159 protein-coding genes, 1 rRNA gene and 1 pseudogene are annotated in these 189,183 nt (G+C 49.8%); 71 read left to right on the top strand and 90 right to left on the bottom strand.

All coding sequences use genetic code 11. The annotated features are described in order from the left end of the window. A 16S ribosomal RNA gene (locus H144_RS0130260) occupies nucleotides 1–165 on the bottom strand; the annotation flags it as partial. A 672-nt stretch (nucleotides 166–837) separates the two neighbouring features. Here H144_RS0130260 and H144_RS0130255 point away from each other — a divergent pair. From H144_RS0130255 to H144_RS0130235, 5 genes are all read left to right on the top strand, one after another. Further along, the gene (locus H144_RS0130255) at nucleotides 838–1,866 is read left to right on the top strand and encodes an acyltransferase family protein (protein WP_019945886.1); all 1,029 of its coding nucleotides are present in this window, start codon (nucleotides 838–840) and stop codon (nucleotides 1,864–1,866) included. 64 nt (nucleotides 1,867–1,930) lie between these two features. After that, nucleotides 1,931–3,007, top strand: a complete 1,077-nt coding sequence (locus tag H144_RS0130250) for a glycosyltransferase family 4 protein (RefSeq protein ID WP_019945885.1) — start codon at nucleotides 1,931–1,933, stop codon at nucleotides 3,005–3,007. Further along, a complete protein-coding gene (locus H144_RS0130245) occupies nucleotides 2,986–3,267 on the top strand; it encodes a hypothetical protein (RefSeq protein ID WP_019945884.1) in 282 nt (93 codons plus the stop codon). The genes H144_RS0130250 and H144_RS0130245 overlap by 22 nt, the downstream gene beginning before the upstream one ends. A 112-nt stretch (nucleotides 3,268–3,379) precedes the next feature. After that, complete coding sequence (locus H144_RS0130240) at nucleotides 3,380–3,946, top strand: TetR/AcrR family transcriptional regulator (protein WP_026351117.1); 567 nt, start codon at nucleotides 3,380–3,382, stop codon at nucleotides 3,944–3,946. A 150-nt stretch (nucleotides 3,947–4,096) separates the two neighbouring features. After that, nucleotides 4,097–5,017: a pyridoxamine 5'-phosphate oxidase family protein gene (locus H144_RS0130235; RefSeq protein ID WP_157505255.1), complete on the top strand. Its 921-nt coding sequence runs from the start codon at nucleotides 4,097–4,099 to the stop codon at nucleotides 5,015–5,017. 83 nt (nucleotides 5,018–5,100) lie between these two features. Here H144_RS0130235 and H144_RS0130230 read toward each other — a convergent pair whose 3' ends face one another. The 11 genes from H144_RS0130230 to H144_RS0130180 form a co-directional block, all read right to left on the bottom strand. After that, nucleotides 5,101–5,403 carry a T9SS type A sorting domain-containing protein gene (locus H144_RS0130230; RefSeq protein ID WP_019945881.1) on the bottom strand — a complete coding sequence of 101 codons (303 nt, stop codon included), beginning with the start codon at nucleotides 5,401–5,403 and terminating at the stop codon, nucleotides 5,101–5,103. Between the two features lie 180 nt (nucleotides 5,404–5,583). After that, nucleotides 5,584–6,198, bottom strand: coding sequence for a Crp/Fnr family transcriptional regulator (locus H144_RS0130225; protein ID WP_019945880.1), 615 nt, complete (start codon nucleotides 6,196–6,198; stop codon nucleotides 5,584–5,586). 13 nt (nucleotides 6,199–6,211) lie between these two features. Then, nucleotides 6,212–7,018 (bottom strand): alpha/beta fold hydrolase, encoded by an 807-nt coding sequence (locus H144_RS0130220; RefSeq protein WP_019945879.1) that lies wholly within the window; start codon nucleotides 7,016–7,018, stop codon nucleotides 6,212–6,214. A 43-nt stretch (nucleotides 7,019–7,061) separates the two neighbouring features. Then, entirely contained in the window at nucleotides 7,062–7,922 is an 861-nt protein-coding gene (locus tag H144_RS33660) for an AraC family transcriptional regulator (RefSeq protein WP_019945878.1), read from the bottom strand. A 231-nt stretch (nucleotides 7,923–8,153) separates the two neighbouring features. Continuing rightward, nucleotides 8,154–10,100 (bottom strand): sigma 54-interacting transcriptional regulator, encoded by a 1,947-nt coding sequence (locus tag H144_RS0130210; protein ID WP_019945877.1) that lies wholly within the window; start codon nucleotides 10,098–10,100, stop codon nucleotides 8,154–8,156. Between the two features lie 26 nt (nucleotides 10,101–10,126). Continuing rightward, entirely contained in the window at nucleotides 10,127–12,622 is a 2,496-nt protein-coding gene (locus tag H144_RS0130205; protein ID WP_019945876.1) for a sensor histidine kinase, read from the bottom strand. 8 nt (nucleotides 12,623–12,630) lie between these two features. Next, entirely contained in the window at nucleotides 12,631–14,703 is a 2,073-nt protein-coding gene (locus tag H144_RS32890; RefSeq protein WP_084600062.1) for a tetratricopeptide repeat-containing sensor histidine kinase, read from the bottom strand. 159 nt (nucleotides 14,704–14,862) lie between these two features. Beyond that, entirely contained in the window at nucleotides 14,863–15,726 is an 864-nt protein-coding gene (locus tag H144_RS0130195; RefSeq protein ID WP_019945874.1) for an alpha/beta fold hydrolase, read from the bottom strand. Nucleotides 15,727–15,837: 111 nt separating this feature from the next. Further along, a complete protein-coding gene (locus H144_RS0130190) occupies nucleotides 15,838–17,202 on the bottom strand; it encodes an alginate export family protein (protein ID WP_019945873.1) in 1,365 nt (454 codons plus the stop codon). A 10-nt stretch (nucleotides 17,203–17,212) separates the two neighbouring features. Next, the gene (locus H144_RS0130185) at nucleotides 17,213–18,973 is read right to left on the bottom strand and encodes an amidohydrolase (RefSeq protein WP_026351115.1); all 1,761 of its coding nucleotides are present in this window, start codon (nucleotides 18,971–18,973) and stop codon (nucleotides 17,213–17,215) included. Nucleotides 18,974–18,980: 7 nt separating this feature from the next. Beyond that, complete coding sequence (locus H144_RS0130180; RefSeq protein WP_026351114.1) at nucleotides 18,981–19,676, bottom strand: hydrolase; 696 nt, start codon at nucleotides 19,674–19,676, stop codon at nucleotides 18,981–18,983. Between the two features lie 349 nt (nucleotides 19,677–20,025). Between H144_RS0130180 and H144_RS0130175 the strand changes: the two genes are divergently transcribed. The 5 genes from H144_RS0130175 (at nucleotide 20,026) to H144_RS35235 (ending at nucleotide 25,497) form a co-directional block, all read left to right on the top strand. Next, complete coding sequence (locus tag H144_RS0130175; protein ID WP_019945870.1) at nucleotides 20,026–21,111, top strand: hypothetical protein; 1,086 nt, start codon at nucleotides 20,026–20,028, stop codon at nucleotides 21,109–21,111. 79 nt (nucleotides 21,112–21,190) lie between these two features. After that, nucleotides 21,191–24,748: a carboxypeptidase-like regulatory domain-containing protein gene (locus H144_RS0130170; protein ID WP_019945869.1), complete on the top strand. Its 3,558-nt coding sequence runs from the start codon at nucleotides 21,191–21,193 to the stop codon at nucleotides 24,746–24,748. A gap of 43 nt (nucleotides 24,749–24,791) precedes the next feature. Further along, nucleotides 24,792–25,097: an ArsR/SmtB family transcription factor gene (locus tag H144_RS0130165; RefSeq protein WP_019945868.1), complete on the top strand. Its 306-nt coding sequence runs from the start codon at nucleotides 24,792–24,794 to the stop codon at nucleotides 25,095–25,097. Between the two features lie 12 nt (nucleotides 25,098–25,109). Beyond that, nucleotides 25,110–25,226, top strand: a complete 117-nt coding sequence (locus H144_RS35240) for an alcohol dehydrogenase catalytic domain-containing protein (protein ID WP_019945867.1) — start codon at nucleotides 25,110–25,112, stop codon at nucleotides 25,224–25,226. A 28-nt stretch (nucleotides 25,227–25,254) separates the two neighbouring features. Further along, entirely contained in the window at nucleotides 25,255–25,497 is a 243-nt protein-coding gene (locus H144_RS35235) for a zinc-binding dehydrogenase (RefSeq protein ID WP_374754605.1), read from the top strand. On the opposite strand, the gene H144_RS0130150 is transcribed toward H144_RS35235, so the two are convergent. Further along, nucleotides 25,484–25,825 (bottom strand): winged helix-turn-helix transcriptional regulator, encoded by a 342-nt coding sequence (locus tag H144_RS0130150; protein WP_019945865.1) that lies wholly within the window; start codon nucleotides 25,823–25,825, stop codon nucleotides 25,484–25,486. The two genes, H144_RS35235 and H144_RS0130150, sit on opposite strands and share 14 nt — an antisense overlap. Before the next feature lie 101 nt (nucleotides 25,826–25,926). Here H144_RS0130150 and H144_RS0130145 point away from each other — a divergent pair, with 101 nt between their 5' ends. Then, on the top strand, nucleotides 25,927–26,670 hold the full coding sequence (locus tag H144_RS0130145; RefSeq protein WP_019945864.1) for an SDR family NAD(P)-dependent oxidoreductase: 744 nt from the start codon (nucleotides 25,927–25,929) through the stop codon (nucleotides 26,668–26,670). Between the two features lie 81 nt (nucleotides 26,671–26,751). On the opposite strand, the gene H144_RS33655 is transcribed toward H144_RS0130145, so the two are convergent. After that, the gene (locus H144_RS33655) at nucleotides 26,752–29,970 is read right to left on the bottom strand and encodes a T9SS type A sorting domain-containing protein (protein WP_020647656.1); all 3,219 of its coding nucleotides are present in this window, start codon (nucleotides 29,968–29,970) and stop codon (nucleotides 26,752–26,754) included. Between the two features lie 48 nt (nucleotides 29,971–30,018). Next, entirely contained in the window at nucleotides 30,019–30,255 is a 237-nt protein-coding gene (locus tag H144_RS0130135) for a hypothetical protein (protein ID WP_157505254.1), read from the bottom strand. Nucleotides 30,256–30,389: 134 nt separating this feature from the next. Here H144_RS0130135 and H144_RS0130130 point away from each other — a divergent pair, with 134 nt between their 5' ends. Next, nucleotides 30,390–31,619: an exo-beta-N-acetylmuramidase NamZ family protein gene (locus H144_RS0130130; RefSeq protein WP_019945862.1), complete on the top strand. Its 1,230-nt coding sequence runs from the start codon at nucleotides 30,390–30,392 to the stop codon at nucleotides 31,617–31,619. A 47-nt stretch (nucleotides 31,620–31,666) separates the two neighbouring features. Here the strand turns inward: H144_RS0130130 and H144_RS0130125 are convergent, their stop codons facing one another. Continuing rightward, the gene (locus H144_RS0130125) at nucleotides 31,667–31,891 is read right to left on the bottom strand and encodes a hypothetical protein (protein WP_157505253.1); all 225 of its coding nucleotides are present in this window, start codon (nucleotides 31,889–31,891) and stop codon (nucleotides 31,667–31,669) included. A gap of 476 nt (nucleotides 31,892–32,367) precedes the next feature. Here H144_RS0130125 and H144_RS0130120 point away from each other — a divergent pair, with 476 nt between their 5' ends. Further along, nucleotides 32,368–33,246 carry a DUF808 domain-containing protein gene (locus H144_RS0130120; RefSeq protein ID WP_033403504.1) on the top strand — a complete coding sequence of 293 codons (879 nt, stop codon included), beginning with the start codon at nucleotides 32,368–32,370 and terminating at the stop codon, nucleotides 33,244–33,246. On the opposite strand, the gene H144_RS0130115 is transcribed toward H144_RS0130120, so the two are convergent. Further along, nucleotides 33,243–34,016: a hypothetical protein gene (locus tag H144_RS0130115; protein ID WP_019945859.1), complete on the bottom strand. Its 774-nt coding sequence runs from the start codon at nucleotides 34,014–34,016 to the stop codon at nucleotides 33,243–33,245. The two genes, H144_RS0130120 and H144_RS0130115, sit on opposite strands and share 4 nt — an antisense overlap. Nucleotides 34,017–34,037: 21 nt before the next feature. Between H144_RS0130115 and H144_RS0130110 the strand changes: the two genes are divergently transcribed. Then, complete coding sequence (locus H144_RS0130110; protein ID WP_019945858.1) at nucleotides 34,038–34,367, top strand: hypothetical protein; 330 nt, start codon at nucleotides 34,038–34,040, stop codon at nucleotides 34,365–34,367. 160 nt (nucleotides 34,368–34,527) lie between these two features. Here the strand turns inward: H144_RS0130110 and H144_RS0130105 are convergent, their stop codons facing one another. Both H144_RS0130105 and H144_RS0130100 read right to left on the bottom strand, forming a co-directional pair. Beyond that, nucleotides 34,528–40,830 (bottom strand): T9SS type A sorting domain-containing protein, encoded by a 6,303-nt coding sequence (locus tag H144_RS0130105; RefSeq protein WP_019945857.1) that lies wholly within the window; start codon nucleotides 40,828–40,830, stop codon nucleotides 34,528–34,530. 555 nt (nucleotides 40,831–41,385) lie between these two features. Further along, on the bottom strand, nucleotides 41,386–42,138 hold the full coding sequence (locus H144_RS0130100; RefSeq protein WP_019945856.1) for a helix-turn-helix domain-containing protein: 753 nt from the start codon (nucleotides 42,136–42,138) through the stop codon (nucleotides 41,386–41,388). A 398-nt stretch (nucleotides 42,139–42,536) separates the two neighbouring features. Between H144_RS0130100 and H144_RS0130095 the strand changes: the two genes are divergently transcribed. Beyond that, nucleotides 42,537–43,115, top strand: coding sequence for a transcriptional regulator (locus tag H144_RS0130095; RefSeq protein WP_019945855.1), 579 nt, complete (start codon nucleotides 42,537–42,539; stop codon nucleotides 43,113–43,115). Between the two features lie 40 nt (nucleotides 43,116–43,155). Here the strand turns inward: H144_RS0130095 and H144_RS0130090 are convergent, their stop codons facing one another. From H144_RS0130090 to H144_RS0130060, 6 genes are all read right to left on the bottom strand, one after another. Next, on the bottom strand, nucleotides 43,156–43,971 hold the full coding sequence (locus tag H144_RS0130090; RefSeq protein WP_019945854.1) for a mechanosensitive ion channel family protein: 816 nt from the start codon (nucleotides 43,969–43,971) through the stop codon (nucleotides 43,156–43,158). Between the two features lie 281 nt (nucleotides 43,972–44,252). Next, nucleotides 44,253–44,843, bottom strand: a complete 591-nt coding sequence (locus H144_RS0130080) for a DUF6624 domain-containing protein (protein WP_157505252.1) — start codon at nucleotides 44,841–44,843, stop codon at nucleotides 44,253–44,255. A 73-nt stretch (nucleotides 44,844–44,916) separates the two neighbouring features. Beyond that, a complete protein-coding gene (gene lysM / locus H144_RS0130075) occupies nucleotides 44,917–45,375 on the bottom strand; it encodes a peptidoglycan-binding protein LysM (protein ID WP_019945851.1) in 459 nt (152 codons plus the stop codon). A 30-nt stretch (nucleotides 45,376–45,405) separates the two neighbouring features. Then, nucleotides 45,406–48,738 (bottom strand): SdrD B-like domain-containing protein, encoded by a 3,333-nt coding sequence (locus tag H144_RS33650; RefSeq protein ID WP_084600060.1) that lies wholly within the window; start codon nucleotides 48,736–48,738, stop codon nucleotides 45,406–45,408. Between the two features lie 161 nt (nucleotides 48,739–48,899). Then, complete coding sequence (locus H144_RS33645) at nucleotides 48,900–52,301, bottom strand: T9SS type A sorting domain-containing protein (protein WP_084600059.1); 3,402 nt, start codon at nucleotides 52,299–52,301, stop codon at nucleotides 48,900–48,902. A gap of 46 nt (nucleotides 52,302–52,347) precedes the next feature. Beyond that, nucleotides 52,348–53,013 (bottom strand): response regulator transcription factor, encoded by a 666-nt coding sequence (locus H144_RS0130060; protein WP_019945848.1) that lies wholly within the window; start codon nucleotides 53,011–53,013, stop codon nucleotides 52,348–52,350. A gap of 214 nt (nucleotides 53,014–53,227) precedes the next feature. Between H144_RS0130060 and H144_RS0130055 the strand changes: the two genes are divergently transcribed. The 6 genes from H144_RS0130055 to H144_RS0130030 all read left to right on the top strand — a co-directional run bounded on the left by H144_RS0130055 (nucleotide 53,228) and on the right by H144_RS0130030 (nucleotide 60,719). After that, entirely contained in the window at nucleotides 53,228–53,872 is a 645-nt protein-coding gene (locus H144_RS0130055) for a LuxR C-terminal-related transcriptional regulator (RefSeq protein ID WP_019945847.1), read from the top strand. Next, complete coding sequence (locus tag H144_RS0130050) at nucleotides 53,847–55,772, top strand: sensor histidine kinase (RefSeq protein ID WP_019945846.1); 1,926 nt, start codon at nucleotides 53,847–53,849, stop codon at nucleotides 55,770–55,772. The genes H144_RS0130055 and H144_RS0130050 overlap by 26 nt, the downstream gene beginning before the upstream one ends. Nucleotides 55,773–56,265: 493 nt before the next feature. Beyond that, the gene (locus H144_RS0130045; RefSeq protein ID WP_084600058.1) at nucleotides 56,266–57,945 is read left to right on the top strand and encodes a histidine kinase; all 1,680 of its coding nucleotides are present in this window, start codon (nucleotides 56,266–56,268) and stop codon (nucleotides 57,943–57,945) included. 3 nt (nucleotides 57,946–57,948) lie between these two features. Further along, entirely contained in the window at nucleotides 57,949–58,689 is a 741-nt protein-coding gene (locus tag H144_RS0130040) for a LytR/AlgR family response regulator transcription factor (RefSeq protein WP_019945844.1), read from the top strand. A 136-nt stretch (nucleotides 58,690–58,825) separates the two neighbouring features. Further along, nucleotides 58,826–59,215 (top strand): response regulator, encoded by a 390-nt coding sequence (locus H144_RS0130035; protein ID WP_019945843.1) that lies wholly within the window; start codon nucleotides 58,826–58,828, stop codon nucleotides 59,213–59,215. 85 nt (nucleotides 59,216–59,300) lie between these two features. Then, nucleotides 59,301–60,719: an SDR family oxidoreductase gene (locus H144_RS0130030; RefSeq protein ID WP_026351111.1), complete on the top strand. Its 1,419-nt coding sequence runs from the start codon at nucleotides 59,301–59,303 to the stop codon at nucleotides 60,717–60,719. Between the two features lie 77 nt (nucleotides 60,720–60,796). Here H144_RS0130030 and H144_RS0130025 read toward each other — a convergent pair whose 3' ends face one another. From H144_RS0130025 to H144_RS0129995, 7 genes are all read right to left on the bottom strand, one after another. Next, the gene (locus H144_RS0130025; RefSeq protein WP_019945841.1) at nucleotides 60,797–63,244 is read right to left on the bottom strand and encodes an ABC transporter permease; all 2,448 of its coding nucleotides are present in this window, start codon (nucleotides 63,242–63,244) and stop codon (nucleotides 60,797–60,799) included. Between the two features lie 232 nt (nucleotides 63,245–63,476). Further along, nucleotides 63,477–63,845, bottom strand: a complete 369-nt coding sequence (locus tag H144_RS0130020; protein WP_019945840.1) for a hypothetical protein — start codon at nucleotides 63,843–63,845, stop codon at nucleotides 63,477–63,479. A gap of 21 nt (nucleotides 63,846–63,866) precedes the next feature. Further along, nucleotides 63,867–65,870 carry a beta strand repeat-containing protein gene (locus H144_RS34515; protein WP_019945839.1) on the bottom strand — a complete coding sequence of 668 codons (2,004 nt, stop codon included), beginning with the start codon at nucleotides 65,868–65,870 and terminating at the stop codon, nucleotides 63,867–63,869. 353 nt (nucleotides 65,871–66,223) lie between these two features. Continuing rightward, on the bottom strand, nucleotides 66,224–67,465 hold the full coding sequence (locus H144_RS0130010; RefSeq protein WP_019945838.1) for a hypothetical protein: 1,242 nt from the start codon (nucleotides 67,463–67,465) through the stop codon (nucleotides 66,224–66,226). Next, nucleotides 67,452–68,036 (bottom strand): RNA polymerase sigma factor, encoded by a 585-nt coding sequence (locus H144_RS0130005; RefSeq protein WP_019945837.1) that lies wholly within the window; start codon nucleotides 68,034–68,036, stop codon nucleotides 67,452–67,454. Before H144_RS0130005 ends, H144_RS0130010 begins: the two co-directional genes overlap by 14 nt. Before the next feature lie 76 nt (nucleotides 68,037–68,112). After that, nucleotides 68,113–69,027 carry a hypothetical protein gene (locus tag H144_RS0130000; protein ID WP_019945836.1) on the bottom strand — a complete coding sequence of 305 codons (915 nt, stop codon included), beginning with the start codon at nucleotides 69,025–69,027 and terminating at the stop codon, nucleotides 68,113–68,115. A 237-nt stretch (nucleotides 69,028–69,264) separates the two neighbouring features. Beyond that, nucleotides 69,265–72,111 carry a T9SS type A sorting domain-containing protein gene (locus H144_RS0129995; protein ID WP_019945835.1) on the bottom strand — a complete coding sequence of 949 codons (2,847 nt, stop codon included), beginning with the start codon at nucleotides 72,109–72,111 and terminating at the stop codon, nucleotides 69,265–69,267. A gap of 501 nt (nucleotides 72,112–72,612) precedes the next feature. Here H144_RS0129995 and H144_RS0129985 point away from each other — a divergent pair. Together H144_RS0129985 and H144_RS0129980 are read left to right on the top strand one after the other, a co-directional pair. After that, complete coding sequence (locus H144_RS0129985) at nucleotides 72,613–74,091, top strand: hypothetical protein (RefSeq protein WP_169409447.1); 1,479 nt, start codon at nucleotides 72,613–72,615, stop codon at nucleotides 74,089–74,091. Further along, nucleotides 74,088–75,470 carry a bifunctional class I SAM-dependent methyltransferase/glycosyltransferase family 2 protein gene (locus H144_RS0129980; protein ID WP_019945832.1) on the top strand — a complete coding sequence of 461 codons (1,383 nt, stop codon included), beginning with the start codon at nucleotides 74,088–74,090 and terminating at the stop codon, nucleotides 75,468–75,470. Before H144_RS0129985 ends, H144_RS0129980 begins: the two co-directional genes overlap by 4 nt. 129 nt (nucleotides 75,471–75,599) lie before the next feature. Here H144_RS0129980 and H144_RS0129975 read toward each other — a convergent pair whose 3' ends face one another. From H144_RS0129975 to H144_RS0129960, 3 genes are all read right to left on the bottom strand, one after another. Beyond that, nucleotides 75,600–76,754 (bottom strand): PepSY-associated TM helix domain-containing protein, encoded by a 1,155-nt coding sequence (locus tag H144_RS0129975; protein ID WP_019945831.1) that lies wholly within the window; start codon nucleotides 76,752–76,754, stop codon nucleotides 75,600–75,602. Between the two features lie 15 nt (nucleotides 76,755–76,769). After that, complete coding sequence (locus H144_RS0129970) at nucleotides 76,770–79,139, bottom strand: TonB-dependent receptor (RefSeq protein WP_019945830.1); 2,370 nt, start codon at nucleotides 79,137–79,139, stop codon at nucleotides 76,770–76,772. A 641-nt stretch (nucleotides 79,140–79,780) separates the two neighbouring features. Then, a complete protein-coding gene (locus H144_RS0129960; RefSeq protein WP_019945828.1) occupies nucleotides 79,781–80,377 on the bottom strand; it encodes a short chain dehydrogenase in 597 nt (198 codons plus the stop codon). A 111-nt stretch (nucleotides 80,378–80,488) separates the two neighbouring features. On the opposite strand from H144_RS0129960, the gene H144_RS0129955 reads away from it, so the two are divergent. Next, a complete protein-coding gene (locus tag H144_RS0129955; protein ID WP_019945827.1) occupies nucleotides 80,489–80,848 on the top strand; it encodes a winged helix-turn-helix transcriptional regulator in 360 nt (119 codons plus the stop codon). 43 nt (nucleotides 80,849–80,891) lie between these two features. On the opposite strand, the gene H144_RS0129950 is transcribed toward H144_RS0129955, so the two are convergent. Then, the gene (locus tag H144_RS0129950; protein WP_019945826.1) at nucleotides 80,892–81,269 is read right to left on the bottom strand and encodes a winged helix-turn-helix transcriptional regulator; all 378 of its coding nucleotides are present in this window, start codon (nucleotides 81,267–81,269) and stop codon (nucleotides 80,892–80,894) included. Nucleotides 81,270–81,410: 141 nt separating this feature from the next. Between H144_RS0129950 and H144_RS0129945 the strand changes: the two genes are divergently transcribed. The 27 genes from H144_RS0129945 to H144_RS0129800 all read left to right on the top strand — a co-directional run bounded on the left by H144_RS0129945 (nucleotide 81,411) and on the right by H144_RS0129800 (nucleotide 115,034). Beyond that, the gene (locus tag H144_RS0129945; protein ID WP_019945825.1) at nucleotides 81,411–82,202 is read left to right on the top strand and encodes an SDR family oxidoreductase; all 792 of its coding nucleotides are present in this window, start codon (nucleotides 81,411–81,413) and stop codon (nucleotides 82,200–82,202) included. A 502-nt stretch (nucleotides 82,203–82,704) separates the two neighbouring features. After that, the gene (locus tag H144_RS0129940; protein ID WP_019945824.1) at nucleotides 82,705–83,295 is read left to right on the top strand and encodes a Crp/Fnr family transcriptional regulator; all 591 of its coding nucleotides are present in this window, start codon (nucleotides 82,705–82,707) and stop codon (nucleotides 83,293–83,295) included. A 78-nt stretch (nucleotides 83,296–83,373) separates the two neighbouring features. Further along, a complete protein-coding gene (locus tag H144_RS0129935; RefSeq protein ID WP_019945823.1) occupies nucleotides 83,374–83,961 on the top strand; it encodes an NAD(P)H-dependent oxidoreductase in 588 nt (195 codons plus the stop codon). Nucleotides 83,962–84,002: 41 nt separating this feature from the next. After that, nucleotides 84,003–84,143, top strand: a complete 141-nt coding sequence (locus tag H144_RS34510) for a hypothetical protein (RefSeq protein WP_157505251.1) — start codon at nucleotides 84,003–84,005, stop codon at nucleotides 84,141–84,143. 80 nt (nucleotides 84,144–84,223) lie between these two features. Next, the gene (locus H144_RS0129930; RefSeq protein ID WP_019945822.1) at nucleotides 84,224–85,036 is read left to right on the top strand and encodes an alpha/beta fold hydrolase; all 813 of its coding nucleotides are present in this window, start codon (nucleotides 84,224–84,226) and stop codon (nucleotides 85,034–85,036) included. 141 nt (nucleotides 85,037–85,177) lie between these two features. Beyond that, nucleotides 85,178–85,984, top strand: a complete 807-nt coding sequence (locus H144_RS32870; protein WP_019945820.1) for a DJ-1/PfpI/YhbO family deglycase/protease — start codon at nucleotides 85,178–85,180, stop codon at nucleotides 85,982–85,984. Nucleotides 85,985–86,070: 86 nt separating this feature from the next. Continuing rightward, a complete protein-coding gene (locus H144_RS34780) occupies nucleotides 86,071–86,235 on the top strand; it encodes a Rossmann-fold NAD(P)-binding domain-containing protein (protein WP_188982630.1) in 165 nt (54 codons plus the stop codon). Between the two features lie 92 nt (nucleotides 86,236–86,327). Beyond that, the gene (locus tag H144_RS32865; RefSeq protein WP_019945818.1) at nucleotides 86,328–86,939 is read left to right on the top strand and encodes an RNA polymerase sigma factor; all 612 of its coding nucleotides are present in this window, start codon (nucleotides 86,328–86,330) and stop codon (nucleotides 86,937–86,939) included. 232 nt (nucleotides 86,940–87,171) lie between these two features. Beyond that, nucleotides 87,172–88,362 carry a FecR domain-containing protein gene (locus H144_RS0129905; RefSeq protein WP_019945817.1) on the top strand — a complete coding sequence of 397 codons (1,191 nt, stop codon included), beginning with the start codon at nucleotides 87,172–87,174 and terminating at the stop codon, nucleotides 88,360–88,362. A 248-nt stretch (nucleotides 88,363–88,610) separates the two neighbouring features. Continuing rightward, complete coding sequence (locus H144_RS0129900; RefSeq protein WP_019945816.1) at nucleotides 88,611–91,874, top strand: TonB-dependent receptor; 3,264 nt, start codon at nucleotides 88,611–88,613, stop codon at nucleotides 91,872–91,874. Nucleotides 91,875–91,889: 15 nt separating this feature from the next. Further along, nucleotides 91,890–93,506: a RagB/SusD family nutrient uptake outer membrane protein gene (locus H144_RS0129895; RefSeq protein ID WP_019945815.1), complete on the top strand. Its 1,617-nt coding sequence runs from the start codon at nucleotides 91,890–91,892 to the stop codon at nucleotides 93,504–93,506. 194 nt (nucleotides 93,507–93,700) lie between these two features. Further along, on the top strand, nucleotides 93,701–95,815 hold the full coding sequence (locus tag H144_RS0129890) for an alpha-N-acetylglucosaminidase (RefSeq protein ID WP_211220720.1): 2,115 nt from the start codon (nucleotides 93,701–93,703) through the stop codon (nucleotides 95,813–95,815). Next, nucleotides 95,799–96,974 carry an acyltransferase family protein gene (locus tag H144_RS0129885; RefSeq protein ID WP_019945813.1) on the top strand — a complete coding sequence of 392 codons (1,176 nt, stop codon included), beginning with the start codon at nucleotides 95,799–95,801 and terminating at the stop codon, nucleotides 96,972–96,974. Before H144_RS0129890 ends, H144_RS0129885 begins: the two co-directional genes overlap by 17 nt. Before the next feature lie 37 nt (nucleotides 96,975–97,011). Continuing rightward, entirely contained in the window at nucleotides 97,012–99,516 is a 2,505-nt protein-coding gene (locus H144_RS0129880) for a glycoside hydrolase family 95 protein (RefSeq protein WP_019945812.1), read from the top strand. 606 nt (nucleotides 99,517–100,122) lie between these two features. Beyond that, on the top strand, nucleotides 100,123–100,791 hold the full coding sequence (locus H144_RS0129860) for a response regulator transcription factor (RefSeq protein WP_019945808.1): 669 nt from the start codon (nucleotides 100,123–100,125) through the stop codon (nucleotides 100,789–100,791). Between the two features lie 11 nt (nucleotides 100,792–100,802). Then, nucleotides 100,803–102,194, top strand: a complete 1,392-nt coding sequence (locus tag H144_RS0129855; RefSeq protein ID WP_026351109.1) for a sensor histidine kinase — start codon at nucleotides 100,803–100,805, stop codon at nucleotides 102,192–102,194. 84 nt (nucleotides 102,195–102,278) lie between these two features. Beyond that, nucleotides 102,279–102,719, top strand: a complete 441-nt coding sequence (locus H144_RS0129850) for a Rieske 2Fe-2S domain-containing protein (RefSeq protein ID WP_019945806.1) — start codon at nucleotides 102,279–102,281, stop codon at nucleotides 102,717–102,719. A gap of 3 nt (nucleotides 102,720–102,722) precedes the next feature. Continuing rightward, nucleotides 102,723–103,643 (top strand): DUF5777 family beta-barrel protein, encoded by a 921-nt coding sequence (locus H144_RS0129845; protein WP_019945805.1) that lies wholly within the window; start codon nucleotides 102,723–102,725, stop codon nucleotides 103,641–103,643. Beyond that, a complete protein-coding gene (locus H144_RS0129840; protein ID WP_033403503.1) occupies nucleotides 103,633–104,196 on the top strand; it encodes a YceI family protein in 564 nt (187 codons plus the stop codon). The genes H144_RS0129845 and H144_RS0129840 overlap by 11 nt, the downstream gene beginning before the upstream one ends. A 7-nt stretch (nucleotides 104,197–104,203) precedes the next feature. Next, entirely contained in the window at nucleotides 104,204–108,547 is a 4,344-nt protein-coding gene (locus H144_RS0129835) for a CusA/CzcA family heavy metal efflux RND transporter (RefSeq protein WP_019945803.1), read from the top strand. A 4-nt stretch (nucleotides 108,548–108,551) separates the two neighbouring features. Next, on the top strand, nucleotides 108,552–109,688 hold the full coding sequence (locus H144_RS0129830; RefSeq protein WP_019945802.1) for an efflux RND transporter periplasmic adaptor subunit: 1,137 nt from the start codon (nucleotides 108,552–108,554) through the stop codon (nucleotides 109,686–109,688). Nucleotides 109,689–110,095: 407 nt separating this feature from the next. Continuing rightward, complete coding sequence (locus H144_RS34995) at nucleotides 110,096–110,227, top strand: hypothetical protein (protein WP_262485424.1); 132 nt, start codon at nucleotides 110,096–110,098, stop codon at nucleotides 110,225–110,227. Next, a complete protein-coding gene (locus H144_RS35230) occupies nucleotides 110,227–110,316 on the top strand; it encodes a universal stress protein (RefSeq protein WP_374754604.1) in 90 nt (29 codons plus the stop codon). Before H144_RS34995 ends, H144_RS35230 begins: the two co-directional genes overlap by 1 nt. 209 nt (nucleotides 110,317–110,525) lie before the next feature. Continuing rightward, complete coding sequence (locus H144_RS0129815) at nucleotides 110,526–113,036, top strand: cation-translocating P-type ATPase (protein WP_019945799.1); 2,511 nt, start codon at nucleotides 110,526–110,528, stop codon at nucleotides 113,034–113,036. A 102-nt stretch (nucleotides 113,037–113,138) separates the two neighbouring features. Next, a complete protein-coding gene (locus H144_RS0129810; RefSeq protein WP_157505250.1) occupies nucleotides 113,139–113,660 on the top strand; it encodes a hypothetical protein in 522 nt (173 codons plus the stop codon). Then, on the top strand, nucleotides 113,638–114,183 hold the full coding sequence (locus H144_RS0129805) for a CoA-transferase (RefSeq protein ID WP_169409446.1): 546 nt from the start codon (nucleotides 113,638–113,640) through the stop codon (nucleotides 114,181–114,183). Before H144_RS0129810 ends, H144_RS0129805 begins: the two co-directional genes overlap by 23 nt. Before the next feature lie 11 nt (nucleotides 114,184–114,194). Beyond that, nucleotides 114,195–115,034, top strand: a complete 840-nt coding sequence (locus H144_RS0129800) for a universal stress protein (RefSeq protein ID WP_019945796.1) — start codon at nucleotides 114,195–114,197, stop codon at nucleotides 115,032–115,034. 81 nt (nucleotides 115,035–115,115) lie between these two features. On the opposite strand, the gene H144_RS0129795 is transcribed toward H144_RS0129800, so the two are convergent. From H144_RS0129795 to H144_RS0129745, 11 genes are all read right to left on the bottom strand, one after another. Further along, on the bottom strand, nucleotides 115,116–115,937 hold the full coding sequence (locus H144_RS0129795) for a universal stress protein (protein WP_033403501.1): 822 nt from the start codon (nucleotides 115,935–115,937) through the stop codon (nucleotides 115,116–115,118). A gap of 11 nt (nucleotides 115,938–115,948) precedes the next feature. Next, nucleotides 115,949–116,176 carry a BON domain-containing protein gene (locus tag H144_RS32860; protein WP_033403499.1) on the bottom strand — a complete coding sequence of 76 codons (228 nt, stop codon included), beginning with the start codon at nucleotides 116,174–116,176 and terminating at the stop codon, nucleotides 115,949–115,951. 29 nt (nucleotides 116,177–116,205) lie between these two features. Continuing rightward, nucleotides 116,206–117,051, bottom strand: a complete 846-nt coding sequence (locus H144_RS0129785; protein WP_026351108.1) for a universal stress protein — start codon at nucleotides 117,049–117,051, stop codon at nucleotides 116,206–116,208. Nucleotides 117,052–117,165: 114 nt separating this feature from the next. After that, on the bottom strand, nucleotides 117,166–117,432 hold the full coding sequence (locus H144_RS0129780) for a hypothetical protein (protein ID WP_019945792.1): 267 nt from the start codon (nucleotides 117,430–117,432) through the stop codon (nucleotides 117,166–117,168). Then, entirely contained in the window at nucleotides 117,432–118,193 is a 762-nt protein-coding gene (locus H144_RS0129775; RefSeq protein WP_019945791.1) for a LytR/AlgR family response regulator transcription factor, read from the bottom strand. The genes H144_RS0129780 and H144_RS0129775 overlap by 1 nt, the downstream gene beginning before the upstream one ends. Before the next feature lie 17 nt (nucleotides 118,194–118,210). Continuing rightward, nucleotides 118,211–119,203, bottom strand: a complete 993-nt coding sequence (locus H144_RS0129770) for a sensor histidine kinase (protein ID WP_229208035.1) — start codon at nucleotides 119,201–119,203, stop codon at nucleotides 118,211–118,213. 150 nt (nucleotides 119,204–119,353) lie between these two features. Next, the gene (locus H144_RS0129765) at nucleotides 119,354–120,289 is read right to left on the bottom strand and encodes a fasciclin domain-containing protein (RefSeq protein WP_019945789.1); all 936 of its coding nucleotides are present in this window, start codon (nucleotides 120,287–120,289) and stop codon (nucleotides 119,354–119,356) included. Between the two features lie 136 nt (nucleotides 120,290–120,425). Further along, nucleotides 120,426–121,151 carry a hypothetical protein gene (locus tag H144_RS0129760; RefSeq protein WP_063826433.1) on the bottom strand — a complete coding sequence of 242 codons (726 nt, stop codon included), beginning with the start codon at nucleotides 121,149–121,151 and terminating at the stop codon, nucleotides 120,426–120,428. A 148-nt stretch (nucleotides 121,152–121,299) separates the two neighbouring features. Continuing rightward, nucleotides 121,300–122,715, bottom strand: a complete 1,416-nt coding sequence (locus tag H144_RS0129755) for a TolC family protein (RefSeq protein WP_229208034.1) — start codon at nucleotides 122,713–122,715, stop codon at nucleotides 121,300–121,302. Between the two features lie 11 nt (nucleotides 122,716–122,726). Then, nucleotides 122,727–124,055, bottom strand: a complete 1,329-nt coding sequence (locus H144_RS0129750; protein WP_019945786.1) for an HlyD family secretion protein — start codon at nucleotides 124,053–124,055, stop codon at nucleotides 122,727–122,729. Further along, nucleotides 124,036–125,616, bottom strand: coding sequence for an ATP-binding cassette domain-containing protein (locus H144_RS0129745; protein WP_229208033.1), 1,581 nt, complete (start codon nucleotides 125,614–125,616; stop codon nucleotides 124,036–124,038). The genes H144_RS0129750 and H144_RS0129745 overlap by 20 nt, the downstream gene beginning before the upstream one ends. 250 nt (nucleotides 125,617–125,866) lie before the next feature. Between H144_RS0129745 and H144_RS0129740 the strand changes: the two genes are divergently transcribed. Then, a complete protein-coding gene (locus tag H144_RS0129740; RefSeq protein WP_019945784.1) occupies nucleotides 125,867–126,547 on the top strand; it encodes a TetR/AcrR family transcriptional regulator in 681 nt (226 codons plus the stop codon). Between the two features lie 77 nt (nucleotides 126,548–126,624). After that, the gene (locus tag H144_RS0129735; protein WP_019945783.1) at nucleotides 126,625–127,014 is read left to right on the top strand and encodes a VOC family protein; all 390 of its coding nucleotides are present in this window, start codon (nucleotides 126,625–126,627) and stop codon (nucleotides 127,012–127,014) included. Between the two features lie 43 nt (nucleotides 127,015–127,057). Here H144_RS0129735 and H144_RS0129730 read toward each other — a convergent pair whose 3' ends face one another. The 3 genes from H144_RS0129730 to H144_RS32855 form a co-directional block, all read right to left on the bottom strand. Next, nucleotides 127,058–127,714 (bottom strand): flavin reductase family protein, encoded by a 657-nt coding sequence (locus H144_RS0129730; protein WP_019945782.1) that lies wholly within the window; start codon nucleotides 127,712–127,714, stop codon nucleotides 127,058–127,060. A gap of 1 nt (nucleotide 127,715) precedes the next feature. After that, a complete protein-coding gene (locus H144_RS0129725) occupies nucleotides 127,716–128,435 on the bottom strand; it encodes an SDR family NAD(P)-dependent oxidoreductase (protein WP_019945781.1) in 720 nt (239 codons plus the stop codon). 1,218 nt (nucleotides 128,436–129,653) lie between these two features. Further along, a complete protein-coding gene (locus H144_RS32855; RefSeq protein ID WP_063826435.1) occupies nucleotides 129,654–130,784 on the bottom strand; it encodes a Gfo/Idh/MocA family protein in 1,131 nt (376 codons plus the stop codon). 245 nt (nucleotides 130,785–131,029) lie between these two features. Here H144_RS32855 and H144_RS0129710 point away from each other — a divergent pair, with 245 nt between their 5' ends. The 8 genes and pseudogenes from H144_RS0129710 (at nucleotide 131,030) to H144_RS34500 (ending at nucleotide 136,989) form a co-directional block, all read left to right on the top strand. Further along, complete coding sequence (locus H144_RS0129710; RefSeq protein ID WP_019945778.1) at nucleotides 131,030–131,395, top strand: winged helix-turn-helix transcriptional regulator; 366 nt, start codon at nucleotides 131,030–131,032, stop codon at nucleotides 131,393–131,395. A 512-nt stretch (nucleotides 131,396–131,907) separates the two neighbouring features. Continuing rightward, on the top strand, nucleotides 131,908–132,201 hold the full coding sequence (locus H144_RS0129705; protein WP_019945777.1) for a putative quinol monooxygenase: 294 nt from the start codon (nucleotides 131,908–131,910) through the stop codon (nucleotides 132,199–132,201). Nucleotides 132,202–132,301: 100 nt separating this feature from the next. Then, on the top strand, nucleotides 132,302–132,814 hold the full coding sequence (locus H144_RS0129700) for a VOC family protein (RefSeq protein ID WP_019945776.1): 513 nt from the start codon (nucleotides 132,302–132,304) through the stop codon (nucleotides 132,812–132,814). Between the two features lie 557 nt (nucleotides 132,815–133,371). Continuing rightward, the gene (locus tag H144_RS0129695; protein WP_019945775.1) at nucleotides 133,372–133,563 is read left to right on the top strand and encodes a hypothetical protein; all 192 of its coding nucleotides are present in this window, start codon (nucleotides 133,372–133,374) and stop codon (nucleotides 133,561–133,563) included. 8 nt (nucleotides 133,564–133,571) lie between these two features. Continuing rightward, nucleotides 133,572–134,124: pseudogene (locus H144_RS34135) on the top strand (recombinase family protein); the annotation flags it as partial. A gap of 442 nt (nucleotides 134,125–134,566) precedes the next feature. Continuing rightward, nucleotides 134,567–135,298 carry a hypothetical protein gene (locus H144_RS0129680; protein WP_019945772.1) on the top strand — a complete coding sequence of 244 codons (732 nt, stop codon included), beginning with the start codon at nucleotides 134,567–134,569 and terminating at the stop codon, nucleotides 135,296–135,298. Nucleotides 135,299–135,302: 4 nt separating this feature from the next. Beyond that, entirely contained in the window at nucleotides 135,303–135,677 is a 375-nt protein-coding gene (locus tag H144_RS32845) for a hypothetical protein (RefSeq protein WP_157505248.1), read from the top strand. 13 nt (nucleotides 135,678–135,690) lie between these two features. Then, complete coding sequence (locus tag H144_RS34500; RefSeq protein WP_157505247.1) at nucleotides 135,691–136,989, top strand: T9SS type A sorting domain-containing protein; 1,299 nt, start codon at nucleotides 135,691–135,693, stop codon at nucleotides 136,987–136,989. A gap of 432 nt (nucleotides 136,990–137,421) precedes the next feature. Here the strand turns inward: H144_RS34500 and H144_RS0129660 are convergent, their stop codons facing one another. From H144_RS0129660 to H144_RS0129635, 6 genes are all read right to left on the bottom strand, one after another. Next, nucleotides 137,422–137,790 carry a hypothetical protein gene (locus H144_RS0129660; protein WP_019945768.1) on the bottom strand — a complete coding sequence of 123 codons (369 nt, stop codon included), beginning with the start codon at nucleotides 137,788–137,790 and terminating at the stop codon, nucleotides 137,422–137,424. Then, the gene (locus H144_RS34130; RefSeq protein WP_084600056.1) at nucleotides 137,787–138,323 is read right to left on the bottom strand and encodes an integrase core domain-containing protein; all 537 of its coding nucleotides are present in this window, start codon (nucleotides 138,321–138,323) and stop codon (nucleotides 137,787–137,789) included. Before H144_RS34130 ends, H144_RS0129660 begins: the two co-directional genes overlap by 4 nt. A 381-nt stretch (nucleotides 138,324–138,704) precedes the next feature. Continuing rightward, nucleotides 138,705–138,893: a transposase gene (locus tag H144_RS33080; RefSeq protein ID WP_084600055.1), complete on the bottom strand. Its 189-nt coding sequence runs from the start codon at nucleotides 138,891–138,893 to the stop codon at nucleotides 138,705–138,707. Between the two features lie 174 nt (nucleotides 138,894–139,067). Further along, a complete protein-coding gene (locus tag H144_RS0129645; RefSeq protein ID WP_157505246.1) occupies nucleotides 139,068–139,484 on the bottom strand; it encodes a hypothetical protein in 417 nt (138 codons plus the stop codon). Nucleotides 139,485–139,495: 11 nt separating this feature from the next. Next, entirely contained in the window at nucleotides 139,496–139,849 is a 354-nt protein-coding gene (locus H144_RS0129640) for a YciI family protein (RefSeq protein ID WP_019945764.1), read from the bottom strand. Nucleotides 139,850–139,924: 75 nt separating this feature from the next. Then, nucleotides 139,925–140,494, bottom strand: coding sequence for a Crp/Fnr family transcriptional regulator (locus H144_RS0129635; RefSeq protein ID WP_019945763.1), 570 nt, complete (start codon nucleotides 140,492–140,494; stop codon nucleotides 139,925–139,927). A 434-nt stretch (nucleotides 140,495–140,928) separates the two neighbouring features. Here H144_RS0129635 and H144_RS33630 point away from each other — a divergent pair, with 434 nt between their 5' ends. From H144_RS33630 to H144_RS32825, 3 genes are all read left to right on the top strand, one after another. Next, on the top strand, nucleotides 140,929–142,086 hold the full coding sequence (locus H144_RS33630; RefSeq protein WP_019945762.1) for a T9SS type A sorting domain-containing protein: 1,158 nt from the start codon (nucleotides 140,929–140,931) through the stop codon (nucleotides 142,084–142,086). Nucleotides 142,087–142,466: 380 nt separating this feature from the next. After that, complete coding sequence (locus tag H144_RS0129625; RefSeq protein ID WP_229208032.1) at nucleotides 142,467–142,895, top strand: ABC transporter permease; 429 nt, start codon at nucleotides 142,467–142,469, stop codon at nucleotides 142,893–142,895. Between the two features lie 120 nt (nucleotides 142,896–143,015). After that, nucleotides 143,016–143,294, top strand: a complete 279-nt coding sequence (locus H144_RS32825) for an ATP-binding cassette domain-containing protein (protein ID WP_019945759.1) — start codon at nucleotides 143,016–143,018, stop codon at nucleotides 143,292–143,294. A 110-nt stretch (nucleotides 143,295–143,404) separates the two neighbouring features. On the opposite strand, the gene H144_RS0129610 is transcribed toward H144_RS32825, so the two are convergent. From H144_RS0129610 to H144_RS0129555, 11 genes are all read right to left on the bottom strand, one after another. After that, nucleotides 143,405–144,862, bottom strand: coding sequence for a BNR-4 repeat-containing protein (locus H144_RS0129610; RefSeq protein WP_019945758.1), 1,458 nt, complete (start codon nucleotides 144,860–144,862; stop codon nucleotides 143,405–143,407). Nucleotides 144,863–144,913: 51 nt separating this feature from the next. Further along, nucleotides 144,914–146,353, bottom strand: a complete 1,440-nt coding sequence (locus tag H144_RS0129605; RefSeq protein ID WP_157505244.1) for a RagB/SusD family nutrient uptake outer membrane protein — start codon at nucleotides 146,351–146,353, stop codon at nucleotides 144,914–144,916. Nucleotides 146,354–146,383: 30 nt separating this feature from the next. Continuing rightward, nucleotides 146,384–149,851: a TonB-dependent receptor gene (locus H144_RS0129600; protein ID WP_019945756.1), complete on the bottom strand. Its 3,468-nt coding sequence runs from the start codon at nucleotides 149,849–149,851 to the stop codon at nucleotides 146,384–146,386. 57 nt (nucleotides 149,852–149,908) lie between these two features. Then, nucleotides 149,909–151,087, bottom strand: coding sequence for a FecR family protein (locus H144_RS0129595; RefSeq protein ID WP_019945755.1), 1,179 nt, complete (start codon nucleotides 151,085–151,087; stop codon nucleotides 149,909–149,911). A gap of 51 nt (nucleotides 151,088–151,138) precedes the next feature. After that, nucleotides 151,139–151,663 carry a sigma-70 family RNA polymerase sigma factor gene (locus H144_RS0129590; RefSeq protein WP_169409445.1) on the bottom strand — a complete coding sequence of 175 codons (525 nt, stop codon included), beginning with the start codon at nucleotides 151,661–151,663 and terminating at the stop codon, nucleotides 151,139–151,141. 729 nt (nucleotides 151,664–152,392) lie between these two features. Next, nucleotides 152,393–152,896, bottom strand: coding sequence for a DUF6691 family protein (locus tag H144_RS0129580; protein ID WP_026351101.1), 504 nt, complete (start codon nucleotides 152,894–152,896; stop codon nucleotides 152,393–152,395). 3 nt (nucleotides 152,897–152,899) lie between these two features. Further along, nucleotides 152,900–153,463, bottom strand: coding sequence for a YeeE/YedE family protein (locus H144_RS0129575; protein ID WP_019945751.1), 564 nt, complete (start codon nucleotides 153,461–153,463; stop codon nucleotides 152,900–152,902). Between the two features lie 2 nt (nucleotides 153,464–153,465). Further along, entirely contained in the window at nucleotides 153,466–154,941 is a 1,476-nt protein-coding gene (locus tag H144_RS0129570; protein WP_019945750.1) for an MBL fold metallo-hydrolase, read from the bottom strand. A 104-nt stretch (nucleotides 154,942–155,045) separates the two neighbouring features. Beyond that, the gene (locus H144_RS0129565; protein ID WP_019945749.1) at nucleotides 155,046–155,840 is read right to left on the bottom strand and encodes a sulfite exporter TauE/SafE family protein; all 795 of its coding nucleotides are present in this window, start codon (nucleotides 155,838–155,840) and stop codon (nucleotides 155,046–155,048) included. 83 nt (nucleotides 155,841–155,923) lie between these two features. Further along, a complete protein-coding gene (locus H144_RS0129560; RefSeq protein ID WP_019945748.1) occupies nucleotides 155,924–156,577 on the bottom strand; it encodes a Crp/Fnr family transcriptional regulator in 654 nt (217 codons plus the stop codon). 91 nt (nucleotides 156,578–156,668) lie between these two features. Next, complete coding sequence (locus H144_RS0129555) at nucleotides 156,669–157,046, bottom strand: efflux RND transporter periplasmic adaptor subunit (RefSeq protein WP_084600053.1); 378 nt, start codon at nucleotides 157,044–157,046, stop codon at nucleotides 156,669–156,671. Between the two features lie 20 nt (nucleotides 157,047–157,066). On the opposite strand from H144_RS0129555, the gene H144_RS35220 reads away from it, so the two are divergent. Together H144_RS35220 and H144_RS0129545 are read left to right on the top strand one after the other, a co-directional pair. After that, nucleotides 157,067–157,330, top strand: coding sequence for an SDR family oxidoreductase (locus H144_RS35220; RefSeq protein WP_211220722.1), 264 nt, complete (start codon nucleotides 157,067–157,069; stop codon nucleotides 157,328–157,330). Between the two features lie 101 nt (nucleotides 157,331–157,431). Continuing rightward, nucleotides 157,432–157,824 (top strand): winged helix-turn-helix transcriptional regulator, encoded by a 393-nt coding sequence (locus H144_RS0129545; protein WP_019945745.1) that lies wholly within the window; start codon nucleotides 157,432–157,434, stop codon nucleotides 157,822–157,824. 100 nt (nucleotides 157,825–157,924) lie between these two features. Here H144_RS0129545 and H144_RS0129540 read toward each other — a convergent pair whose 3' ends face one another. The 5 genes from H144_RS0129540 to H144_RS32815 all read right to left on the bottom strand — a co-directional run bounded on the left by H144_RS0129540 (nucleotide 157,925) and on the right by H144_RS32815 (nucleotide 163,581). Then, nucleotides 157,925–158,464, bottom strand: a complete 540-nt coding sequence (locus H144_RS0129540) for a hypothetical protein (protein ID WP_019945744.1) — start codon at nucleotides 158,462–158,464, stop codon at nucleotides 157,925–157,927. A 54-nt stretch (nucleotides 158,465–158,518) separates the two neighbouring features. Next, nucleotides 158,519–159,139, bottom strand: coding sequence for a hypothetical protein (locus tag H144_RS0129535; RefSeq protein ID WP_019945743.1), 621 nt, complete (start codon nucleotides 159,137–159,139; stop codon nucleotides 158,519–158,521). Nucleotides 159,140–159,227: 88 nt separating this feature from the next. Continuing rightward, nucleotides 159,228–159,983: an SDR family oxidoreductase gene (locus H144_RS0129530; protein WP_019945742.1), complete on the bottom strand. Its 756-nt coding sequence runs from the start codon at nucleotides 159,981–159,983 to the stop codon at nucleotides 159,228–159,230. Nucleotides 159,984–160,023: 40 nt separating this feature from the next. Then, nucleotides 160,024–160,764, bottom strand: a complete 741-nt coding sequence (locus tag H144_RS0129525) for an SDR family oxidoreductase (RefSeq protein WP_019945741.1) — start codon at nucleotides 160,762–160,764, stop codon at nucleotides 160,024–160,026. A 195-nt stretch (nucleotides 160,765–160,959) separates the two neighbouring features. Continuing rightward, a complete protein-coding gene (locus tag H144_RS32815; protein WP_019945740.1) occupies nucleotides 160,960–163,581 on the bottom strand; it encodes a sigma-54-dependent Fis family transcriptional regulator in 2,622 nt (873 codons plus the stop codon). Between the two features lie 131 nt (nucleotides 163,582–163,712). Between H144_RS32815 and H144_RS0129515 the strand changes: the two genes are divergently transcribed. The 3 genes from H144_RS0129515 to H144_RS0129505 are packed head-to-tail and all read left to right on the top strand — an operon-like array spanning nucleotide 163,713 to nucleotide 166,126. Then, nucleotides 163,713–164,147 (top strand): YybH family protein, encoded by a 435-nt coding sequence (locus tag H144_RS0129515; protein ID WP_019945739.1) that lies wholly within the window; start codon nucleotides 163,713–163,715, stop codon nucleotides 164,145–164,147. 39 nt (nucleotides 164,148–164,186) lie between these two features. Then, entirely contained in the window at nucleotides 164,187–164,519 is a 333-nt protein-coding gene (locus H144_RS0129510; protein ID WP_019945738.1) for an AraC family ligand binding domain-containing protein, read from the top strand. Between the two features lie 8 nt (nucleotides 164,520–164,527). Beyond that, on the top strand, nucleotides 164,528–166,126 hold the full coding sequence (locus H144_RS0129505; RefSeq protein ID WP_019945737.1) for a recombinase family protein: 1,599 nt from the start codon (nucleotides 164,528–164,530) through the stop codon (nucleotides 166,124–166,126). A 145-nt stretch (nucleotides 166,127–166,271) separates the two neighbouring features. Here the strand turns inward: H144_RS0129505 and H144_RS0129500 are convergent, their stop codons facing one another. From H144_RS0129500 to H144_RS0129425, 15 genes are all read right to left on the bottom strand, one after another. Continuing rightward, nucleotides 166,272–167,378, bottom strand: a complete 1,107-nt coding sequence (locus H144_RS0129500; protein ID WP_019945736.1) for a serine hydrolase domain-containing protein — start codon at nucleotides 167,376–167,378, stop codon at nucleotides 166,272–166,274. A 36-nt stretch (nucleotides 167,379–167,414) separates the two neighbouring features. Further along, nucleotides 167,415–168,122 carry a 4'-phosphopantetheinyl transferase family protein gene (locus H144_RS33625; protein WP_019945735.1) on the bottom strand — a complete coding sequence of 236 codons (708 nt, stop codon included), beginning with the start codon at nucleotides 168,120–168,122 and terminating at the stop codon, nucleotides 167,415–167,417. 259 nt (nucleotides 168,123–168,381) lie between these two features. Beyond that, nucleotides 168,382–169,785: an isochorismate synthase gene (locus tag H144_RS0129485; RefSeq protein WP_019945733.1), complete on the bottom strand. Its 1,404-nt coding sequence runs from the start codon at nucleotides 169,783–169,785 to the stop codon at nucleotides 168,382–168,384. Nucleotides 169,786–169,905: 120 nt separating this feature from the next. Next, a complete protein-coding gene (locus tag H144_RS0129480; protein WP_084600052.1) occupies nucleotides 169,906–170,643 on the bottom strand; it encodes an iron-containing redox enzyme family protein in 738 nt (245 codons plus the stop codon). Then, nucleotides 170,624–171,247 carry a GNAT family N-acetyltransferase gene (locus tag H144_RS0129475; protein ID WP_019945731.1) on the bottom strand — a complete coding sequence of 208 codons (624 nt, stop codon included), beginning with the start codon at nucleotides 171,245–171,247 and terminating at the stop codon, nucleotides 170,624–170,626. The genes H144_RS0129480 and H144_RS0129475 overlap by 20 nt, the downstream gene beginning before the upstream one ends. 98 nt (nucleotides 171,248–171,345) lie before the next feature. Beyond that, nucleotides 171,346–172,956: an AMP-binding protein gene (locus tag H144_RS0129470; RefSeq protein WP_019945730.1), complete on the bottom strand. Its 1,611-nt coding sequence runs from the start codon at nucleotides 172,954–172,956 to the stop codon at nucleotides 171,346–171,348. A gap of 71 nt (nucleotides 172,957–173,027) precedes the next feature. Then, on the bottom strand, nucleotides 173,028–173,927 hold the full coding sequence (locus tag H144_RS0129465) for a hypothetical protein (RefSeq protein WP_019945729.1): 900 nt from the start codon (nucleotides 173,925–173,927) through the stop codon (nucleotides 173,028–173,030). Next, nucleotides 173,917–175,854 (bottom strand): chorismate-binding protein, encoded by a 1,938-nt coding sequence (locus H144_RS32800; RefSeq protein ID WP_019945728.1) that lies wholly within the window; start codon nucleotides 175,852–175,854, stop codon nucleotides 173,917–173,919. The genes H144_RS0129465 and H144_RS32800 overlap by 11 nt, the downstream gene beginning before the upstream one ends. A 24-nt stretch (nucleotides 175,855–175,878) precedes the next feature. Further along, complete coding sequence (locus tag H144_RS0129455) at nucleotides 175,879–177,027, bottom strand: porphobilinogen synthase (protein WP_169409444.1); 1,149 nt, start codon at nucleotides 177,025–177,027, stop codon at nucleotides 175,879–175,881. Nucleotides 177,028–177,172: 145 nt separating this feature from the next. After that, the gene (gene pabB, locus H144_RS32795) at nucleotides 177,173–179,308 is read right to left on the bottom strand and encodes an aminodeoxychorismate synthase component I (RefSeq protein WP_019945726.1); all 2,136 of its coding nucleotides are present in this window, start codon (nucleotides 179,306–179,308) and stop codon (nucleotides 177,173–177,175) included. Nucleotides 179,309–179,441: 133 nt separating this feature from the next. Then, on the bottom strand, nucleotides 179,442–180,770 hold the full coding sequence (locus tag H144_RS0129445) for an APC family permease (RefSeq protein WP_019945725.1): 1,329 nt from the start codon (nucleotides 180,768–180,770) through the stop codon (nucleotides 179,442–179,444). Next, nucleotides 180,770–181,120: a hypothetical protein gene (locus H144_RS0129440; RefSeq protein ID WP_019945724.1), complete on the bottom strand. Its 351-nt coding sequence runs from the start codon at nucleotides 181,118–181,120 to the stop codon at nucleotides 180,770–180,772. The genes H144_RS0129445 and H144_RS0129440 overlap by 1 nt, the downstream gene beginning before the upstream one ends. Nucleotides 181,121–181,186: 66 nt before the next feature. Next, complete coding sequence (locus tag H144_RS0129435) at nucleotides 181,187–183,211, bottom strand: glycoside hydrolase family 3 protein (RefSeq protein WP_157505256.1); 2,025 nt, start codon at nucleotides 183,209–183,211, stop codon at nucleotides 181,187–181,189. After that, nucleotides 183,198–183,947 carry a glycosyltransferase gene (locus tag H144_RS32790; RefSeq protein WP_019945722.1) on the bottom strand — a complete coding sequence of 250 codons (750 nt, stop codon included), beginning with the start codon at nucleotides 183,945–183,947 and terminating at the stop codon, nucleotides 183,198–183,200. The genes H144_RS0129435 and H144_RS32790 overlap by 14 nt, the downstream gene beginning before the upstream one ends. Before the next feature lie 52 nt (nucleotides 183,948–183,999). After that, nucleotides 184,000–186,447 (bottom strand): outer membrane beta-barrel family protein, encoded by a 2,448-nt coding sequence (locus H144_RS0129425; RefSeq protein ID WP_019945721.1) that lies wholly within the window; start codon nucleotides 186,445–186,447, stop codon nucleotides 184,000–184,002. A 248-nt stretch (nucleotides 186,448–186,695) separates the two neighbouring features. Here H144_RS0129425 and H144_RS34120 point away from each other — a divergent pair, with 248 nt between their 5' ends. Continuing rightward, entirely contained in the window at nucleotides 186,696–187,064 is a 369-nt protein-coding gene (locus H144_RS34120) for a helix-turn-helix domain-containing protein (RefSeq protein WP_084600050.1), read from the top strand. A 264-nt stretch (nucleotides 187,065–187,328) separates the two neighbouring features. Beyond that, entirely contained in the window at nucleotides 187,329–187,760 is a 432-nt protein-coding gene (locus H144_RS33620) for a GNAT family N-acetyltransferase (protein ID WP_019945719.1), read from the top strand. On the opposite strand, the gene H144_RS35270 is transcribed toward H144_RS33620, so the two are convergent. The 3 genes from H144_RS35270 to H144_RS0129405 all read right to left on the bottom strand — a co-directional run. Then, on the bottom strand, nucleotides 187,693–188,016 hold the full coding sequence (locus H144_RS35270) for an aminoglycoside 6-adenylyltransferase (protein WP_510185779.1): 324 nt from the start codon (nucleotides 188,014–188,016) through the stop codon (nucleotides 187,693–187,695). The genes H144_RS33620 and H144_RS35270 overlap by 68 nt on opposite strands. Continuing rightward, nucleotides 187,989–188,534, bottom strand: coding sequence for an aminoglycoside 6-adenylyltransferase (locus tag H144_RS35265; RefSeq protein ID WP_051100213.1), 546 nt, complete (start codon nucleotides 188,532–188,534; stop codon nucleotides 187,989–187,991). The genes H144_RS35270 and H144_RS35265 overlap by 28 nt, the downstream gene beginning before the upstream one ends. A gap of 227 nt (nucleotides 188,535–188,761) precedes the next feature. Continuing rightward, nucleotides 188,762–189,183, bottom strand: a 422-nt coding sequence (locus H144_RS0129405) for an integrase core domain-containing protein (RefSeq protein WP_019945718.1), incomplete at its 5' end; no start/stop codon positions are given.

Genomic DNA, 189,183 nt, shown 5'->3' with positions numbered 1-189,183 from the left:
TTTTATGCGGTATTAATCCGGGTTTCCCCGGGCTATCCCCCAGTGATAGGTAGGTTGCATACGCGTTACGCACCCGTACGACAGTGACATTGCTGCCCCTTCGCCTTGCATGTATTAAGCCTGCCGCTAGCGTTCATCCTGAGCCAGGATCAAACTCTCCATTGTAAATATGTGTTGATGTGATCTCCGAAAAGATCCATCGAATGTTTCTAACGAACCTATCTTTTTGCTCTCTTCATCATGTCAAAGAACGTTGCTCTGGCTTTCCAGAACTCGTGGCAGTAATCGTTTTCAGTGCCCGTTTCCCGTTTGGGAGTGCAAAAGTGGCAGCTTTAATTTTAAGATGCAAGCATTAGGCAAAAATATTTTCAAAAAAATTTAAACCGACATCAAATTGAATTGACTCATTCACCTCCTCCACCGGGGAAATCAATCTTGCAACGCGTACGCGCGAATGCGCGTTCTTTTTGTGGGAGCATATATGAATCCTGTAATCCTATAATCCGAGTTATATTCAGATTTGGGTACAACGTAAATATGCATTTGATCGCAGCGGTCAGATTAATAGCAATACAGAGAAGAAATAATTTCAACGGCCATTTCGTTTTATTTCATCCGTATCGCGAAACTTCCGATTATTATCAAAATATTAATCAAATATCACAGGACTATTCACCAGACCTTGAAACGTTATCTTGTATTAAAATCATCAATCTCAGTTACTTATTTTCAATATCTCATTGTCCGCCAGTGGCGTAACGAAAATAAATGTAACTTGCGGGTTAAATGCACACGACTATCTTAAATCAATCACCGTAAAGTTCACGATTTTCACACATGCTTCAAGGTATTCAAATACTACGCGCACTGGCTGCATTATTGGTAGTATTTGCTCATTTCGAATATATAAAACCTGCGATCGGAGGTTTTGGTGTAGATATATTCTTCGTAATCAGTGGCTTCATCATGGCCTATATCGTGAATAAATCCTCCGACAGTTTTCTGTATCGCCGGGTCATCCGCATTGTGCCTCTTTATTATGCAATGACATTTCTTACGACCGGATTGTATCTTGCCAAACCGTCCTGGTTTCGGAACGTTGTCCTGACACCCGAGGCGCTGACCAAGTCTCTCCTGTTTATCCCCTACCATATCAAAAACAGCGGCCCGATCCTGACATTGGGTTGGACATTGAACTACGAAATGTTCTTCTACGTGTCCATCGCCTTGTTTATCACCATTTTCGGAGATAAAAAGGGGATGATTGCCTGTCTGGCCGGACTGTCCCTTTTTGTACTGATTTCTAGCTTCGTCTCCTGGGAAAGCTACGTGCTTCGCATTTGGGGCAGCAGTATGATCATGGAATTTGTCGCGGGAGGAATTTTATACTATCTGTGGAATCACCGGCTACGCACGGCAGGACAATCCTTCAAAAACGCATTGGTCTGGGTTGGATTCGCAGCGTTGATTTTCCTGATGTATGCCGAATATGTCTATGGTCTGTCTTCGCACCGGTCCCTGCTATTCGGAATTCCTGCTTTTCTTGTCGCGTGCGGTTTTCTTATGTTGGAAAATCACATTAATATCAAAAATAAATTCCATTCAACCCTGGTATTGCTGGGCGATTCTAGTTATGCCATGTATCTCGTTCACCCTTTTGTCATTTACGCATTCCTGAGGCTGGTGTATGTGCGAATTGGTTTGCATGGGCCTGTATTTGATTTTCTCGGCCTGGTATTTTCGATGGTGCTGGTCTGCTTAGTGAGCATCATATTACATCGGTGGTTCGAAAAACCCTTGATCAGCTTGCTAAAATCCATGCTGGATAAACGATTTGATTCCCGTAAAGCATTAATTAAGAACTAATTGAAACCTTTAATTTGATTTAGATTACTACCCTCATAAAATTCGACACCAGGATCATAACCGCATGCCTAATATAGCCTTTTTTATTTACAACATTTCGTCAGTTGGCGGAACGGAACGTGTAGCTTCGGTCATTATAAATGAATTAGCAAAGAAAAACTATAACGTACACGTACTGAGCCTGAACGGCGATCCGAACAACATCTTTTTCCCCCTGGAACCGAGTGTGAAAGTGACCAGTCTGCAATCGGACCACCTTCGGGGTATCGGAAAGGTTATCAATTCTCAAAAGAAGATCAGGAGGTGGGTCAAGCATCACGATATCGAAACGTTTGTCACAATCGAGTCGAATATGGCCATGCATTCGGTACCTGCGCTGGCATTCACCGGTGTTCGCCATGTCGTGTGGGAGCACTTTAATTTCAAGGTAAACCTGGGTATGAAATCGAGGCCGCTGGCCCGGCAGCTATCGCTCTGTTTTGCCGACAGCATTGTCACGCTCACCGCCCGCGACGCGAACTACTGGAAACAGGGCGCCTGGTACCGCAATGCGCAGTTGGTGCACATTCCCAATCCGATGTTTCTCGAAGAACAGCAGGTGAACGAAAACCCGACCCAAACGGTCATTTCTGTCGGCAGGCTTACATTTCAGAAAGGTTTCGACCTCCTGGTAGATGCTTGGAGCCTGCTCCCGCCCCAGCTACGGAAAGAATGGAAGCTACTGATCATAGGTGACGGCGAAGTGAGGCCGCTCCTCGAAAATCGGATAACGGAACTCGGTATCAGTGATTCCGTAGAACTCGTTGGCGCTACCAGGGCGGTTTTCAAATATTTTGAAGAGGCATCTGTCTACTGCCTGAGCTCGCGGTTCGAAGGACTGCCGATGGTCCTGCTCGAAGCGCTGGCATTCCGCCTGCCGATCGTCGCGTTCGACTGCGACACTGGCCCGGAAGAACTGATCGAAAACGGCCGGAACGGTATGCTCGTGGAACCGGAAAACGTGAACGAAATGGCCGACTCGCTGGCTACCATCATGAAAGACGACGGCCTTCGCAAGCGCATGCGGGACCACAAGTCGGAAAAATTCCCACTGCTCGAATTGGGCAACATCATTGACCAATGGAACTACGTACTGAACTAAAATTCAATGGATTATCGGCGAGTGAACGTCCGGTTTTCATGATCAACCCAGGGGAAACGCCCCCACCTCCCAATGCTATGAATAATTTCGTTTTGAAAATTGTAAGGATCGTCCTGATCATTGTACTCGCCGTGGGTGCCGCGATTTCGGCCGTTGCCATGTCCCCTTTTCTCCTGCTGAGATGGTGGATATGGAAACAAAATGAAAGAAATGCTGCAAAGGCCGTCCATGCTGCGCTTGCTAAACGGATGCAGGAGTAGCTGGAAATTGCGTACCGGTAGGCATATCGTATAAAATCCCTTTCATAAACTTTGCATATAGCTGAACCAAATTTCTTTACCGATCGTTCGGTATTTGAAAGGATCCAAAAACATGGCTTACGCAAAAGTTGAACACGACGTCGTTATCGACAAACTGATGGAAGTATTCCGGTCGGCCGGGTATGATGGGGCGAGTATGGCTGCGCTAGCGGAAGCGACGCAGTTGAAAAAAGCCAGCCTGTACCACCGTTTTCCCCAGGGAAAAGAGGAAATGGCCCACGCGGTGCTCCGGTACGTGGCAAATTGGGCCAAAAACAGAATTACCGATGTGCTGGTTTCAGATAGCACGCGGGAGGAACGGCTGGACTCCGCATTGAATGCCATCGACGAACTCTACGACGGCGGCCGGCTCGACTGCATTCTCCGTGCACTGTCGCACGGCTCCGCGGCTAATCTTTTTCGAAAGGAAACAGGCGCTATTTTCGAGACGCTGATCCGCTCGTTCAAACATCTCGCGATGGATTTCGGCCACGATGAGCAGCATGCCGAACAGCTTGCCGGCGAACTGATCGTCAAGATCCAGGGAACGCTCATCGTGCAACGTTCGCTAGGCGGAACTTCGATGTTCAAAGCCATGCTGGATGACATGCGGACCAAATTCATGAAAACAAATCTGTAGACACTACCGGCGACGACCTGATTTCGGCCAACGCCGTTCCCGGCCTCCCCAGCTTTGTGAAGCTGCAAGAGGAAGGTTATCACATTGTCACATTCTAATCCGGCTTGCACGACCGTCATGACCCGGCGGCTGTGCTTGCTTACCCTGCATATGGAAAAGAACCCATTTCATTCCGGCGAGCTGAAAGTACAAGCCCTGGCCGGCGAAACGCAGATTGCCAGTCGGAATGGTCGGCTGATCGCCGACAGGATTCCCAACGGCGCATTGAAATTTGTCGATAAACAGCCTTTCGTGCTGGCGGCCAGCCTGGATGAAGAACGAAGCATCTGGGTGTCGCTGCTTGCCGGCCAGCCCGGTTTTGTACAGGCCGAAACGCCGGAGGTGGTGCAGCTGGATACGACGCATCTGGTATCGGCGGACAATGATATTTTCTGGACAAATGTCGGCAATCACCCGGGCGTCGGTCTGCTCTTCATCGAGCTCGCCACGCGCAGGCGGCTGAAAGTCAACGGCCCGGTAACTGTCGCGCCGGACGGCACGGGCTTGCAGGTAAACGTGCAGGAATGCTTTCCGCTATGCCCGCGCTACATTCAGCGGCGGGAAGTGGCGGTGACCACGGCAACGCGCCAAACCAATGCCGCCGCGGAAACCGGGCTGCATTTTACGCCGGCGTTGCAGGAATGGATCAGCGGGGCCGATACGCTGTTTGTCGGCAGCGGCCACGACGACTACCACCTCGACGTCGGCCACCGGGGCGGCAATCCGGGTTTTGTACAAATCCTGGATGAAAATACCCTGCTCATACCCGACTACAACGGCAACAGCATGTTCAATTCATTGGGCAATTTCAGCGTAAATCCGCGGGCCGGACTGTTATTCGTTAATTTTGAAACCGGCGAAGCGCTACAACTCACCGGGCATGCCGAATTGCATTTTACAGAGCCGGACGCGGATGACGCAACGGGCGGAACAGGCCGTTACTGGCAATTTCATTTACACAGCTCGCGCCGGCAGGCAAGCCTGACTGGCCTGAACTGGACCTTCCTCGACTATTCCCCGTTTAACGTTTAGCATTCATGGTCAAATCCGTCAAAACTCGACCGGAAAGAGGCATCGCATTGATTGGAGACCCGCAGCAATTACGCAGAGCCACGTCATTGCCGCTGTATAGCCACCTTCGATTGATGAACCTGGCCGTAGACGTCTTTCGTCCGCACAATATACTGCCCTACCGGAAGCCGGCTTACATCGACCACACTGGCGTTGGATCTCCCGGTTTTTTGGCTCAGAATAGTTACACCTTTCAAGTTGATCAACTGAATATCCGTCAAATCAGACTGGGAAACAACGGACAGTCCGCTGGAAACCGGATTAGGATAAACGGTCGTGACTTTCGCACCATCCAATGTTTCCCGGACGATTTTGCTGTAAGCATATGTTCCGTCAAGGTCGATCATTTTAAGGAGATAGTAGACTAATGTGCCCGGCGCAGTAACGCTGTTGTCCGGAAAGCTGTAAGCATTCGTCGCGCCTTTCCCCGCGACAAGTCCTATGCTGACAAAACCATTTTTCGGGCCACTTTCGTTGACGCAGCCTTTCTGCTAAGGCTGTACCGATTGCCTGAACGTCAGCTGATCTTACATCGTCGACCCCGCCAGCCCCTTCCTGATCCTGCTCAGCGACTGCGGCGTGATGTTCAGATAGGTTGCTATCAGATAATTGGAAAACATATCCAGCAAATAGGATTCGTTTTTCAGAAATTCCTGGTAACGCTCCGTGGCCGAAAATGTTAGCAGGCAGGCTATTCTGTCGTAGGCGATCACCAGGCTTCTTTCGTGCAGCTTCCTGAGCCAGGTGCCAAAAGCATGGGATTGATTTAAAAGATGATCCACGGCTTCGCCTGAAAATTTAATGGCGGTAATGTCGGACAGCGCCTGGATGGACATTCTCGACGGTGTTCCCGACAAAAAGCTGCGGTAATCTACCGCAAACAAATGCTTAACAGGCGCGCCGGAAACATTATAGTGAAAAAACCACGTCGTAGTTTTTCCACTATAATCCGTGAAGTATGAAATAGCCTTTCCGTCGACCATAAAATAAATATCCCTACAAACCTCACCCGCCGTCAGCAGCAATGCGCCTTTGGCGAATACGACGGGTTTAGCGTTGTCGGCCAGCAGCTGCAACATGTGCCCGTCCGGCTCGATATCGGCCGCTATCAAATCAATAAATGGCTTCAAAAAGGTATCCATCCTTCACCACAATTCATTTCGAACCGACTGCTTTCAGGATTACCTCGGCCACTTTGGCGGGCTGGGATAGCATTGACACATGACTGGCCGGAAGATGGAATACGGTAGCCTTGATCCTTGCCGCCATTTCGCTTTCCAGTTTCGGGGAAATGATCTGGTCGTGGTCGGACACGATGTAGAAACTGGGCTTATGCTTCCAGGCGGGATTGGAGATTTTTGCTCCCAGCGTACTCACATGAAAACGGCCCTGGCCTGCGGCGAGTACCAATGCATCCTGCCTCGGCAGGTCCTGGGCGAAATACTGCACGATGGTCTCATCTTTGAGGCGGATAAATCCGTCGGCGATCACCGGGTCGGAAAAACCGGGCACATTGGGTATTTTCTTCGTTTCGTAGGCGTCTTTGCTGATACTTTCCAGACTTTCGCCTTCATCGGGTGCATATGCGGCCACGTACACGAGCGACTGCACCTTGTCGCTGTTTCCCGCCTGGGTGATCACGGCACCGCCCCACGAATGTCCCACCAGGACCACATTTCCCTTCGCCTCGGCAATGGCCCGGTTAACGAATGCCACGTCTTCATCCAGCGAAGTGAGCGGGTTTTGGACGGCAATGGTCTGATATCCTCTTTTTTGCAAAATGGGGATCACCTTGTTCCAACTGGAACCGTCGGCGAATGCGCCATGAACGAGGATAATGGTCGGTTTTTCGTCCGCGGCGGATTGGGTTTTCCCCGGACCGGACAAAGCGCTTACGGACGGAGACGTGCATAAGAGAACTGCGCTGGCCCCGTAGGCGAGCATTCGGCTGATTAGCTTCATTAATTGAGATGGTTATGGATAAATTAATTATTGAATTACATCCTCAGGTATTGGGACAAGACTTCCTGTAATCGGTGAAGCTGCAACCGCATCCCACTTTAAAAAACTTGCTGAAATGCGCAGTATCCTCAAAACCAAGCTTGTAGGCTACCGCTTTCATGCTGGTGTTCTGAACAAGTGCCATTCTTTTGGCCTGGATGAGCAGGCGCTTGCGGATATTGGCGCTCGCCGTCATTCCCGTCTCCTGTTTGATGATCTGGTTCAGATAATTCGGCGTAACTGCCAGTTCGTCGGCATATTGGCTCACCTTTTTATTTACGTGATATTTTCGCTCGAGCAAGTCGAAAAACCGCTTTGTGAGCGCGGTTACCTGGGAACCGAACGAAGTACTGAACGCGACGGATTTCTGCCGGGCCAGGTAAAGTAATACGATCCTGAGGTAGCCCGAAAGTACGTCGGTCTTCTGGCTGTGGGCCGTCGCGAGTTCGAGCTGCATGCATTGGATCGCGCTCATGATCGTGGCGGCCGTCAATGCGTCGACCTGGAATAGCCTCGACGTGCAGTAGGACAAGCTCGGGTAAGTGGAATTGACGTCGGCAGGGATCACGCCGGTAGGGAACCGGACCACCAGTCCCTCCGGATCGGAGGAAGATCCGAAATAAAATGCCCGGCCCGGAGCCTGGAACAATATCATCCCTTCGGACACCTCGAATGCTTCCAGGTCTATCATCGCGCTGAACCGACCTTTGGTCAGCCAGATCATTTCGACGGAGTGGTCGTATTTGGCCGCGCGTGACGACAGAAAATCAGCGTTCAGTGCCGTGATTTCGAATGGTTCACCGGCATAGACCGGATTTTGAATAGGTTGAACCACAAGATGAAGGGGTGCCGGATAATTATTCATAGCAGTATTTGGTTAAGGGTAAGGAAACGCATTGAAAGCACCTTCCCTTTTGCCAAACGTATGCCACTACACGTCAATCCATTTCAAATGCATTCATTTATTTTACAACGCATTGTATATCAATTAATTAAACAGATTTTCTCAAAACTTAGGATTACGAGTATATGCTTAACACCTCCAAAAAAGTTGGGCTGACAATCCGAAACTCCAATAAAGTTGGAGGCGCAGGGATTACAATGGCTTGTTAAAATCTTCCCGTTTGATCCCCAGCTTGGCCATTCTGGCTTCCAAAGTGGTGGGTTTGAGATTGAGCATTTCCGCCGCGCCCCTTGCACCGCGTACAATGCCTTTTGCCTTCCTTAGGATAGAAATAATGTATTCCTTTTCCGTTTGCTTATGGATGCTTTTCAAATCTCCCAGGCTTTCAACATTCGCTTTTCCGGGCAGTCCGGGCGATGGGCTCATCAACCTGCGGCGGAGTTCCAGCTTGGAATTTCCGTCGTTGAGTATCACCGTTTGCTCGACGACATTGACCAGCTCCCGGATATTCCCCGGCCAGTCGTAAGCGTTCATTTCATCAAACATTGCATCCGCCACGCCGTGAAATTTCTTTCCGAATTCCTTGCAGAATTTGTCCGCGAAATAGCACGCTAAGGCTTCAATATCGCTTTTCCGCTCTCTCAATGCCGGTAATGTGATCGGGAAAGCATTCAGGCGGTAATACAGGTCGAGCCGGAAAGTACCGCTGGCGACTTCCTTTTCCAGGTGGCGGTTCGTGGCTGCGACGATCCGTACATTCACCTTTTTCGTTGTGCTGCTCCCGACATATTCGAATTCCTTTTCCTGCAACACACGCAGCAATTTCACCTGTGTTTCCAATGGCAGCTCCCCCACCTCGTCCAGGAAGATGGTACCGCCGTCGGCCTGTTCGAACTTGCCTTTCCGCTTTTCGCTCGCACCGGTAAATGCCCCCTTTTCATGCCCGAACAGTTCCGATTCCACCAATTGGGCCGGGATTGCGGCGCAATTCACCTTGACAAACGGCCGCCCCTTCCTCGGTGAAAGCGAATGAATGGATAAGGCAATGTTCTCTTTTCCCGTTCCGCTTTCGCCCAATATCAACACCGAAGTATTGTACGGCGCCACCTGCATCGCCTGGTCCAAGGCAGTCAGCAAAAGCGGATGGCTCCCGACAATGCCGGCAAAGCCCGGAACGAAAGACCCATCATGCGCGTGACGATCCGCACGGCCTATCGCATCAGACTGATTATCAGTAGCTACCGAGCCGGTCAGCTGCTTGCGGAGCCGGTCCAGCAAAGTAATATGGCGGTTGCCGTAAACATCCTCGCGACGATTGAGAAAGATATAATTGACAACCGGCTCCCGGTGCGATACGATCGGGAAAACGAGGCAGGAATGCAGCTTAAAAGTATCGAGGTACAACCCTGGCAACGGATGAACGGAACGCAGAGACGTGAGCGCCTTTTCGTCATATGCAACCGGGTCCAGGAGAGGCTTGCTGTTGTTGATGATCGCTGCAATGGCCTGCTCTTTCAAACCGGAAATCGTGGCGAGCTGCTGCTTTCCGATATACTGATATTCGTCGAATGCGACTCTCAGGTACGCCTGGGTGTCGGGCCATGCGGAATCCGCGGGCCAGCTCGCGCACACCAGGAGGTCGAAGGGAATGTGCGGCTGCAACAGCTTTGCCACTTGCAGTAACCTTTGGCCGTCGTCCGATGTGCTGCTGCCCAATGCAGCCAGCTGCTTTTGCAACAATTCTTCCTGCCGGACTTTCGACTCGATGCTGTGCCGGTGACGATACAGCGCAATGTCGATGGTCACCAGCAGGTCCTTTTTACGGAAAGGCTTCACGATAAACCCGTACGGATCTGTTCGCTTGGCTTCTTCGAGAATCTCCTGACTGGAATTCGCGGAAATGTAAACGAAAGCCAGGTTTTCTTCCTTGAGTTTCCTCGCAAGATCGATCCCCGACCGCTGGCCGTCGAGCCTGATATCCAGCAAAACCAGGTCGGGCTTTGCAGCTTGGATGAGCTCGTCCGCTTCTTCTGCCGAAGCCGCTACGCCGCTTACCTCATATCCGGCTTGCTGTAAGATCACCCTCAGATCATTGGCGACAATAAATTCGTCCTCAACAATAAGCACCCTATATTTCATGTTCCGATTCGATTAATTAAAGGCGGTTACGAGACAAGCCTGTTCTGGTAGGCAAATCTCACCGTAATATGTACTCCCTGATCACTTTCGATATCAAAAGTGCCTTTCAATTGCCTTGCCAGGCCCTGCATCAGGTCCATGCCGAGTGAATGATGCGATGCCGGATCAAGCTCCGCGGGCAGCCCGATACCGTTATCCGAAATCCGGAGCAAAAGCTTACCCGGCCGGTCGTGCTGCAATGCGATGCGCACCTTACCTGAATGATCGTTCAAAAATGCATACTTCATCGCATTGACGATGCTTTCATTGATAATCAGCCCGAGCGGAATGGCCTGCGATACTTCCAGATGGATTTCCTCGATCGTCTGCTCAAAGCTGACCCGGTTGGCCGTATCGAAACTTTCCGCCAGGTAACTGACCAGTTCCTGAATGTACTCCGGCATCGCAATGGTCGTCGTATTTTCGTCCAGGTACAGCTTCTGGTGGATAAGCGACATGGCCTGCATTCGCCTGAGGCTATCCTGAACCGCCACGACGGCAGCGCCGTCGGCCAGGTAGGCCGATTGCGTATTGAGCAAACTGGTCACCATCTGGAGATTATTCTTGACCCGGTGGTGGACTTCCCGGATCAGCCACTCCTTTTCCTTAATGAGCTTTTCCTGCTCGGTGTTCAGCGCTTCCAGGTAACTGTTTTTCCGGTCCAACTCGCCCTGGTTCGCTTCCAGCTGCCGTTGGTTTGCTTCCAGCTGGCGGTTCGTGCGCTGCTTGATCAAATAGCGGTTGAGTATCAGGCCGATGATAATCAGCAACAGGGCCACCACAACGAACGTGACGTTTTTGGCCCGGTCGGCCTGCTCAACCCTGATCGCCTGGAGTTGGTTCTGGCTATTGAGCAGTTTGATATCCTTATCCTTTTTTTCGGCCTCGTACTTCACCAGCAGTTCACTGGCCTGTCTCCGCTGATCGTTGGTAAACACCGAATCGGCAGCCTCGTAGCTCAGGCGGAGATTTCGGATCGCGTCCAGGTACCTGCCGTCGAGGGAGTCGATCTTGAAGAGGTTATAATGGTAATTCCCCTTTCCCATAATATCCAGCGCCGATACGAACTGCCTGCCTTTTTCCAGCAAATCCCTTGCCTTGCTTGTTTTGCCAATGACACGGTTGAATGCGGAGATCTGAAAAAATGCCGCCGGAAACTCATCGTGCACATATTCAAGGGGAAAGCGCTCCGCCATCGTCAGAAAGACGTTATAATTATCCTCCGCCAGATTGAAATTCTTCAAATTCTCGTAAGCATTGCCAAACAGCAGGGCGAAATGCATCTTCTCAAAATAACTTGTGGGCGGGTACTTCCTTTCAGCGTCTGTCAGCAGTGCCAATGCTTCCTTCGCCCTCCCGGTGTTGTTGAGCATCCATACCTTGCCAATCAGGGCGCGGTACCAATACAGCCTCGTTTCGCGCTTCCGGTCTACCAGTGCTTTGTCAAACCAGGTCATCGCACTTTCTAACTTGAACATCCGGTCAAAAATGAGTCCTCTCCGGGTGTAGAACAGGCCGATGAATGTCGAATCTTCCCTGGTTGCGACGCATGCCAGGCTTTTGTTTGAATAAGTCAATGCATTGGTAAGTTCCCCTTTCCGGTAGGCCAGCCAGGAGAGTGCGTCGTAAGGGTATTGCCGCTGCCGGAACCGGATCGCCGTCTGCAACCCGATTATTTTACTTAAATACTGTTCAGCAACGCCATACCGCTTGTTCACAAAGTTCTCGATGTTGATCAGGGACAGGGTTTCGATCTCCTTTTCCCGCGATTTTTTTGCCGTAAAAATGGCGAGCGCTTTTTCGAATTTGGGTAGCCGGTCGGGGTCGCCATACCGCAGCACTTCCGCCCCGGCGAGCATCGCCCGCGCGTAGGCCATGCGATCCCCCGAGCGCTCGCACAGGCCCGCGAGCTCCGTAAAAGCCTTTTTACTTTCCTCTGCAAGCCCCGATTGATGAAGCCAATGCGCTTTGAGCATCAGGCATTCCACTTTCCACGCCCCAGGGGCCGATCGGGCCAGAATGGACGCCTGCCCGATATTTTTGAACGCCTGGTCAAGATCTCCCTTTTCGGTACCTGGTTTAAAAACAAAATAGGTCCCCAACTCGATAAGCGACCGCAGCTTCGGCAAGCCGTTTTGGCGAGCGGCAAGTTCCTGTGCGTCTTTGACGTGGCCGGCGTCGAGGAGCCGGGTAACCTCCGTCGGTTTTCCATCGCTGTACCCCTCATTGTAAGCCAGCAGCGGGCTCAATCCATACACCCGGCAAGGGATAAGTATGGCGCTGTCCATATCGATCTGGCCCTGGCTGATCGTCTGGAGGTATTGCGCCGTGATGCGGATCAGGAGCCGCTGGCGCGCTACGTCATTATAACCAGAGCCGCCCGGTTGCGCATCGGCCGCACAGGCGCACAGGAGCGCCAGCACCACGGCCATTACGCCCGCGACAAGCCGCATCGAAATCAGGTCGTAGAATTCTCTATTCATGGATAAATTTATTTATTTAAATCGGCAAACCTGACCATAATATGCACGCCGTCGTCACTTTTGATGGCGAAATGCCCTTTCAGCTGCCGAGTCAGCCCCTGCATCAGGTCCAGGCCCAGCGAGTTATGCAGCCGGATGTCGAAACCGGTAGGCAGCCCCACGCCATTGTCGGAAATGACCAGTAGCAGCTGACCGGGCCCATCGCGCTGCAACCCGATCCTGACGATGCCCTGCTTCCTGTTTTGAAAGGCATATTTGATCGCATTGACAATGCCCTCGTTCAGGATCAACCCCAGGGGAATGGCCTGCGATACATCCAAAAATAATGGGTCTGATGTCTGTTCGAAAATGATCCGGTCGCCGGTTTCGAAGCTTTCGCTCAGGTAGGCCACCAGTTCGGTAATATATTCCGTCATCGCGATCGACGTCGTATGCTGGTTTTCGTACAGTTTCTGGTGGGTCAGCGACATCGCCTGCATGCGCCGGAGGCTGTCCGTGATGGCCGTCACCGCTACTTCCTCTTTCAGGTAGGCCGACTGCGAGTTCAGCAGGCTCGTCACCATCTGCAGGTTGTTCTTGACCCGGTGATGGACCTCGCGGATCAGCCATTCCTTTTCGTGAAGCAGCTTGTCCTGCTGTGCATTCAATGCTTCCAGATGCAGGTTTTTCTGGTCCAGCTCCTTCTGCTTCGCCTCCAACCGCAGGGTACTGCGGTATTTGGTGCGGTAACCGTTGAATAACAGCCCCGCGATAATCAGCAGCAGCGCCGCACCGATCAAACTGATGTTCCTGATCCGCCTGGCCTGCCGGTTTTGGCTATGAAGCAATTCGATGTCCTTTTTCCTTTTTGCAGTCTCGTACCGTACCTGCAATTCCTCGATCTGCCGGCTCTTGTCGATATTGAAAATTGAATCATTCAGGATTTTGTGCGCCATCAGATCCTGCACTGCCGCACGGTAATTTCCAGTCGCCGAATCCGCCAGGTAAAGCATCAGGTATATCTCCTTGTTTTGCGATAACGAATTGATCCCCTCGGAAGCATGCAATGCTTTTTTCAGAAAAAGGGCCGCATTGCCGGACTGCCGCTTTTTGAGAAAATACCGGCCGATCTCGAAATGAACATCGGTGGCTATTTCATTATCCGTTTTCAGTGTCGCAGCCAACGGGATCAGCTCCCGGTAAAACTTCTCAGACTCGTCATGCTGCCGTAATGCATCATAGCAAAATGCGAGCGATGCGAGCAGGCTCGCCTTCGCGTACGGTCCGTTCGGTTTATTTTTGGCCTGCACATCGAGTATGAATGCGAGCGCATCCTGCTGCTTCCCTAATTTAATCAGTTCGCGCGCCAGGAAGCCCGCGTCGCGGAACATGTAATGGTTCACCGGCTCTACGTACCGGATTTTCCGAAACACTTTCCGATACCATTCCACGCTGTTTTCCGACTGGCCCAGCTCCCGGTACATATTCGCCAGGCGACTGTAAAAGGTAGTGGCCGGGGAGAAATCGCCGGACGCTTCCATGGTTTCAATGGCTTTGAGGGCGTAGTATATCCCTTTGTCGTAGTTGCCTTTGTACCGGTTCGCTACGGCAAGCAGGTCGTATACATAATAAATCTTGGGATAGCCGATGGCCTTGTAGCGGCGAAGCACTTGCAGCAACTGTGCTTCCGCCAGGTCGAGTTTGCCGTGAATGAGGTTCAGGTCGGCGATGCTTTTCAATGCTTCTATTTCCTTTTGCTCTTGCCCGGCGAGCCGGTAGAGGGTCACCATTTTTTCAAAGCATTCCATCCGCGTAACGCCGGTCGTATCCCGCGAGCGGATCAGCATAGCCAGTTCGCGCCATAAGTCGCCCTGTGCTTCCTCGTTTCCGGGCTTGCCCATTTTGTCAATTGCCTCTTTGAAAAGCCTTTTTCCTTGCTCCTTATCCCCTTTCCTGAAACTATACAGCGCTTTTGCACGAAGCCCGGCAACCAGTTCGGGCCCGCTTTTCCCAGGTGTCTGAGGAAAAACGTGAAACGGGCTCGCCGTCATTAGCACTGCTATCAATGCGAAGAACACGATCTTTTTGCGTGGGTCTGGCATGCCGGGTTTATTTTGATGTCGGTGTCATTCTCTGCAACATGCCGGACGACGTCCGGGTGCGAACTGTCTGTAAACGAAAAAACAGCGGCGATAAATCGTCGCTGTAAGCAAGCACAAACCGGGCCGTTCTTCAATGGCCGGACAAGCGTATCTATCGGGTCATAGCACTTTTCTTTCCAGGAAATCCCTGATTTTGTCCGCGATTTCGTCTCCCACGCTTTCGAGCGCGAAATGCCCGGCGTCAAACAAATGGTATTCCAGGTTTTTGACGTCCTTCTTGTACGCTTCCGCCCCACCAACAGGGAAAATGTAGTCGTTTTTGCCGTAAACAATCAGCATTTCGGGATTGCTTTCGCGCAGGTACTGCTGCCATTGCGGGTACAATACGACGTTGGTCCGGTAATCGTAAAACAAATCCAGCTGAATCTGTCCGTTCTCCCCGCGTTCCAGATGCCGCAAATCGATTTCCCAGTTGTCCGGGCTTATCACGAGCGGGTCAGGCACGCCGTGGGTATATTGCCATTTCAGGCCATCGGGTGAATGGAAGGTTTTGAGCTGGTCTTCCGCCGCCTTGTCGTTCCGGTCGGCCCAGTAGGCTTTGAAAGGGTCCCAGAAAGTTTCCAAACCTTCCTCGTACGCGCAGCCATTCTGCACGATGATCGTCTGGACGCGTTCCGGCGCCGCCGAAGCGATCCTCCATCCTACCGGTGCGCCGTAGTCCATCAGGTACAGGCTGAACTTGCCGATGCCCAGCTCGTCGAGCAATGCATTGACAATTACCGAATAGTTGGCGAAAGTGTAGGAAAAATCCGCGATCGGCGGCTGTTCGCTCCTTCCGTAACCCGGGTAATCCGGGGCAATCAGCCGGAACTTGTCCGAAAGGTTATGGATCAGGTTCCTGAACATGTGCGACGAGGTCGGGTAGCCGTGAAGCAGCACCAGGACCGGCGCGTCCAGCGGCCCCGCGTCACGGTAAAAGATATTTACGCCGTTGATTTTGATGAACTGATGTTTGGTCTTCATTGTGATTGATTAATTATTGGTGAGGTGAAAGATTACACTGGCAAAATTACCGCTGCCTCCCGGCGCGACCAATGTATTCAATACAGGACCTGGGGTAAGTGTAAAGGCGGCTTAATACTTCACGGCGGCCGTGAAACCCGCCATGTAAATAGATTTGCCCAGGCCGGCAAACCGCAGGAATTTCCCGGTGTCGAACCAGGTGAATTCTACCTTGAAATCCAGGAAGCGCCCCGGCCGGAAATTCACATCGGTACCAAGCTGCTTCCCGATTCCCTTGTGTTTAATACCCCGCCCGTCATGAATGAGCGCACCATTGACAGCGTACAAACCATCTTCCCGGCCCATTCGCCAGAATAAGTCATAGTCCATCGACCACGTAATGCGGCGACACACTTCCCATTGAACATAGGGATGCACGTCGGTCAGGTTATAGGGGCCAATCAGCGAGGCGAGACCAAAATAAGCGCCTCTCGGGTACAAAGGGTTGAATGTGTTCAGCAAACGGTCGCCCGGCGTCCTGTCGCCGCTGATAAGTTCGGACTTTATGCCGAAAACCGGTGCCAACCGCTCCATATGCGGCTTATAAGACGCGTCCATTGAGACGGTCCAGGCGCGGATTTGAGACATAGAAATGCTTCCAAACTGGTACACCGCTTCGAAATCGAAGGAAACGCCCGAGGCCTCTTTCCATATCCGGGTGCCCAGCGAATGCCTCCGCTCCCTCCCCACGGCATCGGCAAAAACACTTTTCTTGCTAAGCCCGAGATAATACAGATCGACCCCGGGAAAACTGCTGATCTGCGGAAGCGTGACGTACGTGCCCCACAGCTGACTGGAACCGTCCCAGAAACGTTCGTCGAATATGCCCTTCCTGCCCTGGACGTAATTGGCGTAAAATGCATCCGCACGCAGGTATTTCGCGTCGTAAATCAGCCTGGCGGCGTCAAACGACTGGCGGCTGTTCGGTCCCTCGCGGACGGAAATCAGGCGCTGCGAGCCGTAGCTAAGCTCCTGCCTGCCCATTCTCAGGAAGAGCCGCTGGTTATTTTTGGCATACAAATCCGCCTCCATCATCAGCTGATGGATATCGAGCGGGTTTTCGTCGACCGGGCTGGCCGGTTCCGTATTGCCGGCTGCAAAACTGCTTTGCAGCTGCGCAAACAGCCGAAAGTGGTTACCCCAATGCAGGTCGGCGTGTGTCAGAATGCGGCTCAGCATAAACCCGTCCTGATCTTCCGGCTCCGAGCCCCAGCCAGGGTTTTTATACCAAAAATACTGGTAGCGCACCTCGCCCCCCAGCGAGAGATAGGAATGCTTTTTACCCAGCGGAATGTGTTTTACCTGACTGTAAAAATCCGCACTATCTGGCTGAATGGCGCTGTAATCTTCCTCATACCGGAGTGTTTTGAACCGGACCTCCTGGGCATACGACGGCCGCGCTTCCGGCAGGAGCATTACCGCAAGCAGGCAGGCCATTAACCACCTGCTATTCTGTTTGATAGCCGCCATAATATTTCACGGGGCTCCATTCGGGGATCACGGGTAATCTTTGCGGTCCGAGGGATGTGAATTCGTTGTCGGCCCAGACGATTTTGCCATTCAGCATCGTCAGTACCGACGTAATGCCGTCGATCTGATCAACGGAAACGGAAAAATAGTCGTGACTGATCAGCACAAGGTCCGCATCGCCGCCGGGCCGGATCACGCCCTTATCCTTCTGATGGAGCAGGTCATAGCCGCCGGACGTCATCAAACGCAGTGCCGTGAACCGGTCCAGGATATTCGCCGGGTCCATGACCTGTGTGCCGCCCAGCGTCTTTCCTGTGACTAGCCATTTCAGCGCCACCCACGGGTTATACGACGCCACGCGCGTACCGTCCGTCCCCAGGCCGACCGGTAAGCCGGCTTCAAGCATTTTCTTCACGGGCGGCGCCGCGGCGGCGGCCTTTTTCCCGTAGCGTTTTACAAAAAGCTCGCCCTGGTAAGCCATCCGGTGCTGAATGGCAATGCCCCCGCCCAGCGCTTTGATGCGCCGGATGTTGGATTCACTGATCGTCTCCGCATGATCGAAAAACCACGGTATGCCTTCCAGGGGTACCTGTTTGCCAACTTTCTCGATCACGTCCAGGTCTTTGCCGATGCTTTCGTCGTAGGTGGCGTGCAGCCTGAAAGGCCATTTGTTTTTCAGCAGCAGCGCTATTACCGGGGCGAGCTGCCCTTCCACCGTGGGCGGCAGGTCGGGCCTCGGCAGGAGGAAATTCTCGAAATCTGCCGCTTCCGCCACCAGGTTTTCACCGCCGCCGGCCACATGATAGTCATCCGCATGGGCGTGGCTCAGGTCCACCATATTAATCCAGCGCGTATAATCGGCCATTTCCGTACCCTTCTTTTGGGCAAAAAGGTAATGCGGCAGCCGTACCGTGAGCTTGCCCGCTTTATAAAGCGAATCGGTGACGGCATAGTCATCGGGGAAATTCTGAAACCCGCCGCCCGCGTCCATCACTGCCGTAACGCCCAGGCGGTTCAGTTCAGACATAAACTGGATAGTCGAATTGGCTTTTTCGGCACCGGAAAGCTCGGGTAGTTTGGCCAAAGTCGAGTACAGAATGAATGCATTGGGTTCCGCTACGAGCAGGCCGGTCGGATGACCGTTTTCGTCCTTCTCAATCAGGCCCGCAACGGGATTAGGCGTGTCTGCATGGATATTCAGGGCAGCTATTGCAGCCTGATTGAGCCAGGCCTTGCCGTACAGGTACAGGATAAATGTCGGCACATTACCCGTCGCTGCATTGATTTCGGCAAGGGTTGGCAGCCGCTTCTCCTCAAACTGGTATTCGTTCCAGCCGCCTACCACCCGCACCCATTGACCTTCCGGTGTCCTTTTCGCCTGCTCGCGAAGCATTTCCAGTGCCCTTCTCAGCGTTTTGACGCCATCCCAGCGAAGCTCCGCATTAAAAAAACGTCCGCCGCGGATCACATGCAAATGGCTGTCGAACAGCCCTGGAATGAGCGTTCGCCCGCCAGCATCCACGATTCTCGTACTTTTTGACTTTGTTTTCAGTACCTGGGCGTTGCTGCCGACCGCCAGTATTTTCCCGGAGGAGATCGCTACCGATTGCTCGGTCCGGCTGCTATCGGCCATCGTATAAACTTTGGCATTGATGATGATTATGTCGGCCCTGTTTTGCGCCCGGGCACCCGCGGCCATCCCAAGCAGGAACATGGCAAAAATGCTTACAAAACGCATCGCTCCGTCAGTGCTTGATCATTTCCCGCGAATACTGGATTCCGATGCCATAGGCACCTCCGTAGTCGCGGAAGAGGTCCGTGACGGCATTGTAGGTAGCGCTCCGGCCCCAGTCGCGCTGCAATTCGAGTACGTATTGCATGGAAGTCATGGTGGTGGCTCCCGCTTTGATCATCCGCTGCACAGCCATCTGGTGCGCTTCATCGCTCGCATCGCCGCAGGCATCCGTGATCACATACACCTCGTAACCATCCTGGATAGCGCTCAAAACGGGGCTGACAATGCACACGCTGGTCCATAGTCCGGCGAAAACCAGTTTCTTCTTACCTTTTCCCGTAATGGCCTTGAATGTTGGTCCGTCCTCCCAGGGATTCATCGTCGTGCGGTCCAGATAACCTGATGTTGCCGGCGGATAGGCGGCGAGCAATTCGGGAAATACCGGCCCGCTGAAACTCTTTTCCGCAACAGTAGTCACGACAGTGGGCACCTTGAAGATTTTCGATCCGCCGGCGATCAGCGCCACATTGGTCCGCAGCTGCTCGATCGTGATATTCTTCACGGGAAATGCCATTTGGCTCTCGTGATCGATCAGCACAAGAGCATGATCATTGGGCGTCAGCAGGGAAGCTGCCGGCTTTTGGGCCAAAGTTTGAGCACAGATGCCTGCGGCTATTGCAAGCAAAAAAGTGATTCGTCTTTTCATCGTTAGCTTAATTAAGTGTTTGGAGATTCCCCTCCCGCACCGGGAAAGGGACTGCAATTGCATGCAGCAAAATTCCCCTGGCCGGTAATCGTTTTCAATGTCTGAATTCAGAGACGTGATGTACCGAACAGGGCAAGGAATAACCGGCTATCAAAAAGCTCATCCCAGCGGGACCTTCCCGGGGGCAGCATGCTGGCGATCGCGTGTACCGCGAAATACCCTTTCCGGGATCGCGGAATCGTCGGAGGAGGATGCATTTAGGACGAGGGATATAGGCAAAGCGGTTGATTAGTGGGATTTTTACAGGACAATCCGATTTCAGCTCAACAACCATCTTCTCCGACATTCCATGAAAAAGTTCGCATTCCTCGTCCACGTCAGAAACTCCTATCGCATTGATCTCGCCGCAGTGGCCCGGCCGTTCGGCTGGCTCCCCGAATCGTTTTATGAAAATGCTATGCGCAACCGGCCCCTGCGCCCGTTCGTGTGGAGCAAAGTAACGCTCTCGCCCGGCGCCACCGAGGCCGAAGGGTATGTTATCATGGTGCCGTACTCGGGCAAACAGCTGCTCTCCCAGCAGCGGGCGATGATGCCGCGTATCGAGCAGGCGGTTGACCTGGCCAGTTCGCTGGGCGCGGGCGTGGTCGGCCTCGGCGCATTGACCTCACCCGTGACACTGGGCGGCAAGTTGCTGACCGGCCGCGACGATGTATCGATAACCAACGGAAATGCATTTACCGCCGTCATTACCTGGCGCCGGATGGCGCAGCTGATCGACGAAAGTCCTTCCTACCGCCCTACCGTCGCCATCGTGGGCGCCTCAGGAAGCGTAGGGCATCTGGTCAGCCAGCTGCTTGCCAGGCATCAGCCCGATGCAGATTACCTGCTGATCGCCCGCAATGAACGCAGACTGAACGCCCTGGCGTGGGAAATGACCGGGCTTAATCCGCTGGTGGAGCCGCAGGTATCTACGGATATGGAGTCCGTCAGAAAGGCGGATATTGTACTGCTGCTTACAAGCTCGTCGGAGGCGCTGCTCCAATCCCGGCATTTGAAACCGGGTGCGGTGGTGCTGGACGACACCGTTCCCCGTAATACCAATCCAGCGCTTTTGGACCAAAGGCCGGATGTGACGATCATCGACGGCGGCCTGGTATCAATGCCTTACCTCCACACCAGCCGGGATATCGGGCTTCCCGACCAGACTTCCTATGCCTGCCTCGCCGAAACGATGCTGCTCTCGCTGGCAAACCACGAGGGACATTTCAGCATCAGAAACCCGACTTTGGAACAGGCCGAATACATCGGCGAACTCGCGCGACAATATTCGGATTTCGGATTTCGCCCGGCGGCGGACCATTCCTTTTGTGTTCCAATGAAAACAGCCGCCCGATTCCAGCACAGCTATTCCCGCTCTCCGGCTTCTGCCGTCTGACCGACGCGGTTATATGGAAGGGGGTATAGTTATAATTGTCTGCCTGGTTACTTTTGAAAGCGTAAGCACTAGTTATACGATGCGCTCCTGCTCTATCATTGCCTGGATAACCGCCATTATACTCATCAGCACGTCCGTGGCCGCGCAACAGACGGCTACACTGACCGGCCTGGTGACGGACGCCTCGACCGGGCAACCGATGCCTTTCGCGAATGTATATGTGAATGGCAGCACGCAAGGCGCCGTTACGAATGAAAAAGGGGCATATTCGCTGGCAGGCATTCCGTTGGGGACGGTTGAAATCGCTGTTTCGTTCGTGGGCTATCTTTCCGTTTCGCAAAAGATACGGTTTGAGAATGCATCCTTGCAAAAAGCAAACTTTCAGTTGAAACCGAATGTACAAATGCTGGATGCTGTAACGGTACGGGGTAATCCGAAAGGCTGGGAGCGGCATTTACGGCAGTTCAAAAAGCAGCTTTTCGGCGAACCGTTCGGCGGGCAATGCGTGCTGACCAACAGCGAAGTCCTGAATTTCAAGGAAGATAAAGGTCATCTTTACGCGACGGCGGATGCGCCGCTGGTGATCGAAAACCAGGCATTAGGTTACCGGCTGATTTACGCTTTACAGCATTTCGATGCCAGTTCGGGAAAGGTTTACTCGGCGGGCACCGCCCGTTTTGAAGAACTAAAACCGCAAAATGAACGCGACGCGCAACGGTTCCGCCGTAACCAGCTGACGGCCTACAAAGGTTCGACGAGGCATTTGATGGTGAGCCTCGTCAGCAACACGTTAGAGGAGGCCGGCTTCCTCGTATACCAGGAAGATGCCTCGAAATCATTGCTTACCGATCGCCGTACGGTCACCCTTGCCGCGGCTGTTGCCGAATACCGGCGTTTACGGCCCGTTAACGTGTCCGCATTAATCCAACCAGGCCGGTTGCCGAACGAACGCCGGTTAGTTTCGGGTATGAAGCTGGTTGTATTCTACACGCATGCCACCTCTTCCTTCTCGCCGTATCCCGATGCCCGTTACGCGTATACGGAAATAAGGTTGCCCAGCGGCCAGATGCAGATGACCGCGGACGGGGTCGTTACGATCCCCGAAGGAATGGAAACGGAAGGCAGCATGGCCGCCGACCGCCTGTCCACCATGCTGCCCGCCGACTGGAAACCGGATGGCAACGAAAAAAAGGCCCTGCTAACCGGCCCGTTCGCCACGCAGGGCAAACTTGTGCCGGCAGACAGCAGCTCAGTGCGCATCGCCAACGTGTTCAATGAGCGGTTCCAGTTCCTGTCGCCTGCGGCGTACGTACATATTGATAAGCCGGTATACGCCACGGGTGACCAGCTCTGGATGGGCACGTACCTGCTCGACGCCGCTGATCATGCCCGAATCGGCGGTGAAACAGCCATGCAGGTGGACCTGCTGACGCCCTCCGGGGCACTTGTACAGCACCAATGGATAAAGGTTACCGACGGACGCGGTCAGGGCACCTTTCGCTTGTCCGATAGCCTGGCAACCGGAATGTACCGGCTCCGCGCCTACACCGATGACGACGACGGCCACAAACGGCCGGCATTCGAGCGATTTGTAGCTATTTATAACTTGCTGCGCGGAGCGTCATCAGGGGCTGGTGATTCCGCCACGAAGGCGCCCGACATCCAGGTTCTGCCTGAGGGCGGCCGCTTGGTTGCCGGGCTACCGGCCAGGCTGGGGGTGAAAATTGTGCTACCTAATGGCGATGCGCTGGCAATCGACGGACGCATTGTCGATGACCTGGGCGCGGAAACGGTGCGTTTCAAGACCAACCCGCGGGGAATGACAAGCCTGACCATGCAACCCAATGCACAGCGAGCCTACTACGCCGATGTGTTGTACAATAATCAGCTGCACCATATCCCTTTGCCTAAACCCGAACCGGAAGGGCTGACGCTTTCTGCAGATGCTGTCACCGATACAACCCGGCTGGCGTTAACGATTATGAGTAGCAACCGCACTGCCGAAGAAGCGGTCAACATCCTGATCCAGCAGCGAGGCCGCATTGTCGATCAGCGGAAGATATTATTGCACAATGGGTTGGCAAAAATAAGTTTGCCCACAACAGGCTGGCTGCCGGGTATTGCGCAAATCAGTTTGTACGATGCCGGTATGCGGCCACAGGCGGAGCGATTGGTATTTGTCCCGGACGCGGCGGCACCGGTGCGTGTAGTATTGGGATTGGACAAAAACCGTTATCACCCCCGCGAACAGGTAACCATGCGCATCAGCCTGGACGATAACGGGTCGCCGGCGGCGGCGGCACTCTCGGCGTCCATCACCGATGCCGGCACAGTGCCCGGCGATAGCACCGAAGCCACCCTACCGACGCACCTGCTGCTGACCGGGGACCTTCGGGGACGGATCGACAACCCCAACGACTACCTTGCCAACCAGACTCCCGACGGCCGCCGGGCCCTGGACGACCTGCTGATGACGCAGGGCTGGCGGCGGATTAGCGGCATGCCCGATGCCCGACCAGCCAGCGGCATATCTTTCGGCGGCCGCATTCTGAATGCCAAAAAGCAGCCCCTGCCCGGCGCGCAGATCACCGTAGCGTCGACAGCCGCGGGACAGTCGTTTGTCAAACTGGCCGGCGCCGACCAGCAGGGACATTTCCGGTTGCCGGGGCTTGCCGTGACGGACACGGTGCAGTTCATGGTGCAGATCGCAGATGCCAAATCGAGGCATGTGCCTGCTGCCGAGGCGTTTCTAATGCGTGAATACCCAGGCAAGCAATGGGAGACAGGCCCAGTACCGCCAACACGAAGATGGGCGGCGTTGCGGTCTCAACTGGACGCTGCCCGCAGCAGGCAGGAGGCAAATGCGGACCTTTACCGGGATAAAACAGCGAAACAACTGGCGGAAGTCACGGTAAAAGCGAGAAAACCGGATGAGCGGCCCGCCGATGTCCAGGCGCGCAGCTTGCATAATCAGGCCGATGCGGTGGTGGTATTCGATGAAAAGTCCCCGTTCCACTCAAACCTGTATGAAATGATACAGGGACGGTTTGCGGGCGTCACCATTATCCGGACTGCCGGATCATCCGGAAGTCCGCCGTCTCCACCCGGGTATAACGTATTTATCCGTGGCGTCAACAGTTTCAAAAGCGGTACCCAACCCCTGTTCCTCATGGACGGCCTGCCCATTCATGACCCGGACGGGACCGCATTGCTGGCTTTCAACACCAGGGACATTGAACGCATAGAGCTCCTGAAAAACGCCAGTACCGTCGGGATTTACGGCGTTCTGGGCGGGAACGGCGTGATTGCTTTTTACACCAAAAATGCGAGATCCATGCAGGGAAATTCCAAACAGGCGGCCAGGGTGAAGCCCGTCCCGTTCATTGGGTTTCCATCGGTACAGCGCGAATTTTATACACCCCGTTACGATTCGGAAGCATCCGGAAGCAGCATTTCCGGCCCTGTCGACGACCGCGATGTGCTCTATTGGAAACCGCTCATGCTGACCGACGGCAAAGGGCGATCCCAGTTGCGGTTCCCGCTGTCGGACAAAGTAAGGACGCTGCGCGTGGTGATACAAGGCGTTACGGAAGAGGGCCGTCCGGTGTATGGGATACAGCTGATACAGGTTCAATGAATAAAAGCTTGTAGGCATTTAGGAAATTTCCTAAATCTGTGTCATGATACTATTGGACGTCATAAAGGCATTGTCAAACCAAACGCGGTTGAATATTCTTGAATGGTTAAAAGATCCGTTTGCGCATTTTCCTGCCGAGGAACTGGCCGATTATACGCCGGAATTGGGCGTGTGTGTCTCTGATATCGCCAGGAAAGCGGGGATGTCCATCCCTACGGTTTCTGTCTATTTAAAAACAATGTCGTCCGCGAATATTCTGACCGCCACAAGGAAGGATCAGTGGACCTATTACAAAAGAAACGAACAGTCGATCCAGCAGTTAGCAAAGCATATTCAGGACAGTTTGTAATTTTTTTGATCGGTGAACCCGCTCGACTACCAGGTCCGCCGCGGGGATTATCAAAATGAATTGACTTTACCCGTCATTACCGGGCAGGATGTATCCGGTGAAATCGTAGAAGTCGGTCAGGGTGTGTAAAATTTCAAGGTCGGCGACCAGGTTTATTATGCCCCTGAAATCTTCAAGGGGCAGGGAAGTTATGCGGAATATCACTGCGCCCACGAGACAGAACAGAAATAAACTGAACGAACTGACAAAGCTGGCAGAGTCCGGAAAATTGAAGCCTGTTTTAACCAAAGTTTTCCAATTGCCGGAAATAGGCAAAGCGCATAGCCTGCTGGAATTCAAAGAAGGCGATAAGGATTTTTACGGCAAAATTGGTGTGGAGATCGCAACTAATCGCCCATGACCACCTGCCGGTGTTTCGTTCCCCACGCCGCAAGGCCATGAATAAGGTCCTGCAATGACCAGCCGTATTCCGTCAGGTTATACTTCACCGTCACCGGCTGCGTGTCGAGGACTGTCCTTTTGATCAGCTTGTTCATTTCCAGCTCTTTGAGCTCTTTGCTTAACTGCTTGTTTGAAATGCCGTCGAGATCGTTCACGATGTCCGAGAACCTTCTCTGGTTATAATAGCACATGGATGAAAGGATGGAAATCTTCCATTTTCCGCTCAAAACGTCCATCGCGTCGTGGATCGCCATGATATCTGCTTTGTGACATACTTGCTCCGCCATAAGTTACCTGGTTACCTGGAATATACCGTTACTTTTGGTAACTAAGTTACTACAATAAATGTTCCTGACATAGTTTTGTAGCAAATTAAAATCACAGAGCAATGAATTTCACAAACAAGAATGTAGTCATATCCGGGGGAAGTCAGGGGATCGGCCTTGCCACAGCCAAAGCATTTGTTCAGCAAGGAGCCCATGTGCTGATTACCGGCAGGAACCCGGAAACTTTGCAGAAAGCAGCCGAAGCGATCGACAATCCTAACTTGCAGACGCTGGCAGCCGACACCTCGAATTTGAACGGGATTACAGTCCTGGAAAAATGGGTGGTGGAAAGCGGCAAAAAAGTGGACGTCCTGTTCCTGAACGCGGCGATCGGCGTGTACGCCCCTATCCAGCATGTGACGGAAGCCGATTTCGATGCGCAGTTCAATACCAATGTCAAAGGGCACTTTTTTACCTTGCAAAGGCTCATACCGCACTTGGCTGAGGGCGCTTCCGTGATATTTACCTCATCCGGTGTTGCAAGTGCCGCGGGTATAGCGAGCAGCGTATATTCTGCCACGAAAGCCGCATTGAACAAGATTGCGGATATTGCAGTCAATGAGCTGGCCGAACGCAAGATCCGGGTGAATATCATCAGCCCCGGCCCCATCCAGACGCCCGGGCTGCTGACCGTCGCTTCGCATGAGGTGCAGGATTACCTGGCATCGAGAAGCGCCCTGCAAAGATTGGGAAATGCAGAAGAAGTGGCGAACACCGTGTTGTTCCTGGCCTCCGACGCGGCCGGCTACATCAACGGCGCCGATATTGCCGTCGACGGCGGTTCAATCCAGTATATGCTTAAATAGCAGTTTTTGGCTTCGAATTTAAAAGACAAATCCCTGCAAATGAATCGTTTGCAGGGATTTACTCTTTTAAAAGCCTTATTACTAGGGCAAAAACAACTTACGCGTCACCACGCCCCGCTCCGTCTGCACCCGCACCACGTGTAGGCCCGCAGACGCTCGCGAAAGGTCCAGCACAGCCGCCGCAGCGTGTGCCACCACCCTGCCTGTAAGGCTATAAATGGTCACCTGACTGATCACATGGTCTGTCTTCACATGCGCCTGACGCGCCGCGTCCGCCCATACGGTCACATCCAGCTCAGGCTCCCGCACACGTACGGCGCGTACACCCGACAGTTCGGTAGTACCATCGAAATCCACCTGGCGCAGGCGGTAATAGTTCAGGCCGGTTTTGGGTTCGGTGTCCTGGTAGGCGTACTTCTGTACGACGGCCGTTGTGCCGCTTCCTTTTACAAACCCCAGCTCTTCCCATTGCAAGCCGTTGCTGCTGCGCTGGATGTAAAAACCCGCATTGTTGGTTTCGGCCGTCGTCTGCCATTGCAGCTGCACGATATTTCCGGCCGCGCGGGCTGCGAATGCAATGAGCGTGACGGGCATCGGATCTTCGTATTGGAGCTTCACCGCGTTGCTGGTGTACACGACTTTCCATTCGTCGGGAAGGCCCGCAACCGTCTCGAAAGTACCGGTAATAGCCGTGGCGGTGAGGAGCGTAACTTCATCGCCCTTCACCGGCATGTAGGTCGAGGCCAGTTTTAAAGTACCCGACAATGCGGCTGTGCCCTGGACGATGATCTGGTCGAAATCGGTGCCGGCTGCCGTAATGCCGTTGACCTCTATTTCCAGAATCCCGTTGCCGAAAGCCTGGTCTCCCACGAAGGTCATAATCCCCGGTGAATAGCCCGGCGAGACCGTGCCGCCTGCATTGGTAAAGCCGGCCGCTGCAATCTGACCGGTACCTTTGAGAATGCCATCGATACTGTTGGTGAATGCGCCCGTGCCTTGCTGGGTAATGAATGGCTGGATGGGGCTTAGCTGGCCAACGGTAATGCTGCCTGCATTGTTAAAAGTATTATTCTCCGCAAAAATGCCCTGTTCCGTCCGGTCCACCTGGATCACCCCTGCTGCCTGATTGGCAAAAGCAGCCTGGTTACGGATACCGTAAGTGCCCGCGTTGGTCATCGAACCAATGGTGATGCTGGCCGCATTCGTGAATGTCCCGTTGAAATTGCGGAGCGCGGCGAGCGAAGTACGGTCGATCCCAATGCTGCCGCCTGCGTTGTTATTGAATTCGGCTTCATTGAAAATGCCGTGCACGCCCGTGGCCTCGCTGGCACCAATGCGTACGGCACCGGCATTGTTGAATTTGGCGATGGAATAGTTGTATAGTCCGGTATCGCTCGCGCGGTCGATGTGAATCCTGCCGCCTGCATTGTTATGGAATGCGGCGCGGTTAACCAGCCCGTAAGTACCCGGACTTGCCTCGCTGCCAATGGTCAATTCACCGTCGTTTGTAACCGTCCCATCGAAATTAAGTAAGCCGTTCGCCGTCGTCCGGTCGATTTTCACGACACCATTTGCATTGTTTTTCAACGTCCCGCGGATGAAAAAGCCGTAGGTGGCTGCGTTGGTGGCTGAGCCTATGGCGACGACGGATGAATTGTCAAACAGGCCCGACGGATGAATCCATATCCCATAACTATCAGAATACCCGACATTCACACTCCCGGACTGATTGTTGAATACGCCCTGCACTACCAGCGCATAAGTCCCAACCCCGGCGTTCTCGCCGATGGTCACGGTCGACTGGTTGTTGACCCTTCCAAGTGCCACGTTCAGGCCAACGGCAGGCGTACGATCGATCACGAGCTCGGCCCCGGGCATGTTATTGAAAGTACCTCCCCAGGTCGTAAAACCATCGCCGCCCATCGGCGCATTCAGGCCTCCGATCGTTATTTTCCCCTCGTTGGTGTTAAAACCGGCACACCGGAAGCCCATTTTGCCGGTACGGTCAATCCTGATGTGGCCTGACGGAGCATTCAGTATGTTGCCCCCGTCGACACCGTAATCCGTCAGTTTATCCGCTGCATCTTGCGAGCCGATCACAATGCTTCCCTCGTTGACGAATTCGCCGTAGTAGTTGGCCAGGCCGCTTTCGGTCGCCCGGTCAGACATAATGACCCCACTGGGAAGGTTGTTGAACCGGATTGCCGGCCCTGTGACAATCGCCGGATAATTCACCACCCCCCAAACACCGGGAGAAGCATTCTGACCCACGGCAATGGTGCCCGCGTTGTTGAAAATACCCGCGCCGTGCGTGGTACCCCGCTTGCTCGTGCGGTCGACCCGGATTACCCCACCGGCATTGTTGTCCGCATTGGCCTGGGTTGAAAGCCCGTACAAGCCCACCGCCGCCGCCGAGCCGATTACGATCTCACCCGAATTACTGAAACTGCCCGACGAATGCAGGAACGCCATTTGCGAAGTACGGTCGATCTTGATGGTCCCGCCTGCCTGCTGGCTGAACTCGGAATGATTTTCGATGCCGAGTTGACCCACGTCGGCCGCGGCCCCGATCACGATGGCCGCAGCGTTGGTGAAGGTGGCGTGTATAGATTTTGTTTCGTCGGCATTGTTCATGAGCGCCCGGACCGAGGAGCGGTCGATGCGGATTTCACCGCCGCTGTGGTTGAACACCGCGTCGTTCCAGATGCCGCTCAGCCCAACCGCCTCGCTTCCGCCGATAGTCATGTTACCCGCATTGGTCAATGTCCCGGATGCATTGAAAAGACCGGTGTCGGTACTTCTGTCGATACGGATGGCCGAGCCGGCTTTCGTCTCCAAACTACCCTGGTTGACAATCCCGTAGCTCCCTACCCCGCCCACATCGCCGATGGTAAGTTGCCCGCGGTTGACGATGCTGCCCTTGTTGTTCAGGGCGGTCGTGAAACCAAATGTAAATGGCTCACTGTACGGCGCACTGCCGTTCAGCGAAAGACTGCCCCCCGCATTGATTTCCAGCGAAGCACCGGTTTCGATGAGTACCGAGTTTGCCGCGATCGCCTGCCCCGGTCCGATTACCGGATCGTTTGTGCTTACATCCGGGATAACGATGTTCGCAGTGCCGTCGGGCAGGCCGGGTGTCCAGTTGGCGGCATTGTTCCAGTCACTGCTGGCGGTGCCGGTCCAGGTGCTCTGCGCCTGCGCCGCCGCGAGGGTGAGCAACAGCGCAGGCAGCAGGATGGGCAGCCTCCGCAGGACCGCGAGTGGCAAAGCAGCGGCCATATGGTATAGGTTGAAGGTCATAGGATTGAAAGGTTTTGGTTTATAATCAAAAACAGGTCTCATGCGGGGTCAGAACAATGTGTAGCGCTTTTTGCAGGTCTCGCATTCGTAGCAATCGGGCCTGATCCTGCCGAACGAAAGTATTTTCGCCAAACAGCCCAGGATACAGCGTTTGTCGGACACGAGCAGGTTTCCGCCGCAGGCTTTGCAGCGGATGCCGAAAACAGTTCGTTTAATGATGATTTTGTCCAGATCGAGCAGGCCCATAATGAAGCCAAATGTGGCCCAGAATGTGCTTCCGGACAAAAAACAGGGACGAATGTGCGTCAGCCGGGACGAACGACGGAAAGTTTGGGAACAAACCTTGCCGGGTTATTTCCCAACATTCTATAACTTTCAGGCCTGACCAGGAATGGCAGCGATCAACCACAGCCCTTGAAATGACGAAACTTATTGTAATTCTTTTCTGGACGGTCCTGTCCGTCGGCACCATCGAATGCACCGCACAAACCGCATCTTCAACGCAACGCAAAGCCGGCGAGCAGGGAATTATCACCGGTGCAGACCAGACCGAGGAATATTTACCGCTTTTGAAAGGAAAACGAATTGGCCTGGTCGCGAATCAAAGTTCCATTATCGGTACGAAAAGCAGTGTAGACAGCTTGCTGAGCCTCGGTATCCGGGTGGTTAAAGTGTTCGGGCCGGAGCATGGTTTCCGTGGAAATGCGAGTAACGGAGCCGTGGTTAAAAACGAAACGGACGCGAAAACCGGTCTTCCGATCATTTCTCTATATGGAAAAAACCAGAAGCCTACGAAAGAGCAACTGGCGGATATCGACTTACTTGTATTTGATATTCAGGATGTTGGCTGCCGTTATTATACCAATATCAACACCCTCGAATATGTAATGGAAGCGTGCGGGGAAAACGATAAAGAACTACTCATTCTCGACAGGCCTAATCCGAACGGATACGTCGTAGACGGGCCGGTTATGACGGACGACCGGTTTAAATCCGCCATCGGCATCCATTATACGCCCATGACGCACGGCATGACGATCGGCGAATTTGCCCAATACCTGAACGGTGAAGGGTACCTGCCGAAAAAATGTAAAATCAGGATTGTCAAGGTCGCGAACTATGACCACGATACGCCGTATGTGCTGCCGGTCAACCCATCGCCTAATCTGAATACCCCGCAAGCCGTTTTGCTTTTCCCCAGCTTATGTATGTTTGAAGGGACGGCCATCAATGAAGGCCGCGGAACTTACATGCCATTTACCATTCTCGGGGCACCCGCATTGAAAGGTAAATATTCATTTTCTTACAAACCGGTCGGCATTCCCGGAATGAGCGAGCGGCCGAATCATAAGGATTCCGTGTGTTACGGGCTCGACCTTCGGGAGTACGATATCGCCCCACTTCGCGAAAGCCGCCAGATCAACCTGGCCTGGCTCATCGAGCTGTACAATGCCTATCCGGACAAAGCCCATTTCTTCGCCCCCGGCAGGGCCAACCAGGACATATCCGCCTTCGACCTCCGCATAGGAACCGATCAACTAAGGAAGCAGATCATCGCCGGCGTGCCGGAAGCGGAGATCAGAAAAAGCTGGGAACCCGGACTGCAGCAATTTAAGGATATCAGAAAGAAGTATCTTCTATATCCGTGAGGAATGTCCTGGCTGCGGGTAACTTCCGGGCCACTACCCTTTGCTTATCACCCGCCCGGTTTCGGATCACGATTGCCGGCCTTCAACCTGGTGTCTTCTTTTTGTCCGGAATCCTCTTCAGGCGAAGTCTTCCGGGCATTGGCTGCCGGATCATTGGGCTGTTCCCCCACATCCTCGCGGCCGGCCTTCGAATATGTACCATCCGGGTCGTTGTCGTAAACTTCATTTACGTTTTTTAGCCGCTTTTTTGCTTTATCATCTGTATTTCCCATGATTTCCATGTTTGTTGTTTGAAGTAAATGATATCAAAAACCTTGTGCCAGCAAACCAGGCGCTAGTGGGCAACCGCTTTATTGATACCATTGCCGCCCGTGTTGCCTTGCCATGGTATCCCATGCCGGGAGCAATCCGTTGGTTAATGCGCATCACAGTCTGAGAGGCGGGCCGACGACTTTCAGTCCATTGGCCTCGAATACCCTACGGTGAGACTACATCTCTCTTTGCCCACCAGAAATTCATACGCACCTTCGATAACATAAAAAATCAATATGGAGGGAGCTAAACTGCATTCATCGAATTTAACAACGGCAGGTTTGTCGCGTATTACCATTGACCAAATTTAACGTGACGGGCGAAGCAGCGGGGAAATAAATCGTACTTCTGAGGCCATATGCTTGTAGGAACGATTCTTGGTTACGTACTTTGGCCTTCCTGCGCTGGCAGGCTTTGGATTGCAAATACTATATAAATGGCATCAGGATTTTTCGCAATACTCGACGATATAGCTGCATTAATGGACGATGTTGCGCTGGCTACGAAAGTGGCTACCCGCAAGACGGCAGGAATTTTAGGAGACGACCTGGCGGTGAACGCAGAAAAAGCAACCGGATTTCTGGCGGAAAGAGAGCTGCCAATCCTGTGGGCAATTACGAAAGGGTCATTGATAAATAAATTGATAATCGTACCGATCGCCCTGCTGCTCAACGCGTTCGTTCCCGTGGCGATCACCTACATACTTGTGCTCGGAGGATGCTACCTGGCTTACGAAGGCGCAGAAAAAATCATAGAATTCTTCGCAAGACCCAAACATCGGCCGGCTGCGACGCAGGAGGAGCAGCCGGTATCTGCCGCGGTGCAGGAGAAAACAAAAATTAAGTCGGCGATCACGACGGACTTCATCCTCTCGGTCGAAATCGTCATTATCGCACTTGGGGCCGTTTCGACCCAACAGTCGATGATACAAATCATCACCGTGTCCGCAGTCGCATTGATTGCGACAGTGGGCGTTTACGGCATTGTAGCGCTCATTGTCAGGATGGATGACCTCGGTTACGGCCTGATTCGCAGGACGAATAATGCCGGTCCGCTTGCAAAAGTTGGAAATTTACTTGTTGCCGCGCTACCGGTTGTGATCCGTTTCCTGGGCATTGTAGGAACATTGGCCCTCCTGCTTGTTGCCGGCGGAATATTTACTCACAATATCCATTTCCTGCACGACCTTTACCCCGGCCTGCCGGCCATCATCAAAGAGTTTGTCCTTGGATTGGGCGCCGGACTGCTCGTTGCCGCAATCGTAAGCCTGTTCAAATGGCTGGCGGGGAGCTTCAAAAAACCGAAAGCAACCTAGTAGGTAAACTGAATTTTTCCGGGAGGAAGCGCGCAAAGCAGCGGATTGTTAACCTTCGTTTCCTGTGTCAGCAACCTTCCCTGGTCGTCATACGACTTTTCGATCATGGCGAGCAACTCCCTTGACGCCGTGAGGTATTCGCCGATCTGCCTGCGGTTTCCCGAGAATTTGTGCTCAAAAGTCCTGTTCGCCTTATTGCTGGCATCATACCATGTTTCGTGGCTCAGGACATCGTTTTTGTAGCGGTATTCCACGCGGTACATCAGTTTTCCCTCGACGTCATACCATCTTTGCCCACTCTTTTTTCCATTCGCATAGTCATACGATGTAGACCTGACCGGCATTTTAGTCCCCGACGAATTGGGGAAATTGTAGCTTCGTTCGACTTTCAGCAACCCGGCTTCGTATTCAAATTCCGTTTCAGTGTAGCGGACCCAGCCGTTCTGGTTGTTTTTTATGTACTCCGTTTTCGAGACCAGCATCCCCGAAGGCGCGTACACGAATTCGCTGTACTGATATGGGATCCAGCTCCCCCCGGCAGCGCGGCCGAAGTTCTCGATGCGGCTCAGTTTGCCCTGGGAATCATACGTGTACCTGTCCTCGCTGGATAGCGTCTTGCAATCGGAATCCCCGCAATAGGTTTTTTTCAGGGCAGGGGCGTCGTCATTGTAAGACGCCAATGCAGGTTCGATGCCAAAAATCGACTCGTCGTCTGAGCCGCATGCCAGCCAAAGCGTGGCAAAAAGAAGTGCCAGTAGATTTCCTTTCATGATTGACGGGTTGTAGTTCCATTGATTGACATCCCTTGGCACGAATTAGTTGTAACCGACCGCCATTTCAGAATCCCGCTTTCCGTCAACAAGTATTCGTACGAAGGTGTATTTGACATTCATTTCACCATAGACACCGATGGTGTTCCCGCGATCGACAGCATTGATTTTAGCAGAATGAAATCCCGGGCAAAGCGTATTTCCGCCGGCCACCTCAGGGAGGTACAGAGCGACATCCGGACCGAAATGGACCGTGTCTTCGACCGGATTCCCGAATGGACCCCCGCCACCGTAAATGGCGTGCGGATTTCCTATCCCTTCAAATTGCCTTTCTCGGTGTATTTCGACTAAGGCCCAATGCCATTAAAAGTCGCATTTTTGCCCAAAAGGGTGGTATCCCTGACAACGAATATAGTGCGGTAGAGCGTAGTGAAAGGCTATCAAATGGTTAATAAAAAAAACAGTATCCGAAAACTTCGGATACTGTTTTTACTTACCCCAGCACACTTTGTTATTTCACTACAAATGTCTTGCTGTGACTCTCGCCATTTGCGTACACGATCCTGACCACATACAGGCCTGCGCGCAGATTACGGATATCCAGGCTGTCACCCGACTGGTTGGCTTGCATCACTTCCACGCCGGCGACATTGTAGATCGACACCTTGTACGTGCCGGCATGCGGCAGATTGAGTGACAATCTTCCATTGACTACCGGGTTAGGGTACACGGACAATGCACCTTTCACAACGTCGAACCGGAGTGCCACGACAGAACTATGCGCATAAGTTCCATCGAGATCGATCTGCTTCAGACGATAGTAGTTGGTACCCGCCATCGGTGACGCGTCTTTGAAATCATAGCTCAACGCACCCTTGCTGTTACCACCTTCGGTTTGGTTTTCCACAAACCCGATGACATGCCAGCTGCGTGCATCTGCGCTGCGCTGGATCTCGAAGCCCTTGTTATTCGCCTCTTCGGCAGTAGCCCAGGCCAGATTGGCTATGCCACCTTCCTTAGCTGCCTTGAAGTAAGTAAGCGTAACCGGCAATGCCGTTTCGGAGGTCGTCGATAGGTACACGAATGAAGAAAGTGAAGAAATGTTATGGAACTCCACGTAGTTCACCCCATCCTCCACGCCGCTCGCGTTAGGTGTCAGCTGGACGGCCTTGCTTGCGTCAAGCACGCCGGAACCGTACACATTCGCGATGACGTCTTCCGCTGATCCTTCATACTTGAACCATGCGTTCACCTGAGCGCCCGGAACTTGCGTAGCAGCCAGTTCGGATGCGCTGTAATAGATCCGTACTTTGGCTCCTGTGAATGGAGTAGCGGAGCTATTGGTAATCGATGCAATGCGCGGCATCAGGCTGGTCGTTTTGGTGCCATCCGTGTAGGTTACGCCTTCGGGGGTAATCTTCACCGTGAGGTTATTGAGCACGTCTGCAGGCAGACCCGACGTTGCGAGCAGTTTCAGCGAAGCGTCGGCGCTATTGCGGAAGTAGGTCCATGCGCCGGTACCGCAGTTGTCGTTGTACTCGGTGGTTTCCTCCACTACCGCCGGCAGATACACGGTGCCCGTGGTGATCGGTGTTACCTTGCCGAATGTGAAGTAGCTCGCGCCATTCGGGAAGCTGTGAGTGGCTTCATAGTCTGTGCCATTCAAAGTTACGGGTACCGCCGTCACGTTGGACGAAAACGCAGCGTCGGACGCGAACAGGATCACATAACCTGCGCACGCGTCGTTGGCCAGCGTGGTAGTACCTACCGAAGCTTGCGGGAAACGTATCAGCAACTCACCGGCCACATTGGTGTTCTGTACTTTCCAGATACGGTTCATGCGGCGCGCGTTGTTGGCGCTGCCCTCATATTCGAATGCGGTGTAAGTACCGGCCGTGTTGGTCATCGCCTGGGTATTGCCGTTATCACCCCATACGAGGAACTGCCCGTCCGACAATGTACCGGTATTGGCAGCGTTGGTCGCGGCGATGTCCCCCAGCCCGATGATCACCTGGTTGTTGGTGTTGGCATGCTGGCTGCGGCTTTGCTTCTGTTCCAATGCAGAAATGAAGTCCTTACCGATACCCGCCACATTGGTGTAATAGCCGCTGTTGGCTGCTGCATCCCAGACTACTGTGCCTGCCGACGTGGTGTAATTGTTTGTATTACTAAGCGTTACACCGTACTTAATAGCCAGATAAGACTCAACTTTATTTTTTTCGGCTGCACTATTGTTGCCATTGCCGTAAATAACCACTTCACCTATGTGTCCGATAAAGCCTGCATTGTCGCTACCATTACTTGAAAACTGGGTAGAACCAATTGCATGCCCACCAGTAACCGGACCGTTCGCCGTATGAGGGGACGAAATAGCGGTTGCTGCACCATTCAAGCCTTTTCCGCTTGTTGTGTTTGTGAAAGTGTTATACATGATACTAGGACTGCCTGAGGCATAGTTGACACCCGGGTTTGCGAAATAACTTGCATTACGGCTAGCGTTGACACGCTCGAGTGTCCCATTTTCATTCAAGCCAATCCCATCCCAATGCCTGATGCCTCCCGTGGTTGTGACATTATCTACCAATGAACTAAACACCCTCGAGTTGGCCCCACCAGAATTTAAATTCTCTTTCGTTAAAGTATAGATGTCGAAATTTAAGGCTGTAACTGTTTGTACATTCAAATTCCCCAAAGCCTGTGCACCTGCCGTATAGTTGATTCCAGGGTTGAAATTAAAATAAGTAGCCTCGCCATTTTTTAACTTGGGCAAAGCATTCTCACCCAACTGTGCAGATATGGTACCCGATGTGAAGTCGGTCCATGAGTTGACATCCGCCCCGTCACCGCTGGCGTCGGCAAACTTGTCAGCCCGGTACCAGTAGCTCAGGTTGTTGGTTACACCACCCGGTGCCTGGATAAATGCGGCAAAGGTGAAATACTGGCCGTTCGCTATTGTGACATCGGCGTAGGCATATTCTATCCCGTTCACAACCTGGCTGTTCTCCATCGCTGTTATTACGTCCGATGCATCGATGGTTGCATCCCCGCTTTGGATCAGCTTCAGGTTGGCATACCCCTTAGGCCATGCAACCCTTACCGTCCCAACACCGTTCGTATTTTGAGCTTTCCAGATCGATGCAAAGCGGTAGTTGACATCACCGATTCCTGCGATAGCAACCGTTGGCGCTTTTGCGAGATTGTTGTCACCCCAGATCAGGTATTGACCGTTGGAAAGTACACCTGTGTTGCCGGCATTTGTATTATCCAGACCTGTGGTACTGATCAAAACCTGCCTGCCGGGGTTGGTGCTCCATGACTGCTTCTGATACAAGGAACCCATGTCGTCACGGGAAATACCTGCAATGTTGGAATGATAGCCATTGTTGGCGGCATTTGCCCACACAACGCCGGAAGATGAGTTGACATAATCTTTTGTACCCGCGGCGTAGGTTGTGCCATATTTGATCGCCATGTAGGTTTCAACCCGATTCATTTCATCCTCGGAAAGTCGTTGCTCAAATACAACCACTTCGTTCAACTGCCCATTCAACGCGCCATGGTTGTCGTCCTGGCCGATTTGAAAATCCCGGGAAGCATTGTTGATGACGGCGTTCTGAATCTGGTTGGTACCGGAGAAAACGGTGCGGTTGCCATTTAATGACACGGTAGCGCCTGCATAAGCCGCGGTGCTGCCCTCACCATTCTGCCATCCGGACCCGATGGTAAAGTAATTTTTATTCACAAAACTATTACCACTTAAACCCTGATAACCCGGCCCTCCTGTAAAGAACAACAGATTATAGCTACCACCCGAAGGATAAGTGTGCAACCCGGGATAATCCATGGAAGAATGGAAGCCGGCAAAGCCAACATTTTTTAGGCTGTTAAGATACCCTGCCGCATAAATTGAACCATTTGCCCGATCTATCACATTTACCCCTGTGGGAGCGGTGTACCGCATCCACTGGCTGCCGGGGAATGTAACTGTTGGATTAAAATTGGCCAGCGTTGTGGTGTTCGAGAACGTTGGTCTGTTTCCTGCGCTCGCCTGCACCAGATTGTATCCGGTGCCTTTGTATTCATTCCATTGTTGCAGGGACTGTCCATCTGCTGCCACGGTTGTGCCCGCGTCAGAAAACTGCTGACCTGCTGCATCTGCCCGATACCATGCCGCCGAAGCTACATTACCTGGTCCGGAAACGAACCCTGCGAAAGTGAAGTATTGACCATTACTCAGGGTTACGTCGGCGTAGTTATAAGAAACACCATTTACAGATACTGAATTGGCGGTCATATCTGTTCTGGCGTCCGTATCGTCGATGGTAGCGTCGTTGCTTTGAATAAGCGTAAGTGCTGGAATTCCCGACGGCCATGCCACACGCACTGTTCCTGTATTTGCCGTATTTTGTACTTTCCAGATGGCCGCAAAACGTAAATTCAATGTGGGGACACTGGCAAAATTAAACGATGCGGAAAGCGTCTTAGATAATCCATTATCGCCCCAGATCAAATACTGTCCGTCAGCAAGTGAAGTTCCGTTTCCAGCATTCGTGTCAGTGAGGCCGGTGGTCGAAATTATAACCTGCTGCCCTTTATTTACGCTGATACTTTGCTTCTGATTCAATGCGGATGACTCATCACTGGCTATACCTGCCACGTTGTTGTGATAGGTACTGTTGGCGGTCGCATCCCACGCAACGTTCCCATTGGAGTTCAGATAATTTACACCTGCCGGCAATGTAATACCATATTTGATGGCCAGATAGCTATCTACCCGGTTTCTTTCGGCCGCAGTCAAATTTCCGCCACCATAGATAACCACTTCTCCAATATGACCGGTGAAGCCCCAGTCATCACCCCCGGGAGGATTGGTACCTCCGTTGGAGCCGAAAATATGCCCGCCGGTCATCTGCCCTCTTGCCGAAACATTATATTGTGTACCCAGGCCCGCACCGTTCACGCCCTTCCTGACAGAAGTATTGGTGAAAGTATGGTACATGATACTTGGTATAGTGGTAGAAAATGCAATGTTACCCGGATTTGTAATGCCCAGTCCACCACCCGTGCTGTTTCGGGTAGCTATGTTGCCGCTGGCATAGAGTCCGGGCTGATCCCAGTTGGCACCGCCGAATGAGGTGTTATTCATACCAATGTTGAAATACCTCGTTCCGCTCATTCCTTCTTTGGTCAGCGTGAAAATATCGAACGATGTATTTTCCAAAGTTCGGGTAGTAATGTTCCCCAACATTTGTTGGATTGCAGTAAAATTCACACCCGGATTGAAATTGAAATAGTTTGTTGCGCCCTGTTTGAAAACCGGAACCGGCGCTGTTGCAATTTTACCGGACACAGTCCCTCTTGCAAAATCCGTCCAGGTCGTAACATTGCTACCGTCGCCTCCGACTTTCGCTAAGCCTTCATCCGCACGATACCATTGGGTCAAACCTGTGGTGACACCACCGGGGGCCGGCACTTTGGCCGCAAATGTAAAATACTGACCATCGGCCAGCGTCACATCCACGTAGTTATAAACGACGCCATTGATGGTAATTTCGGCCGTCAAAGGTGTCAGCACATCTCCTGCACCGATAGTCTGATCGCTGCTTTGGATCAGGCTGAGACTTTTAAGACCTTTTGGCCAGGCCACACGAACTGTACCCACCGATCCTGAATTCTGCACTTTCCAAATCGCCTGAAAATGATGGGATACCGACGGAAATGCAGTGGTAGATACGGTTGGCACTTTGGCCAGGCCATTGTCGCCCCATATCAGATATTGCCCTGCGTTCAGCGCTAATGAGTTACCTGCGTTCGTATTCGTTAAGCCCGTAGTACCGATCAGCACTTGTTGTCCGGGGTTTGTGCTCCATGATTGTTTTTGCTGCAATACGCCATCGTTGGCGATACCCGCAACGTTGTTTTGTAAACCTGCATTTGCGGAAGCGCTCCAAACCACGTTACCCGCCGAATTTTTATAATCCCGCGTTCCGTTGGCGTAAGTGGTTCCGTATTTGATAGCCAGGTAAGTCTCGACCCGATCCATCTGGTCCGCCGTCAGCTTATCCTCAAATACCAGTACCTCATTCAGCTGGCCGCTGAATGCGCCGTAGTTGTTGTCGGCCCCGATACGGAAATCACGCGCGCCGGTGCTTAGATTGGCATTGTAGAGCTGGCTACCGTTGTAGTCGGTACGTGTACCGTTGAGCGACACGGTCGCGGCGGCGTACGATGCATTCGTACCAGCGCCGTTCTGCCATCCCGAGCCGGCTGAAAAGAACATACCAGCGGTGTAGGCAGCGGCACTCAATCCCTGGTAGCCCGGCCCCCCGGTGAAAAACAGCAGCTTGCTGTTGCTGCCAAAAATATGCAGGCCCGGATAGTCCATCGATGCATGAAATCCGGCAAATCCACTCTGCTTCAATTTGTTGACATAGCCGGCGGCATAGATGCTGCCATTTGCCCTGTCGATCAGGTTCACACCCGTACCCGCATTGAATTGCAGAAAGTCGTTACTGCCGTCGAAAGTGACGGTGGGGTTAAAATTAGCCAGCGCGGAGCTGTTGGAAAAAACCGGCCGTGCGCCGGCCGTGGCCTGGATCAGGTTTCTGCCTGTCCCGCCTGCTTCATTCCATTGCTGAACGGTGGTGTTATTGGACGCGGCTGTGGAGCCTGCATCCGAAAATACGGAACCGGGAGCGTCGGCCCGGTACCAGACCGCCGGCGAAACCCCTCCGGGTGCCTGCGCACGTGCGCCAAAGCACGTAAGCATTGCAGAAGCAAGTGCGATGGCGGCAACTTGTACATTTCGTTTCATAAAATAGTTTTCAATTGTCCATAAATGGTTTACACTTCTCTCCTTCTTTTGTTATTTATTCATAATCAGCACGTTAAGTTGAATGGATTGATTTTGGATTTTTTGGGCATGGCATTGCCGGCCGGGAGGATATGCTCGCCCCGAAACGGGTCCATTGCCCCGGTCCGATTCAGTTACGCGGTCTTATCCAACCGGTGCGAAATCGTTCTGCCTGTTGTCAGGAAATGAAAATGACATAGTGTAGCATAGCGCAGCTAAGGTTTCCCGGATCGTTTACCGTGGAATTAATTCTAACAGTGGAGGTATTTTGAAATATTTCTACGACAAATGTCCAAACTTAATTCGATTGAGGCAGGTGGAAATCTTAGCTAAATAGTAGGCTTTTCTTGTCAGAAAGGTGTTCGGGAGAACCCCGAATGAGTTAAAAGAGCATACCATCAGCCAACGGTACAAATCAGGCCTCCCGCAAATCCGGGAGGCTGATCTTCTTACTCAACGTCGGCCGGAATCCGGCAAAGGCTTAGTGTGTATATTAGTGTAGTTATCGGGCTTATTTCATTTAGTGCCTCGTTTCACTTCCGCGGGCGTTTTTCCGAAAGATTTTCGGAATTCCCTGCTGAAATACTTGCTATCCTCATAGCCTACGGCGGCAGCCACTTCATTTACGGGATAAATTCCTGTCTCCAATAATTTCATAGCCCTTTTCATTCGAATTGTCTTAACGAATATGTTCACAGTGATGCCCGTATGCAATCGGAGCTTACGATAGAGAACGGAAACACTAATGCCAATTTGGAATGCCATTTCATGGACGCCAAAATCAGGATCGGCTATATTTTCAAGGACGAGTTGTTCCAGTTTTTTAAGGAACTGGTCGTTCAATTCCTTCGATTCGGATTGAGACGACATCTCCTGTACCACTTTACCACGCATTGCATCGCGTAGCCGAATCAGGTTTTCTATTTTTAATCCCAGCGCATGGCTATCGAATGGCAAGGAAATATAATCATCCGCACCGGCTCGAAGCCCGTCTATTTGCTGCGAAACGGGTCCCAGTAAAATGACGGATGCATGGCTTGTCGTTGCATCAGACTTTATTTCCGCACAGATCGACATCCCGCCAACCGACGAACTGGAAATATCACATATGACCAAATCGGGTTTTAATTGCCGCACCAGTGAGAGACCTTCTGCACCGCCATTGCTTTCTATTACATGGAAGTTATTCCCTGCTATATCCCGCCCCAGATTGTGTGGATTAATACTATTTTCAATAATCAGGATCAGCCTCCTGCCTTCCGAATTCATAACACGATCTAGCGCAATAATTTGTGATACCGACCATCGCGACTTCCCGTCGGATGGTCACAAACATACCGGACAGCTGATTCGCATTCAACGCATTACTGCTCAAAACAGGCCAGAAACACGAAAATCCTACCAGATAGGCAAGATTTTCTACCATTCCGAAAGGATACAAATACCGGGAGTCTAGCGCAGTTGAGGCCTGCTGCAAGATCTGCCGGAAAGCACTGTTTGTCTTAAATGTATTTATTTATCCCGCAAAAAATAACCGCACCGAAATGACAATTATCTCCCCCCTGTATCTGAAAATAAAGCGACAATTTGGGCCTGATAAAATCGACGGATATCCACCATTGATCTGATCACCGCGACATCGTTCATATAAATACTATTGCAGGAAAATGAAAAGCCATCTCACCGAAGAAAAATATCAGATCATCATTGTAGATAGCCGCCCCATGTTCAGATCGGGCATCAAATCCGCTATGCAACCAATGATGCCCGGATGCACGTTTTCAGAATTTGATTTACTTCCCGATCTGTCAATGGAGAGCGCCGTCGAGTGTTATACCTATTTTTTCCTCAGGGCCGGGGATATGTCCAACAAAGTAATTATCAGCGCTATTAAAAAGATCAGGTCGGTATACTTGAACTGCAAGCTTATTCTTTTTGACTACCAGCATCAAATTGGCAACATCATCCATTTCTTCCGGGAAAAAATCGATGCATACTTACCCGATGATTTCGGTGATCACGAACTCAACGATTGTATCAAATCGCTGGCCTCAAACCGCCTATATGTCAATATGCAAATTACGATCGACCTGCTCATTACAACACCGCGGGTTTCTCAGCGAAAAAAAAACACTTTGATGCCGGCAGAAATGAAGGTGGCCAGTTTGCTGGTGAGCGGCCTGAGCCAGTCCCCCGTCGCGAAGAGATTGGATCGGAAAATCCCGACGATCAGTACGATCAAATAAAACATCAAAAAAGAGTTTTGACATGATAAATGGCGTATTGTCAAAGTTGCCGTAAAGCCACGCCAAGCTCGGCTGGTTTTGGCGGCTGTACATTATCCAACCCGAACTGGCGGCTTACACCTTCATGGACGAAATAATAGGTATCCCAATAGGTGCTGCTGCAAGTCCAGACACGCACATCAAAAAAGATGGCGTTTTCTGTAAGTTTGGTAACGAAGATGTCGTGCCCCCTGTCCTTTAAAGCTGATGGACAGGATTTTACGACAATGTCCAGCGCTTCCCGAATTTTGTCAACACCATTTTGACTACCCGCAGCAAATACCATATCCACCCGAATTTCCCCTTTGCCGGAAATATTGGTAATAGGTGATGTAGAAAGCGATCCGTTGGGCAGGATGATCGTCTTATTATCAGGCGTCACCAGGACAGTATTGAATATCTGTACGCCTTCCACGATTCCGGTGAAGCCCTGCGCGCTGATCAGGTCGCCGACACGGTAGGGTTTGAAGATTAAAATGAGCACCCCGCCCGCGAAATTGGCCAGACTACCTTGAAGGGCCAGACCAACGGCCAGTCCGGCTGCACCCAGCACGGCAACAAACGAGGATGTCTCGATTCCGACAATGCCAGCAATCGAAAGTAGTAACATGACGTTCAGCAGCACCACCAACAGCGAGTTCAGGAATGGTTGAACGTCCTTGTCGACCTTGCGTTTCTCCATGAATCCGCTCAGCAGCGAGCCTACCTTGCCAATAATCGCTCTTCCGATAATGAAAGCCAGTATCGCCAGTACTATTTTGCCCCCGTATGCCGTGGCCAGCGCCCATACCTGGGCCTTTAAAATTTCGAGATCCATTTTCTAACGTATTAAAAGTGATGCGCCGTTGCAGGCATTTGCTATTGTTTGGGTTTTGTTTTGTCCAGTCCGGTGCCGGTATGAGTGACCTGATTACGTGCGGTGCTTTTCGTCGGTGCAGATTCCCTGGACTTTTGCCGCTCGATGTAGCACATAATGAACAACAGACTGATGAGCAGATAAAGAATGGTTTTCACAAATAGGTTTAAAATAAATATTGAGCGCTTTTCCATGATCAGGGCAGCGATTCGCCGGTTGATGATAAAAACTGATTGGCCCGGCTAAACCCAGCCCACCTTTTTTCGCCATGCGTTAAATATGGGATCCGTGTGCAAATCCTGCATTGCTTTGCCATTGGCACATTCGCCGGCTGTATGAATCCTACTTTCAGGGATAGGCGGCAGCTTCAAACCTGCCCGGAGCGAATTGAGCGAATCAGTATCTTCTACCGGATACAGACGGTTGCCGTCGCTTTGGGTACCATAGCGCTGAGGACGGCCGGAAAAATAGCATATCCTGTCGTGCAGGTAAGCCAGGCTCACCGGGTTGATGTCGGACTCGACGAGCTGCATTAATGCATAGCACCCCCGCATGAAAGCAGGTTCTCCGATAGCATGCTGGACGATAAACCAGGCCGCATCGCTGGCTTGCTCCCCGACTTTTGAGCGGGTCGGCCAACCGATTTCCGCGATGATTTCGCGCAGCTGGCGGGTATTTTGGCTATGAAGATCCTCCATTGCCTGATTACCACCGGCCGGCGGCTTCTGCGCGGTTTGGGATTTTTCGCGGAAGTCCGTCTCGCGAACGGCCATTTGAATCAGCTGGTGGGCCAGCTGCTCGCGTCTCATACTGCTGGCTAAATAGATGTCCATGGAGATCCGGATTTCCGATTGATCAAACCATTGGAAGTACTTTTGCAGTGCTTCCAATGGTTCTTTCAGATACTTACAAAGCAGGAATACGTAAAACCTGACCAGGATAAATCAGGTCCGGATCGGAAAGCATAGGCTTGTTGGCTTCAAATATCACAGGATACTTGTGCATATCGCCGTAAACTTTCAGCGCGATCCTGGAAAGGGTGTCGCCGGCTTCAACCGTATGATATGTTGCCGCCGGAGCGGGAGTGGCCACATGCAGCCGGCTATCGACCAGGCCTACCCCCTCCACATTACCAACCGCCAGCGCGATTTTCTCGGCATCCTCCTGCTTGGCGACTTCGCCTTCCAAAATGACGGTATCGCCGGACAATTTTACTGCCAGGTTGTTGTAGGCCAGTCCCAGCGACTTCACGTGCGCGAGCAGCGCGCTTGCCCGAAGCGGTTCCGCCTCGCGTTCCGGTATGGCAGCATCCTGTTTGTTGAATACTTTTTGTCCTACTCCTTTGATAAATGATAAAAGACCCATGTTTGATTGTTGATTATGTGAGAGTTCTGATTATTTTGAAACTAAAACCTTGAAAGCCTTCACGTTACCATCTACACCTTTGATTGCAACGGTGTACAGGCCCGCGGGCAGGTGTCCGACATCGATGCCCCGCATAGCGGCGCGACCTGATTTGAGAACCCGCTCCCCTTTCGAGTTGAACAGGGAAATTTCCTTTACTCCTTCCTGGTCAATTCCCCTTACATAAATCACATCCGATACCGGGTTCGGGTAAACCGTCACACGTTGGGCGGTTCCATAAAATACATGCTGGATACGGCTGAATGCGAATGTCAGGTCCGAGTCGACCATGCGCAGGCGGTAGAAGTTATCGCCGCTTAACGGAGCGCTGTCGGTAAAATCATACGCGCGGACCGTATTGCTCTCTCCTTGTGAGCGCACGGTACCTACTTTCGTCCAGGCTTTCCCGTTGGCGCTCCGTTCGATCTCGAAACGATCGCTGTTGGTCTCGGTAGCGGTCGACCAGGTCAGCAGGGCGCCGTGATCCAATGCCCTGGCCTCGAAACTGATGAGCGTTACAGGCAGCGAGTAAAAAATACCGGCATCGATCTTCATATTGAATTCGTTGTCTGCCAAGCTGATTACCGGTGTTTTTCCGCTCGTTCCGTCCGCATCACTGTTATTCGCATCGTTTACATTGCCAACAACGGAAGAAAACAGGTAGGCCGATGGAAGGCCGCTGAAACCTACCACATACGAGCCGGCAGTCAGGTTCGGAAAGCTATAAAAGCCGCTGGCATCAGTGGTGGTCGTACCCAAAACGGTTGTTCCGTCAGGTCCATACAACGTGGCGGTAATGCCGCCCACCCCTTTTTCACCTGCATCCTGGATACCATTCTGATTGGTATCCTTCCACACATAATCCCCCAACCCGGATTTAGCCAGTGGCTGGCTGCAATTGATACTGTTCAGGTTTATGGTCAATACCTTTGTAATACAGTCGCCGAGTGTGATGGTGCATTGATAGGTGCCATTGTTGGCAGCCGTGTAAGTACCAAAGACGATATCCTTTGATGTCGCGATGACCGGGCCGCCGTTGAATGTCCACGAATAGCTCGCATTGGTAATGTCCTCCGCGCTCAATGTGTAGGGCTGGTCGAGGCATGGCTGGGCTGAGTTGGTCACATACACTGCTACCAGCGGTTTGACAGACACCTGGGTGACCGAGGTCTTGCCGCATTGGTCGGTAATGCGGACATCGTAATCCGTATCTGCCGCCAAACCTTCCGCCGTGTAGTTGTTAGGCACTGCGCTGCCGATAACCGTGTAGGTACTTTCGGTTACCTTCTTCATTTCCAGCAGGAAAGGCCCGAAGCCGGAGAATTCAAAAATAGCAATGCCGGTTGCCGTGCTGGCCGTACAGTTGATACCCAGCTTCTTTACGACAACAGGAAGTGAGCCCTCCGGCTGAATGGTCAGGTCCTTGGTCGCTTCCATGTTAGGCTTGCCGCAAGAGGACATATCCACAATGGCCTTCAAGGTGTAGGTACCGGGCGCCAGGTTTGTAAAGCTTCCCGACGCATTGGAAGAGATCACTGTGGTGCCTTGCAAAAGCTGGAAACTTACCTGCTGGTTGCCGTTATAGCTTAAATCAGCACTAATCGTACCTGCCCCGCCGCAAAGCTGGGTAGTGGTACCGTCGAGCGCAAATACGAGTCCGGTCGAGCTGGATGGAATTGTGAAAGGTGCCTCGCTGGGGGGACACGACGTATCGACCGGGGTGAAAATTACCTTGTAACTACCTGCCGGGATACTACTGAAATAAATGGCCCCGTTGAATACTCCGTAGTCAGATGCGTTGGCTACAAATGCATTGGTAGCCGCGTTGACCAGCTTGATATTTGAGAAATCCTGATTGGGGATATATCCGTTCACTTCCACGCTGACACTCATCGCCCCAGCCGCATTGACGCAGTTCATATAAGTGCCAAACCACGTTACTTGCGGTGCATCACCGGGTGTTGGCGTGTATATTGTTTTCGTCGTCGTGCGCCCGCAGGCGTCGGTAACTACATATGTATAGTGGTGTGCGGGCGCAACTGTTACCAGGCTCCCGGAGGTGGAGTAGGTAAATGAGGTACTGGTGCCCGCAACGGCATTATTGCCGGCGTCAAATCCCTGCACGGTAACATTATACGGCCAGCTGCCGCCCTGGATGTCCAACGCCAGGTTGACGTCATCGGTCGCAGAACACCCTACATGCACAAAACCGTAAGAGACCACCGCCGGCTTCTTGACAGGAATGCATTCGACATGCTGTTCCCCGCAAACCGATGTAGTCCTCACCAGTAGCACATCGACAGTGGCCGGAAAAGTGATGGTTTGCAAGTTGCTGGCGCTGTTGACGGAGATGGTCTGGTCGGCGGGCGTTGCAGGTATTGTGCAAGGCGCCCCGGTAGCGAGGTACCATAGCTCAACCTGGTATCCGGCGCCGGTCGGGTCGATCTGTGTGCCATCCGATACTCTTACCAGTTTGTTGGTGTAATACTGTGTCTCTGTGCATTGAAAACCGTAATCTCCCAATTTCAGCTTTGCCGCCGGGTAAAGCGGCTGCACATCCACGGATTGCGTCACAAAATTGTTGCATGCATCTTTCACACGCACCTGGTACACACCAAAAGACGGCGCGGTAAATGTATTGGAGCTGCTGTAAGTGAAGTTGGCATCCGGCTCGGCAGCATTGTTCGATAACAGGAATGCATACGTAAGCGGTGCTTTGCCGCCCGTGGCCGTGGCCGTGATGATCGCCCCCGCGTTGGTGGTGGCGCCCACGCGGCCTCCCGGATCTCCCCCACCCCCACCACTGCTGCCGCCGCCGCCGCCGCTGGTTGCACACACATTGGTAACCGCGGGCGTCAGGTTCAAAGGCGTATATTCATCGGCGACAGTAGCAGTTACATCGGCCGTAACCATACCGCAGGTAATCCGGACCGTATAGCTGCCGGCTGGCAGACCGCTGAAATTGTTGGAGCTTTGGGCGGTGGTCTGGTAGCCGCCCGCGGCCGGCCCGGAAATAATCTGGTAGGTTGCCGAGGGTTCCGTTTCAGCACTCGAATGGACCAGTATCTGGCCCGAAGACGGGCAACTGGCAGCGGTTACCACAGGTGCGCTGGTCGTGATGGCCGAAGGGCATTGACCGTAGCTTGCAGTGCAGAGAAAAACAAGGTAAAACGCCAGGCTGCGTACGGACTTGGCGCGTCGTGGAAAGAAGTGTTTCAGGTTCGAAAATCCAAAAAGGCTATTGAATTGCCGGCTACTACAATCGGGCCGGGGGGAACTTAGTCCTTTCGTTACGCAGAAAGGGAGAGGAAAAAAATGAGCCATACGATTCACATAAGGTTACTAAATAACAAACTTCCTATTGCTTATGGGTGCTCGGGCACTGCTGGTGCCCTCTTCAATGTATGTATGAGTATGATACAGGGCTACCTGCCGTGTGTGGGGAAGGAAGCAGCGCCGGGAAAGGTCTCCGGCGCCGCCTTCCATTAATTTTTAATCATCGTCCGGGAGGCCTGGCTGCCGTCGGCGTAGATCAGCGTCACCACATAACTTCCTGCCCGCAAGCCCGACAAATCGATTTCCGAAGGATTGGCACCGGCTTTGGAATACACCATCACGCCGCTGTTGCTGTAAATCACGACCTTTCGGATGTTGGCCGCATTCACGTCGTCGATCCGGAGCATGCGCCCCACAGGATTCGGGTAGAGATTTAGTTTAACATGGCCAATCGATATCGAACGGATTTGGCTATACGCGAATGTCTCGTCCAAGTCCACCATCTTCAAACGGTAATAGACGGTCCCATAAGATGCCTGGTGATCGGTGAACGCGTAGGTGGTCCGCTTGTTGGACGACTCTGCCGCCGCCACTTTGCCGATCGCTTCCCAATGGCGTGCATCGACGCTGCGCTCGATGTCGAAATGGGAGCTGTTTGTCTCGCTGGTTGTTGCCCAGCTTACCAGCACGGAAGATTCGGTCCGGGCTATTTCAAAACTCACCAGGGTGACCGGCATCGGGTCTTGCCATTTAAGCTTGTACACGGCTGGCGTCGGGTCCGCGGTCCCGCTGGCATCAACATAGGCATATTCAAATTGTGTAGTAGTATCACCCAGCGTCGCAGTAGTCAATTTGATCTGCAATTTCGACGGATCGAAACCGGTAATAGTAAGCCCGGATGTAACCAGCACGTTGTCATAATACAGCTCCGAATTGGTTGGCACGGCGGTAATGGTGACGGCTTTGCCCGTGAGTACGCCGCCCGCAGGCATGTCCTCCGGGTCCGAGCCGGACAGCACCGGAGGGTTCGAACCGCCGTTCAGCGTGATCAGCTGGCCAACGTATGGCTGGAAGATTTGAGTGGACTTCGGGTCGGTCTCGGGCAATTGCTGGATGCCGAAGTTGGCATTGTTCACATTGGAAGTGCCCACCGCAATGGTAAGTACGCCATCCGTTGCACCGTCACTGCCTGCATTATCGCAGCAGTCTTCACCGGCTGCCGCCCAGCCATTGCTCCCTGTTCCCGCGAATACCGATGTGGCATTGCCTGCCGGGTTGGTACCCAATACAGCCGTGTAAGTCGTGTTCGGTGTTACATCAGCGAAACTATATGTCCCGTCGGCATTGACCGGAACAGTGCCTACCAGCGTGGAGCCATTGTACAAGCTCACATAGAGCTGCGTGGCCGATGCCTGACCGACGCCTGTGCCATTTACATTACCGTCGGTCAGACCGTTAGCGTCATGAAAGACGTTCCCGCAAATCGCGGCGAGGACGGTTGCTACCGTAGAGCTGTTGGTACAGTTGGTGGTTCCCGTAAAGCGTACCGAAGCGGTGTAGGTTCCAGGTGCCACATTCATGAAAGCGGGCGATGCTTGCCAGTTGGTACCATCGATGCTGTATTCATAGGCGCCGATCGGGGCTGTGATGGTGATGGAGCCCAGGCCGCCGGCGCAGTCGCTGTTTTGCAGCACCACCGTCGGTGTCGGGGGTGATAGTGAAAAACTGATATCGTCGATGGCCAGGTCGTTGCCATTTCCCCCAAACCCGTTATTGCTGATCACCAGATCGATATCCGACGAAGTACCGGTAAAATCGAAGCCGAATTTCTGCCATTTTCCCGGCGCGGCATTATTTGCCAGCTCTCCGGTACTGTAAGTGCCTAAAACTGCCTGCGTATTGTGATCAAAAACGGTGAACGAGACATTCGGGTTGACTTGTGCCGCTGCTGTCAGGTTCACGATCCAGGCAGAAAAACTGTAATTGGCGCCCGCTATCACCCCAGTGAAACGACGGCGGAAAAACTCACCTTTGTCAAAGCCTGCATTGACCGCGTACATATACCCTAAATCTCCGTCGCCGGGCGTGTGGTCCACAATTCCGGCCGCATCCGACCAGGAGTTAAAGTCAGGATTTGCCCGGTTTACGATTTTGTAGTAACCATCTTCGCCGGGAGCATTACCGGTCAGGTAGTGATACGAGGTCTGCCCTGCAACCGGAAGCCCAAAAGAGCCGGTTGTCGTGGCCGTGCCGACGGCAGTACCGACACCAAACGTTTCCAGATAAGCGTTACCGCAATCATTGGTCATATTAAATGGGTTAAGCTCCCCGTTTTGATAGACAACATGGACTACTTCACCGGCTGCTACATCGACGGTCGCCGTGCCTGTCACCTGGTTGGAAGTGGAGTTCGCAGTCGGATCATAAATAAGGATTTTTTGCAAATCCCATCCTGCAATTGCGGATTCAGAAATGATATATGTACCTGGCACGACGGGGATCAACTGAGAATTGCCAGTTGTAGTCCGTACCCTCTCATCATCGATGTAGATGGGGTTTGTCCCGTCAGAAGCGCGCGTAAAAATGTTGTAGAATGGATATGGACCGCTCGACGGGGCCCAGCTGCCCGTAACACCCCATCCGCCACTGGCCATCGTAGACCACAGCAAGTTAGATGGCCCGCCTGTGATTTTGAATGCGTCGAACGACCCTGTTTCCTTACCCCACGTGGTGCCGGACAAAAATTTATGAACATAAGCGCCTGTCGGCGAATTTACGACATCGGTTGCCACAGTATACACCTCACCGTTTTGGGTCACAGCGATGTCTTTATATGCGGCATAGTCCGACACAGGGCTGCCTAAACTATTGATAGCCGGTACGGCCGCGGGGGTGATCTCGCGGATCGTCCTTACCGATCCGACATTGCCGCCAACATACACGTTTCCGTTGGTCGGGTTAACATCTATCCTGTATTGAGCAGAGCCTGAGATATTTGCGTAGATATTCCATGCTGTGCCCGAGCCGCTCCATTTATATATGGCTGAATTGTCTCTTACAATATAGACCGCCGGGCCATTCACAAAACCGGAAGTCGGCGTGCCTGTCCACCCGCTACCGATATCATTCCAGCCACCACTATTTGAAAACTGGGCTGTCAGCGATATCTGGACCTCGGGGCTCACGCCATCGTAGCTGTAAACGGTACCCGCACTATCAATAAAATAGCAGCTTCCGCCGGGGCCGCCGTCTACTCTGGCGACGCCTGTAATGCTGGTATGTATCCAGGTCGTACTGTTTGCATCACGGTAGTACAATGAGCCCGAGCTGGTCGCAGCCCAAAGTCGGCCGTTTTCAGATGCTCCGATATCCTGGGATACGCTGTTTTGCGTTGGGTCGTCATTTAACGTGAATGCAGGAACGGGTGTGCCACCCCCGCTTACCGTGATATTGACATCCGGGCTACCGGTTTCATTCAAAGCTTTCGAATGCACGTAAATATATCCTGTCTGGGCCCAAGTGGAGCCCGCCATCGATCCGATCATCAGCACGGCCAAAGCGATTCTTAGAATACCCTGCCTGGGCAAGGTACATTGTCTGGTATTCATCATTACATAGATTAGTTATTGTATTTTGTCGGTTAATGCGGATGCATTTTTACTGATCACTAAGGAGGAGGTTGCTCTTACTGTCAAGGTGTTTTTGCAGCGACTCTTTCAAGGCTGCTATTCCGCTGATATTTAGTTTTCTGAATATCCGCGTTTTTGTACTTTGGATTGTCGCGTTCTTTTTTCCCATTTTATTCGCGATAGTGGAAATGCTGTCACCCATCACGAGCAGATTAGCCACATCGTACTCGGTTGGGGAAAGCCAGGTGCGGTCCTTTCTGCGGCCGCCGGCTCCTGCGCCATAGTTGGGAAGAATAAGCCCCAGCGCATCATGGCAGATATAGATACGCCCTTCCTTCACCTTGGACACGCATTTGAAAAGCTCCTGCATATCTGAAAACTTGGTCAGATATCCCTTCGCACCTGCCTTGAAGCTCCGGACGATCTTAATATGATCGGGGTTCTCGTCAAAAATGATTATTTGAGAAGAATGGCTTATTTTTTTAATTTCAGCGATCGAATGGCATACCGAGTTAAACAATTCAAGGGTATTTCCAACTATAAATACATCGGGAACTGCGCCTGAATGATTTCTTAGATATTGGGAAAGATTGTCGGACTCAATCAATTGATCCGACTCGAAATACTGACCTGCAAAATGCCTGATTCCAACCCTTACAACCGGATGCTTATCGATAATCGCAATGGATTTCATTTTGTTATTTAAATAGAAGTGGGTTATAATAAGTTGTGACCTTTTTTCTGTTGATGTTCAGGTATTTGACAATGCAAATATCCGTCACGTTCGAAACAGAAAAAATCACTCTAAATGAGCATTTTTCTCATCCATTGAGGTAGACATCTACTACGTTTACAGTAGAAGTGAGGCGGAAGATTTCACTTATCTTTGCCAAACTTTATTTCTTTGTATGTATAGCAGAAGTGACATCGCAGCCGCCCATATTATGCTGGTGGATGACCATGTGCTGGTCGCTGAGGGCTTTCGTGAATTGTTGAAAAAAATGCTGCCCGCCGGTGCTGTTGTCGATATTTTCTCGTCTGTCGAAACGGCGGCGGCGGCGCTGAAAACAACGAGCTATCATATTCTGATAACAGACCTGATCATGCCCGGCCAGAATGTGATGAGTTTCATTACCGCGTGCCGCAAACATTACGGCGAGCTGTTGATACTTGTCGTAACGAGCTCTATGGATTCCAATGGCATCAAGGCCTGCTTCGCGGCCGGCGCCAACGGTTATCTTAGCAAGGCGGTCAGCCCGGGCGAAATCAGGCTGGCGCTGGACTATACGATGGCCGGAAAGAAGTTTGTAAGCGCCGACCTGGCGGGGAAATTGGCCGACAATATCTTTTCCGCCGAAAACACCGTGCTCACCGCCAAGGAGCGGGAAGTGCTCGCATTGATCGGAGCAGGCAAAAGGACCAAGGAAATTGCCGAAATGCTCTTTGTGAGCCCCATTACCATCATGACCCACAAGCGGAACATCATGCGGAAGCTTGACCTTCATTCAGTGACTGAACTAGTGAGATATGTATTCAATAACAACCTGTTTTAAGCTGGTTTTTCTCCTGCTTTTCACCGCTTCCGTCAACTGTTTCGCCCAGGCTTCCTGGCCGGCAGATTCAGCATGGGAAGCAATCCGGATGAAGCACAAGGCACGGCAAATGCACGATACGGTGTACCTTGCACGTGCGCAGGCACTCACCGAGTTGTCTTTCAAAAACCCGCTCCTGAAAGAAAGGTTGGCCAATTATAAATCCATCGCATGGAGTAGTCCGGCCTACCAGGCATCCAGGGTCAAATACTACGCGTTTCTGGCCAATCATGCTTCTGCCGTACATCAGGACGGGTACGCGATCTACTATCTTCAGAAAATGGAGGAGGAATTGAAAAAGAGCAAACCATACATCAATTCGCTCAACGAGCCCCGGCAGCTGCTGTCCATTTACGGAGACAATGGTAACTACAATCATGAAAAGCGTATTGCCATTATCGATAGTGTAACACCGTTTTTGAAAGCGCTTCCCGCTGCCCTGGCAAAAGGACCTGTGAACATGAATACATGCATCAACGCATTCACGATTTTAAAACACGGCGTCAGCTTGTATGCATCACGTCATAACAAGGCCAGAACCAATGAATTAGCAGGTGCGGCAAGGGCATTGTGGTTTCAATTGAAACGAAAGCCGGTCGACAACAAAGGGAAGTTGGTACAATGCCAGTTGTCGCTGTACCTGATCGAAGCCACCACCGCAAAACTGATGGGCGAGGTTCAAAAGCAGGCCGATTATCTGAATGCGGCCTATGGCATCATCGTTTCCAACGACGCAGCGATCGCCCCTTTGTTCAAGCACCCTTTCTCCGGCACCATGCTCAGCAGGGTCATCGATTACCACATTGAAAAGAAACAGATCGATAGCGCCGCATACTTCCTTGGGCTGTATCAGGCAGGGGTTAGTAAACCGAACCAGGTAAAAAACCTGGACGGCGCTAAAATATTACGGTATACCGCGAAAGTAAATGCCGCAAAAGGCAACTATCAATCCGCGTATGAAAATCTGATGAAAGGATATACGATCAACGACTCGGTGATTGCGATACGGGCGGCCGATATCCATAATAATATGTACGCGCACCTGGTTTCGGAGCAAAGAAACGAGACATTGCTTGCTCAGCAGATCAAAATAGCCCGCCGGAACAACCTCATTTTCGGTATTGTAGTGATGCTGATCATTTCCGTGGCCGTCTTCCTGTGGTTGTTGGAAATCAACCGTCAAAAGGCAGAGATGCAGACCAGACAACTCAATGAATCGACTCAGATACAGATTGCGCAGCTTGAATCCCAGGCCCATGAAATCCAGAAAAGGTTCGGCATGGAACTCCACGACGATGTGGCGGGCAAACTGGTGCACCTGGTCAATTACATTGAATCGGAAGAAATGCTGGAAGAAAATGAGCAGGTGAGGGACAAAATGTCGAGGATTTCAAAAATGGCCCGCGAAGCATATTCGGCCACCCGCTCCAAAAGCCATGAGTGGTATTTCCAGGGGTCTGCTTTGGACAAGACCTTATTTTCCGAGCGCGTAAGGCAGATCGTCGCCCTGGCCCTTCCAGACAGCGGTTATGAAAAGCAGATCGAAGTTGACGACGACTGTCTGGAAAAAATCAACGTCCAAACACGCATTCAAATGCTGAAAATCATTCAGGAAGCGGTTGCCAATATACTGAAACACGCCAGGGCCCGTAACTTCAAACTATTTATTTACGAGGACGAGGGTGCCGTCATCATGCAGCTCGCCGACAACGGTCATGGCTTTGATCCAGCGGCTACCGGTAGCCGGAAAGGTTTGGGGCTGGCTTCTATCCGCGAACGCGCCAGAGAACTTGGCGGATCGGTCGAAATTTCTTCCTCGGAAAAAGGCACGGAGCTGTTTCTCCAGATACCATCTTCGTAGGTAAAATTCTACCAAAAAATCGCGTCTGCGAGGCCTCCGCGTCTTTTCTGACAGGCTGCGTTTACATATATCCGGTAGAAGGCAGTCAACTGATTCTACAACATCGCGCCTCGCGCCTACTCTATTTGCAGTATAAAAATCCTATGTGCGCCGTATTTTTTATTTGGTGCAGCGCCGATACTTTTACAGCAGTTCCAGAAAGCCGCCGCAGTATCCAATTGTTCCTCCCACGGCGGAAGGGGACGCATAACGCAATCATTGTACAATTCAGACAAGTTGGCAACTTTAATGACACTTCTAATCAATAACGTTGAGTAATTAATCATGACCCCGGCCTTGCCGGGTTAATGATTTGGGGTGAGAATACATTTGTGGAGGCGAATTCCGATCAGTCTATCAATGGTATTGGTAGACTGATTTTTTACCAAAAACGGGCGCTGTTCATTTGTCACACTTACTTTAACTCACGGCTCAGTCACGAATCATCCCGATCATGTTTCTTCGGATTTTACTACTCTTATCGGTTGTCGGAGGGAGCGGAAGAGTTGCCGCGGCCGGGATCGTACTGCCCAAAATGCCCCGCGGGGTGGCTTATGTATACGGCCAGCCGCTGAATCAGGTGAGCATTTCAAACACACTTTTGCTGTTATCGAAGGGAAAATATAGCACCCATGCCGACACGCGCCTCTTCTCTCCCGGGACGTCCGTTTGCATTTACATTCCTTATCAGGTACTTCTGTCCGATTCTGCACGCAACTTTCTGATCACCGGTTATCAGGATCGCATTCAACTTTTTCGAAGGGAACACAATGCCTGGCGGAAGATCCGCTCGGCTGGAAAATATGTGGTAGCAGATGGTGGCCATGAACCGCAAAGGGCGTTTGTAAGGCTTTTCGACCAATTTCCCGACGATTCGACTACCGCGTTTATAGCCGTCTGCCACAAGCAGAACAATTATTGTTTTTCTGAGTTGCGAGCGGATCTTGTGTCAGCACCTCAACTGGTCGCGTGGCTATCTGCATTCAAAGCCTCGGCGGAGACGTATCCCAAAATCTCGCTTCCTTTTTTTGGAATATCGGTTACCACGATCGTGCTGCTTTTAATGAAGTACGCGCTATCGCGGGACCCAGCCTATGCGTTTCATGCCGGCGGACATACGCTATTCCTGCTTTTTTTTATCCTGCTTTACTATCAGTATCCGGTCAACATCGACGACTGGCCATTAAAAAACCCGCTGATCGGCATTTATCTGGACAAGTTCTTTCTCTTTTTAAGTATGTCCTGCCTGCTATTGTCGATCCAATTTTTCTATCGGTCGGGCAAATTTGCCGCTTTCAGCAAAAAAGTAATCGGCAAGCTCGCGGTATCGTCGGGCGTCGTGGCCGTTCTTTCCCCGATTGCGATACACTTTACTCCACGCTATTACCTGGTCAACAACACCTGTATGGTGGCCGCTACGATCATCATAGGCCTGCTGGCATTGCACCTGGTCCGTATCCGAAGCGAAATTACCGGCGCTTTCCGGATCATTGTGCTGGGCCTGGTATGCCTGATCTGCTTTGTTTTTGCCGGATTCGTGCTGGTACTTGCTACATATAACCAGCAACAGACGGGGTATGAAGTCCAGCAAGCGTTTCCTATGCTTTTGGGCGTGGGTGTCAGCAATCTTTTTATCATCGCGGCATTTACCAAGCGCGAGCATCAGATTTACCAGGAAAGAGTCGATTTAAAAGCAAAGGCATACGAAGCAGAAATGTCGGTCGTGCAGAAAAGCCTTAATCCGCACTTCATCTTCAACTGCCTGAACCTGATCGACTCCTTCCTGTATGTAAATAATTGCAAATCAGCCCGAAAGGTGCTGTTCGATTTCAGCGATCTGCTCCGGTTGGTGATAGAAAAGTCGCCCCAGGGCATGATCCAGCTCATCCTTGCCTCATCCGACAACCTTTTGACTATAAAGATTGATGACAATGGCGTCGGCATCGGATCAACTTCCGGACCTGGCCACACACAAGCCGCCGGACGAAGTCATTTTGGCCTGTCACTCACCAGGAAACGGCTGGAAATTATGTCGGATGTATATCAGGTCAATGCCAGGATCGACATTACCGACAAAGGACACATATGTAAAGGGACCGTGGTAGAGCTTGTCCTGCCTGTTATAACGATCTGAAATATGGGAACAGCTTACATTATCGATGACGAACCGAGATCTGCGGAGCTGTTGAAAGCGAAAATACTCGACTTGACGGATCATTTTGCTCAAATCGAGTGCTTCAACAGTCCGGTCCTGGGCTGCAAAGCCATTTGGGAAAAGGCGCCCGACATCCTGTTCCTGGACATCCAGATGCCGCTCCTGAACGGCATCGATCTGCTTGAGAATATTAAAAACCTCGATATCCCGATCGTTTACGTCACTGCATTTACGGAATATTCCATCACGGCCATCAAGCAGCAGGTATTCGACTATATCCTTAAACCTGTAAAAGAGCAAGAGTTGCTTCAAACGATTATCAAGTTTATCGGACGACAAAAACAAGTGCATGCAGCCCCGCAACCGAGGCCCAGTTTTGGCGAATTGCTTTCCAGCCAGCTCAACAAGATTTCCATTCCCACCTCTGAAAGCATCAACCTGGTCGCAGTCAACCAGATTACGCTGGTTATGGGCGTGGATAATTACTCTATGTTCCACTTCACCGACGGCAGCAGGCTTCTATCATCCAAAACCCTGAAACACTATGAGCACCAGCTTATACCTTTCGGGTTTATCCGGCCGCACCGGTCGTACCTGATCAATACTGTCTACGTAGACAAGGTCCTCGTGCGCGACGGAGGATATTTGTTGATGCGCACCTCGGAGCTGATCCCTATATCACGCGACAAAAAACCGGATATTTTCGATTGGTTCAGAATCTGAGTAGCGACGTTCCCTAATCGGTATTGTCGGTTCGCTAACCCATCAATGCGGCTGCACGATTGCGTATTTGAAGAGAGAGTGCGGGAGGTTAACTTCAAGTAGTCAGTTAATTTCAACACTCTCATCGTAGTTATTCATGGAAAATCTCTTAATCATCGACCGCCAACCGCTGCTACGGATTGGCTTGAAACTGCTTATCGAGCCGCGTTTCCCCAAAATCAAGCTTTTCGAAGCAGGTTGCAGATATTCACTTCCCGCCTCATTATTGCGAAAAGTCATGTCCATTACAATGCTGGGCTTTGATCCAGACCACGAGCGGATCGAACCTGCCGACATCGCCAGAATCCGCCGACAATTCCCTGACAGCAAATTAATTATCTACGCAGGCAACATGCCCGAACAGAGCATCGATCAACTCCAGGAGATGGGCGTCTTCGCCCACATATCGAAACAAGCCTCAACCGATGAACTGACCAGATGCCTGGAAACCGCCCTCCGCATGGGCCGATCGCCAGGTTTGCAATAGCCTTCGTTCCCATCCCTGATGGCGCTAGCACAATAATTTTATCCACCGTTAGCTAAGCATCCCATATAAGGGGAAACGACATCATATGAAGATTTTGCTAACAGGAGCCACGGGGTATATTGGCCAGCGTTTGCTGCCGGTGCTGCTGGAAAACGGGCATCACGTTATTTGCGCTGTCCGCGACCAATCCCGATTTGATAAGAGCAGGTTTGGCACACAGGACACGTTGGACGTGATTGAAATTGATTTGCTTAACCAGGATACGCTCGGCGCAATTCCAGATGATATCGACGTCGCATATTACCTGGTACACTCCATGTCCACGGCAGGCGAATTCTCACAAAGTGAAGAAAAATCTGCCCGCAATTTCATCCGGGCAATCGACCGGACTGCGGCGCGCCAGTGTATATTTCTGGGTGGGATAATCAATGATGTGAAACTTTCCGTGCACCTTTCATCTAGAAAAAAAGTAGAAGAGGTTTTAGCCTCCGGCCGCGTGCCGCTTACAAGTCTTCGGGCCGGGATCATAGTAGGTTCCGGCAGCGCCTCTTTCGAAATCATCCGGGACCTGGTCGAAAAGCTTCCGGTGATGATCGCCCCCAAATGGCTTCATACCCGCTGCCAACCCATCTCTATCCGTAATGTAATCGAGCTGCTGTCATCTGTTTTGTTGCAGGAATTCACGTACGATAAGCATTTTGATATATATGGTCCCGATATCCTTACCTATAAGGAAATGCTGCTCGGTTTCGCAAAAGCACGCGGCTTGCGAAGGCACATCTTCACCGTGCCCGTAATGACGCCCCGATTATCGTCCTACTGGCTTTATCTGGTCACTTCGACATCCTATGTGCTTGCCAAAAATCTGGTAGACAGCATGAGTGTGGATGTCGTGGCACGGGAAAATGAACTGAACGGGCGTTTAGGCATTCAGCCTGTCAGTTACCAGCAAGCTATCCGGATCGCTTTTGATAAAATAGAGCAAAACATGGTGCTGTCCAGTTGGAAAGACGCCTGGGGGAGCATTTATTCAACGAAAATGATTGACAAACAACTTCGGCCGCCGCAATTCGGTGTTTACCAGGATAAGAAAACAAGAAAGGCCGCCGACGTGTCTCGCTCCACCGACAGGATATTCGCCATTGGTGGCAAATCTGGCTGGTACTACGCGGATTGGTTATGGCAATTCCGCGGTGTTCTCGACAAACTCTTCGGCGGGGTTGGCCTGAACCGCGGCAGGAAAAATACGAATGAGGTGGCCGCTGGTGATACGCTTGACTTTTGGAGGGTGATCTACGCCAGCAAAACCGAGCGGCGCTTGCTTTTATACGCGGAAATGAAACTGCCCGGCGAGGCATGGCTCGAATTCTGCATCGACGGCGACGAGATCAGGCAAACTGCCACGTTCCGGCCACTAGGCCTGAGTGGAAGGTTGTACTGGTATGCCGTGCTGCCATTTCATTATTTTATTTTTAATGGAATGATCGACAAGATTTCAGAGTGAAAGGGTAAAAAAGCAGGATTTGCCTCAAACGATACCGATTCGCTTAAAGATTTGCCGAATTGCAGCTGTCATAGCCGTTATTCCGTTCTCAGCGATTTCACCGGATTCATCAATGCAGCTTTCAGGCTTTGCGATCCAACGGTAAGCAGCGCAATCAAAATGACTAGCCCGCCGGCACTTGCAAACATCCACCAGCTGAGCTCGGTTTGGTATGCAAAATCAGCCAGCCAGTTCTTCATCAGATATCCGGCAATGGGGCAGGCGATGAGAATGGAGATGATCACCAACCGCAAAAAATCCCTGGATACCAACGCCAAAATGCCCGAAATGCTGGCACCGAGTACTTTCCGGACCCCTATCTCTTTGGTACGCTGCTCTGTCATGAAGCTGGCCAATCCAAACAGGCCGAGACAAGCGATGAAAATAGCGAGCAGCGATGCAATGCCGAATACCTGGCTGTATTGCCGCTCCGTGTTGTATTGCTCGTTATACTTTTGGTCTGCAAAAAAATATTCGAAAGGATTGCCTGGGTAGGCAGCTTTGTAGAGTGCTTCGAGCTCGCGCAATTGCTTCGGCATATTGGCGGCAGCAACTTCGAGCACCAATCGTCCGCCTGAGCGGCGCGGCATGAAAATGATCGGGTCGATGGCTTTTTGCAGTCCCTGATGATTGTAGTCTTTCACCACACCTACAATTTCAAAAGGCTGCCCCCAACTGACCAGTGCGCCTACTGCTTTCTGCGGCGACGAAAAACCAAGTTGCCGGGCAGCGGCTTCGTTGACCATCAGCTTTCCGCTTTTTTCCCAGGCGAGTTCTGCTTCGCGCACGGTGAAATTGCGGCCTGCTGCCAGCGGAATGTCGAAGACTGTCAGATAACGGTCGTCGATAATGCCCATTGCATAGCCTTTTTTGTCCCGGTCCGCCTTCTCACCTTGTTTGACAATGCCCGAAGCGTTGAAGGAGTAGTAGTTTCCCGGAACAATGCCGGTGTGGGAAAACGCTTTCACGTATGGCAATGCATCTATCTGATGATCAAGCATTGCCGAGCTGTTTTCCAGCAACTTGGGATCGCCCAGGTCGGGGCCATTGATTACCAGCCGCTGTTCGGCTTTAAAGCCCAGGTCTTTATTTTGCATGAATTGGAGCTGTTTGTAAAGTACCAGCGTGGCTACTATCAAAATCACCGACACGCTGAATTGGGCTACCACCAGCACTTTGCGCAGCCAATTTTCTTTTCCTGCATTCAATTTAAGGCCGGACATCCCTTTCAATATCTGCACGGGCGGCAGCGAAGTCACAGAAAATGCCACATAACTGCCCGACAAGAATGCGCCCAGGATCAGCAGTGCGAGCGCCAGCATCCAGGAAGGCTGCGCAAACAGGCTTGAAAGCGACAAGTCCTTCTGCGTGAAATCATTATACGTTTTCTGAATGCAAAGCACCAATACAATGGCAACTGCAAAACCAATGATATTGAGCAAAAATGACTCGCCCAGGAACTGGCCGATCAGCTGGAACTTCCCCGCCCCGACCACCTTTCTCACCCCGACTTCCCGCGCCCTTTTCAATGAAGCAGCCGTAGAAAGGTTAATGTAATTGAACCACGCGATCACCAAAATCAACACCGCGATGCCGCTCAGCAGGTATACGAAGGAAAGACTTCCGGCAGTCACATAAGGATCGTCCGTCGAAGTGCCCAAATGCATGGTCGACATCGGTTGCAGCAGGTATTTGCTTTTGTCCTGGGCATCCAGCTTTTGTTTTAATGTATTGATTTTGGATTCCAGCAATTTTCCGCTGCTGTGGCCGGCGAGTTGCAGGAAAGTAGTCACGTATGCCCCGTCGAATCCGTCGAGTCGCGCCCAACCGTTTCCATTCAGATTGGCGGGGTTGGCCAGGGTTTGAAGGGAAAGGATAATGTCAAATTCCAAGTCTGAATTCTTAGGCATGTCGGCAAAGACTGCCGTGACGGTATACAAAGTTTTGCCAAACTGATTATTGACCGTCAGCGTTTTGCCCACCGCATTTTCCGGCCCGAAATACTTCTTCGCGGTGGAGGCCGCCAAGGCCACGGTGTTGGGCGCCGCAATGGCGGAAGCGGCATTTCCCGACAAAAGCGGGAAGGTAAAAAGAGAAAAGAAGCTTCCGTCGGCGTATGCCATCCGCTCCTCCCGGAATGTCCCTGCCGGGCTGTTTTTCCCCCGCGATCCGATCGTCACAATTCCATTGGCGGCACCATCCGCGACGCGGCAATAGGCTTTGACTTCGCTGAATTCCTTTTTAACCAATGGCCCAACCGCTGGCGCCATTTGTACATACATATCCCCGGAAGGCCGGTCTTCCAGCATCCGGTACAGCGAAGGCAGGTTTGTGTGAAAGACGTTCACACTTTTTTCAAAGGCCACGTATTCAAAAATGAGCATGAAAGCGGCAATCCCAAGTGCCAGTCCAGCTACATTGATGATGGAAAACAACCTGTTTTTGTGCAGGCTGCGCAGGGCAATTTTCAGGTAGGATTTTAGCATGGTAGTTACATGGACGAGTACTCGAAACTTTTGCCTAAAATAACATGCTCAAAGCATTTACCAAGCTAATCGACTGACAAACAACGTACTAATTAGCAACCTGTGAGATTTAGTGTCCGCAACCGGACGCTGGTGTCCGGTTACGGGGTATTTTTTTGCAAAGCTGCTTTATCTCCGTAAAAATGTACTGCCCTGGCCTGTCATTTTCAGACGCCATTGGTTCGGGATTTAGCTATTGTTCACTCTTGGGCGGCACCACTTTTTCAACCGGGGCAAATCTCTCCGCAGGCTTGTCACTTGCCAGGGTTACGGCCGGTTTAGTTGGTCCGGACAAATCGGTTTGACGTTTCGCTGCGGGCGTTTTCGGTTCGGATATTTCCCCCGGTAGTGCGTTATTTCTGATGTATTTACCAGAACTTTCCACACTGACGGGTCCGGTGGGTGTTTCTTTTTTGACGGACTCCGCTTTGCCGTAAACAAGGCCGGGAGCTGTGCCGTTTCGTAACTGGCGCGAAATACTTTCATTGGTTTTAAAGGCAGATTGGGCTTTCGCTGCTGTTCCTGTCAGAAGTATGGCAAAAATGATCAGATAAGGTTTCATACTATTGGGTTGATTAAGGTTTTATTTAATGTTTACAAACACATTGATTTTACCAATCCGGTCATCATCAAAATTTTGCAAAGCCTTACCTATAATTTGTCCGGGTTTTACCCTGGCCGGATCGGCTTTCATAGCGACACCGGGGATGGTTGAAGTAACGAGTAAATCTCCCCGCAGAATAGCACCACCCTCTTTGCATACCTTGGTCGGGATGACGCCCACCACACCCAAAGGCACTTTTCCGGACAGGTTGCTGTCGATATTCTCTTCGGTAAGCAAAACACCAGGCTTCGTTGCATACACGCCCAATACCAGGGAAGAGTAGGCTCCATTGCTTTTTTCCACGGTCCGGTCCTTCGTAGTGGCAATGCTTAAAATATCTCCCGGCTCATATTCAGACACTTCGCTTATCACGTCAAAAGCTTCTGCCAGGTCGGCCCCGCTGCTCTGCGTACCGCCATTAAAAAAACCCTTTCCATTAGCATCGATACGTGCTACATTTACAGTAGCAGGGTTTCCGCTTTTAAACAACGCAATATTGCCGTTGCTGTGTGTTTCAGCGGTAAGCACCGGTTTTGTATTGGCAGTATTATAATTTACAAACTGAGCTGCTTTGCCATTACTGAAACTGGGCGTCCAGGCAAAAACCGCATTGCCGGTCCCGTCTGCGGTAGCTTCTACGCCATGTCCTTCGATGCCTGCATTGGCGGTTACGCCATTACCATGACCGTCTGCTATCGCTACCAGGGCCGGGCCATTGCCAGCGGGGTTCGACGCATGGAACAGACCTGCAAAGCCCCCGGTACCCGAGGAAACCCCAAACAGTCCCGCTGCACCGAAACTGCTGAGCGTACTTGTCACCTCTCCTCTCACCGCTGCTGCCACGCTGTTGGTATTATCCACCAGGAAAGAGGCAGCATTACCTTGCGTATTATCAGGATTCCCGTTACCATTCGTTTCTACCTCCAGCGTATTAGCTGTGGTATTAGCGGCGTTATAATTCTGAAAACGGCCGGCCCGACCGGTACTGCTGTTTATCCCCACCTGTCCATAAACGGCGATGGCCGTGCCGCTGGTGTTCGTTGCTATAAATCCCCTTACCCCATATCCTGCCCCATCATTACGGCCGACTACCGCACCTGCAATGTCGCTGGTAGTGAGGCCCACAACGGCCTCCCCCGCACCACTGTTATTGCCCAATATACCCGCTGATGTCTGGTTGTTGGTGATGCCATGTACAGCAATACCCGCGCCCGTAGAACTCAGCACACCTCTGCCATTACCAGTGGTACTTATATTGACAACAGTGCCGTTCCCTACTGTGCTGGCATTTAGTACGTTGTTATTATTAGCATTGTTGTTAATGGCAAAATTTGCCGGTATCCCATTACTACTGGCCGCAAACAGACCAGTGCCGGCGTTGCTATTGGCATATACGCCGTAACCGTTTGCACTTGCATTCCCGTACACGCCTATGCCGTTAGGAGTGACGCCATACACGCCCCAGCCCGAACCGGCGTGCGAGCCCCAGACGCCAATACCAAGTCCCCCGGTACCGTTATTAATGCCGCGTACGCCCGTAGAGAAGCCCCCCGGACTAGCAGAGGACACAATGCCCCTTACCGCACTGACGCTTGAGGTAATGCTGTTGTTGACGCCTTCCAGCGAAGTGCCATCTCCCTCGTTGGTGATCGAAAATAACGTGCCTCCATTATTCTCATTTCCCGCATAGGGCAATGACAACGTCGCATTGTTGATCTGTGTCCAGCCGGTACCGGTTTTGTGGTACCAAAAACCTTTCGTGTCTGTATCATATACGAGCAGACCATCGGCAGGGCTTGCAATAGCCCCGCGCTGGGCAGATGTCATACGCGATACAAGTACCCCCTTCGTTGCCGATGTCACGTCCAACTGTGCGCTTGCGTCCGGGGTCAAAGTACCGACGCCTACCTGCGCATTTACCGTAGGGAAAAAGAGACCCGAGAGCATGAGTCCGAAAGCGGTCTTCAGAAGTAATTTTTTCATCAAATCAGAATAGTTTTAATTGAAACAAGGAAGTACTAACCCGGCCCGCGCCCGCCCGGAAGCCATCCCCGCCGGGTTATAGCGAATGCTGGCGTGAGCCGTTACCTGCACAGTGAGCACCAGGCCAAAAAGTAGCAGTATTATCCTGTCGGATAAGGCAAAAACTTTGGCTTAGAACTTTGGTTACCGTAAATGTACTTCGCAAAAAACCGGTCGATGTAACAATTAATCCTAATTCACTGTCGAATTTACTTGACAGCCGAGATGGTAGCTGAGCAAGAAGTTAACCCAGTTTGATTTATGAAGAATTAACCCTGCTAAGTGACGAAGGGACCGTACAGCAAGCGGATTCATTAATTTTTTCGGATCCCGACAGAAATCCCTAACTGGTAAGGTCTGTATTTCCAGATACCGGGAATCACGACCCGTTGTGTAAGCCCCACCTGCGCGTAGGGGCCGACGAAGAGACTAGCATTTGTTCCAAAACTCCACTGCCGGTATATGCCAATGCCGGCCATCGTGATGCTTCGTTTTTTGGCAAGAATGCGTGAGTAGTCCAGGCCGATGGCTCCGCGATAATTACTGAGGCGGCCGCGGCCCAAAGTGATATTTTTCCGTATTCCGATGCTCAGCAGATTGAGGCTTTCCTCTCTTACCAACGGCATTCCTTTTCGGATAACAGCATAGCTTTGGTTGTCAGAAGGTACGACGATGTACTCATCCGTGGCCGTTTCAAAATGGACACGATTGCCGATGTAGCTGTAACTAGCCAGGAGGCCCACCCCAAATGCCTCCAGACCCCCCGAAACTTTCATTGCCTTCGATTGCAATGACAAGACGGGTGAAAACCGGATATTCTGAAGACTCAATTGCGGTGAAGACCATAACTTCATAACCTGAAATGATTGCATGGGCGTGACTGAAAGCGACCATTTAGGCGCAAATGCTCTTGCAGTCCGTTTGACATCGGAACCTGGTATGTCATGCTGTTCCCCTGTCGGGAATGCCGATTGCATCCTGCATGGCAAGGCCGGTCCCGGAATTTCACGGAAGGGCACTGGCTTTAAAAGCGGGATGATGCCTGGCGAGAGCGAGTCGATTAATGTGCCGGGGAGCCCTTCTCGCTGGACGTAGATCTGCTTGTTGTCATTTGCGAAAAGCGCTGTCTCCACCTCGCCCAAGGTGTTAGGGGTGCCGCGGTGCTGACGTATTTCGGTTTGCATTTGACCGATTCGTACCGGCCGAGTCGGTATGCGATGGTCTTCCGCCGTCGGGTCTGCCGACGCTATCCTTTCCCCGCCCTGGTCGACTACGGGTGATGCTGTCCTAACCTTTCCCTTGGCAACTATTCCGCTGGCTTTTGAAAAGCTTGGTGAGCCAGGTTCACGATGTGGTCCGCGAGTCAGGAGAAACGTGCTTCCCACGATCACTAAAATGACGGGTAAAATATAGAATCGGGACGGACTTCGCCGGGATGGTATTTTCCTGAAAAGCTCTTCCTTTAAAGCGGGGTTTGCCGGAAGCTCGAAATCGGCAAAACTTTCGCTTAGCAACTTTCCTAACGCATTTTCAGGGTGCTCCTCATAGTCTTTCATAAGCCATGATTCCTTTCTTCTGCAATTTTTTAATGAGCAAGTCTCTCCCCCTGCGCAATTGAGATTTTGAAGTTGATTCCTCTATACCAAGTAGCTTGGCAATTTCGGCGTGCGTATGACCGTCGATAAAGTACAAGTTGATTACGGCCCGATAACCATTAGGCAATTCACTAATGACATTGATTAAAATCTCCATATCCAGTTGATAAAAAATCCTGTCATGCTCGCCGGATTCCCGTTCAAAATCTATCGAATCCAGGCACACCTGAAGTTTCTCGCTCTTTGTGGTGCGTTGATAATAATCAATCGCCGTCCTGATGACTATGGTTTTAATCCAACTGTCTAAAAGAAGCGGATTTTTCAAGTCCTTCATTTTCTGAAAGATTTTCATAAATGCTTCCTGGAAAATATCTTCTGCTTCAAGGTTGGTCCGCGCATATCTCCGGCAAACCCCCAGCATTTTGTTCATGTATCTTTCATACAACATATTTTGCGCGCGCCTGTCCATGTGTTGGCACGCCTTTACAAGTTCGGTTACATCATGGAATCTGTTTTTTTTACTAAAAAACATCGAAAGTCTCAATTAGGGCATGACTGTCCATTGCAAGGCAAATCATAGTGTACGGAGGAATGAGCTGATAATTTCTCTATGGCTTGACTGACGCCGTATAGGATTCTGTAACGATGTACCCTGATCCTGAAAAAATGAAATGAAACATTTCAGAAACTTTCTCATTATCATTGGCGAGATATAGCGAGTAGCCAGCACAACTCCCGTCATCGAACCTGGTTCCCGACGAGAAACTCAATTCTGAAAAACCACTGGTATGCTTGAAATAGTCGTGGATACCGGGCGAAATCTCTGCCATGCTGGCGTAGTTGACGACATTGTTTAAACCGGTGAAAAAAGGTACCCCATCATCATCGAATCTGTAAAATGGAGTTAGATAGGTTCGCTTTCCGGTATGGTCTATACGTACCCTGACTACGCCCGACCATTGTCCCTTTTCCTTGAGAACCTCTTGCGCCTTCGCGGGAAGCGACTCCAGATCAGCGGTAACATATTCAAGATCGATTCGCGGGATCATCGTCACGGTGTGATAAAAGGGTGATCCCTGCTCGGCAAAAGTGATTTTTAACGTCCACAGGTTTCCTTTCCACGCGTAGTCGGCAAGGTATGAGGATTTTATTGCGCCCGTTCCATTATCCGGCAGCACTTCCCGGATATTTGAGATCGTTCCCCATCTCATAAACAGGTTGTTAGTTAATGTTACCAGTGAATCATGAAGACTTTCGTTCCCGGAGCGGGAAGTTGTCAAAATGCTTGTCCGATCCACAACGGACCGATAACGGCTGTTGCTCACTTGAAATGAAGCGTCCCAGGTCCGGCCCTTAACCAGGGTATTGAAAGCCAGATCGGAAGCTGCCGGGAAACGGCTCCGGATAACCGCAGCTGCTTGGTCGGGGGCGCTATCGGTATCTGGATTAACTTTAATTAGCTTGTTGCACCCAAATAGCGCAGCGACCAGTAGTGTTGTAAGTATGCATGTAGCGCGAAGCATAGGACATTTTAAGGGTTTATAAATCAGTCAGGTATAGAGACTGGAAAACGTAGAAATATGGACGCATGCATTTCAATAATAAATTCTCCGACTTTGATTTGCTTCCAGCGGTCCGCTATGTGCATCTGCCGATATCCCTGCAAAAGAAGGGGCGGCCGATTAAAGTGCTTTGCCAAAAGCTATAAATCGACCACCCAATCCTTGTAGTTCCAGCGAACCAGTGTTGCATTACTGCACCTATCTGGCTATGAAAACCTTTTGAATATGTTCACTGCCATCCCTGGATTTTATTTTTATCAGATATATCCCCTGCGCAAACTTGCTGACATTGATGCCGGATGCAGGCACATTCGTTGTTTTGTAAACTGTGCTGCCATTTGCGCTGACCAGTTCCACCGATTTCATCGTTTTACTTAGCCTGGCATTTACCATGAGGAAATCAGAGGCAGGATTGGGGTAGACGCCGGAGCTGTTACGGTTAAAGTTCAGGCTCCTGATGCGGCTGTAAGCATAAGTTCCGTCATTGTCGACCATCTTCAACCGGTAATACTGGTTATCGGATAAGGTTTCCTTGTCCACAAAAGAATATCTTCCCCCTGCGTTCCCATCTACGTGGCCGATCGGGCTAAACGAGGTCGCGGTACTGCCTCTTTCGATCTCGAAATGGCTGAAATCTTTTTCATTGGTCGTTTTCCAGGTAAGTACTGCCTTGTTTTCGACAATTGCGGCCTCGAAACTTACCAGGGTAACAGGCAAAGGTTGGTTGCAATGGGTACTGCTAAGCTGGACCGTAGTTACCCGGGTTACACAACCACCAAGTATGTTAATCGTGCAAACATATGTTCCATCATCCGATGCCTGATAAGGATTGAAACTAATCGAACGCTGATTGGAAACCGTAACGCCGTCCTTCGTCCAGGTATAGGTAGCATCCACCATATCCGGTACGCTTAGAGCATAGGAAGATCCCGCGCATGGTTGCAGTGTATTCTCAACTTTGACAGGATCAAGCTTGCCGATGGTAACCTGCGTTACCGTAGAGTTTCCGCAATTGTCTGTCACCCGGATAGTGTACGATGTGTAGGGTGTTAATCCCGAAATGGTCTCGGTACCATCCGAATCGCCGGTCAATGTCACATAATCTGCATCAGTTCCCGAAGTCAGGCGGTATTCGAATTTCAGCGGTTTGGCACCCGTAAAAGCCAGCAGCGCATTGCCCGTGCTCGTGAGGTCTCCGTTGGCGTCCTCACAGATAATGCCTATTTTCTTGGTAATTACCGGCCCCTGCCCGGCAGGAAGGATCTCGACCTGACTACTGTAATCGTAGGGCCCGCAACCAATCATGTGGCTATTGACGGTGTAAGTGTCAGGCGGCAGGTTACTGATCGTTATCCCAGGCACCGTTCCTGTACCAACAGTTACGTTGGCACTATTTTTCACATCAAAACTGAATGTACCGTAGCCGTTGTTGGTCGCTGCGATAACGATATTACCTGTTCCGCCGCACAGCTGTTCCGCCGTGGCCGTTGTGTGCTGATCCAATGTCTGCACCGACAATGGCAGCGTTACCGTTACCTGCTCGGTCTGACCGCAAAGGTTATTCACTTCAATGGTATAGGTGGCGCCCGGTATGGCGTTGGGCCATTCCCATACCCCCCAGGCGCGGTTTACACCGGCAACCCCGACCAGATTGGGGCCTGCAACGATCGTCGCTACCGCATTTCCATAGTTGGCCATCTCGCCGCTAATGTACACCGACATGGTGGTGCGGCCTTCGATGGTGGTGCATCCCGCGTACCCGCCGATACTTCCCAGGGCTAATGGTACCGGTGTGCCGGTGCCGGAATTCAACGTGGCTGAAAGAGGCGCGCCACAGGCATCTGTTCCATCTACCGTGTAAGTATCAGGGGGAAGATTTGGAAATTCATGCCACAAGTCAGCCTCGGTCGTCGCTACGTAGGGGGAGCCCGCAATATCGATTCCGAGGCTGTTTTTGATGGTAAAGGTCACCGGTAACACATAATTAACCCCACCGGAGATATTGATGCTGTAAGGAATAGGATCGCTGGGCGATGCCGGGCAGCCCCTGGGCTGAATGCTGAAATTGATGCTTACGGCCTGATAGGACGTCCCATAGTCATAACAATAGGTACAAACATCACCACAGGGCGTCTTGGTGACAATGAGCAAGTTTATAAAATTGGGAACAATTACGGTCGGATAAAATGGGGAGGTATTATCATAAGTTTCTGTTTTAATCAAGGCCCCCTGAACAGGCGACGCACAGGTCCCTGTATTCTCGTAGAATTCCACATCGATGCTCTTCCCATAGGGTAATGCTGAAAACAAAGAAGAAAATGTGAGTTCCAGCTTGATGCTCGTTAGAAGCTCGGCACAAGTCATTCCATCCCGGCGAGGCCGCGCACTGGTCACGCAGAGATTTTCGGGGATATCCCTTGTTACTGTCACCTCCCTGGTGATGAAAACCCCGCACGCGTCTTTAACCCGCACATTGTAGTTGCCAAAGGCGGGAACCGCATGCGCGTCGGTCAGGCTGGTTGTGTTCTGGACCTGGTAGGTCAGGTTCTGATCATTCTCGGCCGGATCACCGACCCAGTATGCATAAGAATAAGGCGAAGCACTGCCGGCGGTAATGGTCGTGTTGATAACCCCGCCCGCCCCTGCACCCACGCATACATCGGCGGCCACGGAACTGGCCGCAACCTGCACATATGAAGTGGGCACCACAACGGTGGTAGTAGTGAACACATTGGGATCATCCGAGCACGCTACCTTCACGGTGTAGGTACCTGGCAGCAAAGCCTCAAATGTGCTTGAGCTTTGAGCGCCGGTTGGAAAACCCACCGGCCCCGAGGTGATCTGGTAGGTGGCGCCGGTTCCCGCAGTGGCATTAACGGTAAAAGCCCCGTTGGAAGGGCAGGTCGCCGTGGTGATACTCGTGGAAATCACGTCAATGCTTGCCGGACATTGGCCGAACGCGTTGGACAGGCTAAAAAGGATAACTAAAAGTAAAAGCCCAAAATAGTGCTGTTTTGATCCTGTCGGATGGTAAAGGTGTTTCATTGAATGTAAAAATTAGTTATTGGGTAAATGAGGAGTCCTGCTCACCAGCTTTGAGGCGTTTTCTTCAATTTGCATGCGCCGTGCCAGGTCGGTTTGCTAGCATGCGTGTCAATCAACTGCCGATATTTCAGCTAATCGCTATCGAATTCCAGAAGCCTTATACCGGGACCGGGTGCTCAAAATTGGGGTATCCCGTGGGTTCGTACAATCACCTGATCCTGGTATTTTTGTACACCAAACAGGTATTGATCTACTACACATGCAGTAGCTTATATCAGCAGTTTCTCCCGGCCTGATGTCCTGTCTTTCCTTTCCTCGCCACGGGGCCGCCTGGCTCGGCATACGACGGGAACGCATTGAGAAGCTTTCGTCGAATGGTCTCGTCAGCCCCGTCACTTTGAATAAATTATAGGAAAATGTATTTCAAATAGAGTAAACGAATGGTAAGTTGCGGTTATGTCATGCCATCCTGCCAACCGATTAGCGAACGCACTTCTTTTGATGCTCCCTGTTGTTGGTTGCGTTGTTTGGTTTTTTCTTAAAGTATTCCAGTTTCAAACCAGTCCCGAGCAGTACGCTGATGGAATGGTGATCCTTCAATTGAGCAAAGGATGGCTGGACGGGCGACCGTTTCTGTTCGACACCATTTACGGAAATCATGCGCAGCAACATAACTACTACTTCATTCCGCTGATCGGCATTTTCACGAAACCGTTCGGTGTTAACGGGCTTTTTCTCGCCTATGTGTGCTTGCTGGGCGTGTTTTTCTTCGTGTATCATCGGAGTTTTGCCGGATCAGCCGTGGCCGGACGGCAGGCGGTTTGGCTTGCAGCATCGATATATGTGTTTGGCCCGATGGCCTACTTCATGTATACCGATTATTTCGGCTGGCATCCCGAGCAATACTTTGTTCCGCTGCTTGCATTGCTCGCATTGAGCGCGGCACAACGCAAATGGGGCATAAGCATCGTATGGCTCATGCTCACTCTTTTGCTGAAAGAGTCTTCCATTGTCCTGATTTGCTGCCTTTTTCTCTTCTGTTCGGTGGTAGACAGGGTGATCCGGGACCCGACCAGGCATTGGGCTGGCTACCTGCTGAACAAACGAAACGTCATCATTGTCGGCACTTCCGTGGCTTTATTCCTGGCCGGTTTGTGGTGGCTATCTTATCTAAACGGCGTAAAACCCAGCCGCCTGAGCGAGGCATTTGCCCATACGAAATTCAACACGACTTTCTTTTTATACGTGCTGTTTTCGCTGACGGTGGGTGTGCTCACTTTTGGTTTAGCTATAATCCCGTTTGTGCCCTGGCTCCGCACGTTTCCGCGCAAAGGGCTGATCATCTGGACATTGGCAGTTTGCTATACGGTGTTGCTCGTCATGTTCGCGACGGAAGCATTGTATTATTTTCCAACGATTTACCCCGGCATTTCCTATCCGCCAAGGATCAGCGGCTTGTGGGCTTTTATGTTCAGCGGATTCATTTACTGGAGTTACCGGGTGGCACAGGCAGGTTTTATGCCCGGCCGCGCAGCATTCAGCTGGGTATTGACGGGATGTGTGCTGCAATTCATTCTCGCCACATTTCTGGTCGCCCATCATTTCACCCTTGAAACCGAACCGGGTACCCTTAGCCACAACGTATCCTATATGATCAAGTCCCGTTTTGGCCTGGATCCATATCCCGACGGCCTCCCACGCGAGCTGCACGGCTACGCCAGGGCGATGCCCGCGAGGTCGGAAGTCATTGTCCCGTTTCAATATTTCCGCTATTTCGAAGGGGTTTACCCCAGTTTCTGGCCGTTGGACGGAAGGTATCCTGCGTACATGCTTGGAAAACCCCTGATGCTGGTTTATGAAAAAAATCTGCTCCAAAACGGTGTCTATCCCTCATTACCGGGCAAGGGCTACACGGCCATCCCCCATCAGCATTTACTAATTCTGGCCGATTCGAGCTGGTACAATCAGACGTTCAAATGACTGGGGAAGAAAGAGAAAAATGGATCCGGAGAAATGCTTACTACCACCGGTCGGTGGTCAGGTATTTGAAATTTATCATTCCCGAAGGCGCGGCCGTGCTCGAAATCGGTTGCGGAACAGGATATCTGCTGGAACAGCTCCGGCCGTCCAGAGGTGTTGGAATCGATATTTCAGCGGAGATGGTCCGTTTTGCCCGCACGCACCGGCCCGGCTACGTCTACCATGAAATGGATGCGGAGCACCTAAGCCTGAACGAAACATTTGATTATGTGATCATTAGCGACACAATAGGCAGTGTCACGGATGTGCAGATGGTGTTTGAAGCCATTCACCCGGTTTGTACCCGGCAAACGCGACTCATCATTACCTCCGAAAATTTCATCTGGCGCCCCATCCTGAAACTGGCTGAAAAGCTGGGGTTGAAAATGCCTCAGAAAAGGCAAAACTGGCTGGATACCGGCGATATCACCTCGCTCCTCCATCTTACTGATTTTGACCTCATTGATCATCAGAGGAAGATGATTTTCCCTAAATACATTCCCCTGGTTTCTTCGGTTCTAAACCGCTACATGGGTAACCTGCCACTGATCAACAGCCTGGGATTATTCACGTGCCTGGTGGCCAGAAGCAAGCGGACGGAACAAAAACCTGCCGATGCTTTGAGCGTCAGTGTCATCATCCCAGCCCGCAACGAGAAAGGCAACATCGAGGCACTCATCCAGCGCACACCACAAATGGGCAGGCACACCGAGCTGATCTTTATCGAGGGAAATTCCACCGATCAGACGTGGGAAGAAATTCAGCGGCTCGGTGCACATTACCGGGCATGGTATGACATCAAATGGGCGCAGCAGGACGGCAAAGGCAAAGGCGATGCGGTAAGAAAAGGCTTTGACCTCGCCAGCGGTGATATTCTGATGATCCTCGACGCGGACATGACGGTAGCACCGGAAGAACTGCCCAAATTTTTCGATGCAATAGCTTATGGAAAAGGCGAATACATCAACGGCTCCCGGCTCGTGTATCCGATGGAAAAAGAGGCCATGCGGTTCCTGAACCTGGTCGGCAACAAGTTTTTCAGCCTGGCGTTCTCCTGGCTGCTAGGCCAGAATTTGAAGGACACGCTTTGCGGCACGAAAGTCATTTCCAGGGAAAACTATCTCAAATTGGCAGCCAACCGCTCCTATTTCGGCAATTTCGACCCGTTCGGCGATTTCGACCTCATTTTCGGTGCAGCCAGGCTCAATCTCAAATTCATCGAAATCCCGATCCGCTACCGGGCCCGAACCTATGGCGAGACCAACATTTCACGTTTCAAACACGGCTGGTTACTGCTCCGGATGACGGCTTTTGCTTTGCGGAAGATCAAGTTTATTTGATTGAAGTTGATCAACAGATCCTGCTATTTTCTGCCGTTTTTAAAGCAGGCGTCGACGAATTGCGTCAGCGCCGGCGCTGACCGGGCATGAGCTGCATTTGTTCGGCTCAACACCCGCCGCGTAAGGATACTATGTCGTCCTGGATGACACCACTGGGCCCCTTCGATCCAATTTTCTCTTTGAACTTCTGATTCTTCGCCACCAAAGCAAAAAGCCTGTGACAGATAACAGGCCGGGAGTAAGACCGATGATCACATACAAAACCTTGACCGGAATGCCGCCAAAATTTCCGACATGCAGCGGAAAGAATGTAGCTTCGATGCGCTCTCCTAACAGTTTGTCCGAAAACCTGCTGATCGATATCAACTCGCCGGTCTGCTGATCGATCTTCACCGAATTGGAGCTTCCCCAGATTTTTGATTGGGCAGTCGCGTAACCGCGCACTTCGAACTTGCGGACCGGTTGTGTGGGCAGGTACACGTAGGTCGGCTGCAAATCCGGCATGGCCGAAAGCGCTTGTTTCAACATCAGGTCCGGTGAAGCGGTCATCAGCGTATTGGGCTGGGTGGTTACCTGCTCGGCCTCCCATGCTTTGGCTTTGAATGCAAACAGGTTCATCCAGAATCCCGTGAAGAAAATCAAGGCATTCAACAGCAGCGACCATACGCCCACAATCCGGTGCAAATCTGAGCTGATCGTCCGCCAGTTTTTTCTGTTGATTTTTATTTTAAAACCAATCACCTTCCACAGCATCTTACGATATGCGACGGCTCCGGTGATCAGGGAAAGCAGCATTGTAATGCCAAAAACGGCCGTCAATGCTGCGCCGGGGATGCCGAGCTGGAAGCTGAAATGGAACTGAAAAAGCCATTCGACAAAGCTCGGCGTAAACTCGCCTGACGGCCCTTCACGCAGGATAGCACCGGTGTACGGATCAAACGAGATCAGCCCGAGATCGTAGGTGAGCAGGCGGGCGTCATTGAAATAGATCCTGAAATTGTACGCATCGGTAGGCCCCGCATCGGGGTTTACCCAGGCGATGCCGTCCAGGTTTGGGTAGCGGCTGGTTATGGTCTCATAACAGCGCTTCAAAACCTGGTCATTCCCGGTACGGGTCACCGGTGATACGTGCAGGAGCTCCTGGTTGAAATAGCGGTCAAGCTCCGTTCTGAAAACCAGAACGGAGCCGCTTAAACCAAGCAAAATCAGGAAAATCCCGGTAGTCAGGCCCAGCCAGCTGTGCAGCCTGAAAAGGGTTCGGGTATATGCTGCTTTCTTGCTCATATATCGATAGCCTGCTTACCAGAGTTGGTAGCTAACTCCTACTCTTACATTGAACGGATCGCCTAATCCCGCCAGCGTTACGCCGGAACGGCTGCCGGTGAAGTAATGCTTATTGGCCAGGTTATAGGCATTCACTTGCACCTGGAACCTGTTGCGCTGATACGAAAGGGCCGCGTCGAGCACCGTATAAGAAGGGAAAACGAAGTTTTGGTTGCTTAACAGACCCACCTGATCGCTCACATACCGGACGCCCGCTGCCACGCTGAACCCTTTTAGCACATTGGAAGGAAGCGCATATTTACCCCAAAAGTTGATCTGGTGTTTCGGCGCATTCGCGAACCGGTCGCCTTTTTTGCCGTAGGTGGTCGTGCTCACCAGCACGTGCTCGTTCAATGCATATCCGGCGATCAGACTCAGGGCTCCCAGGTGCCCCGTTACCGAGAACTCGCCGCCGCGGCTGCGTGTCCCGTCGATCGCGGCCTGACGGTGTGAGTTTTCTTCCGTCGGTGCGGCCGTCAGGATGTTGGCATAGTTGATCTGGTACAACGCCAAGCCAGCCGACAAGCGGCCATCCAGTATATCGGCTTTCGAACCCACTTCATATTGCGTTGCTTTCCGGGTCGGGAATGGCCCGCCGGCCAGTGCATTATTGGACGTTTGCGGGTTGAAGGATTTGAGATACGTGCCATAAATCGAAACATTATTCACCGGCAAATAAACCAATCCGATACGTGGAATCCAGCCGGAAGCTTGCAGCTCGTCGCCTTGCTTGTTGTCCCGGTCCGACAGCGGCGTTTCTTTCGCATTGTAATTGTCGAAGCGCAGGGAAAGCAGCACTTTCAATTTATTTCCCACGCTCACCTGATCCTGAATATAACCGCCGATCAGGTTCGTAACCCGCTTGTTATCATCCGACTCGTCTGCCGGCACGGAGGCGTCGGGAACGCTGCCGGTATAATCCGGATTGGGAATGTAAATGCGTGTCGAAGCCTTGTATTGATAATCGTTTTGCGTCCAGCCGTACCGGTTATAGTCGGCACCGACGATAATCTGGTGCCCGATCGCGCCGGTTTTGGCAGTGTAAGTAGCGAAAGCGGTCGTTTGAAGGCTGAACCTGTCCGTGAGCCAGTCCTGATAGCCGCGGCTGATGGAGTCGTTTCTAATCCTTCCCACCGGAATGTGGTCTGTAAAATCCAGTACATTCCGTACTGCCCGCTCCACTACGGTCAGTTTAAGGTGTTCGTTGATCTGGTGATCGAAGGTCAACGTCGCCGACATGTTGCGGGTTTTACCATAATCTGTCGGGCTCTGGATCGTCAGCTTGTCGGAATAATGGTTGAAATCAAAAGTGCCATCAGGCCGGGTATAGATAAAGCTGCCATTGTCGTACTGCTGGACGGCCTTTGAATATGCATAGTTCAGTTCCAGGTTCAGAGAAGTCTTGGCGTTGACCAGGTAGGTCAATGAAGGCGCGATAAAAAGGTTTTGTTTCTCCTGGTAATTCCGGAAACTTTCGCCCCGGTCATACCCGACAATCGCGCGGTACAAAATCTTCTTTTCGCGATCAATGGGCCCGGTGAAATCGACCGACGCACGGCCAAATGCCCAGCTTCCCAGGGAGAGATCGACGCTCGCCCGCTTTTCGGTCAGCGGTTTTTTGGTAACAAAATTAACCACACCACCCGGTGATCCTTCGCTGAACAATGCGCCCGACGGCCCGCGAAGCAGCTCTACGGACTCGATGTTGTAAAGCAATGGCTGCTGGCTCCACAAAAACAAATTGCCGCGTATGCCATTATAAAGCAAAAAACTGGCATCGTTGGGCGAGTACGCAGTAAAGCCGCGGATCTGAAAATTGCCATTGCCATTGTTGGCCTTCATCCCCGTGAAAGAACCCGCGATTTCGTTTAATGTGAATGCCTGCCGGTCGCGAAGTACTGCGGACGACATCACCTGTACGGATTGCGGGGTCGAGAGCAGCGGCGTGTTGCTTCGCGTCGACGAATTGGAGGACAGAACCTGGTAGCGGTGCATTGCGGCACTCACCAGCACTTCTTCCAGTTCCTGCTTGCTTTCGGAAAGTTGCAGGTTTAGAAATACATTCTTGCCTTTGGTGATGCGAAGGCTTTGTGTATAAGCAGTATAGCCTACGTTCGAAACGGATAACACGTATGTTCCCGGCGCAATACCCCTAAGGCTGAACTGGCCGTCGGTGTCGGTAACCGTACCGGTTGCAGCGCCTTGCAACGCGACGGAAGCGCCCGAAATAGCTTGCTGCTCGGCATTCACGATCCGTCCGTGAAGGGCGCCAAGCCCGGATTGTGCAAATGTTTGCAGGGAAAAGGCTATGCTAAAAATTAGCAATAATAAAACTTTGATATTCATCGATTTATGCGGTTAGCCGGCTCGCATTATTTGAAGTGCGAGCAAATATATTCTGATTTAAAAAAGATGTGTCGGTCCGGACAACCAACATGGTTGACGAAGCCCGAAGCGGCATTTTGGATCAAAAAATTGTGCTACGCGCAGGGAGGGTGGACAAGGTTGGAAAGTGGAGCATGGTAAGAGGCCAACTTATACGAAAAATTGGCAGTGCTCGCTACCGGCAGGTGTTCTGCAGCGAATTCAAAAAATGCTAATGGTGAAGCAAACAGTTGGAGTGTGGGGATGCTTTCAACCCGGTCGCTGGTTTGCTGGTCTTGCTTCTGCTGCTGCTCTTTCAGCTTCTTGGCAAGGTAGCATTTTCCATTACAGTGAAGCTGCGGTTTGTCACGGTTTTGACAGAGGACGCGCGTGATATATTCCTTGTTAACTTTATAGTATGCGATCGTACCCCACTGACTAAACGTCGGCAGGATCGTAGTAATAAGCCATATGTAAAGTATAACTGTACGCATCGATCAGCCCACAAATATAGCAATTAAGCGGATAAACCTTAATTTGCCGGCTGGACCTTGCTGGTATGAAGCTAGCAAGTCCCTTCCCCTGATCGGCTAATGCTTACCCCGAAAACCAGGGCGACTACATCATAGCACTTTATATATTTGCCCGGTCTGTGCGCCTAATACGCTTCTTACGTAGGCTTGCGCTACGCTGTGCATTGTCACCGGGATATGACCAGGAAAGTATGGAAAATAAGCAGGTGATTCTTCCACAACATCCGGCCCAACTGCATTAATCCGTACGCCATTTTCCAGCTCGATAGCTGCCGCCCTGACAAATGAATCGAGGGCGCCGTTGACCGCGCTTACCGAAGCACCTGACACAATAGGATCTTCGCTCAGGCTGCCCGATGTGAGTGTAAATGAACCCTTTGGATTAATATAGTGCTGGCCTATCAACACGAGGTTGATCTGACCCATTAGTTTGCTGTTTATGCCGATCCTGAATTCCGCATCTGTCATATCTCTAAGCGGACCGAAATGTGCATCGCCGGTCGTGCTGATCAAAGCATCGAACCGGCCAACTTTTTCGAACAACTCTTTAATTGATATAATATCGCTGATGTCCACCTGATAATCTCCGCTGTTTAAACCCACCTTTACGATTTCGCTTTGGCCGTCCAGCGCTTTTGTAACATGTTTCCCGATCGTGCCCGTGGCACCGATGATAATAATTTTCATTGCTCTATTTGTTTTTATTTGACGAAGTTGAGCCATTAATTTACTTTTGTCAAGTAGTTACCTTTTTGTCAACTAATGACAAAAAGGTACTAAATGGTTCAGTGACGCGAAATGGAAGAGAAAAAAAACGTTAAATATCATAGTGCGGACGAGTGCCCTATTACGGCGACGATAGATGTGATCGGAGGGAAATGGAAGCCGCCCATCATTTGGTTGCTGCTAAGAGGGCCTATGCGCTTCGGAGAGCTTCATAAAACCATCCCGGCCATGGCCTTGAAAGTTTTGTCCCGGACTTTGAAGGAGCTCGAATCCGACGGCATCATTCTCCGCAAGGCGTACCCGGAAATCCCCCCGCGCGTAGAATACTCGCTGAGCCAAAAAGGTGAGTCACTGCGGCAGATCATGACATTGATGTCCGAGTGGAGCCGGGCGAACATTATGGATGAGGCGTTAAACCCTGGGCCGTTATAAGATCACTTCATCAGGCTGATATTAACCTTCCTCGGGCTGAATATTAGGATATATCCAAATCAGAACCCACGATATGTTTCAAAATCACATCCCGCAAACGTTCTTCGTGCTCATCGCCCCATTGTCCTAATGCGGCAATCACAGGGATTACAGTTTTGCCAAATTCGGTAAGGCTGTATTCCACTTTGGGCGGTACAACGGGATAGATTTTTCTCGTAACCAGTTCGTGCTCCTCCAATTCTTTCAACTGAATATTCAGGACCCTGCGTGAGGCGTCGGGGATCTTGCGTTGCAGTTCGCTTGGGCGCTTGTGACCAGTATGGATAAACCACAGCAAGCGGATTTTCCATTTCCCATAAAGGACTTCACCGATCAGGTCAAGCCCGCAGTTCAGGTTCGGAGTTATCTTTCTTTCATACATAATTCAAAATTAAACCTATGTTCCGATTTGGACAATAGGGGAATAATTTATCCCTATATGAATCGTAATACCGTACTTGTCTAAACTTCATTTACGCACCAATTTTGTCCTATCAATAATTCTTAAAAGCAGGACAGTACAATGGAACAGTTTAATTTCAATAATGAGTTATCGGGCAAGATTGCCCTGGTAACGGGAGGAACGAAAGGAGCCGGAAGAGCTATCGCAGAAAGACTTTTGCAAGCTGGCGCGACAGTGATCATTACGGCAAGGAACGCACCGGAAGTAGAAAACGGCGAGTTGCATTTTATCGCATCCGATTTAAGTAAGCCGGAAGGTACCCAGAAAGTTATCAGCGAAGTGTTGTCAACTTATGGAAGGCTGGATATTCTTGTGAATAACCTCGGTTCTTCAACAACACCCGCCGGGGGCTTTGCGGTATTATCGGATGAAGATTGGGAATCAACCCTGCAAGCTAATTTGCTTGCACCTGTGCGGTTGGACAGAGGATTTCTACCAAAAATGATCGATCAGAAAAGTGGTGTTATTATTCACATTGCTTCGATCCAGGGCAAGTTACCGCTGTATGATTCTACTTTGCCTTATGCGTCGGCAAAAGCTGCGTTGATCAATTACAGCAAAAGTTTATCCAATGGCGTTAGCCCCCAAGGTGTTCGGGTGCTGACAGTATCGCCGGGATGGATCAATACGACAGCCTCGGAAGCCTGGCTGGGCGAACTGGCAAGAAATGCCAATAGTACTGTTGAAGAAGCGCAACAAAGTGTCATGGATGCCCTGGGCGGAATACCTTATGGCAGACCTGCCGAACCAGAAGAAGTAGCTGAGTTAGTTGGTTTTCTGGTTTCACCAAGAGCCAATTATTTAACAGGGACACAATTCGTCATCGATGGCGGTACCGTACCAACAGTTTAACGGCATAAAAAAGAAGAGATATGAACTTGCCCAAAATAGTAACCGATCTGGCAGCAGCACAAAACCAATAGGGCGACCATCCAACTGCTGCGATCAACTGCTTGCCCCATTCGGGTGATCGCAGCAGTTCAGTTCCCCATCCCCCATCATCGTTTGGATCAGAGGCAACCGTGTGCGGCTGTTCGTCCCAGTGACGCAAAAGATCCAGATCATCAATAGTCGATGCTCTGAATTTGATCCTATGCCATCACCGTGCGACTGATCGTCGACGACAAGGTGTTTGCTCACTCCGGCCGTTCCTTCGACGCACGCGACACCTTCTCTTCTCGCACCCAGCCTTATGGAGGGCATCGAATTGCTGATTCTGTGAAATCAAGAGGACAGAAAAACGACCGGCTACTTCCATCCCGATTCCACATAGATAGAATTTATAGGTACATTTAAATGCAAGTCTCACGTGAGGTACTGAACAAATAGATTTTAAAGGTAAAGTCGGCTCGTCATGGAATCAGGAAAGCAGGCATACATTCTTTCGTTAAAGCAAATTTGTCCCACACTATCGGACAATGAGCTGTCATTGTTTGTTTCGAAACTCTCTTTTCATAACCTCCAAAAGAAAGAATTCTTCCTCGAAACCGGCGCCGTTCAGAAGGCAATAGGCTTCATCACGGCAGGTCTAGTACGGTCATTCTACGTCGATTCCGCGGGCGATGAAATAACCGTCGGATTTTATCAGGCCGGTGATTACGCAACGCATTACCACTCCTTTCTGACCCGGCAGCCCAGCAACTACACGATCCAGTGCCTGGAACAGACGGATATTGCCTGTCTCTCTTACGAAGATCTGCAATGGGTCTACCAGCAATCGACCGGCTTTGAGCGGTACGGTCGGCTGGTGGCCGAAGAGATTTTAAAACGCCAGCAGGCGCGCATTGAAAGTTTCATCTTTCAAACTGCGGAAGCGCGGTATCTGACGTTCATCGAAAAACATCCTGGCCTTTTCAACCGGGTATCCCTCTCCCACCTGTGCAGCTATCTGGGTATCGAACGTCAAACGCTCACCCGCATCCGCCAGAGATTAGCACATCAATAGTTTTTTGACGCATTTGTGTCAGGCACACCCCGCGCCCGGGTGGCAACTTTGTATTGTCAATTTAAACATGATAATGCAATGGCAAAGCACATATTACTCATCCTGGGCCACCCATCCGAAAATTCATTTTGCAAGGCATTGCTTGATGCCTATGAAACGGGTGCGGAAAGCGCCGGCGCGGTCTGTAAGACGATTTACATTTCCCGGCTGAATTTCGATGTGACCTTGCAAGACGGATATAAAAATGGTGTGGATATACCGCTGGAAGAAGACCTGGCCAAAGCGCAGCAACTCCTTGCCTGGGCCGACCATGTAGTACTTGCCTACCCGAACTGGTGGGGTTTCATGCCCGCAGTCATGAAAGGTTTCATCGACCGGATCCTGCTTCCCGGTTTCGCATTCAAGCACCAGTCGGGCAAAGTATTTCCCGATAAGCTGCTGAAAGGCAAAAGTATGCGGATACTGGTGACGATGGACACGCCGAAATGGTGGTACTACATCATTTACCGCGCATCTCAGTACCAGATCCTCAAAGACATCGTGTTCGGCTACGTCGGCTTCGACCCGATCCGGTTTACCACTTTCGGTTTCATGCGAAAAACCACCGACATGCAGCGAATGAAATGGCTGGAAAAAGTGGCGAAACTCGGCCGGAAACTCATTTGAATTCATGCAGCTATTGTATAAAACTTCAAATCCTAAACGTCATGTTACACGCAAAACACGTGGGCGCTACTGCTCCCGGTTCCTGCGTACCCGCTGGCAGGCGGCCTGGGAGGCCCCACATCTACGAGGTATGGCATACTTTGGAAACGCCGGCACTGATCCACGCGCATCCGGAGAAGTGATTCAAGAAAAAACGGAACCCGCCGAACACCGTCACACAAAGTAGGCAAACTCATTTTTTAACAATCAAATTTTTAGTCAAATGAAAAAGACGATTTCGTCACTGCTATCCGCAGTGCTTGCAGTTTTCGCGTGCTCATCCTGTGCAAAAAGCGATGAGCCCACCATTTCAAAAGCCAATACCTACGTGCTGGTGCACGGAGCATGGCAAGCTCCCTATGTCTGGGACGCCGTACGTGCGGATCTGGAAAGTAAAGGCAACAAAGTGATTGTCGCAGAGCTTCCCGGCCACGGAAGCGACCATACCCCGACGCATAAGCTTAGCTTGGACGTATATACCAGTAAGGTAGTTGACGTGATTTCCAAGACAGATGGTAAAGTCATCCTGGTCGGCCATAGCATGGGCGGCATGGTGGTGACCAATGCAGCCGAAAAGGTTCCTGCGAAAATCAGCAAACTGGTGTATGTCGGCGCATTTGTTCCTGCTTCGGGCCAAAACCTCGGCGAGCTCTCGCAGAGCGACCCGGACTCAAAACTCGGCCCGCAGCTTGTCCTCTCCGCAGACCATCTTACGCTCGATGTAAGACGTGAAGCGCTGACGGCATTGTTTATCGGCGATGGCTCGCAAGCCGCCAAAGACCAGGTCCTGGCCAACTACCGCGCAGAGCCGTCGATCCCATTCGGTGATAAGGTGACTCTGACAAATGCCAGCTTCGGCTCGGTGGAAAAGGTCTACATCAAAACGACGCAAGACGTTGTGATCAGCCCGGGATTCCAGAAAAAGATGATCGCCGCCGCCGGTATCAAAGCGGTGTACCCGGTGAATACAAGCCATTCGCCTTTCCTCTCGCAGCCGCACACGGTGTCGGACCTTCTGATCAAAATCGCGCAGTAACACGGCCATGAAAGGAAAATTGAATTTCTCACCATACCGATGGATTTCATTCGGCATGATCTGGCTCGGGCTGAGCAACTCGCCGGGTCAGGATACATACTTCAAAAAATTAGCATCAAACTTTTTTAAACGATTCCAACAATGAAAACGATCAAACAGTTAACAGTAGCAAGCCTGGTAGGGCTCTCAGCAGTGGCAAACGCACAAGTCCATGACAAATCAAATGCAACAACCGACTACCAGCTATCGGTATTGAACAAACTCGGATCGCCGGCTGCGGTTGTCAACATGCCAGTGTCACAGCTGCTCAATGCGCCAGGAAATGAAGCCTTGCGTGCATTCTTCTTTACGCCTGTCCAAAACAAAGCATTGCTGAAAGGCAAACGCATTGCCGTGCTGGCCGCGGATGGTTTCGAAGAAATAGAACTACTCGGGCCCGTGTGGTACTTTCGAGAACTGGGTGCCCAGGTGGACATTGTCGCACCGAAGTTTGTCCCCGCACCCGAGCGCTACGGGCTGATGTTCCCCGAAATGGCTAAAACGCATATCATGGCCATCCAGTACCTGCAGCCTGTGGGCTGGATCCAGTTCGACCGGACCGCCGACCAGATCAAAGTGGCTGATTATGACGCGGTATTCATCCCCGGCGGCGCCTGGAACCCGGATAACCTCCGCCAGGACAAGGACGTGATCCAATTCATCCGCGATTTCAATGCATCCGGAAAGCTGATCGCCGCCATATGCCACGCGCCGGTGGTATTGGCATCGGCCGATATTCTCAAAGGCCGTAAGCTGACTGGCTACTGGAATATCCAGGTCGATTTGAAGAATGCCGGAGGGACCGTGCTCGAACAGCCGGTAGTGACCGATCGCAACCTGATCACCAGCAGGCACCCGATCGACGTCGCCGACTTCTCGCGGGCCGTTGAAAAGTGGCTGACCAAGTAATAGCGCAAGGATTTTTTAAGGTGGCGATCGCTAGTTATCGCCACCTTTTGCTAAACCGGAACAATGAATTTTTAAATTTACAGGATATGAAAGCAACCGATTTCGATAGTCCGAACGATGTGTCCGGCCAGATTCAAAGCGATGCACTGTTTTCATGCCTGAGAACCACCCTCAAAGCCGCCGGTTCGAAAGGAAACCAGTGGCCTATCGATTACGAGATCCCGGTGGAGTTTCTGAAGGCCAGTGGTTAATTTAAGCATCGTAATTTTAGTCCCTTCTACCGTTTAAGAATAAAATTCTGTTATTTTGCTATCCCGCATAATTATCATCTGGGATAGTTGAATTGGCCAAAAAGGATGTTGATATCGAAAATGTGATATTACTGCTTTCTTCCAAAGCAGACGAGACCGCTTACACGACCCTTTTCGATCTCTACAAACACAAACTTTATGGTTATCTGCTAAGCCTTACCGGATCAGGAATGCTTGCTGAGGATATCGTGCAGGACGTTTTCATCAAAATATGGACTGACCGCGAAAACCTTGCCGAGGTCAGGAATTTCGATAGCTATTTATTTCGGATGTCCAAAAATCATGCGATCAACCACTTTCGGAAGATGTCGCAGGAGACATTGATTATCTCCGAAATTTTCAAGGCAGAACCTTCACAAAATTCGACAGATGACTCCATCGCATTGCAGGAAACCGAGCGGTTGCTTGAAGCGGCGATCGAAAAATTGCCAGCGCAGCAAAAAACAGTCTATAAGCTGAGCCGCCATCAGGGACTGAGTCATGAAGAAATCGCCGATATGCTGAAAATTTCTGTTCATACAGTCCGTAACCACATTGTACAGGCGATGGCTGCGATCCGTACACATCTGAGGAGTCAGGCGGACGTATACCTGCTGGCAGCCCTGACCATTTCCTTCGGCCCATGTCCACATTATCTGGCGTGACCCTCTCGCCATCCCTGCTCCCAATCATTTTTTCAAGTTGTTTAAAAGCTGTTTGCAGCCACTGGGCGCAGTTTTAAAAATTATTTCATTTTTTTTTCTACAATAACTAGTTCCTGCGCGCTTCCCATTTGTCTTTTATTTGGTAGTTGGACATTCAGGCTTTATAATCCTTTGCCATTTATCGAAAAAACCATAAGACCCGAGGGTCATTTAGCGAAAGAAAGGATTATCTATGCATACCGACCGGATACAATATCTGACCAGCAAATTCTTTGCCGGCACATGCAGCCCAGAAGAAAAGCTGGAACTGGCGGAATGGGCCCGGCAGCATCCCGATGATGAGCTGGGCACTGTGCTGGAAAACGAGTGGGGCGCATTTAAGTCGGACATCAGAATGCCTGAACAGATGTCAGACCGCATACTGGGCAACATTTTTGATCAATCCGACAGGGATACGATCGTCAAAGAACCGGCAGAAGACCGTTCGGTTCAGTACCTGTGGCTCAGGATCGCGGCGGCGGCCGTGCTGATCCTTTCACTGGGCATTTACTGGTGGTCGGGAAAAGACCAGCGGCCGATAGCCCAGTTGCCTGTGCCCGCATTGAAGGAAGCTGACCTTCCACCCGGCGGCAACAAGGCCACGCTCACGCTGGGCGACGGTTCGAGTATTGTGCTCGACGGGGCTGAAAACGGCAGCCTGGCCAGCGAGGGAGGTACTAATGTGATCAAATCAAAGAAAGGAGAACTCGTTTACAGCTCGTCAGGGAAAAGTGGTTTGGCTGCTGTCTTCAATACCGTGGCGACGCCAAAGGGCGGGCAATACCACATCGTTTTACCCGACGGATCCAAAGCCTGGCTCAACGCAGTGTCGTCCCTTCGGTTTCCGACAGCCTTTAGGGGAAAAGAACGGAAGGTGGAGATTACGGGTGAAGTGTATTTCGAGGTGGCCCACAATGCCAAGATGCCTTTTATCGTCACCACGGCCCATGCGCAGGTCAGGGTTTTGGGCACGCACTTCAACGTCATGGCCTACCCGGATGAAAATGTACTGAAAACGACACTTTTGGAAGGTTCGGTACAGGTAAGCAACAGTGCCGGCAAATCGGCCATGCTAAGCCCGGGGCAGCAGGCCCGGATCAAATCCTTGTCCGGCCAGATAGGCATTGCAGATAACATTGATATCGAAAAAGAGATGGCCTGGAAAAACGGGTACTTCCAGTTTCAGGATGATAACCTTGAACAGGTCATGCGGCAGATATCCCGCTGGTACGACGTAGAAGTGGTATATGAAGGTATGCCGGGAAAAGAAACTTTCACGGGCCGGTTGCCCCGAAATGCGAATGTCTCAAAGGTCTTTAAAATATTGTCATTGAGCGGCGTAAGATGCCGCATTGAAGGAAAGTCCATTGTCGTAAACCCATAAACCCACCCGAGCGCCTATGAGAAGATAAAGACCATCCATCAGAGTGCAGGTGCTGTCTTCATAAAAAAGCGGGAACGTTGGCGCGCTCCCGCTCGAATGAGCCGGCATTAACTACAATTTCTCCAAAAAGTATTTAATCAACTCAAAACAAAAGTATGAATCGTGACCATCTTATCCAAAAGGGGTCGTGGCTGTCGTATATAGGCGACAGTCACCGCAGGCCTCTTGCCACCCAAACTTTTTTGGTAATGAAACTGATCTTTATTTTCTCGCTGGCTTTTTGTTTTCAGGTGAGCGCTTCCAGCTCGGCGCAGAAAATTACATTGGTTGCCCAGAATGCGCCGCTGACAAAGGTTTTAAAGGAAATCGAACGTCAGAGCGGCTACTCGTTCTGGTACAAGACGCAGTTACTGTCGAATACAAGTAAGGTTTCGGTGTCGATCAAAGGCGCCAACCTGGAAGATGCTCTGACAAAGGTGCTCAGTAACCAGCCGGTCGACTTTTCAATTGTGGATGAAACGGTGGTTTTGCAGGCAAAAAAGGAGCCAAGGATCATCGCGCCTGCCAGGGAAATTCTGGAACTGATCAAAGGCCAGGTTTTGGGTGGCGACGGCAAACCGCTGGTGGGCGTCACGGTCATCGTTAAAGCAACTAAAATGGGCACTACCACCGATGCCGACGGTAACTTTTCGCTAAATGCGACCGACACGGATGTACTGGTATTTTCCTACATCGGTTTTGATACAAAAGAAGTGCTGGTGGGTAAGCAGAGCACCATCTCGGTAAGCCTGGCAGAAAGCAACACAACCCTGAACGAAGTTGCCGTGGTAGGCTACGGCCAGCAGTCGCGCAAAAACCTGACGAGTGCGGTGAGTACGGTCAAAAGAGAGGAGCTGAATAATGGTGCTATTACTGACGTGGGCCAGCTATTACAGGGAAAAGTACCGGGGCTCAATATCACGGCCAGCGGCGACCCCAACAAGCCGGCCGCGGTAGTAATGCGTGGTGCGTCTACCATCAACAGCGCACAGGGACCATTTTATGTGATCGACGGGGTGCCCGGTGCAGATATTGCGACCATCGCGCCGGATGATATTGCTTCCATCGACGTGCTGAAAGATGCGGCCGCAACCGCCATTTATGGCAACCGTGCCGCCAACGGGGTGATCATGGTGACGACCAAAAAAGGAAAAGCGGGCACGATGCAGATTTCGTACAACGGTTATGTGGGTATCGAAAACATTTCGAACAAACTCGACATGATGACGGGCGATCAGCTGAGGGCGTTTCTGGAAAAAAATGGTGTCGGATTTACGCCGGCGGACGACAAAGGTGCCAATACAGACTGGCAGTCATCGATCCAGAAGAAGACAGCGGTTTCTACCAACCACAATCTCTCTTTCAATGGCGGCAGTGAGCACACGACTTATGCCGCAAGTTTGAACTACGTGAAGAAAGACGGTATCCTGCTGAACAGCGACCTGACCCGCGTTATCGGCCGCCTGTCCATTGAACAGCGTGCATTGAGGGATAAGCTGAAATTCGGCTTTTCGGTAACGAACTCCCATAGCAATGCAAACGATATACCTTATCGCAACACCGTATTGCTGCAATCGACTTCTTACCTGCCCGTTTCCCCGATTAAAAACCAGGATGGTTCTTATTTTGAAAATTTTCAGAATACAAACTACTACAATCCGGTGGCGATGATCAACAACAGTGAGATGAACACGAAGGCGAACAATCTTATCGGAAGTTTCAAAACGCAGGTGGAGCTACCTTTCGGACTGACCTACAATCTGGACATTTCTTACCTGAACACCAACACTTTGCAGGGCACGTACTACAACAAGTATTTTACCAACAATTACAACAACATGTACGACAACCCCGATCCGGGTTTGGGCTTCCATTCAGTGCAATCTTTCGGTAAAAACGGGCAGGCTAACAGAAGTTCGTACCAGAACACCAGCAAGATCCTTGAAACCTACCTGACCTGGAACAAGGAGTTTGGCGATCATTCCATCAATGCGGTAGTGGGTTACTCGTGGCAGAATAACAGAGTGGGACAAGGTTTTCAGGTGACAACCAGCAATTTTCCGGTCGATAATGTTACCTACAACAACCTCGCGCTGAGCAATCCCTACGGTACCGCAGGCTACCAGATCGGCTTCGGGCCCGACGGTGTTTACCAGGAAACGCAGCTGATCTCCGATTTTGCGAGATTCAACTACAACTACAAAAGCAAGTACTTGTTGCAAGGCTCGGTCAGAAGAGACGGCAGCTCGGTATTCGGCTCCAACAACCAGTGGGGTTATTTCCCGTCAGTCGGCGCCGCATGGAGGATCAGCCAGGAAAGTTTTATGGAAAGCCAGAACCTGTTCAGCGACCTGAAATTAAGAGCAAGCTATGGGGTCACGGGAAATGCGACTGGCTTCAATGCCTATACGGCACAATTCATCTCCGGAAGCCTCGGAACTTACTATTATAACGGCGCACTGACCGGAGCTTATGGCCCGACGAAATCAGAAAACGCCGATTTAAAATGGGAAAAAACAGCCACTGCAAACGTAGGTCTTGACTTCTCGATTCTTGGAAGCAAAGTCAATGGATCCTTCGAAGTTTACGACAAAAACACAACGGGGATGATCTATTCCTACACGGTAGACCCGATCCTTGTCCCCTCCGGCAGCATTGTGGCGAATGGCGGAAGCGTCAACAACAAGGGTATCGAATTCAATGTAAGCGCGAAAATCGTAGACCGGACCAATTTAAGCTGGACGAGCGGTGTCAACCTGGCGCACAACAAAAACGAGATTACAAGCCTGACCAACCCATTGTTTGCCGGTGGCGACTCGGTGTTGCTGTCGCGCCCCGAAGGCGGCGGCCAGTCGGGAAGGTCTCTTCAGATTTTAAAAGCGGGCAGACCACTGGGACAATTCTTCTCGTTCGAGTATGCCGGAAAAAATGAAGCGGGTGTTTCTCAGTTCTATGCGGCGGACGGCAGCCTGACCACCACGCCGGTTGTAGGTAAAGACTACCATTACCTGGGCAGCGCGCAGCCTAAGCTGATGATGGGCTGGACGAACAACGTGCGGTACAAAAACTTTGATCTCAATGTCTTTATCAGAGGTGTGTTTGGAAACAAAATTTTCAATGCCACCCGTGCCGACCTTTTCAGGCCAAGCACCGCGCAGTATTCCAATATCCTTGTGGATGCAGCCAATGAACCGGCGACTGATTTCAATGCTTACGTTTACTCGTCGCGCTTCCTCGAAAGCGGAAGTTTTGTGAGGTTTGATAATGCTACGCTGGGCTACAATTTCAAGAAGCTGGGGTCATTTGTCAAAAACCTGAGGGTTTATACTTCGGTCAACAATCTGTTTGTCATCACCAAATACAAGGGTGTTGACCCGGAAGTGAACCAGGGCGGGATCGCGCCGGGCGTGGATTACAACAACTTCTATCCGAAGACGCGCACGTTCCTATTTGGTCTGAATATTTCCATTTAACATCGAAGCAGAATCATGAAGATTTCATATATAAAACTACTTTTCTCAACATTGGCGACGGCCAGCCTGCTTTCCTGCCACGACCTGGAGGTGCCTGTCACAACGGCACTGACCACCGACGTTTTCCCGAGCACGGACGAACAATTCATTTCCGCAGCCGGGCCTGTTTATGTGGCGTTGAGAGGGAATTTCGGTGCGGAAGCCTATCAAATCGTGGCATACAGCACGGACGAGGGCATTATGCCTGCCCGCGGAGGTAACTGGTACGACGGCGGACAAAACCAGACCTTGCACCTGCACACCTGGACGGTAGACAACGGTTATGTGAACGGTCACTGGACCTGGTTGTCGACCATTATCGGAGTAGCCAACCAAACGCTCTCCATTCTGGAAGAAAAAATGCCGGAAGGTGCAGCCAAACAGACGAGCCTTGCGGAGATCAAAACCGTACGTGCATTGGCCTATTTCATGATGATGGATGCTTTTGGGAATGTGCCTATCTATACGACCTACGGCGATTTTGCTCCCAAAACCAATTCTCCGAGGACAGAGGTTTTTAATTTTGTCGAAAAGGAGATCCTGGATGCGCTCCCCAACCTGAGCGAAGCATCCGGCGTATCTCAATACGGAAGGGCGAACAAATGGTCTGCTTACGCTTTACTGGCAAAAATGTACCTAAACGCCGAATACTACACAGGCAAAAACCGCTACAATGATTGCATTGCCGCCTGCGATAAGGTTATTGGTTCGGGATTGTATGCATTGGAGCCCAGAAGCAGCTATCTCAATATGTTCTATCCGAACAACGGGCCGCAGATGAAAGAATTTGTGTTCGCAATTCCTTACGATCCAGCGCAAACCAACACTTTCCCATTCAGAAGTGTCAACATCCGCGCGCGGTACGACATACCGAGAAGCATGGTCAAGAAGTTCAGTCTGCCATACACACCTGCTGGGTCCGCCGCCACATTGCCTGAATATTACGCAAATTTCAACGATCCGAACGATATCAGGAATAAGCAATGGCTTACCGGCTTGCAGTATATGAGCGATGGCGTCACACCGCTGACTGTTACGACTACAAACATTGGGTACGACCAGTTTTACAAAGGCAGCGATCCGTCGGGTGCTTACACATACCAGGTTAACCTCACGCCGGACATCGTTTTGCGCCAAAGCGAATCTGCATTTGACGCCGGAAACGACGAGATCGCATGGCACATGGGATACCGCAACATGAAGTTTTACCCGGATGCAAGTTCGCTCAACCGGAACCAGAACAATGATATCCCCGTATTCAGATATTCGGATATCATTTTGATGAAAGCCGAGGCCATACTGCGCGGCGGAAGTCCGACGCTCGGCCATACGGCACTTTCGCTGGTGAATGAGCTGCGGGCTCAGCGTACCACCTCCCCGGCTTTGACGAGTGTAAACCTTGAATTCATCTATGCGGAAAGAGCACGTGAGTTTGCTTCGGAAGGCTGGCACCGGAATGACATGATCCGTTTCGGAAAGTTCGAGGGTAAATGGGGTTACAAAACCGACTCGGACGTGAACAAGCGCATTTTCCCGATCCCGAGAGTTGCCTTGCAGCTGAACCCGGCGCTTGTGCAGAATCCAGGTTATTGATTTCTTAAATCCCGGCACCCGTACGAAACGTACGGGTGCTTTTTCATCATCTCTTTTTCAAAATGAATGACATCCGAACAGGTTGTTTTTCTCTTCGTTTTTTGAAGAGGATCAACCCGCTGTGTGCTATCCTTTGTCTTATTTTTTTAGGACAAACTGTAAAAGCACAAACCATAACAACTTCCGGCAAGGCTTTGATTTCAAGGGTTATCCCCTCACATGCGTCTCATTTTGCCGTGGAGGAACTGACTTCAAAATCGGGCAAAGACGAATTTGAAATTGAAAGCAAAGGCAGCAAAATCGTGCTGCGCGGGTCGAGCGGTGTGGCGGTCGCTTCTGCACTTTATTATTACCTGACAGAATACGCACATTGCCAGATTACCTGGAACGGGACGAATTTATCGCTGCCTGCAAAACTGCCTGCAGTACCCGCCAAAATCATCAAGTCGACGGTCTACAACTATCGTTACAACCTGAACTACTGCACATTCAATTACAGCATGAGCTGGTGGGACTGGGAGCGCTGGCAAAAAGAGATCGACTGGATGGCCATGCACGGAATTAATATGCCTCTGGCGATTACAGGCGAGGAATACACCTGGCTGGAAGTGTATAAAGACATGGGGTTCAGTGAAAACGACCTGAAAGATTTTTTCAGCGGCCCGGCTTATTTCGGCTGGTTCTGGATGGGAAATCTCGACGGCTGGGGCGGCCCGCTGCCACTGAGCTGGATGCAAAGCCACAAAACCTTGCAGCAGCAGATCGTGAAAAGAGAGCGAGAGTTGGGCATGAAACCCGTTTTGCCTGCATTTACTGGTCATGTTCCGGCTGCATTTAAAAAGAAATTTCCCAATGCACAGTTGAAAGCCACCAACTGGACCAATGGATTTGGAGACACGTACATTCTCGATTCGCAGGACCCGCTTTTTGCAGAAATCGGCAAGAAATTCCTGGACAAGCAAACCGAGCTTTACGGCACGGACCATTTGTATTCGGCCGACACATTTAACGAAAACGAACCGCCGACCGACGATCCGGAGTATCTGTCAAAGCTGAGCGAAAGGATTTACGACGGGATGAGACAGGCTGATCCGGATGCGGTTTGGGTGATGCAGGGTTGGCTGTTTTACAGCGACCGGAAGTTCTGGAAAGCCCCGCAGATCGAAGCACTTTTGAAAGCCGTTCCCGACGATAAAATGATCCTGCTCGACCTGGCGGCTGAAATCGAGCCGGTGTGGAAACGGACAGGTGCATTTTACGGTAAACCATGGATCTGGAACATGCTTAATAATTTCGGGGGCAATGTCAATTTGTTCGGCAGGATGGACGGGGTGGCGGCAGGACCTGCCCAAGCCTGGAACGATCCCGGCAAAAAACGATTGGAAGGGATCGGGCTGACCATGGAAGCCATCGAACAAAACCCGGTGATTTACGAGCTGATGATGGATCATACCTGGCGCACAACACCCATCGACCTTGATCAATGGCTGGCTGCATATGCCCGCAACCGGTACGGCATCAGCAGCCCGGAGCTTAACAAAGCCTGGCAAATCCTGCGGCAGACGGTTTACAATGGAAAAGAAATCCGCGACGGCGCCGAGTCAATCGTGACGGGCAGACCGACCCTGGACTCTACCACGATCTGGACACGCACAAAGCTGAACTATGCGCCGGAGGAGCTGCTGCCCGCCTGGGACCTGTTCATTTCTTCGGCCAAAAAGGGCGTCAAAACAGACGGCTTCCGCTACGACCTCGTCGATATTACCCGGCAGGTGCTGGCCAATTATGCCCTGGTATTTCAAAAGAAATGGGTTACCGCATACAAGTCCGGGGATCGCGCTGCATTTCTCAGCCACAGCAAAGCATTTATACAATTAATGACAGACATGGATATGCTGCTGGCTACCCGGAAAGATTTCATGCTGGGGCCGTGGATCGCCGACGCAAGGAAATGGGGCACGACTGAGCAGGAAAAGGCCCTTTACGAACAAAATGCCCGGGACCTGATCACTTTATGGGGCGATGCCGACAGTCCGCTGCACGAATATTCGAACCGGCAATGGAGCGGACTGCTCAGCGATTTTTACAAAGTGCGCTGGCAGAAGTTCTTTACCATGCTCAGCACCAGCCTGACCAACCGCACGGAAGCTGATTTCAAAACATTTGAAAAAGACATTTCACGCTGGGAGTGGCAGTGGGTCAACGAGCAAAAAGCATTTTCTACCACTCCGACAGGCAACAGCATGGAGGCAGCCCTGAAACTTCATCAAAAATATGCGCAGCAAATCCGTAATGACTACAAAAAATAACCGCCTGTCGGCGATGGACCTGCACGTCAGTAAGTCGCCGCGGCTTGTCTCCCTGGATGCCCTGCGTGGTTTTGACATGTTCTGGATCATCGGCGGCGAGCATCTGATTCATGCACTCGCCGAACTAACAGGCTGGCCGGTCATGGTGTGGCTCTCAGCCCAGATGCACCACACAGTCTGGAACGGCTGCACTTTTTATGACATGATCTTCCCGCTGTTTCTATTCATTTCCGGGGTGTCCCTGCCCTACTCGCTCAGCAAAAAAATCGAGCTGTCGAGCGTGGACTATGCTTATCAATTGCCGAAGGTAGTGAAGCGCAAGATTCTGAAAACCAATTTGAGAAGGATGCTGATCCTGGTTTTCCTGGGCATGGTGGTCAATGGTTTGTTCAAATTCAATGCTTATGAAAACACCAGGTTCGCCAGTGTGCTGGGCAGAATTGGGATCGCGTGGTTTTTCGCCGGACTAATCCACCTGCATTTCAGTCTGAGGAACCAGCTTGTATGGTTCGTTGTGATCCTGATCGGTTATTGGCTGGCGATGACATTGATCCCTGTGCCTGGCTTTGGAGCCGGTAATCTGACGATGGAGGGTTCTCTTGAATCGTACACCGACAGACTGCTGCTGCCCGGCCGGCTGCATAGCAAGGTCCATGATCCGGAAGGTATCCTGTCCACGATTCCCGCTGTGGCGACGGGCCTGCTGGGCATTTTTACGGGTGTGTTTGTACGATCAAAGACCTTCGAACCACAGAAAAGCGTCTATTTTATGCTGATCGCAGCTTTGGCGCTTATAGTGGCGGGGTTGGTGTGGGATGGATTTTTCCCGATTAACAAACGCCTCTGGACCAGCTCCTTTGTGTTGTTTGTCGGCGGATGGAGCCTGGCTTTTTTTGCCATTTTCTACCTCATCATTGACGTGACAGGCTGGAAACGATGGACATTCCCTTTTCTCCTGATCGGCACAAATTCAATCCTGATCTACCTGGCTGTGGAAGGTATGATAGGTTTTGACCATACCGCCCAGTTCCTTTTCGGCGGGCTGGTCCGCCTTGCGCCGGATCGTTTTGAAGAATTGCTTAAAATAATGTCCATTATTTTGGTCGAGTTATCCGCTCTCTATTTTCTTTACAAAAACAAGATTTTTCTCAAAGTTTAGGAATTAGTGACTTCCCTATTCCAAACCAAACCTTTTCATGAAAATACTGCACAAGTCATTTTACAGCGGATTATTTGTTTGCCTCAGTGTTTGCGCCACGGCTCAGGGCCAGTCAGATTTGAAACTTTGGTATAAAAAACCGGCCACTCAATGGGTGGAAGCCCTGCCGGTGGGCAACGGACATATCGGAGCGATGGTCTTCGGCGGTGTAGAGCAGGAACTTTTGCAGCTCAATGAGAGCTCACTCTGGTCCGGCGGGCCGGTTAAGACCCATGTCAATCCCGAATCGCACACATACCTTCCGCAAGTGCGGGAAGCGCTGCTTCAGGAGCGGGATTATCAAAAAGCAAATCAGCTGCTCAAGAAAATGCAGGGGCTTTACACCCAGTCCTACATGCCGCTTGGGGATGTGAAAATTGTCCAGGATCTGAAAGGGCAAAAAGCAAGCGCATACTACCGGGACCTTGATATTGCAAACTCCATCGCAACGACCATCTTTACTGCCGGGGGGGTTGGTTTTAAAAGGGAAGTCTTTGTTTCCGCACCCGATAACATTCTGGTGATGCGCGTCACATCCTCGAAGGCAAAACAGCTCGACCTCACCATTTCTGCCAGCAGCCAGCTGCATTTCAGTTCCAATGCGGCGCCCTCCGGCCAGCTTGTGATCAGTGGTAAAGCACCTGCCCATGTTGACCCTAATTATTACAATGTTCCCGGACGAAACCCCATCATTTATAAAGATCCGAATGGCTGTGATGGAATGCGGTACCAGTTCAGGATCAAAGCAGTGAGTAAAGAAGGCAAGGTTTCCACGGACAGCACGGGCATTCATGTAAAAGGTGCTACCGAGGTATTGATCTATTTGTCAGCCGCAACCAGTTTCAATGGCTTTGACAAATGCCCGGACAAAGAGGGCAAAGATGAGAAAGCATTGGCGCAGGGCTTTCTGGGGCGCGCATTGTCCAAATCTTACCCGACTTTGAAAACACGGCATTTGCAGGATTTTCACCAATATTTCAACCGCGTCAGTTTGCAGCTGACCGACACTACGGGCGTCTCCAATGTCAATGCCAAACTTCCCTCCGACGAGCGCCTGATTGCGCATTCCAAAGGCAGCTACGACCCCGGTTTGGAAAAACTTTACTTTCAATATGGCCGGTACCTGCTGATCAGCTCTTCCCGGCCCGCGCTGCCTGGCGTGCCCGGCGGTCCGCCTGCCAATTTGCAGGGTATCTGGAATAAAGAACTCAGGGCGCCGTGGAGCTCAAATTATACGATCAACATAAACACCCAGATGAACTACTGGCCCGCCGAGGTGACCAACTTATCCGAACTGCATCAGCCCTTGCTTTCCTGGATCAAAGACCTTTCGGAGACCGGAAAAGTCACAGCGAAGGAATTTTATGGCGCAAATGGCTGGGTAGCGCATCACAATGCAGACATCTGGGGACAATCCAATCCGGTGGGTGATGTTGGGAATGGAGATCCCGTTTGGGCCAATTGGTACATGGGGGGCAACTGGCTTTGCCAGCATTTGTGGGAGCATTTCCGTTTTACAGGCGATATTGATTTCTTGAAAAATGAGGCATACCCGATCATGAAGCAGGCCGCGTTGTTTTCCCTCGACTGGCTGGTGGAAGACAAAAAAGGTTACCTAGTGACGGCCCCGTCCACCTCGCCCGAAAACAAGTTTAAGGACCCTAAGGGTGGTGAGGCGGCTGTTTCCGTCGCGACAACGATGGACATTTCGATTATTGACGATCTGTTTTCAAATCTGATTGAAGCCGCGGAGGTTCTGGGTAATGATCAGTCATTTAAAGAAACCCTTATCGCTAAACGCGCGAAGCTTTATCCGCTGAAAATCGACAGACGCGGAAGATTGCAGGAGTGGTATGAGGACTTTGAAGAAACCGACAGTCTGCACCGGCATGTTTCCCATTTATTTGCACTTCACCCCGGGCACCGCATTTCGCAGGACATGCCCGAATTTTTTCAGGCGGCAAAGCGCACGCTCGAAGTTCGCGGGGACGCTGGTACGGGTTGGAGCAAAAGCTGGAAGATCAATTTCTGGGCAAGGCTGCTCGACGGCGATCACGCGTATACGTTGATCCGGCAATTGATGCGCTACACCAATGAGGGCATTGACTTCCCCCGCAGCGGAGGTACCTACCCCAACTTCTTTGACGCCCATCCTCCTTTTCAGATCGACGGAAACTTTGCCGGGACGGCGGGCATGGCGGAAATGTTGATACAGAGCCAATTGAAGGAAATATTCCTGCTGCCCGCATTGCCGGCAGCCTGGCGGGACGGACAGGTAAAAGGTTTGCGCGCGCGCCCGGGATTCGAAGTGGATATGACCTGGAAAAATGGCAGGCTTGTCAGCTCGGGGATCCAATCACTCAATGGCGGCTTGTGCGTGCTCAAAACCCTGCACCCAATTGTGGTACATGGAGCCAAGGCTGAGATGACAAAAACCGACTCGGGATACATCAGTCGCTTCCAAACCGAGAAAGGGAAGCTGTATAAGGTTGTTGGGCAGTAATCCATCTTACCTGGATAGGATCCGTAGCTTAGCAACATGTTTTTGAAATCTTCGGACGGAATTCCAGATCGGACCGCCGAAGCGGCAGCATTCGACAACTGGATTTAATAAATCTACTGCGCCGCCTTAACCATTTTCACTAGTTACAGGAGTCCTTCTGCGAAATGATAACGGTAGCCAGCGGTCCGCAGCCGCGGTTCATCGCTAACCAAGTGCGTAATTTTTTGAAAAATTCGGAAGTCAGACTCAACCTTTAGCCTATCTCAAACAGCCTCAGGACTTTTTGCTTAGCCTGCTCCTGTTTGGGAATGGCAAGGTGCAGTAAGCCATTTTCATATTTTGCAGTGAGCATACTTCAAAGCCCATCGCCTCGGCGACGAAATGGCTTTCGGCCTGCCGGTTTTCACCGCCTACCGGAAAGGCAGCAGCAGGGCCAGCCTGGAAATCCGTCAGATGATCAGAAAAATTCTGGATTAGAGCCTAGGATCTAAGAAACTGCCCAGGAGGCTTTCGAGATTTAAGCATATCTTAAGAGTCTGCGGTACAATTATCTCACAGCTTCTTACTTACTTCGTATGTCCTGATTGTAGTATTACCACCAAGCGTATGCGAATCCTGATTATCGAAGACGAGACCGGCATTTTAAACTTCCTTCGGCAGGGGCTTGAAGAAGAATCCTATTCGGTCGATACTGCCGCGAATGGCCTGGACGGCCTGGAAATGGCGCTCGCGGAAGCATATGATGTGGTGCTGCTCGACTGGATGTTGCCGGGAAAAAGCGGGGTCGAGGTCTGCCGGGAAATCAGAAAGGCAGGCATCAAAACACCCATTATATTTCTGACCGCCCGCGATACGGTGCAGGACACGGTTTTCGGCTTGCAGGTCGGCGCGAATGACTACATCAAAAAGCCATTCAGCTTTGAAGAACTTTTGGAGCGGATCAAGGTGCAATTGCGGCCGCATTCCGGTGAACAGATCGAATTTAGGCTGGGTCCCATTATCGTCGATACCCAATCCCACCAGGTTTTCAGGGATTCGCAGGAAATCAAGCTGACGCAGAAAGAGTTTGGCCTGCTGGAATTTCTGCTTCGCAACAAAGGCAAGGTATGCCGCCGTACACGCATCATCGAAAGCGTTTGGGATATTCATTTCGAATATAATACCGGTGTGATCGACGTTTATATCAATTCGCTGCGCAAAAAGCTGGGGCTCACCAAAGAAGAAGACTACATCCAGACAATCCGGGGCGTGGGTTACATTGCAAAGGAAATATGAACAACACCGGCATGAGATCCTCCTACCGAAACCGGATCGCGCTTAACTTTACCCTCGGCACGGGCCTACTGGTGGCTCTGGTTTTTCTACTGATCTATTACATCGTCAGTGCCACGGTCTTCAACCGTCTGGAAAAAGACCTGGGGTATGAGTTGGAAAAGCATTTCTACGAAGTGGGTGTCCAGCGCGGAGAACCCTATTTTGCCGACAAAGCGGAATGGCTGGAACGTGAGCACAGCGAACTGGAAATCAATCCGGTGTTTGTCGTGCTGGCAAACCTTTCGGGAAACGTGATCGATAAATCGCCTAACCTGAAAAATGATTCGCTGAAACTCCATTTTTCCACTGCCGATCACGCAGTATTCAAAACCACTCTACGGGGACTGACGTTAGCGCAAGTGCAACTGACGATTAAGGAAAATAACCGACCAGCAGGCTACATTCTTGTAGCAATGCCCATCGACGAGTCGGAAAGGGTACTATTCAATCTCAAAGTCGTGCTTTTAGCCGCCTTCCCGGCGGTGCTGGCGATCCTGTTCGTTTTCACCCGGTACATCGCCGGCAGGAGCATACAACCGGTGCTGACGGTGATAGAAACGGCCAGCAAAATATCCAACGACAATATGGGTAGCCGCATTCCGGTACCGGTTGTGCGCGATGAACTGCATTTGCTGGTCACTACCCTGAACGAGTTGATGACCCGAGTCGAGCATGCGATTGAGCGGGAAAAACGGTTCACGGCCGATGCCTCACACGAGCTCCGTACGCCGCTGGCGGTAATAAAAGGCACCCTGGAAGTACTGGTACGAAAGCCGAGATCGGCGGATGAATACATCTCCAAAATCTCGTTTTGCATCGCAGAAATGGACCGTATCAACCACCTGGTTGATCAATTGCTGCTGCTAACCCGGTTCGAAAGCCAGCAAAAGGCCATGGATATGGGCGCCGTGGACCTTTCCGAACTCACTGGCAACGTTCTGGCGCGTCACCAGCAGCAGATCGTGGAAAAGAAACTTTCCGTGGATCTGGAAACGGATGGATCGCACCTCGTATATAGTGATCCGTACATGACAGACATCATACTTGACAACATTATTTCCAATGCGGTAAAATATTCGACCGGCCCGGCCGGCATTATCATCAGGATTACCACTTCCGGCGAAACGACACAGTATTCAGTTACCGACCAGGGTATCGGCATCGACCCAAACGACATCACCCGCATACGCGATGCCTTCTACCGGTCTGCGCCTCTGTCCCATCCCGAGGTAAAGGGAAGCGGCCTCGGCCTCTCGATCGTAAGCCGCATGTGCGAAATGCTTGGCGTGGATTTCAGCATCCATAGCCAGCTCGGCAAAGGCACCCAGGTAACGCTCTCATTTGCAATCTTAAGCCAATCTTAAGAAACCCTTGAGAATCCCTTAAGAAAGGCGGGGATACCTTTGATTCAAACAGAAAACAATCAGAGTTAATCCTGCTAATCATCTATGAACTCCACCGGACACGCTGAGAACCTGAGCCGCCATGCCTTCCTGCGCAAGCTGGGCTTTGGCGGAGCTGCACTTTCCGCAATTTATTTGGGCAGTCATCTGCAATCATGCACCAACGACCGGGTCAATCCCGCACCCACCAATATGACCCTCGATTTGAACGACCCTGCTTACGCAGCCCTGAAATCCAATGGCGGATACGTCGTAAAGGATGGTGTCGTCATCGCCCGAAGCAATACCGGCTCCTACATTGCGGCCACCCGAACATGCAGCCATGAAGGCCGGAATGAGGTAATCTACCAAAACGACCATTTCTATTGCACAGCACACGGCGCCAAATACGACAATACCGGCAAAGGCCTCAATAGCGAAGGCAATAAGGGTATAGCCGTTTACACGACCTCCCTTACCGGCCAAATCCTTACCATAACTGCCTAAGCCATGCGCAAAACGACATCTGCCCTCATTTTCAGCTTGATCACATCCGTAGCTGTGGCTCAGACCGATCTGATGAAAGAATTGGAGCAAGCCGACGATTCCACTGTACACTACGCGGCAGCAACTTTCAAAGGCACCCGCATTATCAATGGGCATTCGGTCGAAACGGTTGGAAAGAACAACATGGACTTTATTATTTCGCACCGGTTCGGGGCGATCAATTCCGGGGCCGGCAACTTTTTCGGCCTGGACGAGTCCCAGATCCGTCTCGCGCTGGAATATGGTCTTACCGACCGGCTAATGGTAGGTCTCGGTCGCAGCAGCTATCAAAAAACGATCGACGTTTTTGTAAAATACCGCCTGCTTCGCCAGTCGAGCGGCTTGCGCAACATGCCCGTGTCGGTGACGCTTTTCGCCAGCGATGCGCACAATTCGAGTACCTCCACACCCGACCTTCCGTTTTACACCATCACCCAGCGCCAGACCTATACATTCCAGGCGCTGATCGCCCGGAAATTCAATGAAAAGCTATCCTTGCAACTCACACCCACTGTAATGCACCGCAACCTAGCGGAAAAGCCATTGGATGCGAACAATGTGTATGCGTTGGGCGTGGGCGGACGCTACAAGCTTACCAAGCGTACCTCGTTCAATGCCGAGTACTGGTACACCCCCAAGACCATTGGCGGTACCACACAACGGGATCCGCAATACACCAACACCCTCTCCCTGGGCTTCGACATCGAGACCGGCGGACACGTGTTCCAGCTTCACCTGACCAACTCGCGCGGCATGATCGAGAAGCAATTCCTGGGCCAGACAACCGGCAAATGGAGCAACGGGGACATCTTCTATGGTTTCAATGTCGCCAGGACGTTCAGTTTCGATAAGAGCAAAAAACGCAGCAACAGTAATGGATACTAAGCTTTTCAGATTGGCATTTCTGCTAATGGCCAGTCAGTTGCTCGCCATCTGCGCCAGCGCACAGATTTACATGACCAAAACGGGGCAAACCAGCTTTTTCTCGGAAACACCCCTGGAAAACATCTCGGCTGTGAACCAGCAGGTGGCCGTGCTGCTCAGCAGCGCCAGCGGAGAAATCGCAGTTCGGATGCAACACACCGCATTTAGATTTCCAAACAAGCTCATGCAGGAGCATTACAATGAAAACTATATGGAAACCGCGAAATATCCGGCCGCCAGCTTTACAGGCAAGTTCAGCGAGCATATCGATTACGGCAAGGACGGCACTTATCCCGTAAGCGCGGAAGGCGTTCTGGATATCCACGGCGTTAAGCAGAAACGGGTACTGAAAGGTCAGCTGCAAATAGACCACGGACAATGCATACTGACTTGCGAATTCGACGTAAGGCTCTCCGATCACAACATTCAGGTCCCTACCCTGGTGATCGCCAAAATCGCCGAGTCCATTTCAATCAAAAACAAGTTCGTTCTCACGCCGAAGAAAAACTCCTAGGTATTCGATGCTGAACAAAATCATCGCTTTCTCGGTAAAAAACAAACTGATAGTCGGGCTGCTGGTCCTTGCGCTGATGGGTTATGGCAGCTACGAGCTGACCCGGCTGCCGATCGACGCAGTACCCGATATCACCAACAACCAGGTGCAGGTGATTACCATTGCACCATCGTTCGGTGCTACCGACATCGAAAGGTTGGTTACATTTCCCATCGAGCAGGCCAATAATAACATTTCGGGACTGAAAGAGATACGTAGTTTCTCGCGCTTTGGCCTTTCCCTGGTCACGATCGTTTTTGAGGACGATGTGGATGTGTACTGGGCGCGACAACAGGTCTCCGAACGTCTTGGCAAAGTACAAGGGCAAATTCCCCAGGGCATCGGCACGCCGGAGCTGGGGCCTATCAGCACCGGGCTCGGCGAAATTTACCAGTATGTGGTGCGTGCCAGGGAAGGCTATGGGCACCGCTACGATGAAACCGAGCTTCGCACGATTCAGGACTGGATCGTCAGGAGGCAACTGCTTGGCGTGAAGGGTGTTGCGGAGGTGAGCAGTTTCGGTGGTAAGCTCAAACAATATTCAATAGAAGTGGATCCCGCCAAACTGCTTTCGATGGGGTTGAATATCAACGACATATTTACCGCTTTACAGGAAAACAACGCCAATACCGGCGGCGCTTACATCGAAAAAGGTCCCTCGGTGCTCTACATCCGTAGCGAGGGGCTTGTGGAGAACCTGGAAGATATTGGCAGCATTGCCGTCAGAAACCTGCCCGACGGACAGCCGGTGTTTATCCGTGATGTTGCCGAGGTCAAGACCGGCTTCGCCACCCGTTACGGGGCCATGTGCTACAACGACCAGGGTGAAGTTTCGGGGGCTGTCGTAATGATGCTCAAAGGGGCCAACAGCAGCGAAGTGATACGCGCGGTGAAACAACGCGTGGCACAGATCCAGAAAACACTTCCCGAAGGTGTAGTGATAGAACCTTTTCTGGATCGCACCAAGATGGTAAACAATGCCATCGCGACCGTTGAAAAGAACCTGCTGGAAGGGGCATTGATCGTCGTTTTCGTGCTGGTACTCTTTCTGGGAAATCTCAGGGCGGGCCTGCTGGTGGCGTCAGTGATTCCATTGGCCATGCTTTTTGCCGTCATCATGATGAACGCCTTCGGCGTCAGTGGCAACCTCATGAGCCTTGGGGCTCTTGATTTCGGACTGATAGTTGACGGTGCCGTGATCATTGTCGAAGCGGTAATGCATCAGATCGCTAAGAGCACACATTTTTCAGGTACAGACCGGCTCACGCAAAGCCAAATGGATGAGCAGGTCAACGAATCGGCCGACCGCATGATGAACAGCGCCGTATTCGGGCAGATGATCATTTTAATTGTCTATCTGCCCATTTTCACTTTGCAAGGCATAGAGGGAAAAATGTTTAAACCGATGGCGCAAACCGTGGCTTTTGCCCTTCTGGGCGCATTCCTGCTGTCGTTAACCTACATTCCCATGATGAGCGCTGCGTTTTTGAGTAAAAACGTGCGCCACAAACCCAACTGGTCAGATCGGGTTATCGAGAAAGTCTCTGCGGCTTACCTGGCTGCGCTCGAAAGGCTCCTGCGTGTGCCCAGGCTTGTGATAATTTCCGCATTGCTGCTTTTCGCGGTGGCGGCTTTTACGCTCACTACCCTGGGAGGCGAATTCATACCCGCGCTGGAAGAAGGGGATTTTGCCGTCGATACGCGTGTGCTTACAGGCAGCAGCCTCGCAACGACGATCGCGAACACCACCAAGGCGGCACACATCCTTAAAACCCGCTTCCCGGAGATAGAAAAAGTGGTTACCAAGATTGGTAGCGGCGAAGTCCCTACCGACCCGATGCCTATGGAAGCGAGTGATATGATGGTGATCCTGAAAGACAAAAGCGAATGGACATCGGCAAGCACCTTTCCGGAGCTTTCGGAAAAAATGGGCGACGCATTGCAGGAGGTACCCGGCATCACGGCCGGGTTTCAGTATCCCGTGCAAATGCGTTTCAATGAGCTGATGACCGGCGCGCGCCAGGATGTGGTTTGTAAAATATTCGGGGAAGACCTTGACACGCTGGCGTTATACGCGTCCCGCCTGGGCAGGCTCGTCAATCAGGTGGACGGTGCGCGGAACCTCTACATTGAAGCCGTATCAGGCCTGCCACAGGTCGTGATACGGTACAACCGAAATACCATTGCCCAGTTCGGCCTCACCATCGGGGCGGTGAACCGCATCGTTAATACCGCCCTGGCTGGCCAAAGTACAGGGATGGTTTTTGAAGGAGAAAAACGCTTTGATCTGGTCGTCCGGCTTAGTCCGGCCCAAAAAAGGAATATCGCCCGGATCCGCGACCTGCCGGTACCTGCGCCCGGTGGAAATCAGATCCCGCTTTCACAACTGGCCGACATCCGCATTATGACGGGTCCCAATCAAATCCAGCGGGAGGATGCCAAGCGCCGCATTGTGGTGGGCTTTAACGTAGCCGGACGCGATGTGCAAAGCATCGTGAACGAACTTCAAGCAAAAGTCGGCCAAAACTTGCAGCTGCCGGCCGGCTATTACGTCACCTACGGCGGAGCTTTCGAAAACCTGAATGCGGCCAAAGCACGGCTGATGGTCGCCGTACCGGTGTCGCTCGTGCTCATCTTTGTGCTGTTGTATTTTGCATTCAACTCGGTGCGCGACGGACTGCTTATTTACTCGGCCATCCCGCTATCGGCTATCGGGGGGATTTTCCTGCTTGCCTTACGCGGAATGCCGTTCAGTATTAGCGCCGGGATCGGCTTTATCGCGCTATTCGGTGTGGCGGTATTGAATGGAATTGTACTCATAGCCGAATTCAACCGGATTCGTAAAGCGGGTGAAAGCTCCATACAGAAGGCCATACTTGAAGGTGCCGGCCACCGGCTTCGCCCGGTTCTGATGACCGCATTTGTCGCGTCACTGGGCTTTCTGCCAATGGCGGTGAGCAATGGCGCCGGAGCAGAAGTACAACGGCCACTGGCTACCGTCGTAATCGGTGGCCTTCTGGTCGCGACCGCGCTCACATTGTTCGTCTTACCGGTGCTCTATATGGTATTCGAAAGCCGGTTCCACCTCAAAGCAGGCGCTGCTGTCCTGCTGATCTCCGCTTGTCTGCTCGCACCCGGTCACGCACAGGCGCAAAAACAGGTCGGCTTGGAAACAGCAATCAACCTGGCGACGAAAGGCAATAGTCTGTTGAAAAGCGAAAAGTTACGGGCAGACTACCGGCAGGCGCTTGTAAAAACGGCAGTGTGCCTGCCGCAAATGACCGTGAACATAGAGGCAGGGCAGATCAACAGCGCCTACACCGATACGCGGTTTGCAATATCCCAATCGGTGTTTCTTCCGGTGGTTTACCGGCGGCAGCGTTCGCTTTTGGAAGCGGAATTTGAAGCTGGCGTGCTGCAAGCCTCCGCCACCGCGCTCGACCTGCGGCGCAACGTCATACATCAGTTTTATACATTGCTTTACCTCAGACAAAAAGCACGGCTTCTGGCCTCGCTCGACAGCCTTTTCAGCTCGGTCGCCGCGCGCGCGAACGAACGCCTGGCCCGGGGCGAGACCAACGTACTCGAAAAGACAAGCGCTGAAATGCAGCTCGGGCAAATCAGGCAGCAACGCAGGCAGCTGGATACTGATCACAAACTGGCGCTTATCACATTCAACCTGCTGCTAAATGGGTCGGAACCGCATGAACCGCTCGACGGGCCGCTTGTCTTTTCTTCAACCGTATATACGGACACGGCCAAATTATTATCGCACCCCTATATGCAGCTGGCCGGCCGGCAACAAAATATTGCCGGCGCGGCTATCGCCATTGAAAAAGCGAGGCTTTTACCCGAACTAAGCCTGGCCTACAACAACATGAGCATGCGCGGTACCGGTGCGGATAATAAAACGTACAATGGCTGGCCGCGCTTTCAGGCTGCGCAGTTGGGCGTAGGAATACCTGTTTTCGCAGGTGCACAAAAAGCGCGTATCCGTGCAGCGAAGATCGCGGGCGAGGCTACCCGGGAGCAATATCAGATTCAGCATCAGCAGTTTACGGCCCGTTACATGGCAGCGCTTACGAATTACCGGCAGCTGCTCGAACGAGCCCGCTATTATCAGGATTCCGCCGTCCCCAATGCCGAGATAATTGTCCTGACGGCGACCCGCCAGCTTGAAGAAGGCAATATCAATTATCTGGAATGGAGCCAGCTGATCGCACAGGCTACTTCGATCAGAAGCGATTACCTAGATACGATCGCCAACCTGAATCAAAATGCCATAGAACTGGACTATTTCCTTAGCCAATAAATGAATGACGACTATCAAATTGCTCCTTTACACCACGCTGGGTATCCTGCTGGCCTCCTGCACAGCTAAAACAGCCGACCAGGAGTCTGCCGCCCAAATGCCGGCACAAGAAAACGTCGCTAAACTGACGCAGCAGCAAATCCGCAATGCGGGGATTGTCATGGAGTTTCCGAGAGTGACGCCGGTTTCATCCGTACTACGACTTAATGGCAAGATCGATGTGCCGCCCCAAAATATGGTATCGATCAGCGCGCCGCTTGGCGGGTATCTGAAATCCACTAACTTGCTGCCCGGAATGCATGTACGGAAAGGACAGGTACTGGCGGTGCTGGAAGATCAGCAGTACATTCAGTTGCAGCAGGATTATCTGTCGGGCTGCGCGCGCATCAAATATCTTGAGACCGAATACGAACGTCAAAAGAGCCTAAACATCTCTAAATCCGCGAGCGACAAAACCTATCAGCAAGCCGAGGCCGACTTCCGGGCCCAACAGGCGGCAGTGAGTGCTTTGGCCGAAAAGCTCCGGTTGGTGGGCATCAATCCGCGCCAACTAAGCGCTGACCGAATCTCGCGCAGTGTCAACATCTATTCACCGATCTCGGGTTATGTGTCACGGGTTAATGTCAACATCGGTAAATACCTGGCTCCCACCGAGGTGCTCTTCGATCTGATCAATCCGTCGGATATCCATCTGGCCCTGAAAGTTTTTGAAAAAGACCTTGACAAGATCCGCAAGGGCCAGAGCGTGCTTGCATTTACCAATTCCAGACCCGAACGGAAAATTCCGTGCGAGGTGATACTGGTAGGCAAAGATCTATCTGCCGAACGCACAGCCGAAATCCATTGTCACTTTCAGCAACACGAGCCCGACCTTTTGCCCGGCACATTTATGAACGCGGAGCTTGCACTGGAATCCCGCCATGCGACCGTCCTGCCCGATGAGGCCATCGTCAGCTTTGAAGGAAAAGAGTACATATTCATCCCGGGTAAAGATGGGTTTACCATGACTGAGGTACAGACGGGCAACAGCGACAACGGTGTGACAGAAATCCTCGCCCCTGTTTGTCTCCGTGACACGCATTGTGTCATTAAAGGCGCCTACTCACTGCTGATGTTTTTGAAAAACAAATCCGACGAATAAGGTCTATCTATTCCGGTATTATACCACCGACGCGCTTGACAAACCGGGGCCAAAGGCGTCAATCATGTTGTCAACAATCTGATTGTAGCGGAAGAAGAATTTGCATTCTGAGTGATAATGAAACTAGAAAAGGCCAGTCTACTGACCTTTTCTAGTTTTATACGGGATCTTTCCTCGCTAAAACTGGTAGCCTTTCGCCATCAGCAGATCATTGACAGCCCACTTAATTCTTCCATCATTTAGCTGATTGAAATACAATGGATTCATTTTCCAGATGAGGCTATCTGCCTTTGCCCACTGGAAGGTATTGTATTGATTAACGGGATTGCTCTTTTCAACCATGGTAAACTCTAATCGCGGGGCTGCACCCGATGAGCGTCATCGCCAGAATAGCAAGTGCGGTCCGCATGATCTTGGAAAGTCTGGTGCTCGGCGATCTGGCCGCATATTATGAGCTTTCCGAGTACAGCGTTCATGTTACCCATGCGTCTACCGAGGAAAAGGCGTGCTCAAATTCGCCGCCCGCATCCCAGGCCTGATGATCGCCATGGGGACGCACCGCTACACAGGCTTGACTCACCTCATGCTGGGAAGTGTGGCCGAAAATGTGATCAAACCACACCCATGAGGCTGTCTGGACCTGCAAACTTTCCGAACATGCCTGAATCCAAAATTGAATGCATAACTAACCTAAACTAAAAGCAGAGCCGCCAGGGATACCGGCGGCTCTACTTTTAAATACCCCGCGGCCGCTCAGGGATGACGCGCAGCTTCCGCTAAACTGATTATGGTCAGTAAAATAGTCTCGAATTCTACCAACCTTTATCACTTAACGTAATGCCTGTGAAAGATCCCGTGAAATACAGTGGCCTTACCTCCGATCAGGTAGAAGCCGCCCGCAAACAGCATGGGCAGAACTTGCTCAAAAAGCCGAAATCGTCCGGACTCTGGTTTATCCTGAAAGCAGCATTAGCTGAACCGATGCTAATGCTGCTGGTGGCCGCAGCGGTGATCTATTTTTTAATGGGCTCAACCCGGGAAGCGGTCATCATGCTGGTGGCGATCGGGCTGGTGGCAACGATCTCTATTATTCAACAGAGCCGGACACGCCGCGCATTGGTCAGTCTGGAAAACTTCACCAGCCCGGCATACCGCGTTTTTCGTGACCAGGCCTGGACATTGCTTAAAAGTGAGGCATTGGTTGTAGGCGACATCGTTGAGCTGGAAGAGGGAACGCTCGTGCCGGCAGATGCAACCGTATTGTCAGCTGACGATTTTTCGGTCAATGAATCGATCCTGACCGGCGAGTCCATGCCGGTCTACAAACTCGAGGGTAGCCCTGCCGACCCGCTATTTGCCGGAACGCAAGTCACTTCGGGCCAGGCCGTCTGCCGCATTACAGCGGTTGGCGCAGCTACCCGACTTGCCGACATCGGCAGCAGCATTGCTTCCATTCCGGCTACCGAATCAGTTTTACAAATCCAGATCCGGCGTCTTGTCAGGGACATGGCTATCATCGGGGCGGTCATATTCGTAGCCGTTTGGGCAATCCGGTTTGCGCGGTCGGGCGACCTGCCGGAAAGCCTTTTGGGCGCATTGACATTGGCGATGAGCATTCTGCCCGAAGAGATCCCGGTTGCTTTCACCACCTTCATGGCGCTAGGTGCTTACCGGCTGATGAAAGAGGGCATTGTGGTCAAGCAAATGCAAACCGTGGAAGCACTCGGCAGCGCGACAGTGATCTGTACTGACAAAACCGGGACACTTACCGAAAACAAAATGTCGCTTTGCGGGATGTTCGTGCTCGACGGGCGGGAGCTTGTTACAGACTTTTCCTTCCTTTCTGCGGGTGCCACTCAGCTGCTCTGCCATGCGGCGCTGGCCAGTGAAATAAGCCCGTTTGATCCCATGGAAGCAGAACTGCACCGCGTCTTTGAAAAGAGCTCCCCTACCGGGCTACCTGCATACGACGGGCTGACGATGCTGCTGGGCTTTCCGCTGGAAGGCAAACCGCCGATGATGACCCATATCTGGCAAGGCAGAGAAAAGGAGCGAATCATCGCCATCAAGGGTGCTCCGGAAGCCTTGATGAATGTCTCAGTACTTTCTGCCGAAGACCGCGCCAGTTTGCTTAATGCCATTGACACCTTTACATCCAAAGGCTTCCGGGTGCTGGCCGTGGGAAAATCAGACTTTCAGGGCACGGATTTTCCCGAGAGCCAGCAAAGCCTGCCGGTTCAAACCCTTGGCCTGGTGGCGTTTTATGACCCTCCCAAAGCCGGGATGAAACAGGTCCTGGAATCGTTCTATCAGGCTGGCGTGAAGGTCAAAATCCTGACGGGGGATAACCCGGTAACAACCGCCTACATTGCCCGGCAAATAGGTTTGCGCGGCACCGACCGCATCGTAACAGGTGAGCAGATGATGGCCCTCGATGATAATGCTCTACTGAAAGAAGTCGATACGATCACCGTTTTCGCCAGGATGTTCCCCGAGGCTAAACTGCGCGTGATCCGGGCTTTGAAAGCGCAGGGTGAGATCGTTGCGATGACCGGCGACGGCGTCAATGACGGCCCGGCCTTAAAAGCGGCAGACATCGGGATTGCCATGGGACGGAAGGGCACCGAGATCGCCCGGCAAGCCTCGGCTCTGATCCTGCTCAACGACGATCTGGGCGGGATGGTCACCGCCATCGAAAGCGGCAGGCGCATTTACGTCAATCTTCGGAATGCTATCCGGTATATCGTTGCGATACACACCCCGCTGATCCTGCTCGTATTTCTGCCCCTGGCGCTCAGCTGGACCTACCCGGTTATCTTCGATCCGGTACATATCATATTTTTTGAACTGATTATGGGCCCCACCTGCTCGATCGTCTATGAGAATGAGCCGGCCCGCAAGGGACTTTTAAAGGAAAAACCCCGCCCGGCCACAAGCAGGCTTTTCGGTTTACATGAGCTGGCATTCAGCATTTTGCAGGGAGTTGCGATCACGGCCGCCCTGATACTGATTTACCAACTTGCTATAAATGCCCATCAGCCCGAGGACACCACCCGCGCCATGATTTTCATTGGCCTGATCTCGGCCAACCTTGCCCTAACTATCACGAACCGCTCCTATCAGGGCAGGCTTGGAGAATTGCTCAGAGCAGGCAACAAACTGATATTCTTTACGCTTGCTGTTACCATCCTGTTCACTGTTCTGATATTTCTTCTCCCGGCTGTTTCGGAACTGTTCCGGCTTTCGATGCCGGATACGGGAAAAGTTCTTTTCAGTATCGGCTGCGGTATGGCCTCTGTTCTGTGGTTTGAAATCTATAAAATGCTCATGGGCAATGCTAAAACCTGACACAGATCATATTCCCGGGTAAGGCCAGTCAAGTTTTTCAAGGCTACATATCGCTTATTTTGAGGAAGTTAAATAAGGCCAACCACTTAGACAGCCAGCACGATGGATTCACTCAAATTCTTTGACATGGTCTCCTGGGGCTTTTATCTTAGCTGCAACGCGATGGCCATCTTCTTAATCTGGGCAAGCAAAAGCCGCCCAGCGCTGGCCCGCCTCATCCTGCTGCTAATTTTCTTATTCGCTGCGGGTTTCAATGCCTACACCGCACTGGACGCACCATGGAACTACCAGGATTTTGCCGATAGCGCCATGCCGATTTACAAGCGGTTTATACTCGGCGCTTTCCTCCACATCATCACGCCGATGGTTCTCACCATAGCCATTTGCCAGCTGTTGATTGCGCTGGCCATGACTGCCAGGGGACAGTTATTCCAAGCGGGCTGCTGGGCGGGAATGATCTTCTTAGTCGCTATTGCCCCTCTGGGACTATACGCAGCCTTTCCGATGCCCTTGCTACTTGCGTCGTCTATGCTGCGCCTGATCAGAACCGAGAGTGGCCGCCCGGCAAATCCGAAATCTGTCAAATTAAAAACCAAACACCATGCCCGACACATCCCGAATTAAATATACAGCCCTGACGTCCCGAATTATGTCGGCCCGGCAGGCGGCCGCGCTCATCGGTGACGGCATGGTCGTCGGCGCCAGCGGGTTTGCGCGCTCAGGTGACAGCAAAGCGGTACTGGCCGCGCTGGCAGAAAAGGATGCACGTGACCACACCCGCATTACGCTCATGACCGGGGCTTCGCTGGGTAATTCGGCAATCTTTGCACAGCAGGCCCGAAAGGTGATCATCGAGATCAACGAGGCGGTGCCTGTCGGGATCCATGGCATCCACGATGTATTTCTGCCCGAGGACCCCACCGGCAGGGCTCTATACTATCTGAGAGGACTGGACCCAAGGCAAAAAGCACAGGCCATTCTCAGAAATTGCGTCCATCCCGATTACTATGACGACCTCTCCGGTTATTTCCTGCGTGCCTGCCGGCGCGGTGTCCACACCCCTCACCTGCTGGAAGAAGCATTCCGGCTGCATGCCAACCTGGCGGCAACCGGTTCAATGAAAACCCGCATTCTACAATCCATTTAACAGTATTTACTATGAAAAACATCCGCTTGGTGATCGATGCCGGTCACCTCAATACCCATCACGTACAGTTCGCCTGCTATCTGGCCTCGCTGACCCGGTCAAGGCTCACCGGAATTTTTCTGCAAAATACCCCCTACCAACAGCTTCCTGAAATGAAAGTCGCGTTAGGGACGCCTTTTGCAGAGACAATTACCATTAGTGACCTACCCGATTTCGAAGAAAAGCAGGCACTGCTCCGCGAGAACGAAAGCACTTTCCGCGCGATCTGCGAACGGCAGGGCGTACACGTAAGCGTGCACGAGAACCCGCACGAACCGCTTGAACAGATTCTGGCAGAAAGCCGCTACGCGGATCTGATGATTATCGGCAGCGATCTGGCATTTGAGCCCTGGGACGAGAAAAAACCCAGCGCATTTCTCAAAGATGTGCTTTGCGCTATCGAATGCCCCGTCATGATAGCGCCCGATGTATTCGAAGGCGTTGAGGAAATTGTTTTTGCGCACGATGGCAAGGCGGCCGCCGCGCATGCTATCAAACAGTTTTCCTATCTTTTGCCCGAGCTGGAAGACTGCCGGCTAACGATCCTGCGCGTGGTGGATGAAGTCGCGCAGGACGACCCCGACGAGGGCAAGCTCGCCCGGCTCGTCAGCGCGCATTACTCCAACGCGCACTTTAAAAAGCTTTACGGCAAGCCCAATTCAGAACTTTTCGCCTTTTTGATGAACAAGAAAAAGACGCTGGTAGTCATGGGATCCTATGGCCGCAGCACGTTTTCAAATATGCTCACACCGAGCACTGCCGATCCGCTGATCCGCAACCTGAACCTGCCGGTCTTCATTGCACATCCATGAGCTCGATTTTGAAATAGGGCACAGAAAAGAAGGGCTGAATAACAGCCCTTCTTTTCTGCCGGTAGGTCATTGTGATAAGGTTTAAAGTGATGAAGATACCTGCCGGTGGCTAAGCTGGAAGGTATAAACTGGTATTTTGGCATGATTGACGATATCGGCCGCGACGCTGGGGCGGAACAGATGCGCTGGATCGGCGTTAGTCAATGTTCCCATCGCAATCAGGTCTGCACCGGTCTGGGTGGCATATCTGATGATACCATCGGCAACCGATTCGTTAAATATCACCGAGTTGGTATAATGCGGAAGCCCAAGTTGCCGGCTATAATCTTCAAGCAGCTGCATAGCCGACTGCTCGCTTCCGGCGGGATTAGTCTCCACATGCAAAAGGTGAAACTGCCCGTTAGGAAAACCGGGGATTCTCTCCATGCATTCCCGAAGTTCTGCGGGATCGCGATCAATATCGATAGGGACGACAATATCCCGAAGTCCGGTAAGGTGCGGGCGCTGTGGAACGGCAAGAACAGGAACCGGGGAAACACGAACGATCCGCTCGGCATGCGATCCCATAAAGACTCCCTCCCACCCCCTGGCACCTCTGGTACCGGCAATGATCAGGTCGATGCAATGTGTTGCGACCGCCGCCAGAACAACATCTGCAAACCGGCCTTTTTCACGTAAAGGATGTATTTTAACTTTTGAAGGAAAGGCCCCGCACCATTCTGCCGGCTGACGCTCCGCTTCCGGGCCATGAACGGCAGCCTGCATGGGATCTTCTACGGCGAGAATGAATACTTCGAAAGGCATTTGCCAATCAAATGTGGCACAAGCTTCCAGTGCTTGCCTGCACGCCTGCGAATAGTCGCAGGGAACCAGAATTCGGAATGCAGCAGCGGAATTTTTCATTAATCAACGACTTACCTGCGGGGATAGGTCAGATTATTCGTGATCCGGCAAACACCGGCTACGTTTTCAATCCGGGACTGAACCAGCTCGCGATCTGTTTCAAAGTCGACATGCCCGTCCAGGAATACCCAGCCGTCGTGAACGCTCACCTGAATGTCATGCTCATCGATGCGGACATCGCGGTGGAGAATGTTGCAGATCTGCTCAGCGATAGCAAGATCGGGAATACAAGTTGTCATAATAGATCAGGCTAATGGTTAATACTAGCTTATTGCATTACATAGGTCCAGACAGGTTCTGCCAGGTGGTTGACCACCTCTTCGGCCACGCTCCCTTCGGTAATATGTGCCAGGCCTTTGTGCCCGTGCGTGCCCATGGCAATGATTGAATTAGGGATACGGCGCGCATATTTACGGATACCTTCCTGAATATTGAGGCCCCTGCTTACATGGATGGTGTAATCCTTTAATCCGTAAAACAGGGCATAGTCTTCCAATTTGCGTTCAGCCTCTTCGTTGGATTCCATCGTAAATGGGAAACCGTTCACGTACAGCAAATGCACCACCGCTCCGAATAATGACTGCAGCGCCTTGATTTGCTCAACGAGCGGTTTCTGGTCGAGCTCCATGCTGGTCGGGAAAACGATATTTTTGACCCAATCCAAATGAAACGGGCCATGAACGGCCATCACCGGCACCGGCGATGCCCGCACGATCTTTTCGGTATGCGAACCGATGAAGAACTCCTTGAACCCCGACGCACCGTCCGTACCCATGATCACCAAATCGATCTTCTCCCTTGTGATCACATCGCAGATGACATCGTTAACGTATCCGGTTTCCAGCAGGAGCTCTGCCGAGCCTGAGGGGCGACCGGTCTTATTTTTCATTTTTTCAAACTCTTTCTCGCTGTAAGCGATCCACTCGTCGATCATCGAGATCGGGTCGATCGCCATGTAAGGCTGCCCCGGCATCCCGTTTCCAAAAACCTGACGGGCCTGCATTACTTTTAATACAAAAACATGACCGTTACAGGCAGCCGCCATTTCGACTGCAAACTGAAAGGCGTGCTTCGCTGCTGCCGAAAAATCACAGGGAACAAGTATTCGTTTCATAGGATTGGTATTGATGGTTTGACTAAGCTACCGGTTGGGTTATACACCAGCGCTAAATTAGTCCTCGGCGTTTTGCGCCGGGATGACACCAGGCATGACAGAATATGACATTGCTCAGCGTTGCCCGGCCCTTGTGCCGGCTTGAAAGAACCGCACTTTCAGCATGGCGGCAGTAACCACGTACAACACAAGAATCCCAGCGATCCACGCCGTTTCTTTCAAAAAGATTTCGGTAAAACCCATTTCGCTTGCCAGCGGGGACACCGGAAGCAAAATCGTAGCAAGCAGCCCCGTGAGTGTCAGCCAGAGCAAAGCGTTGGCTGGCCTGCTGCTCAGAAAAGGCTGGCGTGTCCTGACCACCAGCAGGCCCCCTAATCTCATTAACTATCAAGCCAGTCTTTAAAATCCTGGCTCTTGTACTTGCTGACATAAATTTCCTGGTTGAACGCGGGTTTGAGGAATACCTGTAAGCGGCTGCTCAATAGCGATTTTACCTTTTGAATAGCCTCGATCCTGGCAATGACCTTGCGATTTATCCTGAAAAAAACGCTGGGATCCAGCACTTCTTCGAGGCTTTCAAGGTTGCTGTCAACCAGATACTTCTTGCTGTCATTGGTTACCAGATACACCACGCGGTCGTCAGCGTAGAAATAAGCGACTTCATCGGCGTTTTTATAATGCAGCGTATCGGCATATTTGACCAAAAACCTTGCCTTATATTTCTTTGTGAGCGTACGCAGGGTGTCTCTCAGTTTTTCCATATTAAGACTGTTTGCTACGCCCCTAGTGTTTAACGCCTCATATTTGGCCAATGCTCTGCTCAATTCGTGGTTATCGAGCGGTTTGAGCAAGTAGTCGATGCTGTTCATTTTAAATGCCTGCAGCGCGTAACGGTCGTAGGCGGTAGTAAAGATTATCGGGCAGCTGATGTGAACGCGCTCAAAAAGACCGAAACACAGGCCATCAGACAAATGAATATCAAGAAGCAACAAATCGGGCTCGGGATTTTCAGCAAACCAGGCGGCGGCCTCCTGGATCGATTCAAGCGTCCCCAATACTTCGGCTCTGGGATTACATTCGAGCAGAAGCTGCGCTGCCCTGGCGGCAGAAAGCGCTTCGTCTTCTAATATCAATACTTTCATAAATCGTTGACTGCTGACTAATACCCATAACTTCCGGACATAGGACGGCTGCTATCGGGTTCCATATGAATGAGTGGGATAGTTACACTGAAAAACAGCTCGGTACGTTCGACCTGTACTTTGTCTTCGCCCAGGAAATCGTACCGTTTAGCGATATTGGTCAGCCCAAGGCGTGTAGAATCCTCATCCTCCACAATTTTTACCTGTAAATTGTTTCTGACGGTAATCGAGTCGTTGTCCAGGCAAAAAATCTCGATGTGCAGCGGTCGTGTTTTGGAAACTACATTGTGCTTAACCGCATTTTCGACGAGCAACTGTAACGATACCGGTAAAATATATGCTGAAAGACAGCCTTCCGAAATATCGATACTGACACTTAAACCGGCTTGGAAACGGGTTTTAAGTAAATAAAGGTAAGATTCAATAAATGATACTTCCTCCCGCAGCTGAATGAGCTCCTTCTCATCACTTTTGAGAATATACCTGTAAACATTCGAAAATTCCTTAACGAATTCGACCGATGCAGCTGTATCGCTGGCTATCAGAGCCGTAAGTACACTGAGGTTGTTGAACAAAAAATGCGGGTTTACCTGGTTGCGAAGCGACTGCAGCTGTGCCTGACTGGTAATTCGTTTGTAATGTTCGAGCTGCTGGCGGCTCACGTCAAGGTGATGGACATACAAAAAAATTACATGAATGGTATTTAGAAACAGGTTGACGCGGAAACAGAACATTAACAGCAGCTTGACAGGCAAAATCCACGTGTGCCAATCTGAGGAAAGTACCGAATAAGCTGTGGTTACTCCTACCAGCAAGGCTACCACACCTGTAATCACTATACTACCACCAAGGTTGTACGCAACCCGCTTCCACAAAGTGGCGATATCGCTCTCCCCCAGCCATTTGTCCCAGAGCCGGTTACCTTCCCAAATACCCGCAGTCACTGCCAGGAAAACTAAGAAAATCACAGATTTGTCGATCCGGATATGGTAATAATCAAAGGACTCCAACAAGAGCGTATTCAGGAACGAATAGGCACCTAGCAGGAGAATGAATATAAACCGGAACCGACTGCTGAACATGGTGGCGACAAATAGAAAAACGATGGAACAATGACAGGCACCGAGATTCCGTACCTGCCATTGCCGACTAAATACAACTTATGGCATCAAGACCTTATCGATGACATGGATTACCCCGTTTGTCGCCAGGATGTTGGCTGCGGTAATATTCGAGGCTCCGCTTGTTTTACCCACCACTTTCGGTTGGCTAGCCAAATCGAAAGTAAGTGTACTATTGGTGTTGGCCGTCGCAACCGGCCCTGTCACATTGGGCAAGTCGGTCGAAAACACACGGTTGGGAAGTACGTGGTACAGCAGCACGCTGGTCAGCAACGTTTTGCTCGCTGGTGCGAGCAGCGTGGCTTTGGGAGTCGTTTTGTAAAGCTCGCGGAATGCAGCATTGGTAGGCGCAAATACCGTCAGGCCGCTGGATGCAGACGACAACGCAGTGATTACAGCTGGATCCGCTACTAATGCAAGGGAAACCAGCTCGGAGAAATTGGTATCGGCCTGCGCCAGCTGTACCAGTGACTTGGTTGGCGGAACAATCACATTGTCGATTACGTGGATTAAGCCGTTTGAGGCAGTTACGTCGGTGGCCACCACTTTAATGTTGCCGTTGATAAACACCCCGTTGGAATTTTTGGAAAGGTAAATATCATTGCTGGTGTTGACAGTTTTCACCGCACCGCTTTTTACATCAGCCGCCTTTACTGACCCGCTGATCACATGAGAGGTGAGAATGGGCGTTAGTGCTTCTTTTGATAAATTATTCAAACTTGTTATCCCTGTCTTCGTGAAGGCTGCATTATTCGGTGCGAAGACCGTGAATGGCCCCGCGCCTTTCAGGGTGGCAACCAGCTCTGCTTTGGTTAGCGCAGCCACTAAGGTAGAAAATTGCGAATCGGCGGAAGCGACAGTGGGGATATCACCGGCCGCAGGCGGAACAGTTGTATTGTCGTCATCGTCATCGTTGCAAGATGCAAGCGAGAGTACAACCATTGAGGCAAGCATCCATGTTTTTAGCGTTTTCATTGATGTGAAAGATTTGTTGGAAATAATTGAGTTTAGTAACTATCACAACAACCAAAGGACATCTCATCTTCGTTCTTTGCCCAGAGTCAATAGGAAGAACCCAGCCCTGAATGGAACAAAACACTGAACGGATGGATTAGAATGAAAAGCCGGCGCGCAATGTCAGGCGGTTAAAGTTCTCGGTAATGCCCACACCGCTCTCGGTTACGGATGACCGCTGGTAGCGGTAACCCATAGCGATGGTAAAGCCAGTGTTGCCATTAAAGAGTATTTTCAATCCCAGGCCAGCGGCACCAGTAGCCCCTCCACCGAACCGCACGTCGTCTAAGTCGTTTGAGGTAGCATTAAAGCCATATCCCGCCTCAGCAAAATAGAACGGGATTTTGGTTCCCTTTTGCACAAAGTCCCCTCGCAAGCTAACCACCAAGGGCACGAAAGTCTGGACCGCGTACAGGTCGGCGCCAACCCCCAAGCCGGTATAAATCCATTGATTGAATTTATAACCGTTGGTGATTTGAAATGAGAAAGCGGAAGTGGTCACACCATTCGAGGCCCGGTTGCTCATTGCCAGCGGTCCGAGTTCGGTATAGTGCACAAATCCGCGTTTCCTGTACCTGACATTCGGGTCGGTCGCCTTCTGGAAAACTACACTGTCAATCTCGGATTTTGGAAATGCCCAAATACTGCTGTCGTAGGTTTGTATTTTCACAGTATCGGACCCTTGCATGATCCTGCCAACGATAGCCGAGCCTCCTTTCAGGTACAAAACACCTTCCTTGCGCTGCTGGCAACAGGCTGAGACTACAAGAAAAAGTACAAGCGTTAGAGTCAAAAAGACAAATTTCATGGTAGAGAATTTCATAGCGGTTAAGGTTTCTTTGTGAGAGGTCAGATTCGCATCCGGCTGGCAGAAAATTTAGCAAACAAACAAGACAAATTACCTTTGGTACTGATTCGGAATAAGTCATTTTTTGAAGTATTTAGGCCACACCCACAGAACTGGCTGCCCATTAATTTAACAGGCCCGCCGTCCATTGCACGGCGTAGGCCGTTTTAAAAAACTTCGCTTTCAGTTCTATGAGCTTTTGTTGTGCTTCAAGCACTTTGCTCTCGCGGTTATTGACCAGAAACAGTGAGCTTTCACCATTGCCAAGCCGCGTTTGCTCGGCTTCGAACAGCTTCCGATAGTTGGCATAGTTTAGCAATTGCAGGCCTATCTGCTCTTTCAAAACCGAATATTCATTGTGGTACTGCCTGATTTTCAATTGCAGGTCAAGTTGTTTTTGGGCCTGTTCCAGGCGGGTCTCCATGATTTTCAGGCCGGCTTTCCGGTATTCGCCCCGCCCGGCCGAAAGCCGCAGCGGTATTTCCAATTTAAAACCATACTGGTAATTATTTCCCAGGAAAGAGGATTCGGAAATACTCGAAAACGCATTGTAACCTTTGCTGAGATGGTTGTAGCGGAAATCGGCCTTTGGCAACAATTCCTGAAATTTCAATTTTTTTTCCACGTCCAACGCCCGCAGCTTGTAGTCATACACGCGTAATGCGGGGTGTGAATTTTCTGCGATCGTCAGCAAGGCATTCAAATCCAGCTCCATATCTTTCAATGCCTGCTGATCGTCCCAAGTGGCGGGCGGGGAAATCGTTTCGGGCAGATTATAGGGGGCCCCCGAATCGGTCCACAGGAAGCTGGAAAGCGCCAGACCGGCGTTGCGGAACTGCATGCGGTACTGTGTTTCCTGGTACTGGAAACTTTGCAGCTGCGCCAATGCCTCCACCGTATCGATGGCCGCGCGTTCCCCGTTTTCGAATGCCTTCCGCACGAGACCCAGCCTTTCCGCATTGATGGCCACGGCGGTCCGCATGACCTGATAGACATTGTAACTGCTCACCCAGCCCCAATAGGCTTCCATGGCATCCATGAGCAAGTCGTTGATAAACAGCCGTTGCTCGGTTTCGGCCATAGAGGTGAAAATCCTGGCCTGCTTCAAATAAGCGCGCCGCTTGTCCATCAGCAGGTCTTTGGCCAATGGAATGCTCGCGCCGATGAACGAGGATTGCCCTTTGGACATCGTCGGGTCGAGGCGCTCGCCGGTATAGTTGTCGATCCCGCTGTACACTTCGATGCCGTACCAGGTAGGGATCACGATTTCGGGTGAAGTGCGGTTATAATATTCCACGCCGCCAAACCGCTTGCGGGCGACGTAGGCACCCAGCACGGGATCAAAGCCTCCGCGGGCCACCAGCAGATCGGCCTGGGCCTTATCCACATGAATGCGCGCCTGTCGGGCCACGGGATGGTATTTGCGCACGAGCTCCAACACCTGCACGCCGCTCAGCGTGCGGGTAGAATCCTGGGCAAATGCCGGTCCGAAGAGTGCCGTTACCACCACCAATGCGAGTTGGATTGCTGTCTTTCTCATGGGCTGCCGCTTCATTTTTCTTTACCTTTTGCGGCCGGCTCTTTGAGCATGTAATAGTCGGGCGGGAAGCCGTTGATATTACGCCAGAGTTCGTACCATACCGGCACATCTTTCAGCAATGCAATGGACTGCGCGCCAGTGCCGAGTTTCAGCTGCTGCGGCCACGGGCGGTCGGAGGCATCTTCGGCTACCAGCACCCTGAAAAGACCGTTCGGACTGATCGTGTGCTCATAGGCCACCACTTTACCACCAAAAGTGCCGTAACTGTTTTCGGGCCAGCCGCTGAAAATGATCGCGGGGAAGCCGTCGAACATGAACCGCACTTTCTGCCCGACGTTGATCAGCGGCAGGTCCACCGGGCGTACAAACATTTCCACCGCGTATTGCGTGCGCGTGGGTACGATTACCGTAATACGTTCGCCGTCTTTGAGGATTTCGCCGATACCGGCCTTGTTGGCCTGCACGATCTGCCCGTCCTGCGGCGCGGTGATAATATACATGCCGTTTCGGATCGTGTAGTTGGTGACCTGGTTTTCGAGTTTGGCCATTTCGCCCTCCCCCGAAGCGATATTGCTCAGGCTTTGCAACCGGTCCCCCTCAGCCTTGCTGATCTTTTCGGTGTAATCCTGCTCCACGCCGTTTTGCTCTATCTGTGTGATCAGGATTTCCTGTCTGGTCTGCGCCACCTTGTTTTCGGCCGTCACGCGCTTGGCCATGGCGTTTCGGAATGCAGCATTGCGCTGCTGCAACTGAGTTTTTGAAACGAGTCCTTCCTGCTGCATTTTTTCCTGGCGTTCGTACTGGTCTTTGGCCAGATTGAATTCGTTATTAGCCGCTTCCAGTTCCGCCTGCTCGCTGGCCAGTTTGCTGTCGAGCTGGCCGAGTTTGTTTTTCAGCTGCTGGATCTTAATCCTTTTCGACGCTTCCAGGGCCTGGATCTGAGCAGCAGCAGTAGCCGCTTTGCCTTTATAATACCGGATAGAGCCCTTTTTCGCATCCACCTGCTGCTGGGTGCGGTCTACGAGATTAGGGTCAAGGTAATCTTCCTTGATCTCCGACAGCTGGACGATCGTGTCGCCTTTCTGTACAAAATCGCCCTCTTTGACATACCATTTCGCGATGCGGCCCGGGATCGGGGAGTTGATATCCTGCGGACGCTGCTCCTGGTACAAGCTCGTAATCGAGCCGCGCGCCTTGATATTCTGCGTCCAGGGCAGAAAAAGCCCTAGTACGAGGATGATCATGATTCCGTAGAACCAATAGCGGACCTTGCTTTCGTGCCCGCGCATGTAAATCGTGTCAAACGATTTCAAAGGGATTTTATAGTTCACCTGATCCATTGTCGAAGTTCTCCGTTAGAGTTGCTGTACCGTCGCTAAGCACAATCTTATAATCGCACGCTTCCAGAAAAGCCTGATCGTTGGCCGCCACAATGACTGTCGCATTATTGGGCCTGCTGGTGAGGTATTGCCTCAACTTCTGCTTTTCATGTCCAGCCAGCCCGTCCCACGGGTCTTCGAGCAGAAGCAATAAAGGTTTGTTGAGTAATGCCCTGAGCAGCGAAATGCGTTTGATATAATGGCCAGGCAGGTTCTTCCCATTGGGCGCTACCTGCGTCTGGAATCCTTCGGGGAGCTGATCGAGGAAACCGGAAAGTCCGCTCTGCTCGGCCAGGTCGATAATTTCCTGAGAGGTAATGTGGCTTCGGCCATCGATAATATTATCCCAAACTGTTCCCAGAAAGACTTCACGCTGGTTGAGATAAAGGCCCATTTTCATCCTTAGCGCACCCAGCCGGTAATTACTTAGCGGCACCTTATTGAACAGCAGCGAGCCCGAAAACTGCTGGTAATGCCCTGCCAGAATTTTGAGAAATGTCGATTTACCCAGCTTGCCAGCGGTGGAAATGGCTACCAAACTGCCCGCTGGAATCTGCAAATTGATGCCATTGAATATATTCCGGTTGTCGGGAAATGAAAACGAAAAGTTGTGCAGCTCAACGGCAACACCTTTCGCAGCCGCATCCATCGAAAGCGCGCCGTCCTGCTCATGGAGGTTTTCGGTCACTGACGCGAGCTTTTCGAGGCCGGTTACCACGTCGTAGACGCTGTCCAGGTTAACGATCAGTTTCTCCACCGCATTGATCACCGCAAGTACAACGATCTCGGCGGCAATGAATTCACCGATGTTCAGCTGCTGGCGCAGCAAGAGGAATGCACCGCCGACCAGCATGGCCGTAGTGATGGCCACTTTTGTAAACACAAGGGTTTTGTATTGGAATAGCAGCACCGAAAAATGATCAGTCCGGGAATTCAGGTAACGCTCTACATATACGTCCGTGCGGGTGAGATTGAAATGCGTGTCGTAGCTGAGCTTGAACGGATTGATTACCCTGGCCATTTCCTGCAACCATGCCACGGTTTTGTATTTATGGACACTTTCCTCAAGAGAGGTCTTAAGGCCATTGGCGCCAGTCATGCGAAAGATCAGGGTAAGCATGAAGATCAATGTCAGACCGAATACGATAAAAAACGGGTGGTAAAGCGCCAGCAGGATAAGGCCGAAAATAATCTGAATGCTCGCCGCAGGTACGTCAAGCAATAGTTTTGACAGCCCTTTCTGCACATTCAGAACGTCGAAAAATCGGTTGACTTTTTCGGGCAGATAAAACTTGTCTGTTTTAATGAGGTCGAACCGCGGTATTTTGTCGGCGAACTCGAAGGCGTAGCGGGTGAAGATTTTCTGCTGGATCTTTTCGATGATCCTCATCTGGTTGATCTGCATGAGTCCTACCACCACCACGCCAGCAACGACAAGGGTTATCAGTACATAAATGGAAGTGACCATGGAGGCCCCTAGCACAAACCCGATGATTGCCTGAATTCCTAGGGGTAGACTCAAATTGACCAAGCCGCTTAGCATTGCATAGAAATACACCGCTATGATGTCCGACCGGTCAAGTAATATCAAATCCCATAGTCGCTTAAAGGGGTTTACCTTTTTCATAATTCTTAATTGGGTCCATGCAAATATAACATCACTAACCAAGATAATAGTATTACTATTTTATAATGTAGCAAAAATTTTTTTTCGGGTACATTCACTATTACTGATACGCATTTTGCTATTTTAGCGTGACAATTGGTTGCGTATGGATTTTCATGTTAGTTTTCATTTAAATGGGAAGGTTTTCCTGAAAGACCCCGAAAGTAGCGAGGTAGGCAAACAGCTTGTTAAGAGTGCAATAGAGCTGATCTACGAACTTGGCTTCGAGCATTTTACATTCAAGAAATTGGCGATCCACGTAAATACGACGGAAGCGACGGTTTACCGGTACTTTGAGAACAAACACCGGCTGCTGCTCTACATCCTGAACTGGTATTGGAGCTACATGGAATTTCTGGTAATGTTTAACTTACAGAACGTGGCCGATCCTGCGCAAAAGCTGCATGTAATTATCGAGCTACTCACTCAGGAATTGCCTCAGAGCGCGGGGGCACTAAACTATAATGTAAAATTTCTGAACCAGATCATTATCAGTGAAAGCAGCAAGGTTTATCTGGTTAAGGAAGTAAAGGAGATCAACAAGTTCGAGGTTTTTAAACCCTACAAGGACCTATGTGGCAGAATTGCTCAGGTGATCACCGATTACAACCCCTCCTACCCTTACCCTAGATCATTAAGCAGCACATTGATCGAAACCTCTCATTACCAACAGTTTTTTTGCCGGTATCTACCAAGACTTACTGACAATAAAACAGGGGATGATCGCACTTTTGTTGTCAGTTTTTTAACAGATCTGCTTTTTAAGAGTATAAGCAAGATCGACTAAGAAATTCTAGGCGGTCTGAGGTCCAGCCGCACTATTGGGCGATCTTTTTGTTAACTCCGATCAAACAACCTGTGAATATGAATATCGCTCTGGTCAGTGTAATTGTTGAAGATTATGACGACGCAATCGCATTTTATGTCAAAAAACTCGGTTTTGTTTTGCTTGAAGACACACCCATTAGCAACACTAAGCGATGGGTGCGGGTTGCTCCTAACGCTGCGGCCGAGTGTTCGCTGCTTTTAGCCAAAGCTACTTCTGCGGATCAGGCCACGCACATTGGCAATCAAACAGGGGGGCGGGTGTTTCTCTTCCTGAATACAGATGATTTCTGGCGTGATTTCAGACGCTTCGAAGCAAATGGCATTAAGTTTGTTCGCCAACCAACCGAAGAAATATATGGAACAGTGGCCGTTTTTACTGATTTATACGGTAATCTGTGGGATCTCATACAGCCCAGGAATCATTGACGTGCCGGCAATCGGTGAAGAAAGTACTTATTAATTCTATTGTCTAGCCAGCAGGATCATCGGCCTGAAAAATCTCGTGAGGACTAGTGTCTGGTTTCGCATAAGAAAGCCTTGCCACTGCTTGGGGGAGAAAATAGGCGTCTAGTCCGGCAACGGTCATCGTATTTGCTTTTCCGTGGTCGATTGTCCCGTCCTGGCCGATAAGCCCATCTGCCGTCAAAATCTTAACAATTTCGCCGATCACAATGGTAGTGCCATTCAGAGGAATTTCGATGATTTGACGAAGCTCCAAACCAATCTTGACGGAAGATTGGTCCACAAAAGGTGCTGTAAAGCTGTTGACAAAATGGCGGTCAAACCCACACAGCTCGAATTCGGAAACTCCGGACGGATAGCTAGCACTTGTTTGGTGCGCCTGTTTATAGAATTCGGGCAAAACATTGTTGAGCGTAAATTGGCCCGTGGCTTTTATATTTCGCAGGGTATCATTGTGCGAACGCTCCGGGCGCATGACAAAGCCCACTAGCGGGGGATTGGCGCCCAGGTGGAACGCGGAACTGATCACGCACAGGTTCGAAGCGCCATTGGCCGCGATTGTCCCCAGCAGGTTAAGCGACTTGTAACCTACGGCACTGTTTATGAGGTTTATCCGGTAATGCTTTTCCAGTCCAGCAATTTTTTTGCTATCTATATTTTCCATGTCAAACTTTTTTCAAATTTCCCATGCCGCCATCAACGCCAATAACCTGTCCAGTCATCCAGCTACTTTGGTCCGACAATAAAAAGGCGATCGCGCCACTGATATCGGCCGGCTGCCCAAACCTTGCAAGGGGATGCCGCTTAGCCGACGCCTCGCGCTTTTCAGGTGAATTTAGCAAGCTTTGTGCCATAGGCGTCTCTGTCAGCGATGGCGCAACGACATTGACCCTGATCTTCTGTGATGCCAATTCAGCGGCAAGTGATAGAGCCATACCTTCAACTGCCCCTTTTGCCGCCGAAATACTAGCGTGATAAGGCATACCCGTCCTGACAGCTACCGAACTGATTAGCACGATTGAGGCCCCTGACGCGTTTTTTAATTGTTTGAGCGAATGCTGGATAACTTTGACCGCACCCAAAACGCTGAGCTGGTAATCGATTAGAAAGTCATCGGCCGAAAGTCTGCCAAAAGGTTTCAGGTTGATACTGCCTACTGAGTAAACCAGGCCATGCAATTGTTCGGGCAAAAATGCGGTGATTCCATCAAGATCACCTGTGACGTCCGCCTGCAACTGCCTGACACTACTCGCTAAGCTGGTTGATAAGCTCCGGGAGACACTGTAAACAGACGCATTGTTTTGATGCAGCGATTGGGCCAGCGAAAAACCGATTCCCGAACTTCCTCCAACGACCAATATATTCTTTCCTGTAAAATCGATCATCTGTTATCTTGGTTTAGGCTTGAATCATTCCACATTACTACCAAAGTTCTCCAGCGGCCAAACTGTCTGTCCCACAATTTTGCAACGCATTTAAGAGCCCGGTTGATCGTATAGGCCACTTATTTGCTAAGCCATAGCGAAGACTTTGCACCGCACGTGTCCGAATTCGTACGCCGGTCTTCGACAAAAGCTTAGTATGGGCCCGCCAAGACACTATCGTAATCAATGATCCAAAGGTTGGAACGCCTAAGTTACAACAAATCCTAACACATCTTGAAAGGAGACGGGTAGGTTGCAATCCTACGTCAAATCGCACTTCGAATCCTTTGGAAAGACATGCTATTTTTGTTCATCAAGATGGCTGGGCCTGGCCTGGCTGCTTTCATGCTCATTTTTGAATATGTAGCCTTCGAAAGAGGCGTCAACATGTTTCACGAAAATCTGCCGACCTTATATCAGATGCTGGAAAGCAGGCCTGCTAACGGCATGTATGTGCAATTAATGCGGCCAGAATCACGCTAGCCAACCTATCGGCTTTTGTGAGCCGCAAAAGCACCAGAAATGTTATTACAGCTAACACATAAATGGGAGTCGTCATCGGAACATACAGTGGCTTTTTCCCTGATCGAGCGTGAATCATCGGGTACCATCGAATGCTCTGTCACTTCATAGGCAACCCCCAGGCCATGGCATTCCGGACAGGCGCCTTCCGGGGTATTTGGTAAAAACGATTCTGCATATACGATCGACTGGCCGGCCGGATAATCTCCCGCCCTCGAATACAGCATCCTGATCAGATTTGAAATCGCTGTGACACTGCCCACTGAGGAGCGCGTGCTTGTGGCTCCCCGCACTTTGACAAAATTGGCGACAGGATGCGATATCAATTCTTTTGACATTGGATCTGGGATAAAATGCACTTGCAAAAATAATCCCAGAGCTTTGGTAATAGTTTTTCTGGAAGTTCGTGTTAAGCAAAGCCCGCAACTTTATTTGATCCCTCACTATCGAATCTTAAAAACGTTCGGGTTGGGCACTAATTGAAGAACCAGTAGGTTCATCACCGGGTGCGTAGAAGCAACTCATTGTGGAATCAAAATCCTGAATGTGCACTTGATTTCAAAAGAGAAAAGCTGGGTTATCGTTTCTATAAGCCCTCATCTTCACTTTACAGCAAAGAAGCAAAAATTGTGGGTAGGCTAATCAGATATATCGTTGTCATTCTACATCAGTCAGAATTCTGCTACGGGTTGACGGAGTTACCCATTGCCTTTGGATGGAAGAAAGACGAATGTCCTCAATCAATTTGTGCAAGATCACGGCATCGTCAAAGGAAGGGGCTGAGCTAGTTCCGTGTAAAATATCGCTAGCGATTCTATTGTACATTGCTCTGACGTTAGTATGGGGTCCAAAGACGTCGTCTGCATCGGTGGCTTTGATCAGCTCCGGCTGCTGGCTTGACGGAGTATAACGGCTGATTGTAAAATCCGCCATCTGGGTGTGCCCGGTTTGGGCCGTTAGGACAATTTTTCCCCTTGACCCTTCTATTTCCCAAATGAAAGCATCACCATTCACCGGATGACCACCCTGGAAATTGATTGAAAGCGGGGCACCGTTACTCAGGCTTGCAATTACTGAAATGAAATCGGGGGCGTCAGCATCTATAAACTTGCCTGTGTCAAGGGCTTTAACTTTTGGATATCGGGTATGTACTGCTGCGGACAAGTGCCTGATGTCTCCTAACATATCACAGGCTGCTGCCAGCGTATGAGCGAACGGAATTGTCAACAGATCGGCGCCATTCCGTTCTTTTCGTAAATATTCCTCATTTTTTGTGTCGTTGATCGTATCCCCCCAGGGAATTGCCCATCCCCGTATGCTGCTCGACAGAATGGAGCCGATAGTATCGTTGTTAATCAAATCGGCCACTTTACGGAAGGCCACAGAAACGCGGGCTTGCGTTCCTGCAATAGCAACGAGTGATCTTCGACGTGCCATTGCCGCTAATTCTTCTGCTTCCGCCAGGGTGCGGCCAAGCGGCCACTCGCAATAAACATGCTTTCCATGCGAAAGTATGGTCTTGACGGCATCATAGTGCAATGGGACCCTGACTGTTACAACAATCAGATCCACTTCGTCCGATGAAGCCATTTCTTCAATGCTTCCGAAAGCCAGTGGAACCCCGCAGGCTTCGGCAGCAGCGCGCGAACTCACCAGAGTGGAATTCACGACACCCATCATTTCATATTGGTCAGCCAATTGACTAAGAGCAGGCAGATGCGCGATGGCAGCCCACCCCCTGCCCGCTTGCAGGCCAACAATTCCCACTCTTATTTTTGAACGATTCATATTTCTTTGTTTTGATGTGAGACTCCGGGTATCCCTTTTTATCGACGCAAGCATCTGACTGCGTGAGTGAATATTCCGAGAATAAATCCCTATTTTCCAATTTTTTCACTGGTGTTTTGCTTACAAAGTTGACATCAGTAAACAAGGCAGACAATAAGAGGGAAAATATTCCTCCGGGGATAATTTTGTCCCCTATATGCCTGTCCTGAATCTATGCTTACTTTTGTACTCAAGACAAAAAGAAAATGTACGAAAAGAAAATACCCCTGCCACTCGAATGCGGCTTGGCGATGACAAGAGAAATCCTGGGCGGCAAATGGAAACCAAATTTGTTACTTGCTATATCGGTAGGTATAAATCGCCCGAGCCAGTTACACCGCGAAATCCCAACGTCAACCAAACGGGTTTTAAATCTGCAGTTGAAGGAACTGGAAGAATTCGAAATGATTGAAAAGAAAATTTATCACCAGCTACCACCTAAGGTCGAATATAGCCTTACCGAGCGCGGAGAAACACTGATGCCTATTTTAAGGCAGATGAACGAATGGGGTGATAAAAATCGCCCATTTATTAAAAGCATTATCCTGAACAGAACAAAGGCACTGGATTAACCATTGAACTCCGCGCCCAGCAAAGCAGTATCCCTCACACGCCTCATCACGTTCTCCACCTAAATTTCAATGCAGTTCCGCTGGTATCAAGCCTTATTTAGAACTTTGACTTTCGTTGAGAAGTCTGCGGCACCCTTCAAACAATAAGTCGTGCTCGTCGATGTAGTCGTCGATAAGTTACAAGTAGTGATTTTTTCCATGAAGCACTTTTAAAAAAAGCATTTCAGAAGCATCAATGGAACCGATCAAGTCATAGGCGCCGTCTGCCGGCCTTCTTATAAAATGCTCGAATGTGGAACACTCATTTCGTGACTTTGGGGTAGCCCTGCAACTAACCGGTGAGTAATTAGCAGGATATAAGGCGTAAAGGCTGGTTTCAGAAGTACCGCACCGGATATTTTTGCTTCTGAACCAATAGCAGCAGTATAATCTCAAAGATTAACGCTTGACTTTAATACCATCCCATCACAAGGATGTATTGACTTCATTTCATTTAAACTAATCAAACAGTTATGGTAAAATTGGCAATTCTGGCAAGGCTTGAAGCTAAGCCAGGTAAAGAACAAGACGTCGCGGACTTTCTCAAGGGTGCCTTGCCTTTGGCGATGGAGGAAGCAGGTACCATCAACTGGTTTGCCCTGCAAATAGGTCCTTCCACATTCGGAATTTTCGATACATTCGAAACTCAGGAAGGCAGGGCGGCACATTTGGGAGGCGGGATCGCCAAAGCATTGATGGCAAATGCGCCGGACCTGCTTGCAGTTGATCCGGTCCTTGAAATGGTCGACTTACTGGCAGTCAAGTAAACATTGAGTGCTACTACCCTTCATAATAATTGTTTTTAGCCTCTTCATAGAAAATCCAGATGCGGCAGTGATCCTATTTTCAAAAAAATAATTTATAAGCATGTCCACTTTCAAGAATCTGTTAATCCTTGCTACACTCCTCTCTGGCCGTCTCGTTCACGCACAATCCGATTTTACAAGTAAATCCATCGGAGTCGGCGTCGTGGTAGCAGACATGCAACGCTCGTTGGATTTCTACATAAAAGGGATCGGCATGGTCAAAACCGGTAATTTCACAATCAATGCAGAATTCGGTAAACGAGGCGGTTTAACAGGTGGTGAAGCGGTCGACGTAAACATTCTTAAACTCGAAAACAGCCCCGAAAGCACAGATTGGAAACTGATGAGTTTTGGCAAAAAGGCAGGTCATCCAAAGCCAAAATTCATTCAGGACGATACTGGTCTGCAGTATATCACCATTCAGGTCAAATCTTTACAGCCCATCATTGACAGGCTAAAGGAGCAAAACGTGACTTTCCTGGGCAACACACCTACGCCTCTGACAAAAGATTCACACTTCGTACTGGTCCAGGATCCGGACGGAACATTTGTGGAGCTGATCGGGCCCATGTAATCGTGAAGTTTTTTTCGCCTCCAAATTGTGCATTGATTAGGCCGGAGGCCGTCATTAAGAAGCTCTATGCTAAACCACTTTCAAATCAAGATTTAAAGGAAATTCTTATTTCTGATGAAATGCCTTAATTTATGACATCGTTAACATGATTGAAAAATAACGTGTCGTCGACCACCTACCTTTAATGCGTCGATCGAAAAATTCCTTATCTGAAAAAGTGCCTTCGGCTCTCAAAGCGTCACAGTAATGGGAAAGCAGCTATAGTTCGTTTTAGCCACTGTATTAGCGTACTCTCATCCATTGCCGTCACAAGTGTATTATTCTCATTTTCAAACTGTTAGCTTCGATATTGATTTTAAATCATCAAGCAACCAGTTCGACATTTGTTCCGTTGCGGGGTAGGACACTCCACATCTTGTGCTCCACATGCAAAGGGCGAATGACGAAAGCTATTCTTGCGAACGTTCATCTCCGCGTCGACCCATTCGAAAATCGAAAGGGTGCTTGTTCCCCGTTTTCACAGACCTATATTAAGGCTTGGAGAAAAGAGCGAGGAAATGGAGAAACGAAGTGAACCTAACAATGAGCAAGTCGTGAGTATCGTCAAACACCTGAAAGATATTGGCGAAGAGATAATAATCGAGCAAGCAGAAAAGATGCTGGAATCGATGCAACACCTGGTTACATTGGCTATTAATCAGTATTTTCGTAAGGCTTCTGGTCCGAAGCAAAATTCGTCAACAAAATAATCAATACCATGTTCAGAGCTATTCTATATGTCAGGGTAAGCACTGATGAACAGGCAGAAAAAGGCTATTCTCAGCGAGATCAAGAGGAAAGGTTGTGAAATTGGTGTAAATACAATTCCCTGGAAGTTGCCGAAGTGATCCTCGAGGACCATTCGGCAAAAACATTCTTGCGGCCAAAGTGGCAAATGCTACTTGCCCGACTAAAGGAAAACAAAAGGCTTCGGGTTGATCAAGTTTTATTTACTACATGGGACCGGTTTAGTCGAAATGTTGGTGATGCTTATCAGATGATCAGCATACTTCGCAAAGCTGGTATTGAACCACAGGCTATCGAACAACCACTTGATATCCGAATTCCAGAAAACAAGATCATGCTTGCTTTCTATTTAGCTGCGCCCGAAGTGGAGAATGACCGTCGCGCGTTCAATGTCTTCCACGGCATGCGGCGCGCCAAGAAAGAAGGACTCTGGGTTGCCACCGCCCCCAATAGGATATCGTAATTCCCGGTCATTTGACGGGAAAAAAATAATTGAGCCTGACGCAAATAAGGCACCGATAATGACCGGGGCAACAAAAAACACTTAACTGCGCTTGAAGAAGTGTCCAACTAATAAGGGGCCAAGACATCAAACGATCGAACAATGAGGTAGCACCACTTTGTAATTCAAAATCATTCATACTGCCAAAATCGAAGGAATGCAGGCTCGAAAAGCCCGCCGACTCATTAAATTCATATTATTTCACAATATTTTGCAACAAAAATTTGATTTGTAACCAATTAGACATAAATTCACAACGATTAGCACCCCATTCTGAGAATATGTACATGATGTCCCATCGTCAATTGATGGTGCGCTATTTACCTATGTCCGTATTCAGAAACCTTCAAGGCACCCACTCATTCATTTATTTTCAAACAGTATGCAGGCATGCACTATGTGCCTCTCATACTCTTATTGCCTTGTAAATTATTCCAACCTTATAACCTATAATCTATTTCAGTATGAGAAAAAAGTTACATGTCAGAATTACGCTATTCGTTCTGATTTTTTTGGTCAATATCTTTCAAAGTATCGGACAGGATGCATTGAAATACAAGTACCCTATTCTACCAGGGACCGCAGAGTGGAAAAACTTCAAGTCCACGGCTGAGATGATCGATGCTTGCAACATTCCCAGCGATGTGCTGGCTAATTTGTCAACAAAGGAGCTTTGGGATGTCTGTTTACAATATCCTCTACTCAGGCAATATACGGCTTCAAATAGTCCTTATCGAGGCATTCAGGGAATCATTGATGTTTTCAATGGGCTTACCGAACTCATGCGCAGAGATGATGCTCACAAAGTGATTTACGGCTATTATTTAACCGAAGAGATAGCTAACATCAATAATACCAAAAACAAGGGCGCGTACACATTTGATTTTTGTGCCATAGAACTGATACTAGCGCAAAAGCCAATCATTTCCCGGTTTTCGCGTGAAGAGAAATTGAATGTATTAACGACAATGTTGGAAAAGTACGATGAGAAATCTTCGTACAGCGAGTATTTCGGAATGTTTGGAAAAGTCGCCACCGCATTCGCTGCAAACAAATATGCAGAAGCTACCGGAAAAACCAAACGTGCCGACAATGAGCAATTCAGATTGTTCACCGAAGAGATGCTTCTGGCAGATGCCTCGCATGTAGACACGATTTTAAGCGAACTAGTCGAATATCAAAAATCAACAAAATAAAAGCATGAACCGGATATTTATAACCTCGATTATTGCCTTAGTACTAATGTGCTGTAACGGAGAATCTGTTTCGCCGCGAGAAGAAGGCGATGGTGCTGTTTTGGTTTGCGGGAAGAAAGACCCAATCAATGAAATCGGCTGGTTAAAGAATGAAATGAAGGCCTTTCAAGGAGGTCCTCTGCTCAATGCAGTTGTACTTTACAGTTATCAAAACAAAGAAGTCTTAGAACTACAGGGCTCGGTTTTCAATTCCACTAACATTCATCAATACTACTGCGATGGCAAGAAACTGGATCTGTTAGACCCAGCCAAGTATGAAGATTTTAAACAGAAGCGCATTGAAAAGTCCGTTCTCTATGGTACAAAGGTTTGGAACTAAATAACTTAAACCCATGAAACTTTCCTCCAAATTAGTCTTGGTCATTCTCGGAATGTCCGCAACAAGTGCATTTGCCCAGTCAACTCCAAATTGCACCAGTATTTCCAGCCACGCCAGCTATCAGTTACCACTCACTACTGACCAAGTCAATTCAATAAATCAGGATCAGCAAAATCAGTTTCCTAGCGTATCAGTCCTGGAAGGCCCTACTTCCTCGTATAATTGTCATAACTATGCCTGGGTGAAATCTACTGGCGGAAGCACTTTTTGGCTCAATACGCCAGGGGATGATGCCTTTTGGACCGACGGCAGTTATGTGTCAACCACTTATTCCAGTGGAACTTCCGATGTCAGGATCTCCTATCAGGGTGACCACACCGCAGTTACCACTTATGGAAGTAACGAGGCAATTTCGAAATGGGGTGCCTGGGGACTTTACCGGCATCAAATCACGTACGTCCCCGCAGGATACCTGCCGGGGAACCCGAAAAGCTATTATAAGAGGAACACCCCGGCCATCGCGGGGAACGATGTGTGCGGGGGGGTAACGTTTTCGGTACCCAACACACCTCCTGGTAATAGTGTATCATGGTCCAGTTCCAATACCGGTGGGCTAAGCATCAACAGCAGTTCAGGTTCGGCAACCCGGGTAGGTTCATTCGAAGGTTACGTCACGCTTACTGCTACATTTTCCGGAAGCTGCCCTCACGGCCCGGCAACCAAGCTGGTTAAGGTCGGTTCGCCAAGCCTGATCAAGACGATCAATGGAGTAGTTGCTGGAACCACTCCTGTTTTGGCCGGAAACATGTACAATTTGAGCGCCACCAGTAATACTGTCGGCAGCACTACATTTAGCTACAACAACTACTCAGGTACAGGGAATATGACAATTGACCTGTATTCGCCTTCGTCGCCAAACACCCAAATGTACGTATACTCATCTTCGACAAGCGGCTCCCGGCACGTCAGAGTGAACGCGACAAACTCATGTGGCAGTTACTACGAGGATTTCGTTTTTTACATCGCTGGGGGCTTTCTTATGGCTGTCTATCCTAATCCGGTTCAAAATGAATTAACGATCGAAGCTCAGGCAGTTGAAACGGCGGTGGAATCCCTCGTTTTGATTAGTGAGCAGACAGGACAGATCGCAAAGGAAGCTACTGTGAAAGATCTCAAACAAGACAATAAACTTCAAGGCGACAAAATTTTGCTAAATGTCGCAGATCTACCCCGAGGCACCTATTATCTCCAACTTATTACAAAGGAAAAAACTGATCACCCAAGAGAAAGAATCCGGCTATTGCTCCAATAGCGGCAACTAAAAGGACTAGGTCAACGGAAAGAGGCTTGCAGGCTCCGCCTACAAGCCTCCTTTGGCAATTGCTTATTCCTCCTAATAAATGCGACTGTTGTTTATTGATCGGCTATTTTCGTTGGATACCATTGATCCGGCGCTGTCTTTATCGAGTAATCCAGGAATGCAAGATATAGTATGGCCAATGTCGACCACAGAGCTGAATAAATAAGGCCTTTAAAGAGCATAGGCATATCAAGCGTACTGACTCCTAGGATCAGCAGCACAACCGAAGCTCCTAGCAAATACAAAAGCATCGTGCTGAATAAGCTGGGGGAACGGATTATCGCTACTTTCTTAAATGGGGGAATAACACGTTGCAGCAAAAACCAAATTAACCTCACGATTGGTATAATACTGCCCCCCTTGAAGCGCAAACAATATGATTTGTCATTCACCAACTCCAATGAGATCAGTCAGACCAAAATAAAGGCACACTATTAAAACGAATCCGACGATAATCACTGATCGAATTAATTTGGATTTGGAGAACTGGCCCTTTACGATACCCCACCAGTCACGAAACTGGTTTTTCAGAAATACTTTTCTGTATGCCCATTCCATTCTTTGAATGTTTTTTTCGCCTCCAAAGTCCTTAACGGTCTGTTCCAATGCTTGTTGAAAGGAAAGAGTGTCGGACATCTGGTTTTCTATGGGGGTAGCAAAATGATCGGTCATCTCTTCGATAAACGCAGTTTCAATCAACTGAAATTTTTGGGTTAGCAACGTAACGATGTCGGAATGTTGGGCCTGCGTCATTGTAGCCTTACCTTAAATAGGACAATGAGATATTTGACTTTTTTGTTTTCCATTGTCTTCGCGAATACGGCTGGTGCCATCCCGGCACGGGCTTGATGCGGGTGTAGCCGATTGTAATTATCCATCCATTCGTCCGATAAAATACGAACCGCAGCGGCGGCCGCTTGTTCAAGCGATTCAAACAAATAGGCATCTAACACGTCTTCCCGATAGGTGCGGTTTAGCCTTTCAACATAACCATTTTGCATCGGTTTCCCGGGCTGAATGTAATGGATCGCAATGCCTTTGTTCTCACACCATTGCCTGAATTTGTCAGCCAGGAACTCTGGTCCGTTGTCAACCCAGATCTGTTCTGGATATGGCCTGTTCAAAGCAATTAATTCCAGAACATCAACTACCCGCTGAGCAGGAAGAGAAAAATCGGCATGCGCCGCCAGCACTTCCCGGCTACAATCATCGATAATTGCGGCCGCCGCTGCGGTCAGCACGCGGATTTTACGTTTACTCACAAGGGCATCCGATACAAAATCCATACCGCTGCGACGGGCCGCTCCAGCTTTTATTTGGGTGGCTAGGGACTTGCAGAGGTTGCTTGACCCGAGCTGGTAAACGGCGTTTGTGACGACGGCGGTGTTTCAAATTTAGCAGCCGATATACCCGTAAGACCGCCCGGCGGCCCGGCCTCTTTCGATTCCAAGCAAAACCTTCATTACGAAGCTTTCCATAGTAATCATCAAAGCCCCTTGTCGGGTAGATTTCGGCATATGCCCGTAATTTTTCAGTTACCAGCTTATCATCTTTTCTGCTTCGATAATACCACTTGGAACGATGTATCCCAATTACCCGGCAAGCCCTGCCAACGGACACTTTTTCTTCAACAGCCCACTCCACGAGTTCCCTTTGCCGACAAGGCTCTACAGCTTTTTTTCGATAATGTCCTTGGCGAGTTTATAGTCCAGGCTCAGCTCGGCAAACATCTGCTTCAATCGTCGATTTTCATCTTTGAGCGCCTTTAACTCCTTCAATTGAGCAGCTTCCATTCCGCTATACTTTTTACGCCAGTTAAACAGCGTCGCTTTTGAAATGCCGTATTCACGGCAAATTCCATTGCTTCCCGACCACCCTCATACTGCTAGAGAATAGCCACGATCTGGGTCTCGGAGTAGTTGCGGTCCGCCGCCGCGGTTCTTTTTCATGTGACAGTTAAAATTGGCTCTTTTCGAGTCTAATCCTACACTGTCCTAAATGCGGGGAAGCTTACAGATCAACTACACCATTCAGACGGATAATCGTCTGTCCTTCGCAACATACCGCGCGAAAGCCAGCAGCGCGCCGGTTACCATAATATTCCTGAACACGTTGATCATTTCAAGCTCGCGTTCCCGAGCCAGGGTCGCGGACATGAAGCCGGCATCCAATTCGTGTCCCATCGCCCTGGGCAGGTGGACGAGCACTGCCATTAGCATTACATATAATGCCATCAGCGTGTAAGCGAGCTTATCGTATTTTCCGATTAAGGCACTGCTGATAAAGGCAAGAATGCAAGCCAGCGTAAAGTAATTCCAGAAATAAGGGAATGGAATATAATCCGGGACGAAGGAGGCGCCCACGTCAGGTTTACCTAAATGAAGGCCGACGTAGAGCAAAAATGATAATGGGAATATGTATTTCCCAAGGCTTAAAACTTTGTCCATGGTCATAGGGATTAGTTGGTCGCGAACGGGATCAATGGGCGGATTTCCACGGAACTTCCAGGGTATCGGAGAATGGGACAGGTCTGCGACCATTTCTGTACCTGCGCTAAGGAGGCTGATTTGCAAATCAAAAACCCGGATGCCAGCACACTGTCGACTTCTTTATAGGGGCCATTATGGCTGCCATCATTCCAGATGACGATACCATGGTACTCCATCGGAGCGGTGTGCACCAAACTTCCCTGAATGGCGATGCTTCCGATCCAGGATTGCCATTTGGGCAGGTCTTCGGCCATTTCCTGTGCAGTCGACAAGTAGCCGTCCTCGGCGCTTGCATTTCTGAATAACAAGAGATATTCTTTCATTGTCTGTGCATTTGATTGTTGATGGATCAAATTTCAGCAATGAAAATCTATCTGAAGATGACAAAAGTCGATGTTTTACAATCGGGCTTTGAGCCTGCTGAAAACATCTTTGTTGATGCCAAGGTAGGAGGCAATCAGCTTGCTGGGAAGTCTTCGCATTAATGTTGGCCGGTACTGCATTAGCCATTGTATCCTTTCCAGCGCGGTCAGCGATACAAACGAATTAATCCTGTAAACAGAGTTTGCATAGGATGCTTCCAGGATTTGCTTGTAAACCCGATCAAACTGCGGAACTGTTCCAACCAGGGTTTGGAAATGAGGTCTGTCAATGGCAAAAAGTTCACTATTTTCGACGGACTTGATGTTTTCGGCAGCGGGTGCACCACTTCCAAAACTTACCAGTTCGGAACACCAGTTGTCTTCTATGATTAAGTCCCTGGTCGTTTCGTTGAAATTTTTGTCGTAGACATAGACTTGCAAACAACCCTTTGCGATGAAGTAAACATGTTTACAAATTTCACCTTGCTGTAAAAGTTGCTGGTTGCGCTTGGTATAAATGGGTTTGAAGCTACTGAGCACTTGGTCCAGATGCTCAGTGTCGTCTCCGAGGCGGGAAATAATATGCTGGCGTAGCAGATCGATCATCGGTTCACATTTTACTTTTGCAAGTTAGACACTTTAGGTGATCGTCCCCTACTGATTATCTCTGGTTTAGCGTTTAGTAGCGCATTGCGCAGAGTACCCAAAAAATGAATACATTTGCGCGTAGTCTGTGATGAGAAGGCAGTTATACAGTTGGCGAAAGCCTGGATAGATGGCCACTGAATATCTTGCCTGAAATCACCGAGTATAAGTCTTGCACTAAATTCTACCGCTCGTTTTCGTCACTTAATATAACGTGTCGTTATCAGAACAAAGGCGGATTTTCGCGGTTCTCGTATTCATAACTAACTATTTACCTACCGGGAATTCGGAAACAGCTTGGCTAAATACGCTCCCAAGGCGTCAGGTTTCAGGTCCGTGGCGAGTATCTTGCCGCCCATAGCTATTCGTCTAGCACGTCGGTCAACCTAACGAACATGACTACCACCCGAACGGTTAACGACATTCCACCGGGGATCTACACCGTCCAGGCTTTCTTGTGGTCCGACTCCTGCCGAGTCGCTGAAAAGACGATTTATCTGGGTTTCAAACCTATCACCATTCCAAGCGCGCGCGTGCTGGGCGGATGCAACGGGTCAGTAGGGTCGGCCGTATTGGTCGCGCCTGCCACGCAGGGTTCTGGAACCTATACCTACACCCTTTTCCAGGGAAGTGTGGACGCTGCCAATCAGGTAGCTGGTCCCCAGAGCTCATCCGTTTTTAGCAATGTAAGCCCCGGGGTTCAGTGCATCGTCGTCGCTACGGATGAATGCGGCTCCGGAACGCAGCGCACGGCATCCGCTGCGGAATCCAGCTATCCTGTCGGCACTTCGGCCTCCCGCTATTGCCCTGGAGATAACATGACGCTTTCCGTGATCAATGTCGCTGGTGCCACTTATCAGTGGTTTAAGGACGGCAACCCAATCAGCAGCCAGACGGGGTATCAGCTTACCATCAACAACGTGCTGTACCCGGCCGACAACGGCATTTATTCGGCTAACATTTACATCCAGGATTGTGTGCTCGCGAGCAGTACGGTAAACATTGTCATCGATTGCAAGCCGTTCCCGGTTACACTCGCCGATTTCAGGGCAGCCGGCATGGAGAACTATGTGCAACTGGAATGGGAAACCACGTTCGAGTCACAATCCAGCGGTTTTGCGATTGAGCGCAGTCGGGACGGAAAGACATGGGAAAGCGTTGGGATGGTCGAGTCGGCGACAAAGGGGGACCTATCGTACAATATCCAGACTTACAGCTACCAGGACTACGACCCGATTGCCGGGATAGTGCTTTATCGCCTTAAATGCATCGACCTCGACGGTACTTACACGTACAGCAGGGTCAGAAGTGTTCATTTGAAAGAAGAAATAGACCCCGTGGTATTCCCGAATCCGACAAGCAGACGGCTTATTATAAAGAATGTTTCTTCAAACGCAAAGTTCACACTGATCGATGCGAGTGGCCGCCCCCTTCCTTCGTTGAAAACAGTCAATTACGAAAAAGGAGTAGCTACACTGGACGTCAGCCATATAAGGACAGGTATACACATTCTGCAAGTAAGCCAACAAGAGAGCGTAAAACTCATGCTTTAAGGGTCTTCATTTTGTAGGAAACAGACAGGAGCCAGATGCTCTAAGTGTTTGAGTTGATCCGAGGCTTTCCTGGTGGAATGCGTGCCAACCAATTCACGCCCAGTCAAATATTTAACTGCGATACTAGCTTTAAATCTTCAAGAAAACGGTTCGACATTTGTTCCGTTGCGGGTAGGATACTCAACCTCCTGAACTCCACAGGCAAAGGGGGAAATGACCAGAGCTATTCTTCAGAACGTTCATCTCCGCGTTGACCCATTCGAAAATCGAAAGGGTGTTTGATTCCCGATTTCACAGGCCTTTATTAAGGCTGAGAGAAAAGAACGAGGGAATGGGAAAACAAACAAGGCTCGGACTGGAAAAAGGACAACGCCTCTCTTTTGGAGGGAGATGTGCTCAGAAGAATGATCGTTTACGGGGTGGCGGGTACTATTTTGCTGGTGGCAGGCTTTGGTATATTCAACATCCTGACGATGATGATCTATGAAAAAATGAAGGAAATCGCCATCCTGAAAGCGACCGGCTTTTCCGCTTCGGATGTCAGGGTCATCTTCTTAACGCAGGCGCTGGTGATCGGGGCTGCCGGCGCGGTGATGGGCCTGGTGTTTGGTTTTTTGATCTCCTATGCGGTATCCAAAGTCCCGTTCAACAGCGACGTAATGATCATGCTCGATCATTTGCCGGTCAGTTTTAAACCTGTTTACTATATCACCGGCTTCACATTCGGTATACTGACGACGGCCTTGTCGGGATATTTGCCATCCAGAAAAGCCGCGAAGATGAACCCTCTTTCCATTTTAAAAGGATAGCCCTATGAATGTACTCGAAGTTGCAAACCTGAATAAGTATTTTACAGAACCTGTCCGCAACCAGGTACTCAAAAATGTCGGCTTCCAGGTGAAGGCAGGCGAATATTAAAACTGCTGGATGTGGACAGCCAGGCCGCCAAGCGGGCCGCATTGCTTTCCGGCGGCCAGCAGCAGCGTGCAGCCATTGCCAGGGCGCTGATCAACGATCCGTCGATTGTGATGGGCGACGAGCCTACCGGGAACCTGGACAGCGCCAACAGCGCAACTGTTTTTGGCCTGTTCAAAGAGCTGGCCAAAGAAAGACAGCTAACCGTCCTGGTCGTCACGCACGACGAAGATTTCGCCCGCCGGGCCGATCGCAGAATCTACATGGCCGACGGGCAAATCGTGGAAGGCTGAGCGGCCGTGATGTGTTTTGAGCCCTTGCACGGTGTTTCTTTCGAGCATCGGAATTTGAACGTTTCGGGCCGAGCTTGGGCCGGATAAGCAATTAATACCCTAACACGTACTTACCTATATACTGGTTCAGGCTTTTGATTTCGGCTGCTCATTTTTGACGGCAACCTGAACACCTCTCCTTTTTTATTACAGAAGTAAAGATGCGAGACGGACTTTGACAGGCTGCTCCCATCGGCCCAGAAAGCAAAAAAATCATCATGGGCAGACACCGGCCTGCGGGCGTAGGAATGGTTTCGGCGACTTGCGGTGGTCAGTTGTTTCGATGTCCAGGACCGGCCTTGATCGGTACTTATCCAAAGTACCATTTCCCCACCAGTTCCGTAAGGCTCAGGGCCAGCCGCTGTTGGCCCGACGATCAGCCATTTCCCCTTTTCATCAATATAAAGCGAACCCATGTCATAATTATGATCGGATGCGGTTACGGGTAGGATGACCCAGGACGTGCCATCAAAACGGGCAGTGCGCCATTGCCTTGGGCCGCTGGCTGGCCCGGGTTCGAACCCTTTGCTGGTAAGAAAAAGTATGACCGGGTTACCATTGCTGTCAAATGTGAGGTCATTAATGTACACATTCAAACCTTCGGATTCATAGTCGTAGACCAATGAAGGGTTAACAATTTCGGTGAGAGGTACCGTTAGTTTCCTCGCCGCTGCGTCCTGCCAGGTGTCTCCGAAATCGTCAGTCTCCACATAATACAGGTTCGTGCGGTAGTTCAGCCCGTTTTCTCGCTCTTTTACTGGATGATAGTTAAAAGCAGTGCCGATTTTCTGGTCCCCGAACTTTCCGCTAGTCTGGTAGTGCCCCTCTCCGATCGTGGCAATATCTTTCCATTCCGAATAATGTATACCGTCTCGACTTGTCATGTAGGAGATAGTTCGCCTCGGTTTTCGGGGTTGATCCGGAATCACGTTTCTATCGTAGTGCGTAAAAAGATTTAGAAACCCTTTCCCCCTCCCATACCAGCTTTGCAGGTAAGAAAAGTTATTCAGTGGCGCGTTGCCGCCGGCTATTTCTTTCGTCGCAAAGATCTGCTCAAAAGTATCGATATCGTACGGCTTAGTACTTTTGTGGATAAACGAGGGTGTACTGGTGCCGTGGGCGGTAGAGAAAATCCAGATATACCCCTGCTCGTCGATATTGATCACCGGATTGTCGTGCGCATTGTCCGTCTGCTTGTCAAGGACGATGGTGGGCCGTGGAACTTTCCCCGTTTTGTGATCGAAGTAGGATACCATGTGGAGTAGCGTCTTTCCGTTTTCGTCCGTACCGCCATAGCAAAAAAAGGTCTTGTTTACCTTCTTCGCGTACACTGAAAACGGATAGTGGTTTGCAGGATAGGTGCCCATTCCCCCGCTATACTTATATGCAAATTCATCGCGGGACGGCTGATTGCTGTACCAAATCCCGCGGTAGCCATCGGCTTTAATATTAAGGGTCAGGGCTGGTTGCGCCAAGCCTGCCATCGACTTCAATATCAGGAGCAACCAAAAGAAAAAGTATGTTCTCATTGCTAAAAGGACACAGCGTGCACTTGTTTACGGTGCGCGCTGCTTCGTTTATTAGTTATAACCCGGGTTTTGGGTCACTACGCCTGGATTAATCTCGATCTGGCTTTGGGGTATTGGCAGCAAAACATGGTGCGCCTTCATTCCCAGCGGTGCCAGCACAGCTAGCGCACGGTTAGTCCTAACCAGATCGAACCAGCGATGCCCCTCGAATGCCAGCTCTATCCGCCGCTCCTGTTCGATCGCGAGTCTGAACGCCGCCTGCGAGGCGATTTGAAGTGACGGATCAGAATTATTGCTCGTTTTGGAGGCAAGCCCTGCACGGTTACGCACCTGGTTAAGGTAAAGAAATGCCTCCCCGTTTGCCTCAAAGCCAAGCTCATTCAAAGCCTCCGCGTACATCAGCAGTACATCCGCGTACCGGAGCACGATCCAGTTGTTGTCGCTATCCAGATTCGCGGCCGGCTGCCCAAGGTATTTCGCCACATAATTGTGCGTAACGGTATTGCCGTTGAGTGTGTAGGTGGTTTGCATCGACGCATTTTTTCGCAGGTCCCCGGTTTCATAAGCAGCCACAATCGCATCTGTAGGAATGTTTTGTCCCAGAGGATTACCAAGCCCTGTCACCGCGGTTCCCGATCCGATCGGAGCAAACTGGTTTGTGTAGGGACTTCCTTCGCCCGACGATCCCTTTTTGAATTGTACTTCAAAAATAGATTCCCTGCTATTCTCGTTTGCTGCGCCGAACAGGTTGGCGTAATTCGGCTGAAGCTGGTAGGTCCCCCTGTCGATGAGCGCTTTCAATGTTTGCGCAGCAAGGTCCCATTGCGCCCGGGTCAGGTAAACTTTGCCAAGTAGCGCCGTCGCCGCTCCCCTGGTAGCTCGTCCGATCTCTGCGCTCGCGATCTGCCCGGGCAATACCGCTCCGGCCTCTTTTAAATCGCTGATGATCTGCTCGTAAACATTTCCGGCAGCTTCCCTCCCGTAGGCATAGCCTTCTGATGGGTTGTTAATTACTTCCAACACCAATGGAACGTCGCCGAAAATACGGACCAGGTTAAAATACATAAGCGCCCTTAAAAACTTGGCCTCTCCAATGTACCGAGCTTTTGCCGAAGTTTCCATTTGCACATCGGCAATTTTGGCAATGACAATATTCGCCGACTGGATGCCCTGATAGTGCGCGCTCCAGGTGGAGCTGCTAATGGTATTGAAGGCATTATTTTTGAATTGGTCTACCTCCTGCAAGTTAGCGCCTGCATTCGGATCGGGGATCCAGGTATCGTCCGAACGCAGGTCGCCGATCACATGCATGGAAGAATAGTAAATTCCAGGTGCCTGCAACGCGCCATACGTGGCGGTCAGGGCATTCTTAATATCCTCTTCGGTTTTGTAAAAGCTGTTTCCATTGAGCTGCGAAACAGGCGCCAGGTCAAGAAAATTGTCGCTACACCCCGAGACAACAAACAGCAGCAGAGCTACCGAAAGCCTCATTTTAATGTTATTTATCATCGCTTTTCTGCTTTAAAGGCCAAGACTTACTCCCAACATAAACGTGCGCGCCAAAGGGTAACCGCCCGCATCTACGCCGGGCACCAGAGTACTACCGCCCTGTATGCTCACTTCTGGGTTATACCCCTCGTAATGGGTAAAAGTGAAGGCATTCTGTACGCTGAAGTTCACCCGCGCATTCACCAGCCGGAGCCGGCTTAGCAATGCCCCAGGTATCGTGTAGCCCAGGGTAATATTCCGAACCCGGAGAAATGAGCCATCCTCCACAAACAACGATGTCACGTTATTGACCAGGTTGCTTCCAGGCATAGCCCCAAAGTTACGGTCGACCATCGGTGAAGTACCGTTGCCCGGCTCCTGCTCCGACCGCCATCCCTGGGAGGCGCTCCTAAGCACATTGTAGGAGCCTGCATAGTTTCCGTAATATCTGCGCGCCATATTCAGCACCTCAAAACCCTGGACACCTTGAATGGTCACCGAGAAATCCAGGTTTTTGAATGACAGCTTGTTGGTCATCCCATAAGTGAAATTCGGGAACGGACTGCCCAGCTCCGTTCTGTCATTGCTGGTGATCCGGCCGTCGCCATCGATATCCGCAAACCGAAGCTGCCCGGGCTTAGACTCTCCTGCAATACCCGGCATGTTTTCAACCTCCTGCTGGTTTTGATAAACGCCCGCGACACGGTAACCATAGAAAGTGCCCGGCTCACCGCCGACGGCCGTGATATGCGTCGACGCATTGGCAGAAGTCGCCTGACGGGAAATGATGGGGGAACCGTCGGGCCCCAATTCTAAAACCTTGACCTTGTTGGTCGAGATGTTAAAGTCCGTCGTCCATTTGAGCCTATTCACGAGATTTCGGCTCGTGGCCGCAAATTCCAGACCACGGTTGCGGATTTTACCGATGTTCTGAAGTGCTGTCGAATAACCCGTGAGTGTGGGAACAGGCACATTGAGCAGAAGGTCGGAAGTGTTTTTGAGATAATAGTCAAGCGTAAGTGAAAAACGATTTTGGGCCAATCCTACTTCGAGCCCGATATCAAGCTGATTATTTTTCTCCCAGCCGAGCAGGCTATTGGGAATGTTGGACAGCCTGATGCCATTGGCGATCGATCCGCCGCTGCCACCAAAAATATAATTTTCAATACCTGTCAGCCCGATGTGACCGTAGTTGCTGATAAAATTATTGCCCGTAAGCCCGTAACTGGCCCGAAGACGAAGCTCACTGAGCCATTTAAGGTTTTTCAGAAAATGCTCCTCAGACAGCCGCCAGCCGAGCGACAAAGACGGGAAAAAACCCCATTTGTTATCGGCTCCAAAACGCGAAGAACCATCCCTTCTCACTGTTGCCGTCAGTAGATACTTGTCGTTGTAGCCGTAGTTGACCCTGGCCAGATACGACAGCAACGACCATTCTTCCTGCGTTGTAGCTGCGCTGGTGATCAGTCCTGCCGCATTAATGGTCTTAATCTGGTCATTTGCAAAATTTGTCGCAGCGATGCTGCTATTGTCCAGATAGTCTTTTTGTGCCGTGTAGCCTGCAAGCGCGCTCAATGCGTGTTTGCCAAACTGTTTGGTGTAGCTCAGTGTGTATTCGGCCAGCCAGCTTTTGTTGTCCGTGGTGACCGCATTCGCGGTAGGCACTTTTGTAGCATTGACGCTGTTGGGGTTGACAATAGAAGGGCTGAATATATTTTCCTTAAAACTTCGCAAATCAGTACCAACCAATGTTTTAAAGGTAAGCCCGTCGAGGATTGTCATTTCTGCAAATGCGGTTCCCAACAATCTCAAAGTCCCTTGTTTATAATACGATTCCCTGGCGAGCTTTACCGGGTTATCGACCTCGCTGGTACCTATGCCCAAACCGGTAATCTTCGTGTAGTTCCCCTCAGAATCGTAAGGCTTCATAAAGGGTGCGGCCGTAATTGCAGACTGCACGATGCCGCCCGCCTGCCAATTACCCTCAGCGTTTACCAGGTCGTTGGTCACATAGGAAGGCGTCAGGTTCGCGCCTACTCTGACGCGCTTATGCACCTGGGAGTCTACATTGATCCTGAATGAATAGCGCTTCATTCCCGAATTCAGGATGATACCCTTTTGGTTGAGATACCCTCCCGATACAAAAAAGCGCGTCCGCTCATTGCCTCCTGAGAAGTTGAGCTGATAGTTGTTGACGCTGGCTGTGCGGAAAATTTCCCTTTGCCAGTCTGTACCGCTTCCCAGCGCGGCAGGGTTCGCCGTGATCTCAGGTATTTGGTACATCACATTGTTTGTTCTGGCACTATTGGGATCCGAGGCGCTTCTGCCTGGACCCGAATTAACCCAAGCATTATTACGGGCTTCATTCAGGTAAACGGCATACTCGCTGGCATTCAGTACGTCCAGAATGCGTTCTACCTGCTGGATACCGGTGCTCACATTGAAATCAATTTTGGAAGTACCGCTTTTTCCCGATTTGGTCGTAATGATAACAACCCCGTTTGAACCGCGCGAGCCGTAAATAGCCGTAGCCGACGCATCTTTTAACACCTGGATATCGGCAATGTCCGACGGATTGATCGTATTAAGCGGGTTATTGGTCTGGTTAAAATCCCCGCTGACCGGAAAGCCGTCGATGACATACAACGGATCATTGCCGGCGCTCAACGAACCTGCGCCACGGATTCGCACCGACGAGCCACCCCCGGGAGCTCCCGTCGCCTGGGCAATTTGCACGCCCGGCATTTGTCCGGCCATTGCATTATCCAAGGTAAAAACCGCCTGGTCTTTCATCTTCTCTGCATTGATCGAACTGATAGAACCCGTAATATCTTTCCGCTGCTGGGCCCCGTACCCGACGACCACCAGTGCATTCAGGTTCTGAGGATCCTCGCGCATTACCACGGTAATGGAGCTTTGCCCCGCAATGCGAACATACTGGCTGGCAAAACCGGTATAAGTCACCAGCAGCGTCGCATCGGCAGGCAGATCCGCAAAAGTGAATACTCCGGCCTCATCAGTGGCCGTGGCGGCATCTGAATTTTGCACGCGCACCGACGCCCCGGGCAGCGGCTGGCCCTTTTCATCTACAACGCGCCCTGAAGTTTCCTTTTTTGTTGGTTTGGCCGTCGGCTCCGCTTTTGTTTTATTGACGATAATCGTTTTCCGCTCAATCTTGTACTCAAAAGGCTGTCCCCGGAAACTTTCGCTCAGCGCACTTTCAAGCGTTGCATTTTTCAAATCCAACGACACGGGACGTGCGTCTTTGATTTCATTGTATTTGTAGAAAAAGTAATGTCCGCTCTGCTTACCGATAGAGATCAGCGCATTTTCAAGCGAGATATTTTCACCTTTAATCGTAATGGTTTGCGCAAATGCTTTCGCATTAAGGTTCAGCAGCAGGGCCAGGGAAGCGAGCAGCGTGACCCGCGCGGCAAATAAATTTTGCGCACGGGCAGACCTGTCTCGCCCACCGAGCCTTCGGTAGGGAGTAAGGAGCATAGGATAATGAAGATATAAGTAGTAAAATTCAGTAAGTATATGTTGAAAAGCAGCGTATTAGTAGTTAACAATAATTTTGCGCCCAGACACCCGTACATCCACATTGTTGAGTTGAATGATGCGCAGCACATTGGCAATTTCCTCGTCACGCTTTATTTCGCCGGCAAAAAGATCCGCCCCTGCTTTGCCCCGATACTCCACTTCCACATCGTACCAACGGGCTATCTGCCTCATTACACTTCGGATATCTGCCTTATCAAATCTGAAATAGCCATTTTTCCAGGCCACAGAATTTTCAGGATCAACATCGGCTATCTGCATCAGGCCACCTGTCAGCAGCGATTGCTGCCCGGGCTTTAAAATCTTACCCTCACCTGTACGCTGCTGGCCCTGTGGACTCATTGTCATCACTTTCACCTTTCCTTCAAGCAGCGTAGTCCGTGTCGAAGGTTCGTCTGAATAAGCAGCCACATTAAAGCGCGTGCCCAGGACTGTAATCAACTGTCCATCTGACCGCACCTGGAACGGCCTGTCGGCATCGTGCGCCACTTCGAAATAGGCTTCTCCACGCAGTTCAACGCTTCGGATCGTATCCGAAAATACCGCCGGAAATCGGATCGACGTGGCCGCATTCAGCCATACGCTGGTACCGTCCGATAACGTGAGCCGATACTGGCCGCCTCTCGGCGTCGAAACAGTATGATTAGCTGCGTTTGTAATCTTACCGGCGTTGTAGACCAGGTGCCCGTTTTCGGGCTTTTGCACCGAAACACCGTCTTGCTCGCGAATCAATCCTGTATGCTGATCGTCTAACCTGACTATTTCACCATTTCCGAGCGTGAGGGTCGCCTGGTAGCTTCCCGGCACAATCCGGCTGCTCTTTTGAACCCGGGCCGTTGGGGATATCTTCGCTACCTGAGCAGGTTTGCGGCTTTCAAAAAAGTACAGACTACTGAAAATCAAAAATGTTGCAGCTACAAGCCAGGCCGAATAGCGATACAGCATCCTTTGTTTCGAGCCTCCCGAGCCGACTTCCGTGAGCGCAGCAGCTCGCAGGTCAATTTCTGATTTGATACTTTCTTTCAGTCGTCGGACCTGGTCCGCATCTTTCAGATCGGTGCGCTCTTGACCAGATTCAAACAGCTCATAATATGCCAGTAAAAAGGCCTCCTCTTCTTCGGTAGCACACCCTTTTCTGTATTTTTCCAATATTTGCAAAAACTCTTCCTTGCTCATTTGTCGATACGCTTGTGTGTTTTTTACCATCTAATGACCATTCGGGCACTTTCAGGGGCAGCCCGCTACCATAATAGCGATCAGTCCGATCGCCTGTCTGATCTGCGCCACGCTCCTGGTCAGTTGATTTTGAACCGTTTTCTGGGCAATGTTCAATCGCCTTGCAATATCCAGAGTGCCCATTTCCTCCTCAAACCGCAGCCTGAAAATCTCCTGCTGTGACGGGGTGAGCCGCTCCAACAGCATTGTAAAACGCGCCGTCAGTTCCGTGATCGCCAATTGGCCATCTGTATACTCGCCCGAGGACAATAAATGCTCTACCAGCTCCGAAATAGGCGTGTAGCGCTGCTGTTTTTCCATGTACTTGAAAACATTGTTTCTCACAGCTGTCAACAGGTAAGCCGGCAAATTATCAATCTCCAAGTCCTGTCGGCGTTGCCAAAGCTGTAAGAAAATATCTTGCGTAATATCCTTAGCAGAATCCTCGTCTCCCATGCGCTTGTAAGCCGCATTGAAAAGTCTGGCCCAATACCGCTCGTAAATGGACCCGAAAGCTAAATAGTCCCCTAGCCTCATCCTGTTTAACAGAACCTGGTCGTCGGAGTTGGCTTGATTTAAGTTCCCGATCATCAGCGGTTGCCTTCGACTTACGTGGATTTATATACGTGCAATAATTCTCTCACTCTTTTACCCTACCGATAAGTGCGGTAAGGCCTGTTATGAAGATAGACCGCCAAATTTGAAAAACTCCCACGCCTGTTCAGGAATTTTTTTACCCCATGCTCGGGATTGTCTTCTGGCTTTGGAGCCAAAGCGCCACCAGCAGCCATGACAACGGGCTGTAGACGTCGGCCACGGAGTCGGCAATCCGGGTTTTGTACAAATCCTGGACAAAAACATGCTACAAATACCCGACTACAACGGTAATAGCATGTTCAATTCGTTGGGGCATTTTACCGAGCCTGACCCGGGCTCAAAGAACAGGATATTTATCCGCTCAGCAGTTGCAGGAAAAGACATGTGTCGTTGTCGGCGAAAGCATACCTGATGTCTGATGAAAATCACCACTACAGCATCTGTAACCTTTGGCAATCTTCGTCATGAGCGACGCCAAATTACAGTTTATGGGTATTATTGAAGGCTTAATGAATCAACCTATTCCGTCCAATAATTTGGAAACGACATTTTCAGAAATTCGGAAATGGTACGTTACAACGACGGCTTCTTTGAACGCGCATACCAGTACTGTCAATTCCCCTTCAAACTTCGCATCCGAAAGGAAATCCTCATTTCTAAAAAAGTGAATCAATGCGGCAGCGCGTCGCGGAAGCGGCCGTACACCCAAGTACCGGCCACCGCGCTGGCCAGCACCACCGCTACGACCGTCGCCCCGGTTCCGACCTGCGCAAACAAAGGTCCGGGACAAGCCCCGGTTAGCGCCCAGCCGAGCCCAAACAGGAGCCCGCCGTACACTTGCCCCTTGTTGAATTTCTTCGGCGCGAAAGTGATCGGCTCTCCGTAGACGGTTTTCATACCAAACCGGCGGATGAGCCAAACCGAGATAATGCCCGTTACGATCGCCGAACCGATGATGCCATACATATGAAAGGATTGCAGCCGGAACATCTCCTGGATACGAAACCAGCTGATCACTTCCGCTTTCACGAAGCCGATGCCGAACAGCACGCCGACAATCAGGTATTTAAAATTATGGTACCATTTATGCTGCAAATGCGATTCGTTGATACAGATCGTGTCCTGCGACCGGGCTTCAAATTCGGCGGTGTGGTCCATGAAGGAAGATTGCATGAATTAGCTGTTTAAAATTATGGGTAAAATAAAATTGGCCATCAGAAAGCCACCGGCCATAAAGCAGATCGTCGCCACCAGCGACGGCCATTGCAGTGTACTCAGCCCCATGATCGCGTGCCCGCTCGTGCACCCGCCCGCATAGCGTGCGCCAAATCCGACGAGAAATCCGCCGCCCACCATCATCGTCAGCCCGCGTACGGTCAGCAGGCTACCCCACGAATAGAGCTGCGCAGGCACCATCCCAGAAAAATCGGTGATGCCATATGCGGCCAGTTCTTGCGCCAGCCGCGGATCGACTTGAATCGCCGCGGGGTTTGCCAGAAAGTAAGCTGCCAGCGCCCCGCCTAACACGATACCCGCCACAAAGAACAGGTTCCAGATTTCCTTCTTGTAATCATATTGAAAGAATGGCACATTTGCCGGAAAGCAGCTCGCGCAGATATGGCGCAAATTCGCCGAGATCCCGAAATGTTTATTACCTAAAATCAGTAGGGCGGGTACCGTAAGACCGATCAGCGGACCGGCCACGTACCACGGCCAGGGTTGTTTGATCATTTCCAGCATACCTATTTCGTCTCTCCGTTTAATGCATCTAATGCCTGGCCGTTGTCGGCGCCATTGCCCGCAGCGAGCGTGGTGGGGCATACATAATTTGTGACTTTCATAAGCCCCGACTCACAGATTGCCTTGAAACCTCCGGCAACGTCAATCAGGTTATGGTAACCGCTCGCCCGGATAATCGAGTTGAAGATCATCGACCGGTAACCTCCCGCACAATGCACGAGATAGGTTTTGTTACTGTCAATTTCCGCCAAGTGCTCATTCAGGTAATCCAGCGGCAGATTTTCCGCCCCTTCTACGTGCTCTGCCAGGTATTCGCCAGGTTTTCTCACGTCCAGGATTTGCCATTCTGGATTCCTTTCCAGCAGGGCTGGTATCTCACTGGCCTCCACCGACTGTATGCGGTCTGTTTCCTTTCCCGCTTCTTCCCAGGCCTGAAAACCGCCCGCCAAATGCCCGATGGCATTGTCGTAGCCTACCCGCGCCAGCCGTGTTACGACCTCTTCTTCCCGGCCGGGATCAGTGACCAGCAGGATCGGCTGGCGGATATCTTCAACGAGGGCGCCGACCCAGGGAGCGAAGCTGCCGTCAATACCAATGTTGATCGAATAAGGAATAAAGCCTTTTGCAAATACCTGCGCCGCACGGGTGTCGAGAATCAGCGCGCCCGTTTCATTGGCAGCTATCTCGAATGCCTCGGGCGTCAGGGACTGCATGCCGCGGTTCAGTACGTCTTCAATACCGTCGTACCCCTGCATATTCATCATCACATTGGCCGGAAAATAGGCGGGTGGAGGTGTCAGACCGTCGGTCACCTTTTGGATAAATGTCTGCTTATCCATGGGCTGCAAAGCGTAGTTGATTGCCTTCTGATGTCCCAGACTATCCGTCGTTTCCTTGCTCATATTCTTGCCGCAAGCCGAGCCTGCCCCATGGGCGGGGTACACAATGATATCATCGGATAGCGGCAGGATTTTAGCGTGCAGCGAATCGTAGAGCATTCCCGCAAGCTTGTCCTGGGTCAAATCCCGGACGACCTTCTGGGCGAGGTCAGGTCGCCCTACGTCCCCGATAAAGAGCGTATCGCCGGTAAAGAGACCTACCTGGCGGCCATTTTCATCGGATACCAGGTAACAGGTACTTTCCAGCGTGTGACCGGGAGTATGGATCACCTCGATGGAAATCCCGCCCAGTCTGAGCATCTCCCGATCCTGCGCGATATGCGCGTTGAAGCCAGGCTTGGCCGTTGGACCGTAAACAATCGTTGCGCCTGTCTTTTCGGCGAGGTCCAGATGCCCGCTCACAAAATCGGCATGAAAATGGGTTTCGAGCACATACTTAATTTTCGCCCCATTCTTTTCTGCACGTGCCAGGTAAGGGCCTGTCTCCCGGAGCGGATCGATTACCGCCGCCTCGCCGTCGCTTTCAATATAATAGGCTCCCTGCGCCAGGCAGCCGGTATAAATTTGTTCCAGTTTCATTTTTCATTAAATGTTTTGAGTGATGAGTAGGAGAACCATGAGACAAAGTTCGCAAGGCAGCCGGCCGTTTTCTGTGACCTTTGTCACACAGGGATGTTTCTTAATCAGAAGATTAATTCTTTGAAGAGGATAAAGCATCCCATGATGAGCACAAACCAGCCGAAGCTCTTTTTCAATTGCCTGCTGTCCAGCTTACGGGCCAGCAGGCCGCCTATGGAGATGCCAACCATGGCGACGAGCGTCACCGTTAGCAGAAAATACCAGTCGATGGTGAAGTGTCCCAGGTCTCCCGAGAACCCTACCAGGGAATTCAGGGCGATGATCAGTAGTGAAGTCCCTACCGCCTCCCGCATGGGCATACCCAGCACCAATACCAATGTGGGGATCAGCAAAAAGCCGCCGCCCGCGCCCAACAGCCCGGTCGTAAGTCCGATTCCTACCGCACTGAGGCCCAGCTTTACAATATTACGCCCCAGGTCGCATTTCAGACAGCCCGGCTCCTTTTGTTTGCCGGCGATCATCCCGACCGACGCCGCGAGCATCAGCACGGCGAACGACGCCATCGTCAACAGCCGCTCGGTGACCTGGAAATGGCCGATCCGGAACAGGTTTTGAGGAATGAGAGGAACCAGAAGCTTGCGGGTGAGGTAAACGGTTACCATCGAGCTCAGTCCGAAGAACAATGCCGCTTTGACATTGACCAGCCCAAGCCGGTAGTTGCTGTATGCCCCCACAAGACTGGTCGAGCCGACAATAAACAGCGAATACGAAGTGGATACGACCGGGCTGATCCCGAAAATGTACACTAGGACCGGTACGGTCAGGATTGACCCTCCCCCGCCGACCAGCCCCAAAGAAATGCCGATTAATACCGACGCTAAATAACCAATGGTTTCCATATGCTTTTGCGCTAACTGAGTGCAAAATTGCGATACGGAAACCGGCGGGTTTGTGACAAATGTTACACAGCAGAAAAAGTCCCTCAAAAAAGGATGGTAATCGTGTTGCGGCCAAGTCGCACCATACCGCGCTGTTCCATTTTTTTAAGCAGTCTTGAAATCACTTCCCTCGAAGAGTTCATATCGGTAGCGATCTGCTGGTGCGTGAGCGGAAGCTCATCGCTATGAGAAAGCTTACGTTGATTTTTGAGGTAAAATTCAATGCGTTCGTCCATGCTTTTGAAAGCGATGCTATCCACCACTTCCAGCAACTCCTCGAAGCGGGAACGATAGGTTTCCAGCACAAAATAGTACCATGTTTTGTAGCCAGTCATTAGCTCGTCCATCAATGCGATCGGCACGAGCAGTGCTTTGGATGGTTCAATGGCCTTGGCGGAAATCTGGCTCTGTTCTTCTCGCGTCGCACAAATCATCGATAGCGCGCACGCATCCCCCGCCCCCAGATGGTACATAAAAAACTCACCGCCATCCTGGTCTTCACGGTATATTTTCACACTCCCTTCAACGATCAGCATCGTCGATTTGAAGTACTGGCCGGGACGCATCAGTTGCTGATCCGCTTCGAAATCACGGATAACGCAATGCTCTGCCAGTTTGCTGATTAGCTCCGGTTCAAATTGCCCGAAATGTGATTCCAGCAGTTGCTGCACTTGGGAATGCTCTGTCGTAATGCCCATTATTTGTCGATTTGAAAATGGCTAAGTTAAGCATTTACGAACGTCTTGTTTGTGACATTGGTCACACAGCCATCCTCCAAAGACACCGGCCTCAGTTCGCCGCTACTTTCACTCCTTGCTTCAAATCATTGCGGGCATTAACAACGATCTTATCGCCCTTCCGCAGGTCGCCGAAAACTTCCGTGAGACTGGACGATTTCTGTCCGGTCCTTACATCCACGAACTCTGCCTTACCCGCATCGCCGACGCGGATGACGTACTGCCTTTCCGTGGAAGCTACTACCGCCGTGGCTGGGACGGTCAGCGCGCCTTCGGTGGCCTCCGGGACAAGGGATACTTCCGCAAACATCCCCGGCTTAATGCGGCGAGCCGCATTGCTGACGTCTATCTCCACAGTTTCAGAGCGAAATTTCACGTTCATATTGCCTGATCTGCGGCTAATCGTCCCCTTGAACGTCTCGCCCGGCATGGCATTGATATGATATGTGACTGGCTTACCTTTTTGAGCTTTCGCCCCGTAAGATCCGGGTAAACGCGATCAGTCCGAGCCCGACCCAGACTGAAATTCTAAACAAAATAGGCCTGGATCCTGAATCCGGCCAGGCACTGGATGATTGGATGATCGAGCGGATCCCGTTGAAGAAAATCGGAAGTGCTGACGATGTTGCAAAACTGGTAACATATTTCGCTAGTGATGCTGCAAGTTTTATCACGGGAGCCGAGATCGTAATCGATGGTGGAATGAGTCTCTGAATTGGCTTGATTTAAGATTTAATAATGAAGCCACACGGTGTGAACCACCTGTGCTTTTGTCATGGTCAGCAAGTTAGTCCAGACATCAGACCGTAGCACAAATGACAAATGAAGAACAGATCATCAAAGCGGGGCAACTGCTCTCGAACCCAAGAAACCAAAAGCAGGAAGTTCAGGCTTTGCAGGATACGATGTATGTGATCGGGGGCAAATGGAGACTCCTCATTATCAACTCGATCTGCAATGGAAATAGGCGTTTCCGCGATATTCAAAGAAGTATTCCGGGCATTACTACGCGGATGTTGTCGAGAGAATTAAAGGATATGGAGGCCAATCAACTAATTAAACGCACGGTAACGCCGGACACACCTGTATTGGTTGAGTATTCGGAAACAGATTATTGCCTGTCGTTTGGCGGGGTTATTCTGGAAATGATCAGTTGGGGAAAACAACACCGTGAGAAACTGATGCACGGCGAAGGTGAGCAGGTATAAAGAACAGCCACCTCTATGCATAAAAAGGCAAATCAGCCTTCGGAACCTAAACGAAGAGGGCCGGTAATGGGATATCCAAAGACATACATGCTGGGAGGTTTCAGGGAATACTTCCAGGGTTCAGCTTCGCTTGCTGATGGGGGTTACTGGTCGGTTGGCTCTTCTTAGAATACTCTTCTGCGCGATTGATGTAAACAGTTATAAGAGTAATTGAAAAGGACACCGTGGCCCCAAGTAACTGTACTAAACTCAATGATGATATGGAGAGTTCTGCTTGTTCATCGGAGATGCTTTGAACAACCTTCGTAATGTAGGCCTCTACGGGCCTATCTATTTTCGTAAACAACCAGCCGGAAATGAATGCAGAAACAACTTGCCCTGCTTTCGTGAATCGTGCAGACTCTCGTTCAGAGCTAGGGGAAATTAAAATGCCAGAGACCCAACCAAGCGCAACCCCCGAAATACAGATCATCACAGTCTTAGCAACATCAACTCTGTTTTCAGCCACAACCACAATTACGTACAACACCGTCAGCAGATAAGCTAGTGCAAAAGCCCACGTTGCTTTTTGTTTTATTGAATATTCGACAAGGAATTTTCCACGATTATTGGAAGTACCCTGAGAGTATAATTCAGCCATATAGTTAATAATGAGGGGGTTTTGCCTCGAAAATAACAAAGATTGAGGAATGATTCAAATTAAAGCCCGAATGAACTGCTCATACGGTTGTGGCATGTCAAGCCACTCAAAGCTATCCGTAAAGGCTAGAATGATTATGAATGAAGTCACTATCCCGACGACAGCAATACCAACTGCCGCTGGTTTCGATTTAGTCTTCAAATAATGAATTGCCGAAACGTGCAAACTGATTGAGGCCACGGCCAGGAAATAGTAGGGTATAAAAATAAAAGTTGCAGGATAATAGTTAAGCCCAGCCGCTGCAAAATAGAAATTGGTGTCCAGGTGCTCAATATACCGTGCGGAAAGAACTGCGCCCACGTGGGCAATGAGAAAAAAGGAAAGATAAAGGCCCGAGTATACCTGGATCTTCTCGGCAATAGCCTGAGCATCCCGTTTGTAAATCAGTCTGATGCCCGTAATAATCTGGAATAAAACGACCAGCAATAGCAGCGTTTCCACGACCGGATGTCTGTACACGAGCCGGAACTGCTCCATGATCTGGATATGTTTTTCCGGCCCATCCAATGCAAAAAGGTGGTTTAGTAAGTGGAATGCTATAAAAACCGACAAGGTAACACCGGATATGTAATGCAGGGATTTTACCAATGCCCTTCTATCATTTTGAATGTTCATGGGATAAGTTATTGAGGGTGTTTAAAAGCACGGCCGGTAATTGCTACCAACCGTGCATGATCAGGACAATCTAAAATCTGCAAGGTTGTCAGGAGTGGGGCGAAAGAGACCCAAGATACTCCTCGAACCGGGTTTCTCCCAGGTAAGCATTTCCTTCCGGTACCAACGTCGATGCCGACACTTCCAAGCCGAAGTACTCACTGCTGTCGTCGGCGATCACCGTTTTGCCCGCGTCATTTGCCTTGACATATGCTTCCACGAATTCACTCATGGGCCCACGGACAGGGCCCGCAATCTCGACAGTTCCGTTCGCAGGCTCAGATATCGCAAACCGGGCGATGAATAGCGCCACCTCTTCGGCAGCAATGGGCTGGAAATCGAGCTTCGAGACATGAACTTCACTCCCCTGTGTGCCTCCCGCGGCAATGGTTGGCACAAATTCCTGGAATTGGGTGCTGCGGACGATGGTGTATGGCACACCGGATTTTTTAACCAGATCCTCCTGGATTTTCTTCGCCCGCATATAACCCATGCCTTCCATCAGGTGCGTGCCGACAATGGACAGCACTACATGGTGTTTGACGCCTGCATTCAATTCAGCCGACAAAATGTTGCGGCCCAAGGTCTCGAAAAACTGGATTGCCGGACCATCCTCAAATGAAGGAGAGTTGGAAAGGTCAACGACCACGTCCGTATTTTCCAATGCATCTGAAAGCCCCTCGCCTGTGAGTGCGTTGATACCTGTCGAGGGAGAACCAGCAATGACGTTGTGGCCAAGCTGACGAAGTTTTTTGGTGACGTTGGAGCCGATCAGGCCTGTACCGCCTATGATTACAATTTTCATGATTTCTGGTTGTGAATAAATTTGAAATGAATGGATTTGACTATTCCTTAATCCAGTCGCCGAACCGGATTGCGCCAGGATAAAAATCGCCCTGAGGGACCAAAAGGGATTTGGGGATTTCGAAGAACATGTACTTATTTTCGTCGTTGGCGACCAAGGGCTTTTCCCCGCCTTTAACAGAAAGGTATTGGCTTACAAACTCGTTCATGGGCGCCAGGTCAGGCCCTGCGATTTCCACGGTCGTGTTTTTGGGCGCTTCCAATGCGAGCCGTGTAACCAATGCGGCCACGTCTTCTGCTGCAATGGGCTGATAGTCCACGGTGGAAATGTGGATTGCCTCCTCGTCGGATTGCACCGCAATCAAAGTTGTGATATGTTCGTGGAACTGCGTAGCGCGGATGATCGTGTACGGGATACCGGATTCTTTGATAATATCCTCCTGCTCTTTTTTGGCGCGCAGATAACCGATATACAAGGCCCGGTCGGTTCCTACGATCGAAAGTACCAGGTGGTGTTTCACACCGGCCGCAATTTCTGCCGCAGCCAGGTTCCTGCCTGCTGCACGGAAGAAATTGATAGCCGTATCTTCCTCGGGAGAAGCCGAGTTAGACAGATCGACGACCACCTCGGCATCTTTCATGGCCTCAGCTAGGCCTTCGCCAGTCAATGCATTGATGCCCGTCGAAGGAGCGGCTACGACTACCTGATGGCCCAACACCCGCAGTTTTTCGCTAACCCTTGTTCCGATTAACCCCGTACCGCCTACAATGACAATCTTCATAATTTTGAAATGTTTAAGTTTAAAATCTTACAGATGATCCTAAACTTGCCATTTCGATGCCAAATACTTAATAGACTGATTATCAATAATATATTCAATACAGACACCTCTCATTTTCACCGTATTTAGTGAAAACACAAAAAGTATCATCTTATTTGATGAGAGAGAACGAAATGCCCCAACTATTTAAAGCACTCAGTGAGCGTAATAATCGGCCTTTGAGATGCCCAGCTTCCGCATTTTAGAGTGAAGGGTGTTGCCGGGAATGCCTAATATGTCCGCAGCGCCCCCGATGCCGGAAATTTTGCCGCCGCACCGGCGCAATACCTGTATGATGTGCATGCGCTCGACTTCTTCCAATGGTAAATCGGATGGCCTCATTGGATCGTCGGTCGTTGCCCTTGTTGCATGCGGCAAGAAAAACTCTGTGATCATGGGACCTGTCGCCAGTATCACCGAGCGCTCAATGAGATGTTCGAGTTCGCGCACATTGCCCGGCCACAAATAGGCCTGCAACTGCCGTAACGCGTTGGCTGATAGCTTGACGGTTTTCTTGCCTATACTTTTGCTGAATTTGGATAAGAAAAATCCGGCAAGGCTTTCGATATCTTCCCGGCGGTCGCGAAGCGGCGGCAGCTTGATCGGGAAAACATTCAAACGGTAATACAGATCCGAGCGGAAGCGGCCTGCTTTCACTTCCGCTTCCAGGTCGCGGTTGGTGGCAGCGATGATCCGAACGTTCAATTTAATGGTTGTTTTGCCACCTACACGCTCCATTTCCTTTTCCTGCAAAACCCGCAGCAACTTCACCTGTGTTTCCAACGGCATCTCCCCCACCTCGTCCAAAAACAGTGTGCTGTTGTTGGCCAGCTCGAATTTTCCGATGCGCCGCTCGACGGCCCCGGTGAATGCGCCGCGCTCATGGCCAAACAACTCGCTCTCGATCAGGCTGGCAGGCATAGCCGCGCAGTTAACCTTGATCATCAGCTTTTCTTTGCGGGAAGACGCGTTATGAACGGCTTTTGCGATCAATTCCTTTCCAGTACCCGTCTCGCCTAGCAGCAATACCGTCGAGTTGATTTCCGCCACCAGGGAAATCAGCCGGTATACCTGCTGCATCGCTTCGCCGCCGCCAACAATCTCCTCAAAATCATTATTGAGCTGCTGTTTGAGATAGTCATTTTCGTCTTCCAGCTCTTTTTTTAAACGCAGTATCTGCTCGTGCGCAAGCACGTTGGAAACCGCGGTCGAAATCTGGGCGCAAATACCTTGCAAAAGCGGCCCGCTGATCTGCTGCCCCAGCATCCAAACCATGCCCAGGTTCTGTTCACCCAATCTCAGCGCCGATGCGTAGACAGTATTAATCCCCCGCTGCTCACGCTGGATGGACAGTTTCAGGCACTTCGCTTCCAGGTTTTCATCAATGTCCATCAAAATCGGCTGGTTGCTTTCGAAGACAAGTTTTATATGTTGTTCATTGATGTTCAGAGCGTAAAATTCTTCGTGCTCAGCTACTTCGGTTTCCTGGAAAAACTGCCGGTCGAAAAGGTAAGGCCGAAGGGTCACCTGGTCTTCCGCCAAGAGGTACATCACAGCGATCCGGGTTTGAAACAGGCCCTGCAAAACATTCGAAACCACATGGTCCAGGTCGGATTTGGATTTAACACCGGTAATATCGTTCGAAAATGTGAGCATCAGCTGCTGCTCTGCCTGCCGGCGCAGAATGTCCTCGTTAGCCATAATGTTGCCCATCGCAATGGCAATCTGCGAGCAGATGCCCTGCAAGATCGGAATGTTGATCTCGTCGATGCTCAGCCATAGCAGACCAATGTTGGCGTTGCCGTTTCGCAATGCAATTCCGACCATTGTTTTGAAACCCATATTTTCCCAAAGATCCAGGTAGGACAGATTGTAGCCTCTCAGCAGCTCGCGGCCCACATTGAAAAGCAACGGGATATAGCTATCCAGGATGCGGTTTTGGAGCCCGTCATTGATCGGGTACTTCTCGGAAAGCACCCGCTCCAACAATGCAGGATCGAATGCAGAAGCGCCTGTATCGTACAGGTATGCCGACATCGTCACGCCATCTTCATTAATCTTGCGGATCACATATCCTCCCTCGGGATTGAGCTTTCGTAGTGCTTTTTTAACTACCACAGCCAGATCTTCCCGGCTACGGACAGCCGTCATATCATTGCTGAAATCAAGCAGGAATGACTTTTCATTTTCCTTTTGCAGGATTTCTTCGTTTTTGATAATGTTGGAAACCGCGCTTGACAATTGCGGGGTGATCCTTTGAACGATGTCCTTGAATTCCTGAGAAAAGCCACCTTCCTGATCGGTGTAAATATGAATAAACCCGATCGGCTGATTGCCGGTACGCAGCGTTGTCATCAGCACATGCCGGATACCTTTCTCGAAATTTACGCGCAGGAACGCCGGGCTTTGCGGGGCATCGACAATATCGGCGAGAAAGAAATCGACAGGACCGCCGGCCGCCAAAACGGATTGGATGAAGGGCTCGTCAAGCGGAAAACACGCCTTGACCATATCATCATATTCGGGGTGGTCCTTGATGGCTGATGCACGGTGATCAAGTAAAAATGGCTTGTAGGTTTCATCCTTGCGGTCGATCAAGGTCACAATCGTATGCGTAAAGTGCATTAATGACTTGATCCGATCCGAAAACAGGACGATCAGGTCATTCTTGTCGCGCACTTTGGTGATATCATTGCCCAGATCGAGCAGCAATTGTCGTTCCCATTCAAGATTTGTATGATTACTACTATTTTGATCCAGGTTGGAAAACTGCTTCATATGTGCGAGGTATATCTGAATTTAAGTTGATTTGTCCACCTTTTGCGCCGAATAGTAGGACAATTCAAATCCGCAACCATCCGTGCTTTGCATCAACAAAACAAATCAACCAAAGTTATGAACAGCAAAGTATGGATTCAATCGAAAACACCATTAATGCAATCGCAGAAAAATGTCCGCTCGCAACAACGCCCGAAGAAATCGTCCCATCGCTTTTGGCGCATTTCAACTCGATGGATGTGGATGTAATGCTGGATTTCTACGAACAGGATGCCGTGCTTGTCGACGCCCAGGGTGTTCCTCAGCGAGGGCGAGAGCAGATTCGCAAGGAACTTCTGAAATATTACAGCGTCCAGCTACCCATGCACATCATTGCCCGCCATATTTTTGTTGCGGGCGACACGGCATCGCTCGTATTGGACTGGAACATTGCCGGTCAAGCTCCCGACGGAACGCCGGTACACATGGTGGCAACCTCCAACGATATCTCCAAAAAGGGCCCTGACGGCTTCTGGCGGTATATCATCGACAACCCGTTCGGGACACAGGTTAGGAGTTTATATTAAACAAGCCGGGGCCGGACTTCCGGCCTCAACTTAACATCTATGGCAAACACCGGCATTATCCTGCAAAAATTGGTCAATACGCACACAGGTGTGGAAGTCGAGCGGTGGGTAGGCAATCATGTACAAAACGCGGAAGCATTCAAACCGCATCGCCATGACCATTATACCTGCCTGCTTCTGGAAAAGGGTAAAATTGATATTATGCTCGATTTTCAGCCAGTTACTGTTAAGCCCAGGATCCTTTTCATCTCCTACCCAGGACAGGTGCACCAGGTGATATCATCTCCTGGCGGAGCAGGCTGGTATGTCTCGTTCGACAGCCGATTGATCGACGAGCCAATCAGGTCGACGCGCAATTCGTCAACAAAATAATCAATACCATGTCCCGAGCTATTCTATATGTCAGGGTAAGCACTGATGAACAGGCGGAAAAAGGCTATTCTCAGCGAGATCAAGAGGAAAGGTTGCGAAATTGGTGTAAATACAATTCCGTGGAAGTTGTCGAAGTGATCTATGAGGACCATTCAGCAAAAACTTTCTTGCGACCAAAGTGGCAGATGCTACTTGCCCGATTGAGGGAGAATAAACGACTTCGGATTGATCAAATCCTATTTACAAAATGGGACCGGTTCAGGCGAAACGCTGGCGATGCGTACCAAATGATCAACATCCTTCGCAAAGCAAGTATTGAACCCCAGGCTATCGAACAACCACTTGATATCCGAATTCCAGAAAACAAGATCATGCTTGCTTTCTATTTAGCTGCGCCCGAAGTTGAGAATGATCGTCGCGCATTAAATGTCTTCCACGGCATGCGCCGCGCCAAGAAAGAAGGACGCTGGGTTGCCACCGCCCCGATAGGAGATCGTAATTCCCGGTCATTTGACGGAAAAAAAATAATTGAGCCTGACGCAAATAAGGCACCGATAATGAGATGGGCGTTTGAAGAACTTGCATTAGGTAGGTTTAACACAGAACAAGTATGGAAGCAAGCGGTCAGAAAAGGACTAAAGTGCAGCAAAAACAACTTTTGGCTCGCAATTAGGAATCCGGTTTATTGCGGACAGATACTTATTCCCGAATTCGAAGGGGAAAAGGCACAGCGTGTGAAAGGATTGCACGAGCCAATCGTGTCGCCATCAACATTCAATTTAGTGCAGGATATGATTTCCGGACGAAAACGGAATCCATATCAAAAGCCAAAAATCGTCTCAGATGACAATCTTCCACTCCGGGGGTTCTTGCGTTGTACCAAATGCGATAGAATGCTATCAGGAAGCGCATCGAAAGGAAGAAGCACTTACTACTACTATTATCATTGTTCCTCGTCATGTGGTGTTCGATTTAAGGCGGACGACGTAAATGAAAAGTTCGAACGTCAGCTCAAGATGCTTGTACCGCGTCCCGGCCGGATGACAATATATTCTGATTTGGTGCTTAGTAGCTACAAGGAACAGACGAAAATTCGGGAAAAGGAGCGGCGTGATTTGGTGGATGAACTGGACAAGATAAATGAAAGATTACGAAATGCACGGATCAAATTGGTCGATGGGCTGTTGGCGACAGAAGACTTTGAGCATGTAAAATCCATCTGCACAAAGCGAATTGAAGAACTAGAAATTAAGCTCAACAGCTTTTCCGATGATCATGCAGAGATAGGTACGTATTTAAAGCATATCCTCACGGGACTCGAACACCTCCCAAAGCTTTATAAATCAGGCACATTAGAAGAAAAAAGGCAGATAATTGGTTCGATCTTCCCCGAAAATTTGACGTTTGACGGAATGGAACATCGAACCGCTCGACTGAACGAAGGCATCGATCTTATCTATCAGATAACGAGCAAGTTAAGAACACAAAAAAAAGGGACAAATGCGTTTAAAAACGACTTGTCCCTTAGGGTGCACCCTACGATACAAAACTCGAACCATTTGCTGGAAGATTTGAGGAAGCTGGCGGCGTTGTTTGAACGAGAATAGCACCCTTAGCAAAAAATAGAGCAGATTGAAATTCGGCAATCTCCCTGGTTCTATATCCCACGGGTGCAAGAATGTTCAATTCTGTATTCTCTAATGTCGCCAAGGTCTCCTCATAGGCACGGCATGTATACTTTTATCTAAGTACTTAATAAATTACCGACAGCCGCTGAACGAAATCCTTCCAGTCTACACCACCGTCGCCGCTTCCAAGTCTTACCACGATCAGATTTTTGGATGGATTAACATAAAGAAGTTGTCCGAGAATCCCTTCTGCCAGAAAATCTCCATTCGAACTCGGCAACCACCACTGGTATTGGTAATTCGATGCGCTTCCATTTGTAGTGTCCACTTTTGTAGATTGCCTCACCCATCCCTTCGAAACAATCTGTTTACCATTCCAATCGCCATTCCCTAGGTACAATCTTCCAATTTTAGCAAGGTCGCGGGCCCGGACATTAATGCAACAAAATGTTTTCTCCAAACCATTACGCCGCCTGTCAATACTCCAACTGGCATCGAATTCCATCCCCAAGGGAACCCAGATCTTGTCCTGCAAATAATGAGAGATCGTTTCATCTTTCAATGCTCGTTCAAGCACTAGTCCCAATACTTGCGCGCTGCCACTTTGATATTCAAATTTCTTACCTACCTCATCGACAATTTTAAGTTTCGAAATTGCTTTTCGAAGATTCCTCCCGTAGTAAAAGGTTGAAATATCGCCGAACGGATTACCATAGCCCTCATTAAATCCGATTCCGGAGGTCATCTGCAACAAATGCTCAACTGTTACATTCTCAAAGCCGTTAGCCGCAAGCTCCGGAACATATTTGATCACTCGGTCGTTTACAGACCCGATAAGCCCATCGTCTATGGCACACCCTATCAGAATCGAGGTAATCGATTTGGCAATTGAGAAAGAAGGGATAACCGACTCACGATCGTAACTTCCAAAGTACTTTTCATATTCAATTCTATCATTCCTGATAATAAGAAAAGCCACAGTCTTATGCGCCTCCAGGTACTGCCCGAATGTCCCCTCTGTTCCAGGAAATGTAAAGCCCGCGGGTGGGGCGTTGTTCACCGGAGGCTGAAAAACAAATTTCTCAGGGCCGCTCCTGACATCCCTCTTTGGGAATTTCCTGTGATCCGTCACGCCCGCAAAATTGTAAATTATAACTCTTGTCACCGTGCAGGAAGAAATAAGTAGTCCTGTAATAAATATCACCAGGAAAGCGGATTTGTTTCGTTTCATCGAAAGTATGGCGGGTCAATGTCACAGAATGACTAATTAATGTTGATGCAAAAGAGGTAAATGCGAACTCAGCAGGTCAGTTAGCGATAATACGCGAACGTCCACACTACTTAACTCTCCATTAGACGCAAGCGAGCATATCGAATCCGGATTGAGTTGTAAGTCACTCAAATGATAGGTTCTATTTTCAAGAACACCGACGTTTTCATGCAGCGCTATATACCTGAAAGGCTTACCAAGCCCCACCCCGTCGACCTTGACCACTGCTTCCTTCCGGGTCCAGTACCTCAGAAATGTATAGTTGATATTTTGCGAGGATATGATGTGTTTCCACTCGTCATCTCCGAATTGCCTTCTGAAGTTTTGTACTTCTATCTCTCTGTTTTTCTCAATATCGATACCTACACTTCCGCAATCGGATATCGCACACACCAGCTCATCGTCAGAATGAGATATACTGAAATACAGTAAATTACCATCCAAATATGGCTTCCCGCTGAACGTGTACCGGATGTCAAAAAGGTCCTTCCCAGCCCCTAGATCACAAAGCCCCCTGAGAAGCAGTAATTTCCCCAATACAGCCGAGCTCAAATCGATCCCGATCACAAAATCGGCCATCTTACTGACTAAATATTCCGGAAACAGCGGAAGACAAGCTTCAATTTGCCTCTGCGAAAGTACCTGATTAATTTCCAGATAGTAAACAATAACCATTCCCAAAATCAACGACAGGGGTGGTAACATGTCGATGCCAAATTCATCTACATGATTTTTTTTAAATATTTAGCCAGGTCGCTAACGGTATATACATTTACCAGGGAGTCCAGATCGTCGAGAACTGACACATTGAATGTATCTTCGATCCTGTTCAAAAAACCTATTACATTCAGTGAATCTATCAATACATCTCTTTTGATGTGAGAATCATAATTGATGATCACGCTCATGTTTCTTTTGGGAAGAAAGTCCCTTAGCACCTCTATTATCTTGTCTTCCATATCGATTAATTGCAAAGCGAGTATTGAATAAAATGAGACATTTTGTTTTCCATTTCCTCCCATTCACAAACCGGGTCTGAATCCGCAACGATACCTACGCCCGTAAAGACGTGTAAGGCATGGTCCTTGTACAAAGCGCAGCGTAAGCTGACGCAAAATTCGGTTTCCTCCTGAGAGAGCATTCCGAAAGCTCCGGCGTACCACCCCCTTCTGAAGGCCTCCGCATCGTCGATCCGGTTCAGGGCCATTACCGTCGGAACCCCTCCAACCGCGGGCGTGGGAGAAAATGACGTAATAATATCATAATCTGTTAATTCCGGCCTGAGTGTGCCGCTAAATTGTTGCAGAAGATGCTGAACATTAAAATGTCTTTTAATGTCCCGGAGCTGGCTCGACTTAAAATCGGTACACAACCGGGATAAAACATCCTGCACGAAATTGACCACAAAAGAATGCTCCATAGAATCCTTGTCGCTCAAAAAGAGCTCATTTTTCAACAGGAGTTCCTCTTCTGCCGACCTTCCAATACGTGTAGTCCCCGCCAGGGCTTCACAAAAAATACCGTCCCCTGTTCGCTTGTACAGTCTTTCGGGTGATTTCCCAAAAAAGGCATCCTTCTCAGATAGCTGAATGTAATACGTGAAACCACTTGTGTCCGATTCGGCAAAATAGACAAGCAAATCAATCGGTGAAACACGACCGCCCGATTGAACTAAATCGAATTGGGTCTTTCTTGCAAGCACTATCTTTTTTAAATCTCCTCCCGACTTTATTTCATGAGTCGCCGCTTCAATCAACGTTACCCATTTCTCCTTTATCGGTTCGTCGGTCCGGGAAGCAAGAGAGAATGAGAATGCAAGTGGAGTATCTGACGGTTCAAAATTTAACTTCGAAAACTCCCGCTCCACATTACCAACGGCCGATTCCAACTCCGAACGGTCACGAATAAACGTGTTAACCCGCAACCATAAAAAACCAGAATTGCAGGTACGCAACTCAAACATCGGAAGTACGAAGGTAAACCTGTGATAATCGATCCAAAGATCGTCGAACGGTTCCTCTGTGTTGAAGCAAATGCCACCCAGATATCCCGGAGTGCCGGGCGTCCCCGTCACACGTGAGATTAAATTAATGGCGGCATTAAGCTCATCTAAACTATCCCCCTGAATCTTATGTGCGAAATTCACACCTGCAATCTCCAAATTCCGTTCACGGTCCGCCCAAAAAACCTTTTTTTCCGAATCTTGCCTGCGAAACCAACTTAGTACAGCGCCTGGCGAATGATTTTCAATAGCGACCTCGGTACTTTGAATGAACGGCCACATTATCTGATCAGACTCCGACCTGCATGACAGCGCCTGCATTTCGCTCTTGAAAGCCTTTAAAAGGTCGGCAACTTTCGATTCCATACTCCGTATTTCAAACTTCTCATGTTCAAGATATTGGACACCACCAGTTCATTTCAGAGGGGACTGGCAACCACGCCAGTCCCCCGAATATCCGTAATGAAGCTGAACTTTCGTCCGTCCCTAAGCCAGATAGGTGTTCAAGAATGAATATCTGCTTGGGGCACCGTTAATTAGTTTGTCATACTCGTCAACAACCTGGTTCATCATATCCGATTGTAAGCGAAGGGTTATTTCCAATACTTCGCCGATACTCTCCCAATCCTCATCGGTTTGACAAAACTTATTGAGCATTTCTTCAATTTCCTGAGAATGCTTTTGGTCTATGGTTGAATGCGACACCAGGAAAGAAGTATGCTTGTTCGTAAGCGACAAGGTCTTCGTAAGCATGCCCAACACCGACTGGATGTATTGGTAAGAATCCTCTGCCCAGAAACTGTACCCTAATCTTCTTAACGGATTACCTGTTTCCGAGATATTATACAGGTAGCTGATCAGGATCTGCGTTGAAGCCAGGGGCGCAGGGAGATCCTTCGCCTCGATGCTAACGCCCAGATTAAGCAGGTCATGAAAAGCCATTAATTCATGGCCAGTCTCTTCCTCTGCATGTTCGTAACAGAACTTCATGTAGTGCACAGGCATTTCATCCATACGTGTTGCGACCAAAGCCTGGTGCTTTGGATTGTGTTTGACGTAGTGATAGGTCTCGATTAAATAAATGGCGTAAAATCGCCTGTCGTAGTCCCCGCCAAGTGTATACTTAAACCATTCGGCAGATTCGGCAATGCGTGCCCATTGTGCATCGCGTTTATCTTTCAATTCCAGGAATCGCGTTCCTTCTTCAATCAGCATTTGTTCCATAAAGGTATTTGTTTTCAATTGTTAATTTTGCTTTTTCAATGTCACCTTCAATAAGATAATACGGCTCGATTCTCCGGTGTTTAAGGTAGATCTCCTGCGCGGACACCAGCTCCGCACCTAGTTTGCAGTAGAGCTTGACGTGACGGGAATTGCATATGGCAAAAAACCTGGAAAAACCGGTATGTGCCATAACCCACACGGACAAGTGATAGAACATAAAGGCGTGTAATCCCATGTTACGAAAATCTTTATGCACATACACCCTGTTTACCTGTACGTACGTAGAGGCGTCAAAATGGAAGTAAAAATCATCCGGCAAATGCTTCGAAATTTCCCATGAGTTGTTCGAAAAAGGAGTAACTCTGCAACTACCGATTACCTGCTCCCCGGACGCCAGATAAAATAGAATTGAACAGTCATCAAATTCATCCATTGCGGGATAAACATTTTCGTAATTCAGCAAGTAAGGAAATTGCGCTTCGCACAAGTCTAACCTCGAATTGAAAATCCGAATTCTTTCCTGCTCACTATTTGCAATTCCGAAGTTCAGGCCGCCATAATTCACCCCTTTCGAAAAAGAAGCTTTTTCTTTATCTACGAACATATTTCTAATAAAAATAATGGTAAACTTATCTTAGACCGGCTAGTTCAAATGGAGGCGGCATAGCTGCGCATACATAATTGAGACACACCGAAAGCATACTATTTCACCATTTGATACAAGCCCTCGATCTCTTCCTGATATCGCCCATACACCATTTTTCGTCTGATTTTATGCGATCTTGTAATCATCTGATTCTCCTCCGAAAGTTCGTTCCGTAACAACAGGAAATCGATTACTTTCTCATGCTGTGGAAGCGTCTCATTTATCTTTGTAAGCGCGCTTTCAAGGTATCCCTGATCGAATGTCTCAAGTGTTTTCACAAACACCAGGGCAATCAGATAAGGTTTGTTGTCCCCGTAAACCAGGCAATGCTCCACTCCCCCAATTTCAGCGATCCTTTCTTCAATCCTTTCCGGTATAATATTCTTCCCCCTATCGGATATGATGACCTCCTTTTTCCGCCCTTCAATAGTTACAAATTTCTCATGGTCAATGGAAGCAAAATCACCGGTGTTTATCCAGCCATTACCAATAAAAGTGTCCGAATTGGCTTGCTCATGCAAATACTTGTCTGCGCACCGGAATTCCGACTTTACCAACAACACATTATCATCCGCCAAATTCAGACTAATCCCCTCAAATGCTATCCCGACCGTCCCTAACTTTTCCGCCCCGGGCACATTGCAACTTATCATACCGATCTCCGTCATACCATATCCCTCAAAGATCGGATAGCCCAGAAACTGAAACATTTTCTTTAAGTTGAGTCTGCTGGGGGCAGCTCCGATGATCATCACTTTCAGCTTGCCTCCAAGGTATTCTTTACATTCTGCGCACTCTTGTTGAAGCACATTGACCCACTTTCGTAAGTTCTGCTCTGTATAGGTGTCGTTCTCCGCTTCGGCGAGCAGGGTCATTTTTTTGTTATCCGTCCTTATTTTCCGCCGGATCTGCTCATAAATCTGCTCATATATTCCGGGGACGGTAACAAGAGCCGACGGATTAAATTGCTTTCCTCTCAATACCAGATCAATCGGATCAATCAAGCTTACATTATAGCCAAAAATCAACCCGCCCAATGCGTATTCAAAATGTACAATATGGGAGAAAGAGTGACAAACAACCCAATTGTCATCGCGGGTGAGGTTGAAGTTCCTGACATAGCCGCCAATATGATTCATGATCCTGTCTCCATAGAGGTGAAATGCCTTCAAGGTCCTGGATGCGGTTGTGCCAGATGAGAACGCGATGATATCTACAAATGGATTCTCGGGCTCGATACTGTGCAATTCCGTTGCCGGATCACGCATAACAGGCGTATCAGCGGTATTGAGCAGAATCGTGCGAACACCCGTAAAGGCCCTGCTATCCGCCAATTCCTTATCGGCAAAAACGAGATCGAACGACAGGTCCGAAAACAAAAGATTATCCTCTATATCCTGCTCACTTAAACCTTCCGGCAACGCGATGATGGTCCGCTTCGTATACATGCAGGCAATAGCCGCCAACAACCATTGATAAGATGGCCTTCCTATAATTAATGCCGCAGACTGCCCCCCTCCTGTTGGGGCGAAGTTTTCGTTCGTAAGCAATATTCTGAGATCACCATACAGCTCCGCGTAACTCTTCTTCGAAAAACTCCCATCCAAGCATTTAAATGTAATTGAATTATAATGATTACAGGCGATGTTTCTGAACAGATTTTCCATAAATTCATTGTGCTTTGGGGGTAAATATCAGCATCCACATTATTCTATACATCAAAGAACTATCCACCCAACTAAGGCTCCAAAACAAACGAGCCCCACCGGTAGTTACCGATCGTGAAGAACGCGAATGAATCACGGCCATCGGAGTTCCTGCTTTTTAAATAATCTACAAAATTGATAAACACGTCACAGGCGAATACATGCCCCAGCTTGCTCAGGTTTTCCAGATAAAGTTGATCGGAAGTTAATCCAAGTTGCGATTTAAAGCCTCGCTGCGCGAGCAAGCTATAATTTGGAAAGAACACTTTTTCAAATTTTCTTTCCGGCGAAATAACTTTCCAAATCTCTTTCATATGATCGGTGTTCTTCTTAAAGTATGATATGATATCATATGTCTTGCTGAGATATTCAAGGTCATTTCTCAATGTAAGGTCTTTTAACTTAAACTCCCCTTTTTCGCGACTTAGGACAAAGGATACGGCACCATCGCTCAGTATCGACTCCGCTGAGTTCATAAATCGATCGGCACTGTTTTCAATCCGGTCTGAAAGGACAATCACAATATGAGGCAGTTCCGACGTAGCCAATAAAGCCCTTCCTATTTGCAATGCACTGGCGAGGTTGGCACAATTTGACATAAACGTGCCATGCACATATGCTTTTGTTAAATTAAAGTCGCGAAGAATGCGATCAAATTCAGGGTAGACTAAATCAGAAGACCTGAGTGTCAGATTATTGGCAGCATATAACAGTACTCCAAAATCTCCGGGATCAAAGCTACCTTTACTCAAAGTCTCCTCGACACATGCGCGTGCCATGTCAGTGACAGAAATATCCGATTTACAATAGCAGTTTAAACCGGTACTTTCCAGGATAGATATGGTTTCCTCAAACGGCCCGTCAATAGAACTGATGGGAAACGGCCTTCCGGTTCTATATGCAATATTGGAGACAAACAAATTATTCGACATTGTGATTTCTAACAGCTTGTATGACAAAATTTTCAGCAACCAGATCACCGGATTCCGGTAGGATCATGTGTTTACACAGCAATTGCGTGACGGATCTCTTGAGGATATCTATTCCATTTTTTGTAAGAATAGATTCCGGATGGAATTGAAAGCTTCGCCAATTTTCACTTTGCATAGCCAACACTTCATCCGAATTTGTTTCGAGCGAAAATTCAACGCCCGAGAGGTATCTGCTTTTTATTGGCACAAATGTGTTATAGAATCCGACAATCTCCCTTTCACCAAATAACGTAATCTCTTTTTGTACTCCTTGCGAAGGGATATCCTTTCTTACCACATCCAGTCCAATGTATTTGCTAAGAATTTGATGGCCCAGACAGATACAGAGCATCTTTTTTTGCTGTTTCACCAACGCTTCGATATGCCTGAGATTAGATGATATCTTGTCACTTGTCAGGTCATTTGGATTGCCGGGACCTGGACCAACCACATACAGATCAGCGGGTTCCCGTTCCAACGAAAATTCATTGTACGGCACAATTCGTGATGAAGCCCCCAATTGATTAAACATATGAGCGAGCATATGAACGAAATCGTCGTCATTGTCGATTATCACTATACTCGTTCCTGACAATGATGCCGAGTGTGCTACGCTGCCTTGGGAACGAAACCAGAAATTCGAAAGGTTTTGGTTCCGCTCATTCAGAATATAATGTATATCATCATCATTCAGAACAAGAGGAATCAAGCGATCATTAGTGTCTTTGGGGCTGCTGTTCAGCAAACTATCCATCACTGCACCAAGCTTGTATCTCGTTTCGTCCAGTTCGTTCGCCGGAATTGAGTCGCGGACAAGAGTCGCTCCTACTTGCGCAGAGAAGTGTCCATCTTTTTGTATTTCCAACGTCCTAATGAGAATAGGAGAATCGAGAAATTCCTGGCCCTCCTCGTCAGCGCCAACCAACACGATCGCCGATCCATAGTAGCCTCTCGAAGCAGGCTCATATTTCTTAATTACATCGAAAGCATTGCGGATCGGGCTCCCTGTCACAGTAGCAGCAAACATTGACTCCCTAAGCAGATCGATAATATCCTTGTTACTTTCTCCGACCAAAAGGTATTCGGTATGGATAAGTCTCGACATTTCCTTCAATAACGGACCAGACACACTCCCTCCCTTGCTGCACATTTTCGTCATCATTTTGAGCTCCTCGTCAAGCACCATGAAGAGTTCGTTCACCTCTTTTGCATCTCTCAGAAATCCGATCAGGTCATCTTTAAAATGCTTTCTCCGATCATACTTTTTTGTCTTTCTAAAAGTGCCGCTGATCGGATTCATCTTCACTTTCCCTTTCGAAATTTCAATATGTCTTTCTGGCGTGGATCCAATAAAATATTTCTCGCCAGTAAAAAACAAGAATTTCCAATATGTTCCGTAGTCCCTTTTCAGTAAAGACTTAAATACGCTTAGTGCCTTTCTTCCATCAAAGTCGTCAACAAAACCATCAAATCTTCTGGGTATCACAAAGTTACACCCCTCACCATTCTTAATTTCGTTCTCAATAATATTACTGACAAGGTTTTCGTACTCCTGCTCAGTATAGTTAGATTTCATCTCCGAACGGATCGAAATTTCCATCGATTCAATCTTATCGAAAAGATTCTGAGTAAATATCTCTACGGTATCCTCGATATTGATGGAATAGATTTTCTCTCCTTCATCAACTACCGGGTAACCTTTCTCTCTGGCTTGCGAGAAAGGGACAATACTTATTGAGGAGTAAATAGTCTCGCCAGTGTTATTATTTCTAGATCTCTTAATTTGATCCAAACTGTCCAGTTCGGTCATTTTCCCCCTCAACAATAAAACACATTCATCATCTTGTTTTTGGATCAGGCAATATGGTCCCTTCGAAAAGTCCTTCATATCAGGCAGTCAATTGTGGTAAGATTATTTATACTCCTTAGCCAGTCTGGCATACCAGCTCATGTTCCTTCCTACCAACAGCCCAAGCGAGTTTCCGGCTGCGGAACAAAAGCCCTTATACATTTCATCCAGTAGCGAGAAAATCAACTTTTCGGAGACGGATGGATTTTCTTCCAGCATTTTATAAATCATATAAGTTCCGGATACTTCGTAGGCACCCAGCTTCACCTTTTTAAGGTTTGAAAGCAAACTTGAAGTATCCACAAACAGATCTCCCGCCAAATTGTTATCCTCTATCAGTCTTTTCACCACAGGTTTCGACAGAAAGCTTTCCAGAGCAATTTCCTCTTCGATCAGGCAACGAATATATTCTACTAAATGAAAACTTTCGATTGGCTTTTGCAGCATCATTTGTGTGCCCTCTGCAACGTCGATAAGCGCTCTCAGGATCATTTCATGCTTATTCCCTACCAGTATTTTTTGCCCTGTCAAAGCCAGGCCAGGATCATATTTTGTTTCCTGAATATAGGCATTCGAAGTTTCCGAATTCGTTGAGAAAGAATAAACATCCACCCCTGGGTACAACCGATTGTATGCTTCCCTCACTGCCTTTACTTCATGATTCACCCTGCCAATCGTAATAAATGCATTGATTCCGGCATCGGCGAAGCTACTTGCGGTATGAATCAGTACATCCAGCGTACGTTCCGCATCGATCTCTTTCTCGTTGGTACTCACTCCCCACCTCAAGTCCTCGCGGAAGCAAACTCCCTGCGGATCGGTCATAATCACGAGATCGTTGCCAAAAGTACCCCGAACCTTCTCAATCACCTTCCGGCAGTCGTCTATTTTTTCCGCAGTCGATAGATTCTCGTCTGAAGCAATTATTTGTAAAAACACTTTTTCGATCCCGATCTTTAAAACAGCCTCTATCTCCGCCATGATTGTTTCATTTGTATGCAGATAATAGCTGGACTGTCCTTTTCCCATCAGAAGCCTCGCGTTTGTTCCTGCCCGATTACTTACATGCAAAGACTGACAAAGTAAATCTAACGGAACTTCCTTCTCATAATCATTGGTAAGTCGTCGGAAGGGTAAATTTTCCAGCGATGTTATTTGAAATTCACTTAGTAATTCCTTAGCCATCAGGCGTTGTTCTGATACATTCGTCATAGTTACATTATTGTTATGTTCCCCTTGTAAGGCTTCTTGACAGGCGTTATGTTGAGTTTTGACGTTACAGCCCAAGCAACATCGGTTAGGACAAACAGGGTTACTTCCAGTACACATGGTTGTATAGTCGAGTTTAGCAATTCATTCAATTGTTGCGCGTAACCATCTCGTAATCTTCAACCTCCGACATTTCCCGGACTAATTCATGATTTTCGAAGCGTCCATGCTCTGCAAGGTTAATGGCCTTAATCATTGCGTATGCTTTTGTCAGGATTTCCTGAAATTCGGCCTCCGGGTCAGAATCGATGATGATCGCTCCGCCGCTTCCGAAAGACACTCGGCCGTTTTTATATTCAATGGTGCGGATTGCTATATTGAAATCCATTGTATCGTTATAAGAGAAATAGCCAATACAACCGGTGTACACGCCTCGTTCACGCTCTTCAAGGCGATCTATAATTTCACAAGTCCTCATTTTAGGGGCTCCGGTGATCGACCCTCCCGGGAATACATTCTTGAACAAATCGATGATGCTCCTGTTCTCACAGAATTCAGACTGGATAACGGAAGATAGCTGAATTACAGTGGCATATTCGGTAGCCCTTACCAGCTTTGTAACCTCAACCGACCCTCTTTTACTGACCTTCGCAAGGTCGTTACGGATAAGATCGGTAATCATCAGCAATTCGGCATGATCCTTTTCACTACTTAACAATTCTTCCTTTATCAGCTCATTCTCCCATGTGGTACTCCCTCTTTTCCGCGTTCCTTTAATCGGTTCGCAAACTATTCGTCTGCTTGCATCGAGGCTTATGAACCGTTCCGGGGACGAAGAAAGTATCGCGTCACTTCCAAATCTCAAATATGCGCTGAAGGGTGCGGGATTAACCAACCGAAGCACACGGTATAGCATATACGGATCGACAGAAACGTTTGCTTCGAAGTAATTCGTGAGACAAACTTCGTAACTTTCGCCGTTCCGCAACTCTTCGAACACCTGCTCGATTTTGTGCTTGTATTCCTGCTGCGAAAATTTCATCCTAACCTCCACCTCCTCAGGGTCAACGAGGTTCCCCCTGCCACTTTTTGCGAGCACTTTATACTTCTCAAAAGAGATTTGCGCTTCCTGCAAAACTTCCTGAATGGCGCTTGCATAGCCTGCATGTTGTCCGGATCCGCATTCGATACTGCATGCAAAAGTTCGTCCGGTTACATGATCCACCAGGAGGAATTCTTCCACTCGCATAAAAACAATGTCTCTCGACCTTTCCCCTTTTGGAAAGCTAGACTCCCCGTAGCTCGTCCAACGCTTTGCTTCGTAGCTAAAAAATCCAAGCAGCCCTCCAACGAAAGAAAAAGGAAAATCCGCAGGCACGTTTACTGACTTTTGAAGATTCCTGTTAAGCAGGTCAAAAGGATCCTCCCCAAATGAAACAGCCCTTTGAAACTCCCCGCTTGCAGGATCTCTATGTACAACAGTATTATTATCCTTGTCGCATTCGATGATATAGTCGCTCGTGCCCAGGATAGAATAGGACCCGTTTAACCCCAACTGGCTTGAATCCAGCCAAAAAGCATACTTCAGATCTTTGTATAGCCTGGTAAAAATCTGCTCGCAATCAAGCTTTGTTGCGATTTCCGTAAACACAAACATGTTATCTTTCCCTTCCTTATCTCTCCGAATCGCATTTCCGGTTTGCTTGCATATCTCAATGAAATTACTGATAATTTTAAGCCCATCTTCCGTTCCCACCGATTCGGGGTGAAACTGCACGCCATAGTATGGGCGATCCTTGATCTTAATACCCATTATATCACCCGTTTCACGGACCCGGGCTATCACCTCGACGCAACTATTAGACACATCGTCTTCGAGGATAAGTGAATGATACCTCACTACCTTGATCGCCTGTTTCATACCATTGAATAGCTCGTTCTCCGCGAGTAGGACGTCAGAGTATTTCCCATGCATCACCGAAGGAGCATGTTTGACTTTTAACCCGAAAACTGATCCCATTCCCTGGTGTCCGAGACAAACGCCCAAAATGGGTACGTCGCTAAAATAGTTCATCAATTCCCTGCACACCCCGAAATCCTCCTGCTTATCCGGATGACCTGGCCCTGGCGAAATAACAATGTTGTCGAATTCCAGATACTTGATCTCTTCTAATGAAAGTGAATCATTTTTAACCACGATGGGCTTCGCGTCACTACACCGCCAGATGTAATCAGCTAAAATATGGGAGTACGAATCGTAGTTGTCAATCAGCAGCGTTTTCATACGTTTAGTTCTGATATAAGGTAATTTCTTAGCCAATGCACACGCATACCACCTGCCATTTCCAGACCGGAAACCTATCCCGTCGCATAACGAACACAGACGGAAAGGTGGAAAATAAAAATCTTCAAAATCTCTACTGACCGCTACTGACCAGCCTCTTCTCCTTTTTAAAGCCGACCAGTTTCACAAAAATTGATGCAGCCACTATGACTAAAACAAAGCAGACTACTGCCGAAGCATAAATTCCGGGAATCGAGAATAGTGAGAGTATTCCGAGAATGGGCAGCAACGCTACAAAAAACCATTGAACAGGCCTGGATATTTTAGATTTAAACAGCAGGTCACTCCTCTTCTGCTCAATGTTCAACCTGATTAACGCGAGCATCAACATCGCATACACGAAGCAAATGATCGCAGATCCGACTACTGCAAAGGTTAGCTCCAGTCCAAAACTCACCACAAAAAAAGAACAAATAAAAACGACGCTTCCGAGGGTAATTATAGCGCCGACAGGCACACCGGTAGTTAATGAAATTTTGGTGGTCCATTTAGGCAGATTCCCTTCCCTGCCCAGGGCGAAAATAAACCTCGCTCCGCCCATCACACCGGCATTAAATGTGGAGATAATGGCTAGGGCCGACAATAGCAACCCGGCGTAAGCCCCCGTAGTACCAAAGGTCTCGACTGCAAAGAGAATTTGCGGTGTCGTCCCCGCAGCAATAACTTCCTGCGTAAGCGTCAAGTGCAGGCCGAATGCAAAGCCGGTGTACAAAAGCATGTTAAGTAATATGGCAAGAGGCATAGACAGCGGTATTTTCCATTTGTATGATCCGGCACCAAAACCCATAGGCGTCACCCACTCAAAACCAACAAACAGAAATATGGCCATTCCGACCGAACCAGGAACTTTTGTCCATTGTTCCACCTCGGCAGCCGAGGTCCTGAACGCCTCTATTATATTCTGAGCATTGATAATACCCGCAATACTCAGGATAGCTAGTCCCGCAAACAGGACGTATGTCGAGAACATCTGTAATCCTCTCGGCAACTCTATCCCGTAACAGTTGACAGATACCACGAAGGCTAGAATGCAGAAAATCACCAAAATAGACGGTACTCCCGGTACAAAATATTTTAGCACAACACTGAACATATAGCTCTCAACACTCCCAACCATAACTATAAAAGACAAGTATAGGAAGACAAAAAAAAGAGAGACTTTGTCGCCGAAAGCTTTCTTAAGATAAGTTCGTATGCCCGGAGCCGTTGGATAAATACTCGCAAGGACTGCCACTGAATTGGAAATAACAAGGCAAAAAGTACCGGCTAACAGCAACGTAATGACTGCCCAGAATCCCGTTACATTTTTAAACAATCCCGAAATTACAGCAAAGGCCGTGGTTGAAATGGAGAGGCCAATGCACACGGATATGTAGAAGAGTATCTCTTTGAAGTTTTTCATCACATGCCCCAGATCACAAGTGTAAGAGCATCCAGTTTAATCTGGTCCTGATCACCACCATAAACAAATAATTCACCATCCAACACCGCTTCTGCCGGATTTGTCGTACCGGAAAAAACTTTCAGCAGAATGTCGCTGTCTCCTTCAATAGTAATCTCATGCGCTGATTCGAATAGTCCGTTCTCGATGTGGGATATTTTTCCGTCAGCAACAAACATGGTGTACTGCTCATCGGAATTCAGCGCTTTGATGATAATATTGGGGCTCCAATTATTAATGAGCTTTCCTATTTGCTGATTGGCGTTCAACTTCTCCTGAAAAGCCTGCAATTGATGTTTGATAGCTGTCATAAAATAAGAATAATTTGTCCTTTTATAATAAGTAAGTCTAAACGTTTCAAAACCATTGACCGCAAGCTATTTTTGGGAAATTGAATTCGGTTCATATGAAAGGCCAAAACCAAATGGGAATAGCGGCTGTTCGGAATCGTATGGAGTATCTTCTTTTTGTTGTTCAACTGCTTCAAGTGATGCCGGCATTTCGAAAGGAAGTTTACCTGTAGGCTTATGAACGCCAAATACAACATCTAACAATGGCCCGTCTTCAATACCGAACTGTGCGATAAAACCGCGGCTTTCCTTTACGATTTCGGGAATTACCGCAGGCCGATCCAGAAACATGCACAACACCGTAGGCTTTGTTCTCATTATCTTTATTAACCTGCCCCTTTCATCACCAGAATAAGCCAAACTCCCCTGACGATAATACAATTCCAGAAGGTATTTATTTCTTGGCTCAAAGGGCGCGTCCAGTTTCAGGATCGCCAGGTCGGCGTCTTCCAGATTTTCGGTTACCTCCCCATATTTCGCAAGTTGTGCACGATCTATATTCTCGCTATACACTTTCAGACGTTTCCGGATCGGCAGAATACGCTGCCCACTCATAAGGCCATTTTTCAGTAGCACCAGTGACTTTCGCTGTGCCACCTTTCCAGCCTCGACAAAACGCTTCTGCCCTACTGTTTGATCCGTCTTCGAATAGTCCGACACATAGGGATTGTCAAAAAGGCCAAGCTTGAACTTCTCCCTCAACAATTTCCTAACGGATATATTTATACGTTCTTCTGAAATCATCTTTTTCTTTACCAATTCGACTATCAGTTCAGGCGAATCTTCTCCTCCAAACTGATCACATCCTGCATCGATAATCATTCTGGTCTTCTCCAAATCTGTCAGGCCCTCAACACCCCAACTCTTCGGGGGGTCCAACGGCATGACACCCAATACTTTTTGCTGCTCAATCAAGTTCCAATCCGTACATACGATGCCTTTAAAACCTAGCCTCTCTTGTAACAAACCACTAATGATCGACTTGTTAAAAGCAAACCCCACCTTTTGAAAGCCTTTTTCCTGTGGAATACTGTAATAGGGCATCACCCGTGATACATTGACCGCAAACGCTGCTTTGAAGGGGATCAGATGGTAATCGAACTGACCGCCCGGATAAACCTGGAATTTGCCATAAGGGAAGTGTGAATCTTCTCCGTTCTCCAGCGGTCCTCCGCCGGGGAAGTGCTTTACCATACATGCTACGCTATTGACGCAAACACTATCCCCCTGAAACCCTTGGATATAAGCGCGTACCAATTGAGCACTAAGCACCGCGTCCTCTCCAAATGTACTGTTGACTTTCCCCCAACGGGGTTCTGTTGCCAGGTCGGCCAGCGGGTTCAGATTCAGTCTTATCCCCATCGCCAGATACTCCTGCCGCGCCATTTCCCCGAAAGTTCTCATCAACGCCGTATCGCGGGCTGCCGCCATTCCTATTGGAAATGGCCAGTGCGAAACACTTCCCATGTAAATATTCGACCCTGGATAGTCAACCGCCATATTCAGCGAATTTGCACCTATCGTAACGGGAATCCCCAATCTGGTTCGTTCAGCCATCTTCTGGATATTATCATTCCATCTGGCTATGGCCGAAGGAGGAGCATAATCATAAAGTAACAGGTGATTGATCCTAAGCCTTGCAACTGTCTCCGAATTCGTATGGTGCACCAATGTTAGTGGATTGGTTAAATCCGGCATTTCGCCATAACTCCCATCTTTATTCATGGCTACCAACGGTATATACATCATCCCGGCTTTTTCGTCAAGCGACATCTGCCCGAGAAGGTCGTCGACCCTCCGCTCCACGGGCTGCCTCGAGTCTTCATACACATCCAATAGCCCGTTCTTGTTCAAGTCGCGAAACTTCACACCATCCACTTGAATAACAGGCGCTTCCACCCCAAGCAAACCAAAATTAGATCGCGATCTGATTGTCGGAGCAACCCAAAAAACAATAACAAAAACAAGGAAAATAAAGCCAGCCGTCCCCAATATCCAGTTACGAACAGTAAATTTCCTCTCCTTTTTAGGTTTTATGCTATAAACATCCATAAACATTCCGTTCACACCGATAATGATTTATTATTCTAAAATATTCCACTGGAAGTCGCAAAACATCCATCATCGAAATCTTGGAGTCGCCCTTCTCCACCCATCTGTGTAATGGAAGTTCCAATGAACACTTGTCAATCTCTCCCCCCGACAATTCAATTCGTTTAAAAATCTCAACATCAAAAAGCCACTTCGAAATAAACTTTTCCTTGAATACCTTGCGGGCAACAGGACTTCTGAAAAACTTGGCCCCACACTGAGAATCGTAGATCTGCTTTTGTAAATAGACACTTACAATTGTCGCGTTTACCCTTCCCAGGTAGTGCCGAACAGGGCGTCTGTCGATTACTGACCCTATCTTTGCAATTCTGGAACCGAACACGAAATCAATTTGCCTTCGCCGGTCAAATACATCCAGGAAGTCATCGATCTCTTCAAGAGATGTAGACAAGTCGGCATCCATAAAGCCTATCAAATCACATTTCCCCTTTTGCAATGCGTGATTTATTCCTTCACGTACAGCCCCGGACTTACCAAGGTTCACTACATTTTTGATTACTTCGATTTTCTCGGGAAATTCGCGTCGGATATCTTGAAGAAGCTCATTGGTGCAATCTTTACTTCCATCATTAACAAAGATAAATTTCTTAGAGTTAACAGAGATATAGTTTCTAAACTTATCCACCGGAAGACGTCGCTCCTCATTATAGCATGGTATCACAATGGTAGTATTCATTTTCGCCAAAATTAATATCAGGAAGGAGTTACGATGAAATTCCACAAACTCACTATTCTAACCTCTTCCTCATGTTTTCGGAACTACTGCCCCGATTGCTTCTGTTCGATTTCCCAAAAACATAAGAATATGTCAACTTCACAACTCTAAACTCATACTTATAAGAAATGTCAATATCTAAATTGTGTTCCGGCATAAAGACAAATTCTCGATCATAATTCTTTCTAAATGGATCGCTATATGAAAATCCAAGACTTCCTTTTCCAATAATTTTAGAAAACCCCAAATTAATAGTACTCAGCGACTTTTGTCTTGAAACACCAAGAATAAAAGGAGATTGGTAAAATCCTGATATTTCTACCGAGAACCCTTTTGACAATTTAATGCTATTGTTAAGACTGTATCGGAACGAATATTGACGAAGTAAAACTGGCCGTTTCAAATGACTTGTTTCAATTTCCTGATAACTTCCGACCAGCGAGTTCTGTATTTCCCAAAAATTAGTTACTGAAACCGGGACGGAAGCAGACAACGAATAAATCCGTTTATATTTCAAATTTATGGAAGCATTAAGTTGCTGATTTGTATTTTCGATATTTTGTGGCTGAAATCTTGAAATCGCGTTGTTGTCATAACTGTACCTGAAAGAAAATAAATTTTGCTTATAGGAGTAATCTACATTGACCGCATCCGTGATCGCAGATTTGAGACGTATATTTCCCGTACTCAGTGTATAAGGATCGAAGTAGATGATGAATGGCGCAAGGTCAGTATAAGATGGCCGCGCGATCCTTCGTCCATAGGAAAATTGAAGTATATTATCGGAATTTATTTCCTTAGATATCGAAAAATTAGGAAAAAAATTGCCGAAATTCCTATCCACCATACCGGTTTTCGACGCTGTACTCAATTCTGTATCGGTATGTTCGTACCGTATACCTGCAACGATTTTCCCTCCCTTGATATTAACATTCAACGATCCGTAAATTGCCTGTATATGCTCGTTCAACGAATACTTCTCGGAAAGTGCGCTATTAGCCTCCCAACTACCTTTGTTATTATCTTGAACATTTACATCATTCGATAGCCGGGCGGAAGCGGAATTTACACCTATTTCCATGCGCATCTTTTTACCGATATTCTTCGCATAGTCGATTTGCCAAACCCACATGTTGATAGGGGTGTTCTTTTTCACATTGAGCTTCTGATCTAAAAAAATATCGCCGTCTGGCTTCCAAGCGTGAAGAATGTTGTAGTCAGTAGGATTGTCGTTCTTATAGTACAGATAGTCTGAACTGATGCTCAATTTTTCCTGATCATTAATCTTGTAGTCGCCATACACACTCCCCATTAAGTGACCCCAAAGATTCGTTTCCTGGGTCAGAGTCCTTATATGCCTTGACGAATCCGCGATTGAGCTAACTACATCTGTCTCATTTTCGGCCCCCATCTTCCATTTATTCCGATAGCCCGACATTACGCCACCAAGTGTTATTTTAGACGACATCGCATAATCCATGCCTCCACGAAAATTTTGGTTTGATATTGAAGGCTCCCTCCGGCTCTGGTTAAATATTCCCGTCTCTATGTCGGCTACTTTTACTACGCGTCGATTCGTAAAATACTGGTAGGTATCATTATAGGAATATGAATACTCGCCAAACAAGTCAACTCGGCCTATTTTTGCATTTCCCGCAACCCCTCCTGCCCCTTTGAATCCTGCACCATAACCTGTGCTTAGATTTATTGACACAGATTTCCCTTCATTCTTATACCCTTTTGTCATGATGTTGATAATCCCGGCACTTCCCTCCGCAGCATATTTTACAGGCGGAATAGAAATCAGTTCTATTTTATCCACCTGGTCGGGACTCATTCCGTTAAGCATTTCAAAAATTGCTGTCATAGGGAGTCGGGTGGGTCTCCCGTTTATCATGATGAGTACCCCCTCCTTACCATTGAGAAAAATAGCATTATTCTGTTTACTGGTCGACACGCCTGGCATTACTTGCAAAAGGTCCAACACTGTCCCTCCTTTCGAAGTTGATTTCCCATCCAGATTGATAAGCAACCGATCTCCCAATTGTTCTACGAAAACCTTTTCCTTTTTGACCGAAACCTCAGTTAATGTATTCACCTCTTCTTCCAAAGTCAAAAACCCAAAATCCTTTGCATCACTTAAAGAACGTATATCAAATTCCGACAAATATTTCCTTTTAAATCCAACCATTTGAATCTGAATAAAATATCCTCCTGGAAGAATATTATCAAAAACAAACAGCCCCGATTGCGACGTAACAGCCCCTTTTACCAGCGTAGAGTCTATCGATTTCATAATCAACACACTTGCTCCAACGATGATAGAATCTTTCGAATCTCTAACAATCCCCTTTACACTGGCTTGCCCAAACGATATCGCATAACACAAAAAGTTGACAACTATAACAAGGAAAGCTGTTTTCTTATTTTCCGTACTGAGAAATCGATCGAATAGATTCATTTGAAGTAAATAAAACCAATTTGCGTATACTGAATTCGATGATGTCTGTGGTGAACCATTCTCAGTACATCGAATCTGTTTTGCAAATCTATTTCCAACAATCAGAAAAAAAAGTACAAATCTCGTCCAATTTGAGATGAAAATCCGACCAAATTTGAACGATTCTAGTAGAATATTTAACTAAATTTGGAGGCTATAATGCTCGTACATATTTTCTCACTCTTTCTTAACAATTCACTTAACTGTTTATGAATATCGGAACCCTGCTGCGCAAATTTCGCGACACTCACAGAATCTCCTCCCGTTATGTTGCAGAAAGGATTGGCGTGTCCCACAGCACATACCTGGATTGGGAACATGATAAATCATCGCCATCAATCAGAAATTTCACCAGATTGGCAGCTGCATTGGAATTAGACCCCGTAGACTTAATGTCCTATCTATCTGGAAAAAGTTGTACAGTCAACACCACAAGAGACCTTAGTACGATATCCGACCTGAAGGAAATGGTAAAATATTACCAGCAATATACACACCACCTGGAAAAGGGAAAATCATTAGCGGAGCTTGAACTTTCCCGTCTGAAAGAAGCACAAAGACCGGTATCTGCGGTATAACAAGAAGATATGAAATTTTAAGCACCCGTTTTAAATAGTCCATCACCAAAATTTCCGGAAGCAATAATACACCCACTTTGGCTATCTTGCACCCTCCGGTCGCCACCCCACTAATTTCGCTATTTGCTTTCATTAACTGTTCAGCTCCTAGCAACCAGTCCTACTGTCGAAAATCCCCGGAACGTTTTGCAGAGTCAATACTGTATCTGTATATTGGAGGATTATCGAACTTTTAGTTGGGAATACTTCAATTCCCATTTTTCAATGGATCAATCAACGAACGTTAGGCCTGCACGCCTCGAAGACCTTCCTTATATTTTTGAGCTGGCAAACCAATTAAGCGACTCAATTAAGATATCTGAGCAATATATCGCTGACAACCTTCAAAATTACATCAATGATGAACATCATTTCCTGTACGTTGTTACCGAACATGAAACGGTAGTAGGCTATCTGTCCGGATATTGCCATAATGCTATTTACGCGAGTGGCAAAGTCGCGTACATCGACGAGATTGTTGTTAATGCCCGAAATAGAGGGATGCAATTCGGATCCACCCTGATGTCCGAGTTTGAAAGTATTTGTCGACAGAGAGGATGCCAGCTGATATCACTTGCGACTTATGGTGCTAAAAACTTCTATGAGAACTTGGGATATTACTCGAAAGCCTCCTATTATAAGAAGTATTTGAATTAGACCGGGCAATTTTTCTGAACAGGTCAATCGTCGCATACATGCGGCGCCAGTTACTTTCCCAGTCTGCCGACACATAAATGGTCAAAAACTGCTCATAGATTTCCGGTTTCAGGTAACGTTCGTAATGTTTACCAAACTTGCATGCATTTACCACACCATGACGACTTTCGATGTACCATTCAGTCATCTGCATGAGCGCCTCGTGAATGACCCTATGGAATAACTCTTTCACCAACACCATTTCCTGGCGCCACAATCCTTTTGCCAAACCCGAATTGGTATACCAGAACTCGTTACAGCAATCGGCGAAAGACCGGCCCTAGGAGCTTTGATCAGGTAGTCACGTTCGCTTGCCGGGGGAAAAGGTTCATCCTCGAACAGGCCATCTTTATCCAACAGTAACTTGCAAAGGCCGTCTTCTGTAAATCGCCTGAAATGCTTTAACGGCACCAACGTCAGATCAATGCGATTGCCGTCCATGAATTGCAGCAAATATGAAAAACCACCTTTTATGCTTTCGTCTGGCGGGTATAGTTCCATGTCCTCCGGCATCTGCATAATCATACGTTTGCCAAATACGTCTACCCAACGATGGTCTTTTACAGAAGGATGCAAATTTTTCACGATGTAAATTATATCGAAATCCTGGAAAATATCTTTATGCACGGATGGATTCGAGCGCGACCCATCCTGTATTACTGCTCTTATCCGGGCATCGCTACGGGCAACAGCGAGGATCAACTCCATCATTTGCCCGTCATCTCTACTGTTCATGCGACTGCAAAATTTGCACTTCAATAATTTGTAACCGAAAATCTTCAAAATGACAATTTACAGGAACAGAGCCAAAATTCACAAGCAGTATTCCAAATATTTACAGCTACGCCTCTAAACGTGGTGGCAAGTAATACCTATAAATATAATGATCCATTTGACGTCCTCCCAGGTATTCAGACGGTTGAAAGTAGAGTTTTCGATGTTTTTGACGTCCTCCCAGGTATTCAGACGGTTGAAAGTAGAGTTTTCGATGTTTCTTGATGTAAATTAACAAATTCCTTTGGGGTTAAATCATTCAGCGCGCTGTGAGGCCTGAAGTGGTTGTATTCCCACCGAAAGTCCTCGATTTTTTCTCGGGCGTCGTCCAGCGATAAGAACCAATTGACTGAAAGGCATTCGTCTCGGAATTTTCCGTTAAATGATTCAACATACGGATTATCGGTTGGTTTCCCGGGTCTTGAAAAGTCTAAAGTAACCCTATTTGTGTAAGCCCACAAATCCATTTCCTTCGAGATAAATTCACTGCCATTGTCGCACTGAATACGTTCTGGAAAACATCCTTCGATTAAGCAGATCCTGGTCAGTTCAGCTGCGACATCTGCCCCTTTCAGAGATTTGCCAAGCAGCAATCCGTGGCAGATTTTAC

Source organism: Dyadobacter beijingensis DSM 21582, assembly GCF_000382205.1.
Taxonomy (GTDB): Bacteria; Bacteroidota; Bacteroidia; order Cytophagales; family Spirosomataceae; genus Dyadobacter; species Dyadobacter beijingensis.
The sequence above is the reverse complement of the archived record's forward strand: the minus strand, read 5'-3'. Positions and strand labels throughout refer to the sequence as shown.

Coding starts and splice junctions, on each gene's coding strand:
- H144_RS0129760 (WP_063826433.1), bottom strand. CDS start 121,151: ATGAAATTCTCTACCATGAAATTTGTCTTTTTGACTCTAACGCTTGTA.
- H144_RS0129440 (WP_019945724.1), bottom strand. CDS start 181,120: ATGACAGCTATCAAACATCAATTGCAGGCTTTTCAGGAGAAGTTGAAC.
- H144_RS0130170 (WP_019945869.1), top strand. CDS start 21,191: ATGCGCTCCTGCTCTATCATTGCCTGGATAACCGCCATTATACTCATC.
- H144_RS0129930 (WP_019945822.1), top strand. CDS start 84,224: ATGAAAAAGACGATTTCGTCACTGCTATCCGCAGTGCTTGCAGTTTTC.
- H144_RS0129995 (WP_019945835.1), bottom strand. CDS start 72,111: ATGAAACACCTTTACCATCCGACAGGATCAAAACAGCACTATTTTGGG.
- H144_RS33650 (WP_084600060.1), bottom strand. CDS start 48,738: ATGGCTCATTTTTTTCCTCTCCCTTTCTGCGTAACGAAAGGACTAAGT.
- H144_RS0129505 (WP_019945737.1), top strand. CDS start 164,528: ATGTCCCGAGCTATTCTATATGTCAGGGTAAGCACTGATGAACAGGCG.
- H144_RS0130240 (WP_026351117.1), top strand. CDS start 3,380: ATGGCTTACGCAAAAGTTGAACACGACGTCGTTATCGACAAACTGATG.
- H144_RS35265 (WP_051100213.1), bottom strand. CDS start 188,534: ATGAACAGTAGAGATGACGGGCAAATGATGGAGTTGATCCTCGCTGTT.
- H144_RS0129445 (WP_019945725.1), bottom strand. CDS start 180,770: ATGAAAAACTTCAAAGAGATACTCTTCTACATATCCGTGTGCATTGGC.
- H144_RS0130175 (WP_019945870.1), top strand. CDS start 20,026: ATGAAAAAGTTCGCATTCCTCGTCCACGTCAGAAACTCCTATCGCATT.
- H144_RS0129850 (WP_019945806.1), top strand. CDS start 102,279: ATGAACTCCACCGGACACGCTGAGAACCTGAGCCGCCATGCCTTCCTG.
- H144_RS0130165 (WP_019945868.1), top strand. CDS start 24,792: ATGATACTATTGGACGTCATAAAGGCATTGTCAAACCAAACGCGGTTG.
- H144_RS0129545 (WP_019945745.1), top strand. CDS start 157,432: ATGACAAATGAAGAACAGATCATCAAAGCGGGGCAACTGCTCTCGAAC.
- H144_RS34780 (WP_188982630.1), top strand. CDS start 86,071: ATGAAAGCAACCGATTTCGATAGTCCGAACGATGTGTCCGGCCAGATT.
- H144_RS0129610 (WP_019945758.1), bottom strand. CDS start 144,862: ATGAGAACATACTTTTTCTTTTGGTTGCTCCTGATATTGAAGTCGATG.
- H144_RS0130210 (WP_019945877.1), bottom strand. CDS start 10,100: ATGAAATATAGGGTGCTTATTGTTGAGGACGAATTTATTGTCGCCAAT.
- H144_RS0129530 (WP_019945742.1), bottom strand. CDS start 159,983: ATGAAAATTGTAATCATAGGCGGTACAGGCCTGATCGGCTCCAACGTC.
- H144_RS33625 (WP_019945735.1), bottom strand. CDS start 168,122: ATGTTACCACCCCTGTCGTTGATTTTGGGAATGGTTATTGTTTACTAT.
- H144_RS32815 (WP_019945740.1), bottom strand. CDS start 163,581: ATGAAGCAGTTTTCCAACCTGGATCAAAATAGTAGTAATCATACAAAT.
- H144_RS32790 (WP_019945722.1), bottom strand. CDS start 183,947: ATGAATACTACCATTGTGATACCATGCTATAATGAGGAGCGACGTCTT.
- H144_RS0130095 (WP_019945855.1), top strand. CDS start 42,537: ATGAAAAGCCATCTCACCGAAGAAAAATATCAGATCATCATTGTAGAT.
- H144_RS0129700 (WP_019945776.1), top strand. CDS start 132,302: ATGTCCACTTTCAAGAATCTGTTAATCCTTGCTACACTCCTCTCTGGC.
- H144_RS0129860 (WP_019945808.1), top strand. CDS start 100,123: ATGCGAATCCTGATTATCGAAGACGAGACCGGCATTTTAAACTTCCTT.
- H144_RS34995 (WP_262485424.1), top strand. CDS start 110,096: ATGATCTTGGAAAGTCTGGTGCTCGGCGATCTGGCCGCATATTATGAG.
- H144_RS0129500 (WP_019945736.1), bottom strand. CDS start 167,378: ATGAAACGAAACAAATCCGCTTTCCTGGTGATATTTATTACAGGACTA.
- H144_RS0129805 (WP_169409446.1), top strand. CDS start 113,638: ATGCCCGACACATCCCGAATTAAATATACAGCCCTGACGTCCCGAATT.
- H144_RS0130105 (WP_019945857.1), bottom strand. CDS start 40,830: ATGAAACGAAATGTACAAGTTGCCGCCATCGCACTTGCTTCTGCAATG.
- H144_RS0130130 (WP_019945862.1), top strand. CDS start 30,390: ATGACGAAACTTATTGTAATTCTTTTCTGGACGGTCCTGTCCGTCGGC.
- H144_RS0129840 (WP_033403503.1), top strand. CDS start 103,633: ATGGATACTAAGCTTTTCAGATTGGCATTTCTGCTAATGGCCAGTCAG.
- H144_RS0129735 (WP_019945783.1), top strand. CDS start 126,625: ATGAATATCGCTCTGGTCAGTGTAATTGTTGAAGATTATGACGACGCA.
- H144_RS33620 (WP_019945719.1), top strand. CDS start 187,329: ATGGATCAATCAACGAACGTTAGGCCTGCACGCCTCGAAGACCTTCCT.
- H144_RS35235 (WP_374754605.1), top strand. CDS start 25,255: ATGCCCCTGAAATCTTCAAGGGGCAGGGAAGTTATGCGGAATATCACT.
- H144_RS0129605 (WP_157505244.1), bottom strand. CDS start 146,353: ATGAGGCTTTCGGTAGCTCTGCTGCTGTTTGTTGTCTCGGGGTGTAGC.
- H144_RS0129465 (WP_019945729.1), bottom strand. CDS start 173,927: ATGTCGAATAATTTGTTTGTCTCCAATATTGCATATAGAACCGGAAGG.
- H144_RS0130230 (WP_019945881.1), bottom strand. CDS start 5,403: ATGATCGACCTTGACGGAACATATGCTTACAGCAAAATCGTCCGGGAA.
- H144_RS34500 (WP_157505247.1), top strand. CDS start 135,691: ATGAAACTTTCCTCCAAATTAGTCTTGGTCATTCTCGGAATGTCCGCA.
- H144_RS0129905 (WP_019945817.1), top strand. CDS start 87,172: ATGCATACCGACCGGATACAATATCTGACCAGCAAATTCTTTGCCGGC.
- H144_RS0129945 (WP_019945825.1), top strand. CDS start 81,411: ATGGAACAGTTTAATTTCAATAATGAGTTATCGGGCAAGATTGCCCTG.
- H144_RS0129455 (WP_169409444.1), bottom strand. CDS start 177,027: ATGACGAATGTATCAGAACAACGCCTGATGGCTAAGGAATTACTAAGT.
- H144_RS0129885 (WP_019945813.1), top strand. CDS start 95,799: ATGACTACAAAAAATAACCGCCTGTCGGCGATGGACCTGCACGTCAGT.
- H144_RS32860 (WP_033403499.1), bottom strand. CDS start 116,176: ATGACAACTTGTATTCCCGATCTTGCTATCGCTGAGCAGATCTGCAAC.
- H144_RS0129705 (WP_019945777.1), top strand. CDS start 131,908: ATGGTAAAATTGGCAATTCTGGCAAGGCTTGAAGCTAAGCCAGGTAAA.
- H144_RS0129970 (WP_019945830.1), bottom strand. CDS start 79,139: ATGAATATCAAAGTTTTATTATTGCTAATTTTTAGCATAGCCTTTTCC.
- H144_RS32800 (WP_019945728.1), bottom strand. CDS start 175,854: ATGAAGGACTTTTCGAAGGGACCATATTGCCTGATCCAAAAACAAGAT.
- H144_RS0130220 (WP_019945879.1), bottom strand. CDS start 7,018: ATGAAGCTAATCAGCCGAATGCTCGCCTACGGGGCCAGCGCAGTTCTC.
- H144_RS0129750 (WP_019945786.1), bottom strand. CDS start 124,055: ATGGATCAGGTGAACTATAAAATCCCTTTGAAATCGTTTGACACGATT.
- H144_RS0129555 (WP_084600053.1), bottom strand. CDS start 157,046: ATGCCGGGCGAGACGTTCAAGGGGACGATTAGCCGCAGATCAGGCAAT.
- H144_RS0129800 (WP_019945796.1), top strand. CDS start 114,195: ATGAAAAACATCCGCTTGGTGATCGATGCCGGTCACCTCAATACCCAT.
- lysM (WP_019945851.1), bottom strand. CDS start 45,375: ATGGGTCTTTTATCATTTATCAAAGGAGTAGGACAAAAAGTATTCAAC.
- H144_RS0129435 (WP_157505256.1), bottom strand. CDS start 183,211: ATGGATGTTTATAGCATAAAACCTAAAAAGGAGAGGAAATTTACTGTT.
- H144_RS0130020 (WP_019945840.1), bottom strand. CDS start 63,845: ATGAAACCTTATCTGATCATTTTTGCCATACTTCTGACAGGAACAGCA.
- H144_RS34510 (WP_157505251.1), top strand. CDS start 84,003: ATGTTACACGCAAAACACGTGGGCGCTACTGCTCCCGGTTCCTGCGTA.
- H144_RS0129780 (WP_019945792.1), bottom strand. CDS start 117,432: ATGAGATTAGGGGGCCTGCTGGTGGTCAGGACACGCCAGCCTTTTCTG.
- H144_RS0129980 (WP_019945832.1), top strand. CDS start 74,088: ATGACTGGGGAAGAAAGAGAAAAATGGATCCGGAGAAATGCTTACTAC.
- H144_RS0130050 (WP_019945846.1), top strand. CDS start 53,847: ATGTATTCAATAACAACCTGTTTTAAGCTGGTTTTTCTCCTGCTTTTC.
- H144_RS34130 (WP_084600056.1), bottom strand. CDS start 138,323: ATGGATTTTGTATCGGATGCCCTTGTGAGTAAACGTAAAATCCGCGTG.
- H144_RS0129680 (WP_019945772.1), top strand. CDS start 134,567: ATGAGAAAAAAGTTACATGTCAGAATTACGCTATTCGTTCTGATTTTT.
- H144_RS0130030 (WP_026351111.1), top strand. CDS start 59,301: ATGAAGATTTTGCTAACAGGAGCCACGGGGTATATTGGCCAGCGTTTG.
- H144_RS0129560 (WP_019945748.1), bottom strand. CDS start 156,577: ATGGGCATTACGACAGAGCATTCCCAAGTGCAGCAACTGCTGGAATCA.
- H144_RS0130190 (WP_019945873.1), bottom strand. CDS start 17,202: ATGGCCTGCCTGCTTGCGGTAATGCTCCTGCCGGAAGCGCGGCCGTCG.
- H144_RS0129895 (WP_019945815.1), top strand. CDS start 91,890: ATGAAGATTTCATATATAAAACTACTTTTCTCAACATTGGCGACGGCC.
- H144_RS33660 (WP_019945878.1), bottom strand. CDS start 7,922: ATGAATAATTATCCGGCACCCCTTCATCTTGTGGTTCAACCTATTCAA.
- H144_RS33645 (WP_084600059.1), bottom strand. CDS start 52,301: ATGATGAATACCAGACAATGTACCTTGCCCAGGCAGGGTATTCTAAGA.
- H144_RS0129535 (WP_019945743.1), bottom strand. CDS start 159,139: ATGAACATTCAAAATGATAGAAGGGCATTGGTAAAATCCCTGCATTAC.
- H144_RS0129960 (WP_019945828.1), bottom strand. CDS start 80,377: ATGAAAATTATTATCATCGGTGCCACGGGCACGATCGGGAAACATGTT.
- H144_RS0129855 (WP_026351109.1), top strand. CDS start 100,803: ATGAGATCCTCCTACCGAAACCGGATCGCGCTTAACTTTACCCTCGGC.
- H144_RS0129775 (WP_019945791.1), bottom strand. CDS start 118,193: ATGAAAGTATTGATATTAGAAGACGAAGCGCTTTCTGCCGCCAGGGCA.
- H144_RS0130080 (WP_157505252.1), bottom strand. CDS start 44,843: ATGGACATCTATTTAGCCAGCAGTATGAGACGCGAGCAGCTGGCCCAC.
- H144_RS33655 (WP_020647656.1), bottom strand. CDS start 29,970: ATGACCTTCAACCTATACCATATGGCCGCTGCTTTGCCACTCGCGGTC.
- H144_RS0129755 (WP_229208034.1), bottom strand. CDS start 122,715: ATGAGAAAGACAGCAATCCAACTCGCATTGGTGGTGGTAACGGCACTC.
- H144_RS0129785 (WP_026351108.1), bottom strand. CDS start 117,051: ATGAAACGAATACTTGTTCCCTGTGATTTTTCGGCAGCAGCGAAGCAC.
- H144_RS0129830 (WP_019945802.1), top strand. CDS start 108,552: ATGACGACTATCAAATTGCTCCTTTACACCACGCTGGGTATCCTGCTG.
- H144_RS0130150 (WP_019945865.1), bottom strand. CDS start 25,825: ATGGCGGAGCAAGTATGTCACAAAGCAGATATCATGGCGATCCACGAC.
- H144_RS0130005 (WP_019945837.1), bottom strand. CDS start 68,036: ATGTTTTTTAGTAAAAAAAACAGATTCCATGATGTAACCGAACTTGTA.
- H144_RS0130245 (WP_019945884.1), top strand. CDS start 2,986: ATGGAACTACGTACTGAACTAAAATTCAATGGATTATCGGCGAGTGAA.
- H144_RS0129580 (WP_026351101.1), bottom strand. CDS start 152,896: ATGCAATCTTCCTTCATGGACCACACCGCCGAATTTGAAGCCCGGTCG.
- H144_RS0129575 (WP_019945751.1), bottom strand. CDS start 153,463: ATGCTGGAAATGATCAAACAACCCTGGCCGTGGTACGTGGCCGGTCCG.
- H144_RS34120 (WP_084600050.1), top strand. CDS start 186,696: ATGAATATCGGAACCCTGCTGCGCAAATTTCGCGACACTCACAGAATC.
- H144_RS0130115 (WP_019945859.1), bottom strand. CDS start 34,016: ATGAAAGGAAATCTACTGGCACTTCTTTTTGCCACGCTTTGGCTGGCA.
- H144_RS0129475 (WP_019945731.1), bottom strand. CDS start 171,247: ATGTTCGTAGATAAAGAAAAAGCTTCTTTTTCGAAAGGGGTGAATTAT.
- H144_RS0129975 (WP_019945831.1), bottom strand. CDS start 76,754: ATGAGCAAGAAAGCAGCATATACCCGAACCCTTTTCAGGCTGCACAGC.
- H144_RS0129955 (WP_019945827.1), top strand. CDS start 80,489: ATGGAAGAGAAAAAAAACGTTAAATATCATAGTGCGGACGAGTGCCCT.
- H144_RS0130025 (WP_019945841.1), bottom strand. CDS start 63,244: ATGCTAAAATCCTACCTGAAAATTGCCCTGCGCAGCCTGCACAAAAAC.
- H144_RS0129590 (WP_169409445.1), bottom strand. CDS start 151,663: ATGAGGCTAGGGGACTATTTAGCTTTCGGGTCCATTTACGAGCGGTAT.
- pabB (WP_019945726.1), bottom strand. CDS start 179,308: ATGAAAACGCTGCTGATTGACAACTACGATTCGTACTCCCATATTTTA.
- H144_RS0129765 (WP_019945789.1), bottom strand. CDS start 120,289: ATGAAAACGCTAAAAACATGGATGCTTGCCTCAATGGTTGTACTCTCG.
- H144_RS0129835 (WP_019945803.1), top strand. CDS start 104,204: ATGCTGAACAAAATCATCGCTTTCTCGGTAAAAAACAAACTGATAGTC.
- H144_RS0129470 (WP_019945730.1), bottom strand. CDS start 172,956: ATGGAAAATCTGTTCAGAAACATCGCCTGTAATCATTATAATTCAATT.
- H144_RS0130055 (WP_019945847.1), top strand. CDS start 53,228: ATGTATAGCAGAAGTGACATCGCAGCCGCCCATATTATGCTGGTGGAT.
- H144_RS32855 (WP_063826435.1), bottom strand. CDS start 130,784: ATGAATCGTTCAAAAATAAGAGTGGGAATTGTTGGCCTGCAAGCGGGC.
- H144_RS0129810 (WP_157505250.1), top strand. CDS start 113,139: ATGGATTCACTCAAATTCTTTGACATGGTCTCCTGGGGCTTTTATCTT.
- H144_RS0129480 (WP_084600052.1), bottom strand. CDS start 170,643: ATGGAACAAATGCTGATTGAAGAAGGAACGCGATTCCTGGAATTGAAA.
- H144_RS0129570 (WP_019945750.1), bottom strand. CDS start 154,941: ATGAAACTGGAACAAATTTATACCGGCTGCCTGGCGCAGGGAGCCTAT.
- H144_RS0130040 (WP_019945844.1), top strand. CDS start 57,949: ATGGGAACAGCTTACATTATCGATGACGAACCGAGATCTGCGGAGCTG.
- H144_RS34515 (WP_019945839.1), bottom strand. CDS start 65,870: ATGAAAAAATTACTTCTGAAGACCGCTTTCGGACTCATGCTCTCGGGT.
- H144_RS0129645 (WP_157505246.1), bottom strand. CDS start 139,484: ATGGACAAAGTTTTAAGCCTTGGGAAATACATATTCCCATTATCATTT.
- H144_RS0130145 (WP_019945864.1), top strand. CDS start 25,927: ATGAATTTCACAAACAAGAATGTAGTCATATCCGGGGGAAGTCAGGGG.
- H144_RS0129950 (WP_019945826.1), bottom strand. CDS start 81,269: ATGTATGAAAGAAAGATAACTCCGAACCTGAACTGCGGGCTTGACCTG.
- H144_RS0129730 (WP_019945782.1), bottom strand. CDS start 127,714: ATGGAAAATATAGATAGCAAAAAAATTGCTGGACTGGAAAAGCATTAC.
- H144_RS0129725 (WP_019945781.1), bottom strand. CDS start 128,435: ATGATCGATTTTACAGGAAAGAATATATTGGTCGTTGGAGGAAGTTCG.
- H144_RS0129635 (WP_019945763.1), bottom strand. CDS start 140,494: ATGATCGATCTGCTACGCCAGCATATTATTTCCCGCCTCGGAGACGAC.
- H144_RS0130185 (WP_026351115.1), bottom strand. CDS start 18,973: ATGCGTTTTGTAAGCATTTTTGCCATGTTCCTGCTTGGGATGGCCGCG.
- H144_RS0130010 (WP_019945838.1), bottom strand. CDS start 67,465: ATGAAAGACTATGAGGAGCACCCTGAAAATGCGTTAGGAAAGTTGCTA.
- H144_RS0130180 (WP_026351114.1), bottom strand. CDS start 19,676: ATGAAAAGACGAATCACTTTTTTGCTTGCAATAGCCGCAGGCATCTGT.
- H144_RS0129795 (WP_033403501.1), bottom strand. CDS start 115,937: ATGAAAAATTCCGCTGCTGCATTCCGAATTCTGGTTCCCTGCGACTAT.
- H144_RS0130250 (WP_019945885.1), top strand. CDS start 1,931: ATGCCTAATATAGCCTTTTTTATTTACAACATTTCGTCAGTTGGCGGA.
- H144_RS0129485 (WP_019945733.1), bottom strand. CDS start 169,785: ATGGAATCGAAAGTTGCCGACCTTTTAAAGGCTTTCAAGAGCGAAATG.
- H144_RS0130235 (WP_157505255.1), top strand. CDS start 4,097: ATGGAAAAGAACCCATTTCATTCCGGCGAGCTGAAAGTACAAGCCCTG.
- H144_RS0129985 (WP_169409447.1), top strand. CDS start 72,613: ATGCTCCCTGTTGTTGGTTGCGTTGTTTGGTTTTTTCTTAAAGTATTC.
- H144_RS0129815 (WP_019945799.1), top strand. CDS start 110,526: ATGCCTGTGAAAGATCCCGTGAAATACAGTGGCCTTACCTCCGATCAG.
- H144_RS0129525 (WP_019945741.1), bottom strand. CDS start 160,764: ATGAAGATTGTCATTGTAGGCGGTACGGGGTTAATCGGAACAAGGGTT.
- H144_RS0129425 (WP_019945721.1), bottom strand. CDS start 186,447: ATGAATCTATTCGATCGATTTCTCAGTACGGAAAATAAGAAAACAGCT.
- H144_RS32845 (WP_157505248.1), top strand. CDS start 135,303: ATGAACCGGATATTTATAACCTCGATTATTGCCTTAGTACTAATGTGC.
- H144_RS32890 (WP_084600062.1), bottom strand. CDS start 14,703: ATGCCAGACCCACGCAAAAAGATCGTGTTCTTCGCATTGATAGCAGTG.
- H144_RS0129880 (WP_019945812.1), top strand. CDS start 97,012: ATGAAAATACTGCACAAGTCATTTTACAGCGGATTATTTGTTTGCCTC.
- H144_RS0130205 (WP_019945876.1), bottom strand. CDS start 12,622: ATGAATAGAGAATTCTACGACCTGATTTCGATGCGGCTTGTCGCGGGC.
- H144_RS0129740 (WP_019945784.1), top strand. CDS start 125,867: ATGGATTTTCATGTTAGTTTTCATTTAAATGGGAAGGTTTTCCTGAAA.
- H144_RS0130045 (WP_084600058.1), top strand. CDS start 56,266: ATGTTTCTTCGGATTTTACTACTCTTATCGGTTGTCGGAGGGAGCGGA.
- H144_RS32870 (WP_019945820.1), top strand. CDS start 85,178: ATGAAAACGATCAAACAGTTAACAGTAGCAAGCCTGGTAGGGCTCTCA.
- H144_RS0129640 (WP_019945764.1), bottom strand. CDS start 139,849: ATGAAAGAATATCTCTTGTTATTCAGAAATGCAAGCGCCGAGGACGGC.
- H144_RS0130195 (WP_019945874.1), bottom strand. CDS start 15,726: ATGAAGACCAAACATCAGTTCATCAAAATCAACGGCGTAAATATCTTT.
- H144_RS0129595 (WP_019945755.1), bottom strand. CDS start 151,087: ATGAGCAAGGAAGAGTTTTTGCAAATATTGGAAAAATACAGAAAAGGG.
- H144_RS0130125 (WP_157505253.1), bottom strand. CDS start 31,891: ATGGGAAATACAGATGATAAAGCAAAAAAGCGGCTAAAAAACGTAAAT.
- H144_RS0129600 (WP_019945756.1), bottom strand. CDS start 149,851: ATGCTCCTTACTCCCTACCGAAGGCTCGGTGGGCGAGACAGGTCTGCC.
- H144_RS0129900 (WP_019945816.1), top strand. CDS start 88,611: ATGAAACTGATCTTTATTTTCTCGCTGGCTTTTTGTTTTCAGGTGAGC.
- H144_RS0130090 (WP_019945854.1), bottom strand. CDS start 43,971: ATGGATCTCGAAATTTTAAAGGCCCAGGTATGGGCGCTGGCCACGGCA.
- H144_RS0129510 (WP_019945738.1), top strand. CDS start 164,187: ATGGCAAACACCGGCATTATCCTGCAAAAATTGGTCAATACGCACACA.
- H144_RS0129710 (WP_019945778.1), top strand. CDS start 131,030: ATGTACGAAAAGAAAATACCCCTGCCACTCGAATGCGGCTTGGCGATG.
- H144_RS0129515 (WP_019945739.1), top strand. CDS start 163,713: ATGGATTCAATCGAAAACACCATTAATGCAATCGCAGAAAAATGTCCG.
- H144_RS0129935 (WP_019945823.1), top strand. CDS start 83,374: ATGGCAAAGCACATATTACTCATCCTGGGCCACCCATCCGAAAATTCA.
- H144_RS0129660 (WP_019945768.1), bottom strand. CDS start 137,790: ATGACGCAGGCCCAACATTCCGACATCGTTACGTTGCTAACCCAAAAA.
- H144_RS0130000 (WP_019945836.1), bottom strand. CDS start 69,027: ATGCTTCGCGCTACATGCATACTTACAACACTACTGGTCGCTGCGCTA.
- H144_RS0129845 (WP_019945805.1), top strand. CDS start 102,723: ATGCGCAAAACGACATCTGCCCTCATTTTCAGCTTGATCACATCCGTA.
- H144_RS35230 (WP_374754604.1), top strand. CDS start 110,227: ATGATCGCCATGGGGACGCACCGCTACACAGGCTTGACTCACCTCATG.
- H144_RS0130035 (WP_019945843.1), top strand. CDS start 58,826: ATGGAAAATCTCTTAATCATCGACCGCCAACCGCTGCTACGGATTGGC.
- H144_RS0130225 (WP_019945880.1), bottom strand. CDS start 6,198: ATGGATACCTTTTTGAAGCCATTTATTGATTTGATAGCGGCCGATATC.
- H144_RS0130255 (WP_019945886.1), top strand. CDS start 838: ATGCTTCAAGGTATTCAAATACTACGCGCACTGGCTGCATTATTGGTA.
- H144_RS33630 (WP_019945762.1), top strand. CDS start 140,929: ATGACTACCACCCGAACGGTTAACGACATTCCACCGGGGATCTACACC.
- H144_RS0129540 (WP_019945744.1), bottom strand. CDS start 158,464: ATGGCTGAATTATACTCTCAGGGTACTTCCAATAATCGTGGAAAATTC.
- H144_RS0129695 (WP_019945775.1), top strand. CDS start 133,372: ATGGAGAAACGAAGTGAACCTAACAATGAGCAAGTCGTGAGTATCGTC.
- H144_RS0129565 (WP_019945749.1), bottom strand. CDS start 155,840: ATGGAAACCATTGGTTATTTAGCGTCGGTATTAATCGGCATTTCTTTG.
- H144_RS0130100 (WP_019945856.1), bottom strand. CDS start 42,138: ATGAATTCGGAAGGCAGGAGGCTGATCCTGATTATTGAAAATAGTATT.
- H144_RS0130060 (WP_019945848.1), bottom strand. CDS start 53,013: ATGAAATCCATTGCGATTATCGATAAGCATCCGGTTGTAAGGGTTGGA.
- H144_RS0130120 (WP_033403504.1), top strand. CDS start 32,368: ATGGCATCAGGATTTTTCGCAATACTCGACGATATAGCTGCATTAATG.
- H144_RS0129940 (WP_019945824.1), top strand. CDS start 82,705: ATGGAATCAGGAAAGCAGGCATACATTCTTTCGTTAAAGCAAATTTGT.